Source organism: Arthrobacter sp. 35W (assembly GCF_000482545.1).
GTDB lineage: Bacteria > Actinomycetota > Actinomycetes > Actinomycetales > Micrococcaceae > Specibacter.
This window is the reverse complement of record NZ_KI519454.1, coordinates 977,634-1,208,319: the sequence shown is the minus strand read 5'-3', so window position 1 is coordinate 1,208,319 and position 230,686 is coordinate 977,634. Positions and strand designations below refer to the sequence as shown.

173 protein-coding genes and 4 pseudogenes (1 of these 177 running past the window's edge) are annotated in these 230,686 nt (G+C 62.4%); 97 read left to right on the top strand and 80 right to left on the bottom strand.

What is annotated here, in order from left to right:
- Positions 1 to 829: 829 nt before the first annotated feature.
- From K254_RS0105105 to K254_RS0105070, 8 genes are all read right to left on the bottom strand, one after another.
- Positions 830 to 1,963 (bottom strand): Gfo/Idh/MocA family protein, encoded by a 1,134-nt coding sequence (locus tag K254_RS0105105; protein ID WP_026554453.1) that lies wholly within the window; start codon positions 1,961 to 1,963, stop codon positions 830 to 832.
- A 75-nt stretch (positions 1,964 to 2,038) separates the two neighbouring features.
- Positions 2,039 to 3,124 carry a Gfo/Idh/MocA family protein gene (locus K254_RS0105100; protein ID WP_051388861.1) on the bottom strand — a complete coding sequence of 362 codons (1,086 nt, stop codon included), beginning with the start codon at positions 3,122 to 3,124 and terminating at the stop codon, positions 2,039 to 2,041.
- Complete coding sequence (locus K254_RS21865) at positions 3,121 to 4,140, bottom strand: Gfo/Idh/MocA family protein (RefSeq protein ID WP_035749022.1); 1,020 nt, start codon at positions 4,138 to 4,140, stop codon at positions 3,121 to 3,123. The genes K254_RS0105100 and K254_RS21865 overlap by 4 nt, the downstream gene beginning before the upstream one ends.
- 2 nt (positions 4,141 to 4,142) lie before the next feature.
- Positions 4,143 to 5,234: a Gfo/Idh/MocA family oxidoreductase gene (locus K254_RS0105090; protein WP_026554451.1), complete on the bottom strand. Its 1,092-nt coding sequence runs from the start codon at positions 5,232 to 5,234 to the stop codon at positions 4,143 to 4,145.
- Between the two features lie 57 nt (positions 5,235 to 5,291).
- The gene (locus K254_RS0105085; RefSeq protein WP_051388859.1) at positions 5,292 to 6,344 is read right to left on the bottom strand and encodes an oligopeptide/dipeptide ABC transporter ATP-binding protein; all 1,053 of its coding nucleotides are present in this window, start codon (positions 6,342 to 6,344) and stop codon (positions 5,292 to 5,294) included.
- Complete coding sequence (locus K254_RS0105080; protein WP_026554449.1) at positions 6,341 to 8,311, bottom strand: dipeptide/oligopeptide/nickel ABC transporter permease/ATP-binding protein; 1,971 nt, start codon at positions 8,309 to 8,311, stop codon at positions 6,341 to 6,343. The genes K254_RS0105085 and K254_RS0105080 overlap by 4 nt, the downstream gene beginning before the upstream one ends.
- On the bottom strand, positions 8,308 to 9,264 hold the full coding sequence (locus K254_RS0105075) for an ABC transporter permease (protein ID WP_196810879.1): 957 nt from the start codon (positions 9,262 to 9,264) through the stop codon (positions 8,308 to 8,310). The genes K254_RS0105080 and K254_RS0105075 overlap by 4 nt, the downstream gene beginning before the upstream one ends.
- 140 nt (positions 9,265 to 9,404) lie before the next feature.
- Positions 9,405 to 11,030 (bottom strand): ABC transporter substrate-binding protein, encoded by a 1,626-nt coding sequence (locus K254_RS0105070; RefSeq protein WP_026554447.1) that lies wholly within the window; start codon positions 11,028 to 11,030, stop codon positions 9,405 to 9,407.
- 257 nt (positions 11,031 to 11,287) lie between these two features.
- Between K254_RS0105070 and K254_RS21860 the strand changes: the two genes are divergently transcribed.
- Entirely contained in the window at positions 11,288 to 12,046 is a 759-nt protein-coding gene (locus tag K254_RS21860; protein WP_051388858.1) for a FadR/GntR family transcriptional regulator, read from the top strand.
- A 939-nt stretch (positions 12,047 to 12,985) separates the two neighbouring features.
- Here K254_RS21860 and K254_RS0105060 read toward each other — a convergent pair.
- The 4 genes from K254_RS0105060 to K254_RS0105045 form a co-directional block, all read right to left on the bottom strand.
- A protein-coding gene (locus tag K254_RS0105060) for an IS5 family transposase (protein WP_155848538.1) occupies positions 12,986 to 13,829 on the bottom strand; the annotation gives its coding sequence in 2 pieces (ribosomal slippage) (positions 12,986 to 13,522 and positions 13,524 to 13,829; 843 coding nt in all).
- A gap of 53 nt (positions 13,830 to 13,882) precedes the next feature.
- Complete coding sequence (locus K254_RS21855) at positions 13,883 to 15,049, bottom strand: MFS transporter (RefSeq protein WP_051388856.1); 1,167 nt, start codon at positions 15,047 to 15,049, stop codon at positions 13,883 to 13,885.
- A 6-nt stretch (positions 15,050 to 15,055) separates the two neighbouring features.
- Positions 15,056 to 15,184 carry a hypothetical protein gene (locus K254_RS26305; RefSeq protein WP_269209003.1) on the bottom strand — a complete coding sequence of 43 codons (129 nt, stop codon included), beginning with the start codon at positions 15,182 to 15,184 and terminating at the stop codon, positions 15,056 to 15,058.
- A gap of 299 nt (positions 15,185 to 15,483) precedes the next feature.
- Positions 15,484 to 16,752 carry an MFS transporter gene (locus K254_RS0105045; RefSeq protein ID WP_026554446.1) on the bottom strand — a complete coding sequence of 423 codons (1,269 nt, stop codon included), beginning with the start codon at positions 16,750 to 16,752 and terminating at the stop codon, positions 15,484 to 15,486.
- Between the two features lie 171 nt (positions 16,753 to 16,923).
- Here K254_RS0105045 and K254_RS0105040 point away from each other — a divergent pair, with 171 nt between their 5' ends.
- Positions 16,924 to 17,799 (top strand): helix-turn-helix transcriptional regulator, encoded by an 876-nt coding sequence (locus K254_RS0105040; protein WP_026554445.1) that lies wholly within the window; start codon positions 16,924 to 16,926, stop codon positions 17,797 to 17,799.
- A 9-nt stretch (positions 17,800 to 17,808) separates the two neighbouring features.
- Here the strand turns inward: K254_RS0105040 and K254_RS26430 are convergent, their stop codons facing one another.
- Complete coding sequence (locus K254_RS26430) at positions 17,809 to 18,069, bottom strand: MmyB family transcriptional regulator (RefSeq protein WP_196810930.1); 261 nt, start codon at positions 18,067 to 18,069, stop codon at positions 17,809 to 17,811.
- Between the two features lie 124 nt (positions 18,070 to 18,193).
- Here K254_RS26430 and K254_RS0105030 point away from each other — a divergent pair.
- Positions 18,194 to 19,037, top strand: a protein-coding gene (locus K254_RS0105030) for an IS5 family transposase (RefSeq protein ID WP_155848538.1) whose coding sequence is annotated in 2 segments (ribosomal slippage) — positions 18,194 to 18,499 and positions 18,501 to 19,037 — 843 coding nt in all. Because the reading frame shifts where the segments join, the coding sequence is not laid out codon by codon here.
- Positions 19,038 to 19,202: 165 nt separating this feature from the next.
- Here K254_RS0105030 and K254_RS0105025 read toward each other — a convergent pair.
- Positions 19,203 to 20,459, bottom strand: coding sequence for an FAD-dependent oxidoreductase (locus tag K254_RS0105025; protein WP_026554442.1), 1,257 nt, complete (start codon positions 20,457 to 20,459; stop codon positions 19,203 to 19,205).
- The gene (locus tag K254_RS0105020) at positions 20,452 to 21,792 is read right to left on the bottom strand and encodes an MFS transporter (RefSeq protein ID WP_026554441.1); all 1,341 of its coding nucleotides are present in this window, start codon (positions 21,790 to 21,792) and stop codon (positions 20,452 to 20,454) included. The genes K254_RS0105025 and K254_RS0105020 overlap by 8 nt, the downstream gene beginning before the upstream one ends.
- 48 nt (positions 21,793 to 21,840) lie before the next feature.
- Between K254_RS0105020 and K254_RS0105015 the strand changes: the two genes are divergently transcribed.
- The 5 genes from K254_RS0105015 to K254_RS26425 all read left to right on the top strand — a co-directional run bounded on the left by K254_RS0105015 (position 21,841) and on the right by K254_RS26425 (position 27,354).
- Entirely contained in the window at positions 21,841 to 22,662 is an 822-nt protein-coding gene (locus K254_RS0105015; protein WP_196810878.1) for an IclR family transcriptional regulator, read from the top strand.
- A 128-nt stretch (positions 22,663 to 22,790) separates the two neighbouring features.
- Positions 22,791 to 23,936: a cupin domain-containing protein gene (locus K254_RS0105010; RefSeq protein ID WP_026554439.1), complete on the top strand. Its 1,146-nt coding sequence runs from the start codon at positions 22,791 to 22,793 to the stop codon at positions 23,934 to 23,936.
- Positions 23,933 to 24,754 (top strand): fumarylacetoacetate hydrolase family protein, encoded by an 822-nt coding sequence (locus K254_RS0105005; RefSeq protein WP_026554438.1) that lies wholly within the window; start codon positions 23,933 to 23,935, stop codon positions 24,752 to 24,754. Before K254_RS0105010 ends, K254_RS0105005 begins: the two co-directional genes overlap by 4 nt.
- Entirely contained in the window at positions 24,754 to 25,521 is a 768-nt protein-coding gene (locus K254_RS0105000; protein ID WP_026554437.1) for a maleylpyruvate isomerase family mycothiol-dependent enzyme, read from the top strand. Before K254_RS0105005 ends, K254_RS0105000 begins: the two co-directional genes overlap by 1 nt.
- A 1,533-nt stretch (positions 25,522 to 27,054) precedes the next feature.
- A complete protein-coding gene (locus K254_RS26425) occupies positions 27,055 to 27,354 on the top strand; it encodes a helix-turn-helix domain-containing protein (RefSeq protein WP_196810877.1) in 300 nt (99 codons plus the stop codon).
- A 79-nt stretch (positions 27,355 to 27,433) separates the two neighbouring features.
- Here K254_RS26425 and K254_RS24750 read toward each other — a convergent pair whose 3' ends face one another.
- From K254_RS24750 to K254_RS0104970, 3 genes are all read right to left on the bottom strand, one after another.
- Entirely contained in the window at positions 27,434 to 27,991 is a 558-nt protein-coding gene (locus K254_RS24750; protein WP_269209028.1) for an IS110 family transposase, read from the bottom strand.
- Between the two features lie 753 nt (positions 27,992 to 28,744).
- Positions 28,745 to 33,316: a beta-galactosidase gene (locus K254_RS24745; RefSeq protein WP_051388849.1), complete on the bottom strand. Its 4,572-nt coding sequence runs from the start codon at positions 33,314 to 33,316 to the stop codon at positions 28,745 to 28,747.
- Positions 33,317 to 33,587: 271 nt separating this feature from the next.
- Positions 33,588 to 34,091 carry a hypothetical protein gene (locus K254_RS0104970; protein ID WP_231391749.1) on the bottom strand — a complete coding sequence of 168 codons (504 nt, stop codon included), beginning with the start codon at positions 34,089 to 34,091 and terminating at the stop codon, positions 33,588 to 33,590.
- Positions 34,092 to 35,065: 974 nt separating this feature from the next.
- Between K254_RS0104970 and K254_RS21830 the strand changes: the two genes are divergently transcribed.
- Positions 35,066 to 37,447, top strand: a complete 2,382-nt coding sequence (locus tag K254_RS21830) for a family 20 glycosylhydrolase (protein ID WP_081709904.1) — start codon at positions 35,066 to 35,068, stop codon at positions 37,445 to 37,447.
- Positions 37,448 to 37,923: 476 nt separating this feature from the next.
- Positions 37,924 to 38,166 carry a hypothetical protein gene (locus tag K254_RS0104955; protein WP_026554433.1) on the top strand — a complete coding sequence of 81 codons (243 nt, stop codon included), beginning with the start codon at positions 37,924 to 37,926 and terminating at the stop codon, positions 38,164 to 38,166.
- A gap of 355 nt (positions 38,167 to 38,521) precedes the next feature.
- Here K254_RS0104955 and K254_RS0104950 read toward each other — a convergent pair whose 3' ends face one another.
- Positions 38,522 to 39,235: an SDR family oxidoreductase gene (locus tag K254_RS0104950; RefSeq protein ID WP_026554432.1), complete on the bottom strand. Its 714-nt coding sequence runs from the start codon at positions 39,233 to 39,235 to the stop codon at positions 38,522 to 38,524.
- A gap of 97 nt (positions 39,236 to 39,332) precedes the next feature.
- The gene (locus K254_RS0104945) at positions 39,333 to 40,409 is read right to left on the bottom strand and encodes an alkene reductase (RefSeq protein WP_026554431.1); all 1,077 of its coding nucleotides are present in this window, start codon (positions 40,407 to 40,409) and stop codon (positions 39,333 to 39,335) included.
- Positions 40,410 to 40,578: 169 nt separating this feature from the next.
- On the opposite strand from K254_RS0104945, the gene K254_RS0104940 reads away from it, so the two are divergent.
- Complete coding sequence (locus tag K254_RS0104940) at positions 40,579 to 41,181, top strand: TetR/AcrR family transcriptional regulator (protein WP_026554430.1); 603 nt, start codon at positions 40,579 to 40,581, stop codon at positions 41,179 to 41,181.
- 84 nt (positions 41,182 to 41,265) lie between these two features.
- On the opposite strand, the gene K254_RS0104935 is transcribed toward K254_RS0104940, so the two are convergent.
- Entirely contained in the window at positions 41,266 to 42,447 is a 1,182-nt protein-coding gene (locus tag K254_RS0104935; RefSeq protein ID WP_196810876.1) for an MFS transporter, read from the bottom strand.
- A 120-nt stretch (positions 42,448 to 42,567) separates the two neighbouring features.
- On the opposite strand from K254_RS0104935, the gene K254_RS0104930 reads away from it, so the two are divergent.
- The 8 genes from K254_RS0104930 to ptsP all read left to right on the top strand — a co-directional run bounded on the left by K254_RS0104930 (position 42,568) and on the right by ptsP (position 52,372).
- Positions 42,568 to 42,879 (top strand): ArsR/SmtB family transcription factor, encoded by a 312-nt coding sequence (locus K254_RS0104930; RefSeq protein ID WP_026554428.1) that lies wholly within the window; start codon positions 42,568 to 42,570, stop codon positions 42,877 to 42,879.
- A 312-nt stretch (positions 42,880 to 43,191) separates the two neighbouring features.
- Positions 43,192 to 44,241 carry an NADP-dependent oxidoreductase gene (locus K254_RS21825; RefSeq protein ID WP_051389138.1) on the top strand — a complete coding sequence of 350 codons (1,050 nt, stop codon included), beginning with the start codon at positions 43,192 to 43,194 and terminating at the stop codon, positions 44,239 to 44,241.
- The gene (locus K254_RS0104920; protein ID WP_026554427.1) at positions 44,238 to 45,098 is read left to right on the top strand and encodes an alpha/beta fold hydrolase; all 861 of its coding nucleotides are present in this window, start codon (positions 44,238 to 44,240) and stop codon (positions 45,096 to 45,098) included. Before K254_RS21825 ends, K254_RS0104920 begins: the two co-directional genes overlap by 4 nt.
- Before the next feature lie 625 nt (positions 45,099 to 45,723).
- Positions 45,724 to 46,002, top strand: coding sequence for an HPr family phosphocarrier protein (locus tag K254_RS0104915; RefSeq protein ID WP_026554426.1), 279 nt, complete (start codon positions 45,724 to 45,726; stop codon positions 46,000 to 46,002).
- A gap of 104 nt (positions 46,003 to 46,106) precedes the next feature.
- The gene (locus K254_RS0104910) at positions 46,107 to 48,065 is read left to right on the top strand and encodes a beta-glucoside-specific PTS transporter subunit IIABC (protein WP_026554425.1); all 1,959 of its coding nucleotides are present in this window, start codon (positions 46,107 to 46,109) and stop codon (positions 48,063 to 48,065) included.
- Positions 48,066 to 48,082: 17 nt separating this feature from the next.
- Positions 48,083 to 49,501 carry a glycoside hydrolase family 1 protein gene (locus K254_RS0104905; protein ID WP_026554424.1) on the top strand — a complete coding sequence of 473 codons (1,419 nt, stop codon included), beginning with the start codon at positions 48,083 to 48,085 and terminating at the stop codon, positions 49,499 to 49,501.
- Between the two features lie 80 nt (positions 49,502 to 49,581).
- A complete protein-coding gene (locus tag K254_RS0104900) occupies positions 49,582 to 50,424 on the top strand; it encodes a PRD domain-containing protein (protein WP_026554423.1) in 843 nt (280 codons plus the stop codon).
- 187 nt (positions 50,425 to 50,611) lie between these two features.
- Positions 50,612 to 52,372, top strand: coding sequence for a phosphoenolpyruvate--protein phosphotransferase (gene ptsP / locus K254_RS0104895; protein WP_081709903.1), 1,761 nt, complete (start codon positions 50,612 to 50,614; stop codon positions 52,370 to 52,372).
- Positions 52,373 to 52,419: 47 nt separating this feature from the next.
- Here ptsP and K254_RS0104890 read toward each other — a convergent pair whose 3' ends face one another.
- On the bottom strand, positions 52,420 to 53,310 hold the full coding sequence (locus K254_RS0104890) for a helix-turn-helix transcriptional regulator (RefSeq protein ID WP_026554421.1): 891 nt from the start codon (positions 53,308 to 53,310) through the stop codon (positions 52,420 to 52,422).
- 155 nt (positions 53,311 to 53,465) lie between these two features.
- On the opposite strand from K254_RS0104890, the gene K254_RS0104885 reads away from it, so the two are divergent.
- On the top strand, positions 53,466 to 54,452 hold the full coding sequence (locus K254_RS0104885) for an aldo/keto reductase (protein WP_026554420.1): 987 nt from the start codon (positions 53,466 to 53,468) through the stop codon (positions 54,450 to 54,452).
- A gap of 43 nt (positions 54,453 to 54,495) precedes the next feature.
- Positions 54,496 to 54,834: a carboxymuconolactone decarboxylase family protein gene (locus tag K254_RS0104880; RefSeq protein WP_026554419.1), complete on the top strand. Its 339-nt coding sequence runs from the start codon at positions 54,496 to 54,498 to the stop codon at positions 54,832 to 54,834.
- Positions 54,835 to 54,907: 73 nt separating this feature from the next.
- Here the strand turns inward: K254_RS0104880 and K254_RS0104875 are convergent, their stop codons facing one another.
- Positions 54,908 to 55,363: a MarR family winged helix-turn-helix transcriptional regulator gene (locus tag K254_RS0104875; protein WP_026554418.1), complete on the bottom strand. Its 456-nt coding sequence runs from the start codon at positions 55,361 to 55,363 to the stop codon at positions 54,908 to 54,910.
- Positions 55,364 to 55,436: 73 nt separating this feature from the next.
- On the opposite strand from K254_RS0104875, the gene K254_RS0104870 reads away from it, so the two are divergent.
- Complete coding sequence (locus tag K254_RS0104870; protein WP_026554417.1) at positions 55,437 to 56,231, top strand: SDR family NAD(P)-dependent oxidoreductase; 795 nt, start codon at positions 55,437 to 55,439, stop codon at positions 56,229 to 56,231.
- Between the two features lie 1,468 nt (positions 56,232 to 57,699).
- Here K254_RS0104870 and K254_RS21820 read toward each other — a convergent pair.
- The 7 genes from K254_RS21820 to K254_RS21810 form a co-directional block, all read right to left on the bottom strand.
- Positions 57,700 to 58,662, bottom strand: a complete 963-nt coding sequence (locus tag K254_RS21820; protein ID WP_051388843.1) for a PfkB family carbohydrate kinase — start codon at positions 58,660 to 58,662, stop codon at positions 57,700 to 57,702.
- Position 58,663: 1 nt separating this feature from the next.
- Positions 58,664 to 60,160, bottom strand: coding sequence for a purine-cytosine permease family protein (locus tag K254_RS21815; RefSeq protein ID WP_051388841.1), 1,497 nt, complete (start codon positions 60,158 to 60,160; stop codon positions 58,664 to 58,666).
- 55 nt (positions 60,161 to 60,215) lie between these two features.
- A complete protein-coding gene (locus K254_RS0104845; protein ID WP_051388839.1) occupies positions 60,216 to 61,259 on the bottom strand; it encodes an ADP-ribosylglycohydrolase family protein in 1,044 nt (347 codons plus the stop codon).
- A gap of 1 nt (position 61,260) precedes the next feature.
- A complete protein-coding gene (locus K254_RS0104840; RefSeq protein ID WP_231391748.1) occupies positions 61,261 to 62,004 on the bottom strand; it encodes a GntR family transcriptional regulator in 744 nt (247 codons plus the stop codon).
- A 1,175-nt stretch (positions 62,005 to 63,179) separates the two neighbouring features.
- Positions 63,180 to 64,757: an ABC transporter permease gene (locus K254_RS0104835; protein ID WP_051388838.1), complete on the bottom strand. Its 1,578-nt coding sequence runs from the start codon at positions 64,755 to 64,757 to the stop codon at positions 63,180 to 63,182.
- 89 nt (positions 64,758 to 64,846) lie between these two features.
- Positions 64,847 to 65,767 (bottom strand): ABC transporter ATP-binding protein, encoded by a 921-nt coding sequence (locus K254_RS0104830; RefSeq protein WP_026554413.1) that lies wholly within the window; start codon positions 65,765 to 65,767, stop codon positions 64,847 to 64,849.
- Positions 65,768 to 65,880: 113 nt separating this feature from the next.
- Positions 65,881 to 66,345 (bottom strand): universal stress protein, encoded by a 465-nt coding sequence (locus K254_RS21810; protein WP_035749015.1) that lies wholly within the window; start codon positions 66,343 to 66,345, stop codon positions 65,881 to 65,883.
- 277 nt (positions 66,346 to 66,622) lie between these two features.
- On the opposite strand from K254_RS21810, the gene K254_RS21805 reads away from it, so the two are divergent.
- Positions 66,623 to 66,949 carry a DUF3040 domain-containing protein gene (locus K254_RS21805; RefSeq protein ID WP_051388836.1) on the top strand — a complete coding sequence of 109 codons (327 nt, stop codon included), beginning with the start codon at positions 66,623 to 66,625 and terminating at the stop codon, positions 66,947 to 66,949.
- Positions 66,950 to 67,077: 128 nt separating this feature from the next.
- Entirely contained in the window at positions 67,078 to 67,749 is a 672-nt protein-coding gene (locus K254_RS0104815) for a response regulator (protein WP_026554412.1), read from the top strand.
- Positions 67,750 to 67,778: 29 nt separating this feature from the next.
- Here K254_RS0104815 and K254_RS0104810 read toward each other — a convergent pair whose 3' ends face one another.
- The gene (locus K254_RS0104810; protein ID WP_231391747.1) at positions 67,779 to 69,512 is read right to left on the bottom strand and encodes a GAF domain-containing sensor histidine kinase; all 1,734 of its coding nucleotides are present in this window, start codon (positions 69,510 to 69,512) and stop codon (positions 67,779 to 67,781) included.
- A gap of 169 nt (positions 69,513 to 69,681) precedes the next feature.
- On the opposite strand from K254_RS0104810, the gene K254_RS0104805 reads away from it, so the two are divergent.
- The 6 genes from K254_RS0104805 to K254_RS21800 are packed head-to-tail and all read left to right on the top strand — an operon-like array spanning position 69,682 to position 74,887.
- Positions 69,682 to 70,152 (top strand): pyridoxamine 5'-phosphate oxidase family protein, encoded by a 471-nt coding sequence (locus tag K254_RS0104805; protein ID WP_026554410.1) that lies wholly within the window; start codon positions 69,682 to 69,684, stop codon positions 70,150 to 70,152.
- A 57-nt stretch (positions 70,153 to 70,209) separates the two neighbouring features.
- Positions 70,210 to 70,677, top strand: a complete 468-nt coding sequence (locus K254_RS0104800) for a pyridoxamine 5'-phosphate oxidase family protein (protein ID WP_026554409.1) — start codon at positions 70,210 to 70,212, stop codon at positions 70,675 to 70,677.
- 30 nt (positions 70,678 to 70,707) lie between these two features.
- A complete protein-coding gene (locus tag K254_RS0104795; protein WP_026554408.1) occupies positions 70,708 to 71,778 on the top strand; it encodes a zinc-dependent alcohol dehydrogenase family protein in 1,071 nt (356 codons plus the stop codon).
- A gap of 18 nt (positions 71,779 to 71,796) precedes the next feature.
- The gene (locus K254_RS0104790; protein WP_026554407.1) at positions 71,797 to 72,438 is read left to right on the top strand and encodes an NADPH-dependent F420 reductase; all 642 of its coding nucleotides are present in this window, start codon (positions 71,797 to 71,799) and stop codon (positions 72,436 to 72,438) included.
- A gap of 7 nt (positions 72,439 to 72,445) precedes the next feature.
- Positions 72,446 to 72,901, top strand: coding sequence for a universal stress protein (locus K254_RS0104785; protein WP_026554406.1), 456 nt, complete (start codon positions 72,446 to 72,448; stop codon positions 72,899 to 72,901).
- A gap of 42 nt (positions 72,902 to 72,943) precedes the next feature.
- Complete coding sequence (locus K254_RS21800) at positions 72,944 to 74,887, top strand: heavy metal translocating P-type ATPase (RefSeq protein WP_081709901.1); 1,944 nt, start codon at positions 72,944 to 72,946, stop codon at positions 74,885 to 74,887.
- On the opposite strand, the gene K254_RS0104775 is transcribed toward K254_RS21800, so the two are convergent.
- The 3 genes from K254_RS0104775 to K254_RS0104765 are packed head-to-tail and all read right to left on the bottom strand — an operon-like array spanning position 74,799 to position 77,837.
- Positions 74,799 to 75,704, bottom strand: coding sequence for a universal stress protein (locus K254_RS0104775; RefSeq protein WP_026554405.1), 906 nt, complete (start codon positions 75,702 to 75,704; stop codon positions 74,799 to 74,801). The genes K254_RS21800 and K254_RS0104775 overlap by 89 nt on opposite strands.
- Before the next feature lie 49 nt (positions 75,705 to 75,753).
- Entirely contained in the window at positions 75,754 to 77,139 is a 1,386-nt protein-coding gene (locus tag K254_RS0104770; RefSeq protein WP_026554404.1) for an MBL fold metallo-hydrolase RNA specificity domain-containing protein, read from the bottom strand.
- A gap of 20 nt (positions 77,140 to 77,159) precedes the next feature.
- Positions 77,160 to 77,837: a BON domain-containing protein gene (locus tag K254_RS0104765; protein WP_026554403.1), complete on the bottom strand. Its 678-nt coding sequence runs from the start codon at positions 77,835 to 77,837 to the stop codon at positions 77,160 to 77,162.
- 229 nt (positions 77,838 to 78,066) lie between these two features.
- Between K254_RS0104765 and K254_RS0104760 the strand changes: the two genes are divergently transcribed.
- Positions 78,067 to 79,239: an acetate/propionate family kinase gene (locus K254_RS0104760; RefSeq protein ID WP_331271226.1), complete on the top strand. Its 1,173-nt coding sequence runs from the start codon at positions 78,067 to 78,069 to the stop codon at positions 79,237 to 79,239.
- 12 nt (positions 79,240 to 79,251) lie between these two features.
- Here K254_RS0104760 and mgtA read toward each other — a convergent pair whose 3' ends face one another.
- A complete protein-coding gene (mgtA, locus tag K254_RS21795) occupies positions 79,252 to 81,888 on the bottom strand; it encodes a magnesium-translocating P-type ATPase (RefSeq protein WP_051388833.1) in 2,637 nt (878 codons plus the stop codon).
- Between the two features lie 224 nt (positions 81,889 to 82,112).
- Between mgtA and K254_RS0104750 the strand changes: the two genes are divergently transcribed.
- The 4 genes from K254_RS0104750 to K254_RS25230 all read left to right on the top strand — a co-directional run bounded on the left by K254_RS0104750 (position 82,113) and on the right by K254_RS25230 (position 87,459).
- The gene (locus K254_RS0104750) at positions 82,113 to 84,524 is read left to right on the top strand and encodes a phosphoketolase family protein (RefSeq protein WP_081709899.1); all 2,412 of its coding nucleotides are present in this window, start codon (positions 82,113 to 82,115) and stop codon (positions 84,522 to 84,524) included.
- Between the two features lie 200 nt (positions 84,525 to 84,724).
- A complete protein-coding gene (locus tag K254_RS0104745; RefSeq protein ID WP_196810875.1) occupies positions 84,725 to 86,137 on the top strand; it encodes a ferredoxin reductase family protein in 1,413 nt (470 codons plus the stop codon).
- Positions 86,134 to 86,622, top strand: coding sequence for an FMN-binding protein (locus K254_RS0104740; RefSeq protein WP_026554399.1), 489 nt, complete (start codon positions 86,134 to 86,136; stop codon positions 86,620 to 86,622). Before K254_RS0104745 ends, K254_RS0104740 begins: the two co-directional genes overlap by 4 nt.
- A gap of 6 nt (positions 86,623 to 86,628) precedes the next feature.
- Positions 86,629 to 87,459, top strand: a complete 831-nt coding sequence (locus tag K254_RS25230) for an FAD:protein FMN transferase (RefSeq protein WP_231391746.1) — start codon at positions 86,629 to 86,631, stop codon at positions 87,457 to 87,459.
- Here the strand turns inward: K254_RS25230 and K254_RS0104730 are convergent.
- Together K254_RS0104730 and K254_RS0104725 are read right to left on the bottom strand one after the other, a co-directional pair.
- Positions 87,395 to 87,838: a pyridoxamine 5'-phosphate oxidase family protein gene (locus K254_RS0104730; RefSeq protein WP_026554397.1), complete on the bottom strand. Its 444-nt coding sequence runs from the start codon at positions 87,836 to 87,838 to the stop codon at positions 87,395 to 87,397. The genes K254_RS25230 and K254_RS0104730 overlap by 65 nt on opposite strands.
- A gap of 113 nt (positions 87,839 to 87,951) precedes the next feature.
- Positions 87,952 to 88,815 carry a universal stress protein gene (locus K254_RS0104725; protein ID WP_035749011.1) on the bottom strand — a complete coding sequence of 288 codons (864 nt, stop codon included), beginning with the start codon at positions 88,813 to 88,815 and terminating at the stop codon, positions 87,952 to 87,954.
- A 515-nt stretch (positions 88,816 to 89,330) separates the two neighbouring features.
- Here K254_RS0104725 and K254_RS21790 point away from each other — a divergent pair.
- Positions 89,331 to 90,473: an FAD-dependent oxidoreductase gene (locus K254_RS21790; protein ID WP_051388830.1), complete on the top strand. Its 1,143-nt coding sequence runs from the start codon at positions 89,331 to 89,333 to the stop codon at positions 90,471 to 90,473.
- A gap of 1,053 nt (positions 90,474 to 91,526) precedes the next feature.
- Here K254_RS21790 and K254_RS0104715 read toward each other — a convergent pair.
- Positions 91,527 to 91,895, bottom strand: coding sequence for a type II toxin-antitoxin system death-on-curing family toxin (locus K254_RS0104715; RefSeq protein ID WP_026554395.1), 369 nt, complete (start codon positions 91,893 to 91,895; stop codon positions 91,527 to 91,529).
- Positions 91,892 to 92,092, bottom strand: a complete 201-nt coding sequence (locus tag K254_RS0104710) for a ribbon-helix-helix protein, CopG family (RefSeq protein ID WP_026554394.1) — start codon at positions 92,090 to 92,092, stop codon at positions 91,892 to 91,894. Before K254_RS0104710 ends, K254_RS0104715 begins: the two co-directional genes overlap by 4 nt.
- A gap of 636 nt (positions 92,093 to 92,728) precedes the next feature.
- Here K254_RS0104710 and K254_RS26420 point away from each other — a divergent pair.
- The 3 genes and pseudogenes from K254_RS26420 to K254_RS26300 form a co-directional block, all read left to right on the top strand.
- Positions 92,729 to 93,034: pseudogene (locus K254_RS26420) on the top strand (helix-turn-helix transcriptional regulator); the annotation flags it as partial.
- 175 nt (positions 93,035 to 93,209) lie between these two features.
- Positions 93,210 to 93,515 carry a hypothetical protein gene (locus tag K254_RS26110; protein ID WP_026554393.1) on the top strand — a complete coding sequence of 102 codons (306 nt, stop codon included), beginning with the start codon at positions 93,210 to 93,212 and terminating at the stop codon, positions 93,513 to 93,515.
- Positions 93,512 to 93,637: a hypothetical protein gene (locus tag K254_RS26300; protein ID WP_269209002.1), complete on the top strand. Its 126-nt coding sequence runs from the start codon at positions 93,512 to 93,514 to the stop codon at positions 93,635 to 93,637. Before K254_RS26110 ends, K254_RS26300 begins: the two co-directional genes overlap by 4 nt.
- A gap of 531 nt (positions 93,638 to 94,168) precedes the next feature.
- Here K254_RS26300 and K254_RS0104695 read toward each other — a convergent pair.
- Positions 94,169 to 95,173 (bottom strand): LacI family DNA-binding transcriptional regulator, encoded by a 1,005-nt coding sequence (locus K254_RS0104695; RefSeq protein ID WP_026554392.1) that lies wholly within the window; start codon positions 95,171 to 95,173, stop codon positions 94,169 to 94,171.
- A 297-nt stretch (positions 95,174 to 95,470) separates the two neighbouring features.
- On the opposite strand from K254_RS0104695, the gene K254_RS0104685 reads away from it, so the two are divergent.
- From K254_RS0104685 to manA, 9 genes are all read left to right on the top strand, one after another.
- Complete coding sequence (locus tag K254_RS0104685) at positions 95,471 to 96,796, top strand: ABC transporter substrate-binding protein (RefSeq protein WP_026554391.1); 1,326 nt, start codon at positions 95,471 to 95,473, stop codon at positions 96,794 to 96,796.
- Positions 96,797 to 96,861: 65 nt separating this feature from the next.
- The gene (locus K254_RS21785; RefSeq protein WP_081709895.1) at positions 96,862 to 97,782 is read left to right on the top strand and encodes a carbohydrate ABC transporter permease; all 921 of its coding nucleotides are present in this window, start codon (positions 96,862 to 96,864) and stop codon (positions 97,780 to 97,782) included.
- Complete coding sequence (locus tag K254_RS0104675) at positions 97,779 to 98,603, top strand: carbohydrate ABC transporter permease (protein ID WP_026554390.1); 825 nt, start codon at positions 97,779 to 97,781, stop codon at positions 98,601 to 98,603. Before K254_RS21785 ends, K254_RS0104675 begins: the two co-directional genes overlap by 4 nt.
- Entirely contained in the window at positions 98,604 to 101,120 is a 2,517-nt protein-coding gene (locus K254_RS0104670; RefSeq protein WP_051388827.1) for a glycoside hydrolase family 2 protein, read from the top strand. It begins immediately after the preceding gene.
- A 1-nt stretch (position 101,121) separates the two neighbouring features.
- Positions 101,122 to 102,099 carry a glycoside hydrolase family 113 gene (locus tag K254_RS0104665; protein WP_035749009.1) on the top strand — a complete coding sequence of 326 codons (978 nt, stop codon included), beginning with the start codon at positions 101,122 to 101,124 and terminating at the stop codon, positions 102,097 to 102,099.
- A complete protein-coding gene (locus K254_RS0104660) occupies positions 102,096 to 103,055 on the top strand; it encodes an N-acetylglucosamine kinase (RefSeq protein WP_035749007.1) in 960 nt (319 codons plus the stop codon). Before K254_RS0104665 ends, K254_RS0104660 begins: the two co-directional genes overlap by 4 nt.
- A 12-nt stretch (positions 103,056 to 103,067) precedes the next feature.
- Positions 103,068 to 104,057, top strand: coding sequence for an acetylxylan esterase (locus tag K254_RS0104655; protein ID WP_026554386.1), 990 nt, complete (start codon positions 103,068 to 103,070; stop codon positions 104,055 to 104,057).
- Positions 104,054 to 105,820: an ABC transporter ATP-binding protein gene (locus K254_RS21780; RefSeq protein WP_035749004.1), complete on the top strand. Its 1,767-nt coding sequence runs from the start codon at positions 104,054 to 104,056 to the stop codon at positions 105,818 to 105,820. Before K254_RS0104655 ends, K254_RS21780 begins: the two co-directional genes overlap by 4 nt.
- Before the next feature lie 161 nt (positions 105,821 to 105,981).
- A complete protein-coding gene (gene manA / locus K254_RS0104645; protein WP_026554385.1) occupies positions 105,982 to 107,172 on the top strand; it encodes a mannose-6-phosphate isomerase, class I in 1,191 nt (396 codons plus the stop codon).
- Positions 107,173 to 107,196: 24 nt separating this feature from the next.
- Here manA and K254_RS21775 read toward each other — a convergent pair whose 3' ends face one another.
- Positions 107,197 to 108,465 carry an ROK family transcriptional regulator gene (locus K254_RS21775; protein ID WP_035749001.1) on the bottom strand — a complete coding sequence of 423 codons (1,269 nt, stop codon included), beginning with the start codon at positions 108,463 to 108,465 and terminating at the stop codon, positions 107,197 to 107,199.
- A 77-nt stretch (positions 108,466 to 108,542) separates the two neighbouring features.
- Here K254_RS21775 and K254_RS21770 point away from each other — a divergent pair, with 77 nt between their 5' ends.
- Positions 108,543 to 109,478, top strand: coding sequence for a LacI family DNA-binding transcriptional regulator (locus tag K254_RS21770; protein WP_331271224.1), 936 nt, complete (start codon positions 108,543 to 108,545; stop codon positions 109,476 to 109,478).
- Between the two features lie 95 nt (positions 109,479 to 109,573).
- Here K254_RS21770 and K254_RS21765 read toward each other — a convergent pair.
- The 4 genes and pseudogenes from K254_RS21765 to K254_RS21755 form a co-directional block, all read right to left on the bottom strand.
- Positions 109,574 to 110,822, bottom strand: a pseudogene (locus K254_RS21765) (IS256 family transposase).
- Positions 110,823 to 111,963: 1,141 nt separating this feature from the next.
- Positions 111,964 to 113,070, bottom strand: a complete 1,107-nt coding sequence (gene menC, locus K254_RS0104625; protein WP_026554384.1) for an o-succinylbenzoate synthase — start codon at positions 113,068 to 113,070, stop codon at positions 111,964 to 111,966.
- A gap of 3 nt (positions 113,071 to 113,073) precedes the next feature.
- Positions 113,074 to 113,976, bottom strand: coding sequence for a GNAT family N-acetyltransferase (locus K254_RS25620; RefSeq protein ID WP_155848454.1), 903 nt, complete (start codon positions 113,974 to 113,976; stop codon positions 113,074 to 113,076).
- A gap of 10 nt (positions 113,977 to 113,986) precedes the next feature.
- Positions 113,987 to 115,156 carry a M20 family metallopeptidase gene (locus K254_RS21755; RefSeq protein WP_196810872.1) on the bottom strand — a complete coding sequence of 390 codons (1,170 nt, stop codon included), beginning with the start codon at positions 115,154 to 115,156 and terminating at the stop codon, positions 113,987 to 113,989.
- Positions 115,157 to 115,549: 393 nt separating this feature from the next.
- Here K254_RS21755 and K254_RS0104615 point away from each other — a divergent pair, with 393 nt between their 5' ends.
- Positions 115,550 to 117,301 carry a PucR family transcriptional regulator gene (locus tag K254_RS0104615; RefSeq protein WP_196810871.1) on the top strand — a complete coding sequence of 584 codons (1,752 nt, stop codon included), beginning with the start codon at positions 115,550 to 115,552 and terminating at the stop codon, positions 117,299 to 117,301.
- A 194-nt stretch (positions 117,302 to 117,495) separates the two neighbouring features.
- Here the strand turns inward: K254_RS0104615 and K254_RS0104610 are convergent, their stop codons facing one another.
- The 7 genes from K254_RS0104610 to K254_RS0104580 form a co-directional block, all read right to left on the bottom strand.
- Positions 117,496 to 118,593: a dipeptidase gene (locus tag K254_RS0104610; RefSeq protein WP_231391744.1), complete on the bottom strand. Its 1,098-nt coding sequence runs from the start codon at positions 118,591 to 118,593 to the stop codon at positions 117,496 to 117,498.
- A 372-nt stretch (positions 118,594 to 118,965) separates the two neighbouring features.
- Positions 118,966 to 120,363 carry a serine hydrolase domain-containing protein gene (locus K254_RS0104605; RefSeq protein ID WP_026554381.1) on the bottom strand — a complete coding sequence of 466 codons (1,398 nt, stop codon included), beginning with the start codon at positions 120,361 to 120,363 and terminating at the stop codon, positions 118,966 to 118,968.
- A 70-nt stretch (positions 120,364 to 120,433) separates the two neighbouring features.
- Entirely contained in the window at positions 120,434 to 122,014 is a 1,581-nt protein-coding gene (locus K254_RS0104600; RefSeq protein WP_026554380.1) for an ABC transporter substrate-binding protein, read from the bottom strand.
- A gap of 79 nt (positions 122,015 to 122,093) precedes the next feature.
- On the bottom strand, positions 122,094 to 122,912 hold the full coding sequence (locus K254_RS0104595; RefSeq protein WP_026554379.1) for an ABC transporter ATP-binding protein: 819 nt from the start codon (positions 122,910 to 122,912) through the stop codon (positions 122,094 to 122,096).
- Entirely contained in the window at positions 122,909 to 124,642 is a 1,734-nt protein-coding gene (locus K254_RS0104590; protein ID WP_155848453.1) for a dipeptide/oligopeptide/nickel ABC transporter permease/ATP-binding protein, read from the bottom strand. Before K254_RS0104590 ends, K254_RS0104595 begins: the two co-directional genes overlap by 4 nt.
- A 68-nt stretch (positions 124,643 to 124,710) precedes the next feature.
- Complete coding sequence (locus K254_RS0104585; protein WP_196810870.1) at positions 124,711 to 125,769, bottom strand: ABC transporter permease; 1,059 nt, start codon at positions 125,767 to 125,769, stop codon at positions 124,711 to 124,713.
- A gap of 682 nt (positions 125,770 to 126,451) precedes the next feature.
- Complete coding sequence (locus K254_RS0104580; protein ID WP_026554376.1) at positions 126,452 to 126,955, bottom strand: Lrp/AsnC family transcriptional regulator; 504 nt, start codon at positions 126,953 to 126,955, stop codon at positions 126,452 to 126,454.
- Positions 126,956 to 127,102: 147 nt separating this feature from the next.
- On the opposite strand from K254_RS0104580, the gene K254_RS0104575 reads away from it, so the two are divergent.
- The 11 genes from K254_RS0104575 to K254_RS0104525 all read left to right on the top strand — a co-directional run bounded on the left by K254_RS0104575 (position 127,103) and on the right by K254_RS0104525 (position 139,740).
- Positions 127,103 to 128,188, top strand: coding sequence for a Glu/Leu/Phe/Val family dehydrogenase (locus K254_RS0104575; protein WP_026554375.1), 1,086 nt, complete (start codon positions 127,103 to 127,105; stop codon positions 128,186 to 128,188).
- Between the two features lie 2 nt (positions 128,189 to 128,190).
- Positions 128,191 to 129,273, top strand: a complete 1,083-nt coding sequence (locus tag K254_RS0104570; protein WP_035748999.1) for a thiamine pyrophosphate-dependent enzyme — start codon at positions 128,191 to 128,193, stop codon at positions 129,271 to 129,273.
- Entirely contained in the window at positions 129,270 to 130,259 is a 990-nt protein-coding gene (locus K254_RS0104565) for an alpha-ketoacid dehydrogenase subunit beta (protein WP_035748997.1), read from the top strand. The genes K254_RS0104570 and K254_RS0104565 overlap by 4 nt, the downstream gene beginning before the upstream one ends.
- Positions 130,260 to 130,275: 16 nt before the next feature.
- Positions 130,276 to 131,598 carry a dihydrolipoamide acetyltransferase family protein gene (locus tag K254_RS0104560; protein WP_026554372.1) on the top strand — a complete coding sequence of 441 codons (1,323 nt, stop codon included), beginning with the start codon at positions 130,276 to 130,278 and terminating at the stop codon, positions 131,596 to 131,598.
- Positions 131,599 to 131,999: 401 nt separating this feature from the next.
- Positions 132,000 to 133,205, top strand: coding sequence for an acyl-CoA dehydrogenase family protein (locus K254_RS0104555; RefSeq protein ID WP_051388818.1), 1,206 nt, complete (start codon positions 132,000 to 132,002; stop codon positions 133,203 to 133,205).
- Between the two features lie 72 nt (positions 133,206 to 133,277).
- Positions 133,278 to 134,033: an SDR family NAD(P)-dependent oxidoreductase gene (locus K254_RS0104550; protein ID WP_026554370.1), complete on the top strand. Its 756-nt coding sequence runs from the start codon at positions 133,278 to 133,280 to the stop codon at positions 134,031 to 134,033.
- Between the two features lie 54 nt (positions 134,034 to 134,087).
- A complete protein-coding gene (locus K254_RS0104545; RefSeq protein WP_026554369.1) occupies positions 134,088 to 135,302 on the top strand; it encodes an acetyl-CoA C-acetyltransferase in 1,215 nt (404 codons plus the stop codon).
- Between the two features lie 48 nt (positions 135,303 to 135,350).
- Positions 135,351 to 136,871, top strand: coding sequence for an MmgE/PrpD family protein (locus K254_RS0104540; protein ID WP_026554368.1), 1,521 nt, complete (start codon positions 135,351 to 135,353; stop codon positions 136,869 to 136,871).
- Positions 136,872 to 137,804 carry a methylisocitrate lyase gene (gene prpB / locus K254_RS0104535; protein WP_026554367.1) on the top strand — a complete coding sequence of 311 codons (933 nt, stop codon included), beginning with the start codon at positions 136,872 to 136,874 and terminating at the stop codon, positions 137,802 to 137,804.
- Complete coding sequence (locus K254_RS0104530) at positions 137,801 to 138,967, top strand: bifunctional 2-methylcitrate synthase/citrate synthase (RefSeq protein ID WP_026554366.1); 1,167 nt, start codon at positions 137,801 to 137,803, stop codon at positions 138,965 to 138,967. Before prpB ends, K254_RS0104530 begins: the two co-directional genes overlap by 4 nt.
- On the top strand, positions 138,964 to 139,740 hold the full coding sequence (locus tag K254_RS0104525; protein ID WP_026554365.1) for an enoyl-CoA hydratase: 777 nt from the start codon (positions 138,964 to 138,966) through the stop codon (positions 139,738 to 139,740). Before K254_RS0104530 ends, K254_RS0104525 begins: the two co-directional genes overlap by 4 nt.
- Here the strand turns inward: K254_RS0104525 and K254_RS26415 are convergent.
- Entirely contained in the window at positions 139,663 to 140,589 is a 927-nt protein-coding gene (locus tag K254_RS26415) for a M55 family metallopeptidase (protein WP_196810869.1), read from the bottom strand. The genes K254_RS0104525 and K254_RS26415 overlap by 78 nt on opposite strands.
- Positions 140,590 to 140,655: 66 nt before the next feature.
- Here K254_RS26415 and K254_RS25215 point away from each other — a divergent pair, with 66 nt between their 5' ends.
- From K254_RS25215 to menC (K254_RS21750), 3 genes and pseudogenes are all read left to right on the top strand, one after another.
- Positions 140,656 to 140,889 carry a hypothetical protein gene (locus K254_RS25215; protein ID WP_081709892.1) on the top strand — a complete coding sequence of 78 codons (234 nt, stop codon included), beginning with the start codon at positions 140,656 to 140,658 and terminating at the stop codon, positions 140,887 to 140,889.
- A complete protein-coding gene (locus tag K254_RS25615) occupies positions 140,886 to 141,050 on the top strand; it encodes a hypothetical protein (protein WP_155848452.1) in 165 nt (54 codons plus the stop codon). The genes K254_RS25215 and K254_RS25615 overlap by 4 nt, the downstream gene beginning before the upstream one ends.
- A gap of 249 nt (positions 141,051 to 141,299) precedes the next feature.
- A pseudogene (menC, locus tag K254_RS21750) lies at positions 141,300 to 142,921 on the top strand (o-succinylbenzoate synthase).
- Here the strand turns inward: menC (K254_RS21750) and K254_RS0104505 are convergent.
- The 3 genes from K254_RS0104505 to K254_RS26385 all read right to left on the bottom strand — a co-directional run bounded on the left by K254_RS0104505 (position 142,910) and on the right by K254_RS26385 (position 148,685).
- Positions 142,910 to 144,502 (bottom strand): PucR family transcriptional regulator, encoded by a 1,593-nt coding sequence (locus K254_RS0104505; RefSeq protein ID WP_196810868.1) that lies wholly within the window; start codon positions 144,500 to 144,502, stop codon positions 142,910 to 142,912. The pseudogene menC (K254_RS21750) and the gene K254_RS0104505 sit on opposite strands and share 12 nt — an antisense overlap.
- A gap of 338 nt (positions 144,503 to 144,840) precedes the next feature.
- Positions 144,841 to 148,188, bottom strand: coding sequence for a serine hydrolase (locus tag K254_RS0104495; RefSeq protein ID WP_035748994.1), 3,348 nt, complete (start codon positions 148,186 to 148,188; stop codon positions 144,841 to 144,843).
- Positions 148,189 to 148,307: 119 nt separating this feature from the next.
- Entirely contained in the window at positions 148,308 to 148,685 is a 378-nt protein-coding gene (locus K254_RS26385; protein ID WP_331271234.1) for a serine hydrolase, read from the bottom strand.
- Positions 148,686 to 150,241: 1,556 nt separating this feature from the next.
- Here K254_RS26385 and K254_RS0104490 point away from each other — a divergent pair.
- The 13 genes from K254_RS0104490 to K254_RS0104420 all read left to right on the top strand — a co-directional run bounded on the left by K254_RS0104490 (position 150,242) and on the right by K254_RS0104420 (position 169,843).
- Positions 150,242 to 151,258 (top strand): LacI family DNA-binding transcriptional regulator, encoded by a 1,017-nt coding sequence (locus K254_RS0104490; protein ID WP_035748990.1) that lies wholly within the window; start codon positions 150,242 to 150,244, stop codon positions 151,256 to 151,258.
- Between the two features lie 207 nt (positions 151,259 to 151,465).
- Positions 151,466 to 152,506 (top strand): extracellular solute-binding protein, encoded by a 1,041-nt coding sequence (locus K254_RS0104485; RefSeq protein ID WP_026554360.1) that lies wholly within the window; start codon positions 151,466 to 151,468, stop codon positions 152,504 to 152,506.
- A gap of 39 nt (positions 152,507 to 152,545) precedes the next feature.
- Entirely contained in the window at positions 152,546 to 153,607 is a 1,062-nt protein-coding gene (locus K254_RS0104480) for an ABC transporter ATP-binding protein (protein WP_026554359.1), read from the top strand.
- Entirely contained in the window at positions 153,604 to 155,397 is a 1,794-nt protein-coding gene (locus K254_RS21745; protein WP_051388817.1) for an ABC transporter permease, read from the top strand. The genes K254_RS0104480 and K254_RS21745 overlap by 4 nt, the downstream gene beginning before the upstream one ends.
- A gap of 65 nt (positions 155,398 to 155,462) precedes the next feature.
- Positions 155,463 to 156,884 (top strand): class-II fumarase/aspartase family protein, encoded by a 1,422-nt coding sequence (locus tag K254_RS0104470; RefSeq protein ID WP_081709889.1) that lies wholly within the window; start codon positions 155,463 to 155,465, stop codon positions 156,882 to 156,884.
- Positions 156,885 to 157,242: 358 nt separating this feature from the next.
- Positions 157,243 to 157,512 (top strand): hypothetical protein, encoded by a 270-nt coding sequence (locus tag K254_RS21740; protein ID WP_155848451.1) that lies wholly within the window; start codon positions 157,243 to 157,245, stop codon positions 157,510 to 157,512.
- A 1,946-nt stretch (positions 157,513 to 159,458) separates the two neighbouring features.
- Positions 159,459 to 160,055 (top strand): DUF1097 domain-containing protein, encoded by a 597-nt coding sequence (locus K254_RS25205; protein ID WP_196810867.1) that lies wholly within the window; start codon positions 159,459 to 159,461, stop codon positions 160,053 to 160,055.
- A 759-nt stretch (positions 160,056 to 160,814) separates the two neighbouring features.
- On the top strand, positions 160,815 to 162,158 hold the full coding sequence (locus tag K254_RS0104445; RefSeq protein WP_051388814.1) for an MFS transporter: 1,344 nt from the start codon (positions 160,815 to 160,817) through the stop codon (positions 162,156 to 162,158).
- A gap of 5 nt (positions 162,159 to 162,163) precedes the next feature.
- Positions 162,164 to 164,389, top strand: a complete 2,226-nt coding sequence (locus K254_RS21735; RefSeq protein ID WP_035748988.1) for an arylsulfatase — start codon at positions 162,164 to 162,166, stop codon at positions 164,387 to 164,389.
- 92 nt (positions 164,390 to 164,481) lie between these two features.
- Positions 164,482 to 165,510, top strand: a complete 1,029-nt coding sequence (locus K254_RS0104435) for a LacI family DNA-binding transcriptional regulator (protein ID WP_081709886.1) — start codon at positions 164,482 to 164,484, stop codon at positions 165,508 to 165,510.
- Positions 165,511 to 166,059: 549 nt separating this feature from the next.
- Positions 166,060 to 167,358 (top strand): thymidine phosphorylase, encoded by a 1,299-nt coding sequence (locus K254_RS0104430; RefSeq protein WP_026554353.1) that lies wholly within the window; start codon positions 166,060 to 166,062, stop codon positions 167,356 to 167,358.
- Between the two features lie 64 nt (positions 167,359 to 167,422).
- The gene (gene deoC, locus K254_RS0104425; protein ID WP_026554352.1) at positions 167,423 to 168,079 is read left to right on the top strand and encodes a deoxyribose-phosphate aldolase; all 657 of its coding nucleotides are present in this window, start codon (positions 167,423 to 167,425) and stop codon (positions 168,077 to 168,079) included.
- A gap of 3 nt (positions 168,080 to 168,082) precedes the next feature.
- On the top strand, positions 168,083 to 169,843 hold the full coding sequence (locus K254_RS0104420; RefSeq protein WP_081709885.1) for a phospho-sugar mutase: 1,761 nt from the start codon (positions 168,083 to 168,085) through the stop codon (positions 169,841 to 169,843).
- A 131-nt stretch (positions 169,844 to 169,974) separates the two neighbouring features.
- Here K254_RS0104420 and K254_RS24740 read toward each other — a convergent pair whose 3' ends face one another.
- The 11 genes and pseudogenes from K254_RS24740 to drmD form a co-directional block, all read right to left on the bottom strand.
- Complete coding sequence (locus tag K254_RS24740) at positions 169,975 to 171,438, bottom strand: HIRAN domain-containing protein (RefSeq protein ID WP_231391742.1); 1,464 nt, start codon at positions 171,436 to 171,438, stop codon at positions 169,975 to 169,977.
- Between the two features lie 15 nt (positions 171,439 to 171,453).
- A pseudogene (locus tag K254_RS26410) lies at positions 171,454 to 171,603 on the bottom strand (DUF4236 domain-containing protein); the annotation flags it as partial.
- 1,376 nt (positions 171,604 to 172,979) lie between these two features.
- Entirely contained in the window at positions 172,980 to 174,302 is a 1,323-nt protein-coding gene (locus K254_RS0104410) for an ISL3 family transposase (protein WP_051388812.1), read from the bottom strand.
- 280 nt (positions 174,303 to 174,582) lie between these two features.
- Positions 174,583 to 174,801 (bottom strand): hypothetical protein, encoded by a 219-nt coding sequence (locus K254_RS0104405; protein WP_026554348.1) that lies wholly within the window; start codon positions 174,799 to 174,801, stop codon positions 174,583 to 174,585.
- Between the two features lie 296 nt (positions 174,802 to 175,097).
- Positions 175,098 to 175,769, bottom strand: coding sequence for a hypothetical protein (locus tag K254_RS25610; RefSeq protein ID WP_155848450.1), 672 nt, complete (start codon positions 175,767 to 175,769; stop codon positions 175,098 to 175,100).
- Between the two features lie 26 nt (positions 175,770 to 175,795).
- Positions 175,796 to 176,653 carry a hypothetical protein gene (locus K254_RS25605; protein ID WP_155848449.1) on the bottom strand — a complete coding sequence of 286 codons (858 nt, stop codon included), beginning with the start codon at positions 176,651 to 176,653 and terminating at the stop codon, positions 175,796 to 175,798.
- Positions 176,654 to 177,243: 590 nt separating this feature from the next.
- Positions 177,244 to 177,969: a DISARM system phospholipase D-like protein DrmC gene (gene drmC, locus K254_RS0104400; protein WP_035748987.1), complete on the bottom strand. Its 726-nt coding sequence runs from the start codon at positions 177,967 to 177,969 to the stop codon at positions 177,244 to 177,246.
- Positions 177,970 to 177,979: 10 nt separating this feature from the next.
- Positions 177,980 to 180,007 carry a DUF1998 domain-containing protein gene (drmB, locus tag K254_RS0104395; RefSeq protein ID WP_026554346.1) on the bottom strand — a complete coding sequence of 676 codons (2,028 nt, stop codon included), beginning with the start codon at positions 180,005 to 180,007 and terminating at the stop codon, positions 177,980 to 177,982.
- Positions 180,000 to 183,719, bottom strand: coding sequence for a DISARM system helicase DrmA (gene drmA, locus K254_RS21725; protein ID WP_231391741.1), 3,720 nt, complete (start codon positions 183,717 to 183,719; stop codon positions 180,000 to 180,002). Before drmA ends, drmB begins: the two co-directional genes overlap by 8 nt.
- Positions 183,720 to 183,769: 50 nt before the next feature.
- Positions 183,770 to 187,786, bottom strand: a complete 4,017-nt coding sequence (locus K254_RS0104385; RefSeq protein WP_026554345.1) for an Eco57I restriction-modification methylase domain-containing protein — start codon at positions 187,784 to 187,786, stop codon at positions 183,770 to 183,772.
- Positions 187,783 to 190,950 (bottom strand): DISARM system SNF2-like helicase DrmD, encoded by a 3,168-nt coding sequence (gene drmD / locus K254_RS0104380; protein ID WP_035748985.1) that lies wholly within the window; start codon positions 190,948 to 190,950, stop codon positions 187,783 to 187,785. The genes K254_RS0104385 and drmD overlap by 4 nt, the downstream gene beginning before the upstream one ends.
- A 398-nt stretch (positions 190,951 to 191,348) precedes the next feature.
- Here drmD and K254_RS0104375 point away from each other — a divergent pair, with 398 nt between their 5' ends.
- The 4 genes from K254_RS0104375 (at position 191,349) to K254_RS21715 (ending at position 194,856) form a co-directional block, all read left to right on the top strand.
- Complete coding sequence (locus tag K254_RS0104375; RefSeq protein ID WP_035748983.1) at positions 191,349 to 192,233, top strand: oxygenase MpaB family protein; 885 nt, start codon at positions 191,349 to 191,351, stop codon at positions 192,231 to 192,233.
- A gap of 50 nt (positions 192,234 to 192,283) precedes the next feature.
- Positions 192,284 to 192,718 (top strand): hypothetical protein, encoded by a 435-nt coding sequence (locus K254_RS24735; protein WP_155848448.1) that lies wholly within the window; start codon positions 192,284 to 192,286, stop codon positions 192,716 to 192,718.
- Positions 192,718 to 193,701 (top strand): MAB_1171c family putative transporter, encoded by a 984-nt coding sequence (locus K254_RS0104365; RefSeq protein ID WP_026554342.1) that lies wholly within the window; start codon positions 192,718 to 192,720, stop codon positions 193,699 to 193,701. Before K254_RS24735 ends, K254_RS0104365 begins: the two co-directional genes overlap by 1 nt.
- A 102-nt stretch (positions 193,702 to 193,803) precedes the next feature.
- Positions 193,804 to 194,856 carry a DUF4192 domain-containing protein gene (locus tag K254_RS21715; protein ID WP_051388807.1) on the top strand — a complete coding sequence of 351 codons (1,053 nt, stop codon included), beginning with the start codon at positions 193,804 to 193,806 and terminating at the stop codon, positions 194,854 to 194,856.
- A 213-nt stretch (positions 194,857 to 195,069) separates the two neighbouring features.
- Here K254_RS21715 and K254_RS0104355 read toward each other — a convergent pair whose 3' ends face one another.
- From K254_RS0104355 to K254_RS0104345, 3 genes are all read right to left on the bottom strand, one after another.
- The gene (locus K254_RS0104355) at positions 195,070 to 196,248 is read right to left on the bottom strand and encodes a hypothetical protein (protein WP_026554341.1); all 1,179 of its coding nucleotides are present in this window, start codon (positions 196,246 to 196,248) and stop codon (positions 195,070 to 195,072) included.
- Positions 196,235 to 199,360 (bottom strand): hypothetical protein, encoded by a 3,126-nt coding sequence (locus K254_RS0104350; protein ID WP_026554340.1) that lies wholly within the window; start codon positions 199,358 to 199,360, stop codon positions 196,235 to 196,237. The genes K254_RS0104355 and K254_RS0104350 overlap by 14 nt, the downstream gene beginning before the upstream one ends.
- Positions 199,361 to 199,951: 591 nt before the next feature.
- The gene (locus tag K254_RS0104345; RefSeq protein ID WP_026554339.1) at positions 199,952 to 200,245 is read right to left on the bottom strand and encodes a hypothetical protein; all 294 of its coding nucleotides are present in this window, start codon (positions 200,243 to 200,245) and stop codon (positions 199,952 to 199,954) included.
- An 83-nt stretch (positions 200,246 to 200,328) separates the two neighbouring features.
- Here K254_RS0104345 and mobF point away from each other — a divergent pair, with 83 nt between their 5' ends.
- Together mobF and K254_RS0104335 are read left to right on the top strand one after the other, a co-directional pair.
- On the top strand, positions 200,329 to 203,886 hold the full coding sequence (gene mobF / locus K254_RS21710) for a MobF family relaxase (protein ID WP_051388806.1): 3,558 nt from the start codon (positions 200,329 to 200,331) through the stop codon (positions 203,884 to 203,886).
- Between the two features lie 21 nt (positions 203,887 to 203,907).
- Positions 203,908 to 204,432 carry a hypothetical protein gene (locus tag K254_RS0104335; protein WP_026554338.1) on the top strand — a complete coding sequence of 175 codons (525 nt, stop codon included), beginning with the start codon at positions 203,908 to 203,910 and terminating at the stop codon, positions 204,430 to 204,432.
- Positions 204,433 to 204,507: 75 nt separating this feature from the next.
- Here the strand turns inward: K254_RS0104335 and K254_RS21705 are convergent, their stop codons facing one another.
- On the bottom strand, positions 204,508 to 204,957 hold the full coding sequence (locus K254_RS21705) for a secondary thiamine-phosphate synthase enzyme YjbQ (RefSeq protein ID WP_051388802.1): 450 nt from the start codon (positions 204,955 to 204,957) through the stop codon (positions 204,508 to 204,510).
- 339 nt (positions 204,958 to 205,296) lie between these two features.
- Here K254_RS21705 and K254_RS0104325 point away from each other — a divergent pair, with 339 nt between their 5' ends.
- The 6 genes from K254_RS0104325 (at position 205,297) to K254_RS0104300 (ending at position 210,931) form a co-directional block, all read left to right on the top strand.
- Complete coding sequence (locus K254_RS0104325) at positions 205,297 to 206,649, top strand: ABC transporter substrate-binding protein (RefSeq protein WP_026554337.1); 1,353 nt, start codon at positions 205,297 to 205,299, stop codon at positions 206,647 to 206,649.
- An 82-nt stretch (positions 206,650 to 206,731) separates the two neighbouring features.
- Entirely contained in the window at positions 206,732 to 207,673 is a 942-nt protein-coding gene (locus tag K254_RS0104320; RefSeq protein WP_196810864.1) for a carbohydrate ABC transporter permease, read from the top strand.
- Entirely contained in the window at positions 207,670 to 208,503 is an 834-nt protein-coding gene (locus K254_RS0104315) for a carbohydrate ABC transporter permease (RefSeq protein ID WP_026554335.1), read from the top strand. Before K254_RS0104320 ends, K254_RS0104315 begins: the two co-directional genes overlap by 4 nt.
- Positions 208,504 to 208,632: 129 nt before the next feature.
- Positions 208,633 to 209,082 (top strand): secondary thiamine-phosphate synthase enzyme YjbQ, encoded by a 450-nt coding sequence (locus tag K254_RS21700; RefSeq protein ID WP_051388802.1) that lies wholly within the window; start codon positions 208,633 to 208,635, stop codon positions 209,080 to 209,082.
- Positions 209,079 to 209,966, top strand: a complete 888-nt coding sequence (locus K254_RS0104305; RefSeq protein WP_026554334.1) for a carbohydrate kinase family protein — start codon at positions 209,079 to 209,081, stop codon at positions 209,964 to 209,966. The genes K254_RS21700 and K254_RS0104305 overlap by 4 nt, the downstream gene beginning before the upstream one ends.
- A 2-nt stretch (positions 209,967 to 209,968) precedes the next feature.
- Complete coding sequence (locus K254_RS0104300) at positions 209,969 to 210,931, top strand: SIS domain-containing protein (RefSeq protein ID WP_155848447.1); 963 nt, start codon at positions 209,969 to 209,971, stop codon at positions 210,929 to 210,931.
- 221 nt (positions 210,932 to 211,152) lie between these two features.
- Here K254_RS0104300 and K254_RS0104295 read toward each other — a convergent pair whose 3' ends face one another.
- Positions 211,153 to 212,085, bottom strand: a complete 933-nt coding sequence (locus K254_RS0104295; protein ID WP_051388801.1) for a ribokinase — start codon at positions 212,083 to 212,085, stop codon at positions 211,153 to 211,155.
- Positions 212,086 to 212,135: 50 nt separating this feature from the next.
- Between K254_RS0104295 and K254_RS0104290 the strand changes: the two genes are divergently transcribed.
- The 5 genes from K254_RS0104290 to K254_RS21695 all read left to right on the top strand — a co-directional run bounded on the left by K254_RS0104290 (position 212,136) and on the right by K254_RS21695 (position 217,135).
- Positions 212,136 to 213,083 (top strand): nucleoside hydrolase, encoded by a 948-nt coding sequence (locus K254_RS0104290; RefSeq protein WP_026554331.1) that lies wholly within the window; start codon positions 212,136 to 212,138, stop codon positions 213,081 to 213,083.
- Positions 213,080 to 214,093, top strand: coding sequence for an adenosine deaminase (locus tag K254_RS0104285; RefSeq protein WP_026554330.1), 1,014 nt, complete (start codon positions 213,080 to 213,082; stop codon positions 214,091 to 214,093). Before K254_RS0104290 ends, K254_RS0104285 begins: the two co-directional genes overlap by 4 nt.
- Positions 214,090 to 215,028: a carbohydrate kinase family protein gene (locus K254_RS0104280; protein ID WP_026554329.1), complete on the top strand. Its 939-nt coding sequence runs from the start codon at positions 214,090 to 214,092 to the stop codon at positions 215,026 to 215,028. Before K254_RS0104285 ends, K254_RS0104280 begins: the two co-directional genes overlap by 4 nt.
- A 104-nt stretch (positions 215,029 to 215,132) precedes the next feature.
- Complete coding sequence (locus K254_RS0104275) at positions 215,133 to 215,870, top strand: GntR family transcriptional regulator (protein ID WP_196810863.1); 738 nt, start codon at positions 215,133 to 215,135, stop codon at positions 215,868 to 215,870.
- Positions 215,871 to 215,983: 113 nt separating this feature from the next.
- A complete protein-coding gene (locus tag K254_RS21695) occupies positions 215,984 to 217,135 on the top strand; it encodes an MFS transporter (RefSeq protein ID WP_081709879.1) in 1,152 nt (383 codons plus the stop codon).
- Between the two features lie 67 nt (positions 217,136 to 217,202).
- On the opposite strand, the gene K254_RS0104265 is transcribed toward K254_RS21695, so the two are convergent.
- The 7 genes from K254_RS0104265 to K254_RS0104235 form a co-directional block, all read right to left on the bottom strand.
- Positions 217,203 to 218,345: an ArdC-like ssDNA-binding domain-containing protein gene (locus K254_RS0104265; RefSeq protein WP_155848446.1), complete on the bottom strand. Its 1,143-nt coding sequence runs from the start codon at positions 218,343 to 218,345 to the stop codon at positions 217,203 to 217,205.
- Positions 218,346 to 218,433: 88 nt separating this feature from the next.
- Entirely contained in the window at positions 218,434 to 218,919 is a 486-nt protein-coding gene (locus K254_RS24730) for a hypothetical protein (RefSeq protein WP_051388797.1), read from the bottom strand.
- Between the two features lie 8 nt (positions 218,920 to 218,927).
- Positions 218,928 to 220,739 carry a type IV secretory system conjugative DNA transfer family protein gene (locus tag K254_RS21685; RefSeq protein ID WP_051388795.1) on the bottom strand — a complete coding sequence of 604 codons (1,812 nt, stop codon included), beginning with the start codon at positions 220,737 to 220,739 and terminating at the stop codon, positions 218,928 to 218,930.
- Complete coding sequence (locus K254_RS0104250; RefSeq protein WP_051388794.1) at positions 220,739 to 221,953, bottom strand: hypothetical protein; 1,215 nt, start codon at positions 221,951 to 221,953, stop codon at positions 220,739 to 220,741. Before K254_RS0104250 ends, K254_RS21685 begins: the two co-directional genes overlap by 1 nt.
- A gap of 239 nt (positions 221,954 to 222,192) precedes the next feature.
- Positions 222,193 to 223,641 carry an SCO6880 family protein gene (locus K254_RS0104245; protein WP_196810862.1) on the bottom strand — a complete coding sequence of 483 codons (1,449 nt, stop codon included), beginning with the start codon at positions 223,639 to 223,641 and terminating at the stop codon, positions 222,193 to 222,195.
- 22 nt (positions 223,642 to 223,663) lie between these two features.
- On the bottom strand, positions 223,664 to 225,079 hold the full coding sequence (locus K254_RS0104240) for a type IV secretion system protein (protein WP_081709878.1): 1,416 nt from the start codon (positions 225,077 to 225,079) through the stop codon (positions 223,664 to 223,666).
- A gap of 9 nt (positions 225,080 to 225,088) precedes the next feature.
- On the bottom strand, positions 225,089 to 225,406 hold the full coding sequence (locus K254_RS0104235; protein WP_155848445.1) for a hypothetical protein: 318 nt from the start codon (positions 225,404 to 225,406) through the stop codon (positions 225,089 to 225,091).
- A gap of 542 nt (positions 225,407 to 225,948) precedes the next feature.
- Between K254_RS0104235 and K254_RS0104230 the strand changes: the two genes are divergently transcribed.
- The 3 genes from K254_RS0104230 to K254_RS25190 all read left to right on the top strand — a co-directional run bounded on the left by K254_RS0104230 (position 225,949) and on the right by K254_RS25190 (position 229,145).
- On the top strand, positions 225,949 to 226,731 hold the full coding sequence (locus K254_RS0104230; protein WP_026554322.1) for a hypothetical protein: 783 nt from the start codon (positions 225,949 to 225,951) through the stop codon (positions 226,729 to 226,731).
- Positions 226,732 to 227,103: 372 nt separating this feature from the next.
- On the top strand, positions 227,104 to 227,976 hold the full coding sequence (locus tag K254_RS25195; protein WP_081709877.1) for a serine/threonine-protein kinase: 873 nt from the start codon (positions 227,104 to 227,106) through the stop codon (positions 227,974 to 227,976).
- Positions 227,973 to 229,145 (top strand): hypothetical protein, encoded by a 1,173-nt coding sequence (locus K254_RS25190; RefSeq protein ID WP_081709876.1) that lies wholly within the window; start codon positions 227,973 to 227,975, stop codon positions 229,143 to 229,145. Before K254_RS25195 ends, K254_RS25190 begins: the two co-directional genes overlap by 4 nt.
- 1,007 nt (positions 229,146 to 230,152) lie before the next feature.
- On the opposite strand, the gene K254_RS26100 is transcribed toward K254_RS25190, so the two are convergent.
- Positions 230,153 to 230,686, bottom strand: the 3' end of a protein-coding gene (locus tag K254_RS26100) for a C40 family peptidase (protein ID WP_051388792.1). 591 nt of this gene lie beyond the right edge of the window; the window shows 534 of its 1,125 coding nt (coding positions 592–1,125); its start codon lies beyond the right edge, outside the window — the gene reads right to left on this strand; its stop codon occupies positions 230,153 to 230,155.

Genomic DNA, 230,686 nt, shown 5'->3' with positions numbered 1-230,686 from the left:
AAGCGCGTCTCAGACATGTCCAGGTCGGATTCACCCCCGTCGTTAGGGCCCTGATTGGCGCCGACTAAAGATATCGTTCGTTTCTGATACAGACCACTCGGCCCGTTTCAACGATCTGATGCAACTGCGATTTTGTAGCGAAACCCAATGACCATAACGAGGTAGCGAACCTCGACCCGACGACGCCTTCTGGACATGTCTGCTGGCCATCACACAAGCCCTCCCACCCCGCCCCCATGTTGGCCACTCCCCCGATGCCATGGATCCACCTGGCTATTGGCTTGGTGGACTTCGAGTGCGGCCCGACGGCAAAATGGTCCCGCTCAGGTCGCCCAAACGCTGCGGCGGCGCCGCCCACTGAAGATCAGGCATCAACGGTCAACGTGAATTGAGCCCAGATGGGAACCGCCCTCGGCAGCGCAGGAAAAGAAGCATACAAACGTTGCCCCTGCATCATGCCGCAAGCCCCGGATTCCAGGATGCATAGGTATCCGGCAGAAAACCGAACCCGGGCCTTAGGAATCGAGGATTCACAATGATCAGCAACCATCGCAACCCAAACGCCAAGAACCCTTTAACCGGGCCAAAAACCTTGCCAAGCGGACTGCGTGTCAACGCTTTGGCGGGTTTTATGCACAGGTCATGTTCAAAAGACCCCGACCTGCGGAAACACTATACCCGAGGTGGGACTCGAACAGGATTCCAAGCCTTGCAAACACAGGAAAGTCACGGATACATGCCGAATCCGGGCCAGTCCGGCACCGGTTCGGCCGGGTCCGACGGCGGAGGGCGTTGACATTGTCAACACCCTCCGAGGAAGTCGAGGTAATCAGCTCCGGCTGCGGGATAACAACCCTCGGCCGGTGATCTCTGAAACCAGGACCTTGCGCCCCTCCCGCAGCGACAAGCTCAGGGCATCTGCTGTAGCAATGGACGCGGCGGCAGCGGTGCCATCGGTCAGCGCGGAAAACTCGGCAACGGCCGCCCCACCGCACATCAGTCCATGGAAATAGGCGAGCTCCTCTTCGATGACCCCGCACAGCCAGAGCGGCGGTTCGATCGACGGGTTGCCGAACAGGACGCCGCCGTCGACAGCACCCCGATTGTAGAAGGCCGTCCGGTCTTCGTCTTCCTCGAGGGTGCGGTGCAGGAGAAACGTCTCCGTCGACTCCGGCGTGCGCAGCTCGACACCGGTGTCCTGAAGGTCGATGCGGATGGCACCCTGGGTGCCTTCAATGAGCACGTAGTGTTCGGGCCAACGGAAGGCCGAACCGTACTCGAGGGCCGCGAAGGTGTTGTTGCCAAACTCCAACGTCATGAGCAGAAGGTCGTCTTCGTCACCGGATCCGGCTCCCTGGTGTGCAACATTGCCGCCGGTCATCGTGGCCACGACGGCGGGTCCCATGATGGACTGCACGAAATCCAGTTCATGGATGTGGTGGTAAAGGTGTCCGCCGGAAAGGTCACGCCGCTTCTTCCACGTGACATCCCCTTGGACGCCTTCCCAGTTGTTCCGCACGGCTCGGGTGAAAACGACATCCCCGATGGCGCCGTCGGCAATAAGCGCCTTCGCTCGCCGCACTCCGCTCATGAAGTTCATGGCGTGCCCAGCCATGAATACGACGCCGGCATCTGACGATGCGGCGATCATGCGTTCGCAGTCCGCGTAGTTCAGGGCAATCGGCTTCTCGCAGAAAACGTGTTTGCCGTGGCCCGCCGCTGCGATCGCTGCTTCGGCATGGGCCCAGTTGGGAGAGGCGACAATCACGGCGTCAACGTCATCGCTTGAGCAGAGATCCTCAATGGAAGACGCTTCCCGGGCGCCCAGGTCAAGGGCAGCCTTCGCGGAGTTGTTGGGATCGAAGACATAACTGATGGAAGCCGAGGGAAGTTTGAGCAAGGCTCGGCCGATGGCCAGGCCGAAGTAGCCGGCACCGACAAGTCCGTAGCGGACCTCAGACATGGGAGATTCCTTTCAGGTGAATGCGTGGAGAAGTTGAAAGTGTTGGGTATTCGGGAGACTGCCGGAAGCCGCCGGCTAGGCCCCATTGTTGATACGGACGGGCTGCCCCTGTGCGACGGAAGCATAGGCAGCGTCGATGACGGCAAGACTCGCTGCGGCCTCCCGGAGACCGTAGGCGGGACGTGTGCCGGTGCGCAGATCCTGCACATACCCACTGAGCATGCGGCGCAGGATGGCAACCGAACTCGGCCCCTCAACCGGCAGAGCCGAAACCCCGCCGGAGGTGTCAAACCGACTGACTTGCGGCTTGTCGTCGTCGGAGCTGGCATTGCCGTGGGAGCCAAGAATCCTGATGGTGGAGGACACCGGACCGAGCCCCGGTGCCGCAGGAACACGGCCCATGGTGACTGTGGCGGTTACGCCGTTCTCCAGCAGCAGCGAGGCAATGGCACAGTCCTCGACGCCGCCGTCTTGGTGCAGCTCACTGAAAAGGGTTGCCGCCTCGCAATGGACTTCCAGCACCTCGAGCCCAGTCAGGAAGCGGATGTAGTCCACGGGGTACAGCAGGAAGTTCAGGATTTCTCCACCGCCGGACAGGTGCGGGTCTACCACCAGTTCCGGACGTTCCACCGACGTGGCGAAATGCGCGCCACTGGCAAACCACTCGACATCCACATGCAGTGGCAGCCCCATGCTGCCGGCATCCACCCAACGCCGCAGTCGCTGGACGGCCGGTGACTGCAATCGGTTGATGACGCTCAAGGATCCGGAGGAATTGGCCTCGGCCGCAGCGAGGCCGGCGATGTCCACGCTGCTGGCGCCAATGGGCTTGTCGACGAGCACATGCAAACCGGCAGCCAGCGCGCGGGCTGCAAGTGCCGCATGGCGGGTGGGTTCGCTGCAGATGATCACTGCGTCAACAGTTTGGGCATCAAGAAGTGGCTCCAGCGAATCAAAGTACGGGATCCCCACACTTTTGGCAGCTGCGGCAGAGTCCTCATGCATCCACGCCGGTGCATCCTGGGCTTCGGCAATGCCCACCAATTCGGCATCGGCAAGTTCGACCAGAATCTCCGCATAGGGCACGGCATGGCGGACGCCCGACAGGAAGCCCACACGGAGCTTGGGCCGGACAGCCTGGGCCGGTTCGTGACTGGTCATCGGTTCATCGCTTTCTCGTGGATGGACGGAATGGACAGATTGATGGCCCGGCCTGTGTCCAGAGACTCCTGCGCGGCCAACCCGGTGGCGAGCGCAGCACGAACCTCGGCCGTCTTGACGATGGGCTCGGCGCGCCCTTCAACCACATCCACCCAATGGCGCAGTTGCGCAGTCATCGCATTTTCGACAGAACTCGGCGCCGGCCGCGCCCCATCACTGGTGAGTCCGGGATCGTCGGTTGTGCTGTGGGCCAGTGTGCCGCCCGAGCCGGCCACCACGATCCGGCGCAGCACATCCGCGTGTTTGCGCAGCGAGTAGGAGATCTCAAGCAAGGCGAGGGAACCGTCGTCGAACTTCACCGTGAGCTGGAAGCTGTCGTGGACAGGCATGTGGGCGGCGTAGCTGGGAAACGAACGGGCAAAGACCCGTACCGGGGTCCGCTGCAGCAGCCACACGGCCAGGTCGATGCAGTGGCTGCCATTGTGCACCGGATGGCCGCCCGACTTTGCGGCGTCGAGTTGCCATCCGCGCCAGCCACCGGGCCATACGTACCCGGTGTACCAGCTGACGTGGGTGAGTCGGGGGGTGCCGATGTCGCCGCTCTGGATGGCTTGGGCGATTGTGTCGATGGAGGGCTGGAACCGGACGGTTTGGCCGACCATCAGGCTCAGCCCGCGGCCCTCGGTGGCGGCCACCATGGAATCAAGATCCTCAAGGTTCAGCGCGGCGGGCTTTTCCACATGAACGTGCTTGCCCGCCATGCCGGCAGCAATGGTGAAACGGGCGTGGTCCGGGGTCGCGTTGGTGATGTCGACGGCCGTGATGGCCGGATCGTTGAGGATCTGCCGGATGTCCGTTGTGGCCCTGGCGCCTGGATACAGGGCGGCAAGCGACGCCGCGCGGTCCAAGTTCGAGCCGTAGACGTAGGCTACTTCCACCTCCGGATTCTGCCGCAGCGCTGCCAGATGGTCCCGTGCGATGTTGCCGCTGCCGATGATGGCTACTGTGCTGGCCATCCCTAGACTCCGGCCAAGGAGACGGCTGCGGCGCCGGACCGGGCGGCTTCGGCCTGGGATATGGCCTCGGTGGCTGCCAGGACCGCCCTTGCGGGGGAATCAACGAGCACGCTGTCCTCTCCGCGCATCGCGGCGGCGATTTCCGCCAATTCACAGTCAACGGCCGCCTGCATCCAGAGCGGGCTGTCCGCCCCGGGGAGGCCGTAGGCCTGGGGCTGCTCTGCCGACTCCTTCAGCGACGCGTTGGCCGGTTCGGAATCAAAGATGCCCCAGCGGTCTGTCAACCGGCCATCGGTGAACTGGCTGACGACGCCGGTGCGCAGGTTTGCCTCCAGTGCAGCCGCCGATCCGGAGACGCGCAGACGCCAGTCCGGCACGTGGGCCGACGTCGACAATTCGTGGTGGGCCACGGCGCCGGAGGCAAACTTCAAGGTGGTCTTGTGGACACTGTCCTCAAGGTGCGCACCGGCGCGCTGGGGTGCGCCCACCGTCGCGCGGATGTCCACCGGTTCGCCAAAGATCCAGGTCAGCAGGTCGAGTTCATGAATCTCGTGGAGCATCTCGCCACCGCTGCGGCTGCGGTCAAGCTTCCACCAGCTCTCCGTTCCGTCGGGGACGTGGACCAGCCGGGCGCGGCTGCCATACCCCTCCAGCAGGGTGCCGAGCGAGCCGGAGCGCGCGGCGTGGAACATCCTCTTGATGCCGGGCATCGTCCGTTCCACATGGCCCACGATGAGTTTGCCGCTGCTTTCCCTGGCGGCATCAACCACGGCCAGTGCGTCCAGGCCCGTGATGGCCAACGGTTTCTCAACGAAGACGCTCTTGCCGGCCTTGAGCAAGGAAATGGCCGCTGCGGCATGGGTGTGGTTCGGTGTGGCGATCATGACCAGATCGACGTCGTCGGCCACGGCCAACTCATCGGGATGGCCGAGCGCCCTGGCGTCCACACGCGCGGCCAGTTCGATTGCCGAAGCAAGGTCAAGGTCGCAGATGGCGACAACGTCGAAGGCGTCGTGCGAGGTGCAGGCGACGGCCAGGGTGGTGCCGAAGAACCCGGATCCAAGCACGGCAATGCGGATGGGAGGAAGACTCATGGTGTGCCTCTTCAAGAAGGTGGGAAAGTTTCAAGGATTCAAGTGGGGAGGGTGCTGCTACCCGGACGCCGGGCCGGCGGCGGAGGCGCCGTCCCCCACCGGGTGGTAGCACCGCAGCGTATGCAGCGGCTCCCGGCTGAGGATGGACAGTGGCGGCATCTCCCCGGCGCATTCCGCACTCGCCTTCCAGCAGCGCGTGCGGAAGGGGCAGCCGGATGGCGGCCGGACCGCTGAAGGAACGGGGCCCTCAAGGCTGATCGGGTTGATCTCGTCGAGGATGCTGGGCGTGGCCGAGAGCAGGGCCTTGGTGTATGGATGTGCCACTCCCCCAGGCGTCAGCGCCGACGGCACCTCCTCGACAATCCTGCCCAGATACATGGTGACGATGCGGTCGCTCATGCGCCGCACGGTTTGGATGTCATGGGAGATGAAGATCATCGCCAGATTCATCTCCGCCTTCAGGCGCAGCAGCAGGTTCAGAATCTGGGCGCGCACCGAGACGTCCAGGGCCGAGGTGGGCTCGTCCGCCACCAGCAGCGACGGTCCAAGCGCGAGCGCCCGTCCGATGGCCACGCGCTGGCGCTGGCCGCCGGACAACTGCGTGGGAAGGGCATCCGCGGCGCTGGTTGGCAGGCCAACAAGGTCCATCAGTTCCCGCACGCGCTCCTCGCGGCTGCTGCCGCTTCCGATGCCGTGGACATCCAACGGGTCCCGCAGAATCCGGCGGATGGGCAGACGGCGGTTGAGGGCCGTCGATGGATCTTGAAAGATCATGCCCACATTGCGGCCAAACTCCGTCCGGCGGTGCGCATCGGTCATTTGCCACAGCGGGGCACCGTTGAACAGGACCTCACCCTCGGACGGCTTTTGCAGGCCGACGATGGTTTTCGCCAGGGTGGACTTTCCACAACCGGATTCGCCCACGATGCCCACCGTTTCGCCGGCGGCGACGCTCAGGTTGGCCCCGGTGAGTGCGTACACCGTTTCCTTGCCCAGCAAACTTGATCCCTTGATCTGGTGCCGGACATGGATGTCCGTCAATTCGAGGACGGGCGTTTGCGTTGGTGACGACACCGACGTCGGTGGTGTGCGGGTGAGCGGCTCGGTCATATCAGTGCCTTCTCTTTCAAAGATTCCGCCAGGTCAATGGCCGGATGGTGGCATGCCACCAGATGATCTTCCGGGGTCCTGCTCACTGGTGGCTCCACGGTCCGGCAGAGGGCCGTGGCCAGTGGGCAGCGGTCGGCAAACCGGCATCCGGCGGGGAAATTCGCCGGCGACGGAACGACCCCCTTAATTTGTGTAAGCGATTCGTCCCCTGCTTCCAGGGACAGGACGGCGGAAAGCAGTCCTCGGGTGTAGTGGTGGGCCGGTTGGCCGACGACGGCGTCAATGGAGCCCGCCTCGGCCACTTGGCCGCCGTACATGACCACAACGCGGTCGGCAATGTCGGAGACCAGCGCCAGATCGTGCGAGACGAGCACGAGTGCGAAGCCCAACTCGTCCTTGAGCCGCAGCAGGAGCTTCATGACCTGGGCCTGGACCGTCACGTCCAGCGCCGTCGTGGGTTCGTCGGCAACGATCAGCTTGGGTTCCCGGGACAAGGCCATGGCAATCAACACGCGCTGGCGCTGTCCACCGGAGAGCTCGTGGGGGTACGCCTTGAGGGTTCGCTGCGGGTCCAGATTGACCAGTTCCAGCAGTTCTTCGCAGCTGCGCTTCCCGCCACGCCGGACAAACTGGCCCAGCTGGGCGCGGACGGTCATGGCCGGGTTGAGCGACGAGAGCGCGTCCTGGTAGATCATCGAGATGCCGTGGCCCATTTGAGCCCGGCGCTGGGATGCCTTCATCTGAAGCAGGTTCTGTCCCTGGAACAGGATGGAACCGCCGATCTGTGCCCCACGCGGCTCCAGCCCCATGATGGCCAGGGAGGTGAGGGATTTGCCGCAGCCGGATTCGCCGATCAAGCCCAGGACTTCGCCGGGCCTGACCTCGAAGTTGACTCCGTTGACCACGTTGACGCCGTTGTGGCGGTCGCGGAAGGAAATGGTGAGGTCCTGCACCTTCAGGACGGGTTCCAATGCTGAGAAGTCCTTGAGCCGGCCCTTGATCCGCGCGGCGGCGGCCACCAAGCCTGGAAGATCCACCACCTCTGCGGCGGCCTGCGCTTCCTTGGCCTCCGACTCTTCGGCCTTGTGTGCCGTCACCGCGGCCTTTGAGGCCTTGGCCGTGGGTGCGGCCAGGGCGTCGGAGATGCCTTCGGAGAGGATGTTGAGGGATACCACTGTGAGGAAGATCAGGATGCCGGGGAAGGTGGTGGCCCACCAGCCGCCGAGCATCAGCAGTTCCTTGCCGTCGGCGATGACGCTGCCCCAGGAGGCGTAGGGCTGCTGCACGCCTGCTCCGATGAAGGACAGGGAAGCTTCAAAGACGATTGCGTCCGCCACCAGGACGGTGCAGAACACCAGAATTGGTGCGGCGCAGTTGATGGCCACATGCCGGGTGATGATGAAGAGCCGTCTGGCGCCGATGATCTTCTCGGCCGCTACGTAGTCTTCACCGTACTGGTCCAGCACGTTGGCCCGGACAATGCGCGCCACCATGGGCGTGTAGAGGAAGCCAATTGCAGCGATCAGGACCGGAAGGTCACGGCCAAAGACGGCCACCAGAACGGCGGCGAGGGCAATGCCCGGAAACGCCATGATGATGTCCAGAACCCGCATGATGACTTCATCGACCACCTTGCGGCTGGTGGCGGCGATAGAACCAATGACGGCGCCGGCCACCAACGCCAGCAGTGTCGAGCCGAGGCCGATGGCCAGCGACCAGCGCGCCCCTGTGGCCAACCGGGCCAGCAGGTCGCGGCCCTGGCCGTCCAGTCCCAGGGGGTGTGCCCAGCTGGGGGCCTTGTCAGGCGCCACCGATTGCAGGTTCGGATCGGCTGTGATGATCATGGGCCCAAAGATGGCGCCCAGCGCCACCAGCGTGATGACGACGACGGCGATCCAGCCCGAGACGGTGAGTCTGCCGAGCTTGAACCCGGGCTGCGAAAGGCGCTTGGTGAGCTGCTTTCTCATGATGTGTGGCTCCTCAGACGGGGGTTGGCGATCATGGAGAGAATGTCGACGACAAGGTTGATGACGACAAAGCCCAATGCGATGGTCAGGACCGCGCCTTGGACGATGGCCGGCTCATTGTTCTTCACCGCGTCGATCATGATCTGGCCCATGCCCGGCAGGTTGAACATCTGCTCGATCACTACGGCTCCTCCCATCAGGTACCCAACGCGCAGTCCCAGGACATTGAGGGGGTTGATCAAGGCGTTGCGCAGGACGTTGCGGCCCACCACCACGACGGGGTGCAGTCCCCCACCGCGGGCAGTGCGGACATAGTCCCGGTCGAGTTCCTCCACCATGGAAGTGCGGATGATGCGGGTCATTTGGGCGGCGATGGGAAATGCCAGGGACAGTGCCGGCAGTGTCATGCTCTGCAGCCAGCCGGTGAACGAGTCGCCGGGGTTGATGTAGCGGCTGGAGGGAAAGATTGGGTTCTCGATGGCCAGCCACTGGACTAGCAGAAGCGCGATCCAGAACGATGGTGCGGCCACGCCCAGCAGGGTGATGACGCGGATGATCTGGTCTGGGGCGCGGTCGCGGTAGATGGCCGAAACGGTGCCGAGAATGAACGCCAGCACGAGCGCAATGACCAGACCAAGAAAGGTCAGCTGGAGTGTCAACGGCAGGGCCGTGGAAATCATGTTGACGACAGTCTCTCCGGTGGCCAGGCTCTTGCCCAGCTGGCCCTGGATGATCAACCCCACGAAGACGAAGTACTTCACGAAAAAGGGTTGGTTGAGACCGTGTTCTTCGCGGAATTGGTCCAGCTGGTCTGCCGACACCGGCGCATCGGCAAAGACGGCAACAGCCGGGTCTGTCTTGGAGAACTGCATGACGGTGAAGACGAAGAGGATGATGCCCAGAACCAGCGGCACCAGCGAGATGACACGTCGTCCAAGCAGCCGTAGAACCATTACCACTGCGGAATCCTTAGGGTTGGGGTGCGAAGGAGGTGTTTGCCGGGGCCCAGTCCCACCGGGGCCCCGGCAAACACTCGTTGTTTGCCGGAGCCCTGTCCTACCAAGACCCCGGCAAACGATGAGGGGGCGACGTGTTAGGCCGTGCGGGTGGCCTTGAGAAGGTTCACTCCGGGAATGTCCAATGCCTTGACGCCGTCGATCTTCTTGGGGTCCCAGGCAGTGAACAGCTGCATGTGCATCACCGGGTAGATCACAGCTTCATCAGCGATGGTGTCCAGGGCGGCATTGGTCTTTGCCGTGTGGTCGGCCGGATCTGTGGCCTGGATGGCCGCGTTCAGCTGGGCGTCCAGGGCCTTGAACTCCGCCGTCTCGCCCCATTTGTTCCAGGGCAGGAACGTGTTGGAGTTCGAGTAGAACCAGCGGATGTTCAGATCGGCGTCGGCACCAAACTGGTTGGGGTTGCCCGCGAACGTCAAGGCATCCACCGGTTCGCCCGCAGCAACCTTGGAATTGAAGGCCGCCGTCTCCTGCACATCGAGGGTGGTGGCCACGCCCACGGCGTCCCAGCCTTCCTTGATGGTGTTCACCGCCGCCTTGGTCCAAGAGATGTTGGTGGAAAGCAGTGTCACGGCGAGGTTTGCGACGCCGGCTTCCGCCAACAGTGCTTTGGCCTTGTCGGGGTTGTAGGAGTACTGGGTTGCCGCCTTGTGGTATTCCGGGCTCTTGGTGTGCAGGAACGACGTCGACGGCGTGCCCTTCCCTGCGATGGCAACGTCAATCAGCTTTTGCGTGTCAATGGCCATGCGCAGCGCCTGGCGTACGCGCTTGTCGTTGAACGGTGCCTTGTTGGTATTGAAGACCAACCCCAGCAGGTTCATGCTGTCCACGCCTTCAACGCTCAGACCCTTTCCCTTGAGGGAATCAATGTTGTCCTGGGGGATGTTGTCCGAAATCTGGACTCCGGAGGTGCCCGAGGTCAGCAGCCCCACCCTGGCAGCGGCGTCAACCGAAACGTTCCACTGCATGGACGTGAAGGTCGGCTTCAGGGCGCCGTTGTAGCCCTCATGCTTTTCAAACGAGGTGAACGAGGTGTCCTGATGGGCCTTGACCTTGAAGGGGCCGGAGCCGATCGCGTTCTTGCCCTGCTTGAGGAAGTCAGCGTCCTTGGATTCGAACACGTGCTTGGGCATGACCTTGACAATTGAGAAGCGCTGAACGGCCGACGCGAACGGGAACTTCATGGAGATCTTCACCGTGGTGTCATCGACCTTGGTGACCCCGTTCAGCCACGAAGCAAAGAAGGCGTTTGTGAGGACCTTCTTGCTTGTGTCCAGTACACGACCGAAGGAGTAGACAACATCGTCGGCGGTGACCGGCTTGCCATCATGGAAGGTGGCACCGGCACGGAGCTTGACCGTCCATTCGGTGGCCTTCGGATCGGAAGGCATCTCGCTGGCCAGGGCGGCGTAGGGGGCGCGAGTGACGGCTTCGGCATCCCAAAGGCCTTCATAGATGTGGTTGTGGGCTGCCATGGCAAAGGCCGATCCCGTGTTCAGCGGATCCCAGCTGCTGTTGTTGTTGTAGCCGATGGCCACGTCCATGTGGCTCAGGGCCGCTGCGCTGCCGCCAACGGAACCACTGGACTTGGGGCCGCCGCATGCGGCCACCCCTGCCGTCAGTGTGGCCGCAGCGCCGATGAGGCCGGTGTACTTCAAGAATGCACGGCGGTCGAGGCCGCGGTGCTCGGTTGTGTCACGCATGCTCTAGTCCTTCGGGTTGAGGTCGGGTGGGTGGTACTGACTTCCAGAAGTCTGACGACGTAGGACCTATCGTTGATGATTAACGTGATCTACGTCAAGCCAAATCATGAAATTGCCGAAAAATGGCCATTTTTCGGCAATCATTGGTCCTCGTACGTCTGAGGACTAGCTCGAAGACGTAGGACAGTGGTGTACTTAGCTGTATCGAAGGAATGCCCATCGGATGGTGGACACATGCAAGGCGAGGAGAAGACACCATGAGCACTCACCCGGACGCCGGTGGCTGGGCTGCACCCGCGAATGAGCGGGAGACACTCACGGACAGGCTGAAGCGCTACATCCTCGACAAGCGCATGCTCCCTGGTGATCCACTGCCCAGCGAGACAGATCTGGCGGAGATCCTCAGCGCCAGCCGCTCGAGCGTCCGCGAGGCTCTGAGGACCTTGGCCGCCCTGGACATCATCGAGATCCGCCATGGCCACGGGACATTTGTCGGCCAGATGTCATTTGCCGGCACCATCGAGAGCTTGATCTTCAAGGGACTACTTAGCAGCCAGGGTGATCTGGAAGTCATCGACGACCTCATCGACCTGCGCGAGGCCTTCGACATTGCCCTGACGGACCACGTCATGGCCGGGTTGGCCCAAACTCCGGACCCCGCCATTGAGGAAACGCTGGCCGCAATGGACACCCATGCAGCTGCCAACAACCCGGCCGGCGTGGTCGCCGCTGAGAAGCGCTTCCACCAGCAATTGCTGGGCCACGCCGGCAACAAGCTGGCAAAGCAGCTCGGAACAGCCCTGTGGGAGGTCCACTCCACGGTGGCCAACACCATCAGGACCCCCAGCCAGGAGGAACTGCTGGAGACGGCCAAAACGCACAGGACCATGTACGAGATGGCGCTCCACTCGCGCGGCCGCCGCTACCAGGCTGCCATTCTGGACCGCTACGAACCGCTCCGCGGGCAGGTCCAGAAGCTGGCGAGCACGCCTCGGCCCGACACGGATCGTCCCTGATTCTCCAGGCCTAGGATTGCCCTCTTCAACACTGGCCGACTCGGGCGCCGTCGCGACCGTGCGCCCGGCAAAAGCCAGGAGAGCGCACTTGCCTTCCAGTGGCCATTGATAGTCCTTGGAGCGCCGCGAAAGTCCGGGGACTATTGGCGCTAGAGTCAGCCGAATGGCAGCGGCCAGCTCGGGCATCTGGGTCAGAGCGCCAGCAATCCATAGCCAGCAGAGGTGCGGATGGGCTGGGCAGCTCCGAGGTCGTTGCTCGGTGGTCGAGTGAAGTTGACTACGTCAGGCCGCGTCCGAGGAACACTGTGGGCCTCCGACGCCACCGGGAGGTCAACGCCGGTGAACACGTAGTCGTGAATGGTTCGTGCCACATCATGTTGCTCATGGCCATTTCGACGATGAACAGTTGTAGGGCAGCTATATGAAGCACAGATCTCGGAAATCGAGGGGACGCAATGATCAGCGGCCAAGGGATCCCACACGCTATGGGTCCATAGATTCGGTCCCATAGACCTCGCCAACCGGACTTCGCGTCAACACTTTGGCGGGTTTTGTCCACAGGCCCAGGCCCAAAGGGCCCCTGACCTGGGGAAACACTGTGCCCGAGGTGTAACTCGAACCGGATTCCCGCCCCTGCAAACGCTGGGGACTTCAGGAAACATGCCGAATCCGGGGCAGTCCGGCACCGGTACGGACGAGTCCGACGGCAAAGTGTGTGCACATTATGCACACTCGCCTCTTGAGCTTCCGGCAGCCATATGGGCTCTCCGGAGATGTCAGCTGCAAACCCCTCGTGTCGCAGTGCCACCCCGGCGCGACCGCCCAACCGCCCACCGAGTCACAACCGTGGGCAGACCCGCTGATCGCGGCCATTTCATCGTCGCGCATACCGTCCAATTGGCCCGCGGACGGCTCAACCAACAGGGTATCCAGGCACTACTAGGGCGTGTCTTCTAATGCTGCGCTCCAGATGACGACGGCGTGCAGAACGGCGGCTGAACGGTAGGTGAGCGCCATTTTGTCGTAGCCGGTGGCCAGGGACCGCCATTCCTTGAGCGTGTTGAAGCTGCGCTCGACGACGTTGCGGCGTTTGTAGGCCTCCTTGTCGTAGGTGACGGGACGCCCGCCCGCGGAGCCCTTGCGTTGGCGGTTGGCCTTCTGGTCGTCCTTTTCGGGGATGACGCATTGGATGCCCCGCCCGCGCAGGTACGAACGGATCGCCCGGGAGGAATAGGCCTTGTCGGCCATGGCCCGCGCCGGGCGGGTGCGGGCCCGGCCGGGCCCCTCCCGCTCGACCGCAAGCGCCTCCATGAGGTTCTCGAACATGGGTGCATCCCCGCCCTGCCCCGGCCCCAGGAGCAGGACCAGGGGACGCTTGTTGCCGTCCACCAGGGCGTGGATCTTCGTGGTCAGCCCGCCGCGGGACCGGCCGATGGCATGGTCCTCAGGCTCGGTGAGCAGATTCTTGTGATTCGACAGGCCCCCCTGTGTGGCGGGGCAGGTTGGTGCCGTGCTGGTGGGCGCGGTTGACCGTGGAATCCACCGACACCTCCCAATTGATCAGCCCGGCGGCATCGGCACGGGTCAGCAACGCCGCGAGCGTCCGGTCCCAGGTCCCGTCCAGGCTGTAGCGGCGGTGGCGCTTCCATACGGACTGCCACGCCCCGAAGTGCGGGGGCAGGTCCCTCCAGGGGATCCCCGCCCGGTACCGGTAGATGATCCCCTCGGTCGTCAGCCGGTGGTCGTTGAACGGCCGGCCGGACCTGCCCGAGGAATTGGGCATCAGCGGGGCAATGAACTCCCACTGGGCATCGGACAACACGGAATAGCGAGAACTCACCCGTCAATCATGGCAAACCCGAATATCCGGGATAAGGAAACACGCCCTAGGACTGCAAGCCCGATCGACAGGCCGAGCTGCTGTGCAGTATTGACCAGCCCGGAGGCGGCCCCCGCATCATCTGGGTGTATCCCGTGCAAGCCGTAATCAGTCATCGGCGCAAGCGCGAGCCCCTGCCCTGCTCCAATGAGCATCATGGGTATGGCCAGGCCGGCAACGAAGTCCGTGTCCGCATTAAGCGTTCCCAGCCATGCCATTCCCGCAAGGGTGGACCCGACTCCAAGTGCCAGGGTCCAGAGTGGACCAACTTTGCGAACCACAGGGGTGACGGCCGTGGCAACTACAAAATTGACGACGGTCATGGGAAGGAAACCCAGCCCGGCCTGGAGCGCGGTCCAGCCGAGGACACCTTGGAAATATTGGGTGGTGAAGTAGAAGAGTCCAATAAAGGCACCCATGTACAGCAGGCGGATGGCCAATGCCCCGGACCGCAGGGGGCTGGCAAAAAGCCGCAGCGGCATGATCGGTTGCGGGACGTGCCATTCGTTCACGACGAAAATCACCAGAAGAATCATTCCAACTGCAAGAGCGATGATTGTTGCAGGGTCGTCCCAGCCTTCCACGGCCGTATTGACGATCCCAAAGATGAGCACCCCGAGTCCCAGCGTCGAAGAGTTTGCACCGAAAACATCAAAATGTCCCTTTTTGCGCGGCAGTTCATTGACGTAGTGGGCGGTGAGGATCAGCATCACGATGCCGATAGGCAGGTTGAGGAAAAATCCTGCGCGCCAAGAAATGAGCTCAGCGAACGCCCCGCCAATGATCAGGCCAATGCTTGCGCCGATGCCGGCAACCGCCGCGTAGAGAGCGACGGCACGCGAACGTTCCTTGCCTTCGTCGAACGTCGCCAGGAGCAGGGCAAGGGACGTGGGTGCCACGATGGCCGATCCAATGCCTTGGAATGCTCGCGCCGCAATCATGAAGGTCGATTCCGCCGCAATCCCGACAAGGATCGAAGCAACAGTAGAGATCACGAGCCCGACGATAAACAGGCGTCGACGTCCCAAGATGTCGCCAGCGCGGGCGGCAAGGAGGAGGAACCCTCCGAAGGTGAGGGTGTGGGCATACTGCACCCAGGCCAGTCCTGTTTCCGTGAATTGCATGGACTCCTAGATGGCAGGCAGTCCGGTGAAGATGATCGAGTTGTCCAGGATCACCATGAAGAAGCTGATGAGAATTATGGCCAGGATGGCGGTTTTACGAGCAGGTCCACTGTCCATGGGTATGAGGGTTGACATGAGTTCTTTCTGCGTCTCGACGATGGTCTTGCCATCGATACAGCCGGAGCCTAGGGGAGGGCTGCTGGTCGAATGAAGGGGTCCCTAGGGCACCCTCTGGGTCCGGATATGCTGTGCTAATCGGCCCGATATTCATTCAACTTGGCTTTCGAGAATTCATACAGGGCCGGTCGATACAGGTGCTGTCAGCACCTGTATCGACCGGCCTGCAAAACGGGGAAGGCTTTTATCCCCTGAGGCATTCAACCGCCCGCAGGGGCTCTCTCAATTGTTTGGGCTCCATGCCAGGCCAGGCAGTTCTATGCGGATACGGCGACGGCTGTTTCTGTGGCTACCGCGTTATCTGCGAGGTTCCGCTCGTTGGTCTGCTCCTGCGTGGACTGGTTCACCCGTCGACGCAGCGAGATAGCCACCGCAACGGCACCTAGGACAAAGACAACGGCAACGATCGGGATCGTGGTGATGCCCCAGTAGATGACCACCAGACCTCCGATGGTCGCGCCTAGGGCGAATCCGACCTGGGCCAGCAGGATTCCGATGCTCATGGATGTCTCCGGGGCCCGCCGCCCCAGCAGCAGAATCGTCTGTTGGGCGACCAGGATGGTGCCAGAGAATCCAATTCCCCAGATGGCCATGGCTACCAGAACCAAGAGCAGGGAGTTGGTCCTTGTGGCTAGCACGCCCAGGGCGACCACGACAGCCGAGGGTGCCACGACAAGCGCGGCAGGAGCAGATCGTTGGGAGATCCGTCCGATGAGGATGACGCCCAGGATGCCGCCGGCACCCAGCAGGAACAACGACAGGCTTGTCACAAAGCCGGGGATTCCCAGCTGCTTGAAATAGCCGTCAATGTAGGTCAGGACGACGAAGTGTCCCAGCATCAAGAGGGCCCAAAAGATGCAGACACGGACCACTCCTGGGAGCCTTGTGGCTTCAAGTAGTGACATGCGACCGTCTGCTGCGCTGCGAATCTGTGGAACGGTGAGGGCGAGCAGGGCTCCGACGAGCAACGCGATGCCGGCGGCGGCAATGAAGGTGACTCGCCACCCGACTGCGACACCCACCAGGGAGGCGATGGGTGCTCCCAGTGCCATGCCCAAGGCGTTCGCTGCCAGGACGATGGACATGGCCCTTCCTGCATAGCGTGGGCCAGCAATGTGAACGGCGACAGCGGGGATTAGCGCGCATTGAACGGCGAAGGCGGCACCCCCAAGAAAACGGCCAATGTCAGCGGCGAAGATCGCAGGTGCCACAGCGACAATCACATTGCTGATGACAAAAACGGTCATCATCGACACCAACGCGGTGCGTCGGCTAAAACGCATGACAAAGGCAGTCAGCGGGAGCACAAGTAGTGCATTGCCCAAGGCAAAGAAGGTGGTCAGGGTGCCGACGCTGGCCAGGCTTACATCAAGGTCGGCGGCAATGGAATTGAGCAGACCTGCCGGGCTGAGCTCCACCGTCAGCCCAAGGAAACCGGCAAAGCCGAGAACAAGGATGGGAAGCCAGGGAAATTTGTCCGCGGTCGTGTCCGCCGCAGTACTTCGTACCGCTGTAGGGGAAGTCATGAGTGTCCTTCAAGAGTTGATATTCGATTCTGGTTGACCAGCAAAGGGTCATCACCATCTACGAAACCAGCTCCGACTTCGAGGCAACAGGCACGCTTGAACCATGCATTGCCCAACCATGTACTGCCAGGGCATGGTTGGCTTGCTGGCTTCGAACTATCGTTGAACGATATGAACAGCCGAGACGATATTCAACAATTCTTGACCTCCAGACGAGCCAGGATCACGCCCGAACAGGTAGGCCTGCAGTCCTACGGCCGCCGGCGGGTCCCTGGTCTGCGCCGGGAGGAAGTGGCGATGCTGACCCAAGTCAGCGTTGACTACTATGGGCGGCTGGAACGGGGAAACCTCACCGGTGTTTCGGAAAGCGTACTGGCCTCCCTCGTCCGTGCGCTACAACTCAACGATGTTGAAGAACTGCATCTTCGCGACCTGATCCGGGCCTGCGACACCACCATTCGCCCGGCCAAGCCACGGACCGCCCAGCCGAAGATCAGCCCGGCGGTCGTGCGCATTCTTGAGGCGATTGGCGACTTGCCGGCGGTCATCCAGAACGGCAGGCTTGATATTGTTGCGGCCAACCGCATGGGGCGGGCACTGTATGTTGACCAATTCGACACTCCTCAGCTGCCCGCGAACCATGCCCGGTTCACCTTTCTGGATCCCCGCGGCCGGCTGTTTGCCCCCAACTGGGACCAAGCCGCCAACGACATTGTGGCCATTCTTCGGGCCGAAGCCGGTCGCGATCTACACGATCGACGACTCACCGATCTCATTGGGGAACTATCCACTCGCAGCGACGAGTTTCGCATCCGCTGGGCAGCCCACAACGTCCATCAACACAGAAGCGGCTCAAAACGGATCCACCACCGGGCCGTGGGCGATCTGAGCCTCGACTTCGAGGTCCTGAGTCTGGACAGCGACCCTCACCTGCGGCTCGTGGTCTTCAGCGCCGAACCAGGGTCTGCATCCTACGATGGTCTTCAATTGTTGTCCAACTGGGCTGCCACCTTGAAGATCAGTGCGGAAGTTCCCACCGGTTCGTAAGCTTGCCACTTAGCTGGGGGTTATCCGTAGAGGCTGTGGCAAGGAGACGGAGCCGCTCGCGGGTGGGGTCTCCGGGGCGGCCGTCCAGATCACCAGTCGCTGTTCGACAGCGGTACTGGCCGTCAGCGTGTCCCAGTCCAAGATGAGCTCGCCGGCCACTGGATGGTGCATGGTCTTCGTCCCGGTGGTTCGGCTGGCTACATTGTGCGCCGCCCACCATTGCCGGAAGTGGGGGTCCTGTACCGAGAGCGCTCCAACAAGGACCGCCAGTTTGGATCGTCAGGGTTCTAGGGCGTGTTTCCTTATCCCGGATATTCGGGTTTGCCATGATTGACGGGTGAGTTCTCGCTATTCCGTGTTGTCCGATGCCCAGTGGGAGTTCATTGCCCCGCTGATGCCCAATTCCTCGGGCAGGTCCGGCCGGCCGTTCAACGACCACCGGCTGACGACCGAGGGGATCATCTACCGGTACCGGGCGGGGATCCCCTGGAGGGACCTGCCCCCGCACTTCGGGGCGTGGCAGTCCGTATGGAAGCGCCACCGCCGCTACAGCCTGGACGGGACCTGGGACCGGACGCTCGCGGCGTTGCTGACCCGTGCCGATGCCGCCGGGCTGATCAATTGGGAGGTGTCGGTGGATTCCACGGTCAACCGCGCCCACCAGCACGGCACCAACCTGCCCCGCCACACAGGGGGGCCTGTCGAATCACAAGAATCTGCTCACCGAGCCTGAGGACCATGCCATCGGCCGGTCCCGCGGCGGGCTGACCACGAAGATCCACGCCCTGGTGGACGGCAACAAGCGTCCCCTGGTCCTGCTCCTGGGGCCGGGGCAGGGCGGGGATGCACCCATGTTCGAGAACCTCATGGAGGCGCTTGCGGTCGAGCGGGAGGGGCCCGGCCGGGCCCGCACCCGCCCGGCGCGGGCCATGGCCGACAAGGCCTATTCCTCCCGGGCGATCCGTTCGTACCTGCGCGGGCGGGGCATCCAATGCGTCATCCCCGAAAAGGACGACCAGAAGGCCAACCGCCAACGCAAGGGCTCCGCGGGCGGGCGTCCCGTCACCTACGACAAGGAGGCCTACAAACGCCGCAACGTCGTCGAGCGCAGCTTCAACACGCTCAAGGAATGGCGGTCCCTGGCCACCGGCTACGACAAAATGGCGCTCACCTACCGTTCAGCCGCCGTTCTGCACGCCGTCGTCATCTGGAGCGCAGCATTAGAAGACACGCCCTAGGTCCACTCGCACGCCGCAGCGGTCGCTGTCCAAGCAAACAACCACTGCAACCACGGCAACCAGTGCCAGGCAACGTCCACAGCCCAAGAGGCCAGGTCCCCCTCTGGACGAGGGGACCTGGCCTCTTGGCGCGGTACGGAACAGAGCCCCCGCAGGGAAGGCTGGTCAGGCAGAAATCCTCTCGGCCTGGCGGGCGTGGGCCGCTTCAACGCTCGGGACGCCGTCGCCGCTCTGGCCGTACAGCCAGTCGTTGTACTGGAAGTCGTTGTCCTTCCGGCTCTTGAAGAGCAGGTTCCGCAGTGTCCGGGCCAGTCCGGAGACGTGCCAGGACTCGCCCCAGATGCGGGCGGTGCGCTGGACCCGGGCGGTCCGGCCGGCACGGACATTGTTGAATTCCCTGATGGCGCTGTCCCAGGCTTCCGGGCGGACGCCGTCGGCGGTGAACACGGTGCCGTTGCTGACGTCCTGCAGCACCGCCGCATCCTCAAGCGCCTGGCAGGCACCCTGGGCGAGGTACTGGAGCATCGGGTGGGCGGCGTCGCCCATCAGCACCATCCGGCCGGCAACCCAGTTTTCGATCGGGTCGCGGTCGTACATGGGCCAGCGCATGCTGGTGCCCAGGTTCTTCAGCGCTTCCTGGACGGCCGGGACGCACTCCTTGTAGGCGGCCTCAAGCTCGTCCACTCCCCCGTACTGCTCTTCACCGCGCTCGAAGGAGGCGGACTTGAACACGGCCACGGTGTTCAGCAGCTCACCCTTGCGCAGCGGGTACTGCACCAGGTGGCAGTTCGGCCCAAGGTACACAATGACGTCCTCGAGGTCAGCCTTGGGCGTGTCTTCGGTGATCGGCACGGTGCCGCGGTAGGCCACGTAGGCGGAGGGGACCGGTTCGTCATTGGCCACGAGCGGGCGCAGGGTGGACTTGAGTCCGTCGGCACCGATGACGACGTCGGCCTCGTAGTCTACGCCGGCCGCCGTGTGGGCGATACCGCGGCCATTGACGGTTTCAACGCTTTCGACCATCACGTCGTTAACCAGCGTGACGCCCGCCGCCGCGCAACCTTCGAGCAGGACCCGGTGCAGGTCGCTGCGGTGGATCACAATGTACGGCGCACCGTAGCGTTCCTCGAATTCGCCGCCCAGCGTCTGGCGTGTGAGTTCCTCACCGGTGATGGCATCGCGGAAGACCAGGTGTTTGGGCTGGACGCCGATTTCCCGCGCCTTTTCCAGCAGACCCCAGCGCTTCAGAACGCGAGATGCGTTGGGGGCCATCTGCAGACCCGCGCCGACCTCTCCGAACTCGGGGGCCCGCTCCACGAGGGTGACATTGGCTCCGTTTTCACGCAGTGCCAGGGCTCCGGCCAGTCCGGCCATTCCCCCTCCGATGACGAGGACATTGGTGGATTTGTCATGCTCAGACATGGCTTGCTCCTTGGGAGATGGAAAGTTTGGACTTCAGTTTGAGGCCGACGGCGGCCAGCAGGACCGCGGCAACCGCCGCTGCACCGGCGAAGGCGAGGAAATTGGAATTGACACCCAGTCCGGCGGCCAGCAGGAGGCCGCCAACCTGGGGTGCGGCGACGGCGCCAATGCGGCCCGTCCCCAGCGCCCAGCCCAGCGCGGTCCCCCGCAGGTGCCCGGGATAGTGGCTCGCGACAGCGGCGATGATGAGGCACTGCGTGCCGTGCGTGCCGACGCCGGCGAGGACCAGCATGAGGTACACGACGGCGACCGGCGGACCCGTGACGAGGACCATGAGTGCCCCGGCGGCGACGGCGGCCGCAGCGATGGCGGTCGGGACCGGCCCGAAGCGGGTTCCGGCCCAGGCGGTAATGACCGAGCCGGCCACGGCACCCAGGTTGAGTGCCAGGGCGAAGGTCAGGGCGGAGCCCAGGTTGTAGCCGGCCAATTGCATGAGGTTGGGCAGCCAGGTGCCCAGACCGTACCAGGCGAACAGGGTGGCGATCGTTGCCAGTGCGAACAGCACACTGACCCCCAGGTATGGTGCGCGGAGCAGGGATTTGAAGCCAGCCTGCCCGCTGCCCTTACCGGCCGCCTTGCGGGCGGCCTTGTCTGCTGCACTGCCCGTGGCGAGGGCCGCAGCCAGCGTCTCCGGGAGGTATTTCAGGCCGAGCGGAACCACTACCACGAGGGCCATCGCGGCCACCAGAAACATTGACTCCCAGCCAAAGGCGGGGATCAGCCCGATGCCGACGAGGGCGGCAATGGATCCGCCGATCGGGACACCGGACATCATCAAGGTGGCAACGATGGACCGCCATTTGGCGGGGACAAGTTCAGCAACGAGTGCGTTGGCCGAGGGAACCAGGCCGCCGAGACCGATGCCGGCGATAAGGCGCGCTGCGCCGAAGACGGCAGCATTGGGAGCGAAGGCACAGAGGACGGTGAAGATGGAAAAGATGACGGCGCACCAGAGGATGGTGCGGCGGCGGCCCCAGGAATCGGCCATGCGGCCAGCGAAGATGGCACCGATCATCATGCCAACGAAGGCCATGGATCCAATGGTTCCGGCGGTGGCCTTTGTCAGGCCCCAGCCTGCTTCGGCAATCAACGAAGACTGGACGGTGCCGTAGACGATCAGGTCGTAGCCATCGAAGACCACCAATAGCCAGCAAACGAGGATGGCCGCGGCAGAGGCTTTGGAGAACCGTGGTGCGGGCCCATCAGCGGCTACCGGACCGGGCGTCCCTTGCGAGGCCCGTGGCGGCGATACAGGGGAAGGTATGTGACTCATGCCACTACTGTCCTAGCCGTCGCAGGTGAACAACAATACAATTCTGATGTGCAGAACAACCTGGAATCCAAGTCAGCCCGGAAGCCCGCGCAAAAGCGGCCGACCTATCCCATCGAAGCAGTCGACAACGCGCTGCAACTGGTCCAGTTGCTCCGCGACGGTGGTGCCCTGCGCCTCAAGGACGCCGCCGCAGAGCTGGCGGTGGCGCCGTCAACCGCCCACCGCCTGATGGCGATGCTGGTGTATCGGGGTTTCGCCGTGCAGGACGAAACCCGCCGCTACGTGCCGGGCCCGGCCATGGGCGTCGGACCGGCCGGGCTGAGCTGGACCAGGCTGCTGCGCTCAATCGCCACGCCGCACATGGAGCTGCTCTCCGCGCAACTGAACGAGACCGTCAACCTCATGGTGCGGGTTGGCACCAAAGTGCGGTTCCTTTCCACTGTGGAAGGGGAGAACGTCCTGCGGGTTGGCGACAGGCAAGGGACGGTCATGCCGGCCGACAAGGCATCAGGTGGCAAGGCCATGCTCGCCGAACTGGAACCGACCATGATCGAGGCGCTCTTCCGCAGCAACAATGCCGAGATTGGCGGCGACACCATTTCGGCCGCTGAGTACCCGGCCTTTCTGCGCGAACTTGAATCCGTCCGCAGGAACGGCTTCGCAGCCAATTTCGAAGGCACGGAGGACGGCGTGAGCGCCCTCGGAGTGGCCCTGCACAATGGGCGCGGGCATGTAGTGGGTGCGCTCAGCGTCGCCACCCCCGCATCCCGCTTTCGCAAGGTGTTCGATGCCGGGCTCGTCCCGGCCATCCGGGAAACCCGCCGCCAGCTCGAGCTCGATATTGCGGCCAATCCCGCCTACACCGATTGACAACATCCCGATCTTGGAGCCGGCATCGGGAATAGATTCTGTCCAGCAGAATATGTTGGAAGTCACATCCGGGTCTCCGTAGAGTCGAGGCACGCCGCAGAAGTGTCGACACCTACCGAGGAGGCCCCGTGTCCATCAACGCCGAGCACACGACCCATGAATCAGTTGCCAGCGCGCACACGGTTCCGGAGCACACGCCGGAGGACGCCGCCCAGCTTGAGGAGCTGTACCGCGACTTCCAGAGCGAGAACCTGATCCCGCTCTGGACGGAGATCGCGGACCTGATGCCGATGGTCCCCTCACCGAAGGCCATCCCACATGTCTGGCGCTGGTCCGACCTGTATCCGCTGGCTGCGAGGGCCGGGGACCTGGTCCCGGTGGGGCGCGGCGGGGAGCGCCGTGCCATCGCCCTGGCCAACCCCGGCCTGCCCGGCACCCCGTACGCCACACCCACCCTGTGGGCCGCGATCCAGTACCTCGGCGCCCGCGAGACCGCGCCCGAGCACCGCCACTCGCAAAACGCCTTCCGCTTCGTCGTCGAGGGCGAAGGCGTCTGGACCGTCGTCAACGGCGATCCGGTGCGGATGTCCCGCGGCGACTTCCTGTTGACTCCGGGCTGGAACTTCCACGGCCACCACAACGACACCGACGAGCCGATGGCCTGGATCGACGGCTTGGACATCCCGTTTGTGCACTACGCCGACGCCGGGTTCTTCGAGTTCGGCACCGAACGCGTCACCGACGAATCCACCCCGGACATCTCCCGCTCCGAACGCCTCTGGGCGCACCCTGGCCTGCGCCCGCTCTCCGGCCTGGGCGACACCACAAGCTCACCCATCGCGGCCTACCGCTGGGAACACACCGACCGAGCCCTGGCCGAGCAGCTGCTGCTGGAGGACGAGGGACACCCGGCCACCGTCTCCCAGGGCCACGCGGCGGTCCGGTTCACCAACCCCACCACTGGCGGCGACGTCATGCCGACCATCCGGGCCGAATTCCACCGCCTGCGCGCCGGCGCCACCACCGAACCCCTGCACGAGGTCGGCTCCAGCGTCTGGCAGGTCTTCGAAGGCTCCGGCACCGCCACCCTGAACGGCGAAACCAAGAACCTGTCCAAGGGCGACCTCTTCGTTGTCCCGTCCTGGGCACAGTGGTCCCTGCAGGCGGATCTGCAGTCCGGGACCGACTTTGACCTCTTCCGCTTCAGCGATGCCCCCATTTTCGAACGGTTGAACTTCAACCGCACCTACACCGAAGGACGCACCACCAAATGAGACTCCTCACCCTCCGCACGGAAACCGGAACAACAGCTGTCCGCCAGGACGGCGCCACCCTGACCGAGATCGACGGCTTCGCCGACGTCGGCGCCCTCCTGCGCGATCCCGCCTGGGAAGCCATCGCTGCCGCTGCCAGCGGCGCGACCCATCCGCTTGAGGGTGCCGATCTGGACGCCGTCGTCCCGGCCCCGGGCAAGATCATCTGCGTCGGGCACAACTACCGCAACCACATCAAGGAGATGGGCCGGGACGTTCCCGAACACCCCACCCTGTTCGCCAAGTACGCCGAATGCCTGATCGGCCCCAACGACGACCTCGCCCTCCCGCAGGAATCCGACACCGTGGACTGGGAGGCCGAACTTGCCGTGATCATCGGCAAGACGGGCCGCCGGATCAGCGAAGCCGACGCGCCCGACCACATTGCCGGCTACGCCGTGCTCAACGACGTCTCCATGCGCGACTACCAGTTCCGCACCATCCAGTGGCTGCAGGGCAAGACCTGGGAGAAGTCCACCCCGTTCGGCCCGGCCCTGGTCACCAAGGACGAGTTCAGCGGCGGCCTCATGACCTCCGCGGTCGACGGGGAGATCCAGCAGCAGACGCCCACCAACGACGTCGTCTTCACCCCGGAGTTCCTGGTCTCCTACATCTCCACCATCATCACGCTCAACCCCGGTGACGTGATCGCCACCGGCACCCCGGGAGGTGTGGGCCACGCCCAGGACCCCAAGCGCTACCTGCAGGAGGGCCAGCTGCTGGTCACCAGCATCGAGGGTCTGGGGCAGCTGAGCAACCGCGTGGTCAAGGAAGCCTGATGGTTGCCCGCTACGACCAGACCACCGACCCGGAGCTGCTCGCGGCCCTGCTGCAGGCGCGGCGCGGCACGGCGTTCTTCGCCCGGAAACTCAACGAACTCTCCGACGCGGAGCTCGACGGCGGCTCCCTGCTGACGGGCTGGTCGCGGCGGCACGTGGTGGCGCATGTTGGCTACAACGCCCGCGCCATCGCACGCCTCATCGAGTGGGCAGCCACCGGGGTTCAGACCCCCATGTACCCCTCCCCCGAGGCCCGCAACCACGAGATCGACTTCGGTGCCACGCTGTCCCCGATCGCGCTGCGGAACCTCTTCGACCACGCCGCCGTGCACCTGAACGTCGAATGGCGCGACCTCCCCGCGGACGCTTGGCACCACCAGGTCAAGACCGCCCAGGGCCGTGTGGTCCCGGCCGCCGAGACCGTGTGGATGCGCACCCGCGAAGTCTGGATCCACGCCGTCGACCTGGACAACGGCGCCACCTTTGCCGACATCCCGGCACCGGTGCTGTCCCGGCTCCTGAAGGACATCACCGGGGCCTGGTCGAGCCGGGGCACCGACACAGGGCTCATCGTCCAAGCCACGGGCCCATCAGGTGCCAATGGCGCGCTCACATTTGGGGACACAGGCAATCCCGGCGCCACCACCGTCGCCGGTGGTTTTGCCGCCGTCGTCCAGTGGGCCGCCGGCCGCGCCGCCGACGGCGTCACCGCCAGCACTGCTGCCGGACAAGCAGTGGATGTGCCCACAGCACCTGCGTGGATCTGATTCCTGAGCCAGCGCACGACCAATGCCGTCGACGACAGAAGCCGTCAACACGGCATTCTTGAAGCTGCCCTCCCAGGGGCCTGTGACCGGCACCGGACACAGCCATGCCGGGAGCATGCCAACGACTTCACTCCGCCCTGGATAAGCACAGCCCTGCGTCCACTGGATACGATGGCGCCATGGGGAAACAACAGCGCTGGTTGACACTCGCCGGCACATTCCTGCCGCGAGCCACCGCTGACTGCCGCACAACGATCCTGCCGATCCCATGAGCGGACTCATCAGGACATGGTCGTGGGCGGCATCGATGGCGGAGGTCAAGGAGCGACAACGGCACGCCGAGCTGATGGTCGGGGCAGTTCTGTCATCCGTGAGCTACGTGGCCCTGGACTATGAACGCCCTGAGCGCTTTCCAGAACTGGAAATGACAGGTCCCCGAACGATCACCGCCCCTGATGAATGGGCGGATCCGCACTGGTTGTGCCAGCAGTTCGGCAGCGTTGACTATGGCGTCGAGCTTTTCTTGGCCGACGGGCGCGTGTCTTCCTCGACGTGGGACCCACCTGGTCATATCGAGGAAATTGGGCTGCGGGCCGCCCCGGTCCTGGGCACGGATGTAGGGGCCGGCCCCGCCACTGGAATCTGGGATGTCAGCGGACAACCGCGCTGGCGCGCCGAGAGCGGATTCTGGTGCACGGCGATCAGATCCACTTCGAATCATCCTCGGTTGAATCGACGCTTGGTGAATCCGATCCTGCGCGCGGACTGGTTCCATGACTCGATACCATCGCCGTGCGGTGCTATGGCATACCCAATCTCGATGGGCGGTGACACTGCAGCCTCCAGAACTGCACGTAGACGGCGTCGCAGGGCGGCGGTACCGCAATGGCACCTGTGCATACTCCCCCGAACGCCGCCAGATCGGTCCTGCCGGTAGGTACCCAGTTTGGACGGTCATGCTGCGTCGGGGAAACACCCCGATGAAGAGGAAAGGATGGTCGCCGGAAGGCACGACGTCATGAGTCGTCTGGTCAAGAGGTCCCGAAAAGGGCCATCAAATCAGTAATAGAGCTTCGTCCCACGTCATGCTGGTGACGCCCATTCCAACGAAGAACAGGTGTAAGGCAGAAATTCGGAACAGGGGAAAGGGAATCGAGGGCTCACAATGATCAGCATCCAACGCAACCCACACGCCATGGGACCGTAGAGCCCGGCCAAAATGCCTCGCCAAGCGGACTTCGTGTCAACATTTCGGCGGGTTTTGTCCACAGTCAGAGGCCCAAAGGGCCTCAGACCTGCGGAAAGACTTGGAAGTAGCGAACCACCGCGGCAGTACGGCCCAGTACGACGCAATCCGGGCCATTCCGGAAGAAAATGTGTTGACACTGTCAACAGGCATCATTGGCCCCACTATCCGCGGCCGTTTCCTACGCAAGAGATGAGATTGTCACCGTTCGGTGACACGATGGACCACGAAGGAGACGGAGCCATGGCATTTGAAACAACATCGCCACACCAGCGGCGGCCGGGGCATTGATCCGCGCCCAGCGGTTGGAACATGGATGGACGCAACGGGCGTTGGCGGATGCGGCCGGCGTTTCACGGAAATTCCTCATCGATCTCGAATCGGGCCACGACCGTGCCGAACTCGGAAAACCCATGGCAGTCCCAGCGGCCTTGGGACTCTCCCTCTCCACCACCACTCCTGTCCGCCGCGGCAGCGAGCACGATCCGGAACGGCGCGACTACGCAGCCACTTTCACAGACCTCCTGGCAAAGAAGGACTTTGAATTCGCCATCAGATGCTCGCCGACTACGCCAGCGCATCGCTAAGCGCCGGTCGGCCACTCCTCCAGCGAAGCCCTAGAATCAAAGATCCACAATGATCTGCCGCTCTGGCAGGAATCACCGACTACACCGCCCACCGTCTCAACCAAACCGCCCCCTCTTGGACCAGACGCATCAAACCGCTCAAAGAAGCCTGGATGCCAGCCGAGTCCCACCGGATCGTCCGTGAACCCATGAAGCAACTTGCCCAGTCTGAAACACCACACGAGCTCGCCGCCATGAACGTCTTTATTCGTGAACGCAGCTTGGCCACGGCATGACCGCCGGCGAGTCGACTGACCAGCTTCTTCGATGACAGGCCACGGTACTGGGCGCACAGCCTCCCAGTTGCTGTGACGAGAAGACTCTTGATCTGGGCAATAACCTCGGTGTGCGCTTTTACCGCCGAACGACGCCCAGTATGCACGACCCTGATTGCCTCCACCGTGCTGATACTGGCTTTTGGAGTGACGACGTCTTGATGCGTCAAGGCAGTGTGCGCGGCGGTATAGGCATCAATGGCATCATGTTTGCCCTTCATACGGCGCACCACCTTGGCCGGGCGGATCACTTCCACCACATCAATGTTCCGGGCCTGAAGATGAAGGCACAAGCCTGCACCGTAGGAATTGGTTCCTTCGATCCCTACCCGCAGAAGTTCCCCCTGACAGGTGTGGGATATGCCGACTTACCTTGGCAACCGCCACCAGTGGTCTGGCACGACTTAGGCCGCGATGACCTCTACTTCAGTCTCGAGGACTGCAGCCCAGACTTGCGTGTCGGCACTGACCTCAGACTGCGCAATCATGAGTCCACCGTCACTGCCCACGTGACTAAGGTTTTCAATGGCAACCTTGCGAGGATCGTCAAACAACAAGGAGGTTTGCCGTCCCACGAGGCATAACTGGCCTCTATCGGTATGTCTCGGAGCCGTCAACCGATGAGCCGCAACTCGGGGGACGAAACGTCATGGTAGAAGATCCGCCGTCGAACCAACATTCCAGGTGTCATCCACACTTGCTGCGATTCTGCGTTATGGGCCAACTTCGATGAGACGGGACAGTAGCTGCAAGAATTTCCGTCTCATGACGAATCGAGCGTTTCGCAGGTCAATCCGGCTTTGCTGAAGATGAACGTGCCACGTGGCGAGTCTGGATTTGCGTTCCGATCTACCATTACGACGCGATCGTCATCCTGCACCTGGATGCAGCACAGAATCGCCCCGGGCTATTCGTGCACATGCGGGATGGCCACGCGTCGCCGCGAGAACCTGCTGTGAGGCTTTTGCTCTGGCCGTGTCCGAGACTTGAGGGACCCTTCGCCCCGGAGTGCAGCGTCCCAGTATCGGAAGTCCCCCGCTGAGACTGAGCCTGCGTGCAGACAGAGACGGCGGCGATTACGAACTGCATGAGAGCGCCTCGTAGGGTACCGTCACCGTCGTCGTCTTTGGTGCGCCGTCGGCGATGGTCGAGCTCTGCACGGTCAACTGACCGCTGGGCAGCTCCGCGACACGGGTCGTGAACGCGTGGGTCGAGTTCTTGCCTGGCGCGACGGGCGTGAAAGTCTTACCGCCGAATACCGTTGATATATTGATGGTCGTCGCCGCATTGTGGGTGTTAAGAGCGCGCACCGTCAGGATTGCCTTGCCGGCGATGCACCGACTCGTCACCGATGCTTCGACCGGCGGTGCCGCCGGTTCGGTGGGTACCGCCTCGCCCACTGTTACGGCCGTATTTTTGGTGCCCAGCACCGCCCCCGACACGGCATCCTTCACGGTCACGGACGCCGTGTATGCACCGTCTTTGGCGTAGTCGTGTGTTGCACTGTACTTGCCGTCCGTGACGGGCACGGTGACTTTCCCGCCGTCGCCAAAGTCGACCACCGCCGTGCTCAGTGCGCCGTCGCCGATGGCCGGCAGGGTCACGGTACCACTGACGCTAACACGGGTCCCAGCATCTCCTTCCGGAACATTCACGCCGGCGGTAATGACGGCCGGCACGTAGTTGGCGGCCGTGTTCAGCGTGGTGGGCACGCCGCCCAGGCTGGTGCCGCGGTCAAGGAGGGTGAAGGAATCCGGTCCTTCGCCGTCGCGCTCGGTGGTCAGGGCAATGGCCAGGGTATTGTTCCCGTTCTTGTTAAGGAAGCCGCTGGGGATGGTGAACGTGCTTTGCGGGCCAACGTTGCCAACCCAGGTGCCGGTGTTCCAGCCATTGACGTAGATGACGGCGCGGGCGTAGGACTTGCGGCCATTTTCGAATTTGGCGTCGTTGACCTTCAGGCCAACGGCGGTGTCGGTGCCGGCCGGGATGGCCAGGGCAAAGCTGGTCCGGTACCAGGTGACCCCGGCCTTGGCGGGCTTGAAGTTGCTCGCGTCGGCCCACTGTGCGTCCGGGTAACCGGGGAGGTACCAGCCGGCACGCTCGCCGTAGAGGCCACCTGTGTTGTACATGGTGCGGGCAGTGTCCACGGGAGTGGCCTTGTCCTTGGATCCCTGGATCTTCCAGGTCACGGCGCCGCTGTTGGGCAGCACGGCATCGAAGAGGCCGCGGTTCTCGCGGGACAGGCCGTCGTCGGACCAGTCAAGGTGCTGTCCGTGGTTGCGGACAACTGCCGAAACCAGTGTGTCCTGGCCGTTCTTGATGACGCCGGCAGGAACCTGCAGGGTCTGCATGGTGCCATTGGCTGCTGCTGCGCCAACGAAGGTGCCGTTAACCCAGACCAGCATGTTGGCGGCGTTTCCGCCCTGTCCGCGCAGCTGGATGCTGGCGGCTGCCGAAGAAGCTTTGAAGTGGGCTCGGTACCAGGTGTCGCCCTCGTAGAAACCGTAGTAGGCGGTGTCCAGCACCTTGCCTTGGTTGGGGCCGGGGCCTTGGCGGGTGTTGGCGGCAGTGGTGGCAGTGGCCACCAGCCACGTGGAGTCATCAAAGGCCACTGCCGATTCCGGGTTCTCCCCCGAAACTTTCCAGTTGCCCAGAGCCGGCAGCACGGCCGGGGCCGGTCCCACCAGGTTGGCGACGAGCTGGCCGTTGGCACCCGGCGTTGTAGTTAACGCCTGGCCGTTCCAGCTGGCCTTGGTGATGCCGGCCGGAACGTAGATGTTGATGGTCCGTGCAGCCTTGGTGTCGCCCGCCAACTTGACGGTGTCGGCGTCGAACTCGGCGGAGCGGAGCAGGTCAACTCCTGTGACCATGACGGTCTTGTTCGTGGGGGCGCTCTTGACGATGCCGTCGATGGTCCACTGCAGGGCGGTGGCCGTGCGGTCGGTGGTGACAATGCGCAACTCGGGAGCTCCGCCGCTGGTGATCTTTACCGCGGTGCCGTTGCCGTGCACATAGTTCAGGCGCAGCGTCTTGGTGGCAGCATCCCACACGGACTCCACCGGTGTTCCGCCCAAGGTGGTGACCACGGGCTCGGAGGCGTACTTCAAAACCGTTTCACCGGCGTCGTTCTTGGCGCCGTTGAGCACCAGCAGCGTGCCGTTGGCGACGGGCATCTTGGTGAACAACTCAGAGGTGGAGTACATGAGCTTCTGACCATCAAAGGCGTAATCGGCAATGACCATCTGCGCGTCCCGGCCATGCATGCTCAGGAACGTGCCAGCCTTCTGCGGAATCCGGTCGAAGGTTATACCGTTCGCTGGAACCTCGGGCGTGGTTGTTGGAGGAGCGAAGGTCTCAATGGCGTCAACGGAGACAAACGTCCCTGTCGCAGCGGGATCGCCTTTTACGCCGGTGTTGACCACCTTGATGGTGTGCTCCACGGCGGGGTCCAGACCTTGCTTTTCAAAAGCAAGGAATCCGGCCTCTCCCGTGTGTCCGTCCAAGAATGTGTTGGTTTGGCCGGCCTTGACGCCGTCAATGAAGACGTCCGCCTTGGCATGGTTGTCGGCGCGTGGGGAGATTAGCCTGACCTTCGCAGCCTTGAACGTGTACTCGTAGAAAGCGTCCTTGATGTCGCTGAAAGTTTCTGTGCCCTTGTAGTCACTGACTGTGTATGGCTTGTCCTTGGCATGCTCCCATTGAGAGACACCGCCGGACTCGGAGTAGCGAATGGCCGCGTCGACGTCGTCAAACTTGACCATGGAGCCCTGATCCACCCTAGCGATGACGTCAAAGGCGTCGATGCTGACGAAGGTGCCCGAGCTGCCGGCATCCTTCTGGCCCGTCACCACAATCTTGATGGTGTGCTCAACGCTGGGGTCCAGGCCGTCCTTCTGGAAGGCAACGTACTGGAAGCTGGCGTTCTGGCCGCGGTAGGTGTTGGTCTGGCCCACCTTTACGCCATCAATGTAGACATCGCCGTAGCCGTGGTTGGTGGACTGGGCGGAAATGACGCGGATTCCTTTTCCGCTAAACCTGTACTCGACCGAATCGCCAGTGCGGTCGCTGAACGTTTCGGTGCCCTTATGGTTGCCGGCGGCCCAGTCTTCGCCGTTCGACTTGCCCCAGGTACCGGTGTACGTGATCGCATCGGTGTCCCGGTCGTCATTGGTGTAGCTGGCCTCGACCACGTCCTTCTTTGGGGCCAGTGTGAGCGGGAAGGAGTACTTCAACTCGGCCGTGCTGTTGCTGTCCGATTGGCGGAAGCCCAGGAAGCGGGAGCCGTTGCCCGTGACGGAGTCAGCTGCCAGATCCTCCGTGGCGATGCGCTGGTAGGACTTGATGGTGCCATTGCCGCCGTCCACAGTGACTGGGGCACCGGCTTGGGGAACCATGCTGGAGATGGGGCCGAAGTCCTTTTGAAAGTAGCCCAGTTCCTTCTGCACAGCGGCCTTGGGCGTGAGCTGGCGATCCTCATTGATGGGGGCACCATAGTCATAGGAGGTGAAGCCGGACGACGGCGATCCCGTCCAACCCCAGTTGGTGCCCCCATACTGCATGTAGTAGTTGAACATGTTGATGCCGTTGTTCAGGTTATTCACACCGTATTGCCGGGTGAAGGCCGGGTCAATGAACTCCGCGCAACGGTCCGGGTTGAAGCTGGCGCCCCAGGGCGTATACGCACCGCCCTGGCCTTCGGCAATAAAACCGGGACTTGTTGTAGTCAGCGCCCGCAGCTGCGATTCCATGTCCGGAATCTGCCCACGGCCATTGGAACAGGTGAAACCGAATGGGTAGTTGTCAAAAGCGTAGTAGTCCAGGCCAACGTTGCCGCCGGCAGTTCCGCTGCCGGGCACGTAAGCGCCGTTCGTGCTGTAGTCATTGTGGAAGACAGGGACGGTGATGCCGTCAGCCTTGATCTTGGTGACCAGTGCCCGCATGAAGGCCGGGCGGTCCCCGCCTTCATTCAGCATCTCATTTTCCGCCTGATAGGTGACGATGGAGCCGCCGCCGTCGGTGACCTGGTGTGTCTTGGCGATCTTGTTGAACGCGTCAATCCAGCTCAGGGACTCGCGCAGCGCTTCGGGGTCCGTGCTACGCAGGGACCCCGCACCGTTCTTGCTCAAGTAGGCCGGCAGGCCGCCCATGGAAACTTCCGCGTTGATGTAGGGGCCCGGGCGGGCAATGACATACAGGCCCTCCTCCTCGGCCATGGTCAACAGCAGCCCTATGTCCTTGATACCGGTGAAATCAAACTTGCCGGGCTCGGTGGAGTGCAGGCCCCAGAAAAAGTACAGCGAGACGGCGTTGAAGCCGCTGGCCCGCATCTTCTGGAACATGTCACGCCAGTCGTCAGTTCCGGGCAGACGCCAGTAGTGGAACTCGCCGCTCCACACGTTGAGACGTTCCCCGTCCACCATGAACGACTTGGCATCCTGGGTGACCGTGTGGGCCTTGCCGTCATTGCCCGGGAAGAAGACCTTGTTCCCGGCCATGGCCGACGTTGCCACGGACTCGGACGTGGGTGCTGCGTCCTGGGCCAGGGCCGGGCTCGAAACAGCCATCAGGCCCATGGCGGCCGTGGCGAGAATGGCGACTGCCTTGAGCTTGCGAGATCTCGCGAGCACCTTGACTGGGTATTCAACCATGGGTTCGGGCCTAACTTTCTGTACTGGTTACGATTGTTGAAGTGGGGATTTTTCATGACATTGAGCCGTCACGACGCTGACCACCACAGCTTCCTCTTGCGGAGAGCATTTCGAAGCGGAGCCTGGCCCAACGGTGGGCGTCCGCCCACGAAGCCAGCACGCCGGCGTCGAAGGTTGTTCGGGGAGATACGATCATGACTCTCGCCGACAGCGAGAAGGATCTGGGAGCAGTGAAGGCAGAGCTGAGGCTCGAGCCGGACCGATTCTGCCGTTACTCGAACAGCGACAGAGTCAGGTTTGCGGTGTAGTCGCCGGGCGTGACGGTCGCAGGCGTGCGCAGGAACGGACCTGCGGTGGCCCTCCACTGGCCTTCAGGCGCAATGGCAGCAGAGTCCAAGGCCAAGGCCAGCAGCTCCTGATCCGCCAGGCCCATAGCATCGAGACCTGAATCCTTGACTGTCTCGACGTCAACCTCGGAGACCTGGCCGGATACACCGCCGTCGATCAATGACGGCGACCAACCCAGGTGGCCAGCGCCGATCGCGGGCTGGTCTGCGGCCCCGGCGAAGCCCGTGGACGAGCCAAGGACGTACCAACCTGCCCCGGCCTGGATCTGATCAGGCTGCCGAGCGTCGGTCACCGTCACTGTTGGAAGCAACCCTGTGAACTGGCGGACCGTCGGGGTGGAACAGTTTTCAGTCAGCGTAGCCGTGCTCCCCGCCACGCTCATGGCCAGGATTCCAGGCTCATCGATTTGGGCAATCTCGACATGCACATCGACGTCCTGGTCGCCGTGGTTTTCCTCAGCCGTCGCGGCTCCGGCGACGCCGGCCAGCAGGGCCGTACTACGGCAGCTGCCGCGATCCTCGCGATCAAGCGCGCTTTACTCATCGTCTTGTTCCTTGTTCCTTGTTTCTGTGGGGTGCGGGGGTGCATCAATGGGTCGGGTAATGGAAGGCTGCGAGGCGGGCTCTGGCCCGTAGACGGAATCCGGTCCGATGAAGTTCCGCATTCCACCGACCGAGAAACGGGCTGCCTCGAGACCGGGTGATTAGCTGACCCATGCGCGGCCTTGCGACAGGGAACAGCTGGCGCACGGACCAAACCTGGGCAAGCCGCCTGCATTGTTTACGTAAACTTAGACTGCTTCTACGAGTGTGACAAGAGCCAAAACCTCAATCTCTGGGCAGTGGATTGTGCCCGATCTGGCGTAAAATCCTTCCGGATAAAGGTCGAGAATGACCCCGTAAGGGGCCAGCGAGTGGCGCAGATGACTCGGCACAGACCCCCGTCCAACTCGTGGCCGATCGCCCCTTGCCGCGTTTCAACTCACGGCGGTTGACCGGCATTTACTACCCAAGGAACAACAGGAGCAATCCGCCCCCTCCGCGAAGCCCCTCGACCCCCGCCACTAAGGACCGCCGGGGGTCGAGGCTGGCGATGGGATTTAGCGGTAGCCTGCTTGACTCTCCCGCGCGCACCTAACTCAGAACGGGCTCGGTAATCGCACGGGATTCCCTCAGGAGATCTCACGACCTCCGAGATTATTGACTCAACCGCGATGCTTCGTAGCTGGCCAGAACTTGCTTGGCACCTTAGCCGCAGACCGCAGAATCAGCGTGAGATCAGCAGTTTAAAACAGTGCTTGATCTCATCTCAAGTGCAATGATAACGTAAACATGCGCCAATATGAGGTTTCCTGCTTGTAAGTAGATATTTAAGTGCAATGCCGATCAAGGAGATGAATCGATGTCAGGGTCCGCTCTACGTGTCCTCGCACCACCGCTTCGCCGGATTACCACTGTCCTCGTTACCGCCAGTGTTGTTGCCATTGCGATGGCCGGACTAGGATCCACTGCGCAATCCGCAGCCGCGGCGGAGGCGGAATTTCCTGTCACCGTTCCACGGATTTCCAATTGGCAGTCTGCCGGCGGGGAAGCCTGGACTCTCACCCGTGACACTGAAATCGTCACTGATGACGCTTCGCAAGTCGCTGCAAATCAGCTCGCCGACTATATCGCTGCCGACTACGGGCATCGACCTCAAGTCCGTTCGTCTGGAGCAGTCGACGCCGGAGACATTCAACTTGCAAGACGTGCGAATACAGCGCCTCTGGGCGCCTACACCATTTCAATCGGCAATTCTGTTGTGATCGAAGGATCGGATGCATCCGGTTCCTTCTACGGAGCCGTCACCGTCGCCCAGGCACTGCGAACCACCCCCACCGCTTTCACGCTGCCGCGAGGCGTCGTGAGCGACGTACCCACCCAGGGCACACGCGGGCAGATGATCGACCTCGGCCGGCGTTTCGAGTCGCTGCCATATCTGAGGCAGCAGATCGACCAGATGGCCTGGTACAAGATGAACAACCTTCACCTGCACCTCAGCGACTGGAACGGCTATCGAATTGAAAGCAGTGCACATCCGCGTGTCGTCTCGGCGGATCACTACACCGCAGACGAATTGAGGAGCTTGGATGAATATGCTGCCGCACGCGGCGTGACCATCGTTCCGGAGATCGACCTCCCCGGGCATGCCGTGCAGATCTCGACCGCGTACCCCGAACTCGCTTTCACGTGCCCATCCATGTCCAAGCCCAACACGTTCTGGGAAGGCTCGGACCGATCCGGCTGGACCCTTAACTACACCAACCCGGCAATGCGTTCCTTGGCCAAAGACCTGATCGGCGAGGTCGCGGACATCTTCTCCGGCCCGTCCATCCACATCGGCGGCGACGAGCTTCCGACGCAAAACGCGCAGCAACAGTGCCCGGAACTCGTCACCTACCAGCAGGCGAAGGGTTACCCCTATGTCGGCGACGTGAACATCGAGTTCATCAACGAGATGAACGACTACGTCCGCTCCCTCGGGAAGTCGGCACAGCTCTGGCAATGGTGGGACTTCGAGTCCACCACCAGCATTATGCCGAATAAGAACATCACCATCGTGCAGTGGCTGACGGACCCCGCCGATCGTGCAGCTCAGGGATACACGACGATCGGCTCGCAGGATGGGCCGTTGTATGTCAGCGCAGGATTCGGCTCGACGCCTGGCTCTTACGGCTTCGTCAACGTAAACACAACATATGACGACTACGCCTTCACATCCGGACCGAACATCGACGGCTTAAATCTGAGCCGCTGGATGGATCGCAGCTATCACCTCTCCCTCGATTTCGTCGATTACATCGGCCGCCGCCCGCTTGCCGTCGTCGCCGAACGCACCTGGGCAGGCGCTCCCACCACGTCCGCAGACATGCTCGACCGCTATGTCCAGGTCGGCGACTCTCCCATGACCCGAACCGACCGGGATCCAGTCATGGGAAACAACATCGGAGCGGCAGGACACGGACTTTCTAAGACAGGCTGGTCAATCACCGCCACGAGCGAGGAGACCAGCCAAGACTCAAATGCGGCGAACAACGCCATCGACAACAACCCCTACACCATGTGGCACAGCCAATACACGGGCATCACCGCCTCCCTACCCCAGTCGCTGACAATCGACACCGGGACGGCACATGAATTGAGCGCTGCACGATATCTGCCACGGCAATCCGGCGGAACAAACGGCCGGATCAAGGACTACCGCGTCGAAACCTCGACCAACGGCACGACCTGGACCGTCTCCGCCGCAGGAACGTTCCCTGGCACGCCCGCCTCCACCGGGACGACCACGGAATGGAGCGAACAACTCATCCCGTTCACGCAATCGACGACAGCGAGATACGTCCGTTTCACAGCCCTCAGCGAGTACGGCACATCCAACGCATTCAGCGCCGTGGCAGAGTTCGACCTCTTCACGGACTTGCCCGAACTACCTGCCTTGCCGACGGCGGGTCCGACGGTGGAAGCCTCCGTTACGAGTCGGTGCGTCGGCGGCAAAGCCATACTAACCGTGCGCGCCCTTAACACCCATGACGCTGCGACAGCCATCGAACTGACCACGCCCTACGGCACAAAGACATTCGCCTCGATCGATTCGGGCAAAAACGCGCTCCATGCGTTTACGACCCGCGTAGCGGATCTACCCCGAGGGCAGGTGACTGTGAAGAGCTCCGCAACGGTCGACGGCCAGCCACGGACAACGACCCTAACGGCCGCATATGAGGCGCTCACGTGCGGTTCGTAAGCAGTGCTGTTCAATGGCACCGAATCAGCGGATTGGCAGGCCCGCAACAATTGATGCGATGAAGCTCCGCCTTCCCGTCTGGCTGGCCTGAAACCTGCGGAGCCTTTGCGCCCAGCCAATCTCCCAAGAGCCTCGTCCTTGGTCCCTCGGGAGATTGGCTGTGCAAAGAAGGGAGCATGAAGCTTCCCATGAGTCCTGCCCCCCGCTTTTTGGTGACAGTGTCGGGAACAAGCGGCAGCCAAAAACATAGTATGTTTGCTCGTACTCTTCGGGACCCGGTAGTTGACGGAGGAATGCAATCGCACGGGTCGGTCACCCGACACACGTTGATTCAACGGGTTGAGAATCGGAAGGGTTGCGTCCCGCTGCGTGGTGTAAATCCTGGCGGCCCACGTTGCTTCGTTAACGCAAAGAGCCATCGTGCGATGGTCAGTGAGTACCGATCAAAGTCACTCACGGAAAGACACAAACACACGATGGCTCTCGAACAGTCTGCCTTGCTCGACCTGCCTGGCCAACTCCAAAAAACCGATGTTACGCCGATGACATCGAACCTCGACGTAGCCAAAATCAGCGCAGAAACCGTTGTTGCTTCTACCTACGACGGTCTGGACCGTGGTGAGCTCTGGCTTCTCGTGGATGACGTGGCACGCAGCGTCAGGGACTCGCTCAGCGGACCTCTCGCAGGGCCGTACCCGCAGTTGCAGCCCCAAATCTGAACAGCACACTGGTGGCGTGGTTGTGAACGAGACGCCTCAACCTCCTGCTGCCGCCAGCTGTTGCGGTCGGCAGCCGGAACTACATGCAGGCCCAGAAGGACGGATTCCCCACCGTGCGCGGCCGGGGTCGCAACGTCACCGTGGCCACCGTCGAACTTGGACCGGACCGCGCACCTGCGAGGCTCCCTGACCTGGGACCAGGGCGCGGAAATGGCCACCCACGCAAAACGCTCGGCTGGAATACTTCAGCCGAGCGTCTGCATTATTTGCAACTAACTCTTATCCACCAGGTGTTGCAACGACCCTGAGAATCGGCCTTTATGTGGCCAGGCCACGGTGCCATTTCGGTGCCGGCTTACGCGTTCGTTGCCGCCAGCTGCGGGTAGAGCGCTTCGATGGGGCCGCTGAGTCCGGCCTTGAGGTTCACGGACGCCTCGTCGGCGAGGACTTCGTATTCGCCGGCTTCGACCGCGTTGAACACCTGGTTCACGAGGTCCGCAGGGGCCGTTTTGGGACCCGTGTGGCGCGCGGCCATCACCGTGTCGACATAGCCGACGTGGACGCCGACGACGTGGACGCCTGCAGGTGCGAGCTCCAGGCGCAGCGAGTTGGTTGCCGACCACAGCGCCGCCTTGGTGGCGCTGTAGATGCCGGAGGTTGCGTACCAGCTCAGTGCGGAGTGGATGTCGATGATCACCGACTCGTCCTTGGCCGACAGGATCGGGGCGAAGGCGCGCGCCAGAAACAGCGGGCCGAGGAAGTTCGTCTCCACGTTGGCACGGATTTCCTCGTCGGAGTGGCTAAGGATCCCCGGGCTGGACACGGACGCGCCAGCATTGTTGATCAACACCGTCACATCCGTTGCGACCTCGGCTGCCGCCCGGATGGAGGCAGGGTCGGTGACATCGAGGGTGAGCGGGACGATCCGCTTATCCTCCCAGGTACGCGGGCTGCGGGCGGTGGCGTAGACCTTTGCCGCGCCGCGGGCGAGTGCTTCGTGTACGAACTGGGTGCCGATGCCGCCGTTGGCGCCGGTGACGAGGACGATTGCTCCGTTGAGTGTGGGCATGTTCACGGACTTTCTATGAGTCGATAGCCGCACCGGACGGTGCGGCTGGATGGGCGTGGACCGCCAGCCCCGGGGCTGGCGGTACACGAGGGCACGATCAGGCGTGTGCCAGGGCCGGGTAGTCGGTGTACCCGGCCTCGCCGCCGCCGTAGATGGTGGACGGGTCCATCTCATTCAGTGAGGCCCCGGTGCGCAGCCGCTCGACGACGTCGGGGTTCGCCAGCGCGAAACGGCCCAGCGGGGCAATGTCCGCAAGGCCCGCGTCGATGTCGTCGGCGATCTGCCCGCGGGTCCGTCCATAGCGGACCACCAGCACCGCCGTCGGCCACACGTCCCGGAAGGAGCGCAGCAGTTCGTCATCGCCCACGTGGTGCAGGTGCAGGTAGGCCAGGTTCAGGGTCGCAAGCTCACCGACCAGGTGGCGATATTGGGCGCGTACGCTCTCGGTGCCGCCTTCGTCGATGCCGCCCAGAGGCATGGCCGGGGAGAGGCGGATGCCGACCCGGTCCGCTCCGATCTCGTCAGCGACGGCCTGGGCGACCTCGAGAACGAACCGGGACCGGTTCTCCAACGACCCGCCATAGGAGTCGCTTCGGTGGTTGGCGTTGGGGGAAAGGAACTGGTGCAGCAGGTATCCATTGGCGCCATGGATCTCCACTCCATCGGCGCCGGCGGCAATCGCAGACGCTGCTGCGTGGCGGAACTCTGCGATGGTGGCCTGGATGTCCTGGGCACTTAGTTCGCGCGGCACCGGGGCCTTCTGCAGCCCGGCCGCCGTGCGGATGTCCTGATCAGCGGAGACCGCCGACGGGGCCACGGGCTGGCGCCGATGGGGAGTGTTGTCCGGGTGCGCCATCCGGCCTGCGTGCATCAGCTGGATGAACAGCGACCCTCCCCCCGCGTGGACGGCGTCGGCGACCTTCCGCCAGCTCTCAACATGTTCCGGCGTGTAGATCCCGGGGGTGTTCAGGTAGCCCTGTCCATCCTCCGAGGGCTGGGTGCCTTCGGTGATGACGAGACCCAGGGAGGCCCGCTGCGCGTAGTAGGTCGCGGTGTGATCGCCAAGGGTGCCGTCGAGGTTGGCTCGGCTGCGGGTCATGGGTGCCAGGGCGAGTCGGTGCGGAAGGGCCACACGGCCAAGGGCGAACGGTTGCCAGAGGGAAGATGAGGTCATGGGAGAACGGTCCTTCACGTTGGTTGGTCACGGGCGCCGGGACTGCAGAAGACGGAGCCAGGTGCTCCGGACCTTCGTGGGAGAATGTACAAACACATACCCGAGCCCACACAGTACCGACCACCCTCATAACTGAGTGCAGTCAGACATTATTCCAGAAGGACACGTTATGCCACTTGCCCCGCAGCCGGTCGGGCGGCGTGAACGGAACAAGCAGGAAAAGCTCGAGCGCATCACTGCCGCTGCCAGCGAACTGTTCGCCGAACACGGCGTCGAAGAGGTCACCACCCAGCAGATCGCCGACAGGGCAGACATCGGCACCGGGACCCTGTTCCTCTATGCGAGGACCAAGGGTGAGCTCCTCCTGCTCGTCCAGAACACCGACTACGCCGAATCACTCGAGCGGGGCCGGGCGGATGCCGAGGCGCTTGCCGACGTGCCCGATGCGGTGATGGCGATCGTGCGCCCGGTGGTGGAGTGCAACCGAACCCAGATCGACAACGGCCGGACCTACCTGCGGGAGATGGTCTTCGGCGATCCCGAAGAACCCCGCCATGGTGAAGCGCTTGCCATCGTCGCTGAGACCGAAGAAGCCATCGCCGCGGTCCTGCAGCGGGACCGGCGCATCGACGCCGGCAGCGCTGCCACACTTGCGCATGTCATCTCCGCGATCATGTTCCTCAGCATGGCGGCCACGGCCAACGCCGAGCGCACCGTTGACGAGATCGTCAGTTCAATCAGGCACCAGGTCCAGGCAATCCTGCCGCGCTGACCGCAGCAGCTCCTGGGCTGGAGCGAGTTTGCGGCTGCCCTCAGGGCAGGGAGGCCACCATGGTCTGGAATTCACGGGCTGCGGTCAGTCCCGGGTGCCGAACCGGCGAAGCACCGCTGCGGTTGTGGCCATAAGCGCCACGACGGCCCCGTACCAGCATGTAGTGGTAAAGAGCCCGAGGACAGGCACAAGCAGTCCGGCCGCCACGGCCGGCACGCTGAACGCGGAATAGCAGACCACGAACACCGATGCGAGCACGTGGGCACGTTGGCTAGGCCCAATAAGCGGCAACAGAGACTGCAGCGCACCCGAAAAGGCGGTGCCGAAGCCCGTTCCCGTAATCACCACCGCAACGTAGTACAGCCACAGCGATCCCATGGCGACCGCTCCAATCGCCAGGGCGCTCCCGATGGCAATGGACATCGTGCCGTACAACGTGAGGGCGCGTCCCATACGATTGCGCATCAAAAATCCCGCTATGGCACCCGACCCCGCCAGCAGCGCAACCACCAGACCGCCGGCAAGGTGGGAGCTTTCGTGGAATTGCGTTGCGACGATCACCGGTCCGAGGGAGAGATACAACCCGCCTGTCGCCCATCCGGCGACGATGGCCGGTGCCGCGTACCAGAACGCCTTGCGCATAGTGCGAGGAAGGGACGCACGTGGCCGCAACGACGCCCACACTCCTTCATGCCGCGGGGATGTCTCGGGAAGGAACCAGACGGCGCCCGCGATCGACAGGTACACCACCACCAGGGTGCCGAACACCAGTGGCGCCCCGCCACCGTCGAACACAAGCAGGACGAACCCAGCCATCAACCCACCAACCGCCAAGCCGGCCATTGCCGACACCGAATTCCAGGCAGCAGCTGATCCGGGCTTGTGGCTGGGTTCCAAATCGACCACCGTGGCCGAAAGAGCAGAAAGCAGCAGTCCACTGGCACCGCCCTGCAATATGCGGGAGGCAATGAATGCCTGGGCAGTGTCTGCATGCCAGAACAGAAACACGCTGATGGCCAAAAGTCCGAAGCCTGCCGAAAGGACGGGGCGCCTGCCCACGTGGTCAGACAACGATCCCCCAACGAGAAGCAGGGCGAGAAGTGCCACTGCGTAGACGGCGAACACCATCGTGATCGTGACCGGAGCGAATCCAAACCTGGCCTGGAGGACGGGGTAGAACGGTGATGGAGCACTGGCGCCGGCCATCATCGCGGTCGTGGCAATCAGTACGAGACGGAAGCCCCAGCGCTTGCGGGGTCCACTCATGTCCGAGGGTGTCAAAAGTTGGATGCGCGGTGTTGGATCGCACAACAGAACGTTCGAATATTTTGGAACCATAACGAGAGCGTACAGCATTTATTCAATTGGTTCGACTATCATCGAACTATGACCGAGCCTTCGCCCCTCCCCCATCCCGAACGTGATGCCATCGAACTGACGGCAGTGCTCTTCGCGCTCAGCGACGAGGCGCGGCTGGCGTTGGTGCGCCAACTTTCAAACGGACCACTGGATATGGTCGATTGCTTGGCCCTTGGCGTGAACACCCCCAAGTCCTCGCGATCACACCAGGTGAAGGTGCTGCGCGAAGCAGGTGTCATCATCAGCGAGTTGCGGGGGCGGCGGCGCCAGCTGACACTTCGGCGCTCCGACCTGGATTCCCGATTCCCCGGACTGCTGGAGGCTGTGCTCGGGGCATAGGCCTGGTGTTGGCGCTCGTCGGCGCTCGGAGGCCGGTCCGGCCCGGCCATTTCGCCTCGGTCTTTTAGCTCTTTCTGTCGACGGTGGGGCGGTGTTCGAGTTCGCGGTCCAATGCGCCTAATGCGGGAGAAGAGCCCCGCATAGGCGCACTCACCTCCCCCGAGTGAGACCGGCATCTCCTTCATGCCACCTTCCCTCGACCAAATTTCTGAGTACACTCATAAGTGAGCGCTCTCGGGTTGGCCGTGACGTCCTGCGCCGCTGACACACGGACGCCATCACCAATCACTGCTACTGAAGGAGATGAACACCGTGCGAGCATTTGTCGTCAGCAAGTACAAGGATCCACTGCACGAAGCGGATGTCCCCGAACCCACCGTCGGCGACCAGGACGTTCTCGTGATGGTCACCGCCGCGGGCTTGAACCAACTGGACGAGAAGATCCGGGCCGGGGAATTCAAGCAGATCCTGCCCTACACACTCCCCCTGACCCTCGGTCACGATGTTGCAGGCACCGTCATCCGGACCGGGTCGAAGGTGCGGGATTTCAAGAAGGGCGACGAGGTCTACGGGCGGGTCCGCGACGGACGCATCGGCACGTTCGCTGAGCGGATCGCGGTCGACCAGTCCGATCTGGCCCTGCGGCCCGCCTCGATCAGTGCCGTCGAGGCCGCGTCCCTTCCTTTGGTCGCGCTGACGGCATGGCAGGCGCTTGTCGAGTGCGGCAACGTTCAGCCCGGGCAGAAGGTTCTCATCCACGCCGGCGCCGGCGGAGTCGGCTCTGTCACGATCCAGCTCGCCAAGCACCTCGGCGCCCACGTCGCCACCACTGCCAGCGCATCAAATGCCGATTTCGTCCGCGGGCTGGGGGCCGATGTCGTGATCGACTACCGCACCCAGGACTTCGAGAAGGAGCTGTCCGGCTATGACCTGGTGCTCGACAGCCTCGGCGGTGAAAACCTCGAAAAGTCTCTTCGCGTTCTGCGCCCGGGCGGGAAGGCAATCGGCATCTCCGGGCCGCCTGACCCCGCCTTCGCCAGGGCGGCAGGCCTGAACCCGGTACTGCGCCTGGCGATCACTGCTCTGAGCAGCAAGATCCGCAGGCACGCCAAGAAGCTCGGCGTCGGTTACGAGTTCCTGCTCATGCACGCCAGCGGCGACCAGCTCCGCCGGATGACAGCGCTCGTCGACGGCGGCGCGCTGGGTCCCATCGTAGGGAAGGCCTTCCCCTTCAATGAAACTCCGCAGGCTGTGGCATCGATGACCGATGGCGGCTTCCGCGGCAAAACCGTCATCATTCTGCCCCTGCCGTCAAGCAGGACTGCCAGTCTCGGCAGCAACCAAGGAGGAGAAGACTCATGAGCACCACCAGCACCGACCCCATCATCACCTCGTACGCGCAAGCACCCGCCAAGACCATCGCCACCGGCGGCATCACATACGCCTATCGGGAGCTGGGACCCAAAGGCGGCATCCCCGTCATCTTCTTCGTCCACTTGGCCGCAACTCTGGACAACTGGGACCCCCGCATCATCGACCCGATCGCACAAACCCGCCATGTGATCACCTTCGACCAACCCGGCGTCGGCGCTTCGACGGGCGCGTTCCCCCGCACGCTCGAGCTGGCCGCGGACCAGGCCTTCACATTCATCTCAGCCCTCGGATTCGACCTGATCGACATCTTCTCCTTCTCCATGGGCGGCATGATCGCGCAGGACCTCGTCCTCAAGCACCCGGAGCTGGTTCGCAGGCTCGTCCTGACCGGGACCGGACCGCGCGGAGGCAAGGACATGGACAAAGTCGTCCGTGCCACCTACTACGACATACTGCGCGCCACTGCGACCCGGTCGGACCCGAAGGAGTTCCTGTTCTTCAACCGCAACACCACCGGAAAAGCCGCGGGGAAGGCGTTCATCGAACGACTCAAGGAACGCATCGGCGACCGGGACAAGCCGATCAAGGTCAAGGCATTCCGGACCCAGCTGAAGGCGATCCAACGGTTCGGCCGCTCCACGCCGTCGGATCTGTCGATTTTCACCCAGCCGACACTCATCGCCAATGGCGACAACGACCGCATGGTTCCCTCGATCCTTTCCGAAGACCTCCACCGGCGCATCAAGGGCAGTGAGCTGATCATCTACCCCGACTCCGGCCACGGCAGCATCTTCCAGTTCCACGAGAAGTTCGCCCCCATCGCCGTGAAGTTCCTCGCCCCGTAGCCTGTGCCGCCGTTCGGCCGAGGCCTATGTCGTTGATGCAGGCGGCTGTCCAGTCAAGGGATGGACGCCGGCCACGGACATGGCAGGATCCGCCAGCCTGTCGCCGTTCTCTGACAAGGACTCGTGCGCTGGGGTGTGGTTGGGTGGATGCCCGAAGATCTCCATCGACGCTGAAGCAGCACCACAGAAACACACTCGCCCCACCGTCGCGCCGCCCGCGGATCCAGCCACCAGGCGGCAAGGTGCAGCCAGAACTACGCATGCGGTTCGGGCCAACCTGTCGGCCCAACGCTACGAATTGACGTGACGGGCATCATAGTGCTTTCATTGCTTCAGCGATATTTTCGCTGAGACCTGAGCATGTAACTCGTTCCGAGCGAGGCAAGACTCAAGCTCTGGCACTTCACCGGTGTCACGGCTTGGGTCTTTTTTTGTGCCCTCGTCGCGGTTGCCACTGACCAAGGAGGATCCATGGCAACGATTCCATTCGTCTCCGGCCACAAGCCGAGCAATCCGGAATCAGCGACGACGGGCAACTGCACCCACCCCGGCCCCTGTCCCGATCACCGTGGACAGACCTCAAAACAAGCCGGTATAGGACACCCCAGAACCCAAAGGACAAACCATGCCTGAGCGCACTGCCACCATCGCCAGCCGAGTGGGACTTCACGCCCGCCCTGCCGCCCTCTTCGCCGAAGCAGCGGGACAAGACGGCTTCGAAGTGACCATTTCCAGGGCGGAGGACTCCGCCGCAGAGGCCCTGGATGCCGCCAGCATTCTCTCGCTGATGAGCCTGGGCGCCAAGCACGGCGACAGGGTAGTGCTCCGCAGCGAAGGGCCCGGGGCCGATGCAGTCCTCGAGAAGCTGGCCGCGATCCTCGAAACCGACCACGACGCCGCCTAGCCCCGGACTAGTCCAAGACAGTCTTGCCCCACAACCGACATCCCGATCGATCGCGGAGCCAGAACCATCCCGGCCGCACATTCGGATTCCCCAGAGAGACAACCATGAGCAAGAAATACGAGCCCTTGGCAGCCCAGATCATCGATCTGGTCGGCGGGGCAGGCAACATCGACTCGTTCTACCACTGCCAGACACGCCTTCGCTTCGAACTCCGCGACGACAGCAAAGCAGACCAGGTGGCCCTCAACGCTACAGATGGGGTCGCCAAGACTCTCATCAACGGCGGCCAGTTCCAGGTTGTAGTCGGGATGCACGTCAAGGAGGTCCATGATGAACTCGAAAGGCAACTAGCCGCAGCCGGCCACACTCCAGCGGACGACGGTGGCGTGAAGAAGGGCGAAACCAAGAAGAACATCGGCACGGTCATCATCGACTTCGTTGCCGGCACCTTCCAGCCTTTGATTCCGGCGCTCTCGGGGGCAGGCATGGTCAAAGCCCTCCTGGCCCTGCTGGTGCTGCTGAAGGTCGTCAGTCCGACATCGCAGACGTTCATGGTGATCAACTTCTTCGCCGACGCCGTGTTCTACTTCATGCCGATCCTGATCGCCTTCTGCGCGGCAAACAAGCTCAAGAGCAACCCAATCCTCGCCGCCGGCGTCGCTGCCATCATGATGCACCCGAATTGGCTGGCCATGGTCCAGGCCAAGAACCCCGTGAACTTCTTCGACGTCATCCCCTTGCCGCTGACGTCCTACGCTGCCACAGTCATCCCCATCATTCTGGTCATCCTCGTCCAAGCCCACGTCGAACGATGGCTCGACAAGATCATTCCGGCGGCCGTGAAACTCGTCTTCGTTCCCATGCTGACCTTCTTGGTCATGGGCACACTTGCCATGGCCGTCCTCGGCCCGATCGGCAGCATCTTGGGCAGCTACCTCGGCACATTCTTCGGCTTCCTGAGCACCAACGCCGCCTGGGCGCCGGCCGTCTTGATCGGCGCGTTCCTGCCGCTCATGGTCATGTTCGGCCTGCACAACGGAGTCGCACCTCTGGGCATCGTCCAGATGGCCCAGACCGGGCACGACAGCATCTTTGGACCAGGGGCAATCTGCTCCAACATCGCCATGGGCGTGGCAACCCTCGTTGTCGCTTTCCGCACCAAGGGCGTGAAGATGAAGCAGATCGCCACCGCCGGCGGCATCACCGCCTTGATGGGCATCACCGAACCCGCCCTCTACGGCGTCGCCCTGCCCAAACGCTACCCACTGGTTGCTGCCATGATCGGCGGCGGTTCCGCAGGCCTCTACGCCGGACTGACGCAGACGCACCGTTTCGCCACGGGGTCCTCCGGGCTTCCTGCAGTCCTGCTCTACATCGGTGACGGCACCATGCAGCATTTCCTCAACATCCTTATCTCGCTGGCGATCGGCATCGTCGTCACCGCTGTCACAGCCTTTGCCTTGTCGATGAAGTACGAAAAGGACACCGCAGCCGAAGACACCGCCTCTGGGGAAGGTAGTGCTCCAGCTGCTGCGGCGACCACCGCTTCAGCCACCGGAGCCGACCTACCTGCCGGACGCCGTGCAACAGCAACCCTGGAGCGCACCGACGTCATCGAATTCACCGCCCCGTGCACTGGCACGCTGATTCCGTTGGCAAACGTCGCCGACCCGGTGTTTTCCTCCAAAACCATGGGCCCCGGCGTCGGCATCGAACCGGCCAACGGCAGGATCGTCTCACCCTGCAGCGGCACAGTCACCGTTGCCATGGACACCGGGCATGCTTTCGGGATCCGCAGCGACGACGGGGTCGACGTCCTGGTCCATGTCGGCATCGACACCGTCGCCATGAATGGGGAAGGCTTCACTGCTGCCGTTGCCCGCGGCACCCGCGTTGAAGCGGGCGACCTACTTGTCATGGCCGATCTGGAAGCCATCACCGCAGCAGGCCATCCGACCACCGTCATCTTGGTTGTCACGAACCACGCCAAAGTCGGGGACGTCACTGCCGCCAACGCGGGCCCTCTCAGCCAGGGTGAACGCGTCCTCACCGTTACCCGCTAATCCGAAGAAGGCACACCATGAAATTCAAGCAACTCACAGACTTCCCGTCCGACTTCCTCTGGGGCGCATCCACCTCCGCATACCAAGTCGAAGGCGCGTGGGACGCTGACGGCAAAGGCCCCTCAGTGATCGATGCCCGCACCGAGTTCGCCGCAGGTACGACCGACTTCAAGGTCGCCTCGGACCACTACAACCGCTACGTTGAAGATGTCGTACTCTTCTCGGAGCTGGGCCTGAAGGCGTACCGCTTCTCCGTGGCCTGGACACGCATTATTCCGGACGGCGACGGCGTCGTGAACCAGAAGGGCGTGGACTTCTACCACAATCTCATCGACGAACTGTTGGAGAAGGGCATCGAACCCATCCTTACGATGTACCACTTCGACCTGCCCCAGGCACTCCACGAAAAGGGAGGCTGGGCCAACCCCTCCACCATCGACGCGTTCGTCGAGTACTCACGGGTCCTCTACCGCGAGTATGGCGGCAAGGTGAAGTACTGGCTGACCATCAACGAACAGAACATGATGATCCTGCACGGCGATGCCATCGGAACCACCCGCATGGCGGGAGCTGAGGGTAGGAGGGACCTCTACCAGCAGAACCACCACATGTTCCTCGCCCAGGCCCGTGCCATGGCCCTGTGCCACGACGAATTGCCGGAAGCCAAGATAGGCCCCGCCCCGAACATCTCCTACATCTACGCTGCCAGCTGCTCCCCCGAGGACGTCCTTGCCGCCGATGACTGGAACGCGATCCGCAACTGGCTCTACCTGGACCTCGCCGTCCGCGGCACATACCACCCGCTCGCATGGGCGTACCTGGTCGAGAAGGGCTACGAACCTACGATTCGCGAAGGCGACCTTGACGTCCTGAAGGCGGGCCAGCCCGACTTCATCGCCTTCAACTACTACGCCACCCAGACAGTCGCCGCTTCCCGCGGAGACGCCACGGATCTGAAGATCCGCGGGTCAGACCAGCAGATCGTGCGCGGTGAGATTGGCTTGTACCGCGGCGAAGACAATCCCCACCTGCCCAAGAACGCCTTCGGCTGGGACATTGACCCAGCCGGCTTCCGCACCACCATGCGTGCCATCTGGGACCGCTACAGGCTGCCGCTCATCATCACCGAGAATGGACTTGGCGCCTTCGACAAGCTCGACAACGGACACGTCTATGATGACTACCGCATCGACTACCTGCGCCAACACATAGAGCAGATCCAGTACGCACTCAGCGACGGCATCGACGTCTTCGGCTACTGCCCTTGGTCGGCGATCGACCTCATTTCCACCCATCAGGGGGCATCGAAGCGGTACGGTTTTATCCACGTGAACCGAGACGAATTCGACCTGCTGGACCTGGCCCGGACAAAGAAGGACAGCTTCTTCTGGTACCGGGCGCTCATTGACAGCAACGGCGGCACCTTGAGGCAGTAGGACCGACGGTATTCGGCGGCGGGCGCCCACCTGGCGTCCGCCGCTTCAACGGCCCATTCGCTCCGACGGAAGGACAACACGTGCGGGTAAAGCGCGTGCTCAACAACAACGCGGTTCTGGCCGTCGACGACGAGGGCCACGAAGTCGTAGCCATCGGCAGGGGTCTCGGCCACGGACGACGCCCCAACGACAGCCTGGACGGCACCAGCATCGACCAGGTCTTCATCGCCGGCGGAGACGCAAGCAGCGACCGGCTCGCCCAGTTCCTCTCGGACATTCCACTGGTGTACATCCGCGCAGCCGGCAAGGTTGCCGAACTGGCGCGGGACCAGCTCGAACTGCGCATCAGCCAAAGCCTGATTCTGCCCTTGGCCGACCACCTCCACTTCGCCGCCCAGCGACTCCGCGAAGGCATCAACGTGGAATTCCCGCTTGGCTGGGAGGTAGCCCAGCTCTATCCCAAGGAACTGGCAACCGGGCGAGCCGCCGTTCAGATCGCCAACCGTGCCTTGGGCATCGACTTGCAGCCCGACGAGGCCGTGGCGTTGGCACTGCACTTCGTCAACGCACAGTTCGCCTCCCCAGGGCTGAACAAGACGTTCCAAATGACCGAGATCATCACCCAGATCTTCGACATCATCGACCACGCCTTTGGCATCACAGTCGACCAGCAATCCATGAACGCCGCACGGTTTGTCACCCACCTGCGGTACCTGTTCATCCGGGTCGCCTCCGGCAAGCAGATCACCGAGCCCAACACGGTGCTCTCCAACGCGATCGCCGAAACACACCCCGAAGCATGGGGGTGCGCCGCAAAGATCCAGTTCCGCCTGGAGATGGGTCTTTCAGCAGTCCTGACGCAGGACGAAGTCGCCTACCTTGGCCTGCACGTGGCCCGCCTCACGGCGGAGCTCCGGGCCTAGGAACCGGCAACGGCGTCGTGCACAAACACCGCATGACGCCGAACATTCCTTCGACGGTCCACCCAGCCCAGGAACGTCTCCCAGACCCGGCTTCCTGCTGCCCGTCGCTGCCTACACCCGGGGTGCCCGATTGGAACCGGGGCTGCCCCAATCCCTCACAACGACCGCCCAGATTGGAACCACCACGATGCCCGGATCAATTCCCCCGCAACCATCAACCACCCACGCACTCTCGGGAGCAACGATTGCCCAAGCCATCACGGCACGGACTTTCCAAGGAGTTGGCGTCAGCCCTGGACGCATCGTTGCTTCCATCCGCCAGATGCCCAAACCCGTGGACGAGCCACCGTTGGGAGAACGGCTCGACGCTGGTGCCAGCCAGGACGACGCCGTCGCCAGTCTGAGGACCGCAGCGCAGGCCGTCCACGACGAACTCAAAGGGCGGGCAAGGACCGCCTCCGGCGATGGCAGGGCCGTTCTGGAAGCCACGGCGCTCATGGCCAAGGACACCATGCTGCTGAATTCGGCTGCCAAACTGATCAAGGCAGGGAGCTCGGCGGAACGGGCCATTTGGGAAGCCGGTGCGTCCGTTGCCGAAATGCTGCACAATCTGGGCGGGTACATGGCCGAGCGCGCCATGGACGTCCTGGATGTGCGGGCCCGCATCGTTGCCGAGCTTCGAGGCGTCCCCGCTCCCGGCATCCCCTCCGCCGCAGCCCCCTTCATCCTTGTGGCCGAGGACCTTGCCCCGGCCGATACGGCAACACTGGATCCGGCAACGGTGCTCGCGCTGGTGACTTCGGGCGGCGGGCCGCAGTCGCATACGGCCATCATCGCCCGATCGCTCGGCCTGCCCGCGGTGGTCGCCGCACATGGTGTGGATACCGTCGCCGATGGGACCGAGGCCTATGTCGACGGTGCGGCCGGCTACATGGCGGCCTTGCCTACGGTCGAACAGCGGGCTGCGGCGGCCGCATGGGAGGAGAATTCGGCCGTCCTGGCCGGATTTGACGGAAATGGCACGACGGCGGACGGCCACCTGGTGCCACTTCTGGCCAACGTCGGTGGAGCCAAGGACGCTGTGGCCGCCGCCGCCTTGGGCGCCCAGGGCGTGGGTCTGTTCCGCACGGAATTCTGCTTCCTGGAGAGGGACACCGAGCCCTCCGTGGGCGAGCAAGCCGCTGCGTACAAGGCCGTATTTGATGCGTTCCCTGGCAAGAAGGTCGTCCTTCGCACCCTCGACGCCGGCGCCGACAAACCCCTGCCCTTCCTCACGGACGCCACCGAACCCAACCCTGCCCTGGGTGTTCGCGGCTACCGCACCGACTCCACGACTCCGGGTGTCCTGGAACGCCAGCTCGAAGCCATTGCCCGGGCAGATTCGGCCTCCGGGGCCGATGTCTGGGTCATGGCCCCCATGATCTCCACAGTGGCGGAGGCCAGACGCTTTGCCTCCCTGTGTGCTGCAGTTGGCCTGACGAATCCAGGTGTGATGGTGGAGGTTCCATCTGCAGCCCTGAGCGCTGCAGTAGTGCTGCGCGAGGTCGGATTCGCCTCCCTCGGCACCAACGACCTCACACAGTATGCGATGGCTGCCGACCGCCAACTCGGGCCCCTCGCCGAACTCAACACCCCCTGGCAGCCCGCCGTGCTCCGGCTCGTCCAGCTCACTGTGGAAGGCTCAGCATTGGAGGGCAACAACAAACCGGTGGGCGTATGCGGTGAGGCAGCCGCGGACCCGGCACTTGCCGTCGTACTCACCGGCCTCGGCGTCACCACCCTGTCCATGACCGCACGCTCTTTGGCCGCCGTCGCGACCGTGCTGAAAACGGTCACCCTCGGGCAGGCCCAGGACCTGGCCCATCTGGCCCTGTCGGCGCCAAGCGCCGTTGAAGCCCGCGAGTGGGTCCGCGCGAAACTGCCCGTGCTCGGAGAACTCGGCTTCTAAGGACGATCTGTGGGCGACGGGACTGAGGCAGTCAGGACGTGCTTCGGTCAGGACTCAGCCACCGGTGCAGGAGCCGAGTCTCCCTGCAGACGGCTGGCTGCCCAGCTGGCGAGGAGCCGGAGGCGTTCTTCTGACGGAGAGCCTGCCTCGGCTGTGTAAATCAGGAAGGACAGGTCCGGTTCGCTGGTGAGTTCGAGCCCCTCATAGGTCAGGGTGACGTCCCCGACGATGTCGTGGTGGAAGGTCTTCTCTCCCGCTCCGTGGCGGCGCACGTTATGCGCACCCCAGCGGGTCCGGAACTCGTCGCTTCGCGTGGAAAGCTCGCCAATCAAGTCCTGCAGGTCCCTGTTGAAAGGGTCGCGGCCCGCTTCGCTGCGCAGTATCGCGACAGTGACGTCGGCGGCGGCTTCCCAATCGGGGTAGAAGTTCCTGGCACGTTTCAAATCAAGGAATGCGAAACGTGCCAGATTGCCAAGCCCCGGGGCTGCCAGAACATCCGCGTAGAACGCCGTGCCAAGTTCGTTCGCAGCCAGGATGTCCATCCTGCCGTTGCGGACGAAGGCCGGGCCGGCAGTGATCGCATCAAGAGCCCGTTGCAGACCCGGCCGGATCGAATTCGATGGGGCGGTTCGGCGTCTAGGTTTGGCAGTGAGCGTGTTGGCTGCGCGGGCAAGATCAAACAGGTGGGCGCGTTCGGCGTCATCGAGCTGCAAGGCACCGGCGATCGCGTGAAGGACGGCGTCTGATGCCCCCGCAATGTTGCCGCGCTCGAGCTTTGCGTAGTATTCGACGCTCACGTCAGCAAGCATCGCCACCTCGGCCCGGCGCAGCCCGGCGACCCGCCGTTTGGCTCCGCTGACGGGCAGCCCGGCCCCTTCCGGGCTTACTTTGGCCCGCCGGGAGATGAGGAAGTCGCGGATCTCGGTTCGGTTGTCCATTGGGATGACGTTACCTGCCCGAGGACTTGCTGAGGGATCCTCTGCCAGTACACCCTTCAGCAGGGACTCCCCCAAACGCCAGGGAAGTCGTTGACTGGAGGAGAGCCCGGGAAGCGGGCAAGGGAGAGAACGAAATTTGAGACAAGGGAGAGAACATGCATACACGAACACTTGGCCAAGGCCTGCAGGTCTCGGCTGTCGGCCTGGGGTGCATGGGCATGTCACAAAGCTACGGCCCGAACCCCGGCGACCGCACGGCGATGATCGCAGTGCTCCGCGATGCCGTGGACATCGGGATCAACTTCTTCGACACCGCCGAAGTCTATGGGCCCTTCGTCAATGAGGAGCTGGTCGGGGAGGCACTGGCCCCGGTCCGGGACAAGGTCGTGATTGCGACCAAGTTCGGGTGGCATATCGAGAATGGCAAAACCGTTGGGCTCGACAGCTCCCCCGATCGGATCAGACGGGTCGCCGACGAGTCCCTGCGCCGGCTCGGCGTGGAGTCCCTGGACCTCTTCTACCAGCACCGCGTCGACCCGGACGTCCCCATCGAAGACGTCGCGGCTGCCGTGGGCGAACTCGTCCAGGCCGGCAAGGTACGCCACTTCGGCCTCTCCGAAGCCTCAGCAGCCACCATCCGCGCGGCCCATGCCATCCACCCCGTGACGGCTGTCCAAAGCGAATACTCCCTGTGGACACGGGATCCGGAACCGGAAGTGCTGCCAACGCTGGCGGAACTAGGCATTGGATTCGTCCCCTTCAGCCCGCTCGGGAAAGGCTTCCTCACCGGCACTGTCGACATGGGCACGCGATTCGCGGACGGTGACGTTCGGGGTACGATCCCGCGATTCACAGCAGAAAACCGGGCCGCGAACCAGGCCTTGGTGGACCACGTCGCTAAACTCGCCGCCGCCAAGGGTGCCACCCCTGGACAAATCGCGTTGGCGTGGCTTTTGGCCCAGCAGCCATGGATTGTTCCGATCCCCGGCACCCGCCGCCGGGAGCGCCTCGAAGAAAACGCGGGCTCGGCGACTGTCGCGCTATCGGCAGATGAGGTTGCCGACCTGGATGCTGTCGCCAGCCGGATCGGAGTGCAGGGCAATCGCTACAACGAATTGCACATGGGCCTCGTTGGGCGCTGACAACCGATGGCAACAACCATCCACAAACTATCAAGGAGAAACCATGTCCGACGCCACCCCTGAACCTTCCGGTGCGCAGCGAATGTTCGGAGACTTCGCACCAGCCCTCGTCGGCTACACCGATGACGTCCTCTTTGGTGACGCGTGGAAACGGGCCGAGCTTTCACCGCGGGACCGCAGCCTCGTCACCGTCGCCGCGCTGATTGCCGGAGGCAACACCGAGCAGCTGAACTTCCATCTGCCCTACGCCCGCGAGAACGGGGTAACCGAGCAGGAAATCATCGAAGCGATCACCCATCTGGCGTTCTATGCCGGCTGGCCCAAAGCAATGTCCGCACTGGGCGTAGCCAAAAACATCTTCACGGCCCCGAACGAGGGATGACTCCGGCTGCTGGAAACAACCGTGCGGCTGCCTGGGACGCGCCGTCTGAAGCCAGCCCGGCCGCGGGTCGGCCTCAGGCGTCGCGGACCGTGTCGGTCACTTGGTTGAGCAGTGCCCGCAGGTGGCCTGCCGCGTCCGATCCCAGAGCCTCGGTGATGACGCGTTCGACGTCGGCAATCACTTCGTCGGCCGCGTGCATCGCCTCCCGCCCAGCATCGGTGAGGTGCAATTCCTGCACGTGCCGGTGGCGCGGATGCTCGCGTCTTTCCAACTGTCCGCGGCTCTCAAGACGTGTCACCAGCGATGCGACGGCCTGGGGAGTCACGTTGAGGCGGCGGGCCAGTTCGGCACCGATGAGCCCCGGTTCCGAATGCACGGACATCAGGAGTGTGTAGTGAGCGGCAACCATGCCCAGCGGGCGCAATCGCTTTTCCTTGAGCGTCTGCACTGCCAGCTCCGCGCGCCGCAGGGCCCAAGTCACCCGGCTCAGCGCGCCAGGCCCGACGAGTTCCTCCTGATTGCCTATCACAGGTAAAGAATACGACACTTACTTACTATCAAACGTTTGACATGACACAACCATTTGAACAACACTTGTTTACATGACTCACCACACCACTGCCCTGATCACTGGCGCCTCCTCAGGGATTGGTGCCGGCTACGCCCGCCTTCTGGCCGACGACCACGACCTCGTCCTGGTCGCCCGGCGCCCCGAGCGTCTCAGCAATGTGGCCGAAGAGCTCCGCTCCCGGGGTGCAGTCGTCGAAGTGCTGCCAGCGGACCTCGGCACCCACGAGGGCATCGCCACTGTCTCCCGTCGTCTGGCCGCCGGGGACGTGCGCATGTTGATCAGCAACGCAGGCGCCAGCGGGTACGCTCCGCTCATCGACGTCGATCCCATGGACATCGACCGCCTGCTCACCCTCAACGCAGTGGCCCCCGTCCAGCTGGTCCGCGCCGCGCTTCCCGGAATGCTCGACGCCGGAGAAGGCACAGTCATCACCGTGGCCTCGCTGCTGGCCTTCAGCGCGGGCCTCGATGACCCCCGCGCACCCCGGCGCACCCTCTACGCCGCAGCGAAGGCCGCCACAGTCGCCTTCACGCGGACCCTCGCAGGCGAACTTGCCAACACGCCCATCCGCACGCAGCTGCTGCTCCCCGGCGTCGTGGCCACTGACTGGAACAGCGGCGCGGGCCGCAATATCCCCTGGGCGATGACCCCGGAGGACGTTGCCTCGGCCAGCCTTGTCGGGCTGCGCCAGAACGAGTCGGTCTGCACCCCCGGGCTGGAGGGCCAGGCAGCCGCCCTTGATGCATTGCTGGCCGCGGAGACTGCTCTGGTCAACGGAGGCAATCAGGCCGCCCTTGCCGCCAGATACTCCGGCCCGCGAGAGTAAAGGGTGCAGCGGGATTTTCTCCCGCCTTCGCCTCCTCGTGCATCAACTCGTGCCGGTGGCATTGAACCCTGCCTTCGGACTCTGCCAGTCTCCGTAAGAGCTCTTCATTTGGAGCTGTGCGAAGAAGGCGAATCAAACCTCGGGGTTTGCAGCTTCTCGAAGCCGGTTGCACGGAATGTTCGAAGTCGCCGGCGCCACCTCCCGTGCCCGCAAGTGGAATGCGAAGGGGCAATGACGGACTCTCTGTTCGACAGTTGGCAAGCCGTGGAGTGAGGCCCGCGGAATCCCACGGGCGGCTACGGCTACGCCGGTTCATCAGGGTGGGTGATGGCGAGGTTGTCATTAGAGGCATTGGCGGAATCCTCACCGGTCTGGAGGCTTGTGGTCTGGGCGTGCGACGCCAAGTTCTGACCTCGTCGCAGGAAGTCATGGCTGGCTCGGCCCGAGTGAATGATCGACCTCAGTGGACTCTTCTGGTGGGCGCCGCGGGCCGCCCGCCGCGACACCTTCGAGTCGCCCCCCGAGGCCAACGACCCCTAGAAGGGCTCGCAGATACACTGCCATATGCAGACCCAGGCTTTGGGCATGGCAGAAAGGGAAACCCACCAAAGGTCCCCCTGCGTCATGATGGAAGCCCCGATTTCCGGGATGAATACATACAGGCCAAACTGCACTGCGGCATCAAGCAAGGGATGACTCGCAATGACCACCAACCAGTGCAACCCACAAGCCGTGGGCCCGCAGATTCGGGCCAGCTAGGCCGCGCCAAGTGCATGTCGCGTGCACAGATTGGCGGATTTTGTGCACAGTCAGAGGCCCAAAGGCTCCCTGACGTGCGGAAACACTGTGCCCACGGCAAGACTCGAACCGGATTTTCACCCCTGCAAACACTGGGAACTGGAGGGAACATCCCCAATCCGGGCCAGTCCGGCACCAGTACGGACGAGTCCGACGGCGGAGGGTGTGCACATTGTGCACACCCTCCTTTTTGCCTTTGTCACTATCTGCGGAAGCCACTCCGGATAGTCCGCAGAAGAGGAACCGTCTTCGTATTCAGCAGAGACCACAATCGTCCCCAAACCTTTCCGCACACCTCGGCTGGGTACCCATTGCTATGGCATGTCTTGGATTTGGGGGGCACGGCAACCGACCCATCTCGCAGGCCTGCGGCAATGGCATCCGAAAACGTAAACGGCATCCTGGCGTGCCGTGTCGATGCACCGTATGGAGACGGGCCGACGTTTGCCACACGGGACGCTGAACCCGCCATCCTCAATCTGCAGCCACCGCCGATGGGCGGCCATTAATGACCCGGCTGATCTTTGCCGGCTTTCCCCGGGTCTGCACCCCTCCCTCATCGTAAGACCGCCGGCGCGGGTGGTCGCCGGAACGGGGAGGCGGATGCCGCAACAACGTGTTGCGGCATCCGCGGATGGCTGCGACCGCGCACTGTGGCCCAGCCAGATGGTCAGAGCCGAATGGGCTGGACCGCATCTGCGGCGAGGGCTGCCGCCATGAAAACATCAATCTGGGCCGTGTCGGGTGCCGTGGCGGGGCCAAATTTGGTGACGGCCAATGCCGCCGCCGCGTTGGCCCGTCGGACAGCTTCCAGGGGATGGACCGTGCGCAACAATGCCCCGGCCAGCACTCCGCCGTGGGCATCGCCGGCACCGTTTGAATCAACGGCCTCGACGGCGAATCCAGGGACGTGCTCCACATCGCCTGTTTCGGTGTGCCCGGTAAGCCAGCATCCTGCGGCACCGTCGCGGACGACCACCATGCCACCACTGCGTATCTGTCCCCGGAACCAGGCCGCGGCATGCTGGGGGTCGCTGAGCCCGGAGCCGAGGTAGGACTCCCGGGCATTTGCACTAAAGACATCCGTACGGGCCATGATCGTGTGGAAAATGGCCGGATCCAGTTCCGCGATCAGCGGTGAAGGATCAAAAAGCACCCGGCACGACGATGGCAGGTCCGTTACCCAGGAGGCCAGGGCCTGGGCGTTCTTGGGATGTGCCAGACTGTAGCCGCTGATGTAGATCAGATCGTCTGGCCGGACCTCCACCTTGTCCATATCGGCACGCGTCAGCTCTCCTTCCGCCCCCAGGTGGGTGATGAAGGTTCGCTCGGTGGAATTGTCCACGAGGGCCATGCAATAGCCGTTGTCCATGTCGGGGATGCCGTCCTGAACAATTTCCAGTCCCCCCTCGTACAGCGCTTTCCGAACGACGTCGCCGAACATGCCGGTGCCGTACTGGCCGGTGAAAACCACTGGCGTGCCATCGCGGACTGCGGCGGTCATGGTGTTGTATCCGCCACCGGCGGTGATCAGCGATGACGTCGCAAGCGTGTCACCGCCGGGACTGGGGATGTCTCCAATCGTCAGGACCAGATCGACAATGACGTTTCCTGTATAGATCAGCCGGGCCATGTCAGCGGCCCGCCTTGATCAAGACGCCCGCACGGTCATTGTCGACCGATTCCCGGGATCCGGTTCCGGTGGATTTGGCGCCGCCGAGCAGCGCGTAGGTCACAGCACCGACGGTGAAGGTCGCCACCCAGGCCACGCCGCTTTCTCCAATCCAGGTGTCATGGAGCCACCCGGCGAAAAGGATGTCCGACCCACTGCCGTGGACCACGGTGAAGAGCAGGCCCACGATGATGGCGGCCAACCAGCTGGCCATGGCACGCCAGGAAACGCCGGCCTTGTACCAGTAGCGTCCGGCGGGGCTCAGATCCATCAGGCCCGCCGGGTCGTAGGTCCGGCGGCCGATCATGTCGACAAGAAACACCGAGAGCCATGCGGTGATGGGGATGGCCAACAAGGAAATGAACGTAATGAACGGGCCGTAGAAGTTGTCCGCGATGAGCATGAAGTAGACGGCACCAACGAACGTGACGACAACGTCGACCCCCACCGCGTAGATACGTTTGGTTCTCAGTCCGAGCGTCAGCGTCGTCAGGCCGGCGGCGTAGACCGAAAGGTGGTTCGAGAGCAGCAGGCCGCCGAACGCTGCAATAAGGTAGGGCACAGCCATCCACGTGGGAAGCATCTCCCGGATTGCACCCACAGGGTCTCCGGCAGAGGCCAGGTTGGGGTCACCGGCGGCAAGAAGTGCACCCAGGGCGATCAGGACCACCAACGGTATCCCGGCCCCGGCCGCGCTTGAAGCAATCAGGTGCAGGGCCTTCGAGGACTTCTTCTGGTAGCGGGCCATGTCAGCGCCCGTGCTGCCCCAGCCGATGCCCGTGCCGGCCGCGATCACACCGATGCCGGTGACGACGGCGCTCATGGGTGCTGCAGGTGCGCTGCCCACGGCGGTCCAGTCCACGTGGGTGATAAGGAAAACGGAAACGACAACGTTCAAGGCACCGAATATCCAGGTGGCCCACTTCTGGATCACAAGAATTGCGCTGTGGCCCAGCCAGGAGACCAGCACCGTCAGGAGGATGAAAATGCCGATGCCCAGGAGGGTCAGGCCGGGGACTTCCTTGGCGCTGAACGACGTTCCGGCGATGATGCCGAACAGCGACAGGAGGACAAAGGCCGCCGTCGCGGTGTTGACGGTCTCCCAGCCGAGCCGTGAGAGCAGCGTGATGAACGTCGGGCCCATGTTGCCGCGGCTTCCGAAGACGGCCCTGGATAGGGTCAGACCCGGGGCGCCTCCGCGGCGCCCGGCAACCGAGACGATGCCCACCACGGCGAAGGATCCTGCCGCGCCCAGAACCGCGACGAGTATCGCCTGCCAAATGTTCAGCATTTGAAAGGCGACGAGCGTTGCTCCCAGAGGCAGCCCAAGGATGGAGATGTTCGCCGCAAACCATACCCAGAACAGCTGGGCTGGATGGCCGGTTCGCTCATTGCCGGGCACCGGCTCTATGCCTCGTTGTTCAACGTGGGTCAGTGACCCGGATTTGGGTGTGCTCATGGAGGGTTCCTTATCTTCATTGATGAGAATGGGGGTGCTGATGTGCAGAGTCTGGTTAGGCGCCTGTGCCCAGACGGAGGTGAAGGAGGTCGTTTGCCAGCGGCTCAAGGTGAAGGTCGTTGACGGTCCGGATGGTCTCAACGGCCCCTGCGGGCCAGCCGTCCAGGCCATGGACGGCCCCCAGCATGGCACCGGCCATGGCTGCGATGGTGTCCGTGTCGCCGCCGAGGCCTGCAGCCTCCAGCAGTGTCTGGAAGGGGTCCTCATCCAGCGCCACCAGGGCAAGCGCACACGTCACGGATTCCTGGGAAGCCACCGATGTGCCCACGACGTTGTACAGGGCGTCGGCTCGGGCCGACGGAGTCAGTGATTTCAGATGGCTGATGGCCCACATGGAGCGGTCGGCAATGTCGGCGCCGGCAATCCAATGTCCCCGCAGGGATCCCTCACGGGCCGCGGCAAGGGCGTACTCCAAGGCTTCCGGCACCCTTGCCCCGGCCACGCCGGCGCTGACGGCGGCCGACACGGCCGCCGCGCCCGCGATGCCCAGTGACGTGTTGTGGGTGACCATGCTGGCGTTCACCACGGAGTCCAGAAAGGTGGCCATATCCAAACATTCGACGGCAATGCCGACCGGCGCGATCCGCATGGCTGCCCCGTTGGTCGTTCCGTACCGTCCGGCGTCTTCGGGGTCCCCGCCCTGCCGGATGATTTCCACTGCGGCCTTTGTCGATGGGCCCAGCAGGTCCAGGGAGCCGCGGTCCTTCATGCTTTGTTCCCACCGCATGAGGCTGGAAGCGAAAACCAGTGGCTCAATGCGGCCGTCCCCGCTCACCAGCAGCTCGCCCACCATGACGGCCTGCTCCGTGTCGTCGGTGACGGTGCCGGCCGGCATGCCCGCGGCTATGGCCTGCCGTGGACCTGCAGCCCTGAAGCCCTCAAGGCGGCCATAGTCCTGAAGGATCCACTCCCTCGGCATCGATTGCGTGGGCATGCCCAGCGCATCACCGATTGCCAGGCCGTACAGGGCGCCGGCGGCGGCGCTGCGCATGGACAAGGGGATGGGGGAAATGACTTCGTGGTTGGTGTGCGACTGCATCTCAGGCACCAAATTTCACGTGGAGGCGGAACCGTTCGGGATCCAGCCAACTGACGACCTTTTCCACGAACCGCCCCTCGGGATCAAACGACAGCCGAGTGCTGTGGATGAACATCTCCCCCACTTCACGCTGAAGGATCAGTGCCTCGGTTGCAGCCAACGGCGCCACGGCGACCCACTGCTCGCCACGGCTTGCCACCAGTCCGGCCTGTCGCATGGTGGCGCTCAGCGAGCCACCGACAAGACCGGCCTTTGGAGCGTCGACAATGGAGCCGGTTGCCGGAACCCGGCTGCGTTCCAGCGAAACGGCGCGGCCGTCCACCACGTGCCGGACACGGTCCACCGCCAGGAAGGACATTGATTCGGTACCGACCTGGGCTGCCAGGTCGGGGTCGACAATGCATTCGAGCCGGAGAATGTCAGTCTCCATCTGCACTCCGCTCGAGGCCAGTGCACTGGCCCACCCGGTCGCGGTGTCCAGGTTGTGCCCGTCAAAGCTGACGAACGAGCCCACTCCGCCCTGGGTCGAGATCAACTGCTCCTGAGCCAATTCCTCCAACGCCGCGCGAATCGTTCCCCTGCTGACGGAAAACCGCTTGGCCAGGGAGTTCTCCCCCGGCAGCCTCGACCCCAGCTTCAGCGTGCCCGACTGGATGTCTGTGCGAATTACCCGGGCAACTTCTTGGCGTTTCAAATCATTGGATTGCATACAGGTACAGTACCTGTACTGAACCTGTACAGTCAAGCTTTTTTGTGAGCCGGACTACATCACGCGCCTTTTCGGACCCGCGGGTCGGTGATGGACACCGCCGAGGGGGCACGGGCGGTGGACGGCAGATCGGCGGCGGTCACCGTCAATGCCCCGATTCATCTGAGACTCCTGCGGGAAACAACCGGCTTCGCCTCCGTTGCCAGTGCTGCTGTCGATCCTGTTGGCAATGCCGTTCCGGCATGCCCTCGCGAAGATGCGCATCCGGCTCAGACGACGTCCACGGCTTCACGATCCGCATCCCCCACCAATAGGAAAGCATGCGGGGCCTCGGAGCCGGCACCCGGCCTCGGCCCTGGCACGACAATTATTCTGCGAAGCTTCGGCCGGGCAGAGACCCAGTGCTGCCGCGACCGGCAGCAAAAGAGGGCAATTGAGCCGGATCGCCTCAGCCCGGGCCGAAACTACAAGGCGGCCGCCATGGTGCTGGACGATCCGCCAGGATGAACAGGTACGGGCATCAAACTAGATGTAGGGATCATGTCTGCGTTTGTCATGGACTGGACCTCGAACTGGCCACGCAAAGAATTCCCGAAATGTTTGGGCCACCTCATGTCGCTGTCAGACATTTCAACGATGAACAGGTGACGGGCAGAACACAAGCCACGAATCCGGGGCACGCAATGATTAGCAACCAGCGCAACCCACACGCCATGGCACCGTAGATACGAGCCAAAAAGGCCACGCCAAGTGCACGTCGTGTCAACACTTTGGCGGGTTTTGTCCACAGTCAGAGGCCCAATGGGCCCCCGACCTGCGGAAACACTGTGCCCGAGGTGGGACTCGAACCGGATTCCAGCCCTTGCAAACACTGGGAAGTTCAAAAAACATGCCGAATCCGGCCCAGTCCGGCACCGGTACGGCCAAGTCCGACGGCGGAGGGTGTGGACATTGTCCACACCCTCTTTTGTGTTTCAACTGCCAACCATGCAGCATGAAATGGCAGGGTCGATCTGCCAATTGGAGATGGTCCCCCTCATGATCACAATCTGGCTCACTCCACAGTGCAAAGAGGCACTGTGCCGGACCTGTCTCGGCTAGTCCAGATACCCACCGCTGACGCCGCAGGTGACCTTGCACCATCAGCTGGCACCACAAACCGTGGATGGCCAGGGCCATAACGCAGCTGCCCTCGTTCCCACCAGCCGTGTTCAGGCATCCTGTGCGAGGTCCCGCCTGGCGAACCGCACGAGCCCGATCGCCCACAGAACGGCGGCCACGGCGGTCAGGACCAGGATCGGAGGCATCGTGAACTGGCCGACGGGCAGGCGGGGTGTTGCCGTGAGCGGCGTGTTGCCCGTTATGAGGGTCGGTAGGCTGAACAGCTCGCCAAAGACGCTGATGATGACGACTGCAGCAAAGAACGCCCACGACAGCGAAGGGGCCAACCGGGGAACGACACCGATCATGAAGACTGTGACACCTGCCGTGACCAGAACGCCTGGCCAGTAGATGACCGACGCACACAAAAGCGCCCACACCTGCGCAGCGTCGTTCTGGGAAGCCCCGTACGCAGACCCCATCACAACTCCGCCGACAACGAGCATAAGGGCCGAGCCGATGATGGGAAGCAGGAGCCGTCCGCCAGCCCACTGGATCCGGGAGATGCTGCCCGCGAGCTGCGGCTCGGCGCGGCCGGACGCCTCCTCGACACGCACCTGCAATGCACTCTCAACGACGAACGCGCTGGCGACGATCGCGTTCAGCATCACCAGCAGTGCAATGACGCCTTTCGTGGCCGAGGAACCGTTTGGGCCAAACACTGCAGCGAACACGGGGTTCGATCCAAGCAGGTTGGCCATGGCCGAAGCCACCGATCCATACAGCAGGGCCATCACAACCACTGCGGCGAACCAGCCTGCGATCGACGCGCGCTGCAACCGCAAAGCGAGGCCGAACGGCGTCATCATGAACCGCCCGGCCGCGGACGGACCGGGACGGTCCGGCAGAACCCCTGCGCCCAGGTCACGGCGGGCTTCAATCCTGACGGCAATTGCACACAAGGTGATGGCACCACCTACCAATGGCGCCAACGGCCACCAACGGTTCTCCCCGAAGGCGCGCATCTGCTGCGCCCAACCGATCGGTGACAGCCCCGAGATCCAGCCGGGAGTGGTCCCCGTTCCATCCAGATCGCCGATGGCGCGGACCACAAATGCTGTGCCGATCACGACCGCGGCCAAACCATTCGCACCGCGGCTAGTAGAGGTGAGCTGGCCGCAGGCTGCGGAAACGCCCAGAAAGAACAGGCCAAGCCCGGCCAGCGAGGCGCCAAGGACCAGGCTGCCGTCGAAGGGGAGCGGCATGGCGGCGGCAACGGCGGTGATCGCTGCACCGACCAGAATGTCGAAGCCTCCCACCACCAGGTAGTTCGCAACGGTGTACGCGTGGCGCCCCAGGACGTTGGAGCGCAGCAGTTCCGTACGCCCGTCCTCCTCGTCGGCACGTCCATTGCGCGTCACCAGGAACGATGTGGCGAAGGCAAGGGTGACAGCGAGCGTCATCCAGATCTTGAGCACCAGAATCCCGCCCAGGGTGTCAGCCGCATAGGGGGTCCCCGTAAGGGCGGCGACAGACGGCGTATTCGCGATGGATGCGTAGGCCTCCCGGTCCGCCTCGGTGGGGAATGCGGCGCGTTGGGATTCGTACACCAGCGGGATCATGCCCACTAGCACCACTGCCCAGATCAGAAGACGCAGCCAGTTGCGCCGCAGGATGAAACGCACCATGGACACACACCCCTGCAGGGTTCCTGTGATTGACACACGGTGTGCAAAGGAACGGGGCCGTCCGGCCGCAGCCGGGGCGGTTGCTGTGGTCACGGGACGCTCACCCCATTTGCGGCCAGCTCGGTGCCGTAGTGCCGCAGGAAGAGTTCTTCCAGGGACGGCGGCGTGGAGACAAGCGCCCGCGGCTTGAAGTGGGCCAGCTCCGCCAGCACAAGGCCCAGATCCGGATCCGCGACCGTGAACGTGGCCCGCTGCCCATCCATGGCAAGATCGTTCACGCCAGGCACCGGCGAGAGGTCGGCCGTGGTGTCGTCCAGGATGACTGAAATGGTGGTGCGGCGCAGGTGGCGCAGTTCCGCCAGAGTGCCCGACTCGACGGTCTTGCCCAGTCGGATGATGGTCACCGTGTCGCAAAGGTTTTCAACCTCCGCGAAGATGTGGCTGGACAGCAGCACCGACCGCCCCTCAGTCCTGGCTTCGCGGATGCAGGCGCTGAATGCAGCCTCCATGATCGGGTCAAGCCCCGAGGTCGGTTCGTCGAGGATCAGCAGTTCCGCATCCGAGGCCAGCGCGGCGACCAAAGCCACCTTCTGCCGGTTGCCCTTGGAATAGGCGCGCGCCTTCTTCGAGGGGTCGAGGTCGAACCGCTGAAGCAGTTCGTCCCGGCGCGTGGTGTTCACGCCGCCCCTGAGCCTGCTGAGGATGTCGATGGCCTGTCCGCCCGTGAGGTTTGGCCAGAGGTTGACGTCGCCCGGAACGTAGGCGATCCGCCGGTGCAGGGCGACGGCGTCGTTCCACGGATCGCCGCCCAGGACGCGAACCGTGGTCGCCTCCGCCCGCAGCAGCCCCAACAGAATCCGGATGGTGGTGGACTTGCCCGAGCCGTTGGGGCCAAGGAAGCCGGCGATCTGGCCTGTCTCGACCCTCAGGTCCAGGCCGTCGAGGGCGCGTTGGCGGCCGAACGACTTGCGCAGGCCGACGACGTCGACGGCAAGACTGGTTGTGGTCATGGGAATCCTCCGTAGCGAAGACTTGGACGGATGGCGGAGCGGTCGCCGACCCACGGAACAGGCGCCGGCGAGGCGTGGATGTGGATGTGGGGCAGATCCTCAAGGCTCTCTGGCTAATCGTCGGGTGCGTCTTTTACAGCGTCTTCGGCGCCGTGGACGACCAAGACGGGGCAGCGGGCGTGGGCCACGCAGGCCGAGCTGACGGAGCCCAGCAGAAGTCCAACGAAGCCGCCGTGTCCGCGTCGGCCCACCACAAGCATGTCTGCGCCTTCGCTTGCATCTATCAGCGCCGGCCGCGGGTGGCCGTGGATGAGGCGGGCGGATACGTTCTCCGGCTTGCCCTCGGGATAGGCCTTGTCGATGGTCTCGTTGAGGACCTGTCGGGCCCCGCTTTCGTAGTCGATGTCGCCGAATGCGTACGGCAGTGCGGCAACATTGGGCACGCTCCAACAGGCCACGGCGTCGACTCCTGCACCCGTTGCTGTGGCAAGGCGGGCGGCCTCGCGGAGTGCGGCAATGGAGGATTCGGAACCGTCGATTCCCACAACTATCCGGCCTCCGCTCTTGTCTTCGGTCATGGCCCGGTCCCTTCCTCGTCGGCATCTTCGTAGCACCAATGCTTGAGCGTCCGGCCCCGGGTGGCTAGGGCCTTTGGACTCCATATCGCCGGCGGATCCGTTCTGTGCCTGACATGGCCACGCGGGAACGGCGCATCTGGCAGGTCCCCGCCGTCTGATGTATTCGGGTCCAAGGGCCCTGCCGTCCGCGGATCCTTGTGGTGGATCATTGATCGAAGAACGCAGTCCACAGACATCACCCAGCCACCGGCAAGGCGAACTGCGAAGGATTAGGGACATGGCACTCTCCGACCACGAACAACGGGTCATTCAGGATCTCGAAGAACAGCTGGCTGCAGCCGATCCACGACTCGCCAGGACCCTCAGCCTGCACGGTATGCAGCGCCGGTCGGGACGTTTGACGGGTACTGGACTTGCCATGGTGGCCCTGGGCATCATGGCCATGGTCGCCGCCCTGCTCGTTGAATCAGTCCCTCTGGGCGTTGGCGCCTTTCTGGTGATGGCTGCGGGGCTCTACACCGCAACATTGCCGGCCGCGGTCGTCGGGTGGCGCCACGGTCAGGCGGGCCTGGACAGCAATGCCCGATCGTTGCCGGACCGGTGACCTTTGCCTCTGGCAACCCATCTGCCAGTGCCGGAGAATGGAGGGTTCCGACTCACAGACCACCATATCCGCGGCCAGCTGGTCGGGGTAGAGTACCGCCAGTGGCAACCAGTCCAAGGAGGACAGTGATGGACGGTATCTCGGCTTCACCTTCCGGGCCCTCCCCCGACGTGGCGCCGGCCATCCGTGTCTTCATCCTCGATGACCACGAGTTGGTCCGGCGTGGTTTGCAGGACCTGTTGGAGGGCGAAGGGTTCGCCGTGGTGGGATCTTCGGGATCAGCCGTCGAGGCGGCACGGCGGATTCCGGCACTTCAACCGGACGTTTCGGTGCTCGACGCCCGACTCCCGGATGGGACGGGCATTGAGGTCTGCCGGGATGTCCGATCGGTCGATCCGCAGCTGAAATGCCTGATCCTCACCAGCTACGACGATGAGCAGGCGCTGAGGGGGGCTGTGTTGGCCGGTGCCGCAGGGTATTTGCTCAAGGAGATCGGCGGCACCGACCTCCTCACGGCCATCCGGCGCGCAGCGCGTGGGGAGTCCCTGTTCGACGCGGACCTGAAGTCGAGGATTGTGCATGGAATGGCCGAGCCCGAGCACGGAGATCCACGCGTGGCTTCGCTGACCTCGCAGGAACGCCGGGTGCTGATGCTGATCGGACAAGGCATGACGAACCGGCAAATCGGGGCCGAATTGTTCCTCGCGGAAAAGACCGTGAAGAACTACGTTTCGTCCCTGCTGGCAAAGCTTGGTTTTGAACGGCGAACCCAGGCCGCCGTCTACATCACGCGTACCTAGAGTGGGCGGACCCTATGCAGAGGCTCCGGCTAGCTTCCGGGAGTGGATCTGACGCTGCCAGCCAGTGGAACCGTCCATTCAAAATGGGTTCCGCCGGTGTCTGCATCGTCCACGGTGAAGGTCCCCCCAAGGTCCCGGGCACGAGCGGCCATGTTGTCCAGACCGCTGCGGTTGGCTGGGCGGCCGACGCCGTACCCGTCGTCGACGACCGTGACGCTGATCCTGCCTTCGTCCGCGGCCACGGAAACGTCGATGCTACCGGCCTCGGCATGCCTGACTGCGTTGCTGACCCCTTCGGAGACCACAGCAAGCACCTGCAGCGCCACATCATGGGGGATCTGTGAATCGATGGGACCGGACAGGTGGAGCCGCGGGGTGAAAGGCAACGGCCGTGACACCTTCCGGACTGTCTGGAGAATTCTGCTGCTCAACATATCGACCTCTCCGGAGGTGGCCCGCAGCGAGTAGATGGTTTCTCGCAGTTCCCGGATGGTGGCGTCAAGTTCGTCGGTGATGGCGCTGATCCGCTCAACCGCCTGCGGGTCGGTGGTAAAGCGGGCCAGGCTCTGAACGCTCAGCCCGGCGGCAAACAGCCGTTGGATGACGACGTCGTGGAGGTCCTTGGCGATGCGGTCCCGGTCCATGAAGACCGCCAGCTGCTCGCGAAGCTTGTGAGCCCGTGCCAGTTCCAGGGCCAGTGCCGATTGGGCGCCATAAATGCCGGCCATGGCCGTGGCGGGGGCGGAGTAGGTTCCCCGGCCAGGTCCGCGGACCAGGATCAGCACGCCACCTTTGGTCGCGTGCGATCCCAGTGCCACCAGGAGCGCTGATCCGGACACGGTGTCCGCCAGGGGACCCAGCAGGCTCGATGCCGAGTCAAAAGAGGCCGGTTGCTGCGTGGCCCAAACACCACCCACAAGGTCAGGGTCAATGTGGAGCGAACTGCCGATGAATTCGTTCGCCAAGTCGCCGGCGCCGGCGGATACATAAATCAAACCGTCGGCATCGGGTTGGACACCGATGAGGGCCAGGATCGAATCCGAGGCGTCCATGGCCGCTTTGGCGACCAATGTCGGACCGGATTCAGCGGCGCCGGCGTCGTTCATCATCTGCACTGCGACCTGCATGCCCGCCGCCAGCCACCGTGAACGCAATTGTGCGTCATCAAAGAGCCTGGCGTTTTCTATGGCGAATCCGGCCGCCGCCGCCAAAGCTCCGGCCAGATCTTCGTCCTCGGCGGTGAACAGCTGGCCGCCTTGCTTTTCGGTCAAATAGAGGTTGCCGAAGACAACGTTGCGGACCCTGATCGGCACGCCCAGAAAGGTCCGCATGGGCGGGTGGTGGGCCGGAAATCCGTAGGAGGCAGGATGGTCGTGGAGGTTCGGCAGGCGGATCGGGTGTGGCTCCCTGATCAACAGGCCAAGAACCCCATGCCCGGTGGGGAGCGGACCGATTAGTGCCGCCTCGTCAGGGTCGATGCCCTCGGTGACGAAGTGGCTTAGCTGCTGTCCCTCCCCGATGACTCCCAATGCCCCATAGGTGGCATCCAGCAGGTGGCAGGCCGCGTGCACCACACGTTTGAGCACTTCCTCCAGGCTCAACTCCTCGGCAATGGACATCACCGCGTCCAGAAGCCCCTGCATCCTCTCCTGCGGGTGCCGCGGCACCCGCTCCGCGGGGGCAGGATCCGCCGCCTCGTCGGACTGAGCATGTGCCGGGGAAGGCTGGATCCCTCCCCGCTCGGAGTGTTGCGCATTGTCCACCAGATACCTCCGAATAGTGACGATGGCCGGTGACCACGGGCGCGACTGAATGGGCTGACACTTTGAGCACAGGATACCCCCAGGTCTTCCAGCCATGACAGGCCATGCCGGCCGGTGGCGGGCCTTTGTCCTCTACCACGACCAAACCAGCCCGCCTAGTGTCGGCCCCATGACGAACAAACCAGCCACCCCTGAAACGGAAACCCTGACTGCCCACGAATGCTGGGCACTGCTGCGCGGTGTGTCCGTAGGGCGGCTGGCGGTATGGGTCGCCGACCACCCCGACATCTTCCCCATCAACTACACCGTCGACCACGGCACCCTGGTGTTCCGGACGGGCGAAGGCACCAAACTTGCCGCCGCCCTGGATGAAACGCCTGTCGCGCTGGAGGCCGACGGCGTCGACGCCGATACGGGCATTGCCTGGAGCGTCGTGGTGAAGGGATCCACTGCGCCCATCAACTCCACTGACGAGGTCTTGGACAGTTTTTCGCTGATGCTCTTTCCCTGGCAGTCCGGCCACAAGGACGCCTTCATCCGCATCTCCCCCACCTCCGTCACCGGGCGCCGTTTCAGGGTCACCCCGCCGGCCGAATGGTGGACGGCACATGCCAACGCCCCACAGGCTTCGCCGGAATGAGCAGCAGGGGCCTTAAGCCTCTAACCTGCTTCCTCTGGCGACCGTAGCGTCAGAATCATGAACACCGATGGAAATTCAGCAGTGGAAATGCTCACAGCGGACCAATGCTGGGAGCTCTTGGCATCGATGTCCGTGGGCCGCCTGGCGGTCATTGTCGACGGACATCCGGACATCTTTCCCGTGAACTACGTCGTGGATGAACGCACGGTGGTCTTCCGCACCGCCCCAGGGACAAAACTGGACGGCGTCCACACCAGCAACCCTGTCGCACTGGAAGTCGACGGTTACGACAAGGCGGAGAACCTGGCGTGGAGCGTGGTGCTGCGGGGGGTCGCTGAGGAGCACACCCGGCCCATCGGCCCGTACGAGAGCGCCCTGGTTTCCAGCCTGCCGTGGCAGGCAGGGGAAAAGAACCACATTGTCCGCATCACCACCTTGAATCTGAGCGGGCGGCGGTTCACCGCCACCCGGCCCGACATCTGGTCCGCCCCCGCCAACGACCCCAGGCGCGCGGTCTTCGAATAGCCTCCGGCACCCTCCCTGGAAAGGACCACCATGAAAGCGCTGATCTACCACGGCCCCGGTGACAAATCCTGGGCGGACGCCCCGGATCCGCAACTGGCCAGCCAAAGCGACGCGATCATCCGCGTTGACACCACCACCATCTGCGGCACGGACCTCCACATCCTCAAGGGCGACGTCCCCGCCGTCCAACCGGGGCGCATCCTCGGCCACGAGGGCGTCGGCACGGTGGTGGAAACCGGTTCCGCCGTCCATGGTGTCGCCGTCGGCGACCGTGTCCTGATCTCCTGCATCAAATCGTGCGGCCACTGCCCCAACTGCCGCACCGGCCTGTACTCGCACTGCCTCGGCGGGGAGGGGCAGTCCGGCATCGGCTGGGTCCTGGGCCACCTGATCGACGGCACCCAGGCCGAGTACGTGCGGATCCCCTACGCCGACAACTCCTTGTACAAGCTGCCCGACGGCGTCAGCGACGCCGAGGCCGCCATGCTTTCGGACATCCTGCCCACCGGCTTCGAAATCGGTGTCCAGGCGGGCCGCGTCAAGCCCGGTGATGTGGTGGCGGTCATCGGGGCCGGCCCCGTCGGGCTGGCCGCCATCGCCACGGCCGGACTCTACGGTGCCGCGGCCATCATCGCCGTCGACGTCGACCAGAACAGGCTTGAGCAGGCTTTGGAGTTCGGGGCCACAGCCACCGTTGACTCTTCGGCCGGGGATTGGGAGAAGCAGGTCCTGGCCCACACCGACGGTGCCGGAGTGGACGTAGCCATCGAAGCGGTCGGGGTCCCCCAAACATTCACCATGGCCCTCGGGATCGTCCGCCCCGGCGGCAACGTCGCCAACATCGGCGTCCACGGCCGCAGTGTGGACCTTCCCCTACAGGATCTGTGGATCCGCAACATCAACATCAGCATGGGACTGGTGAACACGAACACCACCCCCATGCTGCTCAAACTCGTCGCCGGACACAAGCTCCCGGCCGCCATGTTTGCCACCCACACCTTCGACTTCGAGCACATCCTCGACGCCTACGACACCTTCTCCCGGGCGGCGCAGACCAAGGCGCTCAAGGTCATTATCACCCGCACCAACCCCCAGCAGTGAGTGAAAGGCGCATCAGCCATGGAACAGATCACCATCATCGGCAGCGGCAGCATGGCCCGGGCCCTCGCAGTCCGCATGCTCGCGGGCCGGCACTCCGTGCAGATCCTGGGCCGCAACGGTGAAAAGACCCGCGAACTCGTCGAATCCCTCGGTGCCGGCGCCCAGGGCGGCGGCGAAGGGGCAGCCATCGAAGGCGGCATCGTCTTCCTGGCCGTCCCGTACGAGGAAGGCAAGAACACCGTCATCTTCTATGGCGAGGCACTGGCAGGTCGCGTTGTTGTCGACATCAGCAATGCCGTGGACCTGGCCACCTTCGACCAATTGAGGATCCCCGCAGGCACCTCCGCGGCCGAGGAGATCGCCAAGCACGCCTCCAAGGACGCCCTGGTGGTGAAGGCCTTCAACACCTGCTTCGCCGGGCCGCTGGCGGCCGGCCAGGTGGCCGGCGTGCCGCTGGACGTTTTCATCGCCGGCGACTCCCAGGATGCCAAGACCAAGGTCAGCGCCGTCGTGGCCGCTTCCGGACTGCGCCCCATCGACGCCGGACCGCTCCGGCGGGCACGCGATCTGGAGGCCATGATGCTCCTGGTCATGGGCCTTCAAGTCAACCCGAACCACAACAACTTCAACTGGGACACCTCCCTCAAACTCCTCCCCTAGGACTGTCATGGACACCACAGCCACCCATCCGAACCGCATTGTCGTCGGCATCGACGGATCCGACTACTCCACGCACACCCTCACCACGGCAGCCACGTTCTCGAACGCGATGAATCTGCCGTTGGCGATCATCAGCTGCTGGAGCCGGTCCGACATCTACTTCGCAGCAGAGATTCCGGTCGGCGGATTCCCCGAAGCCGGCATCCTGGAGGATGAAGCCACCCGTCTGGTGGAGCAGGCCGTCGAACGTGCGTTCGGCCCAGAGCGGCCCGCCGGCCTGGTGGTCACCGTCAGATACGGCAACCCCGCACAGATCCTGATCGAGGAAAGCCGGAATGCCCGTCTGCTGGTGCTGGGCCGCCGCGGACGGGGCGGCTTTCTCGGACTCCGGATAGGCTCCGTGTCCGCCGCCTGCGCGGCACACGCCCACTGCCCAGTGCTCATCGTCAACGAACAGGCCTAGGACCCCATCAGGCACCCCGCCACGGACTGTACGGATGGCGCCATGATCCTCCTCCGGCGATATCCAATGATCACGGCCACCATCGTGGTGGGGGCCGTAGTTCTGGCCTTGCTCCTGCTCGGCCAAGGGTCTGCGGCCAGGTGGGTGGCCAGCACCTTTGCCGTGGCCGCTGCCCTTCTCCGCGGCGCCGCCATGGCCAAGGACATCGCCCACGGGCGGTGGGGCGTCGATATTCTGGCCATCACGGCCATCGCCAGCACCGTGGTCGTGGGCGAGTACATTGCCGCACTGATCGTCGTCCTGATGCTCGCTGGAGGCTCCGCTTTGGAGGACTACGCCTCGGGACGGGCGCAGGCCGAACTCGGCGCACTGCTCGCCCGCGCCCCGCAGATCGCGCACAGGGAGGCGGAGGGGGGCATTCTTGAGGACATCGTCGTCGCCGACGTCCTCCCCGGCGACGTGCTTGTACTGCGCCCCTCGGAGGTGGTGCCCGTCGACGGCAGGCTGTTGTCTGCCTCTGCAGCCTTTGATGAATCAGCGATCACCGGTGAGAGTCTTCCCGTGGACCATGTCGTGGGCGACGCCGTGTTGAGCGGGTCGGTGAACGGCGATGCGGCCGTCAGGCTGGCAGCCACCGCTACGGTGGAGGATTCCCAGTACAGCCGGATCGTGGCGCTGGTCCAGGAAGCGGCCAACAGCCGCGCCCCGGTGGTCCGTCTGGCCGACCGCTACGCCGTCCCCTTCACCCTTGTGGCCCTGTTGCTGGGTGTGGCGGCCTGGTTGGCCAGCGGGGACCCTGTGAGGTTTGCAGCGGTGTTGGTGGTTGCCACGCCCTGCCCCCTGCTGATCGCCGCCCCGGTGGCCTTCCTGGGTGGTATGAGCCGGTCCGCACGCAATGGAATTATCGTCAAGAATGGCGGGACGTTGGAACAGCTGGCCCGCATCAGGACGGTGGTCTTCGACAAGACCGGCACCCTGACCAGGGGTCGCCCGGCGTTGGAGGAGGTCAGGACAATGCCCGCCCCTGCCGGCATGGTTGGCCCCGCGGAACTGCTGGCCCTGGCGGCGTCGGCCGAGCAGTATTCCTCCCACGTCCTGGCCGCTTCGGTGGTCAAGGCTGCACTTGCCCGCGGATTGGAGCTGCGGCAGCCGGACGAGGCCGCCGAGCACGCCACCGACGGTGTGGCCGCCATCGTGGGCGGCCACACCGTTGTCGTCGGCAAGCAATCCTTCGTGGCACGAACATCGGGGCCGGTTCCTGGGACGGAGCTCACCAGTGGACAGCTTGCCGTGTATGTCGGCATCGATGGCCGCTTTGCCGGAACCCTGATCATGAGCGACCCGCTGCGCGAAAACGCTTTGGAGACACTGGCCAGCTTGCGGCGGCTTGGCGTACGGAAGGCCTGGATGGTAACCGGCGATGCCCAGGCCACCGCCGACCACATCGCCGCTCTGGCCGGGATCTCCGAGGTCCGGGCTGAGTGCCGGCCCGAAGACAAGGTGGCCATTGTCCGCTCCATGGAGCTGCGGCCGGTCATGATGGTCGGCGACGGCGTCAATGACGCCCCCGTACTTGCCGCCGCGGAGGTCGGCGTCGCCATGGGTGCCAAAGGATCCACCGCTGCAAGCGAATCAGCGGATGTGGTGGTGATGGTGGACAACCTTGCCAAGGTGTCCAGAGCCGTCCGAATCGGCCAGGACACCATCCGCATAGCCGTACAGAGCATTTGGATCGGCATCGGGCTCAGCCTGGGGCTGATGGTGTTGGCAGCTGCCGGTTTCATCCCCGCCGTCGCCGGGGCGCTGAGCCAGGAGCTGATCGACTTGGCCACCATCCTCAACGCCCTGCGTGCGTTGAAGTGGCGCGAACGCGCCGAAGGGGCCGGCAACCACCCGCCTAGCCCCGGGCCGCCCCCGGCAGGTCAGCAACAGGAGCGGCCAGCTGCGCCTTCACTCCACCACGGGTCACCAGAGTCGGGCAGGTGATGTGGGTGAGGATGTCGGAGCCGACGGTGCCAATCAGCACCTGTTTCAGGGCCCCCCGGCCGCGGCTGCCGACGACCAGCAATTCAGCGCCCTCGGCGGCCCGGACCAACGCCTCAGCCGGGGTGCGCCGGCTTTCAAAGACATAGCGGACCTCCAACTCTGGATAGCGGGTGGCAAGGGTTTCTGCCGCTTCGCCGAGGATCCTTTGCTGGTCCGCTTCGATCTTCGCCTGGACGGATTCCTGCGGCAGGTGTCCGCGAAGCCAGGGGTTGGGGATGGGGTTGGCATGGACGACAGTCAGGCCGTGGCCGAGGCTGTGGGCTTCCGCAGCGGCAATCCGCAGAGCCGTATTCGACTCCGGCGAACCATCGACACCGACCACAACTCCGGTGCCAGGGAGCACCGGCCGGCGGGGAACCACCGCAACGGTGCACCTGCTCACTGTCGCGATTTGGAGGCTGACGGCGCCGAACCCCTCCCCGTGGCGGCCCGGGTGTTTGTCGGTGCCCACCACCACCAGGGCGGCCTTGGCCGACAGTTCACTCAGCACGGCCGCCGGCTCACCCATCCGCACCAGCGTATGCACGGATGATGCCGGAACCACAGCGGATATCCGCTGCCTCTCGGATTCCAGAAGATGGGCAAAGGCCTTCATGACCGACGGAAAGAACTCGTCCTCACTCGGGAGCCAGTACTCGGGAACACTGTGCACAAGAAGCATGTCGCTGCCGAGCCGTTGCGCGCGGCGCGCGGCCCAATCCACGGCGCCTTGGGCCGTTGCCGAGCCATCTATGCCCACGATGATCAAGCGTGTCATCTCCGTTGCTCCTTCGGTGGATTCTCGACAGGGCTGCGGCTTCGCCCCGTCAGCGCGGGTTGGCGAGGTTGATGGTTTCCAAGTGTTCCGGGACGCGCGCATTCCATCCCAGCTCATGCTTGATGCGCCGCCTGAGCGCGTCGGAGGATGCGGGTTCGCCGTGGGTGATGTAGGTCATGCGCGGCGCCGTCGGGGCCGCCTTCATCCAGCGCAGCAGGAAGTCAGCGTCGGCGTGGGCGGAGAAGCCGTCGATCGCGACGACGTCGGCACGGATCGACACATCCTCACCATAGATGCGAAGCATCCGGCGTCCATCCACCAAGTCCGCACCCCGCGTTCCGCCGGCCTGGTAGCCCGCCAAGACGATGGCGTTCTTCGGGTCCCCGCCATAGGCCGCGATGTGGTGCAGGATCCTGCCACCGGTCAACATGCCGCTGGCGGAAATGATGATCATCGGTCCACCGCGCAGATTGAGCAGCTTTGAATCATCGGCGGTTCGTGTCATCGTGGCCAGCCCGTACATCTGGGCGAACTCCCTGTCGCTGATCCGGTGCTCGTTGCGGTGCTGTTGGTACATTCGCGAGGCGTCGATGGCCATGGGGCTGTTGAGATAGATCGGAATCTCCGGCAGTCTGCCCTTGGCGCGCAGCCGGGAGAGGTGCAGCAGCAGCGTCTCGGCGCGGCCGACGGCGAAGGCGGCAATCAGGACCACGCCGCCGCGTTTGGCCACCGTGTTCACAAGCTCCCCGAGTGCCTCGCCGGGGTCCTCGTCCGGGTGGGATCTGTTGCCGTAGGTCGATTCAGTGACAAGGACGTCCACAGATTCCAAACCCCGCGGCGGAAACATCAGCGGGTCGTCCGCCCGGCCCAGATCCCCAGTGAAGTGGACTGCCACCCCATCGACGTCCAGATGCACCTGGGCGGCGCCCAGGATGTGCCCGGCAGGAACAAATGTTGCCTGCATTCCGGGCGCGGCGTCAAAGGGCGCATCGAAGTCACGGGGGCGGAAGCTCCTGAGCGACTTCACGGCATCTTCGGCCGTGTACAGTGCCGTGGGTGGTTGGTGGATCGAGGATCCGCGCCGCTGGGCATAGCGCGCCTCTTCCTCCAGGAGGTGCCCGCTGTCGGGCAGCAGCAGAGTGCACAACTGGGCGGTCCCCTCGGTGGAATAGATGGGGCCCCTGAATCCATCCCTCACCAGCATCGGCAGGTAGCCGGTGTGGTCCAGATGCGCGTGGGTGATGACGACGGCGTCGATGGAAGACGCCGGAACCGGCAGTGGTGCACGGTTGCGTTCACGCAGCTGCTTGTAGCCCTGAAAGAGGCCGCAGTCGATCAGCACCCTGCGCCCACCGGCGTCGAGCAGATACTTCGACCCCGTCACGGTCTCCGTTCCGCCCAGGAAGCGCAATCGTGGATGTCTTTCAATGGCCATGGTGCGCCTCCCGGTCCACGCTATTCATAGGACACCAGGCCGATGCCGATCTTGTTGTGGACGGCCGTGACGGCCGGCGACGCCCAGGCAGCGTGTTCAGCCTGTTTGCGCTCGGTCCACGAAGGCACCCGGCCAGTCAACGTGACCTCGGTGCCGTTGACGGTGACGGCAATCTTCTCTGCGTCCAATGCGGCGTTCCGTGCCAGCGCGTTCCGGATCCGCACCGACGTGTCCTCGGCCGAGGGCCGGTCTGTCAGAGCCAGACGGTCCTCCACATGGCGGACGCCGGCGATGTTGGCCACGGCACGTGCCACCACGCCACGCTGATAGTTCCACTCCAAGGTCCCTGTCAGCTCGACCGCGCCGTCCCGAATCGTGGCCTGGATGGGTGCGGCCGGCTCGATGCCGAGGGATGCCACAGTTGACCTGACGGCGTCGGCAATATGCGCATCAGTGGCGGGCGTGCCGGCAGTTTCAACGACGAGGTCATCGGCAACCGTCGCGACTCCGCGGACCCGCAGAGCGGCCTTTCCCGCGGCGATGCGCTCCGGAAGGCTGGCGACTGACCCTGACAGCGTGACGGCCCCGTCGTGGACGGACACACCTATGCCGGCACTGTCGACGTCGGGAGTCCATTTCAGCTCATCCATCACATCCGACTGGACCTTCAGGTCAGACTTGGCGGCGGTTCCGGCCATGATGTCGGCTCCTTATGCTGCTTCGGCGCCCCCTGGACGGGGGCTGGCTCCTACCGTCCAGTTCAGCTGTCGTTGCCTGTCGGCGATAGAGGCCAAAGTCCCACCGGACCATGACCTGCCCCGGGGCCTTTGGCCCTAGCCATCAAACCTGAACACGGTGCATGGTCGTATCAGCCGGTCCGTCCAGCAGAAGCCCGGCCCCGCCCGCCTCGTCTCTCCCGAACGGAGCATGATGCATATCCTGGTCCTGAACTGCGGCTCGTCCACCCTCAAGTACCAGCTCCGTTTGGTTGCTGCCTCCGGTGGGTCCGCCTCGGATCAGGTGTTGATGGTCGGATCCGTTGACACCTCGCAGGCCGGAGGTGCTCCCAGCCCCTCCGGTGTCATCGCCGGGGCCGTTGCCGCCATCGCCGCCCAGGCCGGCGCGGTCCTCGGTCAGAAGCACCTCGACGCCGTCGGCCACCGGGTGGTCCATGGCGGGCAGCACTTCTCCACACCAGTTCTGCTGACGGAGGCGGTCGTGGAGCGGTTGCTGGAACTGACCCCGCTGGCGCCCTTGCACAATCCTGCGAGTCTGGCTGCCTTCCGAGCCATCCAAGGGATCTGGCCCAACCTCCCACAGGTGGCCGTCTTCGATACAGCCTTCCACCGAACCATGCCGGAGTCAGCATGGCGCTATGCGTTGCCGGAACCGGTTTATGGCACGTACGGGATCCGCCGGTATGGCTTCCATGGAATCTCTGTGGGCTTTGTTACCGCTGCAGCGGCCAGGCATCTCGATACTCCAGTGGACCGGTTCAATGCGATCGTTGCACATGTCGGCAACGGGGCCTCTGTGACAGCCATCCGCAACGGATCAAGCGTTGACACGTCCATGGGATTCACGCCGATGTCCGGATTGGTCATGGGCACCAGGGCCGGTGATCTGGATGCGGGCATCCTGCTGTTCCTCCTGCGGCAGGGCATGGATTCCCAGGTTTTAGAGACAATCCTCGAACATGGCAGCGGGCTGAAAGCCTTGGCCGGGACCACTGATGTCCGCTCCATCGAAGAGTCGGCCGCCGCGGGCCTGGACTCTGCCCAACTTGCCCTCGACATCGCTGCCTACCGTTTGGCAAAGTATGTCGGGGCCTACCATGTAGCCGTTGGCGGGGCCCGTGCGCTGGTCTTCACCGGCGGGATCGGGGAGCACTCTGCGGTGTTCCGTGCCAACGTGGTCGGCCGGCTCGGAGCCTTGGGCCTGGCCATCGACTCTTCGGCGAACCTGCCCGGCTCCACGGGACCGCGCACCATCAGCACCTCTTCTTCAGCCTTTCCGGTCCTGGTGGTGCCCACGGATGAAGAGCGGGCCATCGCCGAGGCCACCGCTGTTCTGATCAGGACAGCCGCCGGATCGCCGTAGGCACCGGGCCTCCTAGTGCCGGGCACCTCCGCCGCCCACCGACTTGGCCGGAATGCTGAAGCGGGCGGCACGGCGGTGGATGTGGTGGGCACGTCCACGCACCACGGGGACCCGGGATGGTGTTGCGGGCAGCGCAAAGAAGCGCTTCTTGGCCGTCTCCACCAACACCAGGTACAACACCGTCATGGCCAGCAGTGCGAGGAAGAACGGCATCGGGAGCGGGGAAAATCCCAAAATTGCGCCCAATGGGGACAACGGGAGGTAGATGCCCGCGGCCACCACTCCCAGCGTGGCAAGCACCAGCCCCCTTGAAGGACGGCTGCGGAAGAAGGGCACCCGCCGGGTCCTGATGGCAAAAATGATCAAGCTCTGCGTGGCAATCGACTCAATGAACCAGCCTGTCCGGAATTCGCCCGGTGCCGCAGTGAACACGAAGATCATCATTGCGAAGGTGGCAAAGTCAAACAAGGAGCTGATGGGTCCAAAGAGCAGCATGAAGTGGCGGATGGTCGCAATGTTCCAATGCGAGGGTGCCTGGAGCTGCTCAGCATCAACCTTGTCGCCAGGAATCGCCAGCTGGCCTGTGTCATAGAGCAGGTTGTTGAGCAGAATCTGCCCCGGCAGCATGGGCAGGAAGCTCAGGGCAACTGAGGCCGCCGCGGCACTGAACATGTTGCCAAAGTTGCTCGACGTTCCCATCAGGACGTATTTGATGGTGTTGGCAAAGATCTGCCGCCCCACGACAATCCCCTGCGCCAGGACGGCCAGGTCCTTATCCGTCAACACAATGTCCGCTGCGTCTTTGGCCACATCGGTGGCGCTGTCGACAGAGATGCCTACATCGGCGCTGTGCAATGCCAGCGCATCGTTGACCCCATCGCCCAGAAACCCAACAGCCCGCCCGTTGGTGCGCAGGAGCCGGACCACCCGGGCCTTCTGTTCCGGGGAAACACGGGCGAAGACCACTGCGTCGCGGACGGCCATGCCAAGGTCGGCGTCGTCCATGGCGTCAATGTCCACCCCTGCCAGCACCTTCCCCGCCGGCAGCCCCAGATCATGGCACACCTTGGCAGCCACCCTGGCGTTGTCTCCCGTCGCCACTTTGACGGCGACGCCGAGTGACGCCAGCTGCGCCAAGGAATCCCTGGCGCTGGATTTCGGACTATCCAGGAAGACCAGGAATCCGGCCAGCACCAAACCATGTTCGTCCAAGGCGGTGACGGTTTCCTGGCCCGGACATTCCCTGGACGCCACGGCAACCACCCGTGAGCCGGCGTCGAACTGGGCGTCGAGTACCCGCAGCACCTCCGCCGTCGGTGCAGCGCACCGGCCCATGACGTCCTCCGGCGCTCCTTTGGTGATCAGCAGCCTCGTGCCTGTGGCGTCTTGGACCAGAACACTTGTCATCCGGCGGTGGTGGTCGAACGGGAGCAGGCCGATCCTCCGGTAGCCGGCCACGGCGGGAACTGCTCCTGCGGGCGACTCCCACAGGGCTGCGTCCAGGGCATTCTGTCCGACACCCGTGGGGACCCCGTGGTTGTAGTCGGCCTCGGTGGCCAACAGACCAAGTACCGTCAGGGCCGCTGCGTCGCAGCCTTCCGCCGCGGGAATGGCCTCCATGAAACTGATCCGGCCTTCGGTCAGCGTGCCGGTCTTGTCGGTCACAAGCACATCCATGTCCCCTAGGTCCTCGATGCAGACCAGGCGCTTGACCAGGACTCCCCGCAGTGCCAGCTGCCGGGTCCCGGCTGCGAGGCAGGTGCTGACCACTGCGGGGAGCAGCTGGGGGGTGATGCCCACGGCAATGGCAAGGGAGAACAGGAGTGCCTCGATCAGCGGCCGGTGCAGGAGCAGGTTCGCCGCGAAGATCAGGGTCGTCAGCACCGCGGCAACCTGCAACAACAAGTAGGAGAACCGTTTGAGCCCCAACTGGAATTCGGTCTGTGGCTGCCGCTCCCCCAATCCCAGGGCTATCCTGCCAAACTCTGCCTGCCCCCCGGTTGCCACCGCCACGCCGGTGCAGTTTCCGGCTTGGACGATGGTGCCCATGAAGGCGCAGCATGCCAAGTCGGCCAGGGCTGTTGGCCCGGTGACCGGCTCCGTGGCCTTTTGCGCCGGCATCGATTCGCCGGTCAGGATGCTCTCATCGCACAGGAGACCATCGACCTCCAAGAGCCGGAGGTCCGCCGGGACCACGGAACCCAACCCCAGCTGCACGATGTCCCCGGGCACCAGATCAACAACGTCGACGTCCTGGGTGCGGCCGTCGCGCAAGACTACCACCCGGTGTTTGACCAGTGAGTGCAGTGCTTCGGCGGCACGTTCGGCCCGGTATTCGTTCCCAAACCCGAGACCGATGCTGGCAACCAGGATGACTCCGATCACGATGGAATTCGTCGCGTCCCCCAACAGGAACGACACGCAGGCTGTAGCGGCCAGCAGGATCAAGACAGGGCTGCCACATTGCCGCAGGAGCACCTTGGCGGCATTTGCCTTGTGGCCGCGCACAGCGTTTGGCCCATACTGCGCCAATCTGGCCGCCGCTTCAGCACTGCTCAGTCCACGCATTCCGACCTCCAGCGTAGCCAGGACGTCCAGGACACTGGCCTGGGCCATGGCAAAGACTGCATCGGCTGGAGGGGCCTGCATCGCGGCGGCCTCAGCACCTGTTCGGAATGCCCTCATGGGCAGCACCGCCCGTCCGCTCGCGCAGGCATCGACGAAGACCCATCATCTGTCCCATGGTTCCCGGCTGCGGTGCGAACCAACAGGGCCCAACGGCCCTAACGTTGCCGGATCCGCTGTGCGAGCGTAGGAGAGAAGGCGCATCCCTGTGCAGAAATCCGCCACCAGGCCAGCCATCGGAGAGAACAATGAACGATCCAGCCCTGTCCGCCACCGCCGCCGCAGGCACGGGCGCCCCCCTGCCCACGGCGGAACTGGAGCTGATGAACCGGTACTGGCAGGCGGCAAACTACCTCACTGTGGCACAAATCTATCTTCAGGAGAACGTGCTGCTTCGCGATCCCCTCCAGCCGGGGGACATCAAGAGCCGCCTGCTCGGCCACTGGGGAACCAGCCCCGGACTCTCGCTCGTCTACGTCCACCTGAACCGGCTCATCCGCAACACCGGAGCCCGTCTGCTATTCGTCGCCGGCCCCGGCCATGGGGGTCCGGCCGTGGTGGCCAACATCTATCTCGAGGGCAGCTACACAGACATCTACCCCTCGATCTCCCGCGACACCGAAGGGCTGCGAAAGCTCGCCCGGCAGTTCTCCACCCCGGGCGGCATTTCCAGTCATGTCGGTCCGGCAACGCCAGGATCCATCCACGAGGGAGGCGAACTAGGGTACTCGCTCATGCATGCCACGGGCGCCGTCATGGACTCGCCGGAGCTGATCGCCGTCTGCGTAGTCGGAGATGGAGAGGCGGAGACCGCACCACTGGAGGGATCGTGGAAGGCTCCCGCCTTCCTCAACCCCGTGCGTGACGGTGCCGTGCTGCCGGTCCTGCACTTGAACGGCTACAAAATTTCCGGCCCCACGGTGCTTGGCCGGCGGAGCGACGAGGACGTTGCCGCGCTGCTGCGGGCGCACGGCTGGGATCCGGTGGTCGTTTCCGGCGAAGACCCTCGCCGGGTCCATGCGGCGATGGCTGCCGCCGTCGACGGCGCCTACACACGCATCCGCCAGATCCAGCGCCAGGCAAGGATCAGCAAAACCGATGCGATTCCCTTATGGCCGGCCATCATCCTCCGCACACCCAAGGGATGGACCGGCCCCCACACCGTCGACGGGGTGTTGGTCGAGGGAACCTTCCGCTCCCACCAGGTTCCACTGTCGGGAGTGCGGGACAACCCGGCGCATCTGGCCCAATTGGAACAATGGATGCGTTCCTACCATCCGGAGGAATTGTTCGATGAGGCAGGCCGATTGACACCGGAGCTGGCGGCGCTGGCGCCCGAAGGTGACCTGCGCATGGGGTCAGCTCCACCGGCCAACGGCGGCAGCACGGCCGGTGTCCTGGGCCTGCGCCCGCTGGAGAGCTACGCCTTGCACATCACCAGCCCCGGCACCCTTATGGCCGAAACCACCCGACCCCTGGGCCAACTGTTAAGGGACATCTATCTGGACACCGCGGCAGACCCTCGGTTCCGGCTGTTCTGCCCCGACGAAACCAACAGCAACAGGCTGGGGGCCGTCTTCGAAGCCACCAACCGGTGCCTGATGGAACCGGGGCGCGACGTCGGTGACAGGGTGTCGCCGGATGGCCGGGTGATGGAGGTTCTTTCCGAGCACCTGTGCCAGGGCTGGCTGGAGGGGTACCTGCTCACCGGCAGGTACGGGCTCTTTGCCAGCTATGAGGCCTTCGCCATGGTCAGCGCCTCGATGACGGTGCAGCATGCCAAGTGGCTCCAACATGCCAGAGAGGTCCCTTGGCGCCGGCCGGTGCCCAGTTTGAACATGCTCCTCACCTCCACCTGCTGGCGCAATGACCACAATGGGTTCAGCCATCAAGGCCCGGGCCTGATCGACACCGTCCTGTCCCTCTCGGGCACTGTCATCCGCGTCTACCTGCCTCCGGATGCCAACACCCTCCTCGCCGCCGCTGAACACTGCTTGACCAGCCACGACTATGTCAATTTGCTCGTTGTCGACAAGCAGTCCCACCCCCAATATCTCGATCTGGCCCAGGCACGCCTCCATGCGGCAGCCGGCGCGTCCGTTTGGAAGTGGGCCGGCAACGACGACGGCGACGGCGCTCCGGACATCGTCCTGGCCTGTGCCGGGGACGTCCCAACGGAGGAGACCCTGGCGGCCGCCTGGTTGCTGCAAACATACATGCCAGCCCTGCGGGTCCGGGTGGTCAACATCATGGATGTGCTCAAGCTGGTGCCGCCGGACGCCCACCCGCACGGACTGTCGCCGGCGGCCTTCGAGAAGTTGTTCACCGCAGACACTGACGTCGTTGTCGCTTGGCACGGCTATGCCCGGGCCTTCCACCAACTCCTCCACGGCAGACCAAACCCGCAGAGGTTCCATGTGCGCGGCTACACCGAGCAGGGCACCACCACCACGCCATTCGACATGGTGGTCTTGAACCGGATGAGCCGCTACCACCTCGTCCTGGCGGCGCTTGATCGGCTGCACGGCAGCTTTGATGGATCCGGTGAACTGTCCCAGTACTGCACACTGATGCTCGCCCGTCATGAGGCCTACGTCCACGAATTCTTCCAAGACATGCCTGAAGTCCGCCGCTGGGCGTGGTCCCCGCCCACCGCGTGATCCGCCAGCTGGCCGGGAATTGTCTGGACCATCGAAGCATTGATTCCGCCCAGTGTTCTCAAAGAATCCTCCAAGGAACCACCCGCACAATTGACTGAAAGATGTCGTCGAACCTGGAGGCAGGAGCAGGAAATGCATCCATGCGCAGGCAAACCGTGCCCCTGCCTCGCCGGTGCACCCTACTCACCGGAGATCCCGTAGTGACGGCGCGGAAGGCGCCGGCATTGCGGCCCCTGGCCGACGCGGTGAACCGCGAGCGGCGCGTGCGCCTGAGGCGCAGGCTGCGGATGGCCGACGGCATTGCCGTTCTCTGCTGGCTCTCTGCTGCGGTGGCGGTGGCGCTCTACATTGCCTACGGCGGCCTGGCTGGCATCGCTGATCCCGGGGCTGCCGTCAGCGCAGCGGGAGTGCTTGCCGGTTTGGCCGGGACCGACCTGATCCTGATCATGCTGGTCCTTGCCGCGCGCATTCCGCTCCTGGATAGAGCCATCGGCCAGGACATTGCGATGGCGTGGCACCGTCGGCTCGGAAAACCCGCCCTGTATCTAATCCTGGCACATGTGGTCCTGCTGACGGCCGGCTACGCGCTCGGCGACGGTTCCACCGTTGCGGACGAAACCGTTGTCCTCTTCAATACCCCGGACATGGCCATCGCCTATCTGGGGCTTGGGCTGCTCGTTGTGGTGGTGGTGTCCTCGCTCATTGCCGTCCGGCTGCGCTTTCCCTATGAGGCATGGCACCTGATCCACATGGTCAGCTACGTGGCGGTCCTCGTTGCTGTACCCCACCAGCTCAGCATCGGCGGTGTCCTGGCCGACGGCACCGGTGCACGCCTCTATTGGATCGGCCTGTACGTGCTGGCCTTTGGCTCCATCCTTTGGTTCCGCTTTGCCCTGCCCATGTGGCGGTCGCACCGCCACCAGATCCGCGTCAGCGCGGTGGAACGGATTGCGCCAGGCGTTGTCTCCATCCACCTGACCGGAATTGCTCTGGACCGGCTTGGTACGGCGGGCGGGCAGTACGCCATTTGGCGATTCTGGACCGCCCAGACTTGGTGGCATGCACACCCGATCTCCTTCTCAGCAGTCCCCACACGGTCGACGGCGCGCATCACTGTTCGCGATCTGGGACGCGGAAGCGCCGGCATCTCCCGGGTTCGTGTTGGCACCCGCGTCTCCGTCGAGGGACCCTATGGACTCTTCACCACAGCTGCGCGGAGCGCTCCCTATCTGGCCGTCGTGGCGGCCGGCATCGGAACCACCCCGATCCGGGCGATGCTGGAAGATTCCCGGCTGGGCCCCGGCGAGGCGACGGTGCTGTTGCGTGCCACGGACGATTCGCAGAACTACTTGTGGGGCGAAGTAGCCGCGCTGACCCGGTCGGTCAATTGCCACGTATATTCCATGGTTGGCCGGCGCCCTCCGGGCCTCGCGACGTGGCTCTCGGAACAGGCGCTGGCCTCTGGTGTGACTCTGGCGTCCGTGTTTCCCCGGCTCGCAGAATCGGACCTTTATGTCTGCGGACCGCAATCGTGGGCCGACCTGGTGGTCAGGGACGCCAAGAACGCGGGTCTGCCCGCCCACAGAATCCACGTCGAAAGATTTGACTGGTGAGAGTACGGGCCATCCTTGGGGCTCTGGTGTCATCCACCGTCGTTTTGGTGGTGGCATGGCAGCTGGGCGAGCAGGCCCACCTGTCCTCAACCAATGGCGTGGTGGCCGTCCAGGTGCCCACCGGGTCGCCCGGGGCTGCTGCGGCCACACCCCCGCCGTCTGCCGCGACGGCGCCGTCCGCGGCTGTTCTGCCTCCCGTCGCAGCCGCCGCCTCGGGAACCTATGTGGGGGCGAGCATCCCCACCCGGTTTGGGAATGTACAGGTCCAGATCACTGTGTCCTCAGGAACCATCACCGACGTCACAGCCCTCCACCTAACCGACGCAGACGGCAAGTCCCGCCAGATCAGCAACAGGGCAGCCCCGGTCCTCCGTGCAGAAGTACTGGCTGCCCAGTCGGCGCATGTCAACGGGGTTTCAGGGGCGACCTACACCACGGACGGATACGTCCAATCGTTGCAGTCGGCCATCGACCAGGAAAAGTAGCCGTTCATGGCCACCGAGACATTTGAAACGATGGGGACGGTCGTCAGCATCGCCTTCCCCGCCACACCTCCCACGCCCGATGTGATGGAACAGGTGCGCGGATCATTTTCGAGCTTGGATCAAAGGTTCAGCCTCTACCGGCCATTATCGGAGATCAGCCGGGTGGCGCGCGGAGAATTAACCGTGCCACAGACAGGACCAGCGTTCCGTGATGCCTATGCCCAGGCCCTGCACTGGCGTTCTTTGACCCATGGCGCGTTCACTCCCCACCGGCCCGACGGCGTCATTGACCTCTCCGGCCTTGTCAAAGCCCACGCCATTGATGCCGCCGGGCGGGTTCTGCTCCGCGCCGGCGTGCCGGACTGGATGATCAATGCCGGAGGAGACATTCTGGCCCATGGTTCGGCAAAAGGGCAGGCCTGGCGGGTGGGGATCGTGGACCCGTCAAACCGTTTGGCCCTGCTGGCCGCTGTTGAACTCACCGGCCCCTGGTCCGCCATCGCGACATCGGGCACGTCGGAACGAGGCGACCACATCTGGCGCCTGCCCCACGCCACCGGGTTCTCGCAGGTGTCGGTGCTGGCCCGGGACATTGTCAGTGCCGATGTGCTGGCCACCGCGATTCTGGCCGGTGGTGTTGAAACGCTCAACCATGCCACCGATTCCTGGGACATCGACGCCGTGTGCACCGACGCGGCCGGATCCCTGACCATGACCGGTCGCGTACGTCGCCGGCTCACCGACCCTGACCATCAGGGACGGGGATGGGTTCCTAGTACAAATCGTCCGACGTCAGCTCATCGTTTTCCACGCCGCGATGAATTCGGCGGCCCGTGATTGCCGTAGGGATGATCTCCACAAAAACCCGTTTTCTGATGGCTGTCATCGGTTTGCGGTGTAGGGTTTCGGCAGCTTCGATGTCAGCTGCTGATTCCAGCCACCTGGCCTTGCCCTTGACCACCACGCTCCACACGGAGTTGATGCCGATGCCGTCAGCTTCCAACGCAACATTCTCGTTGACGGTGAGGCCGAACAACTTGTCGCCGGGGTTTGTTGCAAATAGGATCCTGCCATCGTGGGCGAGGAAGTTGACGGGATAGATCTCCGGCAGGTTGTTGACACTCAAGGCCAGCCTGCCCAGCGACGCACCAAGCAGTACATTCCAGCATTCTTCCTCGTCAAGCACTTCTGTAGGGTTCAGCGCATCGGGTGTCATCGTTGGTCCTTTCAAGGCTCAAGCATTTTTCATCATGGAGTGGTCTGCCCGCTGGCAGTCCAGAGAGTGCGTCATTGTCCACTATCCTCTCGCATCGAGATCCCGCCATTCGGTTACGTTGACGGCGTGATGGGGCGGATCCGCGTGATGATCGTGGGGCAAGGCAGATGGGCAAGGACCGTGTGGGCAGTTGAGCCGAGAAGGAGCCTCTTGAAACTACCTCGACCCCGGCTGCCGAGGACCAGCAGCTGGGCATTCGAGGCTGCCTGCGCCAGGGCCGCCGCCGGCTCGTTGCCGGTTTCCAGGACCTGGTGCACCACAAGGTCGGGATACTTGTCGCGTAGGCCGGCAGCGGTTTCCGCCAACACCAGACGCTCCTCCTCTTGGATGATGGTGGCGAAGTTGCTCTCCGGCATGCCCTTCTCCACACGGGGAGCCGGGCTTCGAAATGCGTGCAGCACCGTTAAATCCTGGCCGCCGCGGTCCGCTTCGGCGGCGGCGAAGGCCACCGCCTGGGTGGATTCTTCCGAGCCGTCCACCCCTACCACGACCCCGTGTCTGTCGTTGTCGTCGTGTTCACCGACGACGGCCACCGGGCACGCAGCCACGGCGGCAATCTGCAGGGCACGATCGGCCACGGGCCCCTCCGGCCACGCATGCCCCGAACCAACCACCACCATGGAAGCCTTCTTGGACCAGTGCCGCAGGCTGTAGCCGGGGCTGCCAAAGACCAGCTTCGCGTTGACCTCAACGGAAGGCTCGACGACGGCGGCACGGGCCTTGGCACGTTCGAGCAGGTCCAGACCGTGCTTCCTGAGCACCTCGCTGAACTCGATGGACTGGTACGTCCAACGGTCATCGAGGACGTGCACGAGCAGCACCGGCGTCTTTAGCCTTGCGGCCCGGCGCATGGCCCACGCCACGGCTTCCTCACTGGCCCGGGAATCGTTGATTCCGACGACAATTGGATCCTTCATGGCGATCCCTGGTCTTCCTGCAGAAGTACACGCCACCGTCGTGGCTCTAGTTCCTCCAGTCTTTGTCACGCGGCCCATGCCGGTAAGGGTCAGAAGTCCTGATTCAGCCTCCATTCCCGAAGCCAGTCCTGCAATTGTCGGTTCAACGCTGAAGCGCTGTTGTTCGGCCTGCACGCCAGGCCCAGGAATGCCGACTGACCGGCCGGCGAGTGGTCGCTCCTCAGCCGGCACACCAAAAGTCGATGGGCTACCCGCCGCTGCGCAGTTCGGATGAGTGCTCCACGAGCGTAACCTCATACCCCGACCTGCGAATCCAGTACGCCAGGGACGGATTGGCAATGCCTGCACCAACGAACACGACCCTCACCAGGGAATCCTTCCCGCGCAGATTTGATCTGCGGTCCTAACTGGTGGTCTACAGGTTCGCCGCGTGAATATTTGGCATGAATTGCCCCGGCGAGGCCGGCGTACCCCTGGTGTTGGGTGGCTGTGGTGTCGGGTGTTTGAATGGGCACATGGCTGATCGCAGCGTACTCGTCTCCGGCGCCGGCATTGCCGGCTTGACCGCCGCGTTCTGGCTGGCGAAGGCCGGTTGGTCGGTCACGATCGTTGAACGGGCAGCAGGCGCACGATCTAGCGGCAGCCCTGTCGACGTCCGCGCCGGAGCGGTCGCCATTGCACGGCAGATGGGCATCTGGCCGCGCCTGGAGGATGCTGCCACAGGCGTCGAACGCCTGGTCTTCGTCAACGCCGACGGACGACCCCAGGCCACGATCCGCACCCGACAACGCGCCAACCACCACGAGGAGGTCGAGGTCGCACGCAATGACCTCGTCGGTCTGTTGCTCGAGAAAGCCAGAGAGAACAGCCACATCATCCGAGACGACTCAATCGCTGCCCTACACCACGACGAAGGCGGAACCGACGTCGAGTTTCAGCGGAGCCCTTCCGGCCGCTTCGACCTGGTCATCGGAGCCGACGGACTCCACTCCGGCGTTCGGCGCCTGGCATTCGGCCCCGAAGAACAGTTTTCCCGCCCATTGGGCATGTTCGTTGGCACCGTGCGCGCCCCTGTCCCAATCGAGGACCCCCGCAGCGTGCTGTTGTACAACGAACCGGGAACCTCCCTGACCATCCATCCGGCAGGTGGGAAGCCCGGGTTCGCGTTCATCTTCCGTGGGCAACACGCATTCGACCACCGCGACGCGGACCAAGGAAGGCGCCTCGTCGAATCCACCTATGCCGGAGGCGGATGGCTCACCACGTTTGCACTGAAGGAATGGGGTGCGTCCGACGACAGGTACTTCGACGCCGTCACCCGTATCGACGTGCCCCAGTGGGCCGCCGGCCGCGTGGTGCTGCTCGGTGACGCAGCAAGTTGCATCTCGCTCTTCGGTGAAGGCTCCAGCAGTGCAATCGTCGGGGCCAAGACCCTCACCGACGCGCTTGCCGCCCACCCAAACGACCACGCCGCCGCGTTCGCCTGCTATGAAAACACCCACCGCAAACACATCCGGCCGCTGCAACGTAGCGCCACCATCGCATCGCGCCTTCTGGTGCCCCAGACCCGATCAGGCATCACGGTCCGCAACACGGTGCTTAACGCGCTCCCCTTCGAGCACAAGGTGCGAACCGCCCCCTCGAGCGATTCCCACTGATAGACAGCGCCCCTACCGGGCCGGCAGCCTGCCGCTGACAGCCCATACCATTGACCATTGCCTGGTCCCGTTCGCTCTTTCTAATGCCAAGCTTGTCTCGAAACGGCATATGATCCCGTCAGGGAGCTCGCTGGTACAGACGGTGCACGGATGTCCGTCCTGAAACCGGTGCTCTCGACTCCGGTATGCCCTCGGTGTCTCTGCTCCAATCCAGGGCGGCGGGTGTCCGCCGCCTCGTGGGGAGCTGATCCACGGCCGATCGAGATCGAGAGTCCGGGCTCCCCGTTCTGTGTGGATCGGTATCGGAGAAGCATCTGGCAGGTTCTCCGGCGCCGCGGCCATATATGCGTTGCGTGGGCGGCATGTCCCAACTTCGGCCAGCCGGATCGGTGGGCAACCGGACCACAATGATTGCCTCGCCCACTCCCCCGGACACCGCCGGATCCGCCCTCCCGGCAAGAGCCCAAATTCAGGCAGTCATGCAGGGTGGGGGAATTGACCCGATGAAGTGGGTACGACAGTCAAGCAGGACCCAAAAGGCGAACGTGGCCGCGGGGCCCAAACAGGGTGGAAAGGAATTCAAAGAAGTTCGCGCAACATCATGTTGTTGGCGCCCCTTCGAACGATGAACAGGTATCGGGCAGAAAACCGAACCAGAACCCCAGGAATCGAGGACCCGCAGTGATCAGCACCCAGCGCAACCCACACGCCATGAGCCCGTAAAACAGGGCCGACCGGCCTCGCCAAGTGGACTTCGTGTCAACACTTTGGCGGGTTTTGTCCACAGTCAGAGGCCCAAAGGGCCCCTGACCTGCGGAAACACTGTGCCCGAGGTGGGACTCGAACGGGACTGCCCCTGCAAACACTGGGAACTTCAGCAAACATGCCGAATCCGGGCCAGTCCGGCACCGGTACGGCCGAGTCCGGCGGCAAGGGGTGTTGACACTGTCAACACCCCTTGCTCGCTTGTACAACGTGAAGAGATGCCTTTGAACGTCCACTCGGAGTGGGACCTTGAGATATGGCCAGGGTCTGGACACAATCGGGCGCTGCCTACCGCGGGATGAGATGCGCGGCGATCATGGCCGCACTGCGCTCCAAGGTGACGTTGCCGGCGGCCACACCGACGACGAGGTCAAACCCCTCGTCCGTGGTGAAGTTGTGCCGGTGGCCGTTGATCCAGAGCATCAGGGCCATCAACGTCCAAGCAGTGCGCTTGTTGCCATCGATGAGCGGGTGGAACCGTGCCACGGATTCAAGCAGCGCCGCGGCCTTCATGGGCAGCTGGGGATATGCCTCCACACCCATGACCGTGGTCGCGGGGCGTGCCAGGGCCGATGCAAGGAGCCCAATGTCCCGGATGTGGAAGCCATACCGGTCGACCACCTGCAGCGCATCCTCAATTTCGAGGTACGAACTCATGCATCCTCAAGGCGTTTGAGCAGTTCTCCGTCATGGCTCATGACGAAGTCCATGCCCGCGCTGATGTCGCGGCTGCGGTTGTGGCGCTGGAGGACGAGTTCGGCGCCCTGAAGCAGCAGCGCGGATTTGGAGGTGTGCTCTTCTGCGGCCAGCTGCTCAAGGCGGCGGTCAAGGTCTTCGGGAACACGCAAATTCATGGCCATACCCAATGGTACCAATTCGGTACCTCAAATCAAATCTTCATGAAGGAGGAACAACGCAGGCGTCTTGCCCGCGCCCCAACCGGCTTAGGCCGCGGAACGTCACGCCGCGGGGCGGACCTCCCCCGATGGACGAACATGAGGGATCAACCTGAGGCGGTGATCAGGAAGTGAATGACCAGATCACAGTGACCGCGCCACAGCCAGGAAATCTCGAAATTCTTCCCGCCTGATCATGTTGTCGGCGGCCATTTCACCGATGAACAGGTATACGGCAGAAAACCCGACGGCAAATGCCAGAAATCGAGGACTCGCAGTGATCAGCAACCAGCGCAACCCACACGCCATGAGCCCGTAGAACTAGGCCAAAAGCCGCGCCAAGCGGACTTCGTGTCAACACTTTGGCGGGTTTTGTCCACAGGCCGAGGCCCAAAGGGCCTCTGACCTGCGGAAACACTGTGCCCGAGGTGGGACTCGAACCGGATTTTCACCCCTGCAAGCACTGGGACGTTGAGGAAACATGCTGAATCCGGGCCAGTCCGGCACCGGTACGACCCAGTCCGACGGCAGTGGGTGTTGACATTGTCAACACCCACTTTTTTGTCATTCGAGGGCGCGCCAGACCAGCAGGAGATGTCCGTGACGGATCCTTCGTGCAGCACCACTACCCCGGCCATTTCTACTATGGCGGGTACCTGCGGTTCAGGGGCGATGGGCAGCGGTCCAAGACTCATGATCCCTACCCACCTCCTTCCATCCACAGAGAATCTGTCCTACCCATCCATCGGGTGTTCGACAAATCCCGACATGACCGCTTCGACCATCACAAGGGACCATGCCGTGATCCGTGCCCGGCGCACCGACCGCGGGCGGTCGCAACAGGCCCTCGCCGACGCTGCCGGGGTCTCGCGGAAGTTCCTCATCGACCTGGAAGCCGGCCACGACCACGCCGAACCCGGCAAGACCCCCGCCGTCCTCACCGCCCTCCGATTGTCCCTGGCCGCCACCGATCCGCTCCCCGCGGCAGCGACCACGACCCGGCACGGCACGGCACGACTATGCGGCCGCCTTCACACAACTGCTCGCTGCGCGGGACTTCGAGTTCGCGACCAAGATGCTCGCCGACTACGCCACCGCCTCCCTGGCAGCGGGCAGGCCGCTGCTCCAAGGCAGCCCCCGCCTCAAGGACCGGCACTGGACCGCGGCCCTGGCCGGGATCACCGCCTACACCGCCCACCGGCTCGGACAACCCACACCCCCTTGGGCACGGCGCACCAAACCCCTCGATGAGGCATGGATGCCGGCCGAGTCCTACCGGAGCGTCCGGGCCCCCATGAGGGAACTCACCCGCTCCGAAACCCCACCAGAGCTGGCCGCGATGAACGTGCTCATCCGCGAACGCAGCCTGGCCACCGCATGAGCAGCGGCGAGCTCACCGCCGACCAGATCCGCGCCCTCCTCCGCGAACTGGGCCGGCGCCTCCAGACCCGCAGCACCCACGGCGACATCAAATTCGTCGGCGGTGCGGCCCTCATCCTGTAGGGCATCGGCAACCGCCCCACCGCCGACATCGACGCCAGCTACGCCAACAGGGACACGGTCAGCGCCGTGGTCGCCGGCATGGCGTCCGACTACGATCTGGCCCCTGACTGGTTCAACTCCAATGCCGCGGCCTTCGTCCCGGACAACGCCACGTGGATCGGCCTCGAACACGTCGACGGGCTCACCATCCAGGCAGCCGACACCGAAACCCTTCTGGCCAGGAAGATCGCCGCCGAACGGGACAAGGACACCCCGGTATCGCCCGGCTCCTGCGCAATCCGGCATCACCGACGCCGCCGACCTCGCCTACGACACGTACGGCGAACACTCCATCCCACTGGCAGCCGACGCAGCGGCAACGCTCAGGCGCGAATCTGGCCAATAGCCAGAGGCCCCTCAACGCAGCCGATGGTTGCCACGGGACACGCAGTCAAACGCGCCAGGATTTCGAGCGAACACACTTCGCGTGAATCATCAGCCAACGATCCGGCGACGTCTCCTATAGGACGGCAGTATGGTTCCCGAAACAGTTCAGGGCCGGGGGTAGGGACGCTCTCCCGAGCCCCGTCGGACCATCCGCGTTTCGATCTCGACATGGGTGGGCTGCTTGTCGACCGTGTCGATCCGCGAAATGGCGAGTCTGGCAGCCGCTCGGCCCATCTCAGTGACGTCAAAGCCGACCACAGTGATGCCAAAGGTGTCCGCGAGCTCAAAATCATCAAAGCCGATGAATGCCGCATCGCTGGGCGATCGATAGGTGGCCTTGATGAAGGAAAGTGATGCACGGTTGTTCGCGGCCACAATGGCGGTGGGGCCGTTGTCTTGGTGCAGCAGCTCCGCCATGGCCCCATCGAGGGACGACTCGGCCGTGTCCGTGAGCCTCTCCCACCGTCCGCTGTCCGTGATGCCGGCCTCCAGCATCGCCTGCCGGTAGCCTGCCAGACGCTCCTTGATGGTGAACAGGTAGCTGCGGTTGGCGACGAATGCGATGTCCCGGTGCCCCATCTCGATCAGTGAACGGACGGCTTCGGCCATGCCCTTCCGGTTCTGGAGCAGGACCGTATCGGCAACGAGATTGGCAGGTGGCCGGTCCACGAAGACCATGGGGGGTCCAAAGGGCCTCTCCCGCTCCAAATAGGATTGGTCCGCCGCGACGGGCGCAACGATCAAGGCCCTGACCTGCTGCTCGAGCATGGCGTTCACGACGTCGGCCTCCGATTCGGGCGAGTCCTCGGTGATCCCGAGAATCAGTGTCATGCCGTGCAAGGCCAGCTCCCGCTCGATTCCGGCTGCCAGCTTGAAGTAGAACGGGTTGGCCAAGTCTCCGATGACCAGCGCCACCGTCTTGGTCAGGGCTCCGGTACGCAGGTTCTTCGCCAGGACGTTGGGCCGGAAACTCAGGCGCATAGCGGCTTCGCGCACGGCTTCCCTGGTTTTGGCTGCAACCTTTGGATCGTCGGCAAAGGCCCTCGATGCCGTCTTGGTGCTGACTCCGGCGAGGCGGGCCACATCGACGAGACGGGCGCGTGCATTCATTGAGGCCTCCACGGGTTCCGGACTTCTTGGGTCCAGTCCATTAAACCAGCACTCGTCCGCATTGGGTAATCGATGGACATTACGACATTTCAAAACTTTTTTTAGGACATTAAGTAACTAAGAAAACCCTTGTAAACACTAGGATTTTTGGTGATTTCAACCCAGGTTGTCGAGATGTTCATCGTTGTCATACTGGATTCTTGGGGCTACGGTGTTACACATCACAACGATCCGCATCGTGGAGGTCCAGGCTTGGCGGATTCCGCGTATGACCACGTTTGCAATGAAGGGAATGTAATGCGATCACTCAAGATGACAGGCGTAGGCGCCGCAGTGGGGGCGGTGGCCCTGTTGGCCTCGGGGTGCTCCGGCGGGTCCGGAACCTCGACGAACGCCGCCGGGCCCGTCAGCGACAGCGGGAAGTGCGAGCAGATCACGGTCCTGACCAATCGGACGGATCTGGTGGACACCACGTTTGCCGACTATGCCAAGACCTTCAGTGCCCAAAACCCGGGAAAGACGGTCAAATTCCAGGGCATCACCGACTACGCCAACGAAGTGAAGACCCGTATGAACACCAAGGACTACGGCGACGTACTCCTGATCCCCAGCACCGTCTCCCCGGACCAGTTCAGCCAGTTCTTTACGCCGCTGGGCACCACTGATGATCTCAGCAAAACCTACCGGTTCATCAATGAAGGCGCCTCCGGCGGCCAGGTCTACGGCATCGCCCAGACCGGCAACGCCACCGGTTATGCCATCAACAAGAAGGTCTGGGCTGCTGCCGGGATCACCACCCCACCCGCAACCCCGGACGACTTCATGGCGGACCTGAAGAAGATCAAGGACGCCACCGGAGCCACACCGCTGTACACCAATTACAAGGATGGCTGGCCCCTCACCCAGTTTGACCAGGTCACGGGGCTCGTTGACGGCGCGGACGCCAAGAATGTGCTGGCCCAGGACAGCACACCGTGGGCCCAGGGCAAGGAGCACTATGTCGGCGACTCCCTCCTGTTCGATGCGGTTCATGAGGGCCTGACGGAAAGCGATCCCACCACCACCAACTGGGAGAACAGCAAGACGCTGCTGGGTTCGGGAAAGGTGGGCACCATGGTGCTGGGGTCGTGGGCCGTGACCCAGCTGCGTGACGCCGCAACGAAGGCCGGTGGCGCGGCCTCGGACATCGACTACTGGCCGTGGCCGGTCCAAAAAGCGGGGAAGTTCCAGTCCGTGGCCAACGGAGACTACAAGGTCGCCATCAATAAGAACTCCTCGTGCCAGGAAACCAGCCGCAAATGGCTGGACTACTTCGCGGGCGCATCCGGCTACGCCACCAGCCAGGGCGGGCTGTCCCCGCGCCTTGACGGGCCCAAGCCCGACACTCTGGGCACATTCGACCAGTTGGGCGTGACCTACCTTGAGCTCGCGCCAGCCCCCGCAGGCAAGGAAGGCTCCCTCGCAGCCGTTCAAAAGGCCGCCGAGATCAACCTCACCGATGACGCCACCTACCGCCAGAAACTTGTGGACATTGCCCGCGGTGCTGCACCCGGCACCAAGGACTCGTACTTCTCCGAGCTCAACAAACGGTGGGCTGACGGCATCGCCACCGCCGGCCTGTAGTGCAAAATCAACCACTTGACCGGGTGCGCGCCCGCGCCCGGTCAGCATCAAGAAACGTGCAATCAATGACCCTGACCAGAACCCCACCCGTGGTGCGTCGGCCGGTTCGTACCCGCCGAACGCCGCTGCGGACCAAGCTCATCCCTTGGCTGTACCTCCTGCTTCCCCTGGCACTGCTCGTGGTTTTCACCTACGTACCGGTGGTCAACATGGTTTGGTACAGCTTCACATCCTGGGACGGCATCGACCAGAACAAGAAGTTCGTCGGCCTGACCAACTACATTGCCATCTTCACCCGGCCCGAACTGTTCGGTGTGTTCTTTGTTGGCCTCTACTACCTCGCCGGAGCCGTCCTGCAGCTCGGACTGGCCCTGTACTTCGCCACCATTTTGAGCTTCAACCTTAAATTCAGGAACTTCTTCAAGGGCATCATCTTCTTCCCCTACCTGATCAATGGCGTGGCGATCGGCTTTGTGTTCCTCTTCTTCCTCCAGCCCGGCGGATCCCTGGACCAGACACTCCAATTTCTGGGGCTGGGTGACCTTTCACGCCAATGGCTGGGAGACCCCGCGATAGCCAACATCTCGCTCGCCGGGATTTCCGTCTGGCGCTACTTGGGCCTGAACATGGTGCTGTACATCGGCGCCATCCAGTCCATCAGCCCGGACATCTTCGAAGCGGCGGACCTGGACGGCGCCTCGGCCTGGCAGAAGTTCCGCTTCATCATCGCGCCAAGCATTAAGCGGATCACCGGTCTGACGGCAATTCTGGCGATCTCGGGAAGCCTGTCGGTCTTCGAGATCCCGTACATCATGCTCGGCGGCGCCAACGGCACCGAGACCTTTGTCATCAAGACCGTCAAGATGGCGTTCTCGAATGGAAAGTTCGGCCTCGCTTCGGCCATGGCTGTCATTTTGCTGGTGATCGTGGTCATCGTGACCCTGATCCAGCGCCGGCTGATCAAAGACGATGTGGATGTGGCATGAAAACTTCACTCCCAACCATCGGCAAGTACGCCAGCCTCGTTGCTGCCTCCGTTGCCGTGTTCCTTCCCTTGACCGCCCTGCTCTTCGCCTCCTTCAAAACCAGCGAGGAATACGCCACCACTTCGGCCTTCGAGGCACCGAAGAACTGGTTCAATTTCCAAAACTATCTCGAGGCCTTTGACAAGGGCAGCATGCTGCAGGGCTTCGTCAACACCTCGTTCATCATGATTGTCTCCCTCGCCGGAACCATCCTCATCGGCACCATGGCAGCCTATGCTGTTGACCGTTTTCACTTCCGGGGCAAGTCCCTGGTTCTGGGGCTGTTCCTCATCGCGACCCTCGTACCGGGAGTGACCACCCAGGTGGCCACCTTCCAGATCGTCAACGGCCTTGGCCTGTTCAACAGCCCGTGGGCAGCCATCGTACTCTTCACCGGCACGGACATCATTGCCATCTACATTTTCCTGCAGTTCATGGCGACCATCCCCAAGGCCTTGGATGAAGCGGCCCGCATCGACGGGGCCAACCACTTCACGATCTACTTCCGCATCATCCTTCCACTGCTCAAACCGGCCATCGCCACCGTCATCATCATCAAGGGCATCGCCGTCTACAACGAGTTCTACATCCCGTTCCTGTACATGCCCAACCCGGACCTCGGCGTCATTTCCACCTCGCTGTTCCGCTTCAAGGGCCCGTTCGGCGCCCACTGGGAACTCCTGTCCGCCGGGGCCATCCTGGTGATCATTCCCACCCTCGTGATCTTCCTGTTCCTCCAACGCTTCATATACCGCGGCCTCGCCTCAGGATCGGTGAAATAAATGACATCCCTTGCCCACGCAAACACCCAAACCGGCCTCCTGCGCCGCAGCCTCTCCACTGGCTGGCATGCCCGCCTCGTCTCCGGGCCCGCACCCCATGGCATTGCCGGCGTCTCCATCCCGGCCACCGTCCCGGGGTCCATCCACACCGACCTTCTGGCTGCCGGCCTGATTCCCGATCCATATCTGGATGACAACGAACGACTCCTGTCCTGGGTCGGGCAGTGCAGCTGGGAATACAGCCTGGACTTTCCCTGGCACGACACCGGGAGGTCAATCACCGAACTGGTGTTCCTGGGACTGGACACGGTCAGCACCATCCACCTCAATGGCCGGGTACTGGACGAAACCCGGAACATGCACCGTACGTACACCTACAACGTTGGTCCCATGCTCCGGGAAGGCATCAACAGCCTCACCATCACCTTCGGATCGGCGGTCAAGTACGCGGACCAGGCCAGTCTGGACCTGGGCTACCGCCCGCACGTCAACCACCACCCCTACAACGCGATCCGCAAGATGGCCTGCAGCTTCGGCTGGGACTGGGGAATCGACACCGCCACGGCCGGCATTTGGAAAGAGGTGCACCTGCAGGAATGGTCGGGTGCACGGATCGAAAGCGTCCGTCCCGTGCTCACCGTTGACGGGTCCTCCGGCAAGGCCAGTATCTTCGTCCGCCTTGAGGGCGACACCGGCGACGACGTAGCCCTGGAGGTCCGGCTTGGCGGTCTGACGGCACGAATCGACGACTCCCCGGCCGACGGCGAATTCCGGATTGACCTGAGCGTGGAAGACCCCCGCATCTGGGCACCCCACACCTATGGCGAGGCGCACCTCTACGACCTCCACGTCGAACTGCTGCACGGCACCGCCCTGTCCGATTCGTGGTCCACCAAGGTCGGCTTCAGAACCATCGAAGTCCTGACCCCCAAGGATGAGCACGGCACCGCCATGTACTTCGAAGTCAACGGCGAACGTGTATTCATCCGCGGGGTCAACTGGATCCCCGATGACGCCTTCCCCCACCGGGTCACGCGTGAACGCCTGCGTGACCGCCTGACCCAGGCCAAGAAGGCCAACATCAACCTCATCCGCATCTGGGGCGGCGGCATCTATGAAAGCGATGACTTCTACGAGTTGTGCGATGAATTGGGTCTGCTGGTCTGGCAGGATTTCCTCTTCGCCTGCGCAGCGTACTCCGAAGACGAGTCCATGTTCGCGGAAGTGGAAGCCGAGGCCCGGCAGAACATCCTGCGCCTGATGCCGCATCCCAGCCTTGCGCTGTGGAACGGCAACAACGAGAACATTTGGGGGTTCGCCGACTGGAACTGGCAGTCCCGCCTCCAAGGAAAGACCTGGGGTGCAGGCTACTACTACGATCTGCTGCCTACGCTCGTGGCCGAAATCGATCCCGGCCGCCCCTACACCCCTGGCAGCCCGTTCTCCCCGGACCCGGCGCACGCGCCCAATGATCCGGCCCACGGCTCCATGCACATCTGGGACCTGTGGAACGAAAAGGACTACCCCCACTACAGGGACTACACGCCCCGGTTTGTCGCAGAATTCGGCTGGCAGGCACCCCCTGCTTGGTCCACGCTCACCGAGTCGCTGTCTGACAATCCCCTGACCCCGGAATCACCCGGCATGATCATCCACCAGAAGGCGATGCTCGGCAACGACAAGCTCAACGACGGCCTGGTCAACCACTTCGAGTTGCCCAACAACATGTCCGACTGGCACTGGGCCATGCAGCTGAACCAGGCAAATGCCATCAAGACGGGCCTGGAGCACATGCGCCACCTCAGCCCGCATTGCATGGGGGCCGTGGTGTGGCAGCTCAACGACTGCTGGCCCGTCACCTCATGGGCGGCAATCGACGGCTACGGCCGCGAAAAGCCGCTCCTGTTTGCCATCCAGTCCAGCTATGCTGACCGGCTGCTGACCATTCAGCCCCGCAAAGACCAGCTGGTGCTCTCCGCGGTCAACGACGGCCCCACCCCATGGGCCGGAGAGCTGCTGATGCAGCGCCTGGACTTTGTCGGGACCGTCCTGCACGAGGAACGACGCCCCATTGCCGTGGACCGCCGCGGAAACACCATCGTTGAGCTGCCCGCGCTGCTGGCCACGGCAGGCGCCGCGGACAACGAGGTTCTTGCCGTGTCACTGGGCGAGGCCCGGGCCTTGTGGTTCTTCGCCGAATACAAGGAATCGGCACTGGTGCAGCCCCGGCTCAGCCACACCCTGCAACGCACGCCGGAGGGATACGAGCTGGCCGTGACCGCAGCGGACCTGACCCGGGACCTGTCACTGCTGATCGACAAGGTGGACCCGGCGGCACGTGTCAACACCATGCTGGTGGACCTTCTGCCCGGAGAAACCGCGGTATTCCACATCACCACCGGATCCAAGATGACCGTGGCCGACCTCATTGATCCCGATGTCCTGCGCAGCGCCAACCAACTCGTCAAGGCCGGCCCGTCAGCCGTCACCGGCCAGCTGGCCACGGCGGAGGCCTGAGATGGCCGGAATCTTTGAACCACAGGGGTTTGCCGCCGGCATGACCTGGGGTTGGGTGGGAACCCGGGGAACATGGTCCACACCGGAAGCCGCGCAAAGCATGCAGGCCATGGCAGCCCTCAACGTCAACTGGGCAACCATTGCCTTCCAGGCCGTCCAGAGCACCGCCCACACCACCGACATCAACTTCACCAGTGACCAGACCGTGAGCGATAACGAGGTCCGGTGGGCCATCCGGAAAGCCAAGGCACTGGGCATGAAGGTGTGCCTCAAACCGGTCATCAATTGCGCCGACGGCACCTGGCGGGCGTTCATCGGCTTCTTCGACCAGGACGTGCCCAATGAACCGAGCTGGCGGGAATGGTTTGAAAACTACACCCGGTTCCTGGCCCACTACGCCAAAATCGCCGAGGAAGAGGGCTGCGAGCTGTTCTGCATCGGCTGTGAAATGGTGCAGACGGACCACCGCGAAACCGAATGGCGCGAGGCCATCGGGAACGTCCGGGCAGTGTTTAGCGGCCCGGTGACCTACAACTGCGACAAATACCAGGAGGACCGCCTGACCTGGTGGGACGCCGTGGATGTGATCTCCTCCAGCGGCTACTACCCGATGGGCAGCTGGGCCGGGCATCTGGACCGGATTGAGGCCGTGGTCCGCCAGCACAACAAACCGTTCCTCTTCCTGGAAGCCGGCTGCCCCGCACGGCAAGGTTCCCCGGCCCGTCCCAATGACTGGTCCCTGGAGGGGGCACCGTCCGAACAGGCCCAGTTCGACTACTACCAGGACATGTTGACCCACACCCTTGAACGCCCCTGGGTGGGCGGGTTCATGCTGTGGGACTGGCCGGCCCTGCTCTACCCGGTTGAACTCGCCGCCCGCGATGCCGACTACTGCATATACGGCAAGTCTGCATCCGCCCTCGTTGCCGACGCCTACGCCAAATCAACCGCTTCAACCTCGGAAGGATCCATGCCATGACCGCCACGGCTGCCATCTTGGCCATCGACGCCGGCCAGTCCTCGATCCGGGCCCGCCTTCTCAGGGGTGAGATTGTCGAAGGCCGGTGGGACTTCCCGCCGATCCTGACGGACAGGCCCCTGCTGCCCCAGCTGGTGGACGTGGTCCTGGCCCTTGTGCCCGAACGCCCCACTGGCCCGGTGCGGGTCGCCGCGGCCCTGTCCGGCCTGACACCCGCCGACGCCGATCCGGAGGCAGTCCTCCGGGCCTGCCAGGACCGTGGCGTGACCGCCGTCTATCTGACCCACGATTCCATCTCCGGATACCTCGGCTGCCTCGGAGACCGGCTCGGTTCGGCACTGGCCGCCGGCACCGGCGTCGTCACCTTGGCCACGGGCGAAAGCAGCTTCGCCCGGGTGGACGGCTGGGGCAACATCATGGGCGATGCGGGCAGCGGCTACTGGATCGGCCGGACCGGACTCGACGCCGCCATGCGCGCCCATGATGGCCGGGGCGAACCCACCAAAATCCTGGGCCTGATCCAGCAGGACTTCCCGGACGTGGAGAGCGCCTACATTGAAATCCAATCCAATCCGGAGCGGATCGCGTTGGTGGCCTCCTACGCCCGCCAGATCATCGACCTTTCCGACCACGACCTGGTGTCCCGCCGGATCGTGGAGCAGGCAATAGATGAACTCACCCTCTCCATTACCGCGAGCCTGGCCCGGGTGGGATGGTTGCCCGGATCCAGCCCGGACATCAGCTGGGTGGGAAAAATCCTCTCCAATCCACGGATGGAGGACCGGCTGCGGGACACGCTGCGCCAGGCCTGGCCCAACGCCAACCTGGTGGCGCCGCGCGGTGGGCCCCTAGACGGTGTGGCGCAGATCCCCGCTCTTCGCCCAGGCCACCCGTTGCACCCGCAGATCCATGTCTCCACCGTAGCCAGCCTGCACGGCATGTCCCTGCCCGGATAGGAAAGGATTCACTTGGCCCACAATGACTTGCCACTCACTGAGCTCGTCGGCTACCGTCCCGCGGTCCGCGAGCCGGAGGACTTCGACGCCTTCTGGACGGCGACGCTCACCGAAGCCCGGAGCTACGCCCTGGATGTACAGGCCACACCCCTCACGACGCCCTATGTGACCGTCGACATCGTCGATGTCAGCTTCAGCGGTTTCGGCGGGGACCGGATCAATGCCTGGTTCACCCGGCCCCGGGGCATCCCCGGGCCGCTGCCGGCCGTCGTCGAATTCATCGGCTACAACGGCGGTAGGGACCTGCCGGGTGAGAGCCTGTACTGGGCCAGTGCCGGCTATGCGCACCTGCACGTCGACACCCGGGGCCAGGGTTCCGGGTGGGGCGCGGGTGGAACCACGCCGGACCCGCACGGTTCGGGCCCCAGCGTGGCCGGATTCATGACAAAGGGCATCAACAATCCACAGGACTACTACTACCGCCGGGTCTTCACCGACGGTGTCCGTGCCGTGGAGGCAGCCCGTGCCCTCCCCGGCGTCGATCCCGGCCGCGTAGCCGTCCACGGAATCAGCCAGGGCGGCGGGATTGCCCTCGCGGTGGCCGGCCTGGTCCCGGACCTCACCGCCGTCATGGCCGACGTTCCGTTCCTGTGCCATTTCGCCCGTGGCGTGGAAATCTGCACCACCGATCCCTTCGCCGAGATCACCCGCTACCTCTCCGTGCACCGGGGCCAGATAGAGCAGATCTTCGACACGCTCTCCTACTTTGACGCCGTCAACCTCGCCAAACGCGCCTCGGCTCCGGCCCTCTTCTCCGTGGGCCTGATGGACGCCATCTGCCCGCCCTCCACCGTGTACGCCGCGTTCAACCACTACCGAGGTGAAATCAAACACGTCATCACCTACCCGTTCAATGACCATGAAGGCGGCCAGGGCCACCAGCGCCAAACACAGATGGCCTGGCTCGCCGACCTATCCCCATCCGGGTGTGGATTGCCTTGACATCAACCAGGCTTGAGACAGCATTCGCCGACGGCGGCAAACACCCCTACCGGGTACTACTGGGGATCCTGCGCCCGCACCGGCGCCAGCTATCCGTTGCTATCTTCTTCTTTGTCCTCAAAGACAGCCCGCTATGGATCCTGCCGATCCTCACGGGCAACATCATCGACATCGTCGTCTCGGGCGCGGGCATCGAGGGCTTATGGATCAATTTCGCGGTAGCCGCAGCCATCCTTGCCCAGAACTATCCGATGTCCCTCGCCTTCGTCCACCGTTTCAGCACCATAGTGCGCAGTGCCGCAGCGGAACTCCGAAACATGCTCACCCAACGATTGCAGGAGCTGTCCATCGGATTCCACCACCGCAGCAGTTCCTCCGTTATCCAGACCAAAGTGGTCCGGGACGTCGAGAACGTGGAACTGATGCTCCAGCAGTGCGTGGGCCCCGGCATGTCCGCGATCACGGTCCTCATCGGCGCACTGGCCACCACCGCCGTCCGGGTTCCTTCCTTTGTCCTCGTGTTCGCAGTGACAGTGCCCATCGGCGTCGTCCTCGTCAGGATGCTGCAACGAAGCTCCGCCGACCGCAACGAGCAGTTCCGCAAACAGGTGGAAAACCTGTCCGCCAAAGTGGGCGAAATGGCGTCCCTGATGCCCATCACCCGTGCGCATGGGCTGGAGCAGGTGGCCGCCCTCAGGGTGGCTGGCAGTGCGGAAGACGTCCGGCATGCCGGCCTGGAGCTGGACCGCCTAAACGGCCGATTCAATGCGGCGGCGTGGATTGCCTACCAGGTGCTGGGGCTGTGCTGCCTTGTCCTTGCCGCCACCGTCTCGATGACCGGATTCATCCCCGTCACCGCCGGTGAGGTGGTCCTGTTGAGCAGCTACTTCGCCATCCTGACCGGCGGCATCATTTCGCTGCTTGGACTGGCGCCCATCCTTGCCCGCGGCGGCGAATCCATCCGCTCCATGGCCGAAGTCATGCAGGATCCGGACATTGAGCGCAACCACGGGAAAGCCCCCGTCCAGGACGTCCTGGGCGATCTTCGCCTGGAAAACGTGCGCCTTTCCTTCCCGGCCTCCCAGTCCCCGGCGCTGGACGGAATCAGCGTCCACATCAGGCCCGGCGAGACTGTGGCTTTTGTCGGTCCGACCGGGTCCGGGAAGTCAACCCTTCTAAATGTGGCGTTGGGTTTCCTCCGCCCCGGTGCCGGCAGGGTGCTTTTGGACGGCGCGGACATGGCGTCGCTGGACCTTCGGACGTATCGAAACCGTGTCTCCATTGTCCCCCAGGAACCTGTCCTCTTCGAAGGCTCCATCCGCGACAACGTGACGTATGGCCGCGAAGGGGTGCCGGACGACCAGGTGCGCGCCGCTTTGGTCGGCGCCAACGCGGCCGGCTTTGTCGACGAGCTGCCCCGAGGCTGGCACACCCCGGTGGGCGAACGGGGTACAGGCCTCTCCGGCGGCCAGCGCCAACGCATTGCCATTGCCCGGGCACTTGTCCGGGATCCACGGGTCCTGTTCCTTGATGAGGCCACCAGCGCGCTCGACGTAGAAGCCGAAGCCCAGGTGCGCGATGCCCTTGCCCGTCTCATGCAGGGACGGACCACCTTGGTGGTGGCCCACCGGCTCTCCACCATTCGATCAGCCACCCGGATCGTCGTGCTGGAGCGGGGACGCATCGTGGAAATCGGCAGCCACCACGAACTACTGGAGCTCCACGGCGCCTATGCGCGCATGCACCGGCTCCAGGACGCCTAGCCCCACGGCAGGCCACCCGATGGTCTGGGCCCATCCCGAAGGGCGCACCACCGTTTTCGTTGGGCCACCACGGCTCCGCTGGAAACCCGTCTCCACCCACCACCCCTTGCCCCGCACCACCGGGTGCAAGGGCATGCTCCCCAAACACTAAGGACCAAAGAATGTACCCTCTGACCGGATCCCGACGTTCCTACGACTGGGGATCGACCTCCTCGATGTCCGATTTTCTTGGCATCGAAGCCGATGGAGCGCCATTCGCCGAACTCTGGCTGGGCGCGCATCCCACCGGCCCGTCCACCATCCACTCTCCTGGCGGCGGGGAGCTTCTGGACCGGGCCATTGCCACCGCGCCAGCGACGCATCTGGGCCAAAGGGTCCATTCTGCATTCGGGCGGCTCCCTTATCTGCTCAAACTCCTGGCCCCGGCGCGTCCCCTGTCCCTGCAGGTCCACCCCAACCCTGACATGGCGCGGGCCGGGTACGACGACGAACAGCACCGCGGCGTTCCCCTGACAGATCCTGGCCGCACCTTTCGGGACCAGCACCACAAACCCGAGATGGTCTACGCCCTGACCCGGTTCGAGGGACTCGTTGGTTTCCGTGCACACACGGAAGCCGCCAGCCTGCTGGGATCCCTCAACGGTCCCCTCAAGCCTGCCTACGAGGCGCTGACCTCGGGCCCCTCCGCCGACCGCCTGCAGGCCGCGCTTCAATCGCTGCTGGGCCTGTCCGCTACGGACGTTGGCCAGGTCGTGGCAACATGCCGGGAGCAGGCAGACATCGTCTCCGACCCCGCCATGCGCAGTGCGTATAAAACCGTCACCGAGCTGGCCGGGTTCTATCCCGGCGATGTCGGAGCCGTCATCTCTCTCCTGCTGAACCGTGTTGTCCTGCAGGCTGGCCAGCTCGTCTTTCTCGGTGCAGGAGTTCCACATGCCTACCTCAGCGGCTTTGGGCTGGAGCTGATGGCAAATTCAGACAACGTCCTCCGCCTTGGTCTCACGGCCAAACACGTCGACAGCGACGCTATGTTGGAGGCCCTTGACTTCACGTCGTCCGGCTTTAACCTTGAATCCGTTCCGAACAATGCCGTCACCCATGTGTTCACTCCCCCGGTCCCCGAATTCGCGCTGTCCATCACCCATCCCGGCCGTGCGGGGGACATGTCCCTCACCCTGCCCGAGGATGGACCGCGCATCCTCGTATGTTTGGACGGGACTGTACGAGTGTCGACTCGGACCGAGCCGCTGGGGCAGGTGTTGAAGCGTGGGGAATCCGTCTATGTTCCCGCGGCCGACGGCCCGGCAACAGTGGAGGGCGCGGGCACGGTGGCACAGGCCTTCGTGCCCTAGCCCGGAACCGCAGGTCCCGGACCGCTAGGGTCCGGGATCCCAGGAAACGGATGGGATCCCGGACCCTGCGGAAACGCTCACGGAGCGCCGGGTGCGCGGATCCAGTTCCTCCTGAAGCACGAGGACAGCCGCACCCAGTGCCGCTGAATCGCGGGTGCTGAACGAAAGCTCGAGTTTGACCGGGTGGACGCTACGGCTCAAGGCCGCCCGGGCCAAGGCCTGGCCGACCTGCTCCAGATAGATCGATCCTGTTGAGACAAACGCTGGTCCGGACAGGACAATGAGTCCAACATCGAAGAGATTGACGAGGCTGACGATGCCTACCGCCAAGAGGTCGGCCGCGGACCGGAGAATCTCATGGGCCACCGCATCGCCTCTCATGCCGAGCATTCCCAGCCGGCCTAGGTCTTCTTCTATGTTGCTGGTGAATGCCATGTCCAGGTTGCCTGCCGCTGCCTCCAGCTTGGCCTTGGAAACAATGGCCGAAGGAGAAGCAAACAGCTCAAGACATCCGCGGTTGCCGCAGGGGCAGGTGGGGCCGGACGCATCCACGCTGATGTGCCCCAATTCGCCGGCATTGGAGCTGACACCCCGATAAGGCGTGCCGTCAAGGACAAGGCCCGCTCCGATGCCCGCGGACATGTAGACGCATGCGTACGCAGCGGCCTCCTCTGCCGCACCCAGCCAGTATTCCCCGACGGCCGCGGCAGTAGCGTCGTTGTCGATGGCGACGGACATGCCTGTCGCCTTCTCGAGCTCGGCAAGGAGCGGAAACCCGGCCCAGGCCTCCCACAGATCCCCCTTCAAGGCTCGTGTCATGAACCCGTTGTCACGATCAATCGGACCAGGTACCGCCAATCCGATCCCGACGATTCGACCAGCATCGTCCGCGGCGTCCTCAACGATGAATTCCACCGATCTGGCTATGGCGGCGACTGCTTCCTGGGGCGTCATGCCTTTTGCCCCGACGGTCTTCATGCGGGAGACCATCTCCCCGGCCAAGTTGCATACGACCAAGGTGATTGCTTCTGCCCCCAGAAGAACTCCCACTCCCAGCCGCGAATCGGGGCTCAGGCGTAGAAGGGTCCGGCGCTTGCCACCGGTGGAGGCTGCCTGGCCGACCTCGCCGATCAATCCATCGTGCAAGAGCTCCTTGACGACGTTGGATATCGTCGCCTGTGTCAAACCGGAGGCGACGGCCAATTCTGTCCGGCTGGTGGGGCCCGTGGACCGGATGAGTTCAAGGACCCGTCCGCGGGCACCAAATCGGGGAGGTTTTGATGCTGTAGCCATCACCCCAGACTAACTTGACTGGCAATATAAAGTCCCTTAAGAAAGAATGGACGGAAGTTTCCCGCGCAAGCACGTCCGTGCCACGGTTGGCACTGGTATGCCGGGAAGGGACCGCCCCACTATGGAGGAAATTGTCTGTGAGTCCGGACCAACGGAATCGTGACGGTATCTCCATCCAGGCCGTTGGAGTGGTGGTCCAGAGGCATCCGCGGCGTGGAAATCTGGACCCTTTCTATGTGGAATTCATCCGGGGAATGGAATCGGTCCTTCTGGATTCAGGCTTCAATCTCATGTTGCAGATCTGCCGGTCCAGTGAGGAAGAAATCGCCCGATACCACCACTGGGCACGCACCGGGGCCGTGCGCGCCGTCCTCGTCGTCGACCTTCAGACTGATGACCCGCGCCCCGGCATCGTGCGCGGGCTCGGGCTCCCCGCGGTGATTCTGGGCAATCCTGGTCTGGGCAAGGGGCTTCCGGCCGTTTGGACGAACGACGGCGCCGCGATGCGTGACGCTGTCACATATCTGTCGGTGCTCGGCCATCGGCACATTGCCCATGTGGGTGGGCCCGTGCAGCTTTTCCACACGCAGGAACGCGATGCGGCATTCTTTGCGACGGCCAAGGAATACGGCATGTCCGCCGAGGCGGCCCATGCAGACTATACGGAGGCCGGAGGGGCCCGGGAAACGGCCACACTGTTTGCACAGCCCTTTGGCTTGCGGCCGACGGCCATCATTTATGACAACGACCTCATGGCGCTCGGGGGCCGCAGCCACCTCCTCCAGGCCGGTTGCTCCATACCGGGAGACATCTCCCTTCTGGCCTGGGATGATTCCCTGGGCTGCCAGCTGGCGGGGCTGTCTGCCCTCAGCCGTGATCTGGCTGCCTACGGGGCATTGGCCGCCCGGACCCTTCTGGACAGGATCCAAGGATCTTCAACGGGCCGGCACCTCGCGGAGATTCCACACCTTGTGGTTAGGGAATCAACGGGTCCATGCAATCCCCGCCTGTGACGGTCCATCCGGTGCATGCTCCCGGGATCACCACGGCGGTTGCGTCCCGCTGTGTGGTGGAGTTTCTCAACACCGTGCGGGGTCAGCTGGTTTGATTATGCCGCAGCGAGTTCGGGGAGTGAAATCACCTCGTCGACCGGCTCAATCGATGGGGTGTTCATGGTGCCGAGCGCGGCCATGGAAGCCTCTGAGAGGTAACGCCGGTCGCCGGCCTCCCATTCGTCGTGTTGCTCCACGAGGACCCCGCCGGCGAGCCGCAGTAGTGCTGCGGGGTTCGGGAAAACACCCACAACGTCGGTACGTCGTTTGATCTCCTTGTTCACCCGTTCCATCGGGTTCGCGGACCAGATCTGCCGCCAGTGTTTCGCGGGGAAGCCGGCGAACGCGAGCACGTCGGTCCGGGCCTCCTCGAGCATCACGGCGACCTTGGGGTGGGACTTGCCGAGCATTCGGACGACCTCGTTGAACTGGGCGTTCACGTGCCCGGCATCGGGCTGGGCGAACGCGGTGCGGATGATCGAGGCGACCATCTCCTGGGAGGCTTTGGGCACGGTGGAGAGCACGTTGCGCATGAAGTGCACCCGGCAGCGCTGCCACGCCGCGCCTTGGAACACGACGTTGATCGCCTTCTTCAGCCCGGTGTGGGCGTCGGAGATGACAAGCTTCACTCCCTTTAATCCGCGGGCCTTCAACGAGCGCAGGAATGCCGTCCAGAACCCTTCGTTCTCACTGTCACCGACGTCGAAGCCGAGGACTTCCCGGCGACCGTCAGCGGCGACACCGAACGCGACAACGACAGCCTGGGACACGACCCGGTGGTTCACCCGTGCCTTGCAATAGGTCGCGTCGAGGAACACATACGGGTAGTCCAAAGCGGACAGGTCACGGTCACGGAATGCGCCGACCTCCTTGTCGAGGTCGGCGCATTTCCTGGAGACCTCGGACTTGCCAAATGCCGGTATCGGCACCGAGCGCCTTGACTTTGATCTCGACCTTCCGGGTCGAGACGCCATGCAGGTACGCCTCCATGACGACGGCGAACAATGCCTGGTCGACGCGGCGGCGGCGCTCCAGGAGCGACGGGAAGAAGGATCCCTGGCGCAGCTTCGGGATCTTCAGGTTCAGGTCCCCGGAGGTCGTGGTGAGCAGTCTCGAGCGGGCCCCGTTGCGTTGGGTGGTGCGCTCCTCGGAGCGTTCGAAGGGGGCTGCGCCGATGAACGCGGTCGCTTCCGCGTCGATCAGTTCCTGATAGAGCATCTCCGTTGCAGCACGGATCCGGTCAGTAACATCGGTTTGTTGGAGTTGGCCAAGCAGGTCGAGCAAGGCAGACTGGTCGAGGGCCATCGTGTGTTTGTGTCTTTCTGTGAGTGACTTTGATCGGTACTCACTGACCATCGCACGATGGCTCTTTGCGTTAACGAAGCAACGCGGGCCTGCCAAGATTTACACCACGCAGCGGGACGCAACCAACCTCGCCGAGTGGACTTCGTGTCAACACTGTGGCGGGTTTATTCACAGGCCGGGGCCCAAAGGGGCTCTGACTGTGGAAACGCTGTGCCCGCGGTGGGACTCGAACGGGATTCCAGGCCTGGGAAACACTGGGAAGTGGCGGAAACATGCGGAATCCGGGCCAGTCCGGCGGCTGTACACGGCAGTCCGAGGTGGAAAGTGTGGACATTGTCCACACTTCTTTTTTGCTCGATCGAACACCGAAAAAGGGCCACTTGACGCGTCCCTGCGCACTCATGGCCTGGGCCAGAAATCGGCGTTGCCGCTTCCGTAGGTTGCCTGCTGGATGGCACCTCTTCAGTCCGCGTGAAGCCTCCAGTCAGGATGAGGCCCCGACCACCAGGCATGACTCCCGCCGGTTGGTGGAACAACCCAAAACGCGACGGCACACTACCCGACACAACGATGAATTACTCGACACAGTGGGAGTACCTCCTTCATCAAGTACATGGCCGAGACGGCACCGAAGAACATGACCAGGCCCTTCTGGCCAGCGCGAAGACAGAATCGGTTATCGCCGTGCAAAGTACGGGAGTAGAGGTACCTAAGGGAACTCCCGTCCCGTCCCCCGGCGAATCCGGCGTTTCCGCAGGTCAATCAGCCTTGTTGGGCATGAGAGTTCCTTACGCCAGTGATTGCATTTCCCCTCGGATCGCTTGCGGCGATAGGTTTCCTGCACCTCATGCATGCTTCCACGGCCTTGGGATCGTTGTGAGTGATACCGTTCCGAGTTTCGTCCGGCGGATGCTGGTGGATCCAGATTGGGAGTTGGTGTGCATTATCCCGACGAAAATCGTGTCACTCCTTCGCAAGCTTTCATTACGCTTACGACTGCCCGTGAGCCAGAGTGAGCTCATCGGCTCGGCCATAGGTCGTGATGCCGCCCAGGTCGCTGGCCGCGTTTTGCGCGGCCAGCGACCTTCTCTAGCAGCGTGTCTCCCAAATCGCTGAGGATGCAGGCGAGACTGGTCTGGGGCTATGCCCCGATGTTTTCCGCTGTCAGGGTGAACTCTTTAAGACGATCCTCCAGGGGGGTTACGCCTAGGCCCGGGCCATTCGGAACGGTTAGGCCGCCATTCTCGAGTATGAAAGGCTCGGTCACATCTTCGATGTAGAAGCGATCTGAAGCGGATACGTCACCGGGAAGCGTAAAGCCGGGCAGCGCTGCAAGAGCCACGTTGGCGGCTCGGCCCAAGCCGGTTTCGAGCATGCCACCGCACCACACCGGGACGCCAAGGGCAACGCACACGTCATGGATGCGCCGAGCCTCAAGGTATCCGCCCACTCGTCCCGGTTTGATGTTGACGATCTCGCATGCACCGAGCTTGATGGCTGCCGCCGCTGTGCTGGCGGACACGATTGATTCGTCCAGGCATATAGGTGTCCGGATCTTTCGGGCCAGCTCGGCGTGCCCGACCATATCTTCTTCGTCGAGTGGCTGTTCGATCAGCAACAGATCGAAGGCGTCCAGCTTTGCCAAATGGTGAGCGTCACGCAGCGTGTACGCCGTGTTTGCATCCACTTGAAGCAAGATGTCATCTCCGAACTTCTCCCGAACAGCACGGACGGGTGCGGTGTCCCAGCCTGGTTCGATTTTGAGTTTGATTCGTGCGTAGCCGTCACTCAGGTACTTGCCCACGACTTCAAGCAGTTCCGGGAGCGAATCCATGATGCCAACTGAGACGCCGCTCGGGACGTGCGTGCGGAGTGCGCCGAGACTATTCGCGAACGAGATGTTCTGGTTCCGGAGCTCGGCGTCCATGACGGCCATTTCCAGCGCTGCCTTGGCCATGCGGTGGCCCTTGTATTTGTGGAGCCTGGGTCCGACGGCGTTGGCTGTCACGTCCCCCATGGCAAGGAGGTCCGGGATGAGGAATCGTCGCAGGACGTCCTCGACTCCGTCGACGTATTCAGATGAGTACAGCGGATCGGACATGGCGACACATTCGCCCCAACCATCCGCACCGGGGGTTCGCACGCGCAGGAGCAGCATCTCTCTCTCGTGCTGTGTTCCGAACGACGTGCGAAACGGTGCCACCAAGGGCATCTTGACACGCCGGATTTCTATGGCCTCGATTTTCATGAATTACTTTCCTCTCGTCACGATGTAGCTGCCTGTTTGTGGCTCAAATCCTTCGACACGTCCGCCACGGGACAGGGCGCCGGCCAGAACTTCTCGTACTGCAGTGCGCCACTCTCGTCCAAGTCCTGGGTCAACGTGTCGAAGGTTTTCGATGTCTTCGGGAACCCCGACCAACAACGTAGATGCGCTGGTATCAGCCACCACGGGTTGGCCAGCGCGGCCTATGGTTAATGCGGCCACGCCGTTGTGGTCCGCCGTGGGCGGCGTACTTGTTCCCGGCGTTGCATCGCAGCGCCGGATCACGCCCGGGCTCGCAAGATTCCATTCAAGGAGGAGCCGGTCTGACTCGTCGGTTCCGTTGATATCGTCGAGCATGGAGCCGTAGTAGTTGACCAGATACTGGGACGCCATACCGCCAAGTTTGTGGAAGTTGAAGAACGCGTTCCGGCGAACCAGAGGGTCAAATGTCCACGTGATGGTGTCCACTTCGCTCTCCAGGGCATGGGCTCGCTGGTCCAGCTTCAACGCATAACCGACGCCGCGCGCTTTGCCGCTGACTCCGGCGATGTGGCTGTGCATGCTCCGTGATTCCGGTGGCCCCCAGAACCCGACGCAGGCTCCAACAAGTTGCCCTGTTTGGAATGCACCCGATACGTAGCTGTTGGCGGAGCTGATGCCTCGTAGCAATTCTTTGGCCATTAGTGAGGATCCGGGCTCCGGATGCCAAATGGAGTCGAAGAGAGCTTCGCAAGCGATGAAGTCATCCAGATGCCTCAACGGGCGTATCGCAACATTGGCGAGCGAGGCTGCGCGCAATGCAGATTGACGGGCGGTCGAAGTGTGGCCCAAGGAATGATTTGAAGGGTCTGAAATGATTTGCGACATGTCTCGAGCTTGGTTGATCATGAGTTGTCAGTCACCGTCCCATCGCACTAGTTATTGGCTCGTCGTTGGTCTCAGCGACCGGCAAAAGAGTGTGCTTGATCAGGCCGGCCACGAGGGCAGTTCTCCGTGGAATTTCGGCTACGACTGAGTGTTCGTTGTCTGCATGGGCTCCGCCACCAACTGCACCGAGCCCGTCGAGAGTGGGTATTCCGAGTCCGGCGGTAAAGTTGCCGTCCGAGCCGCCTCCCACTTTCGCGCCTCTGAGCTCTCCCAATCCAAGGGTCAGAGCCACAGCGCGGGCACTCTCGAATAGCGAGGACGACATAGTTTTTTCCATCGGAGGGCGGTTTACCCCGCCGGCGATACTAAGAACTGCGCCGGGCAAGACGGCCGTCAAGGACCGCATTCCGATGTCCACCCTGTCTTGCTCTTCCTGAGTCCATGCCCGGACGTCCACAGATATGTCTGCGGTTGCAGGTACGGTATTTGTCGTGGTCCCTGCCGAAAGCACTGTGGGGACCGCACTCGTCCCTTGCGGTTCCGAAGCCAGGGCCGCAATTCGCAGTACCTGATGGGACATCTCTACGGCCGCGTTGATTCCTTTCTCGGGTTCGAGCCCCGCGTGGGCAGCCCTACCCGAGACGCTCACACGATAATCAGACATTCCCTTGCGACCGATTTTGAGGGCGCCACCATCGGCCGAAGCCTCAAGTACAAAGACAGCGGCACATTCGGCCGCGGCGGACTCAATAAGGTTTCTCGAAGTATGTGAGCCAATTTCTTCGTCGCCGGTTATCAGGATCGTCACTGAGGATCCCGGGTCCAGGGTTGATACGGCATAGAAGGCCATGGCAACTCCAACCTTCATGTCGAAGTTTCCCGGGCCACGGAGGACGCCTCCCTCTTGGGCGTAGGGGTGCTTCGCCAACGTTCCGAGTGGCCAAACGGTGTCGTGATGCCCGAGGATCAGGACTCGGCGTTCCCCCTCACCAAGCCTCCATTTAAGGTGCGTGCAGCCATCTATAACGATTCGTTCCCCTTCAACACCCAGGACACGTTCGCCGAGAGACAACACCTTGTCTGCGCTATGGGCGACGGCGTTCAGATCAGCGGATGGCGACTCGGTTTCAACGAGGATACGGATGTCTTGGAGCATTCGGTCAGTGAGAGCGTGGAAGTGGTCAAGGCGTTCTGTTGTCATACCGGAGACCTTTCATTCGTGGGATGGAGTGCACATGATTCCCGAACCATTCGACAAGCTCGGTATTGACGGCATCACGTTGAGAAGGAGCCCTTGTCAGATCAGATCACTTCGATGATGAGATCAATTTCAACGGGATAGCTCATAGGTAGCGAAGCCACTAGCCCGGGATGACGATAGGTCCTCGATCCACCGACAGTTTGCCCGGATGTGTACACCAGATTGCCGGTCCGCGCTGAATGGAACGGTGTCGTGGACATACGAGCCTGGTGAAGAAATGGATTGGTTTACGGCGCGGTGACGACCCCCAGGCGATAACGCCAAGGATCAAGCGGGGAAAACTGTCTGCGATTCTGAATGCCGCTCATGGATCCAGTTTGGTGGAGATGCCCGGTGAAAACACCGTCAAAAAACACCAATTGCTTCGATGATCATGTGCGGAAGTACGAAGACGGTGCATGTAGAGTTGATAATTGGAAGCAGGGAGCGAACGAATGGTCGATGATGATTAGTCACGGAACCCGACTTGATAGTGTCGTGAGCAACCTGGCAGGCACCCTGCTGGAGATGGTTGCCGGCAACATGGACCGGACTACTCTGGTCACTGACGTTGCCATCGACGATCCGCGCGAACAGGCGGAGCTGCGACCCGGGGTCATGCTTCTGTGCATCTATGCTGACGTCGAACATCTGCCGGGATTGATTGATCGCGCCGTAGCGAACCAGATCCCCGCCTTGGTGCTTCGTACACCACTTAATCTTCCGGCCGAGCTGCGCGCCACCATTGAACGAAGTGGCGTCGTCCTGCTCGGACTTTCAACTGGTGCGACATGGACCCAACTCGTTGTTCTTCTGCGATCCCTGCTGGCCTCCAGCGCCGGCGCGGAGGAACTCCTGGCAGGGCTGCCTGCGGAGGACACGTTCGCTCTAGCCAACGCGATCGGAGCACTCCTCGATGCGCCAATTACTATCGAAGACCGCTCCTCCCAAATCCTGGCATTCTCTGGTCGCCAGAATGAAGCCGACCAATCACGCATTGAGACAATTCTGGGGCGTGTAGTTCCCCAATATGCCATGCAAGCCCAGGAACGGGCCGGCGTTTTCAAGCGACTGTACTCCAGTGAGAAACCAGTGTTCTTCGACACCCCCCAAATTTTGGGAGAGGCCGGACTCCCCCGGGTTGCGATTGCAATACGCGCCGGAAATCAAGTACTCGGTTCCATTTGGGTCGCTGTTCGGGAGCCATTGAGTCCCGAAAAGGAACAGATTCTGGTTGATGCCGCGAAGGTCGTTGCACTTCAACTGTTGCGTCACAGGGTGAGCTCGGATGTTGACCGTCAGGTTCGGTCAGATCTCATCGCGTCCGCTTTGGCGTCCGGACAGGCCGCGATAGGGGCCATTGAACGTCTGCGCCTCGTGCAACGAACAGTAGTGGTGCTTGGCCTGTCCCTGCTTGGCGATACGGCCGGTGATGCGTCGTCTGATCAAACACGCCAACAGATCCTGGAACGGACCGCTCATGCATTTGCATTTCATCTTTCGGTGGCTGCTCCGGGGGCCGTAGCCGCGCTTGTCGGCGACGTGTGTTACGCGATCATGCCTTCGATGACACGGCAGGGCGCCACAAACCTCATATCTATGGCACTGAGGGTTTCGAAAGACTTCCTCGACCGGACACCGGACAGAGCCGGCGGCGCCGTCATCGGGCTTGGTCGCGTTGCGGACTCCGCTGATCCGACGGAGCTTGCCCGCTCCCGCAATGATGTGGACAGAAGTCTGCGCGTCCTGAAACGGGGCCCTGGGAGCCGTGTCGCACTATTCACCGATCTCCAAATGGACGCGCTTCTACTGGACATTGGTGACCAATTGCGAAATGAGGGCGGCCTCGTTGATGGCCCTGTCGCCCGAATCCGTCACTACGACAAACAACACGGTACCTCTCTGGAAGAAGCACTCGAGCTGTGGCTGGACAGTTTCGGAAACGCCCTGGGCGCGTCAGCGGCGCTGGACTTGCACCGCAATACCTTCCGATACCGGCTTCGTCGCGCCGCCGATATTGCGCAGGTGAACCTTGACGACCCTGACGAGCGGTTCGCGGCCATGCTCGAATTTCGACTTAGTCGGCTGCGGCGTGATGTTGACTGACTGCGAGCAAGCGTTCGCAAGGTGACTGTATCCCTGTACGTTACCTCGCAGGCCTCAAGATACGCCTTGCCTGCGGACGGGAAATCGTGGGATTGCTGATGAGAACGGCCGGTTTTGCAAGTGCCCGCAACCCTCTCTTGTTCGAGCGAATTCCAGGCAGACTTGCACCAACCGGGGACAAAACCGGGTACCACCTACTGCGTCGACGAAACCGATTCCATGCTCGTAGCGTCCAGAACGCGCAGCAGGTTATCGCCCATCAATTTGGCGAGTTCGGCTGAGGTCCAACCACGCTCAGCAAGCCGGTCAATGAGCACTGCGAAAGCCGAAGTGTCGTGCAAGCCGTCAGGGAAATCACCGAAACCGTCATAGTCGCTTCCCAGACCTATGTGGTCGATGCCAGCGATGTTTCGGGCATGCTCAATATGCTTGACCACGTGCTCGACCGTCACTGGCGGGCGGGGACCATTGCGCCCCCCGTCAAACCAGCTCTTGTATTCCTCATCGAGGAACATTGGCACGAAGGCGACCATAATGACGCCGCCGTTGTCAGCCAAGGAACGGAGAACGTCATCTGGCACATTGCGCGGGTGATCACAGAGAGCCCTGCATGAGGAGTGACTGAAGATGACCGGTGCAGAAGAGGTCCTTATCGCATCGCGCATCGTGTCAGGCGAGACATGGGAAAGATCGACCAGCACTCCCAAGGCATTCATCTCCCTAACGACCTCCCGGCCAAAGTCAGTGAGTCCACCATGGACCGTGCTATCCGTCGCGGAATCAGCCCACGACGTATTTGAATTGTGTGTCAAGGTCATGTATCTCAGTCCGACCCGTGCCATCATTCGCAGAACGCCCAGGGAACTGCCGATGCTATGTCCGCCTTCGGCTCCCAGCAAAGACGCGATACCTCCCTTCTGCCAGATACGTCGAACATCGTCTCCGGTGCGGGCAAGCTCAAAGGTCTGCGGATACCGGCGGATCATCCGGTAGATGAAGTCGATTTGCTCAAACGTGTATTGCACGGCATCTGCTTCAGGTATTTCCCCTGGAGCGTAAACGGACCAGAACTGCGCACCGACTCCGCCACCGCGCAGCTTTCCGATGTCGGTTTGGAAATGGGAGTCCTTCTCGAGCCCCTCGACTGAGTAGTTTGCCGCGCCTCGTGCTGCGTGCGCGAGATCGTTATGACCATCGATTAGAGGGGTGAGGTCGAATGCCCTTATGGCCTCAGGATGGCGTAGTGCGGGGGGCCGAGTGTTGGAAGTTTGCATGTGGTGTTCCAGTTTCATTGAGGTTCGATTGTTTATTTGAAGCATTGAAAGGCTGGCCCGTGCGACTTTGAGAGCGCCGCGACGTAGGCGTGCAGCTCCGCTCAACTTCCGTGATGAGCCGAGAGACGCCCTTCAACGCCTCGACACCACAGTGCATTCTCAGGATGGAACAGCCCGCGAGGGCTTGTTCGATGCCCACCTTCATGTCGGGGCAGCCAGGTCCGGGGCATCGTCGGACGGCGGCTCGCATGCGACAAGGGCGAGCGAGTCCCCATTCAGCTGTGACCGGCGAACGTTGGCGGCATCAAGACGATTCGGTTGTGCCATGGATGTGACTCCTGGGATGTGTGCTGGGCAGGGCGACTGATGTGGTCCTGCCCAGCACAGCGTCTAGTCGCTCGTGAGTTTGTACAAGCGGGTGCTGAAGAGGTAAGGATTTCCGTCGATCAGGAGATGCGTGAATTCGTGTGACTTTCCGTCCACTTCAATGAGGAACCTGGTGCTTGACAAAGGAACGACAGGAAATGGTGGAGCTTGCGGCTCACCGTTGACATCCTCTTTGGCGATGCTGGTGAGGTAGTACCGCCCCTCTTCATCGAGGGCCAGCTCATAGCGGTTGGATGTCGACTCATACGCCCCCAGAATCTGTGTCAGGTCGCATGACTCGGGAGGCAACTCGGCCACAGGCTTGGGGCTGGGCAACCCCAGTTCGACACCGATTGCAGTCTCGATCTCGTCAGCTAGTCCCGAGCCTCCGCGCGAGTTCGTCAGCACACCGATCGCCATTTGCAGTTCCGGGAACGTCTGAAGCCGGGCGATCTGCCCGATCGTCGCTCCGCCATGATAGGCCGACCTCACAGTTCCCCAATCCGATAGAACCCAGCCCAGCCCCCAGGCTTGGTCCACTGTCGAGTCCGCAGTCAGATCAAACTGTGGTGTCCGCATGAGCCTCGCGGACTCCACGGACAATATGCGTTCATCGCTCGGCGCCAAGCCGTCCCGTAGATGCGCCGCCGCGAATGTCAGTAGCGACGACATGGAGCCGGTGACGTTGCCGGCAGGTCCTAGGGATCGTGGCAGCATCCATCGGGTCGTGGGAATAACCTTGTCGGCTGATTCAGTGTCTGGATTGGCGAGGTGGCCGACGGCGGTACTGAACAGCGGTGCCTCCTTCGTCCGTGTAATGACGTGCGTTAGCCCCAGCGGCCGGAGAAGCCTCTCCACGACGACTTCATCCCATGGCTTGCCACGCAGGACTTCGATGATCCGGCCGGCGACTCCAAATGCCGAATTGCTGTAGCTTAGATGACCGCCGGGCGGAGTGACGCTGATGGCGGTGGCCAGTTCATCGACATATTTCTCCAAGCAGTCGTCGTTGTCGCCGGTATCGGTGAACAGATCTCCATCTATGCCGCTGGTATGCGTAAGGAGTTGGCGGATTGTGATCTCTTTGGTGTTCACGATGTCGGCGATGGAAAACTCCGGCAGGATCTCCACCACAGGGGTCTCCAGCGTCAGTTTGCCTTCATCGACGAGCTGCATGATCAGCGTAGTTGTCCAGACTTTGCTGATGGACCCGTATTGGAAGAGTGTGTCGGGAGTTACCTCAATTCCGGTGGCGAGACTCGTCACGCCCGTGGTCATGACACGCATGTCTGGTCGGCCCTCTCCGTCCAATGCAATCACCCCCACCTGCACACCAGGTACGGAGTGCTTTTTTGCCAGAGCATCGATCCGGTTCTGCCATGCCTGCGAGGCAAGAAAATCGTCGGGGAGTTGGAACGTCATTGCTGATCCTTACGTGGGTGGGTGCCATAGAACGTGGCCCGGACTGTGCCGGGTCAGGGTGCCGTCGTGATTAGCCCGACTGCCGAATCGACCAAGGTTCGATCTGGAATGACCGACTCGCGGTGAACTTTCTTGTATAGGTGCTGTTGTTGATCCATCCGATAGGGAGGATGTCGGCGTCCGATACCAGTGCGCGCTCCGCAATCTGCCAATCCGGGCATCCTTGGATGCCGAGCTTGTTGCTGGCCAGAATGACGTGCTCGTTGTAGGTGGCGTTGTTGATCTTCGAGAAGTTGCTCGATGTGGAGCCGCTGAAGAACGGGACCAACATCGTCGGGAACGGTGCCCCTACGTACCAATCAACGACGTCCCAGTCTCCGGTGCCTGAGGACAGAAGATCGTTGAGCACAGCCTGATCGGCGCCCTTCAGAGTTACATCCACGCCGAGTTTCTTCCACTCACTGGCCAAGACCTCGAATGCTGAGGCCTTTTCGGTGCTGTTTCGGTACACGAGCTTGATGGACAGCGCCTGTCCGTCCTTGCTTCGAACGCCGCCTGCTCCGACCTTCCACCCTGCATCGTCCAGTGTCTTCGCAGCTGCGGCGGTATCAAACGCTGGAGCGGAGTTGTACACGTCATCGATGGCGCAGGTCGTCGGTTTCCCGATTAGGAGCGACTGCGATGGTGCGCCCTGGCCGCCGGCCAAGATATCGGCCATTACCTTGGTGTTGGTGCTCTGCACAAGGGCCTTGCGGACAGCTGGGTCAGAGGCTGGTCGGGAAGCGGCTTGGTTGAAGAACAACTCCGTTGAGCCGGACTTCAATGGCAACGCTGACATGCCTTGGGCATCGAGCCGGGCAGCATCCGGTCCCACGACTGTTGCGGCGTCAATGCTGCCTGCCAACAGCAGGTTGGCACGCGTGGTGTCATCACCCACCACGGAGACCGTGACGGTTTTGGGAAGACCGGCAGTCTTGGACGTGGTCCCGTCTGGGCCCCAGGTGTAGTCGTCCCGACGCGTCAGCGTGTAACTCTCGCCTGGCCTCACGTCGGACAGGGTGTAGGGCCCTGTTCCGTCAAACGCGGACGAGTACTTGTCCGGGCTGGCGATCGCTTTGCCACATGCGATGAACACTTGTCCAAGCAATTCGAGCAAGAATGGATTCGGTGTCGGGGATGTCAGCGTGACTGTCCTTGCCGAGTTGTCCGCTTTGGCCGTCGTTCCGGACGGCACAAATAGACCCACCACGGGTGAAGAATTCTTGGTATCTGTGATCCAGGTGAAGTTGTCTGCCACAGTCTGCGCGGTCAGCGGCGAGCCGTCTCCGCACGTTGTTCCTTCTTTGAGCGTAAACGTCACTTCCGTTGATGACGCATCCCATTTCTCCGCCAACCACGGCTTGGGCTGGCCATTGTCATCGACAGCGATGAGGCTGTCGTATCCGAAAGCAACTAGCTGGCGCGTGTCGGAATAGGAAGTAGTCTGCGGAAACAGGTTTCCTGGATCTGTCGACAGTGCCCATTTAAGGGTGCCATCCGTCACAGCAGCCGCTGACTGGCCCGTTCCTGGGCTGCTGCTGGGGCTGCAGGCCGTCAGAACAAGAGCTCCGGCGGCCGCAACGGCGAGAACGGGTAGGTATCTAACCTTCATGGTGCTATTTCCTTTGTTTGTGCAGGACGTTCGAGAGGGGTGTGGGGTATGTGTAGCCAGGTGCGTCGCGGGTGACACTTCAGCGGGCAACTCCCCGATGAGCGGGGACGAACAACGGTTTGCCCATCTCGGGGACCGCTTCGATCAGCGCACGAGTCGATGGGTGCTTTGGTGCAGTGAGAATTTCATCGACGGGCCCGAACTCAACCAGATCGCCCTTGTCCATCACTGCGACGTAGTCACAGACATATCTGACGACAGCAAGGTTGTGCGAAATGAACAACGCCGTGAAGCCAAGCTCGGACTGGAGTTTGCGAAAGAGGTTGAGGACCGTTCCTTGTACCGACACATCCAGGGCAGAGGTAATCTCGTCAGCAAGCAACACGGACGGTTTTGCGCCAAGCGCCCGAGCCAGTGCAACCCGTTGCCTCTGCCCCCCCGACAAACGCCGAGGGTAGTGTGCGGCGTAGGAAGAATCGAGGCCCACAAGGCTGAGCAATTCCTGCGTCTCTGCCTCTATCTGACGACGCGAGGGCACTCGTTGCTTGGATTTGCGGTAGCTGGCATGCAGCCCCTCGGCGATTGAATCTCCGATGGTCATCCGAGGGTTTAGGGACGAATATGGATCCTGAAAAACCATTTGAACCTGGCGTCGATGCATCCGTCCTGCCCGGTTTGACTGCAACAGAGAATGTCCATCGAGCAGGATCTCACCGGAGGTTGCGTGCTCCAGCCCCACTGCCACACGGGCTATTGTGGACTTTCCGGATCCTGACTCGCCCAGAACGCCGACTGTACTTCCCTGGGGAACGATGAAGCTTACGTTCTTGACGGCATGGACGGTTTTGGGTCCACGCCCGAAATCGACCACCAGGTTGCGAAACTCGAGCGAAGTCATGCCTTGTCCTCCTTCATGAAGTCGGCAACGGTAGCCATCGGGCGCGAACGGTCGGTCGTCAGTGTGGGAATCGAGGCCATCAAAGCCTTCGTATAGGGGTGAACGGCGCTCCCCTCGACCAGGTCGGCGCTTGATATGTCTTCCACAATTTCACCGTGGTACATCACCAGAACCCGTTCACAGAATCCGGTCACGAGTGCAATGTCGTGCGAGATGAACATGACCGCTGACCCGTGTTCGACGGCAACGCGGTCCAGGACCTGCATCACCGTTCGTTGAACGGTCGCGTCCAATGCTGTAGTGGGTTCATCGGCGATGATGAGCTTCGGTGTTCCCATCAAACCCATGGCGATCATGGCGCGCTGCCGCATACCACCCGAGAATTGGAACGGATACTGGCGGGCTCGCATCTTGGGGTTCTGGATGCCCACTTCTGCTAGCCTATCTGTGGCCTGATTGCTGGCCTGTGTTCGAATCCCTCCACCGTGGAGGAGGGCAGTCTCAGCGACTTGCGGACCTACGCGGAGCGAGGGATTGAGCGAGGACATTGGGTCTTGGAACACCATCGACATCTTCAGACCCAGGTCAGCGGCATGGGACGTGACTTCGCGTTCACTCATTCCGGCGTAGTCGACCCCATCAAAGACGATGGCGTCTGCCTCGACCCTTCCTGGGTATTCGATGAGCTGAGCAACAGCTAGGGCTGTGAGGCTCTTGCCTGAACCCGACTCCCCGACGATTCCCACACGCTCTCCGCGTGCAATATCGAAACTTACCCCGCGAACCGGCGTTACCCACTTGCCTAAAGCCGGGAACGACACGTGAAGATCGCGAACCGACAGAACGGCTTCGGGATGCGGCGCCTCCCCCCTATCCGGCTCGGGCTTTGCCGAGCGGGTGGGCAAACCGGCCAGCTTGCGCATCGAGATAACCGGGGTCACACCGACTGCGCGGCCGATGGTGTCACCGAGCATGGTCAGCACGATTCCGGCCAGGGTGACAGCAATTGCCGGCGTCAAAGCGGCCGCGGGCGACACGTACATACGGGCGAGACCCTCGGACAAAAGGCGGCCCCAATCGTACGCAGGAGCCTGCAGACCTATTCCGAGGAACGACAATCCTGCCATCGCGGTCAGGCTGCTGGCGGCCGCCATCGTCGCGTTGACCACAATAACGTCAGCGATGCTCGGGATGATGTGCCGGAACAGGATCGCTGTCCGCGGCACGCCGAGGACTTTCGCAGCGCTAACGAAATCCCGTCCAACGACGCTCGCGGTCATCGTCTGGCACAGTCTTGCGATGTTCGGCACGATAGCCAATCCCAGCGCAAAGACCGCCCCCGTAGCACCCTGCCCAAAAAACACCGCAAGGAACAGAATCAGAAGCAGGGCGGGAAACGCTACGAGCATGTTGACGACCGCGGTCACGAGCCGGCCGATCCACGGCGGCAGGATGCTCGGAAGGCAGCCCACAATCACGCCGAGTGTCACGCCGATAAGGGTCGCAAGCATGCCGTACATCAATGATGTACGCGCGGCTACTAGGGTGCGGAGCAGGATGTCGCGGCCAGCAGAATCGGTTCCCAGAAGGTGCTCGGCACTTGGCCCGCGAGCAATCACATCGACATTGACCTCAGCTGCTTCGGCGCCCCAAAGCACGGGAGCGAAGATCGCCAGCCCGACCAAGAGGACCGTGCCGATAGCGGCGATGGCTCCTGCCGGTGTTCGCATCTGGTGAACAAATGATCGTATCCGCCGGGTCGCCGGCGCGACGGTAGTGAGTATAGTCATCGGGTCCTCTAAAGTTTTGTGATTCGGGAGCGCGGGTCAAACGCCGCAATCAGGAGATCGACTACGAGATTGATCAGCAGTATGAGGACGCCATAAACCAGAACGATGCCCTGTACCAGGGGATAGTCTCGATTCGTGATGGAGCCAACCACCACCGGCCCCATACCCGGCCAGGCAAACACTGTTTCGACAAAGACGCTGCCCGCAATCAGCCCGCCAAACAGCAAGCCCGCGAACGTCAGAGTCGGAGTCACCAGATTCGGCAGAACATGGTGAAAAAAGAGTCGGGCCTTCCGCATTCGTTTTGCCCTCGCAGTCCTGACGTAGTCAGCCTCAAGCACGTTAAATGTTTCGGCACGAACAATTCGGGCCAGAGCACAGGTCGAGCTAAGCGACAGTGCCAGGACGGGAAGTACGTATGACGACGGACCTGAACGTCCTGCCACTGGGAAGACCGGAGAGGAGATCGCGAACATGTATATCGAGATGGCCGCAATAACGAACACCGGCGCGACCGTCAGGAAACCGGTGACACTAGAGAAAATCGCGTCCAGCCACCTGTTGCGGCCGCCGCGTGTCGCTTCACCCATTGCCATGCCCAACGGAATGCCGACCAAGAGAATCACGATGATCGACATAACCGAGATTTCCAGCGTTGCTGGCAGCCGCTGGGTAATGACATCAAACACGGGAAGACGCGTGCTGTATGACTTTCCGAGATCACCGTGGAATAGGTTCTCCCAGAAGTGGAAATACTGCGTGACCACTGACGCGTCCAGTCCGAGTTCGGCTCGCCGGACGGCGATCTGCTCGGCTGTGGCCTCAGGACCAAGCGAAAGCCGTGCGGGATCTCCCGGCAGCAAGCGCACCATGAGATACGCTGCCGTGACCAGTACAACGACTGAGATCACTAGCCGAATGAGGCGTCTGGTCAGATAGCTCACCCAGGGATTGGTGTTGGCGGCCTTCGTTGCCGGCTGTGCAACTACATCCACCTGCAAAGGCCCCTCAGAAACCGCCACAGCGTCTGGGCTATCGGGCGGTGCCGATGAAATCATGTTCTTCATAGAGCCATCTTTGCAGTGTGGTCCGACTCACGGCGTGGGTAATTGGCATCAATTTTGGAAGCGTCTTTAGTCCTTTTTGACCAAGATAGTTTCGAGTGCGCAGATACGTCGAGCACCGAGGGCTCGGACCACGGTATGAATTCCCTGCCACAACCGGGGTCGCCGCAGAAAACGGATCCGCTGTGTCCCAAGGCGCTGCCGGGACCTAGTCCAATGCGATTTGGCCGCCCGCCAGACATCTGGCGCATCGTCAAAGGAGGTGGCCGGGTCCCGCGTGCCGGATTCGGACTGCTTATGAGGGAACTGGCAGAGACATCCCGCCGGCTGAAGGCGGAGGGGCAGGATTGGGAGAGCCTGATGGACCGCACGCCATCTTAATGGCGGAGGGAACTCAGCAGCACCTGGGTGAAAAGAACCCGGCCCCTGCCAAACCCCTCAACCCTGCGACCCATGGACAGGCCACCGGACCGCGCGGCGAACCAAAGGGTGGCCTGTCAAGGAAGCGTTTCCCCGTGGCCGAGTGCAGACGACCTTGGACATTCCGTGCAGACGCCTTCGGAAACTGACAAAAGGGAGCGTCCTTCAAGAGTCCTACCGCTTCCAAGTAAGTGGGACAAGCGAACCGGAACAGCAACGCCGGCTTTCTTCCGCTGCAGCGACGAGTTAGCCGCCGGACGATGACTTAGCCCGGTAGAGCAGTAGATCGTCCCCACCCGGCTTCGCTGGTCAAGTCATCCAATAGAGGCTGTACACGGTAGGGCATAGGAGTGCTGATTGACATTGTCGTGTTGGAATGCCGAACTCCCCGGATCGCGATCATCCGCCCCACGGCTTGCTGCAGCTGCGTGAGTGTTGCGGCTGCTACTTTGACCAAGAGATCCTCCCTGCCGGCCTGCGTTGTCACCTCGAGAACTTCTGAGATTTCACCTAGAGCGGTGATTACCTGTGCGAGTTGGCGTTGATCCAGCTCCAGCCCCACGAAAGCCTGGACGGGAAGCCCGGCGGCTTCGAGATCGATGACAGGTTTGTAGCCCTTCAATATCCCTAAGTCCTCGAGTCTCTGAAGACGGGCAACCACGGTATTCCGGGATATCCCTAGCTGCCCGGCCAGCTCGGCAACCCCCGCCCGCGCGTTGATGTTAAGACGCTTCAGCAGCTCTGAATCGAGGCGATCAATTCTGGTCATAATGTCAAGCAGCCTTCCTGGTTGGATCAATCACATTGGCGAGATGCTCAGTTGTAGACAATTGAGTTGACCATATCAAGACGTAGATTGACAGTTAGTCCAACATATCCGTTCGTTTCCATTGGACTACCTGACAGAGGAGCCAGTATGTCTTCCACTTTGACAACAGATCTCGGAGGCGGTGTAGTCGCCGACCTGTCACGTGAGCTGTCAGGAACCCACGAAAGCGTCAAAGTCTTCAGGGACAAGGCAACAGGCCTGCATGCCATCGTCGCCCTTCACAACACGGTCCGCGGTCCAGCTCTCGGAGGAACGAGGTTCTTCGCCTTCGAAAGCGATGCCGCCGCCTTGAACGATGTACTCCGGCTTTCCGAAGGCATGACCTACAAAGCAGCAGCAGCGGGATTGCCGCTGGGGGGCGGAAAAGCTGTGATCGTCGGAGAGCCGGCCACCATTAAAACGCCCGAATTGCTGAGGGCCTATGGGCGTTTTGTCGACTCCTTCGCTGGTTCCTATATAACCGCTGGCGACGTGGGCACCACGTCGTCAGACATGGACCACATCGGTGAATCGACCAAATGGGTGGTCGGGCGAAATGAAACCAAAGGAGGGTCTGGCGACAGCGGGTACTCAACCGCTCTCGGGGTTTTCACGGCGATGGCCGCCGCTGCGAGCACCATTTGGGGCAGCGAAGGCCTCAAGGGCCGCTCAGTTGGCGTCGAAGGAGCCGGCAAGGTCGGCAAGCAGCTAATCAATATGCTTCTGGAAACCGGCGCTGACGTAGTACTCGCTGAATCCCATCCGGCGTCGTTGCAACGTGCGCTGACAGAGCACCCGGACATCCGCATCGCACCGTCAGTGATCGACGCTGAAGTCGACGTGTACGCGCCGTGCGCCATGGGCGCCACCCTAAACCCAAAAACTGTCCCATCGATTCAAGCACGTCTGGTGTGCGGGGCAGCCAATAACCAGTTGCTGAACGCAGATGTGGAGAATCAGCTCGCAGCCCAGGAGGTGCTGTGGGTGCCTGACTATGTAGCCAATGCCGGGGGTCTGATTCAGGTCGCATCCGAGATTGACGTGATCCAGCCCGACGAAGTCGGGATCCGCATCGGTCACATCGGACTGACCGTCACGGAGATCCTCCGAATTGCCCAAGAACGCTCGACCACGCCCGGCAATGCTGCCGACACTCTGGTCCGGACCCGTCTCGGTGCCGGGAGGAAAGGATAACCATGAACGGCGAACCTATCTCGTTGTTGAACGCTGGAGGAAACTTCACCTCCAGCCCGGAACTGCCGTTCGAGACGGACTCGACCGATGTGCTTGCGCTGTACAACGACATGCTCATGGCCCGAACAGTCGACACGGAGGCTATCGCCCTTCAACGACAGGGTGAACTGGGCCTCTGGCCCTCAATGCTGGGACAGGAAGCAGCACAAATAGGGGCAGCTCACGCACTCAACCCCCGAGATATCGTCTTTCCCACCTACCGGGAACACGGTGTTGCCTGGTGCAGAGGCGTTGATCCGGTCGATCTCTTGGGGCTCTTCCGTGGAACTACCCTCGGCGGGTGGAACCCCACCGAAAACAACTTCAACCTCTACACGCTGGTAATTGGCGCCCAAACTCTTCACGCCGTCGGATATGCCATGGGCATCCTAAGAGATGGCGACGTCGGCACCGGAGACCCCGATCGTGATCGGGCCGTCCTGGTGTTCCTGGGCGACGGCGCCCTCAGTGAAGGCGAGACCAATGAGGCCTTTGTCTGGGCGGCAGCTCAGAACCTCCCTGTGGTCTTCTTTTGCCAAAACAATCAGTGGGCTATTTCAGCGCCCTACTCAGTACAAAGCAGGGTATCTGTCGCGCAACGGGCCCAAGGATATGGATTCAAGGGCGTTCGTGTCGACGGCAACGACGTCTTCGCCTGCCTGGCAGCAACACGTGAAGCGCTGGCAGCCGCGCGTGCCGGCCAAGGGCCAACCTTGATCGAAGCCCTCACATACCGCAGGAACCCGCACACCACTTCAGACGACGACGGCCGCTACCGGACCCTTGCCGAAAATGATGCGTGGGCAGCTTTGGATCCCATCGACCGCCTCCGGACCTACTTGCAGTCCACAGGGCTGCTCAACGACGCAAACGTCGAAGACATTTCCCGTCGGGGAAAAGCACTGGCCGAACACCTTCGGGCAGGATGCCGTGCACTTCCCTTCCCTGGGCACGCGTCACCATTTCAAAACACCTACGCCGATTTGCCGGATGAGCTCGAGCGGCAGATGAACGAACACCTGGAATTTGTGGAGGCAGGGGAATGACCGCAGTAACAAGCCGGATGCCCATTGCCCACGCTCTGAACCTCGGGCTGCGGCACGCCATGGAGGCTGACGAGAAAGTGACGCTTATCGGGCAAGACATCGGTCAACTCGGCGGAGTTTTCCGTGTGACCGACGGCCTCCAAAAGACCTTCGGGGACCATCGCGTTGTTGACTCACCGCTCGGTGAGGCAGGCATTGTGGGAAGCGCCATCGGGCTTGCCATGGCTGGCTACCGCCCCGTCTGTGAAATCCAGTTCGACGGATTCGTGTTCCCAGCGATGAACCAGATCATCACGCAACTGGCAAAATACAGGCACCGCTCGGAAGGCGCAGTTACCCTACCTGTGGTCATTCGGATCCCAGTCGGCGGTGGTATCGGGGCCATTGAACACCATTCCGAATCCCCCGAGGCCTACTTCGCACACACTGCCGGCCTCAAAGTCGTGAGCCCGTCCAACCCCCAGGATGCCTACGACATGATGAGGCTCGCCATTCGCAGCAATGACCCGGTCATCTTCCTGGAACCCAAACGCAACTATTGGCTCAAGGGCGACGTAAGCACCAGCACCACCACTCCGGCAGACCTCGACAAAGCTGTGACGGTCCGGAAGGGCACCGACCTGACTCTCGTGACCTACGGCGCGCTCGTGCCGGTCGCAATGAAGGCCGCCGACGTATGTCAGGAAGAGGGCCGGAACATTGACGTGATTGACCTTCGATCCTTGTCACCCATCGACGACAAGGCAGTCGTTGCCTCCGTCCAGAGGACAGGCCGTCTCGTCGTGGCCCACGAAGCATCACGATCCGCCGGCCTTGGAGCAGAATTGGCCGCACGGATACAGGACGAAGCGTTCCATTCGCTGATTTCGCCGGTTATCCGCGTAACAGGATACGACACGCCGTATCCTGCCAGCCGTCTCGAGGAGGAATGGCTCCCTGGGCTGGACCGCATTCTCGACGGTATCGACCGAAGCTTCACCTACTAGAAGACAAGACGCAAACATGAGCATCAAACAGTTCTCCCTGCCGGATGTCGGCGAAGGCCTTACCGAGGCCGAAATTGTCACCTGGCTCGTCAAGCGCGGCGATATTGTCGAGGTCAACCAGGCCATCGTCGAGATCGAGACCGCTAAGTCTTTGGTTGAGCTTCCATCGCCGTTTGCCGGGGAAGTCCACGAACTTCATGCCGTGGCTGGCGAGACCGTAGACGTTGGAAACCCCATCATCAGCATCGAAACAGGCGAAACCGGGTCGACGGGCACCTCACCGACACCGGCAGAGGAAGCCCCACCGGCCACCGATACAGGAGAAGACCCCAAGCTCCTGGTCGGGTACGGTGCGCGGGAAATCGGTACGCACCGGAGGCGAAGGAAAGTGAAAGGTGAAGTGCCCGCGGAGCGACCCTCTGTTGCGCCCATGACACCCGTGGGGGGTCCGCCAAAAGCGTCCCCACCGGTCCGCAAGCTGGCCAAAGATCTTGGCCTGGATTTGGCCGCCATCACCCCTACAGGGGAAGGCGGAGTCAGGACGCGCGCAGACGTCCTCAAGGCATCCGCAGGTTCAGCGGTCATTGCAGCTGGGCAAGACGCCCCGGGAACCGGGACGGATGTTGCAGACAATGGTGAACTGCGGATCCCCATCAAGGGAGTCCGCAAGCACACCGCGGCGGCCATGGTTAAGTCCGCATTCACTGCGCCTCACGTTACTGAGTTCGTCAGCGTCGACGTGACGAAGTCTCTTGACCTTCTTCGGCAGGTAGGCCAACGCAGGGATTTCAGGGACGTCAAACTGACCCCGCTGACGTTCGTTGCCAAGGCATTCTTGAAGGCGCTCCGGGACACGCCGGAGGCCAACTCGCGCTGGGACGATGCGGCACAGGAAATTGTCCAAATGCGAAAGGTAAACCTCGGGATCGCAGCTGCTACGCCCAGAGGGCTGGTCGTGCCGAACATCAAGGGCGCAGAAACCCTGTCGCTGAAGGAACTTGCCCAGGAAATCAATTCCCTCGGCTCCGCGGCACGAGAGGGAAAAACACCCCAGACTGCCATGGCCGGCGGGACGGTGACCATTACCAATATCGGCGTGTTCGGAATCGATACCGGCACACCGATACTCAACCCCGGCGAAACAGCCATTCTCGCGGTGGGAACCGTCCGCCGGATGCCTTGGGTGATACAGGACGAAGAGGGTGAACGGCTCGGTATCCGGTCGGTTCTGCAGCTAGCTCTCTCGTTCGACCACCGTGTGATGGATGGACAGCAAGGGTCTCGGCTGCTGGCTGACACAGCCGCAATCTTGACCGAGCCGGGGCTGTCACTTCTCTAGCGAGATACAGCCACAATCTCGCGCCAACCAGTTAACCCTGAAAACGGGCGGCGCCGCATCGACAGCAGCCGTGTGGCACGAAAGAAGACGATGAAGCCAGCAAGAAACTACTCCGGCGGCCCAGGGACGCTCCTCCGTGACTGGTCGCAGCTAACGGGCTACCAGGTGCACGTAACCCTGGACCACATTCACCTCCGGTCCGGGAAAGTCGAGCAAGTAACGCGAGACGGATGTGCTCTATGGATTGCGCCCGAAGGTGGGTTCGGTCGACAGCTCATCGATCAAGGATCAGGCTACCGGGTGCTTTTGGAGGCTGAGCAGTACGCCATCTTCTGTCGACGCCGGGCAGCCCTCGCCGCCAAATCCGTTTCGCCCTAACAAGCCAAGAAGAGACATACGTCATGACACCGCTTAAAGAAGAAGCCCTGCCCGCCGTCACAGACACTAGCCACGGGGCACCCTATCCGGACGGGGACTTATTGTTGCTGGAGGACCTCCTCACCGATGAGGAGATCGAGCGATACCACGCAGCCCGCGCTTTTCTTCAGCGTGAGGTACGTCCCATTGCAACGGACTACTGGAACCGTGCCGAGTTCCCGTTTGAGCTTCTGCCCAGACTTGCAGCTCAGAACCTCTCCGGCCTGAACACTTCCAGCCATCTCCTCAGCGGGCTTATTCAAATGGAGTTCGCACGGGCCGACACATCGATTTCCACCTTTTTTGGCGTCCACCACGAGCTCGTCGCAACGGCGATTCTAGATCTGGGCTCTGACGAGCAACGGCGGAACCTCCTTCCAGACCTCCTGGCACTGAAGAAGATCGGCGCCTTTGCACTGACCGAGCCTGAGCACGGGTCGGACATATCTCGATCCATCGGTACTACCGCTGAACGCGTTGGTGATGAGTGGGTCCTTAACGGTGCCAAGCGTTGGATCGGGAACGGCACGATCGCCGATTATGTTCTCGTCTGGGCAAAAGACGTGTCTGATAACGAGATCAAGGGCTTCCTCGTAGAGAAGGACCGGGAAGGATTTCGGACACAAGCCATTGAGAACAAGACCGCTGTGCGCATCGTGCAGAACGCTGACATCGTGCTCAAAGACGTCAGAATCCCGTTCACAAACTGGCTGCCCGGAACGACATCTTTTAGGGACACCAACGTCCTGCTACGCAACTCGAGGGTCTGGGTCAGTTGGCAGGCTGTCGGACAACAGTTTGCTGCATTTGACGTCGCCAGAGAGTACGCCCTTAAACGGCACCAGTTCGGAAAGCCAATCGCCTCGTTCCAGATCATCCAAAGCCAACTCTCCAAGATGATGGCTAACGCAACAATGTCCCTGTCGCTGATGATTCAGATGGCCCGGCTTCAAGACAGCGGAAAACTCACCATGGACCAGGCGGCTCTTGCCAAAGCCAGCTGCACCGACAGAATGCGCGAGTCTGTCGCTCTGGGCAGGGCGATGCTCGGTGGCAACGGCATCAGCACCGACTTCGAAATAGCGAAAATTTTTGCAGATGCCGAGGCGATCTACTCGTACGAGGGAAGCTATGAAATCAACAGCTTGCTCGTTGGTCGAGCCGTCACCGGTATTTCTGCATTCATCTAACCCGAACACTGATTATCCCATGTCTGGGCCAATTACCCCTTGGACCAAGACGTAGTCGAGAGGAAAAAGCTCATGCACATCCAGGGCACAGCCGCCATCGTAACTGGCGGAGCTTCCGGGCTGGGAGCGGCTACCGCCCGCGCCCTGGCAGCACGGAATGTTGAAGTATTTGCCGTTGATCTGGAACAGTCTCTGGCAGATGCGCAGCCGGTCGAAGGCATTACCTATCTGGCGGCCGACGTGACAGACCCCGAAGCTGTGCGGCAGGCCGTTCAGCGGGCCGCAGCAGAGCTCCCTCTGCGGGTGGTCATAAACTGTGCAGGGATTCTACCTATGGCGCGTGTTCTTGGCCGGAATGGCCCACACGACCCATCTCTCTTCGCAAAAGTTCTCGAAGTCAACCTCATGGGCTCCTTCAACGTCTTGGCAATAGCCGCCGCCGAAATCCAGAAGACACAGCCGGACGCCCAGGGTCAACGGGGCGTCATCATCAACACCGCATCGATCGCCGCCTACGAAGGTCAAATAGGTCAGGTCGCCTACGCGACATCCAAAGCCGGCATCGTCGGGATGACCCTGCCCGCAGCCCGAGACCTGGCCACTCACGGTATTCGAGTCAACGCCATTGCCCCAGGGGTGGTCGAAACACCAATGATGGCCACTGTTACACCGGAAATCCGAGAAGGCCTCGCAGCCGGCGTCCCATTCCCGCAGCGCCTCGCACGCCCCGAAGAATTTGCCCAGCTTGCGCTGTCCATCATCGACCACGACTACATCAACGGTGAAGTAATTCGCATGGATGGGGCCCTGCGGATGCAACCGCGTTGAGCCCCTCAGGCCACAGCCCCACCCCCATAAAAAGCCGCCCGAAGGAATAGGTACATGTCAGACAGCACTTCACTCCCGGACCCTGCTAATGATGACGTCGTTATCGTCAGCGGTGCCCGGACCCCTCACGGGAGAATCAACGGACAGCTTTCTTCCCTCAGCGCCCCGGATCTGGGAGCCATTGCTGTTGCAGGAGCACTGGAAAAGGGCCATATCGATCCGAACGTGATTGACGCTGTCATCATGGGCCAGGTCGTCCAGGCCGGCGCCGGCCAGAATCCAGCGCGGCAGACGGCCACGAGAGCCGGCATCGGGTGGAGTGTGCCGGCGATAACCATCAACAAGGTCTGCCTCTCCGGACTCGCGGCCATCGTCGATGGCTCACGAATGATCCGGTGCGGAGACGCCGACGTGGTCGTCGCCGGCGGACAGGAGTCAATGAGCCAAAGCCCCCATATTCTCCCCGGATCACGGCAAGGATGGGCTTACGGAGGATCCTCGCTCGTGGATTCGATCGCACATGACGGCCTGACGGACGCGCACGAAGGCATCTCAATGGGAGCCCTTACAGAACGCGGCAACATTGTTCTGGGTATCACTCGGGAGCACCAGGACGAAGTTGCCGCCGCATCACACCAACGGGCAGCCAAGGCTGTAGCCGACGGCGTTCTTTCGCAGGAGATCGTGCCCGTCAAGGTTCGAACCAGGAAGAACAACACGGTCCTCGTTGAAGTGGACGAAGGGATCCGCCCAGCAACCTCGACCGAGACGTTGGCGGCCCTTCGCTCCGCGTTCGTCGAAGGAGGTTCGATAACTGCCGGAAATTCCTCACCCCTCTCCGACGGGGCGGCCGCACTCGTCCTCGCCAGGCGCTCCACCGCCGAACGACTGGGCCTAAAAATCCTCGCAGTGGTAGGAGCCTATGGGCAGGTTGCTGGGCCCGACAACTCGCTCCACGCGCAGCCTGCGCACGCGATCAAATCAGCTCTGGCCAAGGCTTCGTGGTGCGCCCAGGACTTGGACTTCATCGAAATAAATGAAGCGTTCGGAGCAGTTGCCGTCCAGTCACTCAACGAGCTGCACCTGCCCCTGGAGCGATGCAACATCAATGGTGGTGCCATCGCACTCGGGCACCCGATCGGAGCATCCGGTGCCCGGATCGCGCTCCACGCGGCCTTCGAACTCGACCGTAGAGGCGAAGGCCGTGCTGCCGTGGGGCTGTGCGGAGGCGGCGGCCAGGGCGAAGCCCTGCTCCTGTACCGGAACTAAATCCCCAACGCCCACCCCGCCCCTCCCAACTCATTGAAAGGACAGTCCGTGACAGCTGCCAATATAGTTCGCGTTTCCAAGAGCGAAGAGAACCTGCTCCGTGAGGACCAGCTCGCGTACAAGATCGCTGTGGTCGCTGCTGATCCGGTGGACGTCACGCCCGAGGTGACGGACATGGTGATCAACCGGATCATCGACAACGCCTCCGTGGCGATTGCGTCGTTGAACCGGGCACCGATCGTCGCGGCCCGTGCGCAGGCCCTGACCCACGCGCCGACCACGAACGGCAAGGGCGCCTCCGTCTTCGGCATCAGCGAGCGGGTTTCCCCGGAGTGGGCAGCCTGGGCGAACGGTGTGGCCGTGCGTGAACTGGACTACCACGACACGTTCCTGGCCGCGGAGTACTCGCACCCGGGCGATAACATCCCGCCGATCCTAGCCGTCGCCCAGCACGTTGGTTCCAACGGTCGCGACTTGGTCCGGGCCATCGCTACCGGCTATGAAATCCAGGTGAACCTGGTCAAGGCGATCTGCCTGCACAAGCACAAGATCGACCATGTGGCCCACCTCGGGCCGTCCGCGGCGGCCGGCATCGGGACCCTCCTGGGCCTGGATGTGGAGACGATCTTCCAGTCCGTGGGCCAGGCGCTGCACACCACCGCCGCCACGAGGCAGTCCCGCAAGGGCGAGATCTCCACGTGGAAGGCCCACGCTCCGGCGTTCGCGGGCAAGATGGCGCTCGAGGCGGTGGACAGGTCCATGCGCGGGCAGACCTCTCCGGTGCCGATCTATGAGGGCGAGGATGGTGTGATCGCCTGGCTGCTCGATGGTCCGGACGCCGCCTACGAGGTGCCGCTTCCGGAGAAGGGTGAGGCCAAGCGTGCCATCCTGGACACGTACACCAAGGAGCACTCCGCCGAGTACCAGGCCCAGGCTTGGATCGATCTGGCCCGGAAGCTGCATGGGGAATATGCCGAGCTGAAGGACCCGGACAATGTCGTGTCGGTCCTGATCAAGACGAGTCATCACACGCATCTGGTCATCGGTTCCGGTGCGAACGACCCCCAAAAGTATGACCCGACGGCGTCGCGGGAAACCCTGGACCATTCCATCCCGTACATCTTCACCGTCGCCCTGCAGGACGGCGCATGGCACCACGTGGATTCCTACACTCCGGAACGGGCCGCACGCCCGGACACCGTGGAGCTGTGGCACAAGGTCACCACAGTGGAGGACCCGGAATGGACCCGCCGCTACCACTCCCTGGACATTGCAGAGAAGGCATTCGGCGGATCCGTGGAAATCACCCTGACCGACGGCTCGGTCATCACCGATCAGATCGCCGTCGCCGACGCCCACCCGCTCGGTGCCCGGCCGTTCGCCCGCGAACAGTACGTGAACAAGTTCCGCACCCTCGCTGCCGGACTCGTGGAGGAAGCCGAAATAGAACGGTTCCTCGCCGCCGTCGAACGCGTCACCGACCTGGGGGCAGGCGAACTGGACCAGCTCAACATCACCGCCGCCCCCGGCGTGATCGACCTCAACAACGCTCCAAAGGGACTGTTCTAAATGCTGTACTCAAAAGTCACCCCGGAGCAGAAGCGGCTCAAGCTACGGGAGCTGCTCGCCTCCGGGACCGTGCAGCAGTTTCCGGGAGCATTCAACCCGCTCTCGGCACGGCTCATCGAAGAAAGGGGCTTCGCCGGTGTCTACATCTCCGGTGCCGTCCTGGCCAACAACCTCGGCCTACCAGACATCGGCCTGACCACCCTCACCGAGGTAGCCACCCGCGCCGGGCAGATCGCCCGCATGACGGACCTGCCCTCGCTGGTGGACGCGGACACCGGCTTCGGTGAACCCATGAACGTGGCCCGGTCCATCCAGGAACTGGAGAACGCCGGGCTGGCCGGCTGCCACATCGAGGACCAGTTCAACCCGAAACGCTGCGGCCACCTGGACGGCAAAAACGTGGTGGACGTGGAAACGGCCACCAAGCGCATCCGCGCAGCAGCCGACGCCCGCAGGGACCCGAACTTCCTCATTATGGCCCGCACCGACATCCGCGCCGTGGAAGGACTTCAGGAAGCGAAGGACCGGGTCAGGGCCCTCGTTGACGCCGGCGCTGATGCGATCTTCCCCGAAGCCATGCGCGAGCTGCATGAATTCCGTGCCATCCGCGACGCCGTCGACGTGCCGATCCTCGCCAACATGACCGAGTTCGGCGAAAGTGACCTCTTCACGGTGGAGCAGTTGCGGGCAGTCGGCGTGAACATGGTCATCTATCCCGTCACACTCCTGCGCAGTGCCATGGGAGCCGCGGAACGTGTCCTTGATGAGCTGAAAAACGATGGAACCCAGCAGGGGCAAGTGGATAACATGCTCACGCGTGCGCGCCTCTATGAACTCGTCGACTACGAGGCCTACAACCAGTTCGACTCGAGTGTTTTCAACTTTCCGATCCCCACCCTCCACGCATCAACCGCATCCAAGGAGTCAGCATGACCCTGACCACGACAACAGAAGCCCCCCAGGTTCACAGGGGCCTTGCGGGTGTCATTGCCGATTACACCGCCATTTCAAAGGTAAATCCTGAGACAAACTCGCTCCTGTACCGCGGCTACCCGGTCCAGGAACTGGCCGCCAAATGCAGCTTCGAAGAGGTCGCTTACCTGCTGTGGAACGGTGAACTGCCCACTGACGCAGAGCTTGCGGAATTCACTGCCCGCGAGCGTTCCGCTCGCGCCTTGGACCCCGTGGTCAAGTCCGTTGTGGATACCTTGCCCACCACCGCTCATCCCATGGACGTGTGCCGGACGGCAGCATCCGTGCTCGGTGCCCGGCACGAGTTGGCCGAGGATTCCACCCCCGAGGCGAACATGAAGAAGGCAATCGACCTGTGGGCGGCCATGCCAGCGGTTGTGGCCTACGACCAGCGCCGCCGCCGCGGCCAGGAGCCTATTGAACCCCGCGAGGACCTGGACTACTCGGCAAACTTCCTGTGGATGACGTTCGGCGAAGAGCAGGTTCCGGAGGTCGTGGAGGCCTTCAACGTCTCCACGATCCTGTACGCGGAGCACTCCTTCAACGCGTCCACCTTCACGGCCCGCGTGGTCACCTCCACGCTCTCAGACCTGCACTCGGCCGTGACCGCAGCCATCGGTGCCCTCAAGGGCCCGCTGCACGGTGGTGCCAATGAAGCCGTGATGCACACCTTCGACGAGATCGGCATCCGCAGCGAAGAATCCCTTGAGGAAGCCGCCACCCGCGCCCGTGCATGGATGAAGGACGCCGTCGACCACAAGAAAAAGGTGATGGGCTTCGGGCACCGCGTCTACAAGCACGGCGATTCCCGGGTGCCCACTATGAAGGCCGCTCTGGACAAGATGATCGCCCACTACGGACGGCCCGAACTCCTGGGTCTGTACAACGGTTTGGAGCAGGCCATGGACGAAGCGAAAGCCATCAAGCCCAACCTCGACTACCCCGCCGGGCCCACGTACCACCTCATGGGCTTCGACACCCCGACGTTCACACCCATCTTTGTCGCCAGCCGGATCACCGGATGGACCGCCCATGCAATGGAACAACTGGCTGCCAATTCCCTGATCCGCCCCCTCAGCGCCTACAACGGTGTGGAAGAACGACACATTGAGGCCACGCAGTGAGCAGCACCGCAAGCATCTCGATTCTCCGGAACGATCGGGTGGGCCTGATAACCCTAAATCGCCCGGAGAAACTCAATGCGCTGAATCTTGAAGTGATGCGCGAGGTTGTTGCGGCCACAAAGGAGCTCGACCAGGACAACACCATTGGAGCAATCGTCTTAACTGGCTCTGGGCGTGCCTTCGCAGCGGGGGCAGACATCGAGGAAATGTCATCGAGGTCGTTCATGGACATGTACTTGGCTGACTGGTTCCAGGGATGGGAGGCTTTCGCGGCCGTGCGTACACCCGTGATTGCTGCAGTGGATGGATACGCACTTGGAGGCGGCTGCGAACTCGCAATGATGTGCGACTTCATCATCGCTTCGGAACGGGCCACGTTCGGTCAGCCGGAAATCAAAGTCGGCGTGATTCCCGGAATGGGCGGATCCCAGAGGCTAACGCTCGCGGTAGGCAAAGCCAAAGCAATGGAGATGATCCTCACCGGCCGGACCGTGGATGCATCCGAAGCCGAGCGAATCGGACTTGTCGCCCGCGTCGTTCCGAACGATGAGCTTCTGGAAGTTTCCCTCGAAACGGCAGCTGCTATCGCTGCGATGTCCAAGCCAGTTGCGATGCTGGCAAAAGAGGCAGTCAACGCGGCCTTCCAAATGAACCTGCAATCTGGCCTGCAGTTCGAGCGCAGGGTTTTCCACTCGCTATTTGCCACAAGCGACCAGACGGAAGGTATGAGCGCTTTCATGGAGAAGCGCCCCCCGGTCTTCGTGCACCGGTAGGCTCCGTCGAACTGGAAGACGAACCGACAACCGACGTCGAGGAAGCACCCACTCTTCGCCATGGCGGCATCGGTCGAGCACTAGCGCTGAACTGATTCCATCGGCAAAAACGCAGTCTTGCCGGGCCCCGAATTGGACCCGGTTCTGGACATCCACGCACGGACGGCAAGCTGCCCATAACTCGCCGCCGGTCAAGCCACCCATGGATGCTGCAGGCGGCCCGCACTGGCACGCCATGAGCGGGCACACTTCTTCCCCTCCGATCACCTTTGACTTGGTTTCAGCAGCAGGAACCTCGCCCACAATGTTTGCCGGCGAAACTGGGCGAGCCAGCGATCCAACGGTGACCTGCGTCTTGGGATGTCGGGAAGCAAAGATCGGCCGCACAGCACCATTTCTTCGGCCCCGTGATCGCTGATTGCCGTTTGATAACGCGAGTTGTGCTGACTGGCGTCTTTGGGCCAGCGAGGTCAGGGACAGCTCTCTTGTCAAAGCTGGGATGCGGGACGCCGCACTGGGGACCTGGTACGGAGGCAAGCGGCTACTGCAAGCACCAACCACTTTTCCAACTCCGGCAGCGTCAGCGCAGCCTGTGTTCGGCGCGCTTGCGGAATTTGAGCGCAATCTGATCAGTAACCGGACCCGGGCTGAGGTTGTCCATCGTGCCGTGCGAATCGTTGATGACAACCTCATCCGCACCCCGTCAAAGGCACCCGCGATTGCGGCGTTCACCTCAAGGGTCATCAATTCTTGCGCACGTGGATAGCCATAGCCGCCGGCGACCTGGTCAAACGTCGCGACGCCGGCGACGCCCTCCATGTCGATCGAGATGAATGTTTTGACGCTCATGAGCTCTCCTTCGAATGTAGAGGGACAAGACACCAGTGGACTCACCTCCACGAGAAGGGGATCACCGTGACGCCCAACACCTCTACGAACCGCCCGCATGAGCTCGAAGATATCGAGCGCTTCGGCGCGCCAGCCGAGACCGCGATTTTGCCAGATGGCACGCTCGTGATCTTCACACGCACGGAAACCTTGAACGGCAACGCGCACAGCTCACTCTGGGCGGTCAGCGACGGCTCCGAGGCCCGCCCTCGGGGCGCCTATCTCGGGTCCCGCTACATGCCCCACAGTGATGCCTCGTGATCAGTGGTTTCCTCACGAGCGAGGCCAGGCGCGACAAGATCGCCTCACGTGCCGAAGCCCAGGCCCAGGCACTGGCTGCGGCCAGCGGGATCAGCGTCCGCACCCTGCACGACCCGGCCGACATGGAGCTGGCCTCCGCCCTGCTCGCCACGATCTGGTAGGCCGAGGGAAACGAGCCACACATCGACCCGGGCCTCCTCGTCGCGCTCGCCCACACGCACAACTACGTGGCGGGCGCATACCGCGGCGCGGAACTGATTGGCGTGTGCGTCGGGTTCTTCCACCCGCCCCCGGACCGGGCGCTGCACTCACACATCGCGGGCGTCCGCGGCGGGAGCGACGGGGCCGGGGTCGGCAAGGCACTCAAACACCATGAGCGGGCCTGGCGCCTCCGCCGCGGGACCGACACCATGACGTGGACCTTTGATCCGCTCATTGCGCGCAACGCCTACTTCAACATCCACAGGTTGGGGACAGCCGCAACGGAATACCTGCCCAATTTCTACGGAGAGATGACCGACAGCATCAACCGCGGCCAGGACAGCGACCGGATGCTACTGGCCTGGGATCTGCTGCGGGAGCCCGGTACCCGCATAGCGGCGGGCACCCCGGAACCGGAGGCCTGTGTCCTGTACAACGAGGACGGTGTGCCGCGCCTCTTCCACGACTCCCCGGGCTCAGCGCAGCGCGTCCGGGTCGAGATCCCCTCCGACATCGAAACAATGCGGATCGAGCATCCCGATCGAGCCGCCCGCTGGCGCCCCGCGCTCCGTGACGCCCTCGCAACACTCATGAACGACGGCTGGCAGGTCACCGACTTCGCTCGCAGCGGCCACTACAGTCTCGAAAGGACCCCACACCAGCGCATTCTCAGCATTGACCTCATCAATATCACCCTGCCCCTCGTGTCCCCATTCACCACCTCGTTCAGCACCCAAACCTCGCGCGCACCGCTCCTCGTCAAGGTCACGGCCGAGCACAACGGCCGTGAGGTGACCGGCTGGGGCGAGTGCGTGGTCCTCGACGAGCCCGTGTACTCGCCCGAGTACCTCGATGGCGCGCGCGAAGTGTTGCAGCGCTTCCTGATTCCAGCGCTCTACACCTGGCAGGATCCGGGCAAGGCACTCACCGCCAAGCTTGTCGGCCACGTCCTTGAGCACATCGTGGGCCACCGCATGGCCAAGGCTGCGCTCGAAATGGCGATCCTCGATGCCCAACTGCGGGCGACGGACATCTCCTTCGCCTCCTATTTCGGCACGACCGTCGACACGGTTCCGTCCGGCGTTTTGGTCGGAATCCAGAAGTCAATCCCGGATCTGCTTTCCGCCGTAGGCGGCTACATCGACCAAGGCTACGTGCGCATCAAGCTCAAGATCCAGCAGGGCTGGGGCATCGAGCCCGTCCGCGCAGTTCGAGAGCGCTTTGGCGACATCCCGTTGCAGGTAGACGCGAACACCGCCTACCGGCTCGTCGACGCCCCGCACCTGCGCAAGCTCGACCCCTTCAACCTGCTGCTGATCGAGCAGCCGCTCGCCGAGGACGATCTTCGCCAGCACGCCCTCCTCGCCCGTGAAATCTCGACGCCGATGTGCCTGGACGAGTTGATTGTCTCTGCCGCCTCCGCCGTCGACGCCATCGCCCTGGGGCCGCAGCAATTATCAACATCAAGCCCGGACGCGTTGGCGGATACCTCGAAGCCAAACGCATTCACGACATCGCCGCCGCCCATGGGGTCGCTGTGTGGTGCGGCGGAATGCTCGAGACCGGCCTCGGCCGTGCGGCAAATGCGGCACTCGCCGGCATGCCCGGATTCACCTTGCCCGGAGACATCTCGGCATCCGACCGCTACTACAAGCAGGAAATCACCGAACCCTTCCGCATCGAAGACGGCCAGATCCGGATCCCTAGCGGCGCGGGGCATCGGCGTCGAACCGATCCCTGCGGTGCTCGCCGAGGCGACGACAGCGACCCTGACGGTCGCCCCACGGTGAGCCCAGAGCGCGGGAGCGAGCGCTCGCCGTCAGCTGAGTAGGCGCAACTGGATCATGGCTGCGAAGCGCGCTTCCGGGTCGTTCAGGTCGATCTCTCCAATGGCGGAGAGCCGGCGCAGGCGGTAGCGGAAGGTGTTCGGGTGGGTGTACACGAGCGCGGACGCCACGCCAATGTCGCCGAAGGCATCCAGCCAGGCGCGGAGAGTTTCAACAAGGTGCGCGTTGCGTGCTCGGTCATACTCGAGCAGCCGTGCGACCGGGCCGCTCGGGCGGTCGCCGCGGGCGGCGGCAAGATCTCCGAGTTCGACCAGAAGCGACTCAACCTGCACGTCGTCGAAGATCACGAGCTGAGCGTGCGACCGGCCGAGTTGAAGCACGCGAAGGGCGCGATCGGCGCTGACGCGGGAGGTGGGAAGTGCCGCATGGTCTTCGGCGATGGTGCCGATACCGAGGAGCAGGCGCCGGTCGCCGCCTGTGCGGGCAAGGAATTCTTTGGCAACTCGTGCGGCGCGTCGGTCGGCATCGGCTTGATCCGCGCGAACGCAGACGACACCGTAGACGATGTTGCCGATGAGGGCGGCGGCGGAGCGGGGGTATACCGCGCCCAGGTGCATCGAGAGAGCGTCGGCGATGCGTTGCCGTGCGGTGAGGAGACGCGCACGGGCGGCGCCGCCTTCCTCGTCCTCTTCGGAGTCTGCGGCAGCGAGCGCCAACACCACACAGCGGTGACCAGTCAGGCGCAACCGTGAGGCGGCATCGGCCGCGCCCGTTCCGCCCTCCAGCAGCGTGGCTAGTAGATCGGCCCGCAGCCTGCGCTCAACGTCGGCGCCGGCGCGTATCCGCAGCATGTGCAGCGCGACGAGCTTCGCGGCGTCCTTGAGCGCCCCGATCCGGTCTTCCGGCATGGGTTCGCGCACCGAAACCCAGATGGAGCCGAGAATTTCGTCGCCCGCACGCACAGCGAGCGCCACACGGGGGTAGGAGGCCACGTGGGCGTCGACGTCGACGGCAGCAACCTGGATGGGGTCGGTGCTGCGGTACAGCTCGCGGAACACCCCGCGCTGCTCCAACTGGCGCAAGTAGCGTTGGGGAACCTGACGGCCGAGGATTGTCTCGACGCGGGCGGGATCGGCTTCGTCTTGTTTTCCGGAGAAGGCGACGACTCGGGAGTTGCGGTCCTCTATCGTGACGGGAGCATTGAGAAGTGTCGAGATTGCGTTGACGAGCGAGAAGAGGTCACCGGCGGGCATACCACCGAGGCCGCTCTCGCCGACATCGCCCTCCGCGATGAGCGAGCGCAGCATCGAAGTGAGCTGAGCCCAGGATGCACCGCGGGTCAGTGCGAGCACGGGAATGCCGGATTCTTCGGACGCCCGTATGATCGCCGGGGCTGCGCTCACCGGCGCACGGAGCACGAGGCCGGCGGCGTCTTGCGTGGCGAGTGTTGCGAGCAGCTCGACGATCTCCTCGGTCTCGCTCATCCCAACGCCGAGCACGAGCGCACCGTGTGAGGGGATCGCTTCGTCGAGGGAGTCGTGGATGATGACCGTCTCGATCTGCTGTTGGCCCTCCGCGTTTCCGCAGACGAGCTCAAGGAGGGTCGTTCCGAGGTCTTCAAGCACCCGGCCAAGGCTTGAGCGTGGACGTGTCGTCACTGAACTGAGCACGCCTCAGATACTACGGGCAGACGGTACGACTCGACATGGTAGCGCACGACGAAATCTTACCGTGATTTCGTCGTGCGCTACGGAGTGCAGCCCGACTGTGTTCCGCGGCCGGCCAGAGCGCCCGGGTCAGGACCGCGTCAGTGCCGACTGTGCCGATGGTGTTCAGGTGGTTATCGTGCAGATACCGGTATGCCGACACAGGTGGGTGTGTGCCTCAATCACGATTCGCTCCGGGGAGCAGCCGTTCCCCGTGACCATACGCAGGTCCTCGAGCATGCGCTGGGTGTCGAAGTTCACAACGCCACCTTTGGCATGGCCCGTGCACCGAAATGCACATACTGCTCGCCCGTCGGCAGTGCGTAGAAAACCAGCGAGAGCCACCCCTGGGTGCCGGGCGCTCGCAGCGCGAATTGGCCATCACTCACCGGGGTGAGGGCGTACTCTTCTACGGGATTGGGCAAGGATTTGGCGACGACGCCGCTCATGGTCGTGCGCATACGCATGGCCTCCTCCTCCTTAAAGATCTCCATGAGGACGCCGGAGCGCTCGTAGGTACCAAGGTACGCCGACATGTCGCCCGTGTACGGCTTGGCTGGCGGGCCGAACGATCCCGGAATTGAAATCTCGGCCAGCTCGCCGAAAATCTCGTTGTAGAGCTCGATGTACAGATCTCGTGTGTTGCCGCCGTTGGTGAGCAGCGTCACGGCGATGCCGTCTTCTGGCAGGATGCGCAGGAAGGCGGCCTGGCCGATCGTGTTGCCGTCGTGACCGTAAAGGCGCTTTCCGCCCCAGTCGAAGCGCATCCAGCCGAGGCCCCAGGAATCGCCGAGCACGTACGGGTCCGGAACGTCGGCCTGGTGCGTGGTCATGAGCTCGGCGCTCTCCGCAGAGAGAATGCGGGTACCGTCGACTGCGAGCCCGGCCTCGAGATGCATGCGGGCGAACTCGAGCACGTCTGCCGCGGCGGCATCGATGAGGCCGGCGGGGCCAAGGGAACGGGGTAGTGACCACATCGGCGCGAGAAGGGGGCCGTTCTCATCGGCGCCCACGTGGCCGGCGGCGGCACGGAGGAGCAGAGCCTCTTCTGGCAGTGTAACTGTGTGTTTGAGGCCGAGCGGTGTGAACAGGCGGACGCGAAGGGCGTCATCCCAGCTGAGACCGGTGAGCTTCTCGATCACGCGGCCCATGAGTGCGTAGCCGGAGTTGCAGTACGAGAAGGTCGCCCCAATGGGGTGGTTCTGCTTGACCTTGGAGAGGGCATCGACGTACTTTTCGAGGCAGTCGTCGCCACGGCCGGTGTCGGTGAAAACGTCACCGTCTATACCGCTGGTGTGGGTAAGCAGGTGGCGCATTGTCACCGACTTGCTCACCTCGGCGTCGGCAACCCGGAACTCGGGGACCACGTCGAGGATCGGAGCATCAAGGTCGAGCTTGCCCTCGTCGACGAGCTGCATGATGACGGTCGCCGTCCACACCTTCGAGATCGAGCCAATCTGGAAGACGGAGTCCTCGGTGGTCTCGACACCGGTGTTGATGTTGAGAACGCCGTGGCTCGCGAGGACAGGCTCCTCGCCGAGGCGCAGGATGCCGAGTGTGGCTCCAGGAACTTTGTGGGCGGCCGCCAGCTCGCTCAGACGCTGCTGCCAGTGCGCGGCGTTGAGAGCCTTCTTGCGAACGGGGGTGCCGGCGGCCGGGGCATAGCGCTCCACCCAGTCGACAATGCGCTCGTTCCAGTCGATGCGGTGCGAGGGCGCCCCGTTGAGAATAAACAGGTGTGAGCCGCCGGGGTAAAGCACGAGCTCACTCGGCACATCCCGTTCGCGGAGAGCGGCGAACCATTGTTCGGCCTGGCCGACTGGGCAGCGGTGGTCCTCGCCGCCGTGCACGATGAGGGTCGGGGTGCGAACTTGGTGCACCTGGCCGTAGGGCGATTGCGGGGCGACGAGTTCCGGGGTCTTCCACGGCAGGGCACCGTACTCGAGGCGCGATAGGAAGTGGCCGGCATCCGACGTGCCCGCGACGCTCGTGAGGTCGGAGACAACACCGCCGGCGACGGCAGCGGCGAAGCGGTTCTCGCGCGAGGTGAGATAGCAGGTCATGAAGCCGCCGTAGCTGTAGCCGGTGACGGCGAGGCGTGCAGGGTCGGCAACACCCTCGGCGATGAGTTCGTCGATCGGCTCGAGGAAGTCCTTGGCGTCGCTTGTGCCCCAGCCGCCGAGAGCTCCGCGGTAGAAGTCGTTGCCGTAGCCGTCGCTGCCGCGTGGGTTGACCGTGAGCACGGCCCATCCGCGGGCAACGAGTTCGTGGTGGTAGGCGTGGACGGGGTCCGCCGCCCCGTTCCACGCATTGTGCGGCCCGCCGTGCACATCGAGCAGGAGCGGGCGGGGGCCGGTGTGTTGTGGGTCCCGCCGCAGCCAGCCGTGCACGACGACGCCATCCGAGATCGTGAAGCTCCGCGGCTCGGCGACGATGAGGCCGGTGTGCTCTGGCGAGTAGCTAGTGAGCGGCGTAACGGTGTCGGAGCGCAGATCGACGGTGGCGATTTCACCGAAGGACGTTTCTGTCGCGAGCACGATCGCGGCGGTGTTGCCGACGACGGAAACGCCGGACACGTTGGCCGCTCCGCCGACGATGACACGATGCACCGCACCGTCGATGCTCGTAGCGTAGAGGTGGGTGTAACCACCGTCGCGCAGGCAGAAGATGACGGTCTGGCCATCGGCACTCAGTTGCGGGAGAGCACCGGGGTAGCCTGCGCCACCCTGCATGACATTGCGGTCGAGAGTCGAGGTGATGTCTCGTGGCGCTTCGCCGTCGAGGGGAACGAGCAGCACGCTTGTGTTTCCCACCTCGGCATCGGTGCGGCCGACGGCGATGAGTTTGGCGGCATCAGGCATCCAGCCGGTAACGGAGAGCTGCACGTCGGCGGCACCCACGAGGCGTGGCCTGGCGTTGCCATCGCTCGAGGACATCACATAAGCGGCCGTCTCGAAGGTGAGGTCTGAATCGGCCTCTTTGCCAGTAGAGAAGGCGATCCTTTCGCCGTCCGGCGACCAGACCGGATCGCCAGCGTGCCAGTCGCCACGGGTCAGCTGGGTGATCTCGCCGCTGCCGAGGCTCACGACGTGGATGTGCTTGCGCATCGCGCCAAGGAGACCGGCACCGTCGGCCTTGTAGCCGAGCCTGTGTATGACGATTGGTGCCGTGCGGCGCTTAGCGAAGTCATCGCTGCCTTCGCCGGGCAGCGCGGCAGAGTCGATAGGGCCGGAGAACGCGATGCGTCTGCCGTCGCCGCTCCACACGGGGGCGCCAGCACCGAGAGTCTGCGTCGTGACCTGCTCGGCTTCGCCGCCGCTGATCGGCAGAACCCAGATCTGAGGCGGTCCATCCTGGGCGCGTAGGAAGGCGAGACGGGTCCCATCCGGGCTCCACCTTGGTGTTGAGTCGCCGGTTCCTCGGGTCAAGCGGCGCGGTTCGCCGCCCTGGGCGGCCACGACCCACAGCGAGCGTTCGTCGCGGTCTTCGGCGCGGTTGGTGGTCTTGAGAACATAAGCGATGCTGCTGCCGTCCGGCGACAGAGCGGGCTGCTCTGGAAGCTGCGTGGCAATAAGGTCGTCAATGCTTACACGTTGTGGTGCCATCGTGTGGGTCTCCTGTTCAATGGGTACGTTGTGCGGGGTTTTAGGTGGAGCGGATGCTGTCACCAAACGGGCTCGAAGGTTGGGGTACACGGGCGCTTGGCGAGTTCTGCACGCAGACCTCACGCTCGGGGTGGACGAGTGGCCCAAGCGGACAACGGGGGTAGAAGCAGCAACCGCTCGGCGGCTGGGCACCGATGCGAGCCACATGCGAGATGGGATGTGTGCGGGTGGGGTTGTGAGGAAAGCGCCCGGAGGTGCTCAACCACACGGTGACCGGCCGCGCCTATGGAGGAGTCGACGTCGGGCAAACGGTCTGCCAGCGAGTCGGCCCTGGTGAAGACAGCGACCGCATACCGCCGTCCGTCCGGGTAGGTGACGACGCCCGCCTCATTGCGCACTGCGGGCACGGTTCCCGTCTTCGCGGCAATCAGTACATCGCTCGGGAATCCCGACGACAGGCGGTGCGGCCAGATTTTGCCTGCCTCGGCCCGGACCACGTCGCCATCACTGAGAATCGCCACGGACGCGGCGGGTATCTGGTAGTTGGCGACGAGGTCGGGCAGCTTTTCCTCGACCCAAGCACCGATCTGTGTCAGAGAATTCACTATGAAAAGTCTCTCCTCGTTGAGAATGGGAATTCGCTGAGCCTATTCGATGCGGCTGCACAAAAAATTGTAGAAAACGACGAGACTTGCATGCAGCTTGGTTCGATCGCACAAAGTGCCGTGCTCGCCGCCGGATGCATCGGGCCGTGTGAGTCCCGAGCAAAGTAGGTTTCGGTCATCGTGCGTCGCCCTTGATTGTGCGGCCGGGGAACGGACCCGCCAGCATGAGAACGCACGTCGGCTGTACCTCCGACAAAGAGATGGCCCTGTTCGATGACCGGTGGGAAGCCGACTTGGACCGACGAGCTCGTCGACTCCTACTCATTCATAGTTCCGCGACGACGCCGACGAGACCTCCCCCCAGCACTCGGTCGACTGTGGCGGCTGAACTTTCACGTCTCTGTGGCCCTGCAGGTGGTGTGCTTGCGAATCGGCGTCATGTCGCTCGGGCAATTTACGTGGAACGAGTAGATGTAGGCCGAACAAGGGACAGTGTACGGCTGTGATCAGGCTCAATAAAGGAGATACAAGTGTGGACAATGTCCACACCCCCTTTGGCCTGACAAAGCAGCCACCATCCACGTCGCCTCAGCCCCGGAAAGCACCGAAACCAGAATCTCTTACGCAGGATCTCGAAGTCATGTTGCGCTTAGTCCGGCTACCTATGAAGACGTGTAGGTCAACCACGACCTACCAGACATACAAAGAGAGAACGCATAGCCCCAGTTCAGAGCAAGCGGGGGGCCACCAGCCAAGACCCTGAACCCGCTCCCCCACAACTGCACAGGCGACCCGCGGCGCCAGGCACACCCCACGGCCAGTGTCAGAGGACCTGACCACCCAGAATGTACACACGTTAAAGCAAAAACCCCCTCTGACAAGGGGGTATGCTGTGCCCGAGGCGGGACTCGAACCGGATTTTCACCCCTGCAAACACAGGGAAGTTCAGGAAACATGCCGAAGCCGGGCCAGTCCGGAACCGATACGGCCGAGTCCGACAGCGGTGGGTGTTGACATTGTCAACACCCTCTTCTCTGCCCTCCGTGGGCAATCCAGAATAGCGGCAGCTATAGGTGGCTGCTCCTTCGTGCACCACCGCGCACAGAGCGCACAAAAGAAACCGCTAGCACCGTCGCCAACCTACCGCGAGACCTCAACCGGCTCGCCAGATGCCAACGAGACTCACCGTAATCCTCCGCATGCCAGCACCTCTCCCCCGCCAAAGCTGGCCCGGGCCAACGCCGAGCACGTCGATCACCGCAAACCAGCCAAACATGGGGCGAGATCCTGAGGCGTCGGAGGATAGTCAACCGTGGAATCGATACCTTCCGCCCGGATCCTTCGTTGCGGCGTTGCCAACCAACCTTTGGGTGGGGAAAACCGGTCTTGGCCATGCCTGGCGGGTCGGGGACGGCCCCAAGGTGAATCGATCCTGCTATTTTGGGTACATGACTGGGCAGATTACTCTCAAAGACGTCGCGGCACATGCCGGCGTGTCACGAACCACGGCTTCGTATGTCGTTATGGGAACCGGGCGGGTTTCACAAAAGACCCGTGACCGGGTCAACCAATCGATCCGAACGCTCGGCTATGTCTACAACAGGGGCGCCGCCTCATTGCGGACCCAGCGATCGGGCACCATCGGCGTCATCGTCACCAACATCGCCAGTCCATTCTTTGGCGAACTGCTGGTCGGGCTCGAATCCGAGCTGTCCAAGGCCGGTTTCCTGTCGCTCATCGTTGCAACGGCTGACGACCCGCAGCGCCAGGACGAGCTGGTCAAGGCCTTGCGCGAACACCAGGTCGCCGGGCTTGCCCTGGTGCCCGCCAGCGGCACCGGATCTGGATTCCTTCATTCCCTCAAGGATTGGGGCGTCCCCCACATCCTGATGACCCGATACCTCGATGGCATCACCGCGCCCTATGTGGGGGCCGACGATGTATTGGGCGGCCGGCTTGCCGCAGAACACCTCCTGGCCCATGGCTGCAAGAGCTTTGCCTACCTTGGTGGCCCGGTCAAGGTCCTGTCGCGGCGGGACCGGATCGCTGGGGCCCGCGGCGCCCTCGCCGAGTACGGGCTGGGCCCGGACGCCCTGCTCGATATGCCCGGCGAGACGAGTGGACCTGGCGGACTCGCGCTGGGTGAGCAGCTGCTCGCCCGCCCGGAGCCGCTTCCAGACGCCATCATCTGCCACAGCGATAGCGTGGCGTTTGGGCTCTACCGCGCCTTGCGTATGCATGGGCGCACCAACGATGTCCGTGTCATAGGCTACGACGACGTCAGCGGCGCCGCATTGTGGGAACCACCCCTGACCAGCATCGCCACCCACGGTGAAGATCTTGGACGCACCGCCGCGCGGCTCCTGCTCGACCAACTCAATGATGCGGAGGGGAACATGGCATCGACCATTGCCCTGCCGGAGTTGATTGTCAGGGAATCCTGCGGCTGCCCAGCAACGCCTTGACAGTGACTCGCATCACCTGTCACCATGGATTTGTTGATGGTGAATCGATCCGGCAAAGCATGAAGAGCCAATCCTTGCCATCAATATATATTTTTCCTGTTTGGTGAATCGATCCGGCATTCGTCGTGGAAGCACGGACCACCCACAAGCAATGTCTATCGCCGCCGCGGTTCCTGTCCGCAGGCGGCGCTGTAAAGGAGCAGCATCATGCGCAGACGCGTATTCACTTCGATGGTTCTTGCCACCACGGCCACCCTGGCTTTGTCCGCTTGCGGACTTGACGCCGGCAGCAGCGCCACCGCCGGCAGGGAAACCATCACCATCTACACGTCCCGGCCGAAAGGCATCACCGAAGGCGTGGTCAAGAAATTCGAGGCGGCCAACCCCGCCTACAAAATCCAGCTCCTGACCTTGGGGGCCCAGGAAGTGGCGGATCGGGTCCGTGCGGAATCCGGCCGGCCGCAGGCCGACGTCTGGTGGGGCGGGACCTCCCAACAATTCGACCAGGGAGCGGCAGCGGGCCTGTTGGAGGCCTTCCCCACCGACGTCGTGGACCGCGTCCCCGAGAAATACCGGGGCAAGGACAACCTCTGGCTCGCCGAACAGCGGCTGGCCGAAATCATTGCCTACAACCACGACCTGCTCAACCCCGACCAGGCACCCAAAGACTGGGACGACCTGATCAAGCCCGAGTTCAAGGACAAGATCCTTATCCGCGATGTCGCGGCCTCCGGCACCATGCGCAGCATCTTCTCCTCGATGATCTACCGCACCTTCCAAACGACAGGAACCCCCGATGAAGGCTACGCGTGGCTAAAGGGCCTTGACGCGAACACCAAGGACTACACGGCCAATCCGACAGACCTCTACCTGCGCATCCAGCGCCAGGAAGCGCCGCTGACCATCTGGAACCTCCAGGACATCATGCTTCAGAGCAAGGCCGGGGTCCCCTTCACCCCGGTCGTCCCCGCCTCCGGCGCGCCCATCCTGCTCGATGGCATCGGCAAGGTCAAAAACGCACCCCACAGCGCCGGAGCAGACAAATTTGCCGCCTTCCTGCTGCAGGAACAGACCCAGCAGTCCCTGGCAGAGCAGAACTACCAGATCCCCACCGTGGCCCTGTCCCAGGAACCGGAATGGCTGAGCACGCTCAACCTGAAGGAAATGCCCGTCGACTGGAAGACCGTCGGCAGCAAGGACGCCGAGTGGATCGGCTACTGGGTCCAGAACATCAAGAACCGCGGCTAGAGCAGCCCCGCCCGGCCCCCACCACTTGGAGCACTTGACATGATTAGCGTTAGCCTCGAAAACGTCAGCAAAACCTATGGCGACAACCCGCCCACCATCACCATGGACCTCACCATCGAGTCTGGTGAATTCTTCACTCTTCTTGGCCCGTCCGGTTGCGGAAAATCGACCATGCTGCGCATGATCGCCGGGTTCATCCAGCCGTCCAGCGGAATCATCCGCTTTGGCGACTCCGACGTCACGCGGACCCCGCCCAACCGCCGGGACACGGGCATGGTGTTCCAAAACTATGCCCTGTTCCCGCATATGAGCGTGGCCCAAAATGTGGCCTACGGACTCAACGTACGCAAGGTCGACAAGAAGGAAAAGGCCGCCCGCATTGACAATGCGCTCGCCCAGGTCGGGCTGGCCGGCTACGCGGGACGGCGGATCGATGAACTCTCCGGCGGCCAACAGCAGCGAGTCGCGCTGGCCCGGGCCGTTGTAATCTCACCTTCAGTCCTGCTTCTCGATGAGCCATTGTCCAACCTTGATGCAAAGCTGCGCGAGGAAACCAGGGTCCAGATCCGTCAGGTCCAGCGCGCTGCCGGCATCACCGGGATCTATGTCACCCATGACCAGGCCGAAGCCATGGCGATGAGCGACCGGATCGCCGTCCTCGAAGGCGGGCGTGTCCACCAGGTGGCGGCCCCCCGCGAGATCTACCATCGCCCGGCCACGGCCTTTGTCGCCCGGTTCATTGGGCGCAGCAACGTCCTCCCCGTCACCGTTCTCGGCAGCGATGCAACAACCGTCACGGTGGACCTGCCGGGAGGTTCAAGGATGGACGTTCCAAAGGCGCCGGATCTTCGACCCAGCGCCGGGGACCCAGCGGCGCTGTCCATCCGCCCAGAGGTGCTGCGCTTCACCGATGGGCCCAGCCCCCTCCTGCGCGGAACCGTGCGAGCCGCGGAATTCACCGGCGCGTCCGTCACCTACGAGGTGTCCATGGAGGACCTCACCGTCAACGTCACGGCTCCAGATCATGCCAACGGGCCCCAGATCGGCGATTCCGTGGGAATGACCTGCGATCCGGACCGAGTCTGGCTGGTGCAGCGATGACCGTTCTCGACGCCAAGACCACAACCTCACAGAAGAAACCACCTTCAGCCTCTGCTCCCCGACGACGCAGAACAGGCACGCTCTCTGAGAAGATCGGCAGCGACCGCTTCGTCTACCTGCTCGCGGCTCCCGTCTTCGTCATCATCTTGTTCTTCGTCGTCATCCCCATGGCCCAAACCGCGCTTTTCTCCACCCAGGGAAACGGCCTGGCCAGCAACTACGGGACCTTCTTTTCCGGATCCTCGGCCTCGGCCCTTTTGCTGTCCGTGGGCATTTCGATGGCCTCAGTCGTGCTGTGCGGCATTCTGGGGACTCTGCTGGCAGTCTTGCTGACACGATTTGAGTTCCCCGGCCGCAAAGCGCTGGAGGTCTTTGCCCTCCTGCCCATGGCGCTGCCCCCGCTGATCGGCGCCGTCTCCTTCGTTCTCCTCTACAGCGAGACCGGCATTGTTCCCCGCGCCCTACACCTGTGGTTGGGAATTCCGGCCGCCAGCACGTCGGTGACGGGGATCGCCGGGGTGCTGCTGGTCCATACCTTCACCATGTATCCGTTCTTCTACCTGTCCGTTTCGGCGGGCCTGGCGGGATTGGACTCCTCCTTGGAATCTGCTGCGGCCAACCTCGGCGCGGGCAAGATCCGCATCTGGGCGACCGTGCTCCTACCCATGCTCACTCCCGCGCTCGTATCGGGGGCACTGCTGACCTTCATGATCTCTATGGCCTCCTTCACCGCACCCCAGCTATACAACGTGCAAACGCTCACGATGCAGATCGTGTCCACCCGCACCAGCGGGGCCCACGAACTGGCTGCCGCGCAATCAACAATCCTGTCCATCGTCTCCATTCTGTTCCTGGTGTCGATGCGCTGGTACCAGGGCCGGCGGATCCACCGGAGCCTCTCCAAAGGAACCCAGCGCGACCGCGCCGTCAGCACAGGGCCAGTCCGGTATGTGGCAATGATCGGCAGCACCGTCGTCAGCGCCGTGCTCCTGGCCCCCGTCCTGGTCATCATTCTGGTCTCCTTCTCCATTGACAGCTCATGGACCACCCAGGTCATCCCCGACCAATACACGCTGCAGAATTACATCCGGATCTTTACCGACCCGCGCAGCCTGCTCCCGATCAACGTCAGCGTCCAAATGAGCCTGCTGGCAACGCTTGCCGCCGCACTCATCGGGGCGGCCGCGGCATGGATCGTTGCACGGTGGAAGCTAGGCGGCAAAACCGTCTTGGACATCGCCATCATGCTGCCCTGGGCACTGCCGGGCACCGTCATCGGCGTCAACATGGTCACCGCCTTCAATGAACCCAGCCCCACCAACCTCGGCCTGACCCTCGTCGGCACCCTCTGGATCCTGCCGGTAGCCTATTTTGTCCGATACGTTCCACTGATCTTCCGGTCCACCGGGGCATCGCTGGACCAAATCGACCCCTCCCTCGAGGAAGCCGCCCGCAACCTCGGTGCGACGCCCTTGCGGGTCCTGCGCACCGTCACAGTCCCCTTGATCGCCAAGGGAATCCTCGCCGGGGCTCTGCTCGCTTTCGTCGACGGCGTCGGAGAATACGTGGCCTCCGTGGTGATCTACCCGGCGGGGTACGTACCCATGTCGGTGGAGATCTACAACCGGATCTACTCCGCTGAATTCGGCTCCGCCGCCGCCTACGGAAGCCTTCAGATCATCCTCATTCTGATTGTTCTCATCATTTCCAACACCCTGCAGCGCGGTCGCCGCACAACTAAACCCAGAACGACCAAATCCGCGGCTCTTGCCGCAGCGCCACTCTCCTAAACCCACGTGTCCAGAGAAACGACGCAGACAGCCACCGTGAACTTGCACGGCCTGAAAGGAAAGACATGCCAGATCTAGCCACCGCCACCGGTAGCAGGCAAACAACAGATCACAGGGACGAAACCCCCAACCAGGCAGACCCGGGACAGCCGCCTGCCGACCAAGATCCCGCCTTTCTGCGGAAGGTGTTCTCGTCGACGGCTAAGCGCCAACGCTGGCTTGATGTCGAATCCGCCCTTGCCCAGGCCGAAGCAGACACGGGCATCATTCCGCAGGACGCCGCAGCGAGGATCGCAGCATGCGCGCATCTTGACCTACTCGACCAGGCCCGGATCGCTGCAGAAGAAGCCGTGACAGGGCATGTCATGGTGCCCTTGGTTTCGGAACTCTCCCGAGTGGTAGGCACCGAGCATGGCGGATGGGTGCACTGGGGTGCGACAACACAGAACATCCAGCAAAGCGGTGACACCGTCGGAGTCAAGGATGCCCACATCCATCTGCGCCACAGCCTGTGCCAGGTCATCGAGACGCTGGCCGGCTTGGCCGAGACGTACGCCGATGATCAGATGGCCGGGCGCACGCACTGGCAACACGCGGTACCGATCACCTTCGGGTTCAAGGTCGCGGCGTGGCTTGATGTCATGGCCCGGCATCTGGAGCGTCTTACACAACTTGAGCCCCGGTTGTTTGTCTCGATGAGCGGCGGTGCCGCCGGGACCTTCGCGACCCTCGGCGAACGAGGTCCCGCAGTGCAGGACGGCGTCGCCCGCATCCTGGGCCTTCGTGCCATGAACGTGCCATCCCGGAACATCGTGGACCACTTTGCCGAATTCGTCTGCACGCTCGGCATGATCAGCGCGACGGCGAGCTCCATCGCAGAAGAAATCGCCCGGCTCATGGCCACGGAATTCGGCGAAGTCAGCGAGTCAATTCCCACCGGCGACATCGGCAGCTCAACCATGCCGCAGAAGCGGAACCCCAAACTGTGCTCCGGCATAGCGACGGCCGGCGCCACCGTCCGGGCGCTCGTGCCACTGGCGTTGGAAGCCATGATTCAGTCCCACGAAGTCGATGGCTCCCGATCCGCCATGATGGACCGTGCGGTGGAGCAGGCGGCAGTCTTCACGGGCGATTCGCTGCACATGCTCCACAAGCTGTTGGGCGATCTGGAAGTATTTCCGGAACGGATGAGGTCCAACCTTGAGTTGACCGGTGGACTCATTGCCGCCGAAGCCGTCATGATGCATCTGGCCGGACTCGTGGGCCGCCAGAAAGCACATGGGATCGTGCACCAGGCGGCCAATCAAGCCGCCACGAGTGAATCGACATTCATGGAAGCGCTCTCCAGCAATCCAGAGATCAGCGCCCTTCTGACGGCGTCCCAGATCCGGGCGCTCCTCGAACCAGCACACCATCTGGGACTCAGCGCTGAAATTGCACGCGCCACGGCCGAAAGGGGGCGGAAGGCTTTGAAGCCGAACGCCTAAACCTGGGGCCATCCACCCCCGTCTGCCTGCGGATTGTCGGCTGGGAATGGTGGTTCTTGGCGGCGTCGAATCCGGACTCGCGCCGCCTGGCAGGCGCAACCAAGAACCGCCAGTCCCAACGTCAACCAGCTGCCACACAAAGTCAACAGTCATCGATTGCCCGCTGTACCGCGGGCCCACCAGACTGGTTGTAGATCCGGGACGAGCGCCACGCTCCCGATCAGGCCGCCGGAAACCACGGCATGCCAGCACCCCCTCACCGCAGGCAGGGCACGCCACCGAACCACCGCTTCCCCTCCCGCCCTGTCTGCCCTGCCCGGCACCTGCTGTCGACCCCGCTTCCGACAACACATCCCCGATGGAGACCAAGATGATCAAGCACCACTGCGGCCTCGTCGTGGAAATCACCGCCCATGACCGGGCAACACTCGAAAACGACCTCAACACCGCCGAGGACATTGCCAGGACCCGGGCAATGCAGGAGCGCCGGCACGGCATCCTGGTCACCCAACACAACCACACCACCTACACCGTCGCCGTCAGCCGCGACGTCCCCTACGGAGAAACCCACGAACACCGCGACAAATCAGAGCGCACCCAGGCGGCCGCCCCGGGGTGCGGCTGTTAGTTCAAAATGGCGGTCCTTCCACGGCTCGGTTTGGCGATTTCGGGGTCCTGTGCGCCGGTCCCCCACCGCCGCACCCTCCTGGCCAGTCCCCCGATGCCAAGGATCCACCTACCAATTGGCTTGCTGGATTCGCGTGTGGCCCACCCGCAAATGGTCCCGCTTAGGTCGCCGAGCCGCTGCACGGCACCGATGGCCAAAGGCCACCCGTTTTTCGAGCCTGCCAGCTGTTCCGGGGCTACTGGGGACCTGGCGAGACAGGCCCGCGCCGCCGGCCCCGATGCGGTGCCTCTAGGGAAGGCCCAACCGCACAGCAGCTTAGTTACGGATCCGACCCGATTCAGTTGGACATGCATGCCGCCGCGGAGCCGTTCCCTGATGGGTGGTTCAAAGGGTCAATATCCATCACACCAACGCAGGGAACCAGCCTTAGAGGTGACCCAAGCCTTGGGCGTCCCGGGGAAAGAAACTCACGAAAGTTCCGCCTACCTCATGTCGCCAGCCCTGAATCCCCCGATGAATTAGGTGTAGGACAGAAAACCGGACCGCAGACACCAGGAATCGGGGACTCGCAATGTTCAATATCCAGCGCAACCCACACGCCATGAGCCCGTAGAACTCGGCCAAGAGCCTAGCCAAGTGGACTTCATGTCAACACTTCGGCGGGTTTTGTCCACAGTCAGAGGCCCAAAGGGCCCCTGACCTGCGGAAACACTGTGCCCGAGGTGGGACTCGAACCGGATTCCGGCCCTTGCAAACACTGGGAAATCCAGGAAACATGCCGAATCCGGCCCAGTCCGGCACCGGTACGGACGAGTCCGACGGCGAAGGGTGTGCCCATTGTGCACACCCTTCTTCTGTCTCTTCAAGCAGCGCCAGTCGAGAAGGCCATGGACATCTCGAATGCCAATACTCGTCAAAACCCACCAGTGTCCCCTGCGACAACCATGCTGGCACTGGCCAACAAGATCCACAGGCATCCACGAGAACCGGCTCCCTAAGCCAAGGAGTCAACAAGACCGGGGGCAGCCCCTGTTTCGCCGAAGCCCGGTAGTTTGCATGCACCCTATATGCACCATGTACGCCGGCGCCGGCGTAGCAGACCACAGCGCTTGGACCGGCCTCTATGTATTGGGCTGCGCCCGTTCTACCGGGCTTTCTGTCCTACCCCAGGGATGAGCCATGGGGATGGTCGGGTGCAAGTCGCGCCCGATTGGAATTGGTAGGTTCCAGCCGAAATGGCTGGCTGCCGGGCGCTGTTGAACCCAGGGTGTGGAAGGCGGGGAGGGCGACCAGTGCCCCACGTAGTGACGATGCTTCATCGTCGCCGTGGCCTATCCGCACGTTGCCTGCTTTGGATTCGGCGCCGATATTGGCTCCCTTGATCAATCCATGGAGAAATATTCGGCCTTCAACATCGAGCACTCTGTCGCTTGCCCGGATCGGGGGCGGTCCACGCGGACGGTGTTGTACCGCAACTGCAACACTGTTCGGGGAGACGAGATCGCGGACAAAGCCCTCACCTCGGATCCCCCAGCGAATCGGCGCCTCACCCAAGCTCACCGATGTGGTGGAAACCGCGGCTTTCGGGCGGCCAAGTCTTGACGGGGTCAATCACAGGACCTAGCCTATTGAGATCGATCTCATACCTCTCACGCCACTCCTACTTGAATCAGCCAACGCCCAGTGACATGCGAGACGAAGTGCAACTTCTTCACGGAGATCACCGCTTTGCCGGCTATGGCGGGGCTGAGCCCCGCCATCTTGCTGGGCGGATACCCTCCCTCCCTGCCGGTCGGCAAAACAGCCCAATTATTCCTCATACCCCTGCTCATTCCGAAGCCACAAGACGCTGAAGATGACCTCTAATGATTGGCCGCCGCGCATTGGAATTCCGAGTCGGTGCGCCGTTTGACGTTTCGTAAGGAATTGATCACATGCATATCCGGATGCCCATTGAAGTCTCGGCAACCCTGCTGGCCGCCTTCACCATTTTTATCGGCGGCGCATCACTGAATCTGCCGACGTGGGGGATCTTCTTGGGCTGGGCCGCCATCTCGCTGCCTGGCGGCCCTTCACATTCATCCTTGTCCGCGTTGGGACGGACTCTGCCAGTGGGTGCGGTCTTCGCGCTAGGTACGCTCTGGCTACAGGGATTTCTGGCGTCCACCGCCGGGCCGTCGATTCCAGCTTGGGCACCTGGCCTGGCGGCCATTCTGGTGATGAACCCGGGCATGTTGCTGCTGGGAAGAATCAGGGCACTGTCCCTGGTCCCGGGGATGTTTGTCGGCTTTTCCACGGTGCTGGCAACACACCTTGGACATTTTGGTCCCGTGCCCGGCAGTATTGTTGCCGCTTTCCTATGCGGTCTGGGAATGAACCTGCTGGGACTCGGATTTGCTTGTGCAGCCAAGGCAATGTCGCCCGCACAGCCGCCGGGGCAAAGCCGGCAGGGGACCAGCCTGACCACAGCGAGCTTGGCGACCCCGGGGAACTGTTGGGGCGCAGACACTGACGCGTCTCCCACAACCCCAAATACTCTTTGAGCCGGCATCGGCTTCCATCGCTGGGCCCCGGCACCGGCGATTCGGGCATTCTCGATCCTGCCAGGTTCCGGGATGCGCTTCCTCGGGTCCAGCAGGTGGATGCGGCAACTTGCACACCACCCTTCCATGGGATGTCAGCAAGCCTGTCTTTCCGGAGAGCCGCCGATCTCGCTTGAATTCTTCATGTCCTCCATCTCGGCCCGAAACCCTGGCCCTCATCTCCCCGCTGGACGGATTTGATCTATTTCCGATCCATAGAACCCGTCAGCCCGCCGTCGCGGCGACCCCCTCGCCAGCTGGTCATGACCTTACGGAGTGCACTGGCGTGGTCATCGAAATTAGGCGGCGTGGACCCGGGCACCACACGACTCAGATTTGGTTGGAGGATCAAATCCGGACCGATTCGCATCAACACCCCTTCAACGCACCGCCCATGTCCAAGGAGTATGAGTCAGTCCTTGTTCGTTGCCAGCGTCGCGAACCGGGAGTCGGTCGACGTCAGCGCCCCAGAACGGCCCTGACGGTTTGCATCAATGGGTTCAGGTCCGCGACCAACTCTCCCCATCGACTCAGGCCGGAGCGGCGCAGCCTCCAACCGCATTTGCGGACTCGGCCATCCGCAACCAAAATACACTCAAGACTATTGACGGGATCGATCTCAACATCTATGTTTATGAGATCGATCTCACACTCCAGGTTCTGACCATTGGTTTTGATATGGGATCGATCCTATTCTTGAGTGACTCAATGAGGAGCAGCATGAACGCCCAAAACCTTCAGTCCCGTCAGGCCGTGGCCACCAAGCCACCGACGACGCCCTGGACAGCAGCCATGGCAAGCATGGTCGGATCCGTTCTGGAGTACTACGACTTCTTTGTGTATGGCCCCATGGCAGCTTTGGTCTTCGGCGCCATCTTCTTCCCCACCGGCGATCCGGCGTTGGCCACCCTGCTCGCATTGAGCACCTTCGCCGTGGGATTTGTTGCACGGCCCCTGGGCGGAATCGTCATCGGGCACATGGGCGACAAGTTCGGCCGCAAGCGGATGCTGATGCTGACCTTCTTCCTCACCGGCGGCGTAACCGTCGGAATCGGCTGCCTCCCGACCTTCAACCAGGTGGGCGTCTGGGCACCAATCCTGCTGGTGCTCCTGCGTTTCATCCAGGGATTTGGCCTGGGCGGCGAGTGGGGTGGAGCGGCGTTACTCGCCGTCGAACACGCGCCCGAGAGCAAGCGTGGATTCTTCGGCAGCCTCGTCCAGGCCGGCGCACCAATCGGCGTCATCCTCTCCAGTGGAGTCGTCGCCATCATCACGGGCACCATGTCCAAAGCAGACCTGTTGGCCTGGGGGTGGCGCATTCCCTTCCTGATCAGCATCCTACTGGTGGTTTTCGGACTCATCCTGCGTGTCCGCCTGACGGAAACTCCCGACTTCGAAAAGGCAGTGGCCTCCGCGCCAGCCAAGACCAAACTCCCGCTGACAGTGGCACTGCGCCAGTATCCGAAGCAGATTCTGGCCATGATCGGCCTCCATGTCTCCGATACCACCCTCGGTTTTATCCAGGGTGTCTTCATCCTCGGATTCGCCACGGTGACTCTGGGCATCAGCCCGACGGTGGCACTCATCGCGAACATTGCCGCGTCGCTGGCGAACCTCATCATGACCCCGCTCGCCGGATTGATCTCGGACCGCATCGGTTCCCGTCCGGTCCTGGTCACGGCCACCGCGGTGCTGGCTCTCTGGGCATTCCCGATGTTTTGGCTGATGGAGACGAAGAGCGTCACGGCCTTGTTCGTCGTCATGGTCTGCAACGGCATGATCGTCGGCACCCTCTTTAGCCAGCAGGCCACGCTGTTCGCAGCAGTACTGGAGCCCAAGGTGCGCTACACCGGAATGTCGGTTGGCTTCCAGGTTGCGACGGTCATCGGCGGCGGCTTCGGCCCACTCATCGCCCAGGCGCTGCAGAACTCCGCTGGAGGAGCGACCTGGTCGATCTCCACATATTTGGTCATCGTGGCCATCATCGCCCTGGTCAGTGCCATCTACCTGACCTCCCGCCAGGCCTCCCTGCGGGCACGAACCTTTAGCACTACAGAAAGCTGATTGTTGTGAATACAGACGCCCATGATTTCCAGGGCACCATCGGCACCACCGTCGCAGAATCCCAGCCGTGGTGGCCCACCGCACCGGCCGACTTGGCCGGGAAGCCCAACGTTGTCATGGTGATACTGGACGACACCGGGTGGTCGGACTTTGGCTGCTTCGGCTCCGAGATCAATACACCCGCCATCGATTCACTGGCCCAAACCGGGCTAAGGTACAACAACTTCCATGTCACCCCCCTCTGCTCCCCCACCCGGGCCAGCCTGCTGACAGGCCGAAACCACCACTCGGTGGGCATGCGGTTCCTTGCCGACGCCGACACGGGATTCCCCAATTCCCGCGGCGCCATCCGCCCCGACGTAGCGATGCTGCCGCAAATCCTGCGCAACGAAGGCTACGGCACCTACCTCGCTGGGAAGTGGCACTTGGCCCCGCTGCACGAGATCACTCCCGCCGGCCCGTTCCAGAATTGGCCGCTGAGCCGAGGATTCGACAAGTACTACGGGTTCATGGATGGGTGCACAGACCAATACGCACCCGAGCTCATCCAGGACAATCACTCGGTCACCCCGCCATCCACCCCGGGCTACCACCTCAGCGAGGATCTGGCGGACCACGCAACAACCTTCATCAAGGACCACGTCACCTACCGCCCCAACGCACCGTTCTACCTCCAGCTCGCACTGGGCGCCACACACGCCCCGTTCCAGGCTCCGCGGGAGTACATCGAAAAGTACCTGCCGGTCTTTGCCAAGGGCTGGGACACCACCCGGGCAGAGCGTCTGGAACGGCAGAAGGCACTGGGCCTCGTCCCGGCCGACACGATCCTGACGGAGCCAAGCGACAGCGTTCGCCGCTGGGACGAGCTCAGCGCCGACGAGCGCGAGGTCTTCACCCACCTCCAGGCCGCCTTTGCCGGTTTCCTGGAACACGCCGACGCCCAAATCGGCCGCCTGCTGGAGACTCTGGAGACCCTGGGCCTGAAGGAAAACACCATTGTGCTGGTCATGTCGGACAACGGCGCCTCGCGGGAGGGCGGTCCGACCGGCGACGTCGACTGCAACGCACCCTACTCGGGCATCCATCGCCCCGCCGCCGAGCAGCTCGAACTGCTGCCCGACCTAGGCACCGCCATGGGGCCCGCCCACTACCCGGAGGGCTGGGCCATGGCAGGAAACACACCGTTCCGCCGGTACAAGCAATTTGTAGACCTCGGCGGCGTCCGCTCCCCCCTAGTCGTTTCCTGGCCCGCCGGAATTAAGGAAGGCGGTGGTGTGCGCAACCAGTTCGTCCACGCAATCGACATCACCCCCACGTTGCTGGACCTCGCCGGGATCGAAATGCCCGACGACGTCGACGGCGCCAGCCTGCGCGACTCTCTGTCCGATGCCGCCGCACCGGCCCGCCGCGACACCCAGTTCTGGGAAATGCTGGGTCACCGGGCCATTTGGCACAAGGGATGGAAGGCCGTGACGGAACACGTCAGCGGAGAGTCCTTCGATACTGACAAGTGGCGCCTTTACAACGGCACGGTGGACTTTTCCGAGTCCATCGACATGGCCGGGGACTTCCCGGAAAAGGTAGAGAATTTGAAGGCCATGTGGTGGAGCCAGGCGCACAGCGTCGGGGCCTTCCCCTTGGATGACCGGACCCTCTACGAGTTGCTGACAGCGCGCGGTCCGTCGGGCCTCATCAACCGGAAGGAGATCGTACTCCGCCCGGGGCAGAGCCATGTCCCTTTCGCCAGCGCAATCGCCGGCAGCGACCGATCCATGGAGGTCAGCGCTTATCTAACCGGATTCAAATCCGGAACCGAGGGTGCACTGTTGTCCAGCGGAAACGTCCGGGGCGGCTATGCCCTTTACATCCGCAACGGGACGGCAACCTTTGAGCACAACCATCTGGGTACCAGGGTGGTGCTCAAAGCCGATGCCCCCGTCCCTGAAGGCGATGCGACAGTGGGCTTCAGGCTCACCCGGCAAGAAGGGAGGGTGGCCATCGTCGAGCTTGTCCAGCAGGGAACCGTCACGGGACGGGCCGTTGTGCCGCAGGTCTCCGGCCATCTGTCCTTCTGGGGCATGGATGTCGGTGCCGACCCCGTAAGCACCGTCTCGCCGGACTACGTGGCCCCCTTTGCGATGGCCGGCAGCATCTTGGACCGTGTCGTGCTTCGCTTCGATGCCGGACCCGATCTGGAAGACCTGGCGGATCTGATGGCCTCCACGGAGTAGGCGTGCGTAGGCCGGGCACCGGGTGGCAACCTCAGGGTGCGCCGCCCGGTGCATTGGCTGTGGGACGGGGATAGTCGATACGATCAGGAGTTATGGCAACAGATCATCAGGGCCCCGCGACCATGCTGGACGTCGCGGCTCATGCAGGAGTCTCACGGGCCACCGTGTCCAGGGTGTTTACGGCTCCGGAATCGGTAGCCGCTGCCACATTGGAGCGGGTATTGAAAGCCGTTGAGGACCTTTCCTACAGTCCCAATGCCGCCGCGCGGAGCCTGCGCAGCGGACGTTCGAACACGGTTGCGCTCCTGGTTGGCGACATTTCCCAACCGTTCCACAGCCAATTGGCCAAATCAGTGGCCCATGTTGCCGAGGATCGCGGCTACAGCCTGCTGCTTTGCGACCTCGACCACAGCATGGACAGGCTCCAGCGGCTCCTGACTGTGCTGCCACTGCAGGGCGTCGATGGCATCATGCTGGCCACCGGCGATGCCATCGAAACACCTGGAATACGGGCTGCCATCGATGCTGCCGAGGCCAAGGGCACCCGCGTCCTGCTGGGCTCGGCCCAGCCAGACTCGTCAATGGCACTCACTGTCAGCCCCCCTTTTGAGGAGATTGGCTATCTCGCCACGAAACACCTGCTGGCTCAGGAGCGGTGGCCTGTGGCCCTGCTCAGCGGGTTCAAGGGCTCCGTGGTCTCCACTTTGCTGCGAGCCGGTTATCTGAGAGCTTGCTTGGAAGCTGGCCACAGCGAAAAAGAAACGATGGTGCTCGATGCCGGCTTCAACAGCACGTCGGCCCAGCGCGAGACGGCAAAGCTGTTGGACGGTGCAGCCATGCCGCGGGGAATCGTCGCGGCAAACATACCGATTGCCCTCGGCGCCATCTCTGCCTTGGCGGACAGGAGTCTGAGCGTTCCGGACATGGTGGCCCTGGTGGCATGCGAGGAAGTGCAGCTTGCGGAGCAGCTAAGGCCTGGCCTGACCACCGCAGGAACCGACATCGGCGTCCAGGGCGAGGCCATGGCATTGGCCCTGATCGATGCGATCGAGGGTCAAGCCGCCACCGCACGCGCGCTGGTGCCGCACCTGACGGTACGGGAGTCCTCCGCGTTGTCGTAAAGCGGATTCCGTTGGCGATCTCTGGTTGCCCGAGCGCCTGCATGCCCGGTGACCTCAGGCCCGCAGTGGGGCGAACGTAGCTTCAAATCCATACAGACTTGGAGTCGTGTTCGGCGTGGCCTGGATGGGGGCGAAGGCAGCGTCCGATTCTTCAACGAGCGTTTCCGATTTTGGAGCCGTCCTCAGCAGCTGGAACGTTTCGCTCCCGTCAATCAGGCCATCGTAGTCGCGGAACCACCGGCCTTCCGAGTACCACCATGTCGATTATGGCTCCAAGAAGTCCTGAGCCCTTGACATTCATGAGATCGATCTCATAGCTTGTTCTTACTGCTTGAATCAAGTTTCCCTGAAAGCTGGATTCGATCTTCCCTCGGAGTTCCAAGGCCTACCGGTCCTCCTTCGCAGGCGACTGGCGAAGCCCACGTTCATGCTGACAGCGCCCCTGTCCGACATTGACCGCGAGTCCACACCGGCGTTGCTAACCGGCCCCGAGATGTTTGGACTGCCAGCAGACATTGCCCCAAAACATACGTTAGGAAACCGCCTCTCATGATTAATAGCCTCAACGTCATCGACATCATCCGCCAAAAGCGTGACGGCGGCACACTGGACGACGAGCAGATCAACTGGGCCATCGACGCATACACCCGTGGGGTGGTGGGGGATGAACAATTCGCAGCCCTGTCCATGGCGATCTTCTTCAGGGGCATGGACCGCCGAGAGATAGCCACGTGGACCCAGGCCATGATTGAATCCGGCGAGCGGATGGATTTCTCTGGTTTGTCGCGTCGAACTGTGGACAAGCACTCCACAGGCGGTGTTGGAGACAAAATAACTTTGCCACTGGCACCGTTGGTCGCGTCATTCGGCGTGGCAGTGCCCCAGCTCTCTGGCCGAGGTTTGGGCCACACTGGAGGGACCCTCGACAAGCTAGAGGCGATTCCCGGATGGAAGCCGGATTTGAGCACCCGCGACATCCTATCCATCCTCGACGACGTCGGCGCCGTGGTCTGCGCCCCCGGTGCCGGTCTGGTCCCAGCCGACCGGAAGCTGTATGCGCTGCGCGACATTACCGGAACCGTCGATTCCATTCCACTGATTGCCTCCTCGATCATGAGCAAGAAGATTGCCGAAGGCACGTCCGCTCTTGTCCTAGACGTCAAGGTCGGCTCGGGTGCTTTCATGAAGAACCAGGACCAGGCCAGAGAATTGGCCTCAACCATGGTCGATCTGGGAGAAGACTCCGGCGTCAGGACGATCGCATTGTTGACTGCGATGGATGTTCCCCTGGGGCTGACAGTCGGGAACGCCCTTGAGATCCGTGAAACGCTCGAGATCCTCGAAGGCGGCGGTCCCCACGACGTTGTCGAACTCACCCTAACTTTGGCCAGGGAAATGCTCGCACTTGCAGGGCGGCCGCACGAGGACGTGGACGCAGCATTGAAGAACGGCAAAGCCATGGACCATTGGCGCCGGATGATCGAGGCCCAGGGCGGAGACCCGGACGCCGCCCTTCCGGTTGCCAAGCATTCCGAAGATGTCACTGCTGACACCGACGGCATCTTGACCACGATGGATGCCCTGACTGTGGGCGTCGCCAGTTGGCGCCTCGGCGCCGGGCGCGCTCGCAAGGAAGATCAGGTTCAAGCTGCCGCGGGCATTGAAATCCATGCCAAGCCCGGACAACGAGTCCGCAAGGGCCAGAAGATCCTGACATTGCACACCGACACCCCTGAGCTCATCCCCCAGGCCCGCCAAGCACTGTCCACCGGCCTCATAGTGGACGGTGCAGCCGCAGAGGGAACCGGCGCCACAGGCAGCGTCGTACTTGAGCGGATCTCACGCTAGACCCCCACCCCCACCTGCCTCCCCACCCCCCCATTGTTTACTTCCAGGAAAGAAGCACCAGCTCATGACGTCCCGCAATGCACTAGCCAAAATGATCGACCACACCATCCTGAAGGCCGACACCACCGAGAGCCAAGTTGCCGTACATATTTCGGAAGCCTCAAATTTGGGTGCCTACGCCGTCTGTGTTTCACCCAGCTTTCTGCCTTTGGAAGCTCCCAAGGGAGTTAAGGTAGCCGTGGTCTGCGGCTTCCCCTCCGGTGCACACCGTCCCGAGGTCAAGGCAGCCGAAGCTGCGCATGCTGCTGCCCACGGTGCCGATGAGATAGACATGGTCATCAACCTTGCGTTTGCCCTCGCTGGCCAATACCGCGAAGTTGAAACAGAGATCCGAGCCGTCCGCGAAGCCGCTCCGGCACCTGTGGTGCTCAAGGTCATCATCGAATCAGCCATTCTGGACGATGACCAGATCGTCGCGCTGTGTCAGGCCTCCGAACGAGCCGGCGCTGACTTCGTCAAGACCTCAACGGGATTCCACCCTGCCGGTGGCGCATCAGTGCATGCCGTCAGGCTCATGCACCAGACAGTTGGCGGACGCCTCGGAGTGAAGGCCTCCGGTGGGATCCGCGATACAGCCACAGCGCTGGAAATGATCGGGGCCGGCGCCACGCGGCTCGGGCTATCGGCATCTGAAGCGGTCCTCGCCGGGCTTGAGAACTAGCGCATGGACTCGCCCATCCAAACGTGGAACACCGCCCACGAGACCCCACCAGAGGGTGTAGCCGCTGACTCCGCCGCACTCATGGCCGGGGTTAGGGACTGGATTCTCCACGATCCAGACCAGACGACGCGGAATGAGCTGCAGTCCCTGGTAGACCGATCGTCCGGGGATGGATTGGGGGCCAGCAAGGCATTCACGGAGTTGGAAAACCGCTTCGCCGTTCCATTACAGTTCGGAACCGCGGGCTTGCGCGCAGCGCTCGGTGGCGGTCCATCCCGTATGAACAGGGCTGTTGTCATTCGCACTACTGCAGGACTGTCAAGGTATCTTCGGGACCAGTTGGGCGAAGGCTTCCATGTTGTCATCGGCTTCGATGCCCGCCACGGGTCCGCCCAGTTTGCCCGCGATGCAGCGGCGGTGGTCGTCGCGGCTGGCGGCCAGGCGAGCCTGATGGACTCCGCCATGCCCACACCTGTGCTTTCGTTTGCAGTCCGTCACCTCGATGCCGACGCCGGCGTCATGGTCACCGCCTCACACAACCCGGCCCGGGACAACGGCTACAAGGTCTACCTCGGCGGCCGCATTGCATCTGAATCAGGGAAGGGCGTGCAGATCATCGCCCCCGCGGACCGGGAAATCTCGGCCCGGGTGTCGACCGCGCCGCCGGCTGATCTTGTTCCCTACGACGCGGCTGGAGTCGTCGTCATAGGGCCAGAAATGAGGGCCGCCTACCTGAAGCGACTCGCCGTCACGTCTCGACCCGTACCGACGAGCCCAATGCGAATCGTCGTAACCCCGCTGCATGGCGTGGGCGGCTCCTTATGTCAACATGCCCTGAACCAGGCCGGATTCGCGAATATTTGCCTGGTGCCAGAACAGGCCGATCCCGACCCCGATTTCCCCACCGTCCCCTTCCCCAACCCTGAGGAACAAGGCTCGCTTGATATGGCCACGGACTTAGCACGGGCCGTCGACGCGGAGCTGCTTATCGCCATTGACCCAGACGCCGATCGCTGCTCGATCGCTGTCCCGGAGCCCACAAGCCCCGGCGAGTGGCGCCAGCTCACCGGCGATGAAGTCGGTGCACTGCTGGGGGAATTCATCGCCGGCAGGGATGGACACACTGCCGGTGCAACGATGGCAAACTCCATTGTGTCGTCACGACTGCTGTCAAAAATCGCAGAGTTCCACGGTTTGCAGCATGTCATCACCCTTACCGGGTTCAAATGGATCGCCCGCACTGAGAACCTCATCTTCGGCTATGAAGAAGCTCTGGGATATTGCACGGATCCCGCCGCGGTAAGAGATAAGGACGGTATCTCCGCTGCTGTCCTTATTGCGCTGATGGCCGACAGTCTCCGCAGAGAGGGTCGCACCATATTGGATGTATTGGATGACCTGGCCCGCCGGCATGGTCTACACGCCACCCGCCAGTTGTCATTCCATACCGAGGAGCGGGACCAGGCTCGCAGGGCATTCGAGAAATTCATGGCAAGTCCTCCGACGGTCCTAGCCGGTTCCCCTGTGAGGTCCGTTACAGACCTTTCGCATGGCCAACCTGAGCTTCCGCCGAGTGAGGGATTGATTCTTCTAACCAATGACAACGACCGAATAATTGTTCGACCGTCGGGAACCGAGCCGAAGCTCAAGTGCTATCTCGAGACAATCGCGCCAGTCAGTAGTGCTAGTCCTATTCCCACCGAATTGGTCCAACTACGTCTCGACGAACTGGCTCGTGACATGAGGGCGCTAATCGATCTATAGGCAGCGTCAAACGACACTACTGCCCAACGGCCATATCCAACTTCTTGGCGCGACAAGGTAGCGAGACAGTTTTGCACTGACACCAGAGGCCACGTGTCATTGTTCTCGAAGATATCCGTCTGGAGTGTCTCTTATGTGGCGTAGGCGGGTGGTACCTCATATCCCGTAGCCCACGGGAGCAGATTTGGTGCGGGGTGCGGCCCATCGGATAGCCAGTCGTTGCTGATCTCGGTGGCCTTGGCGGCGTGCAGAACGAGCTGGGCAGCGAGAGCCGAGCCGGTGATTTTTGCGTAAGCGAGCGCAGTTTCGCCGACGGTCTCGGTGTGTTCGAGAAGCGGCAGCAAATGTGCAGAGGTGACGTTGCTAAGCTCACCGACGCGTTCGCCATTGAGCCGGACTTCGACAAATGGACGCTCAGTCCCGTTCTTAAGAGCGTGGATCGCCTTGTGGAGGCTTACTAGCAGTAGGCCGACCCCATCCGGCGGCACGTGGTTGAAGAGGATGTCGAAATGGTTCTCTTCCTTGAGGACTTGTATCGCGGATCCCCACGGTACAAGAGTGGTGACGCCGGTCGGGGCCTCATTGAGCGGCGCGATCAGACCTGGCTCGGGCAGTGCGACGGTCACCCGTGTTTGAAGCCGATTGCCGCCATCGAACGCCCAGATGCGAGCCGTCGTAGCCGCAGTGAGCCCACTCGCAAGAATTCTCCTGACAGGTTGCGCGTAGCGGATGGCGTCTTCGCGACTGAGATAGCCGAGAACAAGGTTCCGCCAACGAACGCTTATGGCATTCAAGTCATACGGGTTGTCCGGCTCGGGCGTGAGTTCCACCTGGAGGCCTTCAACTTCACTGTCGCTCCGTACCGCGATCGGTGCACCGCTGCCGCGCAGGGCGGCCCTAATCGCCTGCTCGTAGGCGTGCTCGCCCACGACCTCGACGTTCGGCCATTCCGAACGGCCGAGCGACATACGGTACAGCTCCCGGCTTGTGGACAGGGGCGGAGTGACTGCCGAAATTGGTTCGGCACCCTCGAAGGCAACCCGCTGCAGCGCGGCGTTGCCCTCCTCTGCCTCAATCTGGACATCTGGGACTTCGATTCGTTGGACGGCTCGATCTGGAATCGGTGCCCAAGTGGCGTCCTCCCACGCCTGCCGGTCACGGCGCCGCTTCCGCAAGAAGAACATCAACCCAACAATTCCCGCAGCCAGAAGGAATCCTGCGGGCGAGGATACGGTGGCAATCAGCACGATCAACCCGAACAAGGTCCACTGGGTAATCGCACCAGCCTTTTCTACCCCGGGAACGCCGCGGCCGCCAGCGGTCAGCTTCGCCGGACTCTGGCCCACACACTGCAAGACGCGCGCCGCCTGTCCCAATGTTAGGTGCATCAGACTCGGACGCTTTCCCGTTGCGCGTGCGACGGCCGCGCGAACGAAGTTGCGCTGAAACTTCGATGTCACGGCCGTCCCATCAGATACGAGAAGCTGCCGCCATGTCTCGTCGCTGATGATCTGACGCGCACCTTCGCGGCGGGTCTGTTGAGACGCCTGGGCAGTTGGCCGCCGTGTCGAGCGGCGGCTCGAGCTGGTGGTCACATGGGAAACGCCGGTTCCGGGGATCCTCACTGTGCTCGTTGTACGGCCCCTCGTTGACTTCGTAACTCGAAATGGGCCTGCCCCGATGCTCGCACTCATCCCGCGCTTCGACGCGGTAATCCTCACAGGCCCGAAGCTTTTCGACTTGCGATAGCGGAACCCCAACTCGCACCCCCAATGAATAGGCAATCAACTGTAAAGAATCGTCCTGGTACGAGTGATTCTAAGCCTCAGTGATTCACGAAAGGGAACGCGTCCCGCCAAAAATAGGGAGGCAGTCTCATCACCCCTCCTTTGTCCGTTTGAGCCGTCCCAGGAATCGTGCCGCCATTATGTTGGTGAGGATCCGCTGGAAGCGCTCTGATCCTCCACTGATTGGCGGCCGTCGGCTCATCGAATCGACTTGGAATTGGCCGAAGACGTCAACGCCGCCACAACCCAGCGGCGCCTCCACGCCAAGGCACAAAGGCCTGTGGGATTCCTGTGAGATCCAGACCCCAACTGGATGAGTAGGGTTTTGGGAACCAGAACAACACGCCGCATCACGCAAAGTTCCCTATCCTACCGAGCCGATGGTCAGAAACCATGATGCTGACCTGGCAATGCGTCACGAATGGGCAAAATGCCCAGGATGGGCATGATTGGAAGCACCCAAAACCCAACGTTCTCAACATCTGCGTAATTCACAGCCCGATGCCCAGTAGTGGGTGGGCTCACCGGCGATCTCAAAACTTGCTTGGCAACGTCATGTCGCCGGCAGGCGTTTCACCGATGAACGAATGTAGGACACAGATCCAGACCACAAGTACCAGGAATCGAGGACTCGCAATGGTCAGCAGCCAGCGCAACCCACACGCCATGGGCCCGTAGATTCGGGGCCAACTGGCCGCGCCAAGTGCACGTCGTATGCACAGATTGGCGGGTTTTGTCCACAGTCAGAGGCCCAAAGGGCCCCTGACCTGCGGAAACACTGTGCCCGAGGTGGGACTCGAACCGGTTTCCAATCCTTGCAAACACTGGGCAGTTGAGGAAACATGCCGAATCCGGGCCAGTCCGGCACCAGTACGAACGAGTCAGAGGGCAAAGGGTGTGGACATTGTCCACACCCTCACCTTTGTCCTCCGAGCTCCGTCCAATTCGGCAGGAAGCAAGGATGAGGCGCTCATTGGCAACGGAGCGGGAAAGTACGCAATTGTGGTCGACTGTGCCCTCGACGCAGCGGCGGCGCCTGGGAGTGCTTGGTAGGGGTGGGGCTTTTGTTCCCGCCAGTGATGAACGCCCGGATCTTGCACATCAGATCAGTGCTGGAGGTGAACGTGCCGTGCTGGATGGCCTTTCGCTCGATGATTCAAAACCAGATCACCACCATGTTCAGCCACGACCCCGACATCGGTGTGGGGTGGACGTGGAACTGCGACTTCTCCGCCAGCCAAGCCTTCGCCTCGGCTTTCCAGTGGCGACGCAGTTGTCCATCACCACGTGCATTCCAAAGCTGGGGGCGCGGGCGACGTGCCTGAAGAAGGACAAGAGGCTCTTCGTAATTAGGCATGGCTGGCGGGTTTGTTCCGATATGGGCGGTAGCCGCCGGCACTGAGCAGATTGCGCAATCTGTAGTCCGGGAAGTTGCGGAAGCCCCGGGCAATCCGCCGCGTCGTCTCAATGACACCGTTGATGGCTTCGGTGGGCCCGTTGGAGGCACCCTTGGTAAGGAAGTAGGCAAGGATCTCCTGCTTCCAGGACTTCAGCGTCCGTCCGAGCCGGGCGATTTCCGGGATCGGGCAGGACGGGAATCCGGCCAAGGCTTTGGCTACGAGTTCTCTGCCTCGTTCCTCTGGTGCGTGGTAGACGGCGCGGACTTGTTGGTAGCACTGCCAGGCGAGGGTGACTTCATGGTTCGGGTCCCCGGCTTCGAGCTTCTCATCCAGCCGGGCGATCTGTTTGTCGCTGAGGTGCTCGACCCCGATCTGTAGTGAGCGCCGGATCTGGAACAACGGGTCGCCCTTCCTGCCGCGGTGGCCGATCGTGTCCTGTTGCACCCTGCGGCGGACCTCATCAACCATCGTGGAGGCAAGCTTCACGACGTGGAACGCGTCCAGGACTTGCACTGCGTCGGGAAGTTCGTCGCGGATCGCGTTGGCATAGCCGCGGAACGGATCCAAGGTGGCGGTCTTGATGCCGGCCCGGAATTCCGGGGTTTGTGCCTTGAGCCAGTCCGCGGACGTCTTCCCTGAGCGGCCTTCGACCAGGTCCAGCAGCCGGGCGTGAACGACACCGTGTTCATCGCGGGTGTGGTCGATGATGCCGGTGACCATGCCGGCTCCAGGGAACCCGGTGTGGGTCCAGACATGCTCATCAACCCCCAGCGCGTCAACACCGGCGAGCCGGCCGGCAGTGGTGGTGCGCCGTTCCGCCTCGGCCTTGACGGGTTTCCAGAGCGTGTGCCAGGAGACGCCGAGCTGGTGCGCCAGGGCCGAGACCGATGTGTCGTACCGGGACAGCGCGTCCGTGGCCCAGCTGACGGCCCGGGTGGTGAGTTTCGCCTTTGCCGGCGCCAGTGGATGCGTTTCGGTGAACGTGCCGTACGGGCAGTCGGGGTCCGCGCACCGCCACACCCGCTTGGCCCACTCCAGGCGCACCGGACGGCCGTGGGCGGGGGTGTCGTGAAGGCGGCTGACACGGCGGCCGTGGCCAATGGCCACCACACCGCAGGCAGGGCACGCCGCCAGATCCTGGCCGGTCTCCACGGTGATGACCTGCCCGCGGGCGGTGCTCTTGACGGCGAGGACGTGGATGCCTTCCAGGCCCAGAAGGGCGTCGGCGCGCGGACACCACCGCGTGCCCGGGCAGCACGTAGCATTGTTCATGTCGGGGTCTCTTATTGAATTGGAAGCTTGGTCGCTACCCATTCAAAGAGACCCTGACGCCTATCCGGGGCAACGCCACGCCGCCAGAGCGCCGGCCGGCACAGCCCGCGACGCGGCGGATTGCCCGGGGCTTCAGGAACTTCCCGGACTACCGGTTGCGCAATCTGCTCAGTGCGGGAGGCCATCGGCCGTACCGGGAAAAGCCGGCCAACCATGCCCAATTACGAAGAGCCGGACAAGAACGCCTTCTGGGTGCAGGCGGATTTGCAGGTTCCGTGAGCTAGCCAATGACACCACCCAGGGCAGCGAACAAAGCCCTGGTGCCATGGCGGACGTTGCCGCGGGTGCACTTATCCGGCACCCCTATCTGCATCGCCAGCAGTGGAGCGGTTCGGTCCAGCGCCTGGATCTGGAACTCGTGGTCACCGCAAAGCAGGATCGCGTTCTCCGGCGGGGCACGGTAGAGCCCAACCAGCAGGATGATCCGGTCCCACCGCACCGGGAACGACCCTCTTCCACGTCGACCGCGACCACCGTGACAGGACGCCGGAATCAACCTCGCGAACAACCGGAGCGGGAGTCGGACGACGGGCCATGCGCCCTTTTCCGAAAACCCAACCATAAATTCACTTTAGACAAGAACGACTGGGAGGAACCATTTAACCTTGAAAGGGAAACCGATCTTGGCCTGCAGCCACCATGCGGCATTGCGAGTCCCCGGTATGGCTGGCCGAGTTGGCGGATGCTCGACCAATCTCGGAAGCCCAAAAGAAACAAATACATTAAATCAAACAATTACACTGAGTCGCCGCTCACACTTCCATTCCGCCCGTTTTCCTCAATCTCAAGAATTGAGAAACTCTGAAAAAGTTTGGCAACCTGATAGACCGTCAATAGAGCGGAAAATAATTGCATCGTGGCATAGACCAAGAAAGCTGCCACTATTGCCGTCAAGAGATGACCAAAAGTAAACCCCGAAGTCAACAGCTCAGAATTTCCATTCAAAACAGTCGCCACGATTGCAGCCAACGCTGCCCAGACATTTGCCATTGCAGTCCAAACAAAGGTAAACACCAAATTTAGGTAACCTGTCTGGCTTCGATTTCCAGGTATCTTTTCATAAACAACACCTGTGGTCGGGTTCCGGGCAATGAGTCTCTCAGAGACTTTCACTATGCCCACTGGTTCCCCGCCAACGGAATTTACAATGGTCAACCCCACGGCCCGATTCAACGGAAGCGCTAGAACAAGTGCGACAGCGGTTATTGACACACCAAAGCCCATAGAAGTAAAAGCGACGACCAAAGGCGTTGCATCGCGAACCAGAACGCTTTGCGCAATTGGAGGGATGGACAAAAAGGTGAGACTAATCCAAACAAGAATACCGAAGACTGCTGAAATCCACAAATTCTTGTGAACAAGGATCGCTCGCCATCGCGGTAGAACTGCGAGTTTCAGAAAGCTCATCAACAGCCTCCATCATGAATCACGATCTATTCGCCTTGCTGGCTATCCAAAAGCGTCTTTGGAGTCAACTGTATGAGATCTTCAGCGGCGGCAAGCATTTTCGTGTCGAATTCAACGGATTTGTCGCTGATATTCGATTCAAAGAATGTACGCTGATTATGCTTCTTTGACGAAACGGTTACCTCCTTACTGGCCCCTCTCTTTCGGCCAATAATCCTAAACCCCTTCAAGCTTGGGTTCAGAACGCTAAGAGAGCCCAGAATTATGCCAATTATTCCGCCCGTCTTCGCCAGGGATTCCCCACGACCTGCCCTGACGACAGCCTCAGCAACATGCCCGCCAGATTCAGCTGCCAAATCAGAAAGCTTTGTATCGAAGTCTGACCAGTCGAAATTTGGTCTCGTCACAGCGGCGGATGCTTCGCGAATTCTTTCGAATGACTCTATTTCCTCACGAAGGGACGGCGCAGGCACGGGAGGTAGGTCAAATGTCAGTCCGTCCAGCCAGCCAATTTCGGCGGCCAGACGGCGAAAATACAACTCCAAGCGATTTGCCGTGACACCGCTACCACTAGCCTCAAGAGCCAGGGCGCGATGGTCTTGGTTAGTCTTAATCACGACCCTGGAGATGCGAGCAAGCCACTTGCCATCCGGTGTTGAACCGGTCTCAGTTACGCCCGTCATGTAATCAAAGTACAGCGGAACTTCATCTGGAGACCCTGCGACTATCTTTGCCGTGAAAAGGTCACCGTTCATCTTGGCATCGGCTATAGCGAAATTGACTTCTGAAGTGATTCTGATCGCCGTTGAAGTGGAAGGTAATTGCGCTAGATGTTCAAAGAATGCTTTGTAATCCAATACATCATTGCCCGAGCGCGCATGCATTGCGTACAAATTGACTACGCGAGTCACTGAAGTCGACAACTTACCCCCTACAGCCCTCATGAATATGGAGCTATCTCATACTTTCCCTATGGTGCAACTTATGATCTGTTGCAATCTTACACAATTTTTGGCTGGTAATAGGAAAACACAGGTTCATGCCCCCGGATGTTGAGATTCAAACCTGAGCACCATGGGAATCGATCTCGGATCCCGTATAATCGGCCAACTCCTAGTTTCGGTACACATTGGTCCCAACTGGACGAATTGTTATTCTATCGGCTAGATAGCGCTTCCTGCCCACTGCCTCCAATGGCACTGCAACCGGGAGCCCGTCGTCACTTGTGCCGTCCTGGCCCCATTGGCCCTTCTTTGGTCCATTCGTCTAGTAGATGCTACTGCTCATTCGGCTCCGTGATTTCGAACTCGATGATGGCCGATGGTCTCGGCACGGGCGTGGGAGATGAGATTCCCGGCAGTGGCGAACATCCGGTCCTCCTCGTTCCAGGCGTAAAGACGCTGGAACGCCGGGATTTCGTAGTGCTCCTTGCCTTCGAAAAGCTCCCGAGGACTGCGCGTTTGCACCTCAAGCGCTATATCCCTTTCAGGCACTCGTAGAGGTATGGTTCGGCCACGCGAAGTTCACTTTCGATGCGCTCGGCCAGTTGTCCGTCGTCGACGACAACGCCCAGTTCGACGTTGCCGTACTCGGCGCTCCAGCTGAAGTTTGCGCTTGTGATGACGAGGAAACGGTGGTCGATGGATACAAACTTCGCGTGATTACGGACTGGCTTTCCATCGAACCGTTTCGTTTGGAGCACGACCCCCGGAGCTAGCCACTCTGCCACGTCGTCGGCGCTCGGACCTCGTCCACCGATGCTAGCTTCCGCATCGATATAGGCTCGGACCGAGACTCCAGGCCGACTCGCCGCATCGTGGAGCGCGGTCCACATGCCTGAGGTCTTCTGGAAGTTGAAAGTCGAACACACAACTGACTGGCGGGCGTTGTCGACCAGCGATACCAAAGACGTCGTCAAGGCACCAGAACCAAAGACGTGCCCTGGCGAGGTCCACAGCGTGTCCACCGCCCGCGTCGTGGACCGGGCACCCTCGACACCCCGCAGCACCGCCGCGACAAGGTCCCCTTCGAAGCGTAGGCCCGCCGTTCCAAGGATCCGGGAGACGTCCGGCCGCTTGGCGACGTCGATCGCCCCGACAGCCGAAGTCAGGCTTTCTCCATCCTCTAGCGACTCGGCAACAAGGCCGGCCTCAGTCCCCGTGAGCAGGGCGCCGAGCTGCCGTAGAGCCTCTGCCCGCACCCGAGATCCCTCAGTTGAAGAAGCCAAGTCCCACCGACCCCGGCAAATCGACGAGGAACCGGCGATCGAGGAAGCGGTTCGCTCGTTCGCACGAGGTCTCGGACGCCATGGCACAAGTGTGGCATGCAGCTCCGTGGAGGAACTCTTCGGGGTCCTTCGGTGTCCGATGCGCGCAAACCGGGTCAGATGAGCAGCGTCGGGCCCGTCCGAGCGCCTTATTCATCACACGTTCGAGGTTGTCTCTAGCACTAAGTTGGACCAGCCCACCGAGCGTACCGTCGGAGTCTGACGCTGTCGTCACGATCAGCAAACCAGCTGCTGGAGGTCGTTCCCCCTCGTGCTTCCAGGCATAGATCCGTTCGGATAGCGATGCCGCTGAGTATCCGGAGTACATGGCCATTTCGCGGATGAGGACGTGGGCGAGTGTATGCATCAGCCAATAGCGTGCAGGACGGAAGCGACTTAGATGATCAATGTCCTTCGCGGTGTCGGAAAAGCGCGCGTCGAAGTTCCGTTTGTGGGCGGCCGTATGGGCCGACCACAAACTATTCGGATCCGGGTTCTCAACCTTCGCTTCCCAGGCGGCCACGGCTTCTTCATCAAGTTGCAGATATATGCCTTCTCCGCGATCCTCCGTAGAAACCGTCCAGGCCGGGCGGCCACTGCGGCTCAGATGGACTAGACGTTGGCCGATGTCGTTTGCACGTTCCATCTCATCAATGCGTGTGAAACCGAGGACTGCATTGACTTTGCGTAGTTTGTCGATGGCCATAACGCGGGTGACGTGCTTGGCGGTTAGACCAGGGTGCACTCCCCCATCCGGTGGCGACAACACCAAGCCACTCTTCCCATCTGCCTTGTGCAATTTTCCAAGCGGGTCACGCTGGAGAAAATTCCATTCCGGGACGAGCAGGCTGACGGGATCGAAGGTTCGCCGTTGTTCGGCCAGTTCCTCCTCCGACGGCGGTGGTTCCAATAGGTGGGCGATCGCTGCGGCGAGGTCTCCGTCCGACAGGCTAGCCAGAGGAGATTCCTCTTCGTCCAGGTACTCGCGCCATTTTCCAAGATTGGTCCCATACTTCTCGACACGCTTGGGCCCGGCCGCTTTGAGGAGTTCGGCGGCTACCGTCTCATGAGTCTCGGTGGTGGACTCGGGCATGACTATGATCGATAGGCTGGCAGGGAACCACAGGTTTGAGGCACCAAGAAGCATCAGCTTGGTGGCATTAGGGCAGCCATTCTTATCAAATAGTCCAAGGTGGGGATGCCGTCCACGGCAGCGAGGAATCTTGGCAGCGCCAGCTTCGCCCTGAGCCTGATTCATTGGGCGTTTCAGCCCACACGCTCGGCACTCGATCGTTGCCGACGCGCCTTTGCCCAGGGACCGATCATGCATGGCCAGGCTGGGAACGTCTGCAGCCGCGCACCTAGCCCCCTCATGCACCCACCAGCTATAGGGGAACTCATCAAGGTGACCGTCCTGGCAGGCAAGCAAATAGCGGGCAGGAACAGCCGGCATCGGCCTTTTTGAGATCCGTCCATTGCGACCGGGACACTTCTCATGCTCAAATCGTGCCTGGTCGGGTCGGAAGGGATTGGTATTCCGATATGCGTACCGAGTGAGAGGTGCAAGAATGTCGCAGTTGGTGCAGCGCAGCCACTGCGGGAACACGCGTGCAGGCACGCCCAAATCGTCGCCTTCCCTGCTGTGTGACGTCGGCTTTGGGGCCCATGGGAATGGCCTTAGTTCAGACACCTGCGGACCTAGATGAACCTTGACTGCGTCCAATAGTCGGGGTGCATGCACCGTCGGCACTGATCCTCGCCGAGCCCAAATACGCTCCCAATCGTCCAGGCCGGCGGGCATGATAGTGAAGGACGGGAGGTCCATAGTGGCTCCCGGACCATAGGTGTAGAGTAACGACGACGGCCGTGCGGACCCTACTTTGGCGCGGTTCTTGGTCGCCGATTGGGAGTCAGCAGCGTCCAAGTCGCCAAGAGGATCTAACACCTCGACAGCTTCGAGTGATTCAGTCATCAGATTCTCCGTCCTGTGTGGGCGCAAGCACCCAGTCCGGTTCATCCTGAAGTTCCCACGACATAAGATTTTCCATTTTGGGCGTAACGAGCAGGTTGATCTCTGGCTGTACTTCACGCATCGAATTCGCGACGACGAACGGGGGGCTGTCCGCTATACCCACATCGGCGCGCTGGCTCTCTGGGGAGAGCAGCAGAGGGCTGAATTCGCCCGCCTTGCCATCTGGAATCTTCTCGTAAACAAGTTGGTGGTGCTTCTTCTGGACTACCGCACGTCGCTTGGACCACTGGTCACGACGGTTTTTCAGCCGTTCTTCGACCACGTGCGCGGCTTCCTCGCCGCCGGCGATCTTGGCCCTCTCCACGATCTGGTCGATCAGCTGGTTGAGTCGGTCTAGGGTGTCGTCAACGCGCCAAGCGCTTCGTTCTGGTGAGAGGCCTTCAGCTCGGGTTGCGTCGGATACTCGGGCGGCGCTGACGAGCACTCCGTCGAGGGACCGGTCGATAGAGGTGTAGGAATACGGCGTCACCGACAGCGGCTCCACCTGTGAATAGAAGGTTTCGTGGTAGTGGCGGAACTGTTCAAAGTGTGCCAAATCCCTTGGACGCGCCCAGTTACCCAGCGTGACCACTAGGCCAGGACGGGAGGCGTCGCGCCCGACTCGGGAGGAGGCTTGGATGTACTCGGCGGTGTTTTTCGGCTGCCCGATCATCAGCATCAGCCCCAAACGGGTGACGTCCACGCCCACTTGGAGCATTGAGGTGGCCAGCACCACATCGTACGGCAATCGCTTTCGGTACGCATAGCGCTTCCCTGCCTCACGCGCGGCCTTGGCTTCAGCAGCCCGTTCCTTGCCGCCCGCAGTTGAGTCCCACTTGTGCTCAAATGCAACGCCCATTTGGTCAAGGGTTCCGGTGATGTCTGAAGATGAGACTCGCGAAGTCAGCTCTGCAACGTTCAAGCCGGTAGGATCGGTTCCGTACCGGGCAGGGAACTGCTTTCCCGGTCGCCGTCTCTTGACCGCTGTCTGCACATCATCTGCAATATAGCGGGCCATGCCGGCCAGCTCACGGGTGGCGTTGAAGTAGCCCACCAGGGTCATATATGGGTCTGCGGAGGCTGGTTTGTCCTCCACTGGTGGCTGGGCTTGGTCCATGAGCACTTGGCCCGCAGACAAAAGGGTGCTGGCCACCACGATCTCGGCCGAGGTCAGTCTTACACCGGTGGTGCTGATCCCAATATAACGGCGTCCGGGAGTTCGCGGCGTAACGGAAACTTCCTTGGAAAAGTACGTGTCGGAGACACCCAGCACCTGTGGCGGGAAGATCGTCACGCGACGCCCGTACAGCGCCTTGATCTGTTCGGCCGCGTTGCGCACCGTTGCAGTCGAGGCCACTACCAGAGGACGGATCGAATTTCCGGCAGCATCCTTCCAGGTGGTCAACACGTCAACCGCAAGTTCGAATGCACCAACCGCGGTGCCCAGGGCCCCGGTAATCAGGTGCAGCTCGTCCTGGATGATCAAATCCGGTGGACGCAGCCTGTCCGTTGCTCGTACCGAAGCGGACGGCAGTCCTTTCCTCGCTGGGTGTTTGCCCCCGATATCGATCGCGCAGATCTTGTGTTGATCATCATGCACATACCCGTGCCGCTCGCACCACTTGCGCACGTACCCGAAGAGGGCCGCGGCCTCGCCTTCGCGGGCCAACCGGGCGAACTTGTCCACCGTGGCGATGACGAACGAGGGTGCCAACCGGTAGATTTCCTCGTCGACCGTCAGTACCGGAAGGCCCTCGCTGCCGCCCTGCGCACCCTCGGAGAAGGGGCAGTCACCAAAGTCGTCCCCACAATAGACACGGATTCTCCGCCGTGCGTCATCGCCTTTGACGTTCTTCGGCTCGATCTGCGTCCCGCACCATGGACAGCGCTGCAGCTGCAGGACGGTCAGTCCGTACTTGCGTCCCTCGTTGGCCTCGGCGAGCTGTTCGGCTGCCTCGTCGTACCGCTTGGGTGATACCGCGGTGCCGACCCACAGGCCGATGCGGAACGGCTCTTCCCCCCAGGTCGCCTCGTCCTCGCGCCTTGCAACCTCTGCCGCGCAGACCAAGGCGGTTGCGCGCTGGAACTGCTGGGCCGTCAGCAGGCGCAGCGTGTACCGCATCAGGACGGCGACGCCGGAGTTCCCGTCGATCCGCCCGTCCACGCCGTCAATGACGCCCTGCCGTCGCCGGATCGCGAACGTGAATGCAGCCAGTCCGAGATACGCCTCGGTCTTGCCACCACCCGTCGGGAAAAATAGCAGCTCGGCCTTGGCCATTGGAGAGGAGCGACGCTTGAGCCCTGGGCGCGAAAGTGCCTCTAACTGCATAAGCACGAACGCCAGCTGGAACGTGCGCCATGAATGCGCACGCGGGCCCAGAGCAAGCACCTCGGACTTTGCGGCATTCAGGCTGAGCTTGGGATTTGAGGCACGTAGTTCGGCCACCTGGGACTGTACACGTTGGTCGGCCATCACCCGGTTCATGAATCGGAAGCAGCGCAGTGCCTCTGCATCGCCGAGCAGGAAGTCCAGACCGCGTTCGAGCTGCTTGGCCACCACTCCAGCATCCTGGATTGCTTCGGCGGCGACGTCTTGGAGATGGGCGGGCAGCTCGGCGGCACGCAACTTCTGCCCCGCCAGCCATTTCTGATAGCCGTCCACAATCGGTCGAAGCCCAGCGTCTAACTCCGGAATACTTACAATGTCCAGCTTCTTCATGTCGAGAAGTGCGCCGTCGATGTCACGTGCCTTGGTCTGTGGCGTCTCGGACACCGGCAGCCAGGTGGTCCGAACCTGCGTCGCCCGGCGTGCCCCTTTGGCCACGGTCCAGTCAACCGAGCAGGTGCGACCGATGCCGAACTCCAGCCGGTCCCTGTACTGCAGTTGAAGACGGGCGAGCTCCGGCTCGCCGTCCAGCCGCGGCTCCGCCAGGATGTCTGTCACCGGGAGGAAGACGTCTTTCTGGGGCCTGTTGGGGTCTGCCTCGACGTAGAGCTTGGTTTGATAGAGCCAGGCGTCCACGGGGATCTGGCGCGGGGTTTCCCGGTCGTTGCAAAGCGCCGCTTCGACGATCCGTTTTCCCTCGTAGTCCATAACATCCACGCGGACGAGGATGGAGTCCTCGAGGGGAAAGTCTTCCGTCTTGCCCGCCTGCAAGGTACCGACGGGTACGATCACCGGGTGTGCGTGCTGGGTTCGACGAAACTTACGCTTCTGCCGGCCCGACGGCGTGACCTCGTCGGTCTCCTCCGAACGGTACGTACCCCACTCGGCACGGATCACGACGTGCTCGACGTCGAGGCCCAACTGAAAACGCAGTCCCATCGAGGCTGGAATCATCAGCCCGCGACGCAGCGGAACATCCTCTGCGCCCTCGTCGTCCGAGCCAGCCATCTCATTTTCCTGCACAGCCGGCACACCCCGTCCGAGGTCGGACTCCCCCGCAGGGACGATATCCTCGTCGGCGACACCCTCGGCATCTTCGGCAAGAGTCACTCCGCCCTTCCCTACGAGCTTCGCCGGAGCAATGCGGCCCACGAGGTAGAGTGCATCCGGTTGGGCGTCGAGGAGCTCGTCATCCCCATGGGCGGGGCCGAGCAGCTCCCGTTCCAGGATGTCGGTCAGGTTCTCACGATCTATCCACGACGATCCGTCAGGCACGTTCGTCAACACGTACTCCGGGAAAGGTACACGTTGCGGGCCGCTGGTCCCGGTCTCAGCTATCAATCTTCGTCGCCGTCCTCTGAATTACCCAACGAAACTTCCTTACTTTGAAGTGCGGCGCGTAGGTGGTTCTCCTTGAGCAAACGACGGAGGATCTCGTCCCGGGAATTAGCGTCTACCGAGAATCTAGTGAGATTCTTGTGCTCATAAAATCCGTATACAGGGCGGAGATCAGACCACCCAAACGCATCGATCGTTACTCGATCAAGCAACACAAATTTCTCGCGCAATAGAACAATATCAGCATCACTGCATTTCTCCTCGTTGAAAGCGTTCATTACAGAGCGAAGGCCGCGGCGTGACTCACAAGAATTCTCGAGTAACTCTTCAAATTCTTTGACAGCCGCAACGTCCATATCACTTTGCAACCAGGGGAATGTGTTCGCCACCCGCTTTGGAGCGTAGCTCGGGTCGTCGCGGGTGGTAGCCCCGAAGGCAAGTACCCAATGGTAATGCAAACTTGACGCGAGTTGCGCGAAGACAGACCAGTCATTATAGGGGAATACGACTACGCCCATGTCATAACGCACATTTGCAGGAATCCATCGGGGCATGACGAGATTGCTGGTGCGCGGGAATGCTATCGCCCGCTCAATCTCATCTAAGTCTCGATAAAGGGCGCCAGCGGATCTTTCGAAATTCCACCACCGCTCTTTTCTCTTCGTATTTGTATCCGGGCGCTCGTGCCATGGACGCTGGTGCGTCTCGAGGTGGTCCCATAACACTGCGAACTCCCGCGCTTCGCTCTCGGGCCGTCCATCAAGGTCAATCAAGTACTCTTCCGCTTCCGAAGGGCGTCCTTGCGAGAGGTCTGCCGCACGGATGTATGGATAGAGAGCGTGCGCTAAGCCTGGATCTTCCTGAATCCAGGAAGATGCCTTTTGCCGGCCTACCCTGAACCCATCTCCGTTTGGATATGTACCCAGATACGCGCGAACTCGGAGCACGCCCACTGGCTGTAGAGGTTCATCGAGTATCGTTACGGCGTTTCCTGCGATGGCGTCTCTCGTAATCCAGATCTTGACTACCGAAACAGAAGCCCCGCTGGGACCCCAATCAAAGGGCTCGGAAAATCGGACCAGCTTTGCGCCACCAGCCAGAACTTGATCGAGGCCAACTACCTTGGTGTGAGACTGCAAGATCGATTTCGTGACAACAATTCCAATTCCGCCTGTTTGAGAAATTAGCTGCGACTGGCGAAGGAGGAAATAGGCGGCAAGGTCAGCGTCACCGACGACTCCGTTAGCAAGAACTTGCTGAAGCACATCGCGGTAGTTCTTCCCGAATGCAGTGGTGATCTTCTTGCTGTGGAGGAATGCAGGGTTCCCGATTAACCCATCGAACCCCCCACGTTCCATCACATCCGGCACTGCAAGCAGCCAATGGAGCGGTTTCCAACGCCCATAGTCGGTCTTCGCCTTAGGGGTCAAACCTCGATCAATGATGTCGTCGAGCATCGTTCGGCTTCCGAGACCGTTGGCTGCGAACGCACGGTCCACAGCGATCCTGAAGTTTTCATAGCGCTGGTTGAGCTTCTTTCCTGGCTTCCCGCCTTCCTCCAAGCTAACGGCGATGATACCGTCGGCCACGGAGCTCATCTGCGCGGTGAGCTCCTGGTACTCGTGCCAGAGCCTGCGCTTGCTCTTGCTCGAACGTGCCGGGTCATTCTCATCAACTTCTGTGGCCAGACGCTGCCGTAGCTTAACGGCCTTTTGGATCACTGCCCGGACATCGAGCACTTCAAGACCTTGTGCTTCAGACCCTTCACCGAACAATGTGCCAGCGGAATACTGAGTCTTGTCCCAGAGTTTTCTGGTCTGGGAAGGATAGATGTGCAGAGCTTCAAGTTGCGCAATGTCGGTGATGCCAAGCAAGGAGTTTCCGTGAAGCACCTTATCGTCGACGAAGGAGAACGGAAGCTTTGGATCCAGGGACACAAGCCAGAGAGAGATCTTGCACATTTCCACGGCCATACCATTGATATCGGCTCCGTAGAGGCACTGGGCGACTACCTGTCGTCTGGCCTTGGTCTCAAGCTCGTGCGCGGATCCGGTGACACCTTCGGCGTGCCAGGCCTGAAGGACCTTGGCCGCCAAGAACTCGGCGGCCGCCACGAGGAAGGCTCCGGAACCACACGCAATGTCTGCGACCTTGAGGTCAAGGATCTCGTTGGAGTCCAGCAGCTTCCACCCGGATTCGTCGGCTGTCTGGTGCGGGCCAGGTTGGAAGACCAACGGCTCGAGTGCGTAGCGCACGACTTCCTGGGCGAGCGACTTGGGTGTGTAGTGTGCTCCTGAGTTTGCGCGTGACGGGGTCTCGACAACCGCGAGCCCGCCGGGCTGGATGACCACAGGTCGCTCACGCAGGTCGCGGCGGATGATGCCCAAGAACGGGCGTAGCCGTGCCAGCAGCGCCTCATCACGCGTCACGGACAGCAGGGCATGTTCGCCGTCCTCAACCTTTTCGCCCAGCAACTTCAGCAACGCTGCGGCCGACTTCGTCGTGGCCGCCGGCTGGTTCTTCTTAACCCACGCGATAACATCAGCACCGAATTTCGCCGAGGCGGGGTTGGCCTCGGCGAGTTTCTCAAGTACCCGCAACGGAATCTCAGGCTCTTCACCGTCCTTGCCGACCAGACCCACAACGATCTCGTCGACATCTTCGGCGGTATACCCCAGCAGCCCCTCGTAGATGTAGCCGATCTGCTCGACGTCGACGTCACGGAAGGACACCCTGCGACGCTCGGCCGATTTGCCCGTGCCGATGACCGCGTACTGCACGGCGCGCAGAACTTCGAGCATGACACGGTCGCTGACGGCAACTGCCAAGGCTCCACGGTCGTCGACATCGGTGAGGAACGTGAATCGTGCCGGGTCGAAGAGCGATCCGCCGTAGGCAGGCAGACGGATGTCCTCGGATGTCACTCCCCCGTACAGTGCCTTGGATGTGGCCAGCAGGCGGTGCCACGTGTCGTGAGTGGCATCAAGGGCTTCCGCGCCCTCATCGCGTATGCGTTTGTCCAGGTCATCCAGCAGACCGCTGACGCCATAGGCCTCGGTAAACAGAGGCGACTGGGGCATCATCGAGCGCTCCTCGGCGAAGAGCAGGAACACCACGCGCATCATCGCGGTGACCGCGCCCTCGTAGACGAGCTCGCGGTCGGCCGGCAACGGATCAGGCCAGCCGGCGTCCCGCGCCTCGAACGCTTCCTCGGAGAAGGCGGTCACCAAGAGCTCGACAGCGCGGCGTACCTGGGTACCTAGGGCAACGGTGATATCTTCCGCTGCGGTGATCGACTCTTTGAACAGCTCGGGCAGCCGGTCTTTTCCACTGCCGCCAGCCAGGCGCTGGGGCGAGATGAGCTCAAGGAAGGCATCACGAACGTCAGACTCTTCGATCCACGTCTGTGCGTCAACAATGCCTGAGGCTGTCATGACTCCGTCCTGGGCGCAGACGATGGCCCACCACCGTCCGTCGGTGAGCACGCCGACCTTTTGCTCTGACTTGCGCAAGAGCGCATCCATCCGGTCGATCGGGCTCGCGGTCCAGGAATCGTTCATCGGATCACGCAGCGAATCTACAGGATCAAAGACCATGACGAGGGCGGAGGCCACACCGTCGCGAACGAACTTTCCGGATGCATTGTCAGCGGTCGTCAGCTTCGCGGATGACCCCTGAGTGCGACTCTCCCCGTGCTCCTCGTCGTCCCATACAAGGTGAGCACCCCAGCGGGCGACGTCACGAAGCACGGCATCGATCCATTTGTTCCGGGCACCACGGTATGACTCAACTGCGGCCTCGTCGTCCGCGGGGGCCTTGCTCCAGTCGTCCCAGGCGCGGTCGAAGTTTGGCTTGGCGTCCCGCAAAGCGGCCTTCGTGTTCGCCCCCAACTGGGGCATTCCCTGGGGCCAGACCCGCTTGATCGCAGGGATCGCAACGAACGGGCCGTCACGGTCTACGAGTTCGAGCCAGTCCCGGTGCTCTCTGGTGCGCCGCTGGGTGCTGCGTGGCCTCATGACAGTTCTCCGTGTTTGGCGTCCTGCTCGGTCAGCGCGAACACCACGGCCGCAGCTGACACGAAGGGACGGATGTCGGTGTAGCGCTCGGTGATCGCCGCAATCTCGCGCGACTCTTCCTCGGCGAGATTGGCCAGGCGATTCTCCATCGACCGGATGTCCAACCTGAACTGCTCAGCCTGCCTGGGGTCGAGGTCGAACAGCATCCCCTCGAGCTCGTTCTGGTTCTCCCGCCGATCACGCAGGGAGTCCTGCAGGTTGCGACGGAAGTTGGCGAAGATCTGCCGGGCCCGGTCGGTGTCGGCGTCCCTGCGCTTCTCCAGGTCCGCGGTGACCGACTCCTGGTTCTTGATCGCACTGTTGCGCATCGCTGTCTCCAGGCGGGAGCGCAACCGCCCACCGTCGGCGTTCCACTCCTGCGCCAGCCGCGCACGGATCCGTTCGTCAGCCAAGGAGAGGTCCGTGGTGTCGAGTGTCTTCTCGAGCAGGGCATCTGCCTTGGATTCGGCCAGCCGCTGGCCCTTGACACGGATACCGGTCACGAAGATTTCCTCGTGCAGGCGCAACCCGCCCCGCCCGACGAGCACCAGACGGGAGATCGCTGCGACGCAGGACTGTTCGATACCGGGTACGACCACCGCAGTCACCCGGTTGATGGAGGACTCGGCGCTGAACAGCGAGGCGCGCAGAATGCGGGAGGCCTTCTGCATCAGACCGTGCCCGAGGTGCACGTGCACGACGTCCTCGAATCCGCCTTGGAGCACGGAGTCATCGAAAGTGATGGGCCGGTATACACCCGGCTGAAGGCGGCTGTCCAAGCCCTTAACGGCTTCTTGCCAGGACCGGCCGAGGACCGGTACGCGGAAGACCTTGGCATCGTGGTCCTGTGAACCGTCCTCGACCAAGGTGGGTTGATTGGTCAGGGTGAGCGCCGTGTCAATGACGCGGCGGGAGTTGTACGGCGTCAGGTGCATGCGTTCCTTCTGCACGTCGTATGTGTTCGCCAGCTCGGTCAGGACCCGGTTGACCTCTTGGTCACCGGCCATCGCCTTGTTGATGATGGCGTTGTCATCATCCTTCAGCCCCTGGGCGCGCGCGGTGACCTTGATCCGACCGAAGTGGTTCTGGATGTCGGCGTCGATCACCGGGTTCACAGAGCCCAGATCGTCAGCGACAGTGGCGACCTTCTCTGCAATGCGGCGCATGAAGTCCATGTCCGCCCCGTAAGTACCGGCAGTCTGTTCGGGCAGGAACTGGAACACCTGGGGAACCTCGGTCTGCCCGTATCGGTCAATGCGGCCGATACGTTGTTCCAGACGCGAGGGGTTGAACGGAACGTCGAAGTTCACCAGACGATGGCAGTAGGCCTGAAGGTCGATTCCCTCTCCCGCGGCATCGGTGGCGACCAAAACACGGATTGGTTCACGACTGGGGTCGGCGTTGAATCGGGCGCGGGTCATCTCACGATCCTCGGTTCCTATCGATCCCTCGATCGTGGCAAGCCGGGTTTCGTCATAGCCACGCTGGCGCAGGTTCTCCACGATCCAGTTCAGGGTGTCGGCGTACTCGGTGAAGATCACCACGCGCTCGTTGGTCCATGTCTTGCCGTCGGGCCTGCAGATCGCATTCAACCACTCAATCAGGGCCTTCAAACGCGAATCCGGCTTGGACTGGTAGCCCAGCCCCCAGTCCACGAGCCGTCCGATCTGCTCCGGCGTGGCCGTGACAAGCGGGTCGGTCACCTTGGAATGGCGCAGTGTGTCGAACTCCGGGTGCTCGGCACCGCCTTCCTCCTCGTCCGATTGGTCTGAACCGAGGACCTCCCCGTAGTACTCGTGCTCGTCATCCCAATCCCTTCGGGCCGCCGAGGTAGCCTCGCGGTAGCCGGCCAGGGTGGATCCGAACGCATATGGGCTGGACAGGAAGCGCTTTTTCAGTAGCATCGAGACGATGTCTCCTGAGCGTTTCTGTCCGTTGGCCCGAGCACTCGCCTCCAAGATGCCATCGAGGGTCTCGAACGCTTCCTGTTCGTCCTTGCCTGGTGCGAAGTGGATCGTCTCGAGTTGACGAGCTTTGAAGCCCTTCTCCTTGATGTCCCGCTTAAGCCGACGAACTGTCACTTCCTTGAGCGCCTGGGCATCGACCGTGGCACCGCGGGAGAAACGGCGGTTGTCAATCATCTCCAGCAGCGCTGTGAACGACTCCGAGTGCCCGTTGTGCGGTGTCGCGGACAGGAACAGCCGGTGCTCACAGACCTTTGCCAGTTCACGAACGGCGGCCGTGCGCTGGGAATCCACCGCGTATCCGCGGGCACCGCCTAGCGACGTTGGGCTCGATGGGGCAACGTGATGGGCTTCGTCGACTACGAGTACGTCGAATGCATATCGGCGGGCGCTGTTGACCTTGCCGGCCTCGGAATAGACGTCCCGCATCAGCCGCTGGGCGCGAAGTCCCGGCAGCCATGCCATCGACACGATCACCCGCGGAAATAGACGGAATGGATTGGCATTCAAGCCATGCGTCCGACGCACCTCGGCCATCACATCGGAGTTGACGATGACGAAGTCCAGACCGAATTTCTCACGCATCTCGTCCTGCCACTTGATCGACAGGCTCGGTGGGCACACGATTACGACCGAGCGGGCACGGTGTCTTAGCAGAAGCTCCTGGACGACCAAGCCGGCCTCGATCGTCTTGCCCAAGCCGACGTCGTCGGCCAGAAGCAGGTTGGTGCGCGGCGCCTGCAGTGCTCGACGCAACGGTTCAAGCTGATAGGCCTCTACGTTCGCTCCCGAGCGGAACGGCGCCTGGAATGCTCCCTCGTTCGCCGAAGTCACCGCACCCCACCGGACGGCGTCGACAAAGGCCGCCAGTCGGTTCGGGTCGTCAAACCCCTCCGGGGTGATCATCTCCGGTAGGCCTTGGTCCGGGGCGACCGAGTGGCCGACCTCCAGCTCCCAGATGACATTGAGCTCTTCGCCCATCCTGTCTTCGGCCAGGGATTGCAGCGAAATTACGTGGTTGAGCTGTGGGACCCCGTCGTCGGCCGAGCTGCGCGGAAGACCCTGCTCACGGACATCTGCGACAGCCCAGTTCGCGCCACGAACTTCCACAATGTCACCCGGTTTCGGGAGGCGTGGCATCGCATCAAGCTGAACAGTCATCGGGGTTGTTCCCCTTCGACCGATACCGAAGCAACGTTCAGTTCACTAGCAGTAGGAACGGAAACTGCAACCACTTACACTCCCCATGTCATTCGAGCCAACGGAATATAGCACTCCATAGTCAAACTTAGTGCATGGATAGACAGGGTCTAAAAGATGCCGAGACAACACAGAAGGACCGCTAACGGCAAGGAATCTTCAAGTCGGGTGGCTCCAGCGGGAGTCAGGCCCGTCGTCTATCTGCCATACGTTGTAGCCACACATGTAGGTTCGGCATCGGCCGCTTGCAAGACGTAGACCCGTCTGCGACGTATGGCCAAAGGGAGCCACGGAGCCTACGATGTTTCCTGTCAGGCTCCACGGTCGGACGAACCACCAGACAGTGGACGGTCTCAATCATGAACTTGCACCAAACGCTTCAAGACAGTCTGACCCGGCAGAAGGATGCGGACCCGGACGATTGGGAGCGCACCTTTCGCCAGATGGTCCTCTTCGACCTCGCCAAGGACATGGAGCTGGGCAACTTCCTCTCCTACTACCGCAACTTCGCGATCCCCTCGATCGCCGAGACTCTGGCTGGCAACGGAGAAATCCTGGACCGCCCAACCAAACGCTCCTACGACACGGCGATCGTGATCTACGAACTCATCGCCAGCGGCCTGGACAGCGACCGCGGGCAGGAAATGGTCACGCTCCTCAACCGGGTCCACCGATTCGTCCCCGGCACCCCGGAAGACTTCCGCTACGTTCTACTGACGCTTCTGGTCGTCCCGATTCGCTGGACCCAACGCCATGGTTGGCGCCAACCCACCGACATCGAGGTGCAGGCTGCCACCAGATTCTTCTTCGAGCTCGGCCAGCGCATGCACTTACTCAATCTGCCCACCACCTTCGCCGAGGCCGCCGCAATTTTCGACGACTACGAAGCCACACATATTGGCAGCAGCCCGGCAGGCTTGCGTCTCATGGACTCCACCGTCCAGATCCTTGAGGGCAGGCTCCCACGTCCCGTGCGTCCACTCACCCGACACATCCTCAGCAGCATGTTCGACGACGACCGTCTCACCGAGGCGCTGGGACTCCCCCGCAGCACCAGATGGTCCAATACCATACTCAACTCTGCATTGTCAGCCAGAAACTTGATCCAGCGACGGCGACCGCTGGCCACAGAAGCACGGTTCTCCCCCGGTAAGTCCGGAACCACCGTCTACCCGCACGGCTACGCCTTGAACGACATCGGCCCAGCCAATGTCATGGGTCCCACCGGCGCCGGTCAGCCATGAGAATCCGGGAAGCCCACAGGGTCGCCCATCAGGCAGACAAGCAGTTGAACTTGCCCGCACGGCTCACTCTGGAGAACGTCCAGGAATCAGTCGAGCAATCCAGGAACCGCCCCATCACGATAACCGAGCTGAGTGGACTCACCGGCGTCGACGTGTGCGGCCTCTGGCTGGTCCTCCCGGACAGGGACCTCATCCTCCACGCACCGGTGCGCTCAGCCCTGCACCGCCAGCAGATCATCCTGCACGAACTCAGCCACATGATCCTCCGCCACGACATCGACGCCACCAACTCCGGCCTTAGCGAGCAACTGATGCCGGACCTCGATCCAGCCCTGGTGCTTCATGTGCTCCGCCGCAGCAGCTTCCACAATGACGCCGAGAGAACAGCCGAGGCCCTCGCAGACCGGATCGCCGCCCGCATCATGCGCGGCACGCCGCTGTCGGACAAGTCGGAGCACCTCGCCTTCGGGGAAGTCTTCGGCTGATGGACATCGTGGCGGCAGCCATCCTCTGGATCCTTGCCGCTGCCCGCCTTCGCAGCGGTCTGGACCCGCGCCGTGGGAGCGTGTTCCGCGCCGCCCTGTTCGCCGCCACCGCCTGCACGCTCTACGTCCCCGCCGTCTACCTCGCTGTTGATCCGCTGTTGGGCGGGCGCAACTGGACCAAGGCACTGACCCTTGTGGCCCTGTTGGTCGGCTTTTGGCAGTTCCGCAGCGCCGTCCTCATCGCCGTCCAACCGGATGAAGGACGACGACGGCAACAGCTCGCCGTCGGCCGTGGTGCAGTGCTGGCGACGACAGCGATTGCTGTTGCAGGCTTCGCGGTCAGCGATCCTGGGCCCACGGATAGGAACCTCCAGCTTGCCTACGCCAGCCAGTCGGGGATGGCCCTCTTCCTTTGGACCGGCTCAGCCTTCTTGATCTGGGTCACCGTCGATGCCGCCCGGATCTGCCTGCGCAACCTCGCCAACCTTCACTCGCCCATCTATCGGGCCGGTTTCCTCCTCATCGGATTCGGCTGCGTGGCAGCGGGCCTCACCATTGTTGATCGAATCCTCTACGCAGTGCTCAGCCCACGTCGAATCCCCGGCAGCCCATCCGCCGTCGCACTCGATTCCCTCTATTGGATCGGCGAGACTCTCGCCGTCGTGCTCATCGGTGTCGGGCTCCTGATCCCCCGCCTCGAACGCCCTATGCAGAGGGTCTTGGTGGATCTCAAGCAACGCGTTCTTCTTGCCCAGCTCAGGCCACTCTGGCTGCAAACCACGACTGGGCGGAATGTCCTGATTCTGGAAACATCATTGATGAATGTGGTGGCTCCGCTGAAGGGCCACTCCGGACAGCGGTTGCACCGGCGGGTCATCGAGATCCGCGACGGCGAGATGGCCTCCGGCGGAACCCTCACGCTCAGCACCACCGACCAGGCGCTCCTTGAACGTGCCGAGAAGGCCCTCAGCCGCGGTCGTTGACCGCCGACGAAGTCGAACCAGGTCACGCCGTAATCCTCCCGTCGGCCCATGAACCGGTAGCACGAGCATCACTTCGATGTCCGTTCACGGTCGGGAGGAATTGTGGAGCGACTCAGCATCAGAACCCCGGATGACTTCATCAGTCTCATGGGCCACAGCCTCGGCTACTGGCCCACCGAGAGCCTTGTGTGCGTCACCCTGGATGGCCGGCGCATCGGCTCAACGCTCCGCGTGGACCTCCCCAATGCGACTACGGACACCACAGCCTTTGTGGACGTCGTGGCCACCTACATCACCAATGACCGTGAGGCCACGGGGGTGGTCTTCGGCATTTTCAGCGCCATACCATGGCCGCCGGGGCAGGACCGCCCCTTCGAACCCGTCATCCAGCAGTTGACCGAAGTACTGTCGGGCCACAACATTCCTGTCCGCGATGGCTGGTATATCGGCCCGAGCTCGTTCACCAGCTATCTGGCCAAGGACTTCCGCACGGTCCACCCGATCACCCAGCTGCAGGGGAGCCAGCTCAATGCCGAACTGGTCTTCCGCGGGTCCAGTATCCAGGCCAACAGCGACTTCCGCTTTCCCGTGCTTGAACTCCATGACGTCTCAGACGGAGTCTCCCGCCACTGCTCCGCAATCGAAGCGATGTCTCCGGCGGCGGCCACCACCAGGGCACGGTCCTTGTGGGGAAGCCTGCTTGAGTCGACGGCATTGCCCACCGATGAAGAAGCCGCCGAGCTGCTCGCGGACTTCAAGTTCGTCAGCGTCCGCGACCGTCTGTTGGCCGACATCCCCGGCATTGACGCACCCATCGGCGAGCTGCTCCTGGCAGAGACCAAACGGTCGCCTCAATGGAACCGCGTCGACCGGGCCGAAGAGCTGCTGCTCCACCTCTACACCCGGGCCGACGGTGCAGACGCCGCACCCGTCCTCACCAGTCTGGGCATCATCCAATGGTGGGAGGGCAAAGGAACTCGGGCCCACCAGTGTTTCCACCACGCTCTGGAGGCTGACCCCGACTACCGGCTCGCCCAGCTCAGCGACCGGATGGTCAGCGCCGGCATCGTCGCCTGCTGGGCCACCAACAAGCAGGCCGCCTACCAGCCGCCGGCAGCTCGTGGACCGCAGATTGAGGGGATGGGAATGGCCTAGCCAATACAGGCGCCAGCGAAACTAGCTACTCGCCGAAATGTGCCGTCACACGCACTCCGCAGCCAAGACTTCGCAGTTCCCGCTTGCTCAGTAAGGGCTCCAATTGCCGGCTGGCAGGTTCGACCGTCGGCGGTCATTGTTGACTCGTCTAGACTAGGCGGACTCATCCACGCGTAACTAGCCGTGTAGTACTCCGTCGAGACGGCCCGACCCTCACCGTACGGAACTGGCCCTGCTCGAGGGCACACTCGAATCGACTTCGCTTTCCACAGTCCGAGTGGTCGGCTGATGCACGGCTCGCCACTCCGTATTCCTGATCGACTCTCGAACTTCTTCTGGTCGTTCCAGAAGACTGGCCATCGCCGCATAGCGTTCGACAAACAGATGCATGCTGGCGCTGGGACTAGCGCTCCTCCAGCTCGCTAGCGCCTCCGTGAATTCCTGCTTGATGATCAGCGACGCCTTCGTCAAGAATCGCTTTCCAAGAGCCTCTTCGAAGTCACGCCAAAGCTCTTGATGGCGACGTTCCAGGTTAGCTGCGCGCTTCGTGAGTCCGCCTGGGTCAGGACGAGCACCGAGCTGCATCAGTCGCCGCGAGCCTCGGCCAATGGAAGCGATTTGAGCCTCAGCAGCCATCCAATCCCGCTTCAAGGATTCCAACTTGGCCACATCTTCCGAGAAGGACTCGGTTGCGATCGGCTGTGCCAGGTCACGGAGAGGAATTTCGATGCTCTGCACCGCCGCGATTACTTCCGGGCGCACTGCGAGCGAGAGTACGCCCATTGCCTCATGAACGTTGAGGTATCGAACCGCGTCGAGTCCGTGGGCATCAAGGTAGCGGATTCTGATGTGCGCCGCGACTTCGTGGTTCTCATCGCGGTATCCGGGATTGATCCGTAGTGGTCCACTGCGGCGAAGCACACGGTAGAGATAGAATTGAGCGCCACCGTCGCCCTCATGGTTCATGCGGCGCAGCATGTTTTCGATCGCGGTCTCGTACGTGCCGATATGCAGCGCCCTGGTCGTCTCTTCGAGAATATGCTGCTCACGGTTAACGCCTACGAGACGACCATCCCATTGCAGCGCTTCAGCGAACCGGCTGGAATAATCTGGGGACGGCCAATCAGGCGAAGTGCTGGTGTGGTACCAAGCAAGGCTTGCGACGGTGCCATCTTGAAGGACGGGATCGCATCGGTCGCGAAGTGCAGCTACGGCTGGGCCGAAATGAATACGCGCACCGCACCGCTCGCAGGTCATGCGGGCCTGGTCCATCTGGGCAAAGTAGTCATGCGCAGCGAGAAATGAAGAGCCACCGCACGAACATTTCATCCAGTACCCATAATCGAAGCCGTCAGACCGCTCAGCGAGCGTGGCAGGATCAAGAATCTCCAACGGCTACTCCTTCGTCATCGGCAGGAGCGTGTACGGACGACTCGGTTTGGTCCTGCGGTGAAGCGAGCAGATCGACGTGCTCAATGTCGTCGACACCAAAGTTGAACCGATCGCGAAGGATGCCGAGGATGGCGGTCGCTTCCGGATTCGGGGTGTTCAGGTGCAGCCCATACGAAGGCAGCACAAGTAGTACGGTGAATTTCAGCGCGACTAGGAGCTTTTCGCGCGTAAAAGCCTCAGGTCCCAACTGAGGATCAGCCTCAAGTTCCTCCCTTCGCATCAGCGTGTTGGCGCGTTCGCGATCAACTGGCGGACTGCCAATAGTGATGCGCAGTCCTTCCCACCCGGGGCGCGCATTTCCGATAATGTTGGTGATCGCCATAATCAATTGCCAGTCAAGCCATCCTTCCTCTCGAAGCTGGCGAAGCACCGCTGATGAAGCTTGGTTCGACACGAGTCGAGGGATGGTCAGACGTGCGATCGGCATCATCCGGTCGTAGCGACGCCCAAGGTTCTCGATTGCCGCGTCATGGTTGTATACGGCAGAAATGCCGGTTCTCGGTTGTAGTTCCGGATGCTCGAAGTGCGCCTCTCGCGGCACTTGTGCCCCGAGAGGCGCAGGAGGAAGCAACCTCATGGCTTCGTAATCTTCCTCACTAAGGAAGCCCGCAGCTTCATCGTAGGGACGCCCTCCAGAGAGCTTGTGCCAGAGACCCTTCACGAACGCGTCCTTGACGAGCTCGAGAAACTGCTCGCGGCTGAGCAAGGAAGCGTCGAGTAGGAGCAGGGAGGCATCGGTGACAAGATCGGTCAAGGCGTCTTCTTCCTGTACCCTATCGCCCGGTGTTAGGTGCACGAGCCAACGGCTCCCCTCCGCATCTTGGACGCGTTCCAGGACGCCAGTTCCGGGTGCCCTGTGGTCTCCGTCCAGCCTCACTTCGATGCGAACCTCGGAGGGGATCCAGACGGCGTCCGAGAAGGCGAGTTCGGCTTGAATGATCTGCAACGCAGAGATCAGTCGTTCGGCCGCGAGTGTGCTGTTGCGGTTATTTCGGCTTCGCACGGTCCAGATCGTTCCGAATGCGGACCATTGGATCTCACGTGTCGTCCCGGCATCAGCGAATGGGCGCCCCAGACCTTGCTGATCCAACGCGGCAACGACTTCCTCGATCGTCCGTCCCACGCCTCCGCTGATCTGATCAGCAAGCTTGTCTGTCAGGTCGGCTGTGCCCATCTTCTGAGCCGTCGTCCGCATGTCCGTCTCGTACGCAGGCGCCAGATTGTGAGCAATGTGAAGGGCGAACGCCTGGCGCTGAAGCAGATCCGCGAGATACTGGTGCCGGTCAAAGTTTGCGGGGTCTTCCGAGTATGCGTTTTGGGCAAGTAGCGTGACGTGCAGGAGCCGCGATGCCGTACACCAGTTGCCGGCCTTGTAATCATTGATCGCAGCGACTGCGATTGCTTGCGGGACAAAGTGGAGAGCGCCTGTCTGCTGGGCGCTGGTTGCGGCTACGACTGCGGCATAGGCGTGGAGCTTCGCAGCGAAGAACAGACCGAGATTTTCGTAGATTGAAGCAGCGAGTAGCATCATCGGGATACTGTCCTGGATGGTATCGCCGTGCCACCATCCGATTTTCGCGTCGTGCACCTCCCCCAGCGCGCGGAGCAGCTGACCAGACTTAGTGAATGTGATCGCGCGCGCATGTGCACGTTCCGCTCTGCTGGTATCACCACTTACACGCGCCACCGCCTCGTCAAGACCGTCACGAACGCGTACATACGCAGGATGAGAGGCCAATGAGAGCGCAAGCATGTCAAACAAGTCGGCCGTAGACTCAACGGGGAACACGGGAGCAGACGGCAGCTCGGCCAATAGCTCGTCAATCGAGGCAAAGCCTCCATCGAGGTCTCTGAGAGGTATTGCTGCTTCCTTGGCAGGAACAGCCTCACCAGCCTCGTAGGCATCCAGAACCAAACGGACACTCTCACGGGGATCGATCAGCCCCTCGATGCGGTCCGGGATATTCGTCGGATACTCGGGGAAGAACGCTAGTCGAGCGTCGATCGCGAGAAGCAGAGCTTTCGCGTTGGGGTAGGGTCTGTTGGCCAACATTGAGCCGATATGACAACGGAGCGCCTGGTAGTAGCCGTCCAGAACGGCCATCGCGATGTCGGTGTTTCCGCGGAGTCGAGCCCCGTAGCCGTACTGGAGCAGGACTACTGCGTCTTCAAGAAGAGGAAGGTCGTCCTCGACCTCGGTAATGATCTGAAAAAACTCTCGGAAGAGTGTGTCAGCTGCTTGCAAAGTCCCGGTCCCGCGGAGTGTGGCGACAGCGACTTCGTAGCGGGCACGCATCTGTACATCCCGCACACCCTCGTGCGCGAGAATCTCGCGCATCTTAGCGATCCAGTCGCCGAGGTCACCTCGCGCCTCGTCGCGAAATGTCGAATGGCGGAGCACGTCTCGGAGGCTAACGAAGTCACCCATCGTCCGCCCAGGATTCGTTCGTGCACGCCAATAATCCCGATCCCGGACATACCAGCCGGGGAGGGCTTCGTCTTGTCCGAATCTCTCGGGCGCCAAGGAGGACGGAAGCTTCAAGTACTCTGCCGCGATCCAGAAGAGGTCTGGATCGGCTAGGTGTTCCGCAAGAGCGAGTCCATCAAAGATCTCAAGATCAACACCATGATTCGCTTTGGCTACCGCGATGAGCTCGTGCCGTTTGGCAACTGGGATGGATGCCACTGTGAAGTACAAAATGCGCGCGACGGGTGTTCCTTTGCCCGTGATGCTAGCCAGGTCCGAGCGTATCTTTGTAGGAACGTCAGCCTTCTGGATTGTGCACGCCAGGACCACCCGTTCCGCTGAAACTGTGGCTGCATGTACAGAGGTACCGGGAAGCTCGTTCGCGAGGTTGGACCAGAAGCTCTCGCCGTCACGCCCCTGATCCCCGCCGGCGCTCACTGGTCCTGTCGCCGGCAACAGGTTGATGCTGATTCGGCGACGCGCAAATGCGAAGCAGATTTTCTCGTACTCATGGTGACTGTTGGTGTCACCAAGACGGTCGAGACTGAATAGTATCTGCTGCACAAGCTGCGGCGCGGTGTCCATCTTGCTCCTCTCCCATCGTGGGGTCGCATCCATTATCTCGTTGCCCAGGCCCGAATCGCCTTCGCCACGCGCCTCACATGAACCACCTCGAGAAGTGGTTCCCCCAGAATGAGGCGCCTCGAGCTCCGCCTCCGTGAGCGTCATCGTGCTGTAGACAGATCCAACACAAGAAACATACGAGTACAGGGCAATGAAGTGATAGATGCGACCCCCACTGGCCAGCGACGAACATGGCCCCACCATTGCCGATGCCCATCGTTCTTCAGACGGCGCCAGACAGTCTCAAGACCTCAGGTCCCAAACCGCCCAAAAATCCTTCACACCTCTGGCATCCAAGGCCAAAACCGTGGGAACTAGGCTCACGCTGAATCATGCTGCGGCCCACCTTCAACCCGATGAATGGTTGTGAACACACGACCATGCCGTGAGTGCGGCAACAACTTTGAGCCGCTTCGTAGAGACCAGCAATTCTGCTCAACAACGTGCGGCAATCGGCAACGGGATCGACGACGGCGCCAACGCCGGGCGGCCACGACGTCAATCGCCTCGCTTGCTGCACCACGGCAGGAGGATGACCGCGGCAATGTTCAACTATCCCCGGCCAAGGCACAGTTTGATGCCGAGCTTGGAAGGTTTCAAAGGGCCGCTGATGAACGGCGCCGGACGGAGGTTGCAGACCGCGAGCGCCTCATCGGTCGTCTCCAGCAGGAGCTTCGGACGCTTGCCTCGGAATGCGATCGTCTCTACGCGGAGCAGAGTGAGCTGCGAGCGCAGATTGCTGAAGTCAATCGTGACTACGCCCGTCTTCGGCAGATCCAACACGAAGACCGCCAGGATCTTATGCTTCTTGCCAGTCGGCTGGTCCTCGCGAATAGGAACTCTCACTACCTATTCGATGAGCAAACAGTTGCCACGTTCCATCGCCGGGGTTGGACTGCTCCTACCGCTCAACGGCAGAGGCAGTCGGCATGACCATCTCCATTGCCAGGCTGACAGCTGACTCCGGCGTGAAGTACCTGATGAAGACCACCATGCAGGACGACCTTATGAAGCCGGTCGCTGATGCCACCACCTACTACGTCAAGGCCGGGACCCCGTCCGGCCGGTGGCTTGGCAGCGGGCTCGCGGGGATCAGTCGCCAGCCCTTGGACATGGTGGCGATGGCGGACGCCTCTGCAGTCTTCAGTCACGCCCAGCACCCCGGCACGGCAGCTCAGCTTGGCCGCGAGCATGGTCGAACCACGATCGCCCACAGGAACGGGGAGGAGCAGCAGCGCCATGCAGTCGCCGGCTTCGACCTGACGTTCAGTGTCCCGAAGTCGGTATCGGTCCTGTGGGCGCTCGCCCCCAAGGACGTTCAACAGCAGATACTCTCTGCCCATCACGCGGCAATCGCAACAACCCTGCTCTGGCTCGAAGAGTCGGCCCTCCACACACGGGCGGGGCGCAATGGCGTCGCGCACCTCGGCACGAAGGGCGCAATCGCCGCCTCCTTCGACCACTGGGAGTCGCGAGCTGGGGACCCTCAGCTCCATACACATCTGGTCATCGCCAACCGCGTCCAGCGCAGCACGGATGGTGCCTGGGCCACACTCGACTCGCGCACCATGTACAAGGCGGTGGTTGCCGCCAGCGAGCACTACAACGGTTTGCTCTTCGATGAGCTGCAGCGCAGCATTGGCACGGATGCTGAGTTTCGGATTCCGACGTCGAAACTGCACAATCCCAGCCATGAACTGGCGGGGATCAACACCGCCCTCATCCGCGAGTTTTCCAATCGGTCCCGCCTCATCGATGTCGAGACCGATCGGCTCGTCACTGCATGGGCCACTGAGCACGGCCGGAAGCCCAGCGCCACCACCGTCGTCAAGCTCCGCCAACAGGCAACGCTGTCCACGCGCACTCCCAAGGACGAAACTCCCAAACCGCTGTCGAAGCTGGCCGAGACCTGGCGCCGTCGTGCCCGGGCCCAGGGATTCGAGCCCAGATCCGTCGTCTCTGACACCATTAGCCGTTCCCATCGACGCCCGGTCTCAGGCGCAGATCTCACGACGGCGTGGATAGACGCCGCTGCCACCTTGACCCGCGAAGGCGTCGCCCTCCGCCGTGCCACTTGGAACCGCTGGAACCTCCTGGCCGAGGCCGAACGCGTCTGCGGTGACATCCGCTGTTCCTCCCCCGCCGACCGCCGCCGCATGATCGACGTCGTCACGGCTTCCGCTGAGGCCCAGTCCATCCCGCTCAACACCTACCGCTACAGTCTCCCCCTCGACGCGGCCGCCGACCTCGCCTTTGCCGGGCGCAGCGCCTTCGACTTCCATGGTGCTCGCCTCTACTCCGACGCCGGCATCCTTGCCAACGAGCAACTCATCATGGACGCCAGGAACGACGGCGGTGCACCGGCCACGCCGTCGGCCTCCGCTGCGGAGCAACTCACCAGCTACAGACACCCCGCCGGCTACGGTCTCGCGTCTGACCAGTGGGCCGCTGCGCTGGCGGTCCTGACTGGCGGGAACCGGCTCGACGCCGTCGTCGGCCCCGCCGGATCCGGCAAGACCACCACCATGGCCGCCATCAAGTTGGCCTGGGAACAAGCGCATGGCGAGGGCAGCGTCGTCGGACTGGCGCCGGCGGCCGCCAGTGCCGAGGTCCTAACCCGGCAGCTGGGCGTCGCAGCCGAGAACGTGGCCAAGTGGCTATACGAGACGGTCGGGCAGGGGGCCGCAGCACGGGCCGAACGGTTCCTTGATTTGGAAACTGCCCAGGCGACCTCTCCCCGAGCGCGGCTGCGGACGGCCCAGTACCTGACAGGGTTGGCCATGCAGCAGGCACAATGGCAGTTCAAGCCCAACCAGCTGGTCATCGTTGACGAGGCCTCGATGGTTTCCACGGTTCAGCTTGCCGCCCTCGTCCACCAGGTAAGCGACGCTGACGCGAAGCTCCTACTGGTTGGAGACCCCGCCCAATTGGACGCCATCGATGCCGGCGGCATGTTGGGCTGGCTACACCGTTCTGACAAGGCTGTTGAGCTGACCAGCATCCGCCGCTTCACCCACGACTGGGAAGGTGCGGCATCGCTGAAACTGCGGACCGGCGACTTCGAAGGTGTCGAGATGTACAACGCCCATGGCCGCATCCTTCATGGAGAGTTCGCCGCCATGATCGACGGCGCCTACCAGGGCTGGGCCGCTGACACGAAGGCAAGCCTGTCGTCCATCCTGATCGCCCCGGACAACGACACTGTTGCCATCCTCAATGAACGAGCCCACGCGGACAAGGTCGCCGCCGGCCTTGTCGACGCCGAGCACACCGTCGAGCTCAGTGATGGCCTACGGGCTGGCCAAGGCGACACCATCATCGCGCGCAAGAACAACCGCTCGCTGACCGACAGCCACGGCGACTTCCTGCGCAATGGAACCCTGATCGAGATCACGCAACTCCCCCGCCGCGACGGATCCGCCACCGGACGACGTCTGGATGCCGGCACTACGGTGACCCTGCCAGCCAGCTACCTCGTGGCGTCCGCTGAGCTTGGCTACGCCACCACGGCACACCGCTCTCAGGGAATCACGGTCGACACCAGCCACACCGTCATCACGCAAGGGTGCCTCACCCGCGAACTCTTCTATGTCGGCATGACCCGCGGCCGGAGCAGCAACGCGGCGTACATCTGTGAAACCAACCCGCTGTCGGACGAGCCACTGACAGCCCAATCCCACGCCGACTGGACACAGATCATCGGCGAGGTCCTTGCGGCTGAAGGTGCGGAAAGGACGGCGCACGAGGTTCAGCAAGCGGAGCTGACCAACGGAGACAATCTCCAGAAGCTCGCCGCCGAGTACGACTACCTCGCCCAGCTGGCTGCTGCCGAAGACCTCATATCTGCCATCACCAAGGTGGTGCCCGACGCCGTTCCGCGCCTTGAGCAGTCGCCGTCGTGGGGTGCTGGGGTTGCTGCCTGGCGCCGAGCCAAGGCATCCGATCCCGCCACGGCCGTACGGGCACTGGAAGACGTGCTGCGCCACCCTGGTGGCGCTCGGGACGAGATGGCCATCGTACATGCGCGACTTCGCCAAATCGGCACTGAAGCCCTTCTGGACCCCTTGGAGTCTCTGGCCGAAGAAATCCACACCGGGCGCGGCGACCTTGCGGACATGATTCAGCAAGTACGCCGGCGGGTCATGCGTCGAAACTCTTTGGTAGAGCAAGCTGCCATGATCGATGATCCTGAATGGAAGCGTGAACTTGAGCAGAGCGTCGGCCAGGGACTATCCCCCGGAGATTTGGCCGCTCTCGTGAGCCAAGTTGCCATCTACCGAGATCGATGGGGAATCCGCTCCGATGAAGCTCCACTTGGCGGACCCACCGCCGGCTACGAGTGGGAACGGGCCACGCACCGAGGTGCACTGGAACGAGAAATCGAGCGCATGGCGGCTCATCGCGACCCGAATTCGAAGCCGGCTACTGCTCAGCTCGATGGACCTGCTTCACAGGAGCCCATGGTTTCCGTCGGCCTGCGTCTTTAGACTGACGTCGAAAGGTGCACCATGCTCGAGAACCCGATGATCAGACCGCCAGTAGTTTCGACGCCCCTCGTCGTGGCGAGCGTCGTCCTTGGCTTGTCCCTGGCCCTCGCAGCTGCCGCCATCGTCGCAACTTGGCCAGCGCAGCTTTGGCTCGTCGTGCTCACACTCGTCCTCTTGACCTTGAGCCTGCTGCTCGGCCTGCGGTGGACCTCGAAGGTTCAGCGGAGTCGCCGTTGGCGGAACAACGCGCAACGTCAATGGCACCACCTGAAAGCGGCCAAGGAGGCCAGCGGAACAACCACCGAAGTCACCATCCTCAGCATCGACGAGGTTCAGCCAACCGGGGCATGGGCCACCATCAGGTGGAACAAGTTCGGATATGTGCAGCCGGCCTGGCTTGAAGCAGGACCAATGTCCTATTGGCCTGGCTCAGTCCTGCTGATCTGCCCAGACCCCGGCCAGGTAAAGATCGGGCAACCGTGGCCTAGGACGTACTGGATTCATGCCAGTGACTGCCGTGCCATGGCGCCGGCCGCTTTGGAATGATCGACCCATAGGGGTAGATCTTACGGCCGAAGCACCCGATGCCAGACAAGCTCCAGCGCGCCCCACACCGCCAAGCTACAGGCCGACGGTGCTGACGGCGTGGTGGATGGTCCGGTCGCGGGGTCCGTCGAGTTCGAGCAGGTAGATGCCCTGGCTGTGGCCGATGGCGAGCTGGCCATCGATGACGGGCACGGAGAGCGAGTTGGTGCCGAAAACGAGCCTGACGTGCGCGGCGGCATCCTGCGGGCCGTCGTGGAGGTGGACGAAGGGCCGGTCCACCGGGATCTGGCTCTCAATGAACAGGCGGATGTCGGCCAGGGTGGTGCCGTCGACGCCGCTGTTGAAGATCAGCGTGCAGGTGGTGTGCGGGATGAAGACGTGCAGTTGCCCGTCACCCATCCCTGCTGGGATCTTTTCGCGCAGGGCAGGAGTGAGGTCCGTGTAGCCGGTGGGTGCCGGGAATCCCTCGGCGGGGCGGGTGTTAAGGGTGAAGCTGTCCCAGGAACCGGGGGCTTTGGTCGACATGAAAGGTCCTTTCGAAGGGGCGCGCCACAGGCGCAGATGGTGTTGCAGCGATCCATCGGCCGTATCCAATTTGGCAACAACCGCGATAGGTATTGACATCATAATAACCATATCTTTGATGACCAGTGGGCGCCAGGTTGCGACAATCCTGTTGACATCATGTGAGCAACGCCATAAGGTATGGATATCAATACAACTGGTCTTATCCGATGCTCAGACGACTCGGAAGACTCGACAACGGAGACTAGATCGCTTCACTTCCTTGGCCTTCCCCACGTGGGAGCAGCAAGGAACACGTGGTTCCCAACACGTGCGGCGTACGTCCCAGAAGGATGTGTAATGCGTATCTTCAAAAACAAGGCCCTTGCGGCTGGCGCCGTTGCGGCCGCCTTGCTCCTCTCGGCGTGTGGCGGACAAACACCGTCCGCCGGCGGAAAGCAGCAAATCGAGATGTGGTTCTGGGGGGCTCCCCCGGCTCATCAGAAAGAGATGCAGCAAGTCCTGGTTGACGGCTTCAACAAGTCACAGGACAAATACCAGCTCAAGGTGACCTTCGACAATGCAGTCGACAAGAACATCGATGTCGCGCTGGCGGCCAACCGCGGCCCAGACGTCGTCTACGGTTCCGGGCCCGCGTTCGCCGCGGCCTACGTGGCCAAGGGGAAGCTTGCGGACATGACACCGTATTCGGACAAGTATGACTGGAAGGACCGAATCCTGGACCCTATGTACGAGTCCGGGACGGTGGACGGAAAGCTCTACTCGCTGCCGAATTCACTCAACAACATCGGCGTCTTTTACAATAAGGCGGTTCTGGACAAGCTGGGCGTCGGCATTCCAACGACTACGGCGGAACTCAACGCTGCCATGGACAAGGCGCAGGCCGCAGGCCTGTATGCCTCCGTGACGGGAAACAAGGGCTGGAAACCGGTCAATGAGAACTATGCATCCCTGTTCCTGACCCACGCGGCAGGCGGCAAGACGGTCTACGATGCCCTGCAAGGCACCACCTCCTGGACCGACCCGAAAATTGCGGCGGCCATCGATGCTTCCAAGGACTTTTACCAGAAGGGCTATCTGGCCGGGAAAGACTACTCCAACCTCAACTTCGTGGAATCCATGCAACTGCTCTCCCAGGGCAAGGCACCGTTCATGTTCGGCCCCAGCCTCGCCTTCCAGTTCGCCACGGACTCCTTCAATGACAAGAACGGCAACACCAACGACCTTGGTTTCATGCCTTTCCCCAACATTGATGAATCACTGGCCTCGCCGAATTTCACGCTGGGTTCGACGGCGTCGCTGTCGATCAACAACGCCTCCAAGAACAAGGACGGCGCTGCCGCGGTGATCGACTTCATGATGACCGAAAGCTTCTCCACCGACATGACCAAGACCTGGCCCGGCTATTGGGCCGTGCCACTGAAGAAGTTTGACGCTGCCCCGGATGAATTCACGGGCCTGTCCAAGCCCTATGTCCAGGCCATGAAAGACATGATCGCCGGAGTCAACGAAGGACACTACGGCTTCTTTGCCGGCACGTTCTTCCCTCCGGCAACGGCCACCGCTTTCGATGACATCGACAGCGTCTGGCTCGGCAAGACCTCAACCACTGACTTCCTCAAGACTGTTGACAAGACGTTCGCCGAGGAAAAGGCCAAAGGCTTGGTCCCACCCGTGCCGGAGCCGAAGTAGCGACATAACCCCTAGCCTGCTGGGTGGGACGGCATCCCACCGCCACACCCAGCAGGCGAACCCAAGATAAGACGGTTCAACTGTGACTCTTTCACTCAAGACACCAAGCGCGGCGGCACTCCAAAACCCGCCGGGTGCGCGATCCCGGAAGTCATTCCACCAGCGCCGCACCATCATCAATTACTTGCTCCTGGCCCCGGCACTGCTGCTCTCGGTGGTCGTAGTTGTCGTCCCTGGCGTGCTGACAGCCGTGGCTTCCTTCACGGACTGGGACGGCCTCGGCTTTAGCGCAAACTTCGTGGGAATGTCCAACTTCACGGACATTTTTGCCGACCCAACCTTCTTCACGGCATTGGGAAACAACATCAAGTGGGTCCTGCTCTTCCTGACGATCCCCGTGGCACTTGGTCTGCTGACCGCGTCACTGTTGCTCCGCCGAAAGAGAACTCGAACCCTCTACCAAGTGATCTACCTGATGCCGTATGTCTTGGCCCCGGTGGTCAACGCCATGGTCTGGTTGAGCATCATCTACAACCCCCACGGCGGCGTCGTCGGATACCTGCGTGATCGCGGAATCGGCATCGAGCCACCGCTGGCAAACCTTGACATGTCCATCTTCGCCGTCGCCGGCGTCGACATGTGGCACTACTGGGGCTTCCTGACGGTCATCTACCTCGGCGCCATGCGGCAGACGCCCATCGAACAAGTCGAAGCGGCAATGGTCGAGGGTGCCAACGCCTTCCAGATCTTCCGCCATGTCTACCTGCCAAACATCCGCGCCACACTGCTGCTCATGGGCGTCATGATCGTGATCTTCTCGTTCCTAGCATTCGACTACGTCTACCTCCTGACACAGGGCGGACCGGCGCACTCCAGTGAAGTGATGGGCACCTACGCCTACGCCTTTGCCTTCTCCAGCTTCCAGTTCGGCAAGGCGGCCGCTGTCGGCCTGATCATGAGCTTCTTCGGTCTCGTCGCCTCCTTCATCTACACCTGGCTCAGCCGAAGGGACCTCACGAAATGAACATTGGCTCGCGCACATTCAGTGCCATCGCCGGACACATCGTCCTGGCCATCTTCGCCCTCATCGCACTGGTGCCACTGGTCCTGGTGGGGATCAACAGCATCAAAGACAGTGCCGATGTCACCAAGGACCCGCTGTCACTGCCGACTGGGTTCAATGTCCAGAACTTCATCGATGCCTGGTCCTACGGCAACTTTGGGTTGGGCTTCTTCAACAGCCTGGTGCTGACCGCGACTACCGTCGCCATTGTCCTCGTCTTGTCATCGCTGGCCGGTTATGTCCTGGCGGGCAAGAAGGTCCGTACCTGGCCCCTCATCATGGTGTATTTCACCATGGCCATGACGGTGCCCATCCAGCTGTTCCTTTTCCCCCTGTACTCGGGGTTCGCACAGCTGGGACTGCTGGACAACGTCCCGGCCGTCGGCGTCGTGCTGGCCGCCATCAACATGCCCTTCGGTGTCTTCATGATGCGCACGTTCTTCCTCAACGTCCCGGCCGAGCTGGAGGAAGCGGCATTCGTCGACGGCGTGAACACATTTCAACTCATCCGCCACATCCTGTTCCCTGTGGTGCGGCCCGGACTGATCACCGTCGGGGTCATCGTCGGTCTCAATGCCTGGAACGAATTCCTAATCACCTCCACATTCCTCCAGAACAGCGACACGAAAACGCTCACACTGGGCTTCCTGTCCATGAACGGCACGTTCAGCACGGACCTCGGCGTCATGATGGCCGGTGCCATGATTCTGATCATCCCCGTGCTCATCGTTTTCATCGCCCTGCAGCGCTACGTCGTGGACGGGCTGGCCAGCGGTTCGGTGAAGGGCTAGGACGCCGGCTGCATTCCAACACCGTTCTGACAGAGAGACCTCACAGCAATTCATGTTCGCCGGCGACCCGGCCACAACATCTTCCAACACCATCTGCGCCTGTGGCGCGCCCCTTCGAAAGGACCTTTCATGTCGACCAAAGCCCCCGGTTCCTGGGACAGCTTCACCCTTAACACCCGCCCCGCCGAGGGATTCCCGGCACCCACCGGCTACACGGACCTCACTCCTGCCCTGCGCGAAAAGATCCCAGCAGGGATGGGTGACGGGCAACTGCACGTCTTCATCCCGCACACCACCTGCACGCTGATCTTCAACAGCGGCGTCGACGGCACCACCCTGGCCGACATCCGCCTGTTCATTGAGAGCCAGATCCCGGTGGACCGGCCCTTCGTCCACCTCCACGACGGCCCGCAGGATGCCGCCGCGCACGTCAGGCTCGTTTTCGGCACCAACTCGCTCTCCGTGCCCGTCATCGATGGCCAGCTCGCCATCGGCCACAGCCAGGGCATCTACCTGCTCGAACTCGACGGACCCCGCGACCGGACCATCCACCACGCCGTCAGCACCGTCGGCCTATGACCACCCTCGGCATCGAGGGCGGCCTGACCGTCGACCACCTCGTGACCGAAGGCACAGGCACCCGCTTCAGATGTCTCGGCGGTCCGGGGCTGTTCGCCGCACTAGGGGCACTCGTCGTCGCCGGCACACAGGTCAGGCTGCATGCCCAGCTCCCCGATGACGAACCTCGCTTCGAGGCCCTTCTCCGGCGCACCGGCGTGGACATCAGGTTCTGCCTCCGGACACCAAAGGCCCTCCGCCTGTGGATCCTCAACTCCACCGAGGGACGCCGGATCCTGCCGACATCCAGCCCTGACGGTCTTGAGCTCGCTGGAACGCATCTGGACCCGGACAGCGGGGACGACGCCGGTCCTTCCGGGTTCTTTGAAGGGCTGGATGGCCTGCTATTGTCCTCGCCGAGGTTGCCGCTGCACGCTCTCAAACGTGCCCCAGTCGTCGGCGTCGACCCTGATCAGCGGGCCGCGATGCTGCTCGGTTTCGACTACTGGATGGCCCTGGCAGAGCAGGCCACCGTTTTGTTGCCCAGCAGGGTCCAGCTCCGCCAAATTCACGACGACGCACGCGACGCAGCCCGGATGCTCGCCACCCGTACGGGCCGACCTGTGATCGCACGGCTTGACTCTGATGGTCTGCTGGTCATCGATGGCGGCCAGGCCTGGACCGTGCAGGATCCGGAAGTCCGGGTAGTCGACACTATCGGTGCCGGTGACGCCTCAGCGGCCGCGATTGTTGCGGCGCTGGCCTCCGGTTCAAGCCTCATTGAGTCCGCTGCTTTTGGCGCGAGCGCCGCCCGCCTCGTCCTGTCCGATTGGGGCCACGACGGCCTCCTGCTTGACGGTCCACTAACCCGTCCCTACGAAAACCTCATTACAAAGGAGCTCTAACATTGTCTGAAATCCCCACCCAACAAAGCCTGGCCGCATTACTTGAAGCCTTGGACCAGGTTCCGTCCATCTCGCCGTTGGAGCACAGCACACCCCTCGGCAACGCTGTCTTCGTTGGTTCAGGTGACTCACTGGCTTCAGGACTCATCGCGCACAACTTTGGGCATCGGTCGATGTCGTCCGGCGACATCACCTGGACGGGCCAGCTTCCCGCACGTGCCGACACTATTGTCGGCATCTCGCATTCGGGCACTTCGGGGGCAACGGTAAAGGCGTTGAGGAAAGCCCGTGAACAGGGGCTGAGAACCATTGCCATTACCTCCAATCCGGATTCGCCCATTGCGGAAGCCGCGGATGCAGTCCAAATCGTCCCCACGCTGCACGTCACGGAAGCCGTCCCATCTGCCGGCCACATCATGCTTGGCTTGGGTGTCGCGGCAGTATGCGGCGCTGACGTATCCAATGGACAGCGCGAGGTGGCCAAGGTACTCAGTGAGCTGGAAGCCGCGATTCCTTCTGTGGCCGCCCGCTTCGGCGGCACCGCTCCCGCAGGGATCTCGGTGCTGACGCTGCCTGATCTGCGCAGCGCCGGCGACTTCTGGACATTGAAGCTGATCGAAGCCACCGGAGTCGTGGCACGGGTTGTCCCTCTGGAGGAAAGCGGACACGTGGACTACTTCATCGGCCCCCAGAACCAACTGACCATCCAGCTGCTGGGTGGAGTTGGCCGGGCCCGCCACGAACGGCTTCAAACTGCCCTGTCCGCCAACGGGCAAAACGTCGTTCCCGTCGATTTCATGTCCCTGGCTCCTTCGTCCGGCGCAGTGTCATCGATCAGCCTCGACATTGCAGTGGCTTCGTTCGGCGCCTTCGCAGCCCACCAGGCGGCGTTGACCTGGGGCCGCCCGCCGTTCCGCGGCGGCGCGGTGAACATGGACGCCAGTCACATCAAACTCTCCGAATAGCGGAGCAATAGGGCGGGGGCTTTCGGCTGATGGCCGGGAGCCCCCGCTTTGGCGTTGGCGGACTTGTGCCGGCCCTCGGGACTACATGGCATGAGTGGCCTCGATGCCCGACACTATGTCGGCAGCGGTGGGTCGCCGCCCCATGCTCTTTGCGGGGCCGGGCCATATGGCCCGGCCCCGCAAAGGCATGCGAAAACGGCGCTCCCTGGTGCAGAGATGTGTCAGAGTTCCGACAGATAGGGCAAGGACGCTATCGCACCAGGCCTAGTGGCTGAGAGCGTCGCCGCCCTGACACCCAGAGCGACTGCCTCAGCAAGCGGATGCCCCAACGCCAGCTGGGCAGCCATGGTGCCGCAAAAGCAGTCGCCAGCTCCCGTCGTGTCGATGGCCTCCACACGCTGCGCATCAAAGGTGATGGGCTTTTCCCCCGGGGGAATGATGACGCAACCGGCGGCTCCTCTCGTCACCACGATGATTGGCTTCGTCTCCAGCCGTGATGCCTGCTCGGCGACCTCGGCGAGGTCTTTCGCCTCTGTCGCAGAACCTGTGACGGCAGCCAGCTCGCTCTCATTCACTACCAGTACATCAACACTGGACAACAGCTCTGGGGGCAGCGGCCCCGCCGGTGCGGCATTCAGTATCCGTACCCCTTGGGCCGCGGCGAAGGCCCGGGCAATGGTCTCCGCGGGAACTTCGAGTTGGGCAAGAACCACGTCTGCCTGGGCCAGCTTCTCAATTGCCGGTCCGGATGGCGCTATCGTCGTGGCAGCGTTTACCCCCGGACTGACCAGAATCCGGTTTTCACCCGCGGCGTCAACCACGATGACGGCCAGACCTGTGTATCCATCGGGATCCCGAGACAGCAGACCGGTTTCAATGCCCTCCGTCTGAAAGAGAGTGCGGAATCGGCTGGCCACGGGGTCCTCCCCCAGCGTTCCAAGCATCTCCACCGCCGCACCCATCCGGCGCGCGGCAACGGCCTGGTTGGCGCCTTTGCCGCCCAGCCCTGTGCTGTGGCCCGCTGCCATCAACGTCTCGCCGGGGCCCGGGGCCCGGATCGCGGTGACCACCAGATCCTCGTTCAGGCTCCCCACGACGACAACTTTGCCCGTTCTGATGGCAGGAAATTTCAATTCTTGCTCTTGTTCACTCATACAAGTCATTATAAGGTTATGACAATAGACAATCTAGAGCGGAGCCCCCGATGAAGAACATTCTGATCGACTGCGACCCGGGCATTGATGACGCCCTCGCCATCATCCTTGCGTTGAAACACCCGGAACTGAACGTGTGCGCCATTACGGCCGTGTCCGGCAACCTGACCGCGGACTATACCTCCGTCAATGCCAGGAAGATCCTTGAGCTCATGGGCGAGAACAAGGTTCCAGTCGCCCAGGGCCCGCTCAAGCCCCTGGCACGTGACTATCCCCGGGATCCTTTCTCCCACGGTGACGACGGGTTGGGGAACACTGGCCTGCCCCAGCCGTCGTTGCCGCTGTCTGACCAATCCGCGGCCGAGCTCATCGTCAGCACCGTCAATGACCACGTCGGCGACATCTCCCTGGCCTTTACCGGGCCGCTGACCAACCTGGCGATTGCTCTTGACCTCGATCCGGAACTGCCCTCAAAGGTCAATGAGCTGGTCTTTTTGGGCGGATCGTTTGGGTTCACGAAGTACGCGTTCACCCAGGCCACCGGGGACAACCCGGCCAGCGAATGGAATGTCTACGTCGACCCCGAGGCTGCGGACAAGATCTTCCGGGCCGGTTTTCCGCTGCGCTGCATCGGCCTGGACGTAGCCACCCACATCGACATCAATCTAAACGAGGAAAGACTCGACAAATTGCGCGGCAGCAACAGACGAGAGGCCCGCTTTGCCGCCGACATCGTGGCGTTTGTGCGGGAACGAAAGTACCAGTCCTACTGCGCGCTGATCGATTCCATGGTCATCGCCGACCTCGTCGACCCCGATATCATCAGCTACGAAGAGATCCTCTGTGGGGTGGAAACCGAAGGGAAACTGACCTTGGGAATGACCGTTGCGGACATCCGCAACCACCACGCGTGGACGGATCTACCCCGCATCCAGGCAGCAGCTGACGCCGACTTTGATAGGTTCCTTGATTTCCTAGTGGACGGGTTGACGGCATGACAGCAGTGTCGACTCGGTTGCTTCAATTGCCCAAGGCCGAACTCCACCTCCACATTGAGGGCACCCTCGAGCCCGGCTTGGTCTTTGCGCTTGCCAGGCGCAATGGCGTGGACCTTCCGTACCGCGACGAGGCCGAACTCCGCGGGAAGTACTCCTTCAACAACCTGCAGTCCTTCCTGGACTTGTACTACGACTGCATGGCCGTCCTGACGACGAGGCAGGACTTTGCGGATCTGGCCCGCAGCTACTACGGCAAGGCCCGGGAGCAGGGGGTGCGCCATGTGGAGATGTTCTTCGATCCGCAGGCCCACGTCCGCAGGGGCGTGGACTTCGACGACATCGTGGATGGGCTGAACCAGGCAATCGCCGAGGCTTGGACCGATCACGGGATTTCAGGGGGACTCATCCTGTCCTTCTTGCGCGACGAGCCGCTGGAGAGCGCGGAGTCGGTTTGGGACAGGGCCAAGGAGCGGCCCGAACGGTTCATCGCCGTCGGGCTGGATTCGGCGGAAGCCGGCTTCCCTCCTGCCCGTTTTGGACCAATCTTTGCCCAGGCACGGGCCTTAGGGCTCAATGCCGTGGCCCATGCAGGGGAAGAGGGACCGCCGTCCTACATTTGGGAAGCATTGGATGAGCTCAACGTGGACAGGATTGACCATGGCATCCGGGCCTTGGAGGACGATGACTTGGTTCGCCGGCTGGTCCGGGAGGCGATACCACTGACCGTTTGTCCGCTGTCCAATGTCCGACTTGGCTGCGTCCCGGACCTTGCCTCGCACCGACTCCCGGAGATGCTGGCCAAGGGGTTGGTCGTCACCGTGAATTCCGACGATCCAGCCTATTTCGGCGGCTATGTTGGTGACAACTTTGTCGCCCTCGACGCCGCGTTTGGACTTGATGAGGCGACGGCGGCACGCCTGGCACGCAACTCCGTGCTGGCCTCTTTCGCCACCTCGGATCGAAAGAATGAGCTGATGGCGCTCGTGGACAGCTGGGAGGCTCAAGCATGAGCAGCAACAAGGTCAGGTATGCGGTGCTCTCACACATCATCATTGACGACATCGTCCACCCGGATGGACAAACAGATCCAGGCCACCTGGGCGGAGCGGGCTCGTACGCAGCCATTGGTGCCGCCTTGGCCGCCAGCCCGGGCGAGGTCGGCATCGTTGCCAAGGTGGGTGCTGCGGAGCGTGACGGGCTGAGCCACGAGTTCATGGACCGAGGAATTTCGACTGAGGCACTGCGAGGAATTCCTGGCCCCACCCCCCGCTCGACTCTCCGGTATTTCCACGACGGCGAACGTGTCGAAGTTCCCCACCACGGAGAGGACCATTTTGATGCTTTGACCCCCTTGCCGGCCGATATCCCAGCGAGTTGGACCGGGCTCGAAGGGATCTATTTGTTCCACGACACGGATCCCGACTATTGGCACGCAATTTCCGCGTATCGGGCAGCCAATGAAGTCACCATCCTCTGGGAAATCTCAGCCGCAGCATGCACCCCCGAACATTGGGATGCGGTCAGCAACATCTTGCAAACAGTGGATGCCTTTTCGATCAACCGGACCGAGGCTCTTACCCTGTGCGGAACGGACTCACTGGTTGTGGCCGTCGAGAAGCTTCGGCGAACCGGCGTGACAGTTTTCCTGCGGCTCGGGGAACAGGGATCCGTCGCCATTAGGGGTGCAGAGAGCTGGGCAGTGGCCCCGGCGCGGGGATCCGTCGTCGATCCGACAGGCGGAGGTAACTCCTATAGTGGTGCTGCACTGGTGGGGTTCATCCAATCCGACGGCCATCCGGCTGCGGCTTCTCGGGCTGCGGCAGCGGCGGCCAGCCAGATCATCGGGCAATTCGGCGTTCCACCTGTGGGCCCGAAGGAGCGCCGGCGACTGGCCGAACAGGTGGCCGGTACCCACATGAAGGACCCGGCATTGCTATTGTTATAAAGGAGCTAACATTATGACAACATGCGGGGTGTCATCCTTGACATCCCACACGGTGCCAACGCGCATGTTGATGACCTGAGGGGAAGCGAAATCTGATGGTAGAAGTGTCAACCGTTGAACGGAATTCACCTGTGCCGGCCTGGGCACAAGTGATGCGGGACGTCAGGCGTCGGATCGAAGAAGGCGAACTCAAATCCGGCAGCCGTATGCCCACCGAAAACGAGCTCGCCACCTCTTATGGCGTCAGCCGGATTACCATCCGCCAAGCGTTGGCCGATTTGGCCTCAGAAGGATTTGTGGACCGCCGGCAGGGCACCGGAACGTTCGTAGCGCAGCGGGCCGCGCCCATTCAGCATGACCTCCAACTGACCACCCACTGGCGGACTCGGTTTGCCGACGCAGGCTTTGACGCCCGGTCGGAACAGATCGAAACCGCGCCAGATGCCGAGGTTCCGCATGTGTTGCTGCGTGAGTTGGAGGAAGCCGAGCGACCCGGCACAACCGTCCGCCTCAGCAGGCGCCATGTTGTGGACGGCAAGGCCATCGGCTTAACCAATTCCTGGGTGGCTGTGGACCGCGCTCCGGGCATCGACGCCCAGCCGCTGGTCAATGGCTCACTGTCGCAGACGCTCAGCGAGGTCTATGGCGTGGACACTGCCAAGACCGACAGCTTTTTGGAAGTCGGACTGGCGTCCTTCGCCGAAGCACAGCTCCTCAACACCTACGTTGACGCACCACTTTTTGTCGTCTTGTCCGTTTCACGCAACGCCGAAAACCAAGTCCTGGAACTGTCGAGGACCATCTGGATCAGCACGCAGGTTAGATTCCATTTCCTGAGCTGAAGTCGGGTGCGCCTTGAGCAGTCAGTGGGGTGGTCGGGAGTCTCGCGCGAAGCGGACCTCCAACCGGAAGGTACCCTCACTTGCCCAAGCCACCGACTTCAGACCGGCCGTCAATGTGGATCCCCCTGATTATCCTTGCCTCAGCAGGCTTTGTGTCAGTCACAACAGAACTGCTGCCGGTCGGACTGCTCCCGCTGATCGGCCAGGACTTCGGAATATCCGACGGCCAAGCCGGCCTCCTCGTGGCGGTGTATTCGCTGGTCATTGTTGTCACAGTCATTCCGCTTTCACGGTTGACCTGGCGAATGTCCCGGCGCCGCCTTCTGACAGCCACCTTGGGGGCCTTCCTCGTAGGCACACTCGCTCTCGCAGCGGCTCCCAATTTCCAGATCGCACTACTCGCCCGGGTCCTCAGCGGGGCCGCCCACGGGCTCATGTGGTCGACGCTTGCACCGTATGTGAGCCGCACCGTTCCGGCGAAGGACGTGGCAAAGGGACTGGCCGTGATATTCAGCGGAAGCACGCTCGGCCTGGCCTTGGGAACACCGCTGGGAACAGCTTTGGGGCACGCGGCTGGTTGGCGGACTGCCTTCCTGTTTATGGCCTGCACCATCGCTGTCGTGGCTATATTGTCCGCATGGATCCTTCCAGAGGTGCCCCACAGCCTTGGAGGCGGTGCACGCACCAGCCTCCTCGCTGCTTGGCGGCTGCCGCGTGTGCGGCCCCAGCTCATCGCGTGGGCTTTTCTGGTTGTCGCACACTTTGGATTGTTGACGTACATCGGAGCGTTCTTCGAGGGTCGATCGTTACCACCAGCAGCGACGACCGCTGCGCTCGGAGTCCTTGGATTTTCGGCACTTGCGGGCATCTGGATCGCCGGCCTGACGCCGCGCCGGCTCACCCGTCCCGTCCTTCTCTTTGTTTGCGCGGCGATGGCCGTTTGCTTCATGGCCTTGTCCATGGCGCCGCTCAATACTGCATGGGCCATAATCACCGTAGCCATTTGGGGCACGGCGCAGTCCGCCGGCAACGTTTTCAACCAGACGTCAGTGCTGTCCGCCGCCGACCGCCACACTGACGATGTGAACAGCCTGGTCGTCGTCGCCATCCAGATCGGCATTAGCACTGGCTCCAGTCTGGGCGGTCTTGCTGTCCAAACCCTGGGGGTTGTCCAGCTTCCTCTGGTTTTGCTGATCCCCCTCGCCGCATCAATGGTTCTTGTCCTCAGAACAGGACGTGCAGTGATTACGGCCCCTGACATGTAGAACCAGGCAGCGCCGCTTCAACCGGCAATGGCCCGGCAGATCCGTCGCGTCTGCCGTGGTGGTTTTGTCATAACATCGCTCGGACTTGGCCCTTCGGTCTTCGACCGTCAATGCTTGGCGTAGATGAGTTCATCGCTGGGTCCGCCCTGGAAGCAACAATCTTCCCGCCGAATCCAGCCGGGCAGGTAACTTCGAGAATGTTTTTCGAAGCAGCAGTGGCTCTACCCAGAACTGACTTGGCTATTTCCACCCGGGACAATGGCTTGTGGTCCTTGGTCGATTGCAGGATGGAGTCGGCTTCGGTTTGGATGACGGCGTCCGCCCAGCCGGCCAGATAGCTCGCTGACTGGGCGCCGCGGTCGATGCCGTGGGCTCGAAGCACGGTGTAGGCAACGGACTCCGCCTCGATCTCGGCCAGCCCACGGTGTTCGATGCTGCTGCCATACAACTGGCCGAGTCTGTCGTTTGGGCCGTGGAGCATGGCGTGCCCCAATTCGTGGGCAAGAACTGCCATCCGCTCACTGTCACCGAGCCACGAACCAATGGTGATGGTGTGGGACCCGAAGTTCGTATGGCCGCTGGCCAGCGAATGTTGGCTGTCGGACACTTCAATGCTGAATCCTCCCATGGCGGCAACCTCTACAAAGGAGCGCCAGAGCCCCTCATGGTCGCTCATAGGCAGTTCAGTGCTGCCGGGGCGGGGCACCAGCAGAGGCCTTCCCTCAGTTTGGGAAACGTCGAAGACGGCCTGGCCCCGCCACCCCGTTACGACAGTCTTCGCATCAGGTTCGCGGACGTCGGGATCTGGCGTGGGCGTTCCGTTGTGCCGCCCGTCGTCAACCGCAGGCACCTTAGAAGTCCGCGGCGCAATCACCCACAGCGCGTGTTCACCTTTGAGGACATAGCGGCCGTGCCGCTCCCATTCCTTGTACCCCGCTACAAGGGTCGGCGGTTGCTTGTCGCGCTGGGCCATCTGCAGCATCAGTAGGGCAGCATTGCCCCCTGAGTAGCGCCACAGCGTGGCCGAGTTGTCCAGCAGGACCTGCCATCGCCAGGGTTCGTTGACGGCCTGGTCCAGGAGGCCAAACAGCCCTTGGGTTAGCGCCGCCACCCGTTCCGCCGGATCGGGGTGTGTTGCGGGAGGGGCAGATTGGCGGTCAATCGGGCCTGAGCCAAGCGGCCAGCTGGGGAATTCGTTCGCGTGAGCCATGGAAGTCGCCTCTGTCCGTCCCTGCACCGGCGCGGATGCGCGGATGCATGTTCATCCCCTTCGGCGAGCGCTGCGGCATGACCGTTCTTCACCCCATCTGGTCGGGCGACCATGCCTCGGCGATCGGCCCGTCCTGAGGCAATGCCCGCCGTACCGGATCACGATGCGCCTGCAGCCCGACGCATCCAGCCGATCGCGTGTGTTCGCGGAGTCGTTCGATGGAGTGTGTCAGCCGTTCGTGGAAGGACAAGGGGCCATAGCCGCCGTCATCCTCTGTATAGGAGGCTTGCTCGGCCCGCTGGAGGGCGTAGAGCTCTGCCACCAGCTCGCTGTGCTTCCACCAACAATCGGGCACCACAGACGTTGGTAGGTGGTACGTGGTCACGAGCCACTCGACCCAAGCGCCCAGTTGGTGCCAGACGGCGTGCGCGGTTCGCGGATCCATGTCACGCCAGCGGTAGGTCACGGGCACGCGGTTGGACCGTTTCCCCTCAGTGGAGCCGAACAGCATGGCCGCGAACTCATCCTCTGCTCCCCCACCCACGGTGTACTCGAAGGATTCCTCGTCATCCATAGCAGTTCCTACCCCTCGGCATTGTGATCGACGACGACGGCGGCCTGGCGACTCCGATGCCCGTCGGCCAGTTCGCGCTCTGTCGCTTCCTTGGACTCCCCCAGTGCTGCGGCGTCCTTGCGCTTGTGCCATTCGCGGAGGTCCAACAGGATAGGCCGGCTGCGTCGGCCGAGCATGATGGCCGTACCAGCCGGCAAGCGCCGTATCTCGTGCAGCGGGATGACGGGCGTCTCCCGAATCTGTTCGCCATCCTGCCTTCCCTGCGAGGACCAGGAGCGAGTGTTGATGGTCAGGTTCCGCTCGCCGATGAGGCCCGCAAGCGAGCGGAGGTCCCTTTCATCGGAACCGCCGCCAAAGATGACCTTGATGATGGCCGCATCCCAGATGGTGGCCGCCTCGTCAATGGACCACCCGGATCTCGCCTGGGACAGCGATTGGAGGACAACGATGGTGGAGATGCCGATGCCACCGCCGTCGGAGAGCACCACCGGCAAGCCCGGCCACGGCGAGAGATTGGCGATCTCATCCAGGATCAGGGAAAGGGGCGGGTCGAGCCGTCCGCCAGGCGCAACGAAGGCCATCTCACGGGCTGCATAGTCGATGTCGTCAATCAGGGCCGAGAGGTAGGGGCCTGCCGCGGCAGCACCGGCGCGTGTCCCTATCAAGTAGAGCGTCCCCCGTTGCCGGATGAACTGCTTGGGATCGAACTCCTCGGCCTCGCCGCGAGGATTCAGGGCGGCGAGCACCTTGGGTGATGAGAGGGGCGCGACGGCGGCGGTGACGCCGATCCACGAGTTGGAGGTGTTGCGGGGGTCGTCTTCGATAATTCCCATCAGGTCGGCCTGCCACCCCATGGCTGCCTCTGGCCGGCCAAGGACTTCCAAAGCCTCCTTGGCCAGCACGGGGCTGGACGACCAGCGCCGAAACGCCGTGACTCCCTCTCCCGACAAAGCCGCCGCGTGGAGGAGGCATTGAAGCACAATCACCGAGCGCTTTTGCCAAGCAGCATTCTCGCCCTTCATCTCAGTGTCGGCCGTGATCACCAGGGCGCGGCGTGTGGCAATGTCCGGGTCCTGGCAGCCGCGGATGGGCGACCAGCGCAGAGTTGTTGGCAGACCAGACATGCCCTGCGGATCAAAGACGGTAACGGGCCGTCCGCCGGACGACCGGGCCCGCATCGTCACCACAAGGTTGTCCGCCCGGGTTGAGGTGGTGACCACCGCTCCGGGCGCATCGAGGATGGCGTTGATGATGACGTAGAGGCCCTTGCCGGACCGTGGCGCACCTTGGATCACCATGGACTCCTCGGTCGAGACGTGGACCGTGATGCCCCGGGAGCGGCCAACCGTCCATGACAACTCCTCGACGCGTGGCCGATCGAGTCCCGGGCGGGTGAAGCGTCCGCGTTTGACGACGGCACGGGCGCCGAAGTCCCGCACGATCTCCGCCCGCCGGGCCACGCCATCGCGCCCCAGGATGTCGAGCCGAAGCCACGAACCCGACTGCCGCCAGACACGCAACACCATGTAACCCGCTGCAACCGCGAGCGCCAGCGCCCCCAGAAGCGGACCGACCAAAAGCCACACGGTCCCGGTGCCGACGTTGCAGTGATCGGGCAGCGGGACAATCCAGCCGATCCGCCCTGTGAAGAGGCCGACGCCGGCTGCCGGGCTGAAGGTCCACTCGGGCGACCCTTGGCAACTCCACCTGACCGCTAAGGACGCGCATGCCTGGACAAGCAGGCAGAAGCCCAGATAGGTGGCCACGGCAACGAGCCCGGCTGTCACCATGGGATTGCCGTCATCCAGCCGCCGGGGCATCAGATCATCCGCTCGTCGGTGCCGAACACTTCCAGCTCATCCGTGGTCACTCGATTGGCCACGATGAAGGAGCGGTTGCCGACCTTCCACAACCCCACGCCCTTGGGCAGGTTTTCGACGTGGTCGCATTCGGCTTCGGTCAGCCCCAGGGCTTCCTTGGTCAGGCGCATGGCGTCGTGCTTTTGCCGGTAGATGATCCGGGTGTCGGCCTCTGTCAGCAGGCCCAGTGCCTTTTGGCGGAGTCCGCTGGTGCCGTCGCCGATTTCGTTTAGGTCCGCAACCTTGTGCATGATGAGCAGATTGGCGATGCCGTAGGTGCGGGCCAGCCGCCATTGCTCGCTCATTTTGGCCAGCATGTAGGGGTCGGAGAGCATCCGCCAGCCTTCGTCGTATACGACGATCCTCTTGCCGCCGTCGGGACTCGTCACTGCTGCCTCCAGCCATGTGGCGCCACAGGCGGCCGCGAGCGAGAGTGCCTGTTCCGATGCGCCGATCAGCGCCGAGGTGTCCATGACCATGATGGGCGCATCGGCATCGAACGCCACCGTGGACGGAGCGTCGAACATGCCCTCCAGGTCGCCGGAGACGGTGCGCCGCAGTGAATGGCCGACGCCGGTGCCACCGTCTTGGCCGACCAGGTTGACTGTCGCGGCGGTCGGGTTGAGCAGGTATTGAAGCACCATGGGCAGTGTCGGGGTGCTGTTCGCTGCCACGGCCTCAGTCAGCGCCATGTCCAGGGCTGTGTGTTCCACCGGGCTCATCGGCTGGCCCTGCCGCATCAAGGACACGAGGGCAACGAGCAGGTGCCGGCGGCGCTGGCGAACCACGGCCTGCCACTGCTCATCAGACAACGAGACCGGCCGGGGCCCTTCATCGAGGGGGTTGACCCTCGCGGGCCTCCCCGGTCCGACGGAGATGATCTTCCCGCCTAAGGCGTGGGCGACGCCGACCCATTCCCCCTTGGGATCCGATGCCACGGCCGCCTTTCGGCCCAAGGTCACGGACCGTGCGACCAGGGACTTGCCGCACATGGACTTGCCGGTGCCGACCGTCCCGATCACCACGATGGAGGGTCCGCTGATGATGCCCTTGTCGTAGAGGATCCACGGGTCATAGGAGAACGCCCCAGATCCAAAGACATCGGTGCCGATGTAGGTGCCCTCGTGGCCCAGTCCGGATTCAGTCAGGAACGGATAGGCAGCCGCAAATGTCATGGTGGAGGCCCTGTGCGGGGCCGGCCGCAGCCGATGTGGGCCCCGCAGTGAATCACGGTCCCGGCTCCCCCAGTCTCCGCGCCGACGAATCTCGAAGCCGACCTCGTCGCGGCGAGTCAGCCGGTCCCAGAGCGATCCGCCCGGCGAGCCGGACAAGGAACTCTCCTGTCGCCGTCGTTCCCCTCTGTCCGTTCGGGATTCACCCGATGGTACGAAGCTGACCTTCTGTGGGTGCCTGGTCATTTCAATCCCCTCCCGAGAGGCAAGGCTCCGGCAACGAAGGCGGCCCACTGCTGGCCAGCCAGCAGGCGCAGCTCGACGAACGCGCCCGCGGCGGCCGATTCGAGATCCTGGCGATGCCGCGCGAGATCATCAAGGGTGTCCGCAGTGATGGTGATGTAGGCGGCCGGGCGGACATCACCGTGGCCGGCCACGATTTCCTCCTCGCGCTGGGCCACTTCCTCTTCTTCAGCCAACTGCTCCCGAGTGAGAGGCCGGTCGAAGCGGGTGTTGATGCGGCGCCGAGTATCGTGCGCCTCATGGGCGGAGCGGATGTCCCGCAGCGCCTGGTCTGTGGGAACGGCGCGGATGACCTCGGTGACGGTGTGCCTGAAGTCGCCCACATAGACCAGCGGGTGAAGAAAGCCGGGGAATACCTTCTGCCGCGGCCACTCGGCAATCCAAAACGTCTGATGGAACCCGGAATCCGTGCGCAGATAGGACCAGTGTTCCTCAACTGCCATTGGCCCGGCGCTGACCAATCTCGGTCCGCCGTCGTCGAGTCCGTGAGCCCTCTGGTGACCGACGAGGCGGGTCACGGCAGCCGGATCAAATGCCCCACGGAGCACCGCTGTGACTGCCTGGTCCGGCAGCCATTCATCCACGGTGACCCCATGGGTCTTCAGTCCAGTGGTCAGGGCCTCCACCTCCGAGCGAAGGACATGCTCGACGCCGAGCAGGGAGCCGCCGGCATCGCGAATTCTGCGCCGCGCCTTTGCCGTATCCACCACGAGGCAGACCAGAAGCTCGTGGCTCATGGCAGAGCCGGCAGCGGCGATGAGGTCCAGATAGGAGCGGTCGCCCCAGGAAATCTCATCGATGCGGGTCGGCTGCTTGGCTCTCTCATAGAATTCCTGCAGCGCGCTGGACGGGTACGGGACCGTGTAGTCCTGCACGGCGATCCGGGCGATGGTTGGCCGCTGGGCCATGGCCGTCTGCACGCGGGACCACGACTGTACGGCATAGGCCTTGTCGTCCGCATCCAGGAGGGCGAACGACGTGGTGCTGCAGCGCAATACAGCCATGGCTTCATGCCCCTGCCTATCAACGATGAATGCTTGGCCTGTGGCCGTGCGGTGCAGCTCCAGGCTGCCCAGTCCTCCGGGAAGGACAAAATGGCCGACGGTGGCTGGCTGCTCGGGCTTGGCAAGATATCTGGTCTGGCCCTGGGCTTGCCGGAACAGGAACACTGCTGAAGCGTAGGCCCAGACGGGATATGGGATCCGCGAGTACTGGAGCACGCCGAGGAGAACGAGACCAAGCCATATCGGCGACGTGAGAATCAGCCCGGGCGGGCCAGAGGTCGCAGACGCCGCACTGGCCGCGAAGACGCCGGCACCGACGAGAGTTAGCTGGTACCACTGCAGCCCCATGAATAGGCCATGCCGCTCATAGCGCGGGAACTTCACGGCTTGCAGGGTTCGAGTGCTTTCAGACATCTTGGTCCCTTTCCCATGATGAATTGACGCTGTCCGGATGATGCACCGGTTGGGTTGGTGGGCGGGGCACAGGCGGTCGCGGTATCGGCTTCGGCTGCGGCGCCCTGGATGTTGGTGCTCCTGGCACCGCAGTGGATGCTGCTTGTGGCACGTCGTCCATCGACGGCTGTGAACCACCACCGCCGGACGCTGGCCCGCCCAAACGGTGGGCCGCCCTTGATCCACCCGCCAGAGCCTCGTCTTGCCTACCCGGCCCAGACGAATGGTTCGCCGCACCGGCTGCCGACGGTCCGGCGTCGAGCATCAGTTGTGTGCCTCGAGCCTTGTTGGCCGTCTGGACTGGCGATGCCAGTGCTGGCAGGTGCCGGGACTGGACCGGGGACGGTCCGCGGGATCCCAAGCTGCTCAGGCTCAGTTTGCCGCCCATCTGCCGGCTGACCTGTCGGGCGGTGAAACTGCTGGTTCGTGCCAAGACGTGCCCGCCGCCGGCAACCTGGGCCGCGGCCGCCAGCTCCCCGCCGGCAAAGCTGACCAGTCGTAGGGCCATGAGTGGCGCTCCACAGGCGAGCAGCATGCCGACGGCGCCGGACGCCAGCCCAGCGAACGACGTCGACTCCGCGAAGAGTTTGACCGCGACGGCCAGGACGGTCGCCGCGAGGGGCTTGGCAATGAGCAGCGCAATGACGATCTCGCACCAGTGCCGCATCCAGGACTTCGTGCGTTCCCATGGCATTAGCATGAGTGCCACCGGGGCCACTGCGGCCAGGACGAGGAGGGCGAAGGAGCGGAAGATCATCGAGCACATCAGGATGAAGGCTAGGATCCACACCACCGCGACGGCCGCCACCGTCACGATCACCGACCCGACGGCGCCGTCGTTGGTTCCCGGGCTGGCCAGCGAGACGACATTCCACGAGCGGTCTGAGCCTGCCGGTGCCCTCTCAAAGCCGAAGAGCCGCATGAACACCACATATGGCTCGGTGCCCAGGGTGGCCAGGACGGCATTGGCGGCCGAGTCGGTGAACCGGGTGAGCTGCTGCATGAGGGTGACGGCACCGACGACCACCGGGACGGCTATGGCCCCAGCCACGAGAGCCCGGCCTATGCGGCGCGGCTGCTGACTGATCAGACCGCCCACGAGCTGCAGGACCATGGCAATGACCAGCGGTGTCATCATGACGACGATCCACCAGTTGGTCAGCCCATTGACGGCGGCCCAGTCCGAGTCGCCTATCTCAGAGACTCCGAAGGCTCCGGAAATGAACGACCACATCCACGAAGCCATGCTCTCCAGGATCCCCGCGAACATCGCCGTGACGGATCCGGCAAAGCCATCCTGGGCTTCGGAAACCAGGCCGCAGCCGGGCGGCCACCAACCCCCGAGGTCGCAATTGACCGTGGGCAGCATCGTGCGGGCCTAGAAACCGAGGTTGAAGGCCGACTGCGACCAGAGGATGTAGCCGTTGATGCCCCCGAGGATGGCAGCAATGGGCCCGGTCCAGAGCAGGATCATCCCTCCTCCGGACGCCAGCCGCGATGACTGGCTTAGCTTGCCGGCCAGCAACATCGCCGCGCCCAGGATCGCCACGATCGCGATGACGATGAATGCTCCCACGAGCACTCCACCACCGATCTCCTTCAGCGACTCAAGGAACGGAAAATTCGTGTTGGGTGTGATCCCTGGATCCACCGGCGCCGCAACGAACATCGTGAACTCCCATCGTTGTCTGTCCACGTTTGTGGGCAGTGTTCACGAGTTCATCGGGGGTGGGGCGGCGGGCGACATGACGCTGATTCAGCCAAGCAAGTGCTTTCGTAGCAGCTTGCCGGTTCGCTCTGTATGGTTCCTAGATTCTAAGGAACTAGGCGGCTAGCCCACCAATGGTCCAGGCGAAGGGCGTCTCAACCAGCGCTGCTCCTCGACCGAGGGTACGAAATGGAGCATGAACGAAAATCTTCACCTTTACAGAAAAACATACCTACTAGACCAGAAACCAGTTGACCCCCAGAACCGCATACGCGTAACGATATTCCTCCATGAAAGGCGAGAGAAAGGTGAGTGAAATTTTCGCGCTACTCTGTTGCTATTGAGGTGCTCCATTCATTCACGCAGGTCACAACAGACGGACAGAATAGGAATCTATGCCAACTCTCCTCCCGACCCGGTGCCCCATCCCAGAGAATTGCACAGGTGAAACTCGGCATTGGCTGCCATGGTCCCGCAAAAGGTGCGACTTCCGTCAAGAGGAACTCGCAAAACGAGCAACACAACCAGCTGTGGACAACGGCAATCCTTACCTGCGCGGCTCGTTCGACTACCACCAATTCCAGCAACGGGCCCAGAAACAGGCCGCTGCCGTTGCAGCCCACGTTCGCGTAGCACCGACACATCCGTACGACGTGGCGGAGACTCTCTGCGGGGAGCGGCAACTCATCACGCTCGGAGCACACGAACTCACCGCTGTTGGGCTGTTAATGGCCAGCGACATATATGCAATCAATGAGCGTCTCCGCACTGGCCGGAGCCTTGCCACCGGGGCGGGGGTCATGATTGATTACGCGGGCTTCGCTTCCATGCAGGAGTTTGTCGATGAAGCTCTGGGAGTCTTCGGCGCCCTCGGAAGCTCACTCACCCTAGGTCAGCCCATCAAACTTTTTCGAGGCATCGGAATCCCCGAACGTCCCGACTCGAACTACCCGGACGTTGCCGGAATTGGCGCATATCTAGCCGGGGCAATGCAGTTTCCTCAACAGTTCGTTGATGCCGGCTTCGGGTTCGCTACAACTAACCCAGAGGACGCCCTTCGCTATGACGGAAGCGCCCGAGGTGAATACCCGCCCAAGTACCCAGTCCTGCTTGAGCTTGAAGCATACTCGGGGCTTTGCGTCCCTCAACAGGAACATCGCACCGCTGCCCTGGTCGGGCACTGCTTCGAAGTCAGCTACCTCTCCACATCGACAGGTCAGGTCATTTTCGAGCCGAACACCCAATGGGCGCTTGTATCCATTTGCAAGGACTCCCAGTATGGCGTCCCCCTAGTGCGTATGAAGCAGCTGTGAAACCTACCTCGAAGCAATACCGTGGGACTCTGGCCACAGGATCATCAAGAGATGATGCATTTGGGAGCGCTGTGATGGGGCCCCTCTGGGTCCCTCGGCAGCGATCGATGTTCTGCGAACTTGTAAACATCTGCGCAATTGAATAGAACCAAAGCCACAACCGCCATGGCCGCACGTCCCTAGGTTCGGAACGGGCTCCTCTGGAAAGTCGGCGGATGAAAGCCAGGTCTGCGCTCACGGTGGAAGACGTGCACCTTCGATGGTGGAGCCCTACAGGCTGTTGCCCACGGGTATTTTGGTCTGCCACGTAAAGAAGGCACCAAATTAGCCTATTTTGCATTTTGAGTCATCGATTCAGATAGGCTTCTGGTCATGACAGCCGAACTGCAACTACTGGATACAGATGTTGTTGCCGCATTTCCGGAATATAAGATAAGCATCCCCAGATTGGGTCAGGGCACGTTCAAGGCGGCATTTCTTGCGTCTGATGGCGATGAAACATTTGTATTGAAGATACTCTTCGGTGAAGATGATTCCGATTCCGGGGAAGAAGTCGTGCTTGATCAGCGATTCATCCGAGAAATACAAGCCATGGCGCAGCTCGATTCGCCGCGGATTGTAAAGTTACACATGCCTGTCGAGACGCGCGATATCGGCAATAGCCTTAAAGCCTGGTATGCGGAGCCGCACTACTCCGGGGGATCCCTTGATTCGATATTCTTGAATCGAAGACTGCAGAGGAATGAGATTTGCAATCTCGCGATTCATCTCCTCGAAGGCCTTCAAGCGCTGGAAGCGGCAAGCATTGTCCATCGTGATGTGAAACCTGGAAATATTTGCCAAGCTGGCAATGGCGATTTTGTTCTGCTTGATCTTGGAATCGCGCAAGTAATGTCTCTGGACCCGCTCACCCAGACCGGCGCTTTCTCACCCAGAACGAATCCATATGCTGCTCCCGAGCAATTTCAAGTCCGCGGACAAACATCCATTGATTCCCGCACCGATATGTTCGCAGCGGGGATCGTCTTGTTTGAAGCCATCACGGGCAGGCACCCTTTCCTCGAAGAGAACATGACGTTTGGCGCCTACTACGACCGCCTTACGAACCATCAGCCAGGTCAACTCTCAAACCACGACTGCAGCCCGGCGCTTCAATCCGTCATAGACCGATGCCTTGCAGCACGCCAAAACCGCCGGTTTAGAAACGTCAACCAAGCACTCACAGAACTGGAGTCTGCACTGTGACCTTTGTCCTGCAACATGGCTACGGCAAGTCCGACAAGCTCGACGCGGTCGCGGACCACTTCCCGGTAAGCTCGGTTGTTCTTAGTCCCACCGATGAGGATCCGGGAGTCCTCCAGCAGACCGTGTACAAGCTCAAGGCCCGGGGTATCCGCCCCCTCCTTGACCCTCAAACTTACCTATATACAACGGGAGTCGACCTTGCAGGTCGATGCCACGTAGAACATGGCCTCAATTTCTCCGCGATTCGGTGGTCACAGTCGCCACGTGATGTGGAGAAGGTCATTGCATCGGTGGCGATTGCCAACGACACCGTTGGAATTGATGACACGATCATCGCACCGTCTATCCTCCAATCTTCCTTCGAGGACATCTGGACTCCGTTGGGAATCCAGTACGCCAGGGCAGCGTCGGAAGCCTGGTCCGAAAAGAACGTTTATGCCTCTGCCGTCTTCGAGGAGCTGGCCTTTAGCGGTTGGGATGCGATCAACGACTGGCTAGACGAGGTAACCTCAATTGACATCGCCGGGTTCTATCTACTGACGAATCATCGCGGCGCGGCCGCCTACCCCGCCACCGGCTGGGATTCTGATCGTCTTGCGAATGCAATGCGCATGATATATACGCTTACAGAGCTCAATGGATACGAGCTACTGTGGGGATATTCAGATATCGAGGGCATTCTAGGCGTTGCAGTTGGCGCCACTGAATGCGCCACCGGTTGGCATAATTCTCTTCGTCGATTTAGCGTCGAGAAATGGCGGCCTAAGTCTGGCGGCGCCCAACCCATCCCACGACGATTCGTAAATTCTCTCCTCAGCCCCCTTCGTTTGGAGGGTGAATTGAGCGCAATTCACACAATGTCTGGCACGGCATTCAGAACTGGTTCTGTAGCGGATCGTGTTTTCCAATACAATATTGATAATCCAGAATTTTGGAATCGAAGCGTAGCGCAAAAACATCACATGATGAGCGTTGCCGGCCTCGTGGATGAGATTGCCCGGGTTTCCATTCCTAACAGGCTCAACTTGGTGCAGGAATGGATTCACGATAGTCTCGCCCTTTTCAATACACTTTCTGGCCAGAACTTGATTTTTGAAAGATCATATGCGAACAAGCTTCAAGTTCTATCTCGCGCTGTTACCATTTTCAGGGAAGCTGAGGGTATCTAGTTCGGATCTCGCGTGCGGCCAGCTCTAAAAGCCAGAGGTTGTTCCCGGGATCCAGGTGTTCCCTGCTGCCCGTAACACGCCACCTTGGCCGGCCGTCAGCGAATTCAACAAAGCCAAGGTCGTAGGACCTCAGGTACGGCTCAACGCGGCCCACATTGCTGCTTTCCGGCAGCATGATGGCTGCACGATGTGCAAGATGTCTGAATCGACTGGCCTGCCTGATGGCTTGTTTCCAGTCCTTCATCTTCGCTTCGACAGCAAGAGAATCAATGACGGATGTTGAGTACCGGCGCAGTTCAACGTTGGTCCATGATTTTCCAGCACTCCGTCGCGATGGCTTCCGGCCCTCAGACTCAGATGTACCTGAATAGCCACGAGTCATTAGAGTGCGGGCGTCCGTTAGTGTCTCCACCCGGAGCCCGGAGCCAATGTAGGCATTCAGGGATGTCATGGACACGACCACAAAAAGTATGTCCGGACGTCCTCGACCGATGGCAACTTCTGGAATAACGACAACGCTGCGTCCTAGTCCAGGCGGGAGGAGGCTGCTCGAAAAGCGTTTGAGGGCGTCAGTCAACACGATTTCATGAATTGGTTGGCCCACCGCACGTGACGTTCCGGGTGCAGTCAGTTCTTGTGCTTGGAGCAACGTCATGCTGTTGGTCGATCCCTCACTGGTTTCCGGAGCGCCCCGGGCGCAATTTCGAGTATCCATCATACCGAGCCAATATCGATGTTCACGCTATTTCTTTGCCGGACTGATTCCGCTAGGTGGGCGCCGATGCAATGATGCCAGCGACTAGACCTCACCCCTGGCTATTCCGCCTTCATTCATTTGACCAGCTACCGTTCCCAACGGCTAATTCGGTGCCACTGGCCCCGTCGTGGTCGAGACCTGTCTCTCCACGCAGGATTGCCCATCTGATACTGACCATCATGGGATATTTCTTCATCTAATAGGGGCAACGGCTGGCCTGGGTCGATCGAATCGAACATGGACCACTGGCCTACGAAACAATCCGAATGTACTCCGTCCCAGGGTTCCACGACACCGGATGCACCAAGGTCCCCACGCCAGGGTTTAGCGCACTGAACATCATGCCGTTGCCGGCGTAGATGCCGACGTGGCCCCAGTGATTCGGCCTATCTGGGTTCTGAACGACGAGATCCCCGGGTTTTGGGGCCGCGGTCGGCCGTCCGGCCAGCCACTGCTCCGTCCGAGGAAGCTGGATCCCAGCCTGCCGGTACACCCATTGGACATAGCCGGAGCAGTCCCATGCTTTGAATGCCGTTCCACCCCACACATACGCGCCGCCCAGGCCCTCCTCCGCGTAACGGATGATGTCACGCCGGATCTGTGCCAGATCGTCGGGCAGTGGTGACATGCCAGCAATGGGAAGGTCCTTAGGGCAGTCGGTCAATGCTGCCCCAGTCTTCAAGGCATCCACAATCGCCTTTGCCTCAGCCTCCCAGCGTGCGTAAAGCTCCGGGAAGGCCGATCGCTGGACTGCTTGTGCCGCCTCACCTTGTGTCATCGCCTG

Bases quoted from the DNA above. Each gene is read 5' to 3' on its own strand.
- K254_RS0105105 (WP_026554453.1), bottom strand. From the start codon at position 1,963: ATGTCTGAGGTCCGCTACGGACTTGTCGGTGCCGGCTACTTCGGCCTG.
- K254_RS0105100 (WP_051388861.1), bottom strand. From the start codon at position 3,124: ATGACCAGTCACGAACCGGCCCAGGCTGTCCGGCCCAAGCTCCGTGTG.
- K254_RS21865 (WP_035749022.1), bottom strand. From the start codon at position 4,140: ATGGCCAGCACAGTAGCCATCATCGGCAGCGGCAACATCGCACGGGAC.
- K254_RS0105090 (WP_026554451.1), bottom strand. From the start codon at position 5,234: ATGAGTCTTCCTCCCATCCGCATTGCCGTGCTTGGATCCGGGTTCTTC.
- K254_RS0105085 (WP_051388859.1), bottom strand. From the start codon at position 6,344: ATGACCGAGCCGCTCACCCGCACACCACCGACGTCGGTGTCGTCACCA.
- K254_RS0105080 (WP_026554449.1), bottom strand. From the start codon at position 8,311: ATGAGAAAGCAGCTCACCAAGCGCCTTTCGCAGCCCGGGTTCAAGCTC.
- K254_RS0105075 (WP_196810879.1), bottom strand. From the start codon at position 9,264: ATGGTTCTACGGCTGCTTGGACGACGTGTCATCTCGCTGGTGCCGCTG.
- K254_RS0105070 (WP_026554447.1), bottom strand. From the start codon at position 11,030: ATGCGTGACACAACCGAGCACCGCGGCCTCGACCGCCGTGCATTCTTG.
- K254_RS21860 (WP_051388858.1), top strand. From the start codon at position 11,288: ATGAGCACTCACCCGGACGCCGGTGGCTGGGCTGCACCCGCGAATGAG.
- K254_RS21855 (WP_051388856.1), bottom strand. From the start codon at position 15,049: ATGCAATTCACGGAAACAGGACTGGCCTGGGTGCAGTATGCCCACACC.
- K254_RS26305 (WP_269209003.1), bottom strand. From the start codon at position 15,184: ATGTCAACCCTCATACCCATGGACAGTGGACCTGCTCGTAAAACCGCC.
- K254_RS0105045 (WP_026554446.1), bottom strand. From the start codon at position 16,752: ATGACTTCCCCTACAGCGGTACGAAGTACTGCGGCGGACACGACCGCG.
- K254_RS0105040 (WP_026554445.1), top strand. From the start codon at position 16,924: ATGAACAGCCGAGACGATATTCAACAATTCTTGACCTCCAGACGAGCC.
- K254_RS0105025 (WP_026554442.1), bottom strand. From the start codon at position 20,459: ATGTCTGAGCATGACAAATCCACCAATGTCCTCGTCATCGGAGGGGGA.
- K254_RS0105020 (WP_026554441.1), bottom strand. From the start codon at position 21,792: ATGAGTCACATACCTTCCCCTGTATCGCCGCCACGGGCCTCGCAAGGG.
- K254_RS0105005 (WP_026554438.1), top strand. From the start codon at position 23,933: ATGAGACTCCTCACCCTCCGCACGGAAACCGGAACAACAGCTGTCCGC.
- K254_RS0105000 (WP_026554437.1), top strand. From the start codon at position 24,754: ATGGTTGCCCGCTACGACCAGACCACCGACCCGGAGCTGCTCGCGGCC.
- K254_RS24745 (WP_051388849.1), bottom strand. From the start codon at position 33,316: ATGGTTGAATACCCAGTCAAGGTGCTCGCGAGATCTCGCAAGCTCAAG.
- K254_RS21830 (WP_081709904.1), top strand. From the start codon at position 35,066: ATGTCAGGGTCCGCTCTACGTGTCCTCGCACCACCGCTTCGCCGGATT.
- K254_RS0104955 (WP_026554433.1), top strand. From the start codon at position 37,924: ATGGCTCTCGAACAGTCTGCCTTGCTCGACCTGCCTGGCCAACTCCAA.
- K254_RS0104950 (WP_026554432.1), bottom strand. From the start codon at position 39,235: ATGCCCACACTCAACGGAGCAATCGTCCTCGTCACCGGCGCCAACGGC.
- K254_RS0104945 (WP_026554431.1), bottom strand. From the start codon at position 40,409: ATGACCTCATCTTCCCTCTGGCAACCGTTCGCCCTTGGCCGTGTGGCC.
- K254_RS0104940 (WP_026554430.1), top strand. From the start codon at position 40,579: ATGCCACTTGCCCCGCAGCCGGTCGGGCGGCGTGAACGGAACAAGCAG.
- K254_RS0104935 (WP_196810876.1), bottom strand. From the start codon at position 42,447: ATGAGTGGACCCCGCAAGCGCTGGGGCTTCCGTCTCGTACTGATTGCC.
- K254_RS0104930 (WP_026554428.1), top strand. From the start codon at position 42,568: ATGACCGAGCCTTCGCCCCTCCCCCATCCCGAACGTGATGCCATCGAA.
- K254_RS0104920 (WP_026554427.1), top strand. From the start codon at position 44,238: ATGAGCACCACCAGCACCGACCCCATCATCACCTCGTACGCGCAAGCA.
- K254_RS0104915 (WP_026554426.1), top strand. From the start codon at position 45,724: ATGCCTGAGCGCACTGCCACCATCGCCAGCCGAGTGGGACTTCACGCC.
- K254_RS0104910 (WP_026554425.1), top strand. From the start codon at position 46,107: ATGAGCAAGAAATACGAGCCCTTGGCAGCCCAGATCATCGATCTGGTC.
- K254_RS0104905 (WP_026554424.1), top strand. From the start codon at position 48,083: ATGAAATTCAAGCAACTCACAGACTTCCCGTCCGACTTCCTCTGGGGC.
- ptsP (WP_081709903.1), top strand. From the start codon at position 50,612: ATGCCCGGATCAATTCCCCCGCAACCATCAACCACCCACGCACTCTCG.
- K254_RS0104890 (WP_026554421.1), bottom strand. From the start codon at position 53,310: ATGGACAACCGAACCGAGATCCGCGACTTCCTCATCTCCCGGCGGGCC.
- K254_RS0104885 (WP_026554420.1), top strand. From the start codon at position 53,466: ATGCATACACGAACACTTGGCCAAGGCCTGCAGGTCTCGGCTGTCGGC.
- K254_RS0104880 (WP_026554419.1), top strand. From the start codon at position 54,496: ATGTCCGACGCCACCCCTGAACCTTCCGGTGCGCAGCGAATGTTCGGA.
- K254_RS0104870 (WP_026554417.1), top strand. From the start codon at position 55,437: ATGACTCACCACACCACTGCCCTGATCACTGGCGCCTCCTCAGGGATT.
- K254_RS21820 (WP_051388843.1), bottom strand. From the start codon at position 58,662: ATGGCCCGGCTGATCTATACAGGAAACGTCATTGTCGATCTGGTCCTG.
- K254_RS21815 (WP_051388841.1), bottom strand. From the start codon at position 60,160: ATGAGCACACCCAAATCCGGGTCACTGACCCACGTTGAACAACGAGGC.
- K254_RS0104845 (WP_051388839.1), bottom strand. From the start codon at position 61,259: ATGCAGTCGCACACCAACCACGAAGTCATTTCCCCCATCCCCTTGTCC.
- K254_RS0104835 (WP_051388838.1), bottom strand. From the start codon at position 64,757: ATGGTGCGTTTCATCCTGCGGCGCAACTGGCTGCGTCTTCTGATCTGG.
- K254_RS0104830 (WP_026554413.1), bottom strand. From the start codon at position 65,767: ATGACCACAACCAGTCTTGCCGTCGACGTCGTCGGCCTGCGCAAGTCG.
- K254_RS21810 (WP_035749015.1), bottom strand. From the start codon at position 66,345: ATGACCGAAGACAAGAGCGGAGGCCGGATAGTTGTGGGAATCGACGGT.
- K254_RS21805 (WP_051388836.1), top strand. From the start codon at position 66,623: ATGGCACTCTCCGACCACGAACAACGGGTCATTCAGGATCTCGAAGAA.
- K254_RS0104815 (WP_026554412.1), top strand. From the start codon at position 67,078: ATGGACGGTATCTCGGCTTCACCTTCCGGGCCCTCCCCCGACGTGGCG.
- K254_RS0104805 (WP_026554410.1), top strand. From the start codon at position 69,682: ATGACGAACAAACCAGCCACCCCTGAAACGGAAACCCTGACTGCCCAC.
- K254_RS0104800 (WP_026554409.1), top strand. From the start codon at position 70,210: ATGAACACCGATGGAAATTCAGCAGTGGAAATGCTCACAGCGGACCAA.
- K254_RS0104795 (WP_026554408.1), top strand. From the start codon at position 70,708: ATGAAAGCGCTGATCTACCACGGCCCCGGTGACAAATCCTGGGCGGAC.
- K254_RS0104790 (WP_026554407.1), top strand. From the start codon at position 71,797: ATGGAACAGATCACCATCATCGGCAGCGGCAGCATGGCCCGGGCCCTC.
- K254_RS0104785 (WP_026554406.1), top strand. From the start codon at position 72,446: ATGGACACCACAGCCACCCATCCGAACCGCATTGTCGTCGGCATCGAC.
- K254_RS21800 (WP_081709901.1), top strand. From the start codon at position 72,944: ATGATCCTCCTCCGGCGATATCCAATGATCACGGCCACCATCGTGGTG.
- K254_RS0104775 (WP_026554405.1), bottom strand. From the start codon at position 75,704: ATGACACGCTTGATCATCGTGGGCATAGATGGCTCGGCAACGGCCCAA.
- K254_RS0104770 (WP_026554404.1), bottom strand. From the start codon at position 77,139: ATGGCCATTGAAAGACATCCACGATTGCGCTTCCTGGGCGGAACGGAG.
- K254_RS0104765 (WP_026554403.1), bottom strand. From the start codon at position 77,837: ATGGCCGGAACCGCCGCCAAGTCTGACCTGAAGGTCCAGTCGGATGTG.
- K254_RS0104760 (WP_331271226.1), top strand. From the start codon at position 78,067: ATGATGCATATCCTGGTCCTGAACTGCGGCTCGTCCACCCTCAAGTAC.
- mgtA (WP_051388833.1), bottom strand. From the start codon at position 81,888: ATGCAGGCCCCTCCAGCCGATGCAGTCTTTGCCATGGCCCAGGCCAGT.
- K254_RS0104750 (WP_081709899.1), top strand. From the start codon at position 82,113: ATGAACGATCCAGCCCTGTCCGCCACCGCCGCCGCAGGCACGGGCGCC.
- K254_RS25230 (WP_231391746.1), top strand. From the start codon at position 86,629: ATGGCCACCGAGACATTTGAAACGATGGGGACGGTCGTCAGCATCGCC.
- K254_RS0104730 (WP_026554397.1), bottom strand. From the start codon at position 87,838: ATGACACCCGATGCGCTGAACCCTACAGAAGTGCTTGACGAGGAAGAA.
- K254_RS0104725 (WP_035749011.1), bottom strand. From the start codon at position 88,815: ATGAAGGATCCAATTGTCGTCGGAATCAACGATTCCCGGGCCAGTGAG.
- K254_RS21790 (WP_051388830.1), top strand. From the start codon at position 89,331: ATGGCTGATCGCAGCGTACTCGTCTCCGGCGCCGGCATTGCCGGCTTG.
- K254_RS0104715 (WP_026554395.1), bottom strand. From the start codon at position 91,895: ATGAGTTCGTACCTCGAAATTGAGGATGCGCTGCAGGTGGTCGACCGG.
- K254_RS0104710 (WP_026554394.1), bottom strand. From the start codon at position 92,092: ATGAATTTGCGTGTTCCCGAAGACCTTGACCGCCGCCTTGAGCAGCTG.
- K254_RS26110 (WP_026554393.1), top strand. From the start codon at position 93,210: ATGCTCGCCGACTACGCCACCGCCTCCCTGGCAGCGGGCAGGCCGCTG.
- K254_RS26300 (WP_269209002.1), top strand. From the start codon at position 93,512: ATGAGCAGCGGCGAGCTCACCGCCGACCAGATCCGCGCCCTCCTCCGC.
- K254_RS0104695 (WP_026554392.1), bottom strand. From the start codon at position 95,173: ATGAATGCACGCGCCCGTCTCGTCGATGTGGCCCGCCTCGCCGGAGTC.
- K254_RS0104685 (WP_026554391.1), top strand. From the start codon at position 95,471: ATGCGATCACTCAAGATGACAGGCGTAGGCGCCGCAGTGGGGGCGGTG.
- K254_RS21785 (WP_081709895.1), top strand. From the start codon at position 96,862: ATGACCCTGACCAGAACCCCACCCGTGGTGCGTCGGCCGGTTCGTACC.
- K254_RS0104675 (WP_026554390.1), top strand. From the start codon at position 97,779: ATGAAAACTTCACTCCCAACCATCGGCAAGTACGCCAGCCTCGTTGCT.
- K254_RS0104670 (WP_051388827.1), top strand. From the start codon at position 98,604: ATGACATCCCTTGCCCACGCAAACACCCAAACCGGCCTCCTGCGCCGC.
- K254_RS0104665 (WP_035749009.1), top strand. From the start codon at position 101,122: ATGGCCGGAATCTTTGAACCACAGGGGTTTGCCGCCGGCATGACCTGG.
- K254_RS0104660 (WP_035749007.1), top strand. From the start codon at position 102,096: ATGACCGCCACGGCTGCCATCTTGGCCATCGACGCCGGCCAGTCCTCG.
- manA (WP_026554385.1), top strand. From the start codon at position 105,982: ATGTACCCTCTGACCGGATCCCGACGTTCCTACGACTGGGGATCGACC.
- K254_RS21775 (WP_035749001.1), bottom strand. From the start codon at position 108,465: ATGGCTACAGCATCAAAACCTCCCCGATTTGGTGCCCGCGGACGGGTC.
- menC (WP_026554384.1), bottom strand. From the start codon at position 113,070: ATGAAAATCGAGGCCATAGAAATCCGGCGTGTCAAGATGCCCTTGGTG.
- K254_RS25620 (WP_155848454.1), bottom strand. From the start codon at position 113,976: ATGATCAACCAAGCTCGAGACATGTCGCAAATCATTTCAGACCCTTCA.
- K254_RS21755 (WP_196810872.1), bottom strand. From the start codon at position 115,156: ATGACAACAGAACGCCTTGACCACTTCCACGCTCTCACTGACCGAATG.
- K254_RS0104610 (WP_231391744.1), bottom strand. From the start codon at position 118,593: ATGAAACTGGAACACCACATGCAAACTTCCAACACTCGGCCCCCCGCA.
- K254_RS0104605 (WP_026554381.1), bottom strand. From the start codon at position 120,363: ATGACGTTCCAACTCCCCGACGATTTTCTTGCCTCGCAGGCATGGCAG.
- K254_RS0104600 (WP_026554380.1), bottom strand. From the start codon at position 122,014: ATGAAGGTTAGATACCTACCCGTTCTCGCCGTTGCGGCCGCCGGAGCT.
- K254_RS0104595 (WP_026554379.1), bottom strand. From the start codon at position 122,912: ATGACTTCGCTCGAGTTTCGCAACCTGGTGGTCGATTTCGGGCGTGGA.
- K254_RS0104590 (WP_155848453.1), bottom strand. From the start codon at position 124,642: ATGCGAACACCGGCAGGAGCCATCGCCGCTATCGGCACGGTCCTCTTG.
- K254_RS0104585 (WP_196810870.1), bottom strand. From the start codon at position 125,769: ATGAAGAACATGATTTCATCGGCACCGCCCGATAGCCCAGACGCTGTG.
- K254_RS0104580 (WP_026554376.1), bottom strand. From the start codon at position 126,955: ATGACCAGAATTGATCGCCTCGATTCAGAGCTGCTGAAGCGTCTTAAC.
- K254_RS0104575 (WP_026554375.1), top strand. From the start codon at position 127,103: ATGTCTTCCACTTTGACAACAGATCTCGGAGGCGGTGTAGTCGCCGAC.
- K254_RS0104570 (WP_035748999.1), top strand. From the start codon at position 128,191: ATGAACGGCGAACCTATCTCGTTGTTGAACGCTGGAGGAAACTTCACC.
- K254_RS0104565 (WP_035748997.1), top strand. From the start codon at position 129,270: ATGACCGCAGTAACAAGCCGGATGCCCATTGCCCACGCTCTGAACCTC.
- K254_RS0104560 (WP_026554372.1), top strand. From the start codon at position 130,276: ATGAGCATCAAACAGTTCTCCCTGCCGGATGTCGGCGAAGGCCTTACC.
- K254_RS0104555 (WP_051388818.1), top strand. From the start codon at position 132,000: ATGACACCGCTTAAAGAAGAAGCCCTGCCCGCCGTCACAGACACTAGC.
- K254_RS0104550 (WP_026554370.1), top strand. From the start codon at position 133,278: ATGCACATCCAGGGCACAGCCGCCATCGTAACTGGCGGAGCTTCCGGG.
- K254_RS0104545 (WP_026554369.1), top strand. From the start codon at position 134,088: ATGTCAGACAGCACTTCACTCCCGGACCCTGCTAATGATGACGTCGTT.
- prpB (WP_026554367.1), top strand. From the start codon at position 136,872: ATGCTGTACTCAAAAGTCACCCCGGAGCAGAAGCGGCTCAAGCTACGG.
- K254_RS0104530 (WP_026554366.1), top strand. From the start codon at position 137,801: ATGACCCTGACCACGACAACAGAAGCCCCCCAGGTTCACAGGGGCCTT.
- K254_RS26415 (WP_196810869.1), bottom strand. From the start codon at position 140,589: ATGAGCGTCAAAACATTCATCTCGATCGACATGGAGGGCGTCGCCGGC.
- K254_RS0104495 (WP_035748994.1), bottom strand. From the start codon at position 148,188: ATGGCACCACAACGTGTAAGCATTGACGACCTTATTGCCACGCAGCTT.
- K254_RS0104490 (WP_035748990.1), top strand. From the start codon at position 150,242: ATGACTGGGCAGATTACTCTCAAAGACGTCGCGGCACATGCCGGCGTG.
- K254_RS0104485 (WP_026554360.1), top strand. From the start codon at position 151,466: ATGCGCAGACGCGTATTCACTTCGATGGTTCTTGCCACCACGGCCACC.
- K254_RS0104480 (WP_026554359.1), top strand. From the start codon at position 152,546: ATGATTAGCGTTAGCCTCGAAAACGTCAGCAAAACCTATGGCGACAAC.
- K254_RS21745 (WP_051388817.1), top strand. From the start codon at position 153,604: ATGACCGTTCTCGACGCCAAGACCACAACCTCACAGAAGAAACCACCT.
- K254_RS0104470 (WP_081709889.1), top strand. From the start codon at position 155,463: ATGCCAGATCTAGCCACCGCCACCGGTAGCAGGCAAACAACAGATCAC.
- K254_RS21740 (WP_155848451.1), top strand. From the start codon at position 157,243: ATGGAGACCAAGATGATCAAGCACCACTGCGGCCTCGTCGTGGAAATC.
- K254_RS25205 (WP_196810867.1), top strand. From the start codon at position 159,459: ATGCCCATTGAAGTCTCGGCAACCCTGCTGGCCGCCTTCACCATTTTT.
- K254_RS0104445 (WP_051388814.1), top strand. From the start codon at position 160,815: ATGAACGCCCAAAACCTTCAGTCCCGTCAGGCCGTGGCCACCAAGCCA.
- K254_RS0104435 (WP_081709886.1), top strand. From the start codon at position 164,482: ATGGCAACAGATCATCAGGGCCCCGCGACCATGCTGGACGTCGCGGCT.
- K254_RS0104430 (WP_026554353.1), top strand. From the start codon at position 166,060: ATGATTAATAGCCTCAACGTCATCGACATCATCCGCCAAAAGCGTGAC.
- deoC (WP_026554352.1), top strand. From the start codon at position 167,423: ATGACGTCCCGCAATGCACTAGCCAAAATGATCGACCACACCATCCTG.
- K254_RS0104420 (WP_081709885.1), top strand. From the start codon at position 168,083: ATGGACTCGCCCATCCAAACGTGGAACACCGCCCACGAGACCCCACCA.
- K254_RS0104410 (WP_051388812.1), bottom strand. From the start codon at position 174,302: ATGAACAATGCTACGTGCTGCCCGGGCACGCGGTGGTGTCCGCGCGCC.
- K254_RS25610 (WP_155848450.1), bottom strand. From the start codon at position 175,769: ATGAGCTTTCTGAAACTCGCAGTTCTACCGCGATGGCGAGCGATCCTT.
- K254_RS25605 (WP_155848449.1), bottom strand. From the start codon at position 176,653: ATGCATGCGCGCTCGGGCAATGATGTATTGGATTACAAAGCATTCTTT.
- drmB (WP_026554346.1), bottom strand. From the start codon at position 180,007: ATGACTGAATCACTCGAAGCTGTCGAGGTGTTAGATCCTCTTGGCGAC.
- K254_RS0104385 (WP_026554345.1), bottom strand. From the start codon at position 187,786: ATGAGGCCACGCAGCACCCAGCGGCGCACCAGAGAGCACCGGGACTGG.
- drmD (WP_035748985.1), bottom strand. From the start codon at position 190,950: ATGACTGTTCAGCTTGATGCGATGCCACGCCTCCCGAAACCGGGTGAC.
- K254_RS0104375 (WP_035748983.1), top strand. From the start codon at position 191,349: ATGAACTTGCACCAAACGCTTCAAGACAGTCTGACCCGGCAGAAGGAT.
- K254_RS0104365 (WP_026554342.1), top strand. From the start codon at position 192,718: ATGGACATCGTGGCGGCAGCCATCCTCTGGATCCTTGCCGCTGCCCGC.
- K254_RS0104350 (WP_026554340.1), bottom strand. From the start codon at position 199,360: ATGGACACCGCGCCGCAGCTTGTGCAGCAGATACTATTCAGTCTCGAC.
- mobF (WP_051388806.1), top strand. From the start codon at position 200,329: ATGACCATCTCCATTGCCAGGCTGACAGCTGACTCCGGCGTGAAGTAC.
- K254_RS0104335 (WP_026554338.1), top strand. From the start codon at position 203,908: ATGCTCGAGAACCCGATGATCAGACCGCCAGTAGTTTCGACGCCCCTC.
- K254_RS21705 (WP_051388802.1), bottom strand. From the start codon at position 204,957: ATGTCGACCAAAGCCCCCGGTTCCTGGGACAGCTTCACCCTTAACACC.
- K254_RS0104325 (WP_026554337.1), top strand. From the start codon at position 205,297: ATGCGTATCTTCAAAAACAAGGCCCTTGCGGCTGGCGCCGTTGCGGCC.
- K254_RS0104315 (WP_026554335.1), top strand. From the start codon at position 207,670: ATGAACATTGGCTCGCGCACATTCAGTGCCATCGCCGGACACATCGTC.
- K254_RS21700 (WP_051388802.1), top strand. From the start codon at position 208,633: ATGTCGACCAAAGCCCCCGGTTCCTGGGACAGCTTCACCCTTAACACC.
- K254_RS0104305 (WP_026554334.1), top strand. From the start codon at position 209,079: ATGACCACCCTCGGCATCGAGGGCGGCCTGACCGTCGACCACCTCGTG.
- K254_RS0104295 (WP_051388801.1), bottom strand. From the start codon at position 212,085: ATGAGTGAACAAGAGCAAGAATTGAAATTTCCTGCCATCAGAACGGGC.
- K254_RS0104290 (WP_026554331.1), top strand. From the start codon at position 212,136: ATGAAGAACATTCTGATCGACTGCGACCCGGGCATTGATGACGCCCTC.
- K254_RS0104285 (WP_026554330.1), top strand. From the start codon at position 213,080: ATGACAGCAGTGTCGACTCGGTTGCTTCAATTGCCCAAGGCCGAACTC.
- K254_RS0104280 (WP_026554329.1), top strand. From the start codon at position 214,090: ATGAGCAGCAACAAGGTCAGGTATGCGGTGCTCTCACACATCATCATT.
- K254_RS21695 (WP_081709879.1), top strand. From the start codon at position 215,984: ATGTGGATCCCCCTGATTATCCTTGCCTCAGCAGGCTTTGTGTCAGTC.
- K254_RS0104265 (WP_155848446.1), bottom strand. From the start codon at position 218,345: ATGGCTCACGCGAACGAATTCCCCAGCTGGCCGCTTGGCTCAGGCCCG.
- K254_RS24730 (WP_051388797.1), bottom strand. From the start codon at position 218,919: ATGGATGACGAGGAATCCTTCGAGTACACCGTGGGTGGGGGAGCAGAG.
- K254_RS21685 (WP_051388795.1), bottom strand. From the start codon at position 220,739: ATGCCCCGGCGGCTGGATGACGGCAATCCCATGGTGACAGCCGGGCTC.
- K254_RS0104250 (WP_051388794.1), bottom strand. From the start codon at position 221,953: ATGACATTTGCGGCTGCCTATCCGTTCCTGACTGAATCCGGACTGGGC.
- K254_RS0104240 (WP_081709878.1), bottom strand. From the start codon at position 225,079: ATGCTGCCCACGGTCAATTGCGACCTCGGGGGTTGGTGGCCGCCCGGC.
- K254_RS25195 (WP_081709877.1), top strand. From the start codon at position 227,104: ATGACAGCCGAACTGCAACTACTGGATACAGATGTTGTTGCCGCATTT.